Raw genomic sequence first — 230,686 nt, forward strand, 5'->3', positions numbered from 1 at the left:
GATCGAGATCGGCAGCACGGGCAAGGCCGGCGTCGGCACCGGCGGCATGGTCACCAAGGTCGAGGCGGCCAGGATCGCCGCCGCGGCCGGCATCCCCGTGGTGCTGACCAGCGCGGTCCACGCCGCCGACGCCCTCGCGGCCCGGGACACGGGCACCTACTTCCACGCCACCGGCAAGCGGTCCGCCGACCGGCTGCTGTGGCTCCAGCACGCCTCCACCCCGCAGGGCGCGCTCACGCTGGACGACGGAGCCGTGCGCGCGGTCGTCCAGCGGCGTACGTCGCTGCTGCCCGCGGGCATCGCGGCCGTCGAGGGCGAGTTCACCGCGGGCGACCCGGTCGAGCTGCGCGACAGCACGGGCCGGGCCGTCGCACGAGGACTGGTCAACTTCGACGCCAAGGAGATCCCCCAGCTGATCGGCCGCTCCACCCGGGAGCTGGCGCGCGAACTGGGCCCCGCGTACGAGCGCGAGGTCGTGCACCGCGACGACCTCGTCCTGCTGAACCCGTGAGGCTCGCGCTCCGGCGCGTTCCCCGGCCGCGTCCGTGAGACGCGCGTCCCGCTCTCCGGACGCCACGGGGACCTCATCCGCCAGACGCCGCTTCCGGAGCCCCAGTGGCATCCCTGAAACAGCTGTCCACTACACCCGTAAACGGCCGATTCCCCCGCCCCCACCGGGGGACGTTCCGTAAAACCGCCACACGGCGGCTTCTCACCTGCTCAACTTTGTGGCAGGGAGAGTCCGGGATCCGGTACGACCATTGGGTAAAGGAGGCCGTCGTGAGACGAGTGCGCCCTGGGGCGGCGGCGTCCCGCGGTGGTCCCGCCTCCCGTGCGCCGGGCGAGGAACGGGCCCTGACAAGTGTCGCGGCCGGCGACACCTACGAGGGCGAGCGGCCGGCCGACCAGCCCCGGCTGTGGCACGTCACGCTCAGCGTGTCGGGCGGCGAGGCCCCGCTGACCGAGGTCAGGCGCGCTCTCGAGCAGCTCGCCCACGACCACCCCTTCCTGCTGACCAGCCGGTACGCCAACGACCACGCGGAGATCCGCTACTGGGAAGAGGCCCGCGACCTGCACGACGCGGCGGCCGTCGCGCTGCGCCTGTGGGGCGAGCACCGTCAGACCGCCAAACTCCCGCCCTGGGAGATCGTCGGCCTGGAGGTCATCGACCGCGAGACGTACCACCAGCGGATCGCGGAAGGGTACGGACCGCTGCCCGCGACCCCTGTGGGAGTTCACCCGTTTTGAGCCCGTCTCGTCGTATGGGACAACCGCCGGACCGGCCCGCCGGGCGCACTACCCTTCCCTCATGACCACGCTCTCGCCGTACGACTCCATGTCCCCGGTCGCCCAGGCCGCCTATCGCGCGAAGTCCGCCGCCGCCGACCTGGCACCCCTGCCGCGTGCCGAGAAGGACGACGCGCTGCTCGCGATCGCGGACGCGCTGGAAGTCCGTACGAGCGAGATCGTCGCCGCCAACGCCAAGGACATCGCGAAGGCCCGCGAGGCCGGGACCAGCGAGACCGTCATCGACCGGCTCACGCTCACCCCCGAGCGCGTGCGCGCGATCGCCTCCGACGTCCGTGACGTGGTGGCGCTGCCCGACCCGGTCGGCGAGGTCGTCCGCGGCTCGACCCTCCCGAACGGCATCGACCTGCGCCAGGTCCGCGTCCCGCTCGGCGTCGTCGGCATCATCTACGAGGCCCGCCCGAACGTGACCGTCGACGCGGCCGCCCTGTGCCTGAAGTCCGGCAACGCGGTCCTGCTGCGCGGCTCGTCCTCCGCCTACGAGTCGAACACGGCCCTCGTGCGGGTCCTGCGCGACGCCGTGGGCGGGGCCGGACTGCCCGCCGACGCCATCCAGCTCGTGCCCGGCGAGGGCCGGGAGTCGGTCCGCGAGCTGATGCGCGCCCGCGGCCTGGTCGACGTCCTCATCCCGCGCGGCGGCGCGTCCCTGATCCGCACGGTCGTCCAGGAGTCCACCGTCCCGGTCATCGAGACCGGCACCGGCAACTGTCATGTGTACGTGGACGCGAACGCCGACCTCGACATGGCGATCGACATCCTGATCAACTCCAAGGCCCAGCGGCCCAGCGTCTGCAACTCCGCCGAGACCCTCCTGGTCCACCAGGACATCGCCGCCGACTTCCTGCCGCGCGCGCTGGACGCCCTCGCGGACGCCGGGGTCACCGTGCACGCCGACGAGCGCGTCCTCGCGTACGCCAAGGACTCCAAGGCCACCGTCGTGGAGGCCACGGCGGAGGACTGGGACACGGAGTACCTGTCCTACGACATCGCCGCGGCCGTCGTGGACTCCCTCGACCGGGCCGTGACGCACATCCGGCTGTGGAGCTCCGGCCACACCGAGGCCATCGTGACCACCTCGCAGCAGGCCGCCCGCCGCTTCACCCAGCTGGTCGACTCCACGACGGTCGCCGTGAACGCCTCGACCCGCTTCACCGACGGCGGTCAGTTCGGCTTCGGCGCCGAGATCGGCATCTCCACCCAGAAGCTGCACGCCCGGGGCCCGATGGGGCTGCCGGAGCTGACGAGCACGAAGTACATCGTCACGGGCGACGGCCACATCCGGCGCTGAGACACCGGCAGGGGCCAGGGGTACGCCCGCCGGGCTGCGGGCTGCGGGCTGCGGGCTGCGGGGTGACGGGCCGCTGGGCGGGTGCGGCGGCCTCGTACGCGCGGAGCCGCGCGTAGGGCGAGCCGTGGCTCCACGGCGGCCGACGCGCCTCCGAAAGGCCGGAGACGGGCCTGTGGGGCCGTACGGGCGCCCTTGAGCCGTGCGCGGAGGGCGTTCGGCGGATGTTCCAGGGCCCCGCCGAGCCGGACGAGCGGCCCGCGGGGCTCGCGTGGGCGAAAGAGCAGCTTCGCGGAAGGGGTCGCTTTTCGCCGGATGCCGGATGCCGGATGCCGGATGCCGGACTTCGGACGCCGGACGCCGGTCGCGCGGCGGGCGTACGAAGGGCGTGCGCGGGGCGCGCGGGTGACATCGTGCCGGGCGCCGGGGCGTGCGGCGGGCGCTTCACGGCCCGCGATCCGCGCGAGGCGCGTCTCGTCAGGTGGATGAATTTCCATACCGTCTGCCCAAATTGACCCCCCAGGTCTACTCTGGATCCGTGCCGGAGGACGTGGGGGGCACGCCGTTCCCTGACGGCTGGGAGCCCGACGACGACCGCGACCGCGGGGGTGCGGACGAAGAGTTCGCCTCCGTGGTCTTCGACGAGGACTTCGTACGGGCGGCGGTGATTCACGAACCGACCGCTGTGGAGCGACTGCTCGCCGCGGCCCAGGCTCGCGCGGATGCCTCCGAGGCCGAGGCGCGCCGGGCACGCACCCGCGGCGCCCGTAGTGACGACGAGCGCTACGAGGACGGCTTCGGCCCCGACGACCACGGCGATTTCGACCACGACCCCGACCTGGACGATCCGGACGACACCGAGGTCCTGGAGGGTCGCTACGGCGTACCGGGAATGTACGGCCGGCCCTACGGCAAGCAGACCCGCTGGCACCGCCCCGTCGCCTGGATCCTCGCCCTCGTCATGGGCGTCGGCATGGTCGCCCTCGCCTTCACGGCGGTCTACCGGGGCGCGTCCTCGGGCAGTCAGGAGCAGGTCCCCTCGCCCGCCTCCTCCGGCCTCGAACAGGGCCAGGAGAAGGTCACCGGCACCGGACCCTCGGCCTCGGCCGACTACTCCCAGCCGGCCGTGTCGGCGGTGCCGCGAACGCCCTGAGGCCGGTCCGCCCGTCGAGGCGCGGACGATCCCTCGAACAGCGTGACCGTCCTGGTGAGAACCTGTCAGAACTTGTCGCGTACCACAGCGTTTACCGGAGCTCCCGGCGACCTACTCTGAATGTATGGGCGGGCCTGGAGACCCACCTGAGGGGACACCCGAGGGCGCTCCCACTGGTGGAGAGGACGAGTACCGATCCGTCGTCTTCGACGAGTCGTTCGTCCGTGCTGCCCGCCTCCAGGAGTTCTCCGCCCAGGAACGCATGGCCGACCACAGCCCGGCCGTACGCCGCCGACCGCCCCTCCAGCGCGGGCTGTCCCGGCAGGCGCTGATCCTCGTCCTGCTGATCGCCATCGCCTTCGGTACCGCGATCTACATGGGCGTACGCCACCCGTACCAGACCCCCGCCACCCAGCCGGCCGAACCGCTGCGGATGACGGTGATCCCCCTCGCCCCGCAGACCGCGGTGCCCGGCGCCACGAGCACCGCGGAGCTGTACGCCGACAGCCCGGCCGCCCAGTTCCGCATAGGTGCCGACGGTGTCACGATGCCCGCCTCCCGGCGTACCGCGCACTTCTCCGACAGCCAGGTCGTGACCGCTCTGACCACCGCCAAGGACTACCTCGTCGAGTCGTCCCTCGACCCGAGCGTCCTGACCGGAGGCGCCACCCGGCCCGTACGGGTCCTGCTCGACCCGCAGCAACTCGACCAGTTCGACCAGAGCTTCGAGCACCCCATCGCCGACGGACGGCACGCGCCGACCGGCTGGCTGGTCCGCTTCGACGCGACCCGGGCGCAGCTCGCCGACAAGAAGATCCGGGTGCAGGGCACCCTCCAGGCCGCCGAGTTCGACGCGAACACCCTGGAGGTCGTCGCCGACCACACCTTCGTCTACGCGCTGAAGCCGGCCGGCGCGAACGCCGAGGCCAAGGCGTCACTGTTCACGGTCCGGCGCGAGCTGCACTTCCGCTTCGACCGTGACGACCTGCGCATGCACCAGGCGGAGCTGGCGGTGTCCTACGTCCAGGCCGGCCCGCTCGCCTGCTCCGAGGACACGGTGAGCCGGTTCCGGCCGCTGCTCGCGGGCCAGACGGCCAAGGCGGGCGGCCCGGCCGGCACCGACCCGTACGCCACCGGCAGCGCGACGGCCCTGTGCGGTTCGCTGGCCAAGAGCGCGCAGCCGAAGGTGTAGCCGGACTGCCTTGGTGCCGGGCGGCGCCGCGAGGTCAGGGCGGCGGCACCCGGCGGGGTGATCAGGCGCGGCCGTCGGTGTCCTCGTCGTCGGAACCACCCTCACGCGGTGCCTCCTCGGCACCCGCGTCCTTGGGCGCGCCGGTCCCGAAGCCCCCGAAGCCGCGCCGTACCCGGCCCCCGAGGTCGCCCGCACCGCCCGCGATGTCGCTGACCAGCTTCATCAGCGGGTCCTTGGAGCTCTTCACGTCGCTGGCGTAGCTGGCCGCCGACTGCCGGAAGGAGTCCGACACCGAGGTGTCCTTGTCCGCGTCGCGCCGCGGGTAGTGGCCGTCCATGATCCGCTGGTAGTCGCGCGACTCCGACCACTTCTTCAGCTCGGCCGCACGGACCGCGGTGAAGGGGTGCGTGCGCGGCAGCACGTTGAGGATCTTGAGCACGGAGTCCCGCAGGTCGCCCGCCGACTCGTACTCCTCGGCCTGCGCGAGGAACGCGTCCACGTTCATCTCGTGCAGATGGTTGCCGCCCGCGATCTTCATCAGGCCGCGCATCGAGGCCCGCAGGTCCTGGCCGACCAGGAGCCCGGCGCGGTCCGCGGACAGTTCCGACTTGCGGAACCACTCGCGCAGCGCGGTCACGATCGCCATGATCGCGAGGTTCCCCAGCGGGATCCAGGCGACCCGGACCGCGAGGCTGGTCAGGAACAGCAGGATCGTGCGGTAGACGGCGTGACCGGACAGCGCGTGGCCGACCTCGTGGCCGATGACCGCCCGCATCTCCTCCTCGTCCAGCAGCTCGACGAGCCCGGTCGTCACCACGATGATCGGATCGTCCAGACCGATGCACATCGCGTTCGGCTGCGGGTCCTGGTTCACGTACATCGGCGGGACCTTCTCCAGGTCCAGGATGTAACAGGCGTCCCGCAGCATGTCGTTGAGGTGCGCGAACTGGGCGTCCGAGACGCGCACCGAGTCGGACAGGAAGAGCAGCCGCAGGCTGCGCTCGGGCAGCAGGCCGCTCAGCGCCTTGAAGACCGTGTCGAAGCCGCTGAGCTTGCGCAGGGCCACCAGGGCCGAGCGGTCCGCCGGGTGTTCGTAGGCCCGCGAGGAGATCCCCTCGAAGCGCCTGCGCTGCCTGCTCGGCACCTTCTCGTGCCCGTTCTGCTCGTGGCCGTCGTCGGACATGTGTTCCCCCATGTGCGTCTGTGTGCCCTATGTGCCCCCAAGGCAGGGCCCAGCCTAGGCGGAGATACCGTTGACGGGCAGTACAGAGAAGGAGTCGTACGCCATGGAGCACATCCCCGCAGCCGCCTGGCTCACGGAGGCCGCGAACGCGGCGGACAAGCAGGGCCCGGGCAATCTGCTCCGGGTCGTCCTGATTGTCATGATCATCGGCGGGGTCCTGGGCGCCTGGTTCCTGCTGCGCGGCTACAAGCGCGACAACTGAGGACGACCGAGGACAGCAGAGGACAACGGGGGACAGTCGAGGCGGCATCGGCCGAAGCCGCCCCAGGCGGGGCGACCGGTCGGGCCGGCGGCGGAAAAGCCGCTTCCGCCGAGGCGGTCACGGCGCCCGGGAGGACCGGATCGACCGGGCGGGCCGCGGCGGACGGTCCGGCGAGGCGGTCACGGCAACCGGCTTCCCCAACGGCGGAGTCGGCGTGTTCGCGGCCGAGGCGCCCGCATACGATGGGCCGACGTCTTTATCCCGCCCTCCCCCACTCTCGACTCCGCTCGAGCGGGGGGACACCCATCGGATAGGTCCTGCCGAGATGAGCTTCCAGAGCACCGCTGCACAGTTGGTCACCGTCGCCGCCGAGGGCGAGAACGGCGGCAACCACGAAAGCCTCAGCCCGTACCTGACCGGCGGCGGGGCCCTGTTCATCCTGCTCCTGCTGCTGTGGATCACCACGCGCTTCAACCGCGACCGCTGAGCCCCACCGGGCCCGCTCGGGGCCCCTGTCGACCGGAGCCCGTCGGCCGGGCCGGTAGGGTCTGCACGCATGGGAGAGCAGGACATGCCTACCGGTCCGGCGAGTGACACGGAGAGCGGCGCCGTCGGCGCCGCCACGGGCCGTGCGAGCGGCACGACCGGCGGCACGGCGAAGCGCCTGACGGTCGGCCCCGGCAACGGCCCCTCGAATCCGGGCAAGCGCCGCCTCGGCGTCATGGGCGGCACCTTCGACCCGATCCACCACGGACACCTGGTCGCGGCCAGCGAGGTCGCCGCGCAGTTCCACCTCGACGAGGTGGTGTTCGTGCCGACCGGGCAGCCGTGGCAGAAGACCGACCGCAAGGTCACCCCGGCCGAGGACCGCTACCTGATGACGGTCATCGCGACCGCCGAGAACCCGCAGTTCTCGGTCAGCCGGATCGACGTCGACCGCGGCGGCCCGACCTACACGACGGACACGCTGCGCGACCTGCGCGCGCTCAATCCGGACGCGGACCTCTTCTTCATCACCGGCGCCGACGCGCTCGGCCAGATCCTCACCTGGCGCTACACCGAAGAACTGTTCTCCCTCGCGCACTTCATCGGGGTCACCCGGCCCGGTCACACCCTGACCGACCCGGGACTCCCGGAGGGCGGTGTCTCGCTGGTCGAGGTTCCCGCGCTCGCCATCTCGTCCACAGACTGCCGTGCGAGAGTCGCCAAGGGCGACCCCGTCTGGTACCTGGTTCCGGACGGTGTGGTGCGCTACATCGACAAGCGCGAGCTGTACCGCGGCTAGTGAGCCGAGAGGGGCACCGGTGAACGACCGATACGACGGATACGCGGGCGGCGACCAGTACGAACTCGTCGGCTACGACGAATTCGGGCAGCCTGTGTACCGGCAGGTGCCGCAGCAGCCTGCGCAGGGGTACGACGGCTACAACGCCCAGCAGCAGGGCTACGGCTACGACCCCTATGCGACGGGCCGCCAGGAACCCGTCCAGCCCTACGACACGGGCCGGCAGCAGCCTGTGTCGCCGTATGACACCGGTCAGCACGAGACGGTGTCGTCCTATGACACCGGTCAGCAGCCGTCCGCCCCCTCGTACTACCGCTTCGACGCCTTCGGTACCGGCGCGCCCGGAGCCGGCGGGACCACCTCGACGTCGTACGACCCCTATGGCCGGCAGAACCCCGGCACAGCGGGCGTCGCGAGCACCGGTCAGCAGCCCCGGGTCGCCGAGCAGACCGCCTACATCCCGCAGCAGGCCGGGCCGGCCGAGGACGCCGCTCCCCGGGCCGACCGGGACTACGGCACCGAGCAGTTCGCCTTCGTCGAGGAGCAGGAAGCCGAGTCCGAAGATGTCATCGACTGGCTGAAGTTCACCGAGAACCGCACCGAGCGCCGCGAGGAGGCCAAGCGCCGCGCCCGCAGCCGGGTCGTCTCCCTGGTCGTGGTCATCGCCCTGGTCGCGGTCGGTGGCGCCGGCTACCTCTGGTACGCGGGCAAGCTCCCCGGCACCGCCTCGGACAGCAAGCCGGGGACCACGACGGCCGTTGCCGCCCAGAAGCGCGACGTGATCGTCGTCCACCTGCACAACACCAAGGGCAGCGGCACCTCCACGGCCCTGCTCGTCGACAACACCACCACCAAGCAGGGCACCACCGTCCTGCTGCCCAACTCCCTCGCCCTGACGGACGACAACGGCTCGACGACCACGCTCGCCAAGTCCGTCGACGACGACGGCTCGTCCGGTACGCGGGACGCGATCGACACCGTGCTCGGGACCGACATCCAGGGCACCTGGCGGCTCGACACCCCCTACCTGAACAACCTCGTCGAGCTCGTCGGCAACATCGACATCACCACCAACGCCGACGTGCCGGACCCCGCCTCCAAGAAGAAGGGCGAGGGTCCGCTCGTCAAGAAGGGCGAGGACCAGACCCTCAGCGGCAAGATGGCCGTCGCCTACGCCACCTACCGGGCCTCCGGCGAGGCCCAGAACGCGCAGCTGGAGCGGTTCGGACAGGTCATGCAGGGGGTGATGCGCAAGCTGTCCTCGGACAAGCAGGCCGCGACCACCACCGTGCAGACCCTGGCGCAGATCCTCGACCCGTCCCTGACCGACCAGGACCTCGGCGCCTTCCTCGCCCAGCTCGCCGATCTCGCCAAGGGCGGCGACTACAAGACCGCGCTGCTGCCCGTGCAGCAGGACGGCACCCTGAGCGAGAGCGCCTCCGACAGCGTGATCAAGGACGTCCTGGGCGGTACGGCGAAGAGCCCCGAGGCCGGCGCCGCGGTACGCGTGGGCATCAAGAACGCCAGCGGCGACAAGGCGGCCGCGAGCCAGGCCCGGGTCGTCCTGGTCAACGGCGGCTACACCTACCTGGACTCCGGCACCGCCGGCGCCGCCCAGAGCGTGTCGCAGATCACCTACAGCGACGCGGCCAAGAAGGACGACGCCGTCGAGGTCGCCAAGACCCTGGGTCTGCCCGCCGGCGCGGTGAAGAAGGGCAAGGTCACCACCAACGCGGATGTGACCGTCGTCCTCGGCCAGGACTACGAGGTCAGCAGCACCCCCAAGGGGTGACCGGCATCACGCCCCGGGGCCGCCCGGGGCGTGATCGTCGAAAACGCGTGGGGTGCCCTCGGCGGTCCGTGAGACCCTTGAGTCATTACTGACCGCCGACGGAAAGCCGCGTAGTGACCGCCACGGACCGCTCCATCGAGCTCATCAACACCGCCGCACAGGCGGCAGCAGACAAGCTCGCGCACGACATCATCGCCTACGACGTCAGCGACGTGCTCTCCATCACCGACGCCTTCCTGCTGGCGTCCGCGCCCAACGACCGCCAGGTCAAGTCGATCGTCGACGAGATCGAGGAGCGCCTGAGCAAGGAGCTCGGCGTCAAGCCGGTACGCCGCGAGGGCGACCGCGAGGCGCGCTGGGTGCTCCTCGACTACATCGACATCGTGGTGCACGTCCAGCACAGCGAGGAGCGCGTCTTCTACGCCCTCGAGCGGCTCTGGAAGGACTGCCCGGAGCTGGACCTGCCCGAAGAGGCCAAGGCGACCCGCGGCAAGGGCGCCGAGCACGCCAAGCTCCAGGCCAAGGAGGACTCCGCCGAACTGGGGGAGCTGCGGTGAGCGCCGAGGCCGGGAACAGGGCGGGCGTGAAGGACGGCGGGAAGCCGGGCCGGGGCCGCCGCGTCATCCTGTGGCGACACGGGCAGACCTCCTGGAACGTGGACCGCCGCTTCCAGGGCTCCACGGATGTCGAGCTGACTGAGACGGGCATCGGGCAGGCCCGTCGCGCCGCCCGTCTGCTCGCCTCGCTCAGGCCCGACGCCATCGTCGCCTCGGACCTCAAGCGCGCCGCCGCCACGGCCGCCGAGCTGGCCGAGCTCACCGGCCTCGACGTCACCCACGACGAGGGCCTGCGCGAGACCTACGCGGGCGTCTGGCAGGGGCTGACGCACGAGGAGATCATCGCCCGCCACGGCGACGAGTACGCCGCGTGGAAGCGCGGCGAGCCGGTACGCCGCGGTGGAGGCGAGCTGGAGACCGAGGTCGCCGACCGCGCCGCCCCCGTGGTGCTGCGGCACGCGGACAAGCTCCCCGACGACGGCACCCTCGTCGTCGTCAGCCACGGCGGCACGATCCGCACCACCATCGGCCGCCTGCTCGGCCTGGAGTCCCAGCACTGGGAGAGTCTCGGCGGCCTTTCCAACTGCTGCTGGTCCGTCCTCGGCGAAGGCGCCCGCGGCTGGCGGCTCCTGGAGCACAACGCCGGCACGCTGCCTGAGCCGGTGCTCGGCGACGACGACTGAGCGGTGCCGGACGGCCCCCGTCCGGTCCCTCGGGCCCGGCGGGACCGGATTTCACTTTCCGGCTGGTCGCAGGCTAAAGTTCTTCTTGTTCGGCCCGCAGGGCGGGAAGAACGCAAGGGGCTATAGCTCAGTTGGTAGAGCGCCTGCATGGCATGCAGGAGGTCAGGAGTTCAATTCTCCTTAGCTCCACAGATCGGCTCTCTGTCGAGTTGTCGAAGATCGGTGATGAAGAATCCCGTTCCCGTCAGGGAGCGGGATTTTTCGTTGCCGCCGAAGCGGTGCCCGCCGTCGCCAGGGCTGCCGCCACCACCGGGAGTTCGCCCCCGGGGGTAGGCGGGCGGGCCGTCCGGCTCGGGCACCGTGAACAGCGTCCACAGCGCGTTGTCCACGCCCGAGTTGAGGGCCCCGGGTGTGAAGAGGGCGTCGCGGCAGGCACGGTTGGTGGCGTGCGCCATGGACGCCGACAGGCTGCTCGTGACCGTCACCCGGCCCGGTCGGCTCACGAGCGTCGCGGTCTTCGGCACACTCTTCTTGAACCGGCTTGAGTCACTTGGGGCCCCCGGGGCGTATACCTCTGCGGATGCGCTCCTGGCGTGCACGTATGCGCCTGCCGCGACGGCTGTGCCGGGTGCTGTGTCCGGACTGGTACGAAGGCGTCGCTGACCGTATTGCTCCGGCCGTGGCAGAATCAAACGGCCGGAAGGGGGCGCGGCCCGACGGGAGGGAGAAGCGATGCCTGCCAGCATCCTCGAGGAGGTCGACGATCTCCTCGAAGTGGCACTGAACCGGAAGAAAGCCACCCTCCTCGACTGCCCTTCCTGCGGATCGGTCCACGTTGCCCAGGTCCTTGGCGACAACGGTGGAATCTCCTACGTGTGCACGGCCTGCGGCCACAGCTGGAGCTGATTGATGGGTGCGCACAGGCGGAAATGCGATTGGTGCGGCAGTGGTACGCCGATCGTCCGCGACATGGAGCCGGTCAACCACGACTACCAGTACTGGTGTGAGGAGTGCGCGCGGGCGCTGATCATAAAAGGCGACCCGATCGAGACGTACCGCGAGCTGGAGGGCGAGCCGATCTACGGACGGCTCCTCGACGAGCACTGCACCTTGAAGCGGTTCTACTCGTTCGCCACGGCCTGACCCCGGGGACGGCCGGGGTGCCCCGCAACCGGGCGCCGTTCAGGCGCAGTTCCTGCCCGCCCGTCTGTGAGGTCCTCGTCCTGGCGCGTACCGGACCGACGGGGGAAGCCGTCACCCGCGGCCGTACGGCCGCCCAGGAGCCGCGTTCACGCCGCTCGCGGCCGGAACGCCAGTGCAGGGCCGGCAGGGCCCGCAGGGGCCGTGTGGCGGTCCGGGGGTGGCCCGTTCTCCCTTGCCTCCTCCCGACCGATCCGGCGGTGCCTCCGGGAACCCGGCTCGGCCTTCGGGAAGTCGCCCTGAAACGGACATCAGAACCCAAATCGGTACACACGGGAAACGATTTGGTGGTGCACCAGGGGGACCGTGTAATGTTGGCGTCGCCGCCGGGGAAACCGGGCGACACGGTGAATACGCGGCCTCGCCGCGTGGCCACGAGGGGCTATAGCTCAGTTGGTAGAGCGCCTGCATGGCATGCAGGAGGTCAGGAGTTCAATTCTCCTTAGCTCCACAGACGTTGAAAGCGGGCCACCCGATCAGGGTGGTCCGCTTCTTCGTTGTCCGGCGATTCTCGCGGAACGTGTCGAAGGCGGGCCACCGTTTCCGGCGGCCCGCCGCTTCGTGGTCAGCGGCCGCTGCCGAGCGCGCGGCGACCGCGCCCCTGGGAGAGGACCGGCAGGTTGTTCCGCGCCGGCGCGGAGGACCGGGTGTCCTCCTCGAGGCGCAGGGCGAGCGCCGGGCAGCGGCGCACCGCACGCAGGGCCTTCGCCTCGGCGTACCGGGGTACCGCGGCCTGCGCGACGGTGGGGAAGCCGTCGGCGCCCAGTTCGAAGACCTCGGGGAGGATGTCGGCGCACAGGCCGTGCCCGCGGCACAGCGTCCAGTCGACGTAGATCTTCTGGCGGCTGGGACCCGTCTCCTGCTCGCTCTGGCCGCCCGGGATGCCCGTGGGCAGCTGGCCGCCCTCGAAGAGCGGCAGAACGCCCTCCACGGGCCTTCCGCAGCCGTTTCCGAGGACATGCGCGGCCAGGTCGTCGGTGAAGGCCTTGAGGGTCGACTCGATGAACATCGCCGAGCCGTCCGGGTGGGAGCACGCGCCGCGCCGCTTCACGGACTTGGCGACCTGCTTCACGGCCTCGAGGGCCGCCGGGCCGCCGCCGTTGAGGATGTCCTCCAGGCCGCGTGCCGCGGCGGGCAGACCCAGGTAGCAGGGACCGCACTGTCCCGCGCTCTCCTCGGCCAGCCACTGTGCCACCCGCAGCGACTCGCCCAGGGGGCATGTCTGCTGGGTGATCGGGAGGATGGCGCCGGCGCCGAGCGCACCGCCCACCGCGGCCAGGGAGTCGCGCGAGACGATCGCCTCGTTGACCGTCGCCGCGTCCAGCCACTTGCCGTGGTAGCCGCCGGTCAGCACGCCCTGCGGCATCGGCGGGGCGCCGGCCAGCTGGAGGACGTACCGCAGCGGCACACCGGTGGGGACCTCGATCACCATGGGGCGCCCGACGGCGCCCGAGACGGTGAGCATGACGGTGCCGGGCTCGTCGTACAGGCCTGTGTTGCGGTAGCGGTCCGGGCCGATGCGGGCGGCGATGGCCAGCTGCGCGAACGTCTCGGCGTTCGACAGCAGAGTGGGCGCGCCCCCGACACCGGTCTGGGACGCGCTGACCTTGCGGCCCGGCGGGATCGCCGGACCGCCGTCGATCGAACGGATCAGCGAAGCGGCCGCGCCGGTGACCATGCGCACCGGATTGCGCTGCACGCGCGCGCGGAGCGGCGATCCGCGCCGGTTGCTCAGCCCGCGCTCGGCCAGCGCGGCCTCCATGGAGCGCTGCGTGGACTCGCGGGTCACGCCGATCACCAGGGTGCGCGCGCCCATGGCCTCCGCGGCCAGCAGGGCGCCGTCGAGGATGAGGTGCGGGGCACGGTTGATGAGCACCGTGTCCTTGCGGCAGGCCGGTTCGTCCTCGCTTCCGTTGACGACCACCACCGGGCGGATGCCCTTCTTGATGGCCGATTCGGCGACTGAGCGCAGTTTCTTGGCGAAGGGGAAGCCCGCGCCGCCGCGGCCCTTCAGGGAGATGGCTTCGGCAAGGCCCGCGAGCTGTTCTCCGCCCATGGGTTCGAGCGGCCCATGCACCTTGAGGTGCATGGGGAGATCAAGACGTTCAACCAGGTCAAAGCCCGACGTGAGCTGCGGAAGTCCGACCACGCGGACTTCCGGGACGTCGGGCAGGGCCTCGTTCACTTAAAAGCCTCCGGAAGGGGCGTTCCATGATTCACCGGAGCCAGGAGCGTCGAAGGCGCCCGGCAGTACGTCAGTCGTGGGACCGCTGTCGTACGTGTCGTTGGTGTTGTACGTGCGGTAGGACGCGTTCGTCTCACCGGTGTTGTACACATCACTCGTGCCGTAGGCGTTGGCGGGCGGATTGTTGTAGACCGGGACGGTATATCCGGTGTCGTTCAGCGGGTCGTACGCCGATTGCGGCGCCTCGCCGACGGGGGGCGGCGTGGGGACGGGCCAGCTGCCGGACGTGCTGCCGTTGTCGACGCGGGGGAACGTCTCGGTGGGCTGCATGTTCATGGGCATCTGGAACTGCTGCGTCGAGGTGGGCGCGGAGCCGTCGCCGGGGGACATGGCCCGGTAGGCCGCGGCGAAGCCGTTCGTAGCGGCGCCCGCGGCCGCGGGGTCGGGCGCGCCGCCGTACTGCGGGGAGGGGGACGGCGTGCGCTGGGGCGGTACGAAGTTGTCGCCCGCGGACTGGGCGGAGCGCGGCTCGCCCACGGCGGCACGGGACGCCTCCAGGTCCTCGCGGAATCCGCGGGCACCGGGGCTGTTGTTGTCGCCGATGATCGCCAGGACCCGCGCCGCGACCTTGCGCTTGAACGGGGAGGGCGCCGATCGCAGGGCGAGGGCCGCCATGACCGCGAGCAGGCACAGGCTGTAGAGGATCGTGAAGATCGGCTTCGCGGCGCGACCCGCGTAGAGGCCGTGGATCAGCGCGGCGCACCAGGCCGGGTAGGCCAGCATGTGCACCGCGCGCCAGCGGGCCGCGATCGGTGCCGGCGAGGCGAAGGCGCTGCGCAGCGCGCCGGTGATGGCCGTGAAGATCATGAGCAGTCCGGCCAGCGAGCCGAAGCCGATGAGCCCGGCCGTGCCGGTGACGCCGAGGCCGAAGGGGACCAGGGCGGCGAGCAGGCTCGTGTGGTCGAGCGCGATCTTGACCGTGATGTGCAGCAGCAGGAAGGCGACCGAGGACACGGCGGTCGTCCGGTGCACCGCCTGCGCCACCAGTCGCTGGCGGGTGTTCAGGAAGACCCGGTCGGTCGCGACCAGTCCCCAGATCACGGAGCACGACAGAGCGACCAGCGACAGCACGCCGGCGCCGAAGTTCAGGAAGTCACGGACTTCATTGCCGCCTACCAGCACCACCACGGGTATGAGGAGCAGGACGGCAGCGCTGGCCGCCCCGTAGGCCGAACGGCCCGCCCGGGGAAGCGAGCTGTTGTTGCGACGAGGGTTCATGGAGGGGGTACTCCCAACGGTTCGGGGAAGCGGTCCCGAAGCCGCACTCTAGGTCGAGAAATACCGACGAGTTCAAGGTTTGAGTTATTGCGTTGTTACCAAAGGGCAGTGAGGTCTTTATGTTGTCCCTAAGAGTCCGTTACGCGAAGTAAAATTTGAACTTCGTTCAACTCTTTCGGTGGTCACGGTGGGTGGCACGGGGTGCCGGACGGCCCGAAAGCTCGTCGCGGCTCCCGCGGGCGCTGGGGTACCCTGACGCCATGCGTGCCGTACGCCTTCTGCTTAGCGAGCCGCGCTGATCAGTCCCGACCACTGACGCATCGTGGTCGGCATCGGCGCGGCGTCCCCTCCTGTGCGAGGGGCTTTTTCATTTCTTGAGTGTCACAGCCGCTGGCAGAGACGATCGATGGAGCTTTGAGGATCATGAGCGAGACGAACACCGCTGCCACCGCCGACGTGGCCGCGCCGCACCGCTACACGGCCGCTCTGGCCGCTGACATCGAGGCACGCTGGCAGGACTTCTGGGACGCCGAGGGCACGTACGAGGCTCCGAACCCCACCGGCGACCTGGCCGGGGACCCCGAGCTGGCCGCCAAGCCCAAGAAGTTCATCATGGACATGTTCCCGTATCCGTCGGGTGCGGGTCTGCACGTGGGTCACCCCCTGGGCTACATCGCCACCGATGTATTCGCCCGGTTCCAGCGCATGACCGGCCACAACGTCCTGCACACCCTGGGCTTCGACGCCTTCGGCCTGCCCGCCGAGCAGTACGCCGTGCAGACCGGCACGCACCCGCGCGTGTCCACCGAGGCCAACATGGAGAACATGAAGGTCCAGCTGCGCGCGCTGGGCCTGGGTCACGACAAGCGCCGGTCGTTCGCCACGATCGACCCGGAGTACTACAAGTGGACCCAGTGGATCTTCCTGCAGATCTTCAACTCCTGGTACGACGACGAGGCCGGCAAGGCCCGTCCCGTCTCCGCGCTGGTCGCCCAGTTCGAGAGCGGTGAGCGTGCCGTCCCCGCCGTCGGCGGCACCGCGCGCGCGTGGAACGAGCTGAGCGCCACCGAGCGCGCCGACGTCCTGAGCGGCTACCGCCTGGCGTACGCCTCCGACGCGCCGGTCAACTGGTGTCCCGGCCTGGGCACCGTGCTGGCCAACGAGGAGGTCACCGCCGACGGCCGTTCCGAGCGCGGCAACTTCCCCGTCTTCAAGGCCAAGCTGCGCCAGTGGAACATGCGCATCACCGCCTACGCGGACCGCCTGCTGGACGACCTGGACGCGCTGGACTGGCCCGAGGCCATCAAGCTGCAGCAGCGCAACTGGATCGGCCGCTCCGAGGGCGCGCGCGTCGACTTCCCGATCGACGGCGACGCGATCACGGTCTTCACCACCCGCCAGGACACCCTGTTCGGCGCCACCTACATGGTGCTGGCGCCGGAACACCCGCTGGTCGAGAAGTTCACCCCGGCCGCCTGGCCCGAGGGCACCCACGAGGTGTGGACCGGCGGTCACGCGACGCCCGTCGAGGCCGTCGCCGCCTACCGCGCGCAGGCCGCCTCGAAGTCCGACGTCGAGCGGCAGGCCGAGGCCAAGGACAAGACCGGCGTCTTCACCGGCTCGTTCGCGACCAACCCGGTCAACGGCGAGAAGGTCCCGGTCTTCATCGCCGACTACGTACTGATGGGCTACGGCACCGGCGCGATCATGGCCGTCCCGGCCCACGACACCCGCGACTTCGCGTTCGCGCGAGCCTTCGAACTGCCCATGCGCTGTGTGGTCGAGCCCTCGGACGACCGCGGCACCGACGCCTCCACCTGGGACGACGCCTTCGCCTCGTACGACGCGAAGATCGTCAACTCCGCCGGCGACGAGGTCTCCCTGGACGGCCTGGGCGTCGTCGACGGCAAGGCGCGCATCACGGAGTGGCTGGAGCGCCGGGGCATCGGCGAGGGCACCGTCAACTTCCGGCTGCGCGACTGGCTGTTCAGCCGCCAGCGCTACTGGGGCGAGCCCTTCCCGATCGTCTACGACGAGGACGGCGTCGCCCACCCGCTGCCCGAGTCGATGCTGCCCCTGGAGCTGCCGGAGGTCGAGGACTACTCGCCGCGCACCTTCGACCCGGACGACGCGAACACGTCCCCGGAGACCCCGCTGTCGCGCAACGAGGACTGGGTCGCCGTCACCCTGGACCTGGGTGACGGCCGTGGTCCGCAGAAGTACCGCCGCGAGACCAACACCATGCCCAACTGGGCCGGTTCCTGCTGGTACGAGCTGCGCTACCTGGACCCGCACAACGACCAGAAGCTGGTCGACCCGGCCATCGAGCAGTACTGGATGGGCCCCCGCGAGGGTCAGCCGACCGGTGGCGTCGACCTGTACGTCGGCGGCGCCGAGCACGCCGTGCTGCACCTGCTGTACGCCCGCTTCTGGTCGAAGGTCCTGTTCGACCTGGGCCACATCTCGTCGGCCGAGCCGTTCCACAAGCTGTTCAACCAGGGCATGATCCAGGCCTACGTGTACCGCGACAGCCGCGGCATCGCCGTACCGGCGGCCGAGGTGGAGGAGCGCGACGGCGCGTACTACTACCAGGGCGAGAAGGTCTCCCGGCTGCTGGGCAAGATGGGCAAGTCCCTGAAGAACGCGGTCACCCCGGACGAGATCTGTGCCGAGTACGGCGCGGACACCCTGCGCCTGTACGAGATGGCGATGGGTCCCCTGGACGTGTCCCGTCCGTGGGACACGCGCGCGGTGGTGGGCCAGTACCGGCTGCTGCAGCGGCTGTGGCGCAATGTCGTCGACGAGGCGACCGGCGAGGTCACGGTCGTCGGCACCGAGCCGGACGAGGACACGCTGCGTGCCCTGCACAAGGCCATCGACGGCGTACGCCAGGACCTGGAGGGCATGCGGTTCAACACCGCCATCGCCAAGGTCACCGAGCTGAACAACCACCTGACCAAGGCGGGCGGCCCGGTCGCGCGCCCGGTCGCCGAGGCCCTGGTGCTGATGGTCGCGCCGCTGGCCCCGCACATCGCCGAGGAACTGTGGCGCAAGCTGGGCCACACGGAATCGGTCGTCCACCAGGACTTCCCCGTCGCCGACCCCGCGTACGTCGTCGACGAGGCCGTGACCTGCGTCGTGCAGATCAAGGGCAAGGTCAAGGCGCGCCTGGAGGTCTCCCCGACGATCTCCGACGAGGAGCTGGAGAAGGTGGCGCTGGCCGACGAGAAGGTCGTCGCGGCGCTGGGCGGCGCGGGAATCCGGAAGGTGATCGTGCGCGCGCCGAAGCTGGTGAACATCGTCACGGCGTAGCCGCACGGCGAGACGGGCAGCAGGCCTCCGGCCGATGCCCGCCGGTCCGGGTACGGCCGGCTCGGGGTAGTCCCCTACGGGCAGGTTCGGGGTTCTTCTGGAACTCCGAACCTGCCCGCAGCGTTTACCGTTGAGAGCGCGGCGACAGTTGCCGCGACCGGTACGAGGAGGAGTGTGATGGGTACCGTGATCACAGTGATCGCCCTGCTCTTCCTGCTGTTCGTGGTGCTCGGCGCGTATGCGACGGTGAAGGTGATCGGCGCCGCCAAGCGCGGCGTGGACCGCACGATCTCGCAGGCCCGCCGCACGGTCGAGGACACCACCCTGCGCGCGAAGACCTTCGCCCAGCCCGGGCCCCAGGGCGAGCTCGCCCAGCTCCGGCTGACGCTGCGCACCTCGATGCGGGCCACCCAGGACGCTCTGCACGCGAGCGTGGCGGAGGACGAGTCCCTCAAGGAGTCGCTGAGCCTCTTCGAGCGGCTCAGCGCGCACGGGCACGAGCTGGACGCCGAACTGAAGCGCCTGGAGACCGAGCCCGACCGGGGAACGCTCGCCACACGGCTGCCCGGCCTGCGCGAGCGCACCCAGCGGATCACGCAGTCGGCCGACTCGCTTCGCTGGGCCGCGCGCGACCGGGCCCACCGCTTCGCCGGCGACGACCTGGACACGCTGAGCGCCCAGATCGACGTGGAGGCCGGCGCGCTGCGCCACTGGACCAAGGAACCCGGGCCCGCCGCGTCCTGGCCCGAGGCTCCCGCGGCGGACGCGAGCACCTCAGGCGGACAGACCTGGCCGCCGCAGACCCCGGATCCCGCTACGGCGGAGCAGCCGGCGCGTTCCGCCATCACGCCGCCGGGCCAACGGCCCGCCTACCCTTGGCAGAAGAAGCCCCGCCCCGAGAGCACGACGTGATCCGGCCGTCCCGACCGCAGGTGGAAGGGGCCGGGCTGCCGCCCGCCCTCCACGCCAGGTAACCTCCAGCTCATGTCCCGCCATGTCGCGATCGTCACCGATTCAACGGCCTACCTGCCGCCGCGGACGATGGAGCGCCACGGCATCACAGCGGTCCCCCTGACCGTGGTCCTCGGTGACCAGGCGCTCGAAGAGGGGACCGAGATCTCGGCCCGCTCCCTGGCCCAGGCGCTGCAGAAGCGGCGCTCCGTCACCACGTCCCGGCCCAGCCCCGAGATGTTCGCCGCGACCTACCGCAAGGTCGCCGAGTCCGGCGCCACCGGCATCGTCTCCCTGCATCTGTCCTCCGAGTTCTCGGGCACCTACGACGCGGCGGTGCTCGCGGCGCGCGAGGCCCCGGTGCCGGTGCGCGTGGTGGACACCGGGATGGTCGCGATGGCCCTCGGGTTCTGCGCGCTGGCCGCGGCCGAGTCCGCGGAGGCGGGGGGAACCATCGACGACGCGGTCACGGCCGCCGAGAAGCGGGCCGCGGGCACATCCGCGTACTTCTACGTCGACACCCTCGACTACCTCCGCCGTGGCGGCAGGATCGGGGCCGCGCAGGCTCTGCTGGGCTCGGCGCTCGCGGTGAAGCCGCTGCTCCAGCTGAACGACGGCCGCATCGAACTTCTCGAGAAGGTCCGCACGGCTTCCAAGGCGATCGCCCGCCTGGAGGAGATCGTCGCCGACCGCGCGGGCAGCGCACAGGTCGACATCGCCGTTCACCATCTGGCGGCTCCCGATCGTGCGGCGGCCCTCGCGGACCGTTTGCGGGCGCGGGTGCCGGGGCTGGCCGAATTGCACGTGAGCGAGGTGGGCGCGGTGATCGGAGCCCATACCGGGCCAGGGTTGCTCGGGGCGGTCGTGTCGCCCCGCTGAGGTCGCCCTCTCCGCGGCCAGTGTGCGCCGCCCGTTCAGGTGGCGGAGTTATCCACAACTGGGCTGCTTTCCACCGGAATTGAGCAAGATCATCGCGACGGTGCCGAGATGCCGGATCCTCGGCGCATGGCACTTCGATCAAGCACACGCACTGCCACACCGACCAGCGGCCCGGGTCGCGGCCCCGCCTCGGAAAGTCGCAGCCGCCATCGCCGTCGCCACCCGCGAGGCCGGGCCCGTCGCCGCGAGGTGTCGGCCGCGGCCCTCCGCCTGCGCGCCGAGGCACTCTTCACCGAACACGTGCAAGGGCGGCGGGAGTCGGGGAACGCGCCGCCTGGGGCGGACCACGATGTCGGGGCCGGCCCGAGGGCGAACACGGCCGTGGGTACGGGGGTTCTGGCCGATGTCCGGCGACCTTGGAACCGTCCGGGTGGGGCCGACGGCCGTGACCCCGGTCCGGACGGGGGCGGCCCCCCGGGGGCCGGCCGCTCGCGAACCGACGGGTCGGCGACCGCGAGCGCGCCGGCCATGGAGGCGGGCGCGTGGCGGGATCGGGCCGGGCTCGCCGTGCGGGAGCGGCTCCCGCTGTGGTTGCAGTCGAGGTGCGGTCTCGAGCGCAGGAGCGTGGCCGCACTGACCGTGCTGCTGGTCGTGGCCGCCGCCTTCGCCGTGCAGCACTTCTGGACCGGCAGGACACAGCCGGTCCGAGCCCCTGAAGTGGTGCGCGCGGTGGCGCCGTTCGGCGGGAAGAGCGGGTCGCGGGAGCGGTCGGGCGCGGAATCCGGATCCTCGACCGGAGCTTCGAGCCCCGCCGGTGCTGCCGGGAGCGCGATCGTCGTGGACGTCGGCGGCAAGGTGCGCACCCCCGGACTCCAGCGGTTGCCGGCCGGTTCCCGTGTCGAGGACGCCCTGCGAGCCGCCGGTGGGGTACGGCCGGGCACGGACACCGACGGTCTCAACCGCGCGCGTCTCCTCGTGGACGGCGAGCAGATCGTGGTCGGCGCGTCCGCGCCCCCGGCGGGAGCGGGAGCGGGAGGTCCGGGGCCGGTCGGCGCCGGGGGATCCGCGGCAGGTGCGGCACCCTCCGCGCCGATCTCCCTCAACAGTGCCACCGCCGACCAGCTCGACAGCCTGCCCGGCGTCGGTCCCGTCCTGGCCCGGCACATCATCGACTACCGCACGACGCACGGCGGTTTCCGCTCGGTCGACGAACTCCGCGAGGTCAACGGAATCGGAGACCGTCGCTTCGCCGATCTCCGGCCCCTGGTGCAGCCGTGAACGGTTCCGGGAGGAGTGTCCCGATGCGCCCGCCGGGTGTCCCCGGTACCGCTGGGCGGAGGTCCGTACACGTTGCCTCGGGGAGGCGGCTGGGGGCTGCGCATCCCAGGGCGGAGGGGCCGGCCGACCTCCGGCTCGTGGTGCCCGCCGCGGCGGCCTGGCTCACGGCCGCCGTGACGGTCGGGGTGTCGCCGGGCTGGGTCGTGGGTGCCGTGGTGGTGTCCCTGGTCGGCGGTGGCCTCCTGCTAGCGGCGGGGCGCAGAGGCGCGAGCTCGGAGCAGGGACGAGCGGCCGCGCGGTCGGGTTCGTGGCCGTGGGTGTCCGTCGCCGCCGTGCTGCTCTGTGTCGGAGCGGCCGCGGCCTCCGCGGGTTTGCACGGAGCGGACCTGCGACGCGGACCTGTTCCCGAGCTCGCGACGCAGTTCGCCCACGTGACCGCGGAGGTGGAGGTCACCTCCGATCCACGGCTCACCCGGCCCCGGGTCATCGGGGGCCGCGTCGCTGCGACGGCGCTGCTGTTCGACGCGGACGTCACGCGGATCACCCGGGCGGACGGCACGGTGGTGGCGACGCGGACGCCGGTGCTGGTGATCGTCGACGCGCGCTCGCGACGGGGCTCGCCCCGGGAGGCAGGTGGGCGCTCGCCCTGGCTGTCGCTGCTGCCGTCCACCCGGCTGCGGGTGGCGGCGAGGGTCGTGCCCGCTCTGTCGGACGGGGACGGCATCGCGGCGGTGTTGCGGGTGCGGGGGAGTGCCCCGCCGGAGGTGGTGGGGGAGCCGTCGGGGCCGCAGCGGTTCGCCGGCCGGCTGCGCGAAGGGCTGCGGGAAGCGACCGACGGCCTGGACACGGACGCCCGGGCGTTGCTGCCGGGGCTGGTCGTGGGGGACACCTCACGCGTCACGCCGGAGCTGGACGACGCCTTCAAGGCCACCGATCTCACCCACCTCCTCGCTGTCAGCGGCGGGAACTTCACGATTCTGCTCGCCCTGTTCATCGGGCCACCGGGTCTCGCCCAGCGAGTCGAGCGCCGGGGCCTCGCACCCCGGCTCGGTGTGCCGCTCCGGGCGACCGCCCTGCTCGGCGGGGCGCTCACGCTCGCCTTCGTGATCGTGTGCCGGCCGGACCCGAGCGTGCTGAGAGCGGCGGCCTGCGGATCGATCGCGCTGCTCGCCATCGCGACCGGGCGCCGCAGATCGCTGATCCCGGCGCTGGCCGCCGCGGTTCTGCTCCTCGTGCTGTACGACCCCTGGCTGGCCCGCAGTTACGGATTCCTGCTGTCCGTCCTCGCGACCGGAGCCCTGCTCACGCTCGCTCCGCGCTGGAGCGAGGCGCTCCGGCGGCGTCGCGTGCCTCCGCGTCTTGCCGAGGCGCTCGCCGCGGCCGCGGCGGCACAGGCCCTGTGCGCGCCGGTGGTCGCCCTGCTCTCGGCCCGGGTGAGCCTGGTGGCGGTGCCGTGCAATCTGCTCGCGGAGTTCGCGGTAGCACCGGCCACGGTGCTGGGGTTCGGAACGCTGGCGACGGCTTCCGTGGCGATGCCCGTGGCCAAGGTCCTGGCAAGGTGCGCGAGTTGGCCCGCCCGGTGGATCGCGGACATGGCGCGCACGGGGGCGGCCCTGCCCGGCGGGGGAGTGGACTGGCCGGGCAGTTGGACGGGTGCCCTGCTGCTGGCGCTCGTGACGGCGGTCGTCGTGGTCGTCGGTCGACGGCTGCTGAGACATCCGTTGCTGAGCGGTGCCTGCGCGGTGCTGTTCCTGCTGGTCGTGGTGCAGCCACCGCCGCTCACCAGGGTGATCACAGGGTGGCCGCCACCCGGCTGGAGGTTCGTCATGTGTGACGTGGGGCAGGGCGACGCCTCGGTGCTCGCGGCGGGCGACGGCAGCGCGGTGGTGGTGGACGCGGGGCCCGACCCGGTGTCGGCCGACCGCTGTCTGAGCACGCTGGGCGTCACCCGAATCCCCCTCGTCGTCCTGACGCATTTCCACGCCGACCATGTCGCGGGGCTGCCGGGCGTGCTCCACGGGCGTTCGGTGGGCGCGATCGAGACGACCGGCTTCGAAGAGCCGCTGGACCAGGCCGAGTTCGTGCGCAGGGAGGCGGCCGCACGGCACATTCCCATGACGCGGGCCGTGGCGGGGGAGCGGCGGCGCACGGGAAGCCTCGACTGGCGGGTGCTGTGGCCGCCGCCGGATCCGGCCCCGACCCCGGACGGTCCGAACGACGCCAGTGTCACCCTGCTCGTACGGTCCGCGGGGCTGCGGCTGCTGTTGCTCGGTGACCTGGAACCGCCCGCGCAGCAGGCCTTGTCGAGATCGCCGGCGGCGGCGGAGCTGGGTGGCGTGGACGTGCTCAAGGTCGCCCATCACGGGTCGGCCTATCAGGATCCGGAGCTCATACGCAGGGTGGCTCCGCGGCTCGCGCTCATCTCGGTCGGCGGCGACAACCCGTACGGGCATCCTGCCCCGAGTACGGTCGCGGCCCTGCGGGCCGGGGGTGCGGTGGTCCTGCGGACCGACGAGGACGGAGCGCTCGCGGTCACCGGTGAGGGCGAAGGGCTGAGCGTGGCGGGACACTGAATACATGAATTCCGCACAGGCCGACGCCTACCTTCGCCGAATCGGGGCCCAGCACCCGGCATGGCCCACGTCCGATGTGCTCCGCGAGCTCCAACTGCGCCATCTGCAGACAGTGCCGTTCGAGAATCTGTCGATCCACCTCGGCGAGGAGATCGTGCTGGAGGAGAAGAGGCTGCTGGACAAGGTGGTGGGCGCTCGCAGAGGGGGCTTCTGCTACGAACTGAACGGTGCCTTCGGGGCGTTGCTGGGGACGTTGGGCTTCGATGTGACGTATCTCGCGGCCCGGGTGTACGGAGACGAGGGGAAGTTGGGGATTCCCTACGACCATCTCGCCCTGCGGGTGCGGACGGTGGACGGCGGCGACTGGCTGACCGACGTCGGGTTCGGGGCGCACAGCCACTACCCGTTGGCCTTCGGGGAGCGAGGGGAACAGCGGGACCCCGGCGGGATGTTCCGGGTCGTGGAGTCGGGGCCGGACGCGGCCGGGGTGCGGGGTGCGGGCGGGTCGCGGGAACGCGAGGATCTCGATGTCCTCCTGGGCGACAAGCATCAGTACCGCCTGGAGGTGCGGCCGCGCGTGCTCGGGGACTTCGTCGCGGGAGCCTGGTGGCACGCCACCTCGCCGCTGTCGCACTTCGCCCGGTCACTGGTCTGTTCGCGGATCACGGAGGACGGGGAGCGGATCACGCTCAGCGGACGCAGGTTCACGCTGACGAAGGCCGACGGGACCAAGGAGGTGTCGGAACTGGTCACCGACGAGGAGGTGCTGGCCGCCTATCGAGGGCGCTTCGGAATCGAACTGGACCGGGTGCCGGAGGTCAGGGGCGCTCAGTAGTTCGGGGTGAGGGGGATGGGGGCGGGGCCGGCTGTCGCCAGTGCCGACCCCGACCCCGACCCCGGCGTCGGCCGCGTCGGGCGTATCGGAAAATGGTCACGTGAGCGATGTGAGACATGTGCTGGTTCTGCCCGACCGTGATGCCGCGGAAGCGGCGGCGGAGGCCGTTGGTGACCGGTTCGGGCTGTTCGAGGAGCCGCAGCTCGTCCGGGACGCGCTGGCGGGCGAGGACGATGCCGAGGACGCGCAGTGGCTGGTGGTGCTGACGGACCCCGAGGCGCGGCTGGACCCGAAGGAGCTGGACGAGTTCGCGGCGGAGTGGGACGGCTGGCACGAGGAGCCGTAGCCGAGCCCGAGCTGGACTGGTACGCCGAGCCCGCTGGACAGGTGCGAGACCCCAAGCCATCCAGCGGCAGCGGTAGGGACAGTGGTAGTGGTAGTGGTAGTGGTAGCGGCAGGGACAGAGATAGGGGCCCCGAGCCATACAGCGACAGGGGCCCCTAGCCGTACAGAGACAGAGGCTGGGGTGGAGCCGCTGAGCCCCGAGCCGTACAGCGGCAGAGGCGGGGACAGTGCCGCCGAGCCCTGAGCCCTGAGCCCTGAGCCCTGAGCCCTCAGCCCCGAGCTGTACAGCGAGAGTGGGCGGGGAAAGGGGAGCGGGCCGCCGGGGCGGGGGTGGCTTGCGGCATGTGTTGTCGGTGGCGCGTGGGATGCTTTCGGAGATGGCCAAGAAGACCGCACAAGACGACCCTCTCGCCCCTGTCACGCTGGCAGTGGGCCAGGAGGATCTCCTGCTCGACCGTGCCGTGCAGGAGGTGGTGGCCGCCGCCCGGGCCGCCGACGCCGACACGGATGTTCGGGACCTCACCCCGGACCAGTTGCAGCCCGGCACGCTCGCCGAGCTGACGAGTCCCTCGCTCTTCTCCGAGCGCAAGGTCGTGGTCGTACGCAACGCGCAGGATCTGTCGGCCGACACGATCAAGGACGTCAAGGCGTATCTGGGGTCGCCCGCCGAGGAGATCACGCTGGTGCTCCTGCACGCGGGTGGGGCCAAGGGCAAGGGGCTGCTCGATGCCGCGCGCAAGGTGGGGGCACGGGAGGTGGCGTGTCCCAAGATGACGAAGCCGGCGGACCGGCTGGCGTTCGTGCGCGGCGAGTTCCGGGCGCTGGGCCGGTCGGCCACGCCGGAGGCCTGCCAGGCGCTGGTGGACTCCATCGGAAGCGATCTGCGCGAGCTGGCGTCCGCCGTGTCGCAGCTGACCGCGGATGTCGAGGGGACGATCGACGAGGCCGTCGTCGGGCGGTACTACACCGGGCGGGCCGAGGCATCCAGCTTCACCGTGGCCGATCGGGCCGTGGAGGGGCGGGCCGCGGAGGCCTTGGAGGCGTTGCGATGGTCGCTGTCGACCGGCGTGGCTCCCGTTCTGATCACCAGCGCGCTCGCGCAAGGGGTGCGGGCGATCGGGAAGCTGTCCTCCGCGCGGGGTGGCAGGCCCGCCGACCTGGCCCGTGAGCTGGGGATGCCGCCGTGGAAGATCGATCGGGTGCGGCAGCAGATGCGGGGATGGACGCCCGACGGGGTCGCCGCGGCCCTCACGGCCGTCGCTGAGGCGGACGCCGGGGTCAAGGGCGGCGGGGACGATCCCGAGTACGCCCTGGAGAAGGCGGTCGTCGCCATCGCGCGGGCGGCTCGCTCCGGTCGGCGCTAGCCGGTCTGCTCCGGTCGGCGTCAGCCGGTCTGTCTCGGTCGGCGATACCGAAGGTCCCGTCATACCGAAGGCCCCGCTCGTTCTCCCGGGGAAGGGAGGCGGCGGGGCCTTCGGTTCAAGCTGGTGGATTCACGCCCGCGTGGCGAACGCAGATCGTGCGTGAATCCGGGGGTGTCGGTCGGGAGCGGGAGAGAGGGCCTGCTCGGGTCCGGCCGACGGTCAAGTCAGGGGTCGAGTCCGGAAGGACTCAGCCGACTCAGCCCTTGAGGGCGGCGACCTTCGAAGCAAGCGCCGACTTCTTGTTGGCGGCCTGGTTCTTGTGGATGACGCCCTTCGAGACGGCCTTGTCGAGAGCGCGCGACGCGGCGCGCGTGTACTCGGTGGCCTTCTCGACGTCACCCGCGGCAGACGCCTCGCGGGCCTTGCGGATCGCGGTCTTCAGAGAGGACTTGACGGCCTTGTTGCGCAGCCGGGCCTTCTCGTTGGTCTTGATCCGCTTGATCTGGGACTTGATGTTCGCCACGAATGAGCCTTTACAGGTTCAGGCGCGCGAGACAGCACGTCTCACTCGCCGTTTGATTTTCTATGGGTGCGTCTCCTGCTGAGAGGGCACGAGACACAGCTACCCAGGCTACCAGCCCCCGTCCGAGCGGCCCAAACCGGCCGTCGGCCCTTTGCCGGCGGGCCCCGAACCGGTCGCGGAAGCCCCGCTCACGCGGCCCAAACCGGTCGCAGGTCCCCGCGCGTGGGACCATGGAACCTACGTATCGATCCGACCCGAGGCGACAGGCGCCTCAAGAGACAGGACCCTGCGTGCCCGCGACCCCTAACAATGTGCCCGAGCCGAGCCGTACCGCCCCGGCTCTGATCCGCAATTTCTGCATCATCGCGCACATCGACCACGGCAAGTCCACGCTCGCCGACCGCATGCTCCAGCTGACCGGGGTAGTCGATCAGCGGCAGATGCGTGCTCAGTACCTCGACCGTATGGACATCGAGCGCGAGCGTGGCATCACGATCAAGTCCCAGGCGGTCCGTCTGCCCTGGGCGCCGACCGAGGACCCGGGCAAGACCCACATCCTCAACATGATCGACACCCCCGGGCACGTCGACTTCACGTACGAGGTGTCGCGGTCCCTGGCGGCCTGTGAGGGCACGGTCCTGCTCGTCGACGCCGCCCAGGGGATCGAGGCCCAGACCCTCGCCAACCTCTACCTGGCGATGGAGAACGACCTCAAGATCATCCCCGTACTGAACAAGATCGACCTGCCGGCCGCCCAGCCGGAGAAGTTCTCCGAGGAGCTCGCCAACCTCATCGGCTGCGACCCCGAGGACGTTCTCAAGGTCTCCGCCAAGACGGGCCTGGGCGTCGAGGCGCTGCTCGACAAGGTCGTCGCCGAGATCCCCGCCCCGGTCGGCGTCCAGGACGCCCCCGCCCGCGCGATGATCTTCGACTCGGTCTATGACTCCTACCGTGGTGTCGTGACGTACGTACGTGTCATCGACGGACAGCTCAACAAGCGTGAGCGCATCCGGATGATGTCGACCGGTGCCACGCACGAGCTGCTGGAGATCGGCGTCTCGGCCCCCGAGATGAAGTCGGCCGACGGCCTGGGTGTCGGCGAGGTCGGCTATCTGATCACCGGCGTGAAGGACGTCCGCCAGTCCAAGGTCGGTGACACGATCACCACCCTGCACAAGGGCGCCACCGAGGCGCTCGGCGGGTACAAGGACCCCAAGCCCATGGTCTTCTCGGGCCTGTATCCGCTGGACGGGTCCGACTACCCCGAGCTGCGCGACGCCCTGGACAAGCTCCAGCTCAACGACGCCGCGCTGGTGTACGAGCCGGAGACCTCGGCGGCGCTGGGCTTCGGCTTCCGTGTCGGTTTCCTCGGTCTGCTGCACCTCGACGTGATCCGTGAGCGCCTGGAGCGCGAGTTCGGGCTCGACCTGATCGCGACCGCGCCGAACGTGGTCTACCGGGTCGAGATGGAGGACCGCAGCGAGCACATCGTCACCAACCCGAGCGAGTTCCCCGAGGGCAAGATCGACAAGGTGTACGAGCCTGTCGTGCGGGCGACCATCCTCGCGCCCTCGGAGTTCATCGGCTCGATCATGGAGCTGTGCCAGACCCGGCGCGGCACCCTGCTCGGCATGGACTACCTGTCCGAGGACCGGGTCGAGATCCGCTACACCCTGCCGCTCGCGGAGATCGTCTTCGACTTCTTCGACCAGCTGAAGTCCAAGACCCGCGGTTACGCCTCGCTGGACTACGAGCCCACCGGCGAGCAGACCTCCAGCCTGGTCAAGGTCGACATCCTGCTGCACGGCGACAAGGTCGACGCCTTCTCGGCGGTCACGCACAAGGACCAGGCGTACGCGTACGGGGTCCGGCTGGTCGCGAAGCTGCGCGAGCTGATCCCGCGGCAGGCCTTCGAGGTGCCCATCCAGGCGGCCATCGGCTCCCGGGTCATCGCCCGCGAGACCATCCGCGCCATCCGCAAGGACGTCCTCGCCAAGTGCTACGGCGGTGACATCTCCCGTAAGCGGAAGCTGCTGGAGAAGCAGAAGGAGGGCAAGAAGCGGATGAAGATGGTGGGCTCTGTGGAGGTTCCGCAGGAGGCCTTCATCGCCGTGCTGTCCAGCGACGACAGCGGTGGCTCGGCCAAGGGCAAGAAGTAGTCACGCCGAATGCCGTAATCCAGGGCCCGTCGCGCTTCGGCGCGGCGGGCTCTGTGCTTGTCTCCGGGGTATGTCCTGGAGGAAGTGACGAGCCGCCGCCTCTTACGCACCGGCCGGACGCGCTCTAGTCTGATCTCTGCTCGGTAGTTACTCGCGAGTTAAACAACAGCCGCAATTGAGCCAGCCGCACTGCCGCGGGCCCCGGAGGATGTCGTGAGCGACACACAGACCCTGATCGAGAACCGTCCGCCGTCCGTCGCCGCCCTCTTCCTGGAGCGCGTGGCGGCTACACCGGACGCCGAGGCATACCGTTACCCGGTACCGGCTTCGGGCGAAGGCCCGGACGACTGGAAGTCGCTGAGCTGGGCGCAGGCCGCCGAGCGGGTCTTCGCCATCGCGGCCGGGCTGATCGAACTCGGCGTCCAGCCGGAGCAGCGCGTCGCGCTCGCCTCCTCGACGCGGGTCGAATGGATCCTGGCCGACCTCGGCATCCTCTGCGCGGGCGCGGCCACCACGACGGTGTACCCGCAGACCAACGCGGAGGAGTCGGCGTTCATCCTCTCCGACTCCGCGAGCAAGGTCCTCATCGCGGAGGACGCGGCCCAGCTCGCCAAGGCCCGGGAGAAGCGCGCGGAGCTTCCCGAGCTCACGCGGGTCGTCGTCATCGACCCGGAGGGCGTCGAGACCGATGACTGGGTCCTCACGCTGACCGAGCTGGAGGCGCGCGGTACCGCGTACCTGGAGAAGCACCCCGAGCTGATCAAGGAGCGCGTCGGCGCGATCACTGCCGACCAGCTCGCGACCCTCATCTACACCTCCGGCACCACGGGCCGCCCCAAGGGTGTCCGCCTGCCGCACGACAACTGGTCGTACATGGCGAAGGCGATCGCCGCGACCGGCCTGGTCGGCGCTGACGACGTCCAGTACCTGTGGCTGCCGCTCGCGCACGTCTTCGGCAAGGTCCTCACCTCCGGCCAGATCGAGGTCGGGCACGTCACCGCCGTCGACGGCCGCGTGGACAAGATCATCGAGAACCTGCCGGTGGTGCAGCCGACGTACATGGCTGCCGTGCCGCGCATCTTCGAGAAGGTCTACAACGGGGTCGCGGCCAAGGCGCGGGCCGGCGGCGGTGCCAAGTACAAGATCTTCCAGTGGGCCTCCGAGGTCTCCCGCGAGTACGCGAAGGCCAGCCAGGACAACTTCCGCCGTACCGGCTCGGCCTCCGTGCCCTTCGCGCTCGGCGCCAAGCACAAGGTCGCCGACGCGCTCGTCTTCGCCAAGATCCGTGAGGCCTTCGGCGGCAACCTGCGCGCCTGTGTCTCCGGCTCCGCCGCGCTCGCGCCCGACATCGGCTACTTCTTCGCCGGCGCCGGCATCCACATCCTCGAGGGCTACGGGCTCACCGAGTCCTCCGCCGCCTCCTTCGTGAACCCGGGCGAGGCCTACCGCACCGGCACGGTCGGCAAGCCGCTGCCCGGCACCGAGGTGCGCATCGCGGACGACGGCGAGATCCTGCTGCGCGGCCCCGGCATCATGGAGGGCTACCACGGGCTGCCCGAGAAGACCGCCGAGGTGCTCGAGGCGGACGGCTGGTTCCACACCGGCGACATCGGTGAGCTGTCCCCGGACGGCTACCTGCGGATCACCGACCGCAAGAAGGACCTCATCAAGACCTCCGGCGGCAAGTACATCTCGCCCGCCGAGGCCGAGGGCCAGTTCAAGGCCGTCTGCCCGTACGTCTCCAACATCCTCGTGCACGGCGCCGACCGGAACTTCTGCACCGCGCTCATCGCCCTCGACGAGCCGTCCATCCTCGACTGGGCCAAGGACAACGGCCTGGGCGGCAAGTCGTACGCCGAGGTCGTCGCGGCGCCCGCCACGGTCGCCCTCGTCGAGGGCTATGTGAAGGAACTCAACGCGGGCCTCCAGCGCTGGCAGACCATCAAGAAGTTCCGCCTCCTGCCCCGCGACCTGGACGTCGAGCACGGCGAGATCACCCCGAGCCTCAAGCTGAAGCGCCCGGTCGTCGAGCGGGAGTACAAGCACCTGATCGACGAGATGTACGCGGGGACGCGCGAGGCATAACCCTCGGTCCTCGGTCCGCGGTCCTGGGTTCCACGGGGGCGGGGCGTGCGGGGCTTCACCGCGACCGAGCGGTGCGGCTCTACGCGTCCCGCCCCCGACCCGTTCCCACGCGCCTCGCCCCGACCCGTTCCTACGCGTCCCGCCCCCGCCGCATCTCTCGCAGCAGTTCCTCCAGCTGCCGTATGCGGTCACGGAGTTCGGGCACGTCCTGGAGGGTGCCGGCCGCCATGTCCGTCTCGATCCTCCTCAGGCCGTCGGCGAGTTCGTCGAACTGCCGCTGTTCGCGGGCGAGCAGGCGTTCCAGCTGCCGGTTCTTGCGGTGCAGGTCGAGGAAGACGGTGACCTTGGCGCGCAGGACCCACGGGTCGAACGGCTTGGTCAGATAGTCGGCGGCCCCGGTCGCGTACCCGCGGAAGGCGTAGCCCGCGTCGGCGTCCGTGCCCGTCAGGAAGATGATGGGCACGTCCTTGGTCTGGTCGAGCCTCTTGATGTTCGCGGCCGTCTCGAATCCGTCCATGCCCGGCATCCGGATGTCGAGCAGGACGACCGCGAACCGCTGCCGCAGCAGCGCCTTCATCGCCTCCTCGCCCGAACGCGCCCGCACCAGCGGCTCGTTGAGGGACCCCAGGACGGCCTCCAGCGCGATCAGGTTGTCCTCCATGTCGTCGACGAGGAGGATGCTCGCGCGCTCGCCGGTCGTTGCCTCAGCGCTCATGATGACGGTGCCTCACTCGGTCCGCGATGTCTCGGTGCCTCGCCTTCGCGGCGCCTTCGCCGACGCCGCCGGGGCGCCCGTTCCCGATGTACCGGGGTGCCCCTCCGGCTCCGCGGCGCCCGTCGCGGCCAGGTCGGCCCGGTCCCCCTCGTCCGTGCCCTCGGGGTCGAGGAGGGCGCAGACGACGGTGAGGAGCTGGTCGACGTCCACCGGTTTCGGTACGTAGTCGTTGGCGCCCCGCGCGATGGATTTCTCGCGGTCGCCGGGCATCGCCTTCGCGGTCAGCGCGACGATGGGCAGCCCCGTCCAGCGAGGGGTGCGGCGGATGGCGGAGATCGTCTCGTAGCCGTCCATCTCCGGCATCATGATGTCCATCAGCACGAGCTCCACGTCGGGATTGCGCTCCAGGGTCTCGATGCCCTCGCGGCCGTTCTCCGCGTACAGGACGGGCATGCCCACCCGGCCGAGCACATGGGTGAGCGCGAAGACATTGCGGATGTCGTCGTCGACGATCAACACCCTTCGTCCCGGCAGGACATGACCGGCCCGGCCGGACTTCCAGGCCTCCAGTTTGGTGGGGGCCGGCCAGGCGTCGTCGGTGTCGTGGACGGTGTAGGGCTCGCTGGACAACTGCTCCGGGATCGGCACGAGATGGTCCTCGTGCGTGGGCCCGGTCGCCGCGTGCCCGGGGCTCACCACGGGAACGTACAGCGTGAAGGTGGAACCCTCGCCCGGCTTGCTCTCCGCGACGATGCGGCCGCCGAGCAGCCCGGCGATCTCCCGGCTGATGGACAGCCCGAGGCCCGTACCGCCGTACTTGCGGTTGGTGGTGCCGTCGGCCTGCTGGAACGCCTCGAAGATCACCGGCAGTTTCTCCGCGGCGATGCCGATGCCGGTGTCGGAGACGGCGAAGGCGATCACGTGGTCGCCGTTCTCGCGGGTGGAGGCGTGATCGGGGTCCTTGACGCGGTCGACGCGCAGTTCGACGCTGCCGCTCGCGGTGAACTTGATCGCGTTGGAGAGCAGGTTGCGCAGGATCTGCTGGAGCCGCTGCTCGTCGGAGTACATCTCGCGCGGTACGGCCTCGCCGACGGCCACCTCGAAGGAGAGCCCCCGGTCGAGGGTGAGCGGGCGGAAGGTGGCGTGGACGTAGTCGAGCAGCTTGATGAGCGGCAGCTTCTTGGGGCGTACGTCCATCCGGCCCGCCTCGATCTTCGACAGGTCGAGGATGTCGTTGATGAGCTGGAGGAGGTCCGATCCCGATCGGTGGATGGTCGTCGCGAACTGGACTTCCTGGTCGGAGAGACGGCCGTCGGGGTTGTCGGAGAGCAGCCGGGCGAGGATCAGCAGGGAGTTGAGCGGGGTGCGCAACTCGTGCGACATGTTGGCCAGGAACTCCGACTTGTACTGCGAACTGGTGGCGAGGAGAGCCGCCTTCTCCTCCAGTTCGGCGTTGGACCGCTGCAGTTCCGCCTGCTGCGACTGGAGTTCGTCCGAACGGTCCTGGAGCTGGATGGCCAGGCGCTGGGACTCACCGAGCAGGGACTCCGTGCGGGAGTTGGCGATGATCGTGTTGATGGCGACGCCGATGGTGTTCACGAACTGGTCGAAGAACGCGAGGTGGACGTCGGAGAAGCGGGAGAAGGAGGCGAGTTCGATGACACCGAGGAGCTTGTCCTCGAACAGGATCGGGATGATGACGACACTGGCGGGAGCCGCCTCCCCGAGCCCGCTGTTGATCTTGATGTAGTCCGGCGGTGCCTCCTCGACGAGGATCCGCTTCTTCTCGCGCGCCGCCTGCCGGACCAGGCCGTGCACCGGCATGCCGCCCGTGTCGACGGTCGCGCCCTGTGCCGAGCCGTACCCGGCGATGAAGGCAAGTCCCTTGGCGGGCACCGCCGTACGCAGGGACGCCTCGTCCTCCTCCGGGTCGGCCAGGAAGAAGGCGCCGTACTGCGCGTTCACCAGCGGGGTCAGCTCGCGCAGGATCAGGTCGGCGACCTCCATCAGGTCGCGATGGCCCTGCATCAGCGCGGCGAGGCGGGCGAGGTTCGACTCCAGCCAGTCCTTCGCGCGGGTGGTCTCGCGGAGGTTGGCCACCATCAGGTTGATGTTGTCCTTCAGCTCCGCGACCTCGCCCTGCGTCTCCACGGTGATGGAGCGGGACATGTCGCCCTGGGCCACCGCGGACGCCACCTCGGCGATCGCGCGGACCTGGGTGGTGAGGTTGGAGGCGAGTTCGTTCACGTTCGTCGTCAGGCGCTTCCAGGTGCCGTACACGCCCTCGACCCGCGCCTGGCCGCCGAGTTGGCCCTCCGAGCCCACCTCGCGGGCCACCCGGGTGACCTCGGAGGAGAACGACGACAGGGTGTCGACCATCGTGTTGATGGTCGTCTTCAGTTCGAGGATCTCGCCGCGGGCGTCCACATCGATCTTCTTCGAGAGGTCGCCCTGGGCCACCGCCGTGGCGACCTGGGCGATGTTGCGGACCTGCGAGGTCAGGTTGTCCGCCATGTAGTTCACGTTGTCGGTCAGGTCCCGCCAGACCCCGGAGACGCCGAGGACCTGGGCGCGCCCGCCGAGCCGGCCGTCGGTGCCGACCTCGCGGGCCACCCGGGTCACCTCGTCGGCGAAGGCGCGCAGCTGCTCCACCATCGTGTTGACGGTGTCCTTCAGCTCCAGGATCTCGCCCCGGGCGTCGACCGTGATCTTCTTCGACAGGTCGCCGTTGGCGACGGCCGTGGTGACCTGGGCGATGTTGCGGACCTGCGAAGTGAGGTTCAGGGCCATGAAGTTGACGTTGTCGGTGAGGTCCTTCCAGACGCCGGACACGCCCCGGACCTGCGCCTGGCCGCCGAGGTTGCCTTCCGTGCCGACCTCGCGGGCGACGCGGGTGACCTCGTCGGCGAAGGCGGAGAGCTGGTCGACCATGGTGTTGATGGTCGACTTCAGTTCGAGGATCTCGCCCTTCGCCTCGACGGTGATCTTCTTGCCGAGGTCGCCCTGGGCCACGGCGGTGGAGACGAGGGCGATGTTGCGGACCTGCGAGGTCAGGTTGTCCGCCATGAAGTTGACGTTGTCGGTGAGGTCCTTCCAGACGCCGGACACGCCCCGGACCTGGGCCCGGCCGCCGAGGTTGCCCTCGGTGCCGACCTCGCGGGCGACGCGGGTGACCTCGTCGGCGAAGGCGGAGAGCTGGTCGACCATGGTGTTGATGGTCGACTTCAGTTCGAGGATCTCGCCCTTCGCGTCGACCGTGATCTTCTGGCTGAGGTCGCCGTTGGCGACGGCCGTGGTGACCTGGGCGATGTTGCGGACCTGCGAAGTCAGGTTCGAGGCCATGAAGTTGACGTTGTCGGTGAGGTCCTTCCAGACACCCGACACCCCCCGGACCTGCGCCCGGCCGCCGAGCTGGCCCTCGGTGCCGACCTCGCGGGCCACCCGGGTGACCTCGTCGGCGAACGCGGAGAGCTGGTCGACCATCGTGTTCACGGTGAGCTTCAGTTCGAGCAGTTCGCCGGTCGCCTCGACCGTCACCGTACGGGTCAGGTCGCCGCGCGCCACCGCCGTGGTCACCAGGGCGATGTCCCGCACCTGGGCCGTCAGCCGGGACGCCATCGTGTTGACCGCCTCGGTCACGTCCCGCCAACTCCCGGACAGGCTCGTCACCTTGGCGCGCCCGCCGAGCCGCCCCTCGGTGCCGACCTCGCGGGCCACCCGGGTGACCTCGCCGGTGAACAGGGACAGCTGGTCGACCATCTTGTTGACGGCGCGCCCCAGCCGGCGTAAGTCCCCGCGCAGTTGACGGTTGCCGTCGTGCAGATCGACGCGCTGGGTCAGATCGCCGCCGGCCACCGCGTCGAGGACGCGGGTCGCGTTCGCCGCGGGCGCCACCAGGGCGTCCAGCAGCTGGTTCACGTCATTGACGCGGGTCGTCCACTTGCCCTGGCCCGGGCTGGCCGCCAGCCGCTCGTCGAGCCGCCCGTGCCGCACCAGTTCCCTGCGGACCCGCTGCACCTCGGAGTTGAAGTGGGAGCTCCGGTCCATGATCTGGTTGAACAGGGCGCTCAGTTCGGCGACCAGCCCGTGCCCCGCCTCGGGCACTTTGCCGAAGTCGCCGTCCCGTGCCGCGGTCATCGCGGCGAGCAGGGGGCGCAGGTCCGATGCTCGAATCTGTCCGTCTTCGAGCACATGCATACCACTGTTCTCACTCATGACGGCCCACTTCGGTGACTCGGTGCTTATGGGCGCCGCCAGTCTGTCACCCTGTCCGCATCGTCCGAGGTGTATTCGTCCGAACTGCCCAGGGAGCCGCACAGTGGGGGCCATTCCGACGCAACGGGAGTCCATGGCGTGCGCCCCGGACGCGCCCGCGCACCACCGCGCCGGCCAGGACGCCGTCGCCCGTACGTCGTTGCCGGGCACTCCGCTCGCCCCCGGGGCCGCCCGCCGGTTCCTTTTCGACACGCTCGTGAGCTGGGCCGGACTGGCCCTGCCCGGCGCCGAGATCATCGACGACCGGCTCACCGACGACGCCGCGGTGGTGGTCAGCGAGCTCGTCACCAACGCCGTCGTGCACGCGGGCACCGATGTCGAGCTGCTGTGCCGTCTGGAGAACCCGGCCGACGGCTCGTCCGGCCCGCTGGTCGTGGAGGTCTCCGACCACCATCCCTCCCGCGCCATACGGGACGACAGCGCCGAACGCTCCTACGGAACACCGGAGTACGGGCGCGGTCTGGGTCTCGTCTCCGCGCTCTCCGAGGCCTGGGGGATCACCTACCGCCCGGGCGTCAAGACGGTGTGGGCGCGGCTGCTGACCGACGGGAGCGCCGGGGCCCCGCCCGGGGCGGACGCGTTCGCGGACGATCTGCACGGGACGGGTGGATTCGCGGAGGCGGACGACCTGCACGGCTCCGGTGGATTCGCGGACGCCGACGACCTGCCTCGGGCCGGTCGGTTCGCGGACCCCGACGGCCTCCCCGGAATGGGCGGGTTCCCCGACGCCGACGGTCTCACGGGCGCCGCGGACGGGGCGGACCCGGGCAGGAGCGTCGGGTACGCCGAGGGGCGGGCCCCGGGGTTCCGGCCGAGGGCCGACGCCGGGTTCCACCCCGCGATATCCGCCCCCGGGGTGCCTCGGAGTACCGCGCGGGGCCACGACTGGCTCGGCCGGGGAGCCCTCTCCTTTCTCGCCGAGGCCTCCGACCTGCTCGCCGGGCAGCTCGACGAGGACCTGGTCGCCGCGCTCGCCGGGCAGCTCCTCGTGCCACGCCTCGCCGACTGGTGCGCCGTGTGGCTGGAGGACGAGGCCACCGACCGGGCGGGCGGGCTCGGCCTCGCCCTCGGACCCCGGCTCGCCCGCGTCTGGCACGGCAGCGAGAACCTCATCGAGGGGCTGCGCCGCTCCCTGGAGAACGACCCGCCGCGGCTGCCCGACGCGGTGCGGTCCCGGGCCGTCCCGGTGCCCTGGCCCGGCGAGGCGCTGGGCGCCCGCGGCGCGACCGGTGCGGCGCTGGCGTACCGGCTGATCGCGGGCGGCCGGCCGCTGGGCACGCTCGTCATCGGGCGGGCCGGACTGCCCGCCTTCCCCGACGAGGTCACCGGGCTCGTCGAGGACCTCAGCCGCCGTATCGCCCTCGCCATCGGCGCGGCCCGCCAGTACGCGCGCCAGGCCACCATCAGCCGGGTCCTGCAGCGCGGACTGCTGCCGGGCGCGGTCGCCGAGATCCCCGGGGTGCACAGCGCCCTCGTCTACGAGCCGCTCGACAAAGGCGGGCCCAGCGGCGACTTCTACGACGTGTTCCCGGCCGGCGACGGACGCTGGTGCTTCGCCGTCGGCGACGTCCAGGGCAAGGGACCCGAGGCCGCCGTCGTGATCGGTCTGGCCCGGCCCTGGCTGCGGCTGCTGGCCCGCGAGGGCTACGACGTCGCGGACGTCCTCGACCGGCTCAACCAGCTCCTCCTGGACGACGCGACGGAAGCCGCCGACGCGGCGGCCCGCGCGCTGGTGGCCGCGGGGGGACCCGGGCTCGGCACCGACCTCGGCCCGCAGACGCGCTTCCTGTCCATGCTGTACGGCGAGCTGGTCCCCTTCGACGGCGGAGTGCGCTGCACCCTGGCCTCGGCCGGGCATCCGCTGCCGCTGCTGCTGGACCCCGCCGGCGACGTGAGGGAAGTGGCCCGGCCGCAGACCCTGCTCGGCGTCTTCGAGGACCCCGAATACACCTCCGAGTCCTTCGATCTGTACCCCGGTGACACCCTGCTGTGCGTCACCGACGGTGTGACGGAGCGGCGCGACGGCTCCCGCCAGTTCGACGACGACGACGGTCTCGCGCAGGCCCTCGCGGGCTGCGCCGGCCTGAACGCCGAGCTGATCGCCGAACGGATCCGCGGACTGGTCCACGCATTCGGCACCCGCCCGCCGGAGGACGACATGGCCCTGCTGGTGTTACAGGCGCAGTAGGCGACAGCCGCACATCCGATGGCGCGACAGCCGACACCGGGGCGGGCGCCGGGGCGCATCCGGGGCGGTGCGCTGCAGGGGGTCCGGCGGCTCCGGTCGGGCACGGGACGCGCACCTCCGACGGTTCGGGGCGGTCGCCCAGGAGGGCCCGAGGCGGTCGTCCGGGCGGGCCCGAGGCGGTCGTCCGGGCGGGCCCGGGGCGGTCGTCCGGGCGGGCCCGAGACGGCCCCGAGGCGGGACGGGAACGCGTACCCCGCCCGTACTGGACAATGGAACGCATGCCTTCCGCACTTCCCGACGGTGAGCCCGTCCCCGACGACGGGGCGCTGCCCGCGCACGCCCTGGCCGCTGGGGGTCCCTCCCAGGCCTTTAAGGCACTGGGGGAGGCCGAGCGGCCCCTCGGGTTCTACCTCCACGTGCCGTACTGCGCGACCCGCTGCGGCTACTGCGACTTCAACACCTACACGGCGACCGAGCTGCGGGGCACCGGCGGCGTGCTCGCCTCCCGCGACAACTACGCGGACACCCTGATCGACGAGGTCCGCCTCGCCCGCAAGGTGCTCGGCGACGACCCGCGCCCCGTCCGCACGGTCTTCGTCGGAGGGGGTACGCCCACACTGCTGGCCGCCGACGATCTCGTACGGATGCTGGGGGCGATCCGGGACGAGTTCGGGCTCGCGGACGACGCGGAGATCACGACGGAGGCGAACCCGGAGTCGGTCGACCCGGAGTACCTCGCGACCCTGCGCGCCGGCGGTTTCAACCGTGTCTCCTTCGGCATGCAGAGTGCCCGGCAGCACGTCCTGAAGGTGCTCGACCGCACGCACACCCCCGGCCGCCCGGAGGCCTGCGTCGCCGAGGCCCGTGCGGCCGGCTTCGCGCATGTGAACCTTGATCTGATCTACGGCACGCCGGGGGAGTCGGACGACGACTGGCGGGCATCGCTCGAAGCGGCCCTCGGCGCCGGTCCCGACCACATCTCCGCCTACGCCCTCATCGTCGAGGAGGGCACGCAGCTCGCGCGCCGCATCCGCCGCGGCGAGGTCCCGATGACCGACGACGACGTGCACGCGGACCGCTATCTCATCGCGGACGAGGTGATGTCGGCGGCGGGCTTCGACTGGTACGAGGTGTCGAACTGGGCCACCTCCGAGGCCGGCCGCTGTCTGCACAACGAGCTGTACTGGCGCGGCGCCGACTGGTGGGGCGCGGGCCCCGGAGCGCACAGCCACGTCGGCGGCGTTCGCTGGTGGAACGTGAAGCATCCCGGGGCGTACGCGTCCGCACTGGCCGCGGGCCGCTCGCCGGGCGCCGGGCGTGAACTGCTTTCCGACGAGGACCGCCGGGTCGAGCGCATCCTTCTCGAACTGCGGCTGCGGGAGGGCTGCCCGCTCTCCCTGCTCCGCCCCGACGGGCTCGCGGCCTCCCGCCGCGCGCTGTCCGACGGGCTCCTCGAAGCCGGTCCGTACGACGCCGGCCGCGCCGTCCTCACCCTGCGCGGGCGACTGCTCGCGGACGCCGTGGTCCGGGATCTGGTGGACTGAACTCCTGGTCACGTACAGTCCGCGGTCATGATCGCTGGTAAGTGGCCGGCCGAGGACGCGACCGTCCTGCGGTACGGACTGCGCAGGCTCCTGTTCGGACTGCCGGTCGGGACGGCGAACCTCGGGGTCGGCGGGATGGGGTGCTGGATCGCCGCGGACAGCGGCGGTATCGGCTTTGCGTGGATCCTGGCCGGCCCCCTGATGGCGGTGGGCCTCGGCGGGGTGTTCCTGCTCGTCTCCCGCTGGCGGGCCCGGCACTGGATCACCGCCTTCGACGCGAACGGCTTCTGGTGGATACGCGGCAAGGAGGTCGCGCTGATCCGCTGGGACTCTCTCGCGGGGGTGGGCGTCTACTGGGCGAGAAGCTACAAAGACTTCATCCGCACGGTCGAGCTGTGCCCGCGGGACGAGATCGACGGCGACGACCCGCTGCTGTGGAAGTTCGTCCGCGACACGGACCCGCTCCGGCCGGATCTGCCCCGGCTCCGGTACCGCGTCGACGTCGGCGAATCCCACAAGGCGTACGTGAAGGCGCTTCTGCGGTGGGCACCCGAGCTGTGGTTCGGCTACAAGAAGCAGCCGGTTTCGTACCGGGGGCAGCCGGACGAGACGGGCCACCGGGAGCGGACTCGCGAGGCCGACGGACGCGTCGGTGCCTCCGGGCCCGACGGCTCGGGCGGCCCCGATGACGTCGGCAGCCTCCGCGTCACTCCGGTGCCGTGACGAAGTCGATCAGTTCCTCCACCCGGCCCAGGAGTTCCGGCTCCAGGTCCTTGTAGGAGCGCACCCGGGACAGGATGTGCTGCCAGGCCGCGCCGGTGTTCTCCGGCCAGCCCAGGGCCCGGCACACGCCCGTCTTCCAGTCCTGGCCGCGCGGTACCCGGGGCCAGCCCGGGATGCCCACGGAGGACGGCTTCACGGCCTCCCAGACGTCGATGTACGGGTGGCCCAGCACCAGGGCGTGGTCGCTCGTGACCGCCTCGGCGATCCGGGACTCCTTCGAACCGGGGACCAGGTGGTCGACGAGGACGCCGAGCCGGGCGTCCGGGCCCGGGCCGAACTCGTCGACGATCGCGGGAAGGTCGTCGACGCCCTCCAGGTACTCCACGACGACGCCCTCGATGCGCAGGTCGTCGCCCCACACCCGCTCGACCAGTTCGGCGTCGTGGCGGCCCTCGACGTAGATGCGTCCGGCCCGCGCGACCCGGGCGCGGGCACCGGGCACCGCCACCGAGCCGGACGCCGTACGGCTGGGACGCACGGGCCCCCCGGCCGTCGGGCGCACCAGCGTCACCACCCTGCCCTCCAGGAGGAAGCCGCGCGGCTCTAGCGGGAACACCCGGTGCTTGCCGAAGCGGTCCTCCAGGGTCACCGTGCCCGCCTCGCAGCGGATCACCGCACCGCAGAAGCCGGTGCCGGGCTCCTCGACCACCAGACCCGGGTCCGCCGGGACCTCGGGCACGGGCTTGGGCTTCTTCCACGGCGGAGTGAGGTCCGGAGAGTACTGGCGCATTCGGATGACGATAGGAGAAGCGGCGGGCGGGCGGTGTGCTGATCCCTACGACACGCCGAAGCGCGTCGCCAGCTCCTCCCGCTGCGCCCGGACGAACGCCGCGTCCACTACCGCCCCGTGCCCCGGCACGTACACCGCGTCCTCCCCGCCCAGGTCCACCAGCCGGTCCAGGGCGGCAGGCCAGTGCGACGGTACGGCGTCCGGGCCCGTCTGGGGTTCGCCGGATTCCTCCACCAGATCCCCGCAGAAGACGATCTCGGTCGACCCCGGTGGCTCCGCCGGTGAGGGCGGCCCGGGTGCGCCGGGGATCAGGACCGCCAGGTCGTGGCCCGTGTGCCCCGGGCCGACGTTCGCCAGCAGCACCTGGAGCCCGCCGCCGAGGTCGAGGGTCCACTCGCCGCTCACGGAGTGCCGGGGAGTGACCAGCAGGTCCGCCGCCTCGGCCGCCGCGTCCGGGTCGAGACCGTTGCGCACGGCGTCCGCGCGCAGCTCCTCGCACTCGTACGCGAAGACCGCGTCCAGCCCGACCGCGCCGAAGACCTCCACGTCCGTGAACGCCGCCGCGCCGAAGACATGATCGAAATGCGGGTGGGTCAGTGCGAGGTGCGTCACTCGGCGCTCCGGCCCGAGGAGCCGTTCGGCCTCGGCGCGCAGCCACGCGCCCTCCGCGAGGCTCGACCCCGCGTCGATCATCAGGGCCGCGCCCTCGCCGACGACGAGCCCGACCGTGCAGTCCCAGACCGGAAGTCGCCTCCGCCCGACCCGGGGTGCCACCCTTTCCCACCCCAGCTCTTCCCAAGTCAGCCTCATACGGCGACGCTAGCGGTGACCGGGTGCAGCGCACGACATCGCAGGCCCGCCCTTGCCGGGGTCGGGCCTCACCGCCGTACACTGGCCGGGGAACGTTGGCACTCGCGTGCGCTGAGTGCCAGGCGAAAGCCACGAAGGCCACGAAGACCATCGAGTCGACTTCTGGAGGTGTGCGCGATGCTCAGTGAACGCAGGCTCGAGGTGCTGCGCGCCATCGTCCAGGACTATGTCGGCACCGAGGAACCGGTCGGTTCCAAGGCGCTCACCGAGCGGCACAGGCTCGGCGTGTCGCCGGCGACCGTCCGCAACGACATGGCCGCCCTGGAGGACGAGGGCTACATCGCCCAGCCGCACACCAGCGCCGGGCGCATCCCCACGGACAAGGGGTACCGGCTCTTCGTCGACAAGCTCGCCGGAGTCAAGCCGATGACCGCGCCCGAGCGGCGGGCCATCCAGAACTTCCTGGACGGTGCCGTCGACCTCGACGACGTCGTCGGCCGGACCGTGCGGCTGCTCGCGCAGCTCACCCGGCAGGTCGCCGTCGTGCAGTACCCCTCGCTGACCCGCTCGACCGTGCGCCATGTGGAGCTGCTGTCGCTCGCCCCCGCGCGGGTGATGCTCGTGCTGATCACGGACACCGGCCGGGTCGAGCAGCGCATGATCAACTGTCCGGTGCCGTTCGGTGAGACGTCGCTCGCGGATCTGCGGGCCCGGCTCAACAGCAGGGTCGCGGGACGCCCCTTCGCGGACGTCCCCCAGCTCGTGCAGGACCTCCCGGACGCCTTCGAGGCGGAGGACCGGGGTACGGTCTCGACAGTGCTCTCCACTCTGCTGGAGACACTCGTCGAGGAGACCGAGGAGCGGCTGATGATCGGCGGTACCGCCAATCTCACCCGTTTCGGACATGACTTCCCTCTCACCATCCGGCCGGTGCTCGAAGCGCTGGAGGAGCAGGTTGTGCTCCTCAAGTTGCTTGGAGAGGCCGGGGATTCGAGCATGACCGTGCGAATCGGGCACGAGAACGCGTATGAGGGACTCAACTCCACGTCCGTGGTCTCCGTCGGCTACGGTTCGGGCGGCGAGGCAGTAGCCAAACTCGGCGTGGTCGGCCCGACCCGCATGGATTACCCGGGAACGATGGGAGCGGTACGAGCGGTGGCACGGTACGTCGGACAGATCCTGGCGGAGTCCTAAGTGGCCACGGACTACTACGCCGTACTCGGCGTGCGCCGCGACGCGTCCCAGGACGAGATCAAGAAGGCGTTCCGGAGGCTCGCTCGCGAGCTGCACCCGGACGTCAATCCCGATCCGAAGACGCAGGAGCGCTTCAAGGAGATCAACGCCGCTTACGAGGTGTTGTCGGACCCGCAGAAGAAGCAGGTCTACGACCTCGGCGGTGACCCGCTGTCCCAGCAGGGCGGCGCCGCCGGCGGCTTCGGCGCGGGCGGCTTCGGGAACTTCTCGGACATCATGGACGCCTTCTTCGGCACGGCGTCGCAGCGCGGACCGCGCTCGCGCACCCGCCGGGGCCAGGACGCCATGATCCGGCTGGAGATCGAGCTGGACGAGGCGGCCTTCGGCACCACGAAGGACATCCAGGTCGACACGGCCGTCGTCTGCGCCACCTGCAACGGCGAGGGTGCCGCGCCCGGCACCGCCGCGCAGACCTGTGACATGTGCCGCGGTCGCGGCGAGGTGTCCCAGGTGACGCGGTCCTTCCTCGGCCAGGTCATGACCTCGCGGCCGTGTCCGCAGTGCCAGGGCTTCGGCACCGTGGTCCCGACCCCGTGCCCCGAGTGCGCGGGCGACGGCCGGGTCCGGTCCCGTCGCACCCTCACGGTCAAGATCCCGGCCGGTGTGGACAACGGCACACGGATCCAGCTCGCGGGCGAGGGCGAGGTCGGCCCCGGCGGCGGCCCCGCCGGTGACCTGTACGTCGAGATCCACGAGCTGCCGCACTCGACCTTCCAGCGGCGGGGCGACGACCTGCACTGCACGGTCACCATCCCGATGACCGCGGCGTCCCTCGGCACCAAGGTGCCGCTGGAGACCCTCGACGGCATGGAGGAGGTCGACATCCGTCCGGGCACCCAGTCCGGTCAGTCGATCCCGCTGCACGGCCGGGGCGTCACCCACCTGCGCGGCGGCGGCCGCGGCGACCTCATCGTGCACGTCGAGGTCACCACGCCGACCAAGCTCGACGCGGAGCAGGAGCGGGTGCTGCGCGAGCTCGCCATACTGCGCGGCGAGGAGCGGCCCACCGGTCAGTTCCAGCCTGGTCAGCAGGGGCTCTTCTCCCGGCTGAAGGACGCCTTCAACGGTCGCTGACCCAGGCGCGGCGCGGGGTGGGAATGCCACCCCGTGCCCGCCCATCCCGGTGGCCTATGCCGGGCGGACGGCCGGATTCGGACTTGTTCTGGGGACGTGACAACATGCCGTCATGTCCTCCGCACTGACCGATCTCTTCCTTCACCCGATCGTGCAGGCCCCCATGGCGGGCGGCGTTTCCGTCCCCCAGCTCGCGGCCGCCGTGTCCGAGGCGGGCGGGCTCGGATTCCTCGCCGCCGGGTACAAGACCGCCGACGGCATGTACCAGGAGATCAAGCAGCTGCGCGGGCTGACCGGACGTCCCTTCGGCGTCAATCTGTTCATGCCGCAGCCCGAGCATGCGGACCCCGCCGCGGTCACGGTCTACGCCAACCAGCTCGCGGGTGAGGCCGCCTGGTACGAGACCGAGCTCGGCGATCCGGACAGCGGCCGCGACGACGGCTACGACGCCAAGCTCGCCGTCCTCCTCGACAACCCGGTGGCCGTGGTCTCCTTCCACTTCGGCGTGCCGAGCCAGGACGTGCTGGACTCCCTGCGCCGCGCCGGAACGCTCACCCTGGTCACCGCGACCACGGCCGAGGAAGCTCTCGCCGTGCAGCGGGCCGGTGCCGCCGCCGTCATCGTGCAGGGCATCGAGGCCGGCGGACACCAGGGCACCCACCGCGACAACCCGGAGACGGACGGCACGGGCGTCGGGCTGCTCTCCCTGGTCGCACAGGTCCGCGAGACCGTGCAGATCCCGATCGTGGCGGCCGGCGGCATCATGCGCGGCAGCCAGATCGCCGCCGCCCTCGCCGCGGGCGCGAACGCGGCCCAGCTCGGCACCGCGTTCCTCGCCACCCCCGAGTCCGGCGCGAACGCCGTGCACAAGCAGGCGCTGACCAACCCCCTCTTCGTCCGCACGGAACTCACGCGCGCGTTCTCCGGGCGACCGGCGCGCGGGCTGGCCAACCGCTTCATGCGCGAGCACGGCCCGTACGCCCCCGCCGCCTACCCCGAGATCCACCACCTGACCTCGCCGCTGCGCAAGGCGGCCGCCAAGGCGGGCGACGCGCAGGGCATGGCGCTGTGGGCGGGACAGGGCCACCGCATGGCGCGCGACCTGCCCGCCGGGCAGCTGGTGGAGATACTGAACGCCGAGATCGCCGCCGCCAAGACAGCGTTGTCGGCAACCGACGAGATCCCGGAAGAGGGTGCGGCCCGATGACGGCACCGGTGTTCCTGGTCGAGCACTTCGACGCGGGCGGCGGCGGACGCTACGTCCTCGACGGCGCCGAGGGACGGCACGCCGTCTCCGTGAAACGGCTCCGGCCCGGCGAGGACGTCGTGCTCACCGACGGGGCCGGGCGCTGGGCTGACTGCGTAGTCCTCGACACCGAGGGCAAGGACCGGCTGATCGTGAAGATGGACTCGGTGGCCGAGGAACCGGCCGAGGAGCCGCGCATCACGGTTGTCCAGGCCCTGCCCAAGGGCGACCGGGGCGAGCTGGCCGTCGAGACCATGACCGAGACCGGCGTCGACGCGATCGTCCCCTGGGCCGCCTCCCGCTGCATCACCCAGTGGAAGGGCGACCGGGGTCTGAAGGCGCTCACCAAGTGGCGCGCCACCGCCCGGGAGGCCGGCAAGCAGTCCCGCCGGGTGCGCTTCCCGGAGGTCGCGGACGCGATGACGACCAAACAGGTTGCCGCACTTCTCGCCAAAGCCGATCTCGCCGCCGTACTCCACGAGGACCCAGAGCTCGGCACCGAGCCGTTCGCGACGGCCGGCCTGCCCGGCTCCGGGGAGATCGTCCTGGTGGTCGGCCCCGAGGGCGGGATCTCCCCGGAAGAGGTCGCGATCTTCACCGAGGCGGGCGCGAAGATGTTCCATCTGGGGCGTACGGTGCTGCGTACGTCGACGGCCGGGACCGTGGCCACGGCACTGCTGCTGGCCCGCACCGGCCGCTGGTCCTGACCCGTCACCCGCACATCCAGCAGGGATTCCATGGAACTCGCCCAGGTACGGCTGCTCGTCTCCGACTTCGCCGCCTGCTATCGCTTCTACTCCGAAGTCCTCGGCCTCAAGCCCCAGTCGGGCGCGGCGAAGGGCCCGTACGAGAAGTTCAGTCCCGTCACCGGGTCGGCGGGCATCGCCCTCCAGGACCGCGCGATGATGGCCGAGGTCCTGGGCGAGATCGGTGACGTGGTCACCGGGCACCGTTCGCTGGTGGTGCTGCGGGTGGACGACCTCGACACCTACTGCGAGCAGGTCGTCTCACGCGGCGCGACCCTGCTGCACGGCCCGGCGCCCATGACGGACCGCATGCGCGTCGCCCATCTCAAGGACCCCGAGGGGAACTTGGTGGAACTCCAGGAGTGGCAGCTGCTGCTCGGCTGACGAGCGGCCCGGGACCCGCCCGGCCACGGGAGGAGGAACCCCTTCGGGTGGTTGTGCGCCCGATGGCCGCATGCGGTCTACCGCGGCGCGCCGTGCGGTGGCACGCTGCCGTCCATGGGGGCTTTGAGGCGTATCAGGAGCCGGACGGGGCGCAGGCGGGTGCTGATGGCCGTCGGGCTGGGCGCGGCCGGCGTGTTCGGAGTGGCCGCGTGCGAGCCCGGGGACGGACTCAGCGCCGCCACCGTGTCCTACACGACCGACCAGACGGCGACGAAAGAACTCGAACGGCGCCACGTGGACGTGCGCTGGCTCAGCTGCACCGCGCACTACGGCAGCGCCAACAAGGTCTACACGCCCGGGAAGTCACCCTCGCCGACGGAGAACACCGTGGCGTCCGTCGACTGCCAGGGCCAGACCGGCGACGGACGGGACATCGTCGTCAAGGGCAAGGTCACCCGCGCCGTCGACGGCGCCTGCGTACGCGGCGACCTGCGGGCCACCGTCGGCGGGAAGCAGGTGTTCCGCGTGAGCGGCCTGGGCGACTGCAACGCCACCAACGGCCCCACCCCGCCGGCCACCTACAACCCCCCGAACGGACAGCCCGACCCCACCGTCACGGTCACCGTCACGAAGACCATGTGGTGCAAGGGCGACCCCACCTGCTGGCCCGCGCAGGGCAAGTGACCTGCCACGCCGTACACGGACAAGTGATCCAAACCCCTGTCGGGGCGCGCGTCCGCTGCGTAGGGTGACCGGGTGACAGAGTCCGCAGCCTCCGCGTATCTCCGGTTTCCGCATCTGCACGGCGAGTTGGTCGTCTTCACGGCCGAGGACGACATCTGGGCCGCTCCCCTCGACGGCGGCGGCCGCGCCTGGCGGATCAGCGCCGACAACGTAGCGGTGAACCAACCGCGCATCTCCCCGGACGGCACGACCGTCGCCTGGACGTCCACGCGCGACGGCGCCCCCGAGGTCCACGTCGCCTCCCTGGCGGGCGGGCCCGCCAAACGGCTGACGTACTGGGGCAGTTCGAAGACCCAGGTGCGCGGCTGGACCCCCGACGGACAGGTGCTCGCCCTCAGCAGCCAGGGCCAGGCCAGTCTGCGCCGCACCTGGGCACGGTCCGTCCCGCTCGACGGCGGCCCCGCGACGACCCTGCCGTACGGCCCCGTCGGCGACGTCGCCCACGGCGCGCCCGGTGTCGTCCTGCTGTCCGCCCCGATGGGGCGTGAGGCGGCCTGGTGGAAGCGGTACCGCGGCGGCACGGCGGGCAAGCTGTGGATCGACCGGAACGGCGAGGGCGAGTTCGTCCGGCTGCACGAGGACATCGACGGGAACCTCGAATACCCCTGCTGGGTGGGCGAGAGGATCGCCTTCCTGTCGGACCACGAGGACGTCGGGGCCCTGTACTCCTCGCTCGCCGACGGATCCGACCTGCGGCGTCATACGCCGGTGGACAGCTTCTACGCCCGCCACGCCTCCACCGACGGCACCCGGGTGGTGTACGCGTCCGCCGGTGAACTGTGGCTCCTCGACGGCGCCGAGCCGCGCCGGCTGGACATCCGGCTCGGCGGCCAGCGCGTCGACCAGCAGCCCCACCCCGTCAGCGCCTCGCGCTGGTTCTCCGCCGCCGCGCCCGACCACACCGGACGCGGCAGCGCGATCTCCGTGCGCGGCGCCGTCCACTGGGTCACCCACCGCTCCGGACCGGCCCGCGCGCTCGCCACCGAGCAGGGCGTCCGCGCCCGGCTGCCCCGCACCTTCCGTGCCGAGGGCGAGGAGCACGTGGTCTGGGTGACGGACGCGGAGGGCGACGACGCCCTCGAATTCGCCCCCGCCACCGGCGTCGCCCCCGGAGCCACCCCGCGACGGCTCGCCGCGGGCGCGCTCGGCAGGGTCCTCGGCCTCGCCATGGCGCCCGACGGAAGCCGCGCCGCCGTCGCCTCCCACGACGGGCGCGTGCTGCTCGTCGAGCGCGAGAGCGGCGAGGTCCGCGAGGTGGACCGCAGCGAGGACGGCGAGGTCACCGGACTCGTCTTCTCGCCCGACTCCGCGTGGCTCGCCTGGTCGCACCCCGGACCGCGCCCGCTGCGCCACCTCAAGCTCGCCAACACCACCGACCTGTCGGTCACCGAGGCGACCCCGCTGCGCTTCCGGGACTACGCACCGGCGTTCACCCTCGACGGCAAGCACCTCGCGTTCCTCTCGGCGCGCGCCTTCGACCCCGTCTACGACGAGCACGTCTTCGACCTGGCGTTCGTCGGCGGCTCCCGGCCGTATCTGATCACCCTGGCCGCGACGACACCGTCCCCCTTCGGGCCGCAGCGCCACGGCAGGCCCTTCGAGGCACCCGACAAGGACGAGACGCCCGACAGCGAGGGCGCCCCCAGCACCCGTATCGACCTGGACGGACTCGCCGACCGGATCGTGCCGTTCCCCGTCGAGGCCGCCCGCTACTCGACGCTGCGCGCCGCCAAGGACGGGCTGCTGTGGCTGCGCCACCCGCTGCGGGGCGTGCTCGGCTCCTCCCGCGCGACCCCGGACGACCCGGACCCGAAGACCGAACTGGAGCGGTACGACCTCGCCCAGCAGCGCATCGAACACCTCGCCGCCGACGCCGACCACTTCACCGTCACCGGAGACGGCAAGCGGGTCCTGCTGTGGACCGACGGCAAGCTCAAGGTCGTCCCCAGCGACCGGCGCGCCTCGAACGACGACGAGAGCGACACGAACATCACCGTCGACCTGTCGCGGGTGCGCCAGACCGTCGACCCGGCCGCCGAATGGCGCCAGATGTACGACGAGACCGGCCGCCTCATGCGGGACAACTTCTGGCGTCCCGACCTGGGCGGCGTCGACTGGGACGCGGTCCTCGACCGGTACCGGCCGGTCCTGGAACGGGTCGCCACCCACGACGACCTCGTCGACCTGCTGTGGGAGGTGCAGGGCGAACTCGGCACCTCGCACGCCTACGTCACCCCCCGCGGCGGATGGGGCGGCGGCGACCGGGCGCAGGGGCTCCTCGGCGCGGACATCTCCCGTCACGAGGACGGCAGCTGGCGCATCGACCGGATCCTCCCCTCGGAGACCTCCGACCCGGACGCGCGGGCCCCGCTCGCCGCGCCCGGCGTCGCCGTGCGCGCCGGGGACGCGATCGTCGCGGTCGGCGGACACCCCGTGGACCCGGTGGCCGGGCCCGCGCCGCTGCTCGTCGGCACGGCCGGCAAACCGGTGGAGCTGACCGTCTCGCCCTCGGGCGGCGGCGATCCGCGCCACGCGGTCGTCGTACCGCTCGCCGACGAGGAGCCGCTGCGCTACCACGCGTGGGTCGCCGACCGGCGCGCCTACGTCCACGAGCGGTCCGGCGGGCGCCTCGGCTATCTCCACGTGCCGGACATGGTCGGCTCCGGCTGGGCGCAGCTCCACCGCGATCTGCGCATCGAGGTGGCCCGCGAAGGCCTCGTCGTGGACGTCCGGGAGAACCGCGGCGGCCACACCTCCCAGCTCGTCGTGGAGAAGCTCGCCCGGCGGATCGTCGGCTGGGACCTGCCCCGCGGCCTGCGCCCCTACAGCTACCCGGAGGACGCGCCGCGCGGCCCCGTCGTCGCCGTCGCCAACGAGTTCTCCGGCTCCGACGGCGACATCGTCAACGCGGCGATCAAGGCGCTCGGCATCGGACCCGTGGTCGGCACCCGCACCTGGGGCGGCGTCATCGGCATCGACAGCCGCTACCGCCTCGTCGACGGCACCTCCGTCACCCAGCCCAAGTACGCCTTCTGGCTCGAGGGTTACGAGTGGAGCGTCGAGAACCACGGCGTCGATCCCGACATCGAGGTCGTCCAGGCTCCGCAGGACCACGCGGCCGGACGCGACACCCAGCTCGACGAGGCGGTCAGGATCGCGCTGGCCGCGCTGGAGGAGAACCCGGCGAAGACCGCGCCCACGCTGCCGCCGCTGTGACCCGCGCGGGCGGGCGGCGCCACGAGCCGCCCGCCCCGCTGGGCCGCTAGCATGCGGAGGTAATGATCGGCTGGCGTGAGGAGGCACACGCATGGCGCAGGAGCCGAGGCGAGCAGAGGGCGGGGAGCCGCAGGACGACTGCCTGTTCTGCAAGATCGTGGCCGGGCACATTCCGGCGACGCTGGTGCGCGAGACCGACACGACCGTGGCGTTCCGCGACATCAACCCGCAGGCGCCGACCCACATCCTGGTCATCCCCAGGGTGCACTACCCGGACGCGGCCGCCCTGGCCGCCGCCGAACCCGCCGTCGCGGCGGACCTCCTGCGCGAGGCCGGCGAGGTCGCGGGCGAGGAGAAGCTGGAGAGCTACCGCGTCGTGTTCAACACGGGCAGCGGGGCCGGACAGACCGTCTTCCACGCGCACGCCCACCTCCTGGGCGGCCGCGGCATGCAGTGGCCGCCGGGATAGCCGGCCTTGTCCGCACGTGAACTGGTGGTCCTCGGCACCGCCAGCCAGGTTCCGACCCGGCACCGCAACCACAACGGCTACCTGCTGCGCTGGGACGGCGAGGGGCTCCTCTTCGACCCGGGTGAGGGCACGCAGCGCCAGATGCTGCGTGCCGGGGTCGCCGCGCACGACGTGCACCGCATCTGCGTCACGCACTTCCACGGCGACCACTCGCTCGGACTCGGCGGGGTGATCCAGCGCATCAACCTCGACCGCGTACCGCACGAGGTGATCGCGCACTACCCGCTCTCCGGACAGCACTTCTTCGAGCGGCTGCGCTACGCCACCGCCTACCGCGAGACCGCCCGGCTGACCGAGGCGCCGGTCGCGGACGACGGTGTCCTCGTGACGACCCCCGCGTACACCCTGGAGGCCCGCAGGCTCTCCCACCCCGTCGAGTCCTTCGGGTACCGGCTGGTCGAACCGGACGGGCGGCGGATACTGCCCGAGCGGCTCGCCGAGCACGGGATCAAGGGGCCCGACGTCGGGGTTCTGCAACGGGAGGGCTCGCTACGGGGCGTCGCTCTCGACGACGTCAGCGAGGTGCGGCGCGGACAGCGGTTCGCGTTCGTCATGGACACCCGGCTGTGCGAGGGCGTGGACGCGCTCGCCGAGGACTGCGACCTGCTCGTCATCGAGTCGACCTTCCTCGACGGCGACCACCGGCTCGCCTCGGACCACGGTCATCTGACGGCGGGCCAGGCAGGCAGGGTGGCCAAGGAGGCGGGCGTACGGCACCTCGTGCTCACCCACTTCAGCCAGCGCTACTCCGATCCCGGGGAGTTCGAGCGCGAGGCCCGCGCGGCAGGGTTCGACGGGGAGCTGACGGTGGCGCACGACCTGGTGAGAGTGCCGGTCCCGAAGCGGCGGTGACGGTTCGGCCGCTCCGGGTCCGCTCCGGGTCCGCTCCGTGTCCCGGTGTCGGGAAGGTGCCGGTTTCGGTGTGCCCGGTAAGCGACCGTACGATGCTTCGATGTCCCTCCCCAAGGCTGAACTGCACCTCCACATCGAAGGCACCCTCGAACCCGAGCTGGCCTTCGCGCTCGCCGCGCGCAACGGCGTCACCCTGCCGTACGCGGACACCGAGGAACTGCGCAAGGCGTATCTCTTCGACGACCTCCAGACGTTCCTGAACCTGTACTACGAGCTCATGGCCGTCCTGCGGACGGAAGCGGACTTCGCCGACCTGGCCGACGCCTACCTCGCCCGGGCCGCCGCGCAGGGCGTGCGGCACGCGGAGATCTTCTTCGACCCGCAGGCGCACATCGCCCGGGGCGTGCCGATGGGGACGGTCGTCGAGGGGCTGTGGCGGGCGCTCGGCCGCAGCGAGGAGACCCACGGTGTCTCCACCCAGCTGATCATGTGCTTCCTGCGCGACGAGTCCGCCGAGTCCGCCATGGACACCCTGGAGGCCGCGAAGCCCTACCTCGACCGGATCGTCGGCATCGGCCTCGACTCCGCCGAGGTCGGCCATCCGCCGGTCAAGTTCCGCGCGGTGTACGAGGCCGCCGCCGAGCTCGGTCTGCGGCGCGTCGCGCACGCCGGTGAGGAGGGGCCGCCCGCGTACATCACCGAGGCACTCGACCTCCTGGGCGTCGAGCGCGTCGATCACGGGCTGCGCTGCATGGAGGACCCCGAGCTCGTCGAGCGACTGGTCCGGGATCGGGTGCCGCTGACGCTCTGCCCGCTGTCGAACGTACGGCTGCGCGCCGTGGACGTCCTGGCGGAGCACCCGCTGCCCGCCATGCTGGACGCCGGGCTCCTGTGCACGGTCAACTCCGACGACCCCGCCTACTTCGGCGGATACGCCGGCGACAACTTCCACGCGGTGCGCGAGGCCCTGGGTCTCGGCGAGGAGCGGTTGCGGGAGCTGGCGCGCAACTCGTTCGAGGCGTCCTTCCTGGAGCACGACGAGGAGCGGCGCGCGCGGTACATCGCCGAGGTCGAGGCGTACGAGTTCCCTTAGCCGGGAGAGCGCCCGCCGATCCGTGTGCCGTCCGGCCGTGCGCCGTTGCGTGCGCCGTCCGTCCGCTGGGACGGAGGGGCGGGCGGACGGGCGGACGGGCGTCAGACGGACACCGTCCCCGGCGCGGACGCGGTGGCCGCCGCGTGCCGGGGGCCCGCCGTGGCGTACGCGTCCCGCTGGGCGGGCACGGCCTCCAGCCCGAGCCCCGTGACGGGGACCTTCGCGAAGGGGCCGTCCAGGGCGGGGGCCGGTGCCACGGAGATCTCCACGACGGTGATGTCCGTGAAGGGGCTGTCCGCCGCCGGGATCGGTGCCACGGGGTCGTTCGCGACCGGCATCTCCGGGACGGGGATCTCGACGATCTGAGTGCCGCGGCGCGGACGCAGGGCCACGAGGGTCATCGGGACGCCGACCAGCAGCAGGCCGGCCGCCAGGACCGTGCCCATCGCCGGGTAGCCGGCCCGCGCGGACAGCAGGCTGCCGGTGAGCGGGCCGCACGCGGTGCCGAGCGAGGAGGCGGAACCGACGAGGACCGCCCACCGGCCGCGCGGGTCCATGGACGCGGCGAGACCGATCACGTACGAGAGCACGACCGGGTACAGGGTGTTCCAGGCGATCTCGCCCGTCGCGAAGGACGTCAGATCGGTGGCCGCCGAGCTGAGCGCGATACAGCCGGCGATCAGCGCCGTGCCCAGGCCGATCGGGAGCCCCGTGCCGAGCCGCGGGCCGAGGGTGCCCGCGCCGACGACCCCGAGCAGTCCGGCGCCGAGTGCCACCGCGAAGACCGCGCCGACGGTGACCTCGGTGAGTCCCGCCTGCGTCAGGCCTATCCGGCCGCTCACGCCCCACAGGGCGTTCTGCGCGAGGGACCAGAAGAGCATCGCGGCGGCGAGGAGCAGACCGGATCGGCGGTGCGGGAGCGGACTGGCGGCGCGTCGGGTGTGGGCCGCCGGCGCGTGCGCGGGAAGGCGTCCCGTCAGAGGCAGCGAGAGCAGGGACGCGCAGGCGATCGCGGCGAGCGGGACACCGTGCGCCGGGCCCAGACGCGGGATCGTCAGATACAGCGCGCCCGCGAGGGCGGAGACGCCGAGCAGACCGAGAGTGGTGACCCGGTGCGGATCGCGCCGGCCGGCGATCCCGGTCGCGGCGACCGTGGTGGCCGTACCGGAACCGAAGCCGCCGACGATCGCGCCGGCGACCACGAGGGGGACGGCCGACGAGAGCGCGGCGGTGCCGTAGCCGACGGCGGCGAGGAGCAGACCGGCGCGGGCGAGCAGGCGCGGGCCGAAGCGGTCGACGCGGGAGGCGAGCAGGAAGCCGGCCGAGGCCGAACTCAGCAGCAGGACACTGCCGACGGCGCCGGCCTGGGTGGCCGAGAGCGGGAGTCCCGCGTCCAGGCGGCCGACGGTGGTGGGCAGCAGATACGCGGCGAGGTACCCGGCCGTGAAAGGGCGACGAGGGGCCAGGGCGTGGTGGTGCGGGCGGACACGGGCGTTCCCAGGGCATGCGAGAGCGGCTCAAGAAGGGGGGAGGGGGCGGCTGTCGACGGACAGGAACGCGCGGGGCAATTTGTATCAAGTGGGCGGCTCCGCGAAGAAGGCCGGAAGATGTGATCTGGGGCACTCTTCGTTTTGGGGTGAGGGGCCCGGGGTAGAAGCGCCGATCCTTCAGGCGCCGAGCGGGTCGAATGCCGGTGCCGCGCCCCGGGGGCGAGGGAGTTTCGGCAGGTGAGGGACCGGAGTGCGTACCTGGACGCGCGGCGGGCGCGGGCCCTGAGGGGACGACACCCACCCGCACCAAGGACCACGGCCGCCCCGGCGTGACCCACGGCCCCGCCCGGGCGGTGTGGTGCACACTGGCCAGATCCGCACCACCCCAGGGAGCGCACCGTGATCGCGTCCAACGGCGAGGGACCGTACCGCCAGGCCCATGTCGACCCGCTCGCCGGGCAGCGCACGGCGAGCGACCCGCCCTGGGACGTCTACCTCACGGGCACCGTCTTCCTCGACATCATCTTCACCGGGCTCGACTCCGCCCCCGTGCGCGGCACCGAGTCCTGGGCGCGCGGCATGGGTTCGAGCCCCGGCGGCGTCGCGAACATGGCGACCGCCCTCGCCCGGCTCGGGCTGAAGACCTCCCTGGCCGCCGCCTTCGGTGACGACCACTACGGGGAGTACTGCTGGGACGCCCTGGAGCAGGGCGAGGGCATCGATCTGGCGCCGTCGCGGACGGTGCCCGGCTGGCACTCGCCGGTCACCGTGTCGATGGCGTACGAGGGCGAGCGGACCATGGTCAGCCACGGGCACGAGCCGCCCCCCGAGGAGCCCGCCCCGGACTGCCCGCCGCGCGCGCGTGCCGCCGTCGCCTCGCTGACCCCGGGAGTCCGCGCGCCCTGGATCGCGCAGGCCGCGAGCCGGGGCACCCGGATCTTCGCGGACGTCGGCTGGGACGACACCGGCCGCTGGGACCTGGCGGGTCTCGCCGATCTGGCGCACTGCGAGGCGTTCCTGCCGAACGCCGAGGAGGCCATGCGGTACACCGGCGCCGACTGCCCGCGCGCGGCGGCGCACGCGCTGGCCGAGCACGTACCGCTGGCGGTCGTCACCCTCGGTGCGGAGGGCGCCTACGCCGTGGACGGCCGCTCCGGGGAGAGCGCCGAGGTCCCGGCGATCGCCGTCGAGGCGCTGGACCCCACGGGCGCGGGAGACGTCTTCGTCGCAGGATTCGTCATGGGAACCCTGGCCGACTGGCCGCTCTCCGACCGGCTCGCGTTCGCCGGGCTGACCGCCGCGCTCTCCGTCCAGGAGTTCGGCGGATCGCTGTCGGCGCCCGGCTGGTCGGAGATCGCCGCCTGGTGGCGCCGGGTCCAGTCGGTCGACGACCAGGATCCGGCGGCCCTGCGCCGGTACGCCTTCCTGGAGGGCCTGCTCCCCGAGGTCACCCGCCCCTGGCCGCTGCGGCGGGCGGTGCCGACGATCGGCTTCGGCCGCTCGGCGTGAGGCCACCGGACCGCCGGGTCCGGCCGGGAGCGCCGGCTCTCCCGCGGGTCGCCCGAGCGAGCGGTCGGGGCGTCGGTCGGGCGCCGGTCGGGGCGTCGCTGAGGTCACGACGTCGTGACCTCAGGAAAAGCCCTACGGCTCTGTGAGTGCCGCGACGTACGCTGGGAACCGCAAGGCTGCCCGTGTGGCAAGCGTGCCGACCGAGGAGGATACGCAGGCCTACAGAGCCGGCCCATGACTCAGACACCAACAGCTCACGGCCCCGTTCAGGGGCAGGCGCGCGCGCACTTCACCGTCCCGGCCAAGCACCCCATGGTGACTGTTCTGGGTTCCGGAGACGCCCTGCTGCGCGTGATCGAGAAGGCCTTCCCGGCGGCCGACATCCACGTCCGGGGAAACGAGATCAGTGCGGTCGGCGACGCCGGTGAAGTCGCTCTCGTCCAGCGCCTGTTCGACGAGATGATGCTGGTGCTCCGCACCGGGCAGCCCATGACGGAGGACGCAGTGGAACGCTCGATCGCCATGCTCAGGGCGAGCGAGAACGGGGAGGGCGACGGCCAGGAGACTCCGGCCGAAGTGCTCACGCAGAACATCCTGTCCTCGCGAGGCCGCACCATCCGCCCCAAGACGCTCAACCAGAAGCGCTACGTCGACGCCATAGACAAGCACACCATCGTGTTCGGCATCGGCCCCGCCGGTACCGGCAAGACGTACCTCGCCATGGCGAAGGCCGTCCAGGCGCTCCAGTCCAAGCAGGTCAACCGGATCATCCTGACCCGCCCGGCGGTCGAGGCCGGCGAGCGTCTCGGCTTCCTGCCCGGCACGCTCTACGAGAAGATCGACCCCTACCTGCGCCCGCTCTACGACGCGCTGCACGACATGCTCGACCCGGACTCGATCCCGCGCCTGATGGCCGCGGGCACGATCGAGGTCGCGCCACTCGCGTACATGCGCGGCCGCACCCTGAACGACGCCTTCATCATTCTGGACGAGGCTCAGAACACGAGCGCCGAGCAGATGAAGATGTTCCTCACCCGGCTCGGCTTCGACTCGAAGATCGTGATCACTGGTGACGTGACGCAGGTCGACCTCCCGAGCGGTACGAAGTCGGGTCTGCGGCAGGTCCAGGACATCCTGGAGGGTCTCGACGACGTCCACTTCTCGCGGCTCACGTCCCAGGATGTCGTCCGGCACAAGCTGGTCGGCCGTATCGTCGACGCGTACGAGAAGTACGACAGCGAGAACGGCACCGAGAACGGCTCCCACAAGAGCCGGGGCCACAAGGGGAAGTAGACCAGCACCGCCATGTCGATCGACGTCAACAACGAGTCCGGAACCGAGGTCGACGAGCAGGCGATCCTCGACATCGCCCGCTACGCGCTCGCGCGGATGCGCATCCACCCGCTCTCCGAGCTCTCGGTGATCGTCGTGGACACCGACGCCATGGAGCAGTTGCACATCCAGTGGATGGACCTGCCGGGGCCGACGGATGTCATGTCCTTCCCGATGGACGAGCTGCGTCCGCCGTCGAAGGACGACGACGAGCCGCCGCAGGGGCTGCTCGGCGACATCGTGCTCTGCCCCGAGGTCGCCGAGCGCCAGGGCAAGGACGCCCCGACGGAGCACTCCATGGACGAGGAGCTCCAACTGCTCACCGTCCACGGCGTGCTGCACCTGCTCGGCTACGACCACGAGGAAGCCGACGAGAAGGCCGAGATGTTCGGTCTGCAGGCCGCCATCGTGGACGGCTGGCGCGCGGAGAAGGGCATGACGGGTCCGTCTCCGGCCCCGACCGTGTCATGAGCCCTCAGCTGGTCATCGGTGCCATCGCCCTGGTCGTCGTCGCCTGGCTCGCCGCCTGCGCGGAGGCGGGCCTCGCGCGCGTCTCCAGCTTCCGCGCCGAGGAGGCCGTGCGCAGCGGGCGGCGCGGCAGCGCCAAGCTCGCGCAGGTCGCCGCGGACCCGACGCGCTACCTGAACGTGGCGCTGCTCGTCCGCGTCGCCTGCGAGATGGCGGCCGCCGCGCTCGTCGTCTACGCCTGCCTGAAGGAGTTCGACAAGACCTGGCAGGCCCTCGCCGTCGCCATCGGCGTCATGGTCCTCGTGTCGTACGTCGCGGTCGGTGTCTCGCCGCGCACTATCGGCCGCCAGCACCCCCTGAACACCGCGACGGCGGCCGCGTACATCCTGCTGCCGCTGGCCCGGATCATGGGCCCGATCCCCCCGCTGCTGATCCTCATCGGCAACGCGCTCACGCCGGGCAAGGGATTCAGGCGCGGCCCGTTCGCCTCCGAGGCGGAGCTGCGGGCGCTGGTCGACCTCGCCGAGAAGGAGTCCCTCATCGAGGACGAGGAGCGCCGCATGGTGCACTCCGTCTTCGAGCTCGGCGACACCCTGGTGCGCGAGGTCATGGTGCCCCGCACGGACCTCGTCGTCATCGAGCGCTACAAGACGATCCGGCAGGCCCTCACCCTGGCCCTGCGTTCGGGCTTCTCGCGCATCCCGGTCACCGGGGAGAGCGAGGACGACATCGTCGGGATCGTGTATCTCAAGGACCTGGTCCGCAAGACGCACATCAGCCGCGAGGCCGAGTCCGAGCTGGTGTCCACGGCCATGAGGCCGGCCACCTTCGTGCCCGACACCAAGAACGCGGGCGATCTGCTGCGCGAGATGCAGCAGGAGCGCAATCACGTCGCCGTCGTCATCGACGAGTACGGCGGCACGGCCGGCATCGTCACCATCGAGGACATCCTCGAGGAGATCGTCGGCGAGATCACCGACGAGTACGACCGCGAACTGCCGCCCGTCCAGAAGCTCGGCGACGACCGCTTCCGGGTGACCGCCCGCCTCGACATCGGCGACCTCGGCGAGCAGTACGGCTTCGAGGCCTACGACGACGAGGACGTGGAGACCGTCGGCGGACTGCTCGCCAAGGCACTGGGCCGGGTGCCCATCGCCGGTGCCTCCTCCGTGGTCGAACTGCCCGACGGGCGGGAACTGCGGCTGACGGCGGAGGCCGCGGCCGGCCGCCGGAACAAGATCGTCACGGTCCTCGTCGAGCCGGTCGGCCCGGCGGGGCCGGCCGAGGAGGAGAAGCCGGAGTGACCCCGCGGCAGCTGCGCGCGTTCTGCCTGTCCTTCAACGCGGCCGTCGAGGACTTCCCCTTCACCCCCGAGACCTCGGTCTTCAAGGTGCTGGGCAAGCTCTTCGCGCTGACGAACCTGGACGCGAGCCCGCTCAAGGTCAATCTCAAGTGCGACCCGCAGGACGCGATCCGGCTGCGCGACCAGTACCCGGGGCTGATCCTCCCGGGCTACCACATGAACAAACGGCACTGGAACACGGTGACCGTGGACGGCGAACTCCCGGACCGTCTGGTCCGGGAGCTCGTCGAGGATTCGTACGATCTCGTCGTCGCCGGTCTGCCGCGGGCCGAGCGCCTGCGCCTCGACCGTCCCTGACCCTCAGCGGGTCCGCTTCGCGCCGCCTCGCCCGAGTCCCGCCGCGACCAGTCCCGCCGCCGCCAGCACGACCGCCGCGTCCAGGGCGAGGACCGTGTGCACGCCGGCCAGCAGGTCGTCCGACGTGGTCGCGAGGACCCCGAGGAGCGGGATGCCGACCGTGATGCCCACCTGCTGGGTGGAGGTCACCAGGCCGGTGGCCAGGCCCTGTTCCCCGTCGGGGACCCCCGAGGTGACGGTCAGGCCGTACGAGATGATCGCGCCCAGGTGGCACATGCTGGCCAGCGACACCGCGGCGGTGGCGATCCAGACGGACCAGAGGTGCGTGCCCAGCGTCAGCATCGTGGCCACGAACAGGCCCTGTCCGGCCAGCGAGCCGACCAGCGTACGGCGGGCACCGAAGCGGCCGATGACCTTCGGGGCGTACACCCCGGCGACGGCCGACAGCACGCCCTGCACGCCGAACACCAGGCCGGTCTCGAAGGCGGAGAGCGCGAGGGTCTCCTGGAAGTACAGGGTCAGCACGAACACGACCGTCGACATCATCGAGAACGTGACCAGGCCGCCCAGGTTGCCCCACGCCACCGTGCGGCGGCGCAGCATCGGGAGGCTGACCAGCGGGGCGGCGGCGCGGGACTCGACGCGGACGAAGGCGCCGAGCAGCAGCACGCCCACGACGAGAGCCGTGAGGACGTCCGCGCCGCCGAAACCGCGGTCCGCCGCCGTCGACAGGGCGTAGATCAGGGCCAGCAGGGCGCCGGTGACGGTGACCGCGCCCGGGATGTCCAGGCGCGGACGGTCGGGGGTCCGGGACTCGGGCAGCAGGCCCGGGGCCAGCGGCAGCACGATCAGCGCGAACACCGACAGCAGACCCATCGTCGAACGCCAGCCGAGCACGTCCGTCAGGACGCCGCCCGCCACCATGCCGACCGTGAAGCCGAGCGACAGGAGGGTGCCCGAGATGCCGAGCGCGCGGTCACGCGCGGGACCCTCCGGGAAGGTCGTGGTCAGCAGCGACATGCCGGCCGGGACGATCGCCGCCGCGCCCAGGCCCTGCAGGGCGCGTCCGGCCAGGAACGACGTCGGGTCCCAGGCGAAGGTCGCGAGCAGCGAGGCCGTCCCGAACAGGGCCAGTCCGGCGAGGAAGAGCCTGCGGCGGCCGTACAGATCGCCGATGCGGCCGAAGAGGAGCAGGAATCCGCCGGACGGCAGCGCGAAGGCGGTGACCGCCCACTGGAGTGCCGAGCGGCTCATGCCGAGGTCGGCGCCGAGCACGGGCAGCGCCACGTTCAGGACGGAGAAGTCCAGCGCGACCATGAACTGGGCCGCGCACAGCACGAAGAGGACGAGCCTGTCGCGCCGCGACAGCCGGCTGCCGAGGGGTGGATGGTCCTTCCCGGGAGCGGGAGGAGCGGGGGGAGCGGAGGAACTGCGGTCCCGGCGGCCGTTCTTGGCGCCTGTGCCGATGTCTGGCTCGATGCCTGATCCGATGCCCTGGTGGATGCCCGGGTCGGTGCCCGGATCGGTGCCGGGCGCGGTGTCGCCGGGGGTGCGGTCGGTGGACGTGGTCGTTGTCTCGGTCGCCATGGCAACAGCCTGCGGCGGCCGGAATATCCGTGGGGAGCCGGAACTTATGCTGGTGGTCGCACCACCAGCCACCGGAGGGGGACGCGTACGTGACAGAGGACGTGCTCAAGACCCATCGGCGCCCGGAACTGCGGGAGTTCCTGATGAGCCGCAGGGCGCGGGTGTCGCCGGCCGAGGCCGGTCTCCCGGACGGTGGTGCCCGCCGTCGCACCCCGGGGCTGCGCCGTGAGGAGGTCGCCGTCCTCGCGGGCGTCGGGGCCTCCTGGTACCAGTGGCTGGAGCAGGGGCGGGACATCTCCGTGTCGCCGCAGGTCCTCGACTCGGTCGCCCGCGTGCTGCGGCTCAGCAACACCGAGCGCCGCCATCTGTACACGCTGGCCGGACTGAACCCGCCCGCCCCCGAAGTCGCCCCCGGGGACCGGGACATGTGCGACGGGCTGCGGCGGCTGATCGACACGTGGATGCCGTATCCGGCGCACATCATGGACCCGTACTACAACTGCGTCATGTACAACGGCGCCGCCCAGGTCGTCCTCGGCATGCGTCCCGAGAACACCCAGAACTGCATCGTCGACTTCTTCACCGACCCGCTCTACCGGGGCCGTTCGCGGACCTGGGAGCGCAACGCGCGTACCGTCGTCGCCCAGTTCCGCGCGTCGTGCGCCGCCGCGCCGGACGACGAGGGATTCCGCGAAGTGCTGGCCCAACTCACCGAGGCCAGCGCCGAGTTCGCGGAACTGTGGGAGCGGCGGGACATCGAGGACGCCGGTCAGATCCGCAAGGAGCTCGACCATCCGCTGGTGGGCCTGCTCGCCGTCGAGTCCACGGCGATGAAGGTCCCGGTCCGGCCCGATCTCACGATCGTGCTGCACACGCCGCTGCCGGAGGCGAACACGGCGTCGAAGCTGGAGTGGCTGGCCTCGCCGGAGGGCCGGCGCGGGTCGATGTATCCGGTGGCCGGCTGACGCGTCGTGTCCGGTGACCCTTCGGCGGGAGCGCGCGCCGGCACTTCGTATGCTCTGGTCATGACCGACAGCAGCGCGCTCGACCCCGAGGACCGCAAGATCGTCACCCTGGCCCGTTCCGCGCGGGCCCGCAACGGTGTGCCCGAGGGGGCCGCCGTACGGGACGAGACGGGGCGTACCTACGTCGCCGGGACCGTGGAGCTGACGTCCTTGCGGCTGAGCGCCCTGCAGACCGCCGTGGCGATGGCCGTGGCGTCCGGTGCGAAGTCCCTGGAGGCGGCGGCCGTGGTGTCCGAGGCGGAGGCTGTCGCGGACGCGGACCGCGCGGCCGTACGGGACCTCGGCGGGCCCGGGACTCCGGTGCTGCTGGCCGGGCTCGACGGCGTCGTACGGCAGACGGTGACGGCGGGCTGAGAAGGCTTCCCCCGCCCGGCGGCCCCACCGGCCCGCGGCCGGAACACCCGGCGCGGGCGGTGCGGCCGACGAGGGCGGTGCGGCTGGGGCCGACGGAGGCGGAGGGTCTCTCAGAAGCCGAGCTTGCGCAGCTGCCGGGGGTCCCGCTGCCAGTCCTTGGCGACCTTCACATGGAGGTCGAGGTAGACCGGCGTGCCCAGCAGCGCCTCGATCTGCTTGCGGGACTTGATGCCGACGTCCTTCAGCCGCTTGCCCTTGGGGCCGATGATGATGCCCTTCTGGCTGGGGCGCTCGATGTAGACGAAGGCGTGGATGTCGAGGAGCGGCTTGTCGGCGGGGCGGTCCTCGCGCGGCAGCATCTCCTCGACCACGACGGCGATGGAGTGCGGAAGCTCGTCACGGACGCCCTCCAGGGCGGCCTCGCGGATCAGCTCCGCGATCATGACCTGCTCGGGCTCGTCCGTCAGATCGCCCTCGGGATAGAGGGCGGGCCCCTCCGGCAGCAGCGGGACGATCAGATCGGCCAGCAGACCCACCTGCGAGTCGCCCACCGCCGACACCGGAACGATCTCGGCCCACTCGAAGCCCAGCTCGCGGCCGAGCTGGTCGATCGCGATGAGCTGCTCGGCGAGCGTCTTGCTGTCGACGAGGTCGGTCTTCGTGACGATCGCGATCTTCGGCGTCTTCTTGATCGACGCCAGTTCCTTCGCGATGAAACGGTCACCCGGGCCGAGCTTCTCGTTCGCGGGCAGGCAGAAGCCGATCACGTCGACCTCGGCCCAGGTGGTGCGGACGATGTCGTTGAGCCGCTCGCCCAGCAGGGTGCGCGGTTTGTGCAGGCCAGGGGTGTCGACGAGGATCAGCTGCGCGTCGGGCCGGTGCACGATGCCGCGCACGGTGTGCCGTGTGGTCTGCGGCTGGTTCGCGGTGATCGCCACCTTCTGGCCGACCAGAGCGTTCGTGAGGGTGGACTTGCCCGCGTTGGGGCGGCCCACGAAACAGGCGAAGCCGGCGCGGTGGTTCCCCACTGCCTCGAGGGCGTGCGGGGCGCCCCCGTCCTCGGACGGCTCGGATGACTGGTTGCGAACGCTCATGGCGCCCATTCTCCCTGATCGTCGGGCGCCCGCCGTACCAAGTTGTTCGATACCCGGGAAGCGGGCATTCCGGCACCCGCGAACCGGGCGTACGGGGACGCGCGCACCGGACCTTCCGGCACCGCGCACCGGGCACCCGTTTGTGAGGATTCGGAAATCACGGGGCAATGAAACACGCCGGAAACGTCGGTGAACGCAACCGGAAATGCGAGCCCGTGACGCTCTGACGACGCCCCCACCCCGTTGGAGAGACCGTGACTCTGGCCGCCCGGATCGACACCGGCGACACAGCCTGGCTGCTCGCCGCCACCGCGCTCGTCCTTCTGATGACCCCCGGCCTCGCCCTGTTCTACGGCGGCATGGTCCGCGCGAAGAGCGTCCTCAACATGCTGATGATGAGCTTCGTGTCGATCGCCCTGGTCACGGTGGTGTGGCTGACCGCCGGATACTCCCTCGCGTTCGGCGAGGACGCGTTCGGCGGGCTCATCGGCGGGCTGCGGCACGCGGGGATGGCCGGGCTCGGGCCCGACAGCGTGCAGGGCACCGTCCCCACCCTGCTCTTCGCCACCTTCCAGCTCACCTTCGCGATCATCACCGCCGCGCTGATCAGCGGGGCGATCGCCGACCGGGCGAAGTTCGGGGCGTGGCTCGTCTTCGTGCCCGCCTGGGCACTGCTCGTATACGTTCCCGTCGCGCACTGGGTGTGGGGCCCGGGCGGCTGGATCCGTGACGGTCTCGGCGCCCTCGACTTCGCGGGCGGTATGCCGGTCGAGATCACCTCGGGTGCCTCCGGGCTCGCGCTGTGCCTGGTCCTCGGGCCGCGGCTCGGCTTCAAGAAGGACGCCATGCGGCCGCACAACCTGCCCATGGTGATGCTCGGCGCCGGACTCCTCTGGTTCGGCTGGTTCGGCTTCAACGCCGGGTCCGCCCTCGGGGCCAACGGTCTGGCCGCCGCGGCCTTCCTCAACACCCTCGCCGCCGGATGCACGGGCCTGCTCGGCTGGCTCCTCGTCGAGCAGCGGCGCGACGGCCACCCGACCACACTGGGCGCCGCCTCGGGCGCGGTCGCCGGTCTGGTGGCCATCACCCCGTCCTGCGGGGTGGTGTCCCTGCTGGGCGCGCTCGCCGTCGGGCTCGCCGCCGGTGCCGTCTGCTCGTACGCGGTGAGCTGGAAGTTCCGGCTGAACTACGACGACTCGCTGGACGTCGTCGGCGTCCACTTGGTCGGCGGTGTCATCGGCACGCTGCTCATCGGGGTCTTCGCCGTCCACGAGATGACCGGCGGGGCCGAGGGGCTGCTGTACGGCGGCGGCCTCGGCCAGCTCGGCAGGCAGCTGGTCGGTGTACTGGCCGTCGGGGCGTACGCCTTCGCCGTCACGTACGGACTCGGCAGGCTGATCGACCGGCTCATGGGCCTGCGCGCGGACGAGGAGCACGAGCAGACCGGCCTGGACCTTACGGTGCACGCCGAGAGCGCCTACGATCACGGGGTCCTGGGCCACGGCGCCCCGGTTTCGTCGTCCCCCTCCACCGCGCAGAAGGTAAAGCCCCAGGCATGAAGCTCATCACCGCGATCGTCAAGCCCCACCGACTCGACGAGGTCAAGGACGCCCTTCAGGAAATCGGCGTGCACGGGCTGACCGTCACCGAGGCCAGCGGCTACGGGCGTCAGCGCGGGCACACCGAGGTGTACCGCGGCGCCGAGTACCGGGTCGACCTGGTCCCCAAGGTGCGGATCGAGGTCGTCGTCGAGGACGCGGACGCCGACGCGGTCATCGACGCGGTGGTGAAGGCCGCGCAGACCGGGAAGATCGGGGACGGAAAGGTGTGGTCCGTACCCGTGGAGACGGTCGTACGGGTACGGACGGGCGAACGCGGGCCCGACGCACTCTGATCGTCACCACCGCCGCGGCGAACGCGGCCCCCATCACCACGGCCACCAGCCACGGCAGCGCGAGGAACGACACCTGCGCCGACTCCCGGGTCCCGGGGGCGCTGGCCGTCAACGTCACCTCGCCCCAGTCGAGTTGAGGCGACCCGCGCCAGGGTGCGGTGAGCCGGACCCGCTGGCCAGGGAGCAGTTCCGAGGGGATGTCCGTGAGTCCGCGGGACAGCAGGGTCCGCCCGAAGAGACCCTCTGCCCTCAGACGCACCTTCGGGTTCAGCGTCACGTTGCCCGTGTTGTGGAGGGTGTAGGAGACGGTGGCCGTGGCGGTGCCCGTGCCGGGGACCAGCGGCTGATGGTGGGCGAACCGGACCTTCTCCACGGCCAGCGCGGGAACCGTCGGCCCGCCGACCCGGAGATAGACACGGGCGGCGACGGCTCGTCGCACCCCGACCGCGAGGGAGCTCCCGCCCGTCTCGATCCGTTCGTCGAGCGCCACCAGCGCGCCCGGATGGTCGCCGGGTTCGGCCTTCGCCGGGACCCGGAGCGTGAACGGCACGGTGACCCTGCCGTGCGCCGGCACGGTGACCCGGGAGCGGGCGGGCCGGGCCCACGCCCCCACCCCGCGCTGCTTCTCCTTCAGCGTGCGCACGGCGAACCCGCCGTCGCGGGCGGTGTTGTAGGCGTCGGCCGCGTACAGCCGGAACGTCAGGGCGCGGCCGGTCTTGTTGGCGACGGTGACCTTGTCCCGGAGGGTCTGGCCTGGGTCGGCGGAGAGGTAGAAGTACGGCCGCGCGGCGATGCGCGAGGAGACGGGGTAGACCGACCAGCTGCCGTTGTCGGCCGCGTACGAGGGCGTAGCCAGGAAGGCGAGCACGGCAGGGAACAGGGTCAGGAGGAGGACATACGGCTTGCGCATGGGTGCGGACCCCCGCGGACGGCGTTGAGCGGGACGAGGTGGACGGGCGGGTGCGCGCCCGGCCACCGGGGTGCGGATGGACCGGCAAAGTGGCGGACCGGTCAGCTGAGCGTCAGCGTGAGCACGCCGGAGTAGGAGCCGGGAGGCGTGAACTCCGGTACGTTCAGCGACAGTCCGGCGTCGACGGTGAACTCACCACCGGTGAGCGTCCCGTTGGGGGTGGACGCCAGGGTCGCTCCCGAGGTGCCCACCGTGCCGGACGAGCCGGCCTGGCAGGTGCTCGGGCTGCCGGCCTTCGTGGCGCAGGCCGGGGTCCAGCTCAGGGCACCGGCATCGATCTTCGCGCCGGGGCCGGTGAAGTCGGTGACCTTGCCGGTCAGGGACCAGCCCGCGGGTCCGCCGCGGAAGTCCTTGACCGTCACCGTCCGCAGGGCTCCCGTGGAGGCCCCGCCCTTGCCGAAGTCGACCGCCGACAGCGCGACGGCGTCCCCGGCCTGGGTCATGGACAGGGTTCCCGCCCTCACCGTGGTGGTGAGCTTCTGGCTCCCGTCCGGGACGGGTGTGTCGTCGATGACGACATAGGCGGCGGGACCCGCTCCGGTGTCCGGGTCCCAGCTTCCTCCCTCGTACGCCACCACGCCGGTCGTCGTCTTGTCATGGACGACGAGCGAGCCGCTGAAGGAGCCCTGGGCGTCCGCGGTCACGGTCGCCGTGTCGGCGGTCTGGGTGGCCCCGGACCGTCCGGCGAGGGTGACGGTGGCGCCCGGGGTGAAGTCGCCGCCGGTGACGGTCACGCTGTCACCGGGATTCCCGGAGGCCGAACCGAGCTGGATGGCCCGGGTGTTGGTCTGTCCGCCGCCCGTCGCGGTGACCGTCTCCGACACCGGGGCGGGCGGGGTGATGACCGTGCACGGGGTGTCCAGCTCCATGATGTAGCTGGTGTGGATGTTGTAGTCGCTCGGCGACAGGGTGATCGCGCCGGGCGCGGTGACGGTGAACGTGCCCGTCATGCTGAACGACGGGAAGGCGCCCTTGCCGGGCACCGGGTCGTTCTTCTTGGGACCGGCGACGGTGACGCTTCCGGTCTGCGCCCCGCCGAGCGCGACCTTGCCGGTGGGCGTCATGATGTCCGCCGGCAGCGCGAGGTCGACGGGGTTGCTGGCGGCGGGCTTGACCACCGTGTAGGTCACGGTGACCGTGTCGCCGACCTTGGGACTCGCGTTGTCCACCGTGATCTTCGCGGTGGTGGTGCCGTCGATCGGCGGGATGCCCGCGATCGCCGGCGGGATACAGTGCGTGGCGAAGTCCACGTTCGTGGAAGCGGCTCCGGCCGGGGCGGCCAGCGCACCTCCCGCGGTGACCGCGAGGGCGGTCGCCCCGAGCAGTGCCGCCCAGCGGCGTCTTCGGGTTGTCGGACCCGTGGTTGACATGGTTGTTGCCCCCTCCTGAGGGATGCGGGCGCAGCGGCTCTTCCGCGCCGACAGGGGGCCATTGATGTGCGGGTTGTGTGAGAAGTCAATGGAGTCCCGGAGCACTGACTGATGGCCCATCAGTTTCTGTCATGGTCATCAACCAGGGCTGCCGGTAGGCGAGTTGAGGGGACCCGGTGCCGCTGCGCGCGGGCGGCACCGGCCCTCACGTCATGTCGCGGTCGGTCAGTCGAAGACGAACGGGCCCGGGGACTGCGGCGCGTCGGCCGTGCAGGTGATGGTGATGCCGAAGACCACCATGCTCAGCGAGCCGCCGTAGGTCTCCAGGCTGTCGCCGGAGGCGACGGTGCCGTCCAGGGGGCCCACCGAGACCCCGCCGCCCGCGGCGATGGCGGGGTTCCTCGTGCCGCTGAAGGCGGTGGTCCCGCCGCTCGCGTTCACCAGGGTCAGGGTGGAGCCGACCGAGTTCTCGGAGATGGGGAGCGGGGAGGTGATGGCGGTGGAGCTGAGGGTGATGGTCGCGGCCGTGCCGTCCTGGGTGGCCGTGAGGGTGGCCGCACCGCCGCCACCGAGGGTGCAGGTCGCGTTGATGGTGGCGGTCTGGGGAGTGACGGCCGCGGCGGCCGGCGCGAAGGCCAGACCGGTCGCGGCGAGGGTGCCGGCGGCTAACGCCGCGACGGTTCCGAGTCGCTTGCCTCTCATCGGATTCCCTTCCCTTGTGGGGGAATTGCCATGTGGGGATGGTCGGGACGGGGCCGTCCGCCCTGGGTCCGGGCACACGGGCTCCTCACCTGTGTGCGGTGAGGGTGCGGGGAGACGTGTACGCGGACCGTCCGCGCGTGGGGTGCGGGACGCCGTGCGGCGGCGTGTCTGACGGTCCGTCGGAATGTGCGGTTCCATTGAGGCGCGGGTGGCTCACGATTGCAAGGGAAGCGGACCCTTTCCTTCAACGGTCATGGAAAGTGGCCGAAGTTGGACGCGGGCGCGGGCCGGGAGTGGGCCACGCCCCGGGAGGCCACCGCAGTCCGGCCTCCGGTGCGATGCCTCGGCGTGGACGGTGCCCGGACCCACCTTTGATCTTGGCGAGTGCTCAGCCCTTCAGGGTAGTGAAGGCCGTCTTGGTGCTGTTCTGACCCGCGCCGTCTGCGCGGGTGTGCAGTGTTGCCGTCAGCCCGTGGGGCGCTGCTGGTTTTCGATACATCGCCGACGACGCCCCCGTCACTGTCGTCGACCTTCATCTGATCAACGGCGTCGAGGTGCGGCAGGCCCTGTACGAGCGCACCGACCCGACCCGTGGAACGGCATCGTGTCCACCGCATGCATCCGCCACCACCTGGGCTTCCGCCCCGTGTACCCGTCCCTGTGGACGGTCAGGGATGCCGGGGCGGTGTGACCGGGCGGTCCCATCGGATCGCAGGCTCGCCGACCCCGGTGGACCGCCCGAATCCTCCGGCCCGGCGAGGTCGCTCGGACCGCCCGCACTCGTGGGGTTTGCCCAGGCGTCCGGGCCCGTGGGACCCCGAGGTGCCGGGCCCCTTCACTCAGTCTCCCGGCTCGGCGATCAGGGCCGTGGCCACGGCCCTGAATCCCAGCCGGCCGTAGATGCGGGCCACGTCGTCGTCGCCGGCGGACAGGAACACCGTGTCGACGCCCCGCGTCCGGGCGTCGGTCACCAGTGCGGCGGTCACCGCGAGGGCCAGCCCGCGGCGGCGGGCGGCGGGCAGGGTGCCGACGCCCGCGACCTCGCTCACCCCACCGACGGGCAGATGCATCCCGGAGCAGAGGACCACGCCGTCCTCGACGGCCGCGGCGACCACCGTGCGGCCCGCGCGGACGCGCTCCGCCGCGGCGGGCAGCTCCCCGGCCCGGGCGGTGATCTCGGCGGCCAGTTCGGCGGGCCCGGCAGGGCCGGGGGCCGTGCCCGGAGCCGCGAACGCCAGGTGCGGAACCGCCAGCGCGCCGGCCAGGGACGGGTCGTCGGGGCCGAGCACCCGGACCAGGGGGTGCGGCGCCGGGAGGGAGCTGTCCGGGCCGTCGTCCTCCCGGACCATCAGGGGGTGCGCGTGCACCCGCAGTCCCGTCGCCTCGACGGTCTCCCGCAGGCCGGGTGTCACCTCGGCCACCCACTCGAACGCCTCCGGCACCCCGAGCTCGCGCTGCCGGGCCCGTACCCGGTCGACGTCCTCGGCGGTCGCGGGAGGGCCCGTCCAGTCCGGTGTGGGGCGCGCGTAGTACGGCCAGCCCGGGGACTCCCGGACGAAGAGGGTGAGCGGACCGAAGTCCTCGGCCCGCGCGGCGGCACGCGGTACCGCGTTGTAGTACTGCTCCAGCCGGCCCAGCGACGAGTTCACGATGGTCATGCCGCCATCCAAGACGACCGCCCCGGCGGAGTCACCCGATTTCGGGGCCGCCTCAGTCCACCCCCTTGATCCGCCCCACCAGCACCGCCCCCGCGAGACCGATCACCGCCGCGACCAGGTACAGCACCCGGTACCCGCCCAGGTACGTCACGATCGGTGCCGCCAGTACGGGAGCGGCGACCTGGGGGAGGGCGTTGGCGATGTTGATGACGCCGAGATCCTTGCCGCGGTCGAGTGCCCTGGGCAGGACATCGGTCATCAGGGCGAAGTCGACGGAGGTGAAGACGCCGAAGCCGACGCCGAGGACGGCCGCGGCCACGATCGCGCCGGGCCAGGTCTGCCACCCGGCCAGCGCCGCCGTGGCCACCGCCATCAGGACGCCGGACCAGATCACGAACGGCTTGCGGCGGCCCAGCCGGTCCGACCACACCCCGCCCACCACGACGGTGGCGAGCAGCGTGACCCCGTTCACCGCCGTGAGGATCAGCACACCCTGCTCGGGGTCGTCGTGGTGCAGCCGGTCCCGCAGGTAGTAGAGCAGGTACAGGAGCACGAGGGCGTTGCTGAGGTTGATGAGGAAACGCGTCAGCCAGGCCCACGCCAGGTCGGGGTGCTCGCGCGGGCTCAGCCGGAACGAGGCGAGGAAGGCACGCCAGGACCAGGGCGGGCGGGCCGACTCCGGCAACCGCAGGTCCTCGTAGCGGAGCACGTACGGCAGGACGCCCACCAGGGTGAACACCGCGCACGCCGCGTACCCGCCACCGGTGCCTCCGGCCATCGTCGCGAGTCCCGTCCCGCCGACCACGCCGAGGATCTGCGCGGCGCCCAGCCAGCCGCCCACGGAACCGCGTTGCAGCCGCGGCACCCGGTCGGGGACGGCCGCCGTCACCGCGGCGAACGCGGCGTTCAGGGTCAGCTGGACCAGGCACCAGCCCGCCGCCATGGTCCACACGCCGCCCGCCCCCGCGAGGAGCAGCAGGGACAGCGCGCCGCCGGCCGCTCCGGCCACGATCCACGGCGTACGGCGGCCCCGGCGCGCGGTCGTCCGGTCGGAGAGGGCGCCGAAGAGAGGGTTGGCCACCAGCGAGACGACCGCGCCCGCGCCCGTGACCCAGGCCAGCACGGCTTCCTTGGACAGGCCGGTGCCGGGCGCGAAGTCCTCCGCCTGGGAGGCGAGCAGGATCTGCAACGGGCCGTACCAGCCCACCCAGATCGCCCCGTTGGCGAGCGACAGCGCCGAGGTCCAGCCCCGGCCGACCCGCTCGACGGGCTCGGCGAGGGCCGCCGCGGGTATGACCGGGTCGGCGGCGGTCATCTCTGCGCCCGCAGGGCGTCCCGCAGCCAGCCGTACGAGGCCTTCGGGGTCCGTTCCAGCGTGTCGTAGTCGACGTGGACGAGGCCGAAGCGGCGCGCGTACCCCTCCGCCCACTCGAAGTTGTCCATCAGCGACCAGACGAAGTAGCCGCGTACGTCGACGCCCCGCTCCAACGCCCGGTGCAGCGCCCGGACATGACCGTCCAGGAAGGCGATCCGCTCCTGGTCGTCGATACCGTCGTACGAGCAGCCGTTCTCGGTGATGACGACGGGCGGGAGCCGGTCGCCGTAGCGCTCGTGGAATCCGACCAGCAGCTCGGTGAGCGCCTCGGGCACCACCGGCCAGCCGAAGTCCGTGACCGGGTATCCCTCCAGTTCCCGCACGGTGAAGGGCAGTTCGGCGGGCAGGGTGAGTCCGCTGAACTCGATCTCCGCGCCCTCGGGGGCGCCCACCTTGGTCGGCTGGTAGTAGTTGATCCCGTACCAGTCGACCGGCTCGCCGATGATCTTCAGGTCCGACTCGACGTCGCCGGGCATCAACTCGCCGATGCCTTCGGGGTACCGGCCGAGCAGGACGGGATCGGCGAAGAGGCGGTTGAGCAGGAGGTCGTAGAAGTCGGCCGCCTCCACGTCCTCGGTACGGTCCGAGGCCGCCCAGGTCGGGCCGTGCGAGTTGGCGATCCCGATGTCGCCGGCGCCGGCCGCGCGCAGGGCCCGTACGGCGAGACCGTGGGCGAGGAGCTGGTGGTGCGCCACCGGCAGCGCGTCGAACAGGAGCTGCTTGCCGGGTGCGTGCGCGCCGAGCGCGTGGCCCAGCAGGGTGTGTTCGGCGGGTTCGTTGAGGGTGATCCACTTCTTCACGCGGTCGCCGAGGCGCGCGGCGACGACCGCGGCGTACTCGGCGAACCGCTCGGCGGTGTCCCGGTTCAGCCAGTCCAGTTCCACCGGCAGGTCCCAGTGGAAGAGGGTCGGCAGCGGCCGGATGCCGGCAGCGCACAGGGCGTCGACCAGGCGGTCGTAGAAGTCGAGGCCGCCGGGGGAGTTCACCCGGGGCCAGGAGACGGAGAAGCGGTACGCGTCCACGCCGAGGCCGGCCAGGAGTGCCACGTCCTCCGGGTAGCGGTGGAAGTGGTCGCAGGCCACCGCCGCCGTGGAGCCGTCCTTGACGTGCCCGGGCCCGGCGGTGAAGGTGTCCCACACCGAGGGGGCGCGTTCGTCCGCGGCCCCCTCGATCTGGTGGGCCGAGGTGGACACGCCCCAGAGGAAGCCGGGCGGGAACTGCGGGAGGGGGTTCGTCGCCATGCGCGCGATCATCTGTACCGGCGGTAACGGAAGTCAACGGTTCGACGTGAACCCGCTGCTCCCCGGCTTCCGCCCTCCCCGCCGCCGCGTCCCCGGAGCCCGGCGGCCGGACCGTTCTAGGCGCCTTCCTTCAGCACCCGTGAGATCAGCTCGCGCTGGTCCTCCGTCAGTCTCGGGTCGGCGGCGTGGACGGTCCTCCCGTCCACGGTGATCCGATAGCTGAAGCCGTCCGGGACGCCGGCCGGGGGCGTGCCCCGGCCGGCGGCGAACGCCCGCTCGGCCAGGGCGTGCCACTCGGCGGCGTCGGGCCGTCCCGAGGTGTCCACCTCGCCATGACGCTCGATGCCTGCGAACCCGCCCGTGCGCCTCACCTGAATACGCATGGGTCCTGTCTAGTACGAGTCGGGCACCGGGGCCATGCGCCCGGGGCCATGTGGCCAGGACCTGCCGTGCCCGGGGTCACGCGGCCGGGACCCCGACCTGCTCCCAGGCCTTCGTCACGGCCAGCAGTTCCTCGCCCTCGCTGAACCGGGACCGCGCCGCGGCGAGCGTGAGCCGCGCGAAGTCCGAGAAGAGGGCCTGCTGGGGCAGCTCCCCGCCGGTGAGGACGTCGTACCAGATCTGCCCGGCCCGTTCCCACGCGTGGCCGCCGAGGGCCTGGGCGACGAGATAGAAGGCGTGGTTGGGGATGCCGGAGTTGATGTGGACGCCGCCGTTGTCCCGGCCGGTGCGGACATAGCCGTCCATCGTCCCGGGCTGCGGGTCCTTGCCGAGGACGTCGTCGTCGTACGCCGTGCCCGGCTCCTTCATGGAGCGCAGGGCGGTGCCGGTGATCCGCGGGGCGAGCAGCCCGGCGCCGATCAGCCAGTCGGCCTCGGCGGCGGTCTGGCCGAGTGTGTACTGCTTGATCAGCGAGCCGAAGACGTCCGACATGGACTCGTTCAGGGCACCCGGCTGGCCGAAGTAGGTGAGGTTCGCCGTGTACTGCGTGACGCCGTGGGTCAGCTCGTGGCCGATGACGTCGACCGGGATGGTGAAGTCGAGGAAGATCTCGCCGTCACCGTCGCCGAACACCATCTGCTCGCCGTTCCAGAAGGCGTTGTTGTAGTTCGCGTCGAAGTGCACGGTGGCGTCGAGCGGCAGGCCCTCGCCGTTGATCGAGGTGCGCCCGAACGCCTTCAGATAGAGCTCGAAGGTCGCGCCGAGGCCGGCGTACGCGCGGTTGACCGTCGCGTCCTTGCCCGGCTTGTCGCCCTCGCCGCGGACCTTCCTGCCGGGGAGGTCCTGGCGGTGGCGGGCGTCGTAGATCGTCCGGTGCGGCTTCTGCTCGGCGGTCTCCGCGGGCGCGGCCACGGCGGGCGCGCCGATGACGGTGGTCAGCCGCCGGTGGGTGCGCTCGTACGCGTCGCGCTCCAGGGTCTGGCGCGCGGGACCGGAGAGCGCCGGGTCCTCGTGCCGGGCGAGCTTGTCGAGGACATGGGGCGGCACGATGGTGCAGTGAACGGGCTCGAAGCCCCCGTTGGTCTTCATGCCCGGCACCCTTGCACTGAGTGATGTCGATGTCACTACGTGCAACCATGATTGGTGAAATGCGGAGATAAGGAGGCCGGGATTCCGCCCGGAAGTGGTATGGCGCACTTTTTGTCCTTTTCGGGGGGTGCGATCCCGCATACTGATACAGCCCTCCGGACGGAGCGCGGCTCGGCTACGCTGCGGAGCATCATGCGTTTCGGGCTGCTTCTCCTTAGCTGCCGCGGCGAGGGCCTGTAGTCGAGGCCGACCCCCTCCCCGCGGAGTCTGGCGTTGCGCCGTCGGCCGTCCTTTCGGACATCCTGAGGAGCCCACGCATCATGGCGAACAGCCAGAGCAGCCAGCAGACCCGTGTCAACCGTCAGCGGCCCACGTCGATGCCGGTCCACAAGTACGGCCGGTACGACCAGGTCGACATCCCCGACCGCGACTGGCCGAACAACCGGATCACCGTCGCCCCCCGCTGGCTCTCGACCGACCTGCGTGACGGCAACCAGGCCCTGATCGACCCCATGTCGCCCGCGCGCAAGCGTGAGATGTTCGACCTGCTGGTGAAGATGGGCTACAAGGAGATCGAGGTCGGCTTCCCGGCGTCGGGCCAGACGGACTTCGACTTCGTCCGCTCGATCATCGAGGACGAGACCGCGATCCCGGACGACGTCACGATCTCCGTACTGACCCAGGCCCGCGAGGACCTGATCGAGCGGACCGTCGAGTCGCTGAAGGGCGCCAAGCGCGCCAACGTGCACCTGTACAACGCGACCGCCCCGGTCTTCCGCCGTGTCGTCTTCCGCGGCTCCAAGGACGACATCAAGCAGATCGCCGTCGACGGCACGCGCCTGGTCGTCGAGTACGCGGAGAAGCTGCTGGGCCCCGAGACCGAGTTCGGCTACCAGTACAGCCCCGAGATCTTCACCGACACCGAGCTGGACTTCGCCCTGGAGGTCTGCGAGGCGGTCATGGACGTCTGGCAGCCCGGCCCGGGCCGCGAGATCATCCTCAACCTGCCCGCCACGGTGGAGCGTTCGACCCCCTCCACGCACGCGGACCGCTTCGAGTGGATGGGCCGTCACCTGTCCCGCCGCGAGTACGTCTGCCTGTCGATCCACCCCCACAACGACCGCGGTACGGCCGTCGCCGCCGCCGAGCTGGCGCTGATGGCCGGCGCCGACCGTGTCGAGGGCTGCCTGTTCGGCCAGGGCGAGCGCACCGGCAACGTCGACCTGGTCACCCTGGGCATGAACCTGTTCTCGCAGGGCGTCGACCCGCAGATCGACTTCTCCGACATCGACGAGATCCGCCGTACGTGGGAGTACTGCAACCAGATGGAGGTCCACGCGCGCCACCCGTACGTGGGCGACCTGGTCTACACGTCCTTCTCCGGCTCCCACCAGGACGCCATCAAGAAGGGCTTCGACGCGATGGAGGCCGACGCGGCCGCCAGGGGCGTCACCGTCGACGACATCGAGTGGGCCGTCCCGTACCTGCCCATCGACCCGAAGGACGTCGGCCGCTCCTACGAGGCCGTCATCCGCGTCAACTCGCAGTCGGGCAAGGGCGGTATCGCGTACGTCCTGAAGAACGACCACAAGCTGGACCTGCCGCGCCGGATGCAGATCGAGTTCTCGAAGATCATCCAGGCCAAGACGGACGCCGAGGGCGGCGAGGTCACGCCGAAGGACATCTGGGCGGCCTTCCAGGACGAGTTCCTGCCCAACCCCGGAAACCCGTGGGGCCGTATCCAGGTCAGGACCGGCCAGTCCACCACGGACAAGGACGGCGTCGACACCCTGACCGTCGAGGCCACGGTCGACGGCACGGACACCGTCCTGAGCGGCACCGGCAACGGACCGATCTCCGCCTTCTTCGACGCCCTGCAGTCCATCGGCGTCGACGTACGCCTGCTGGACTACCAGGAGCACACGATGAGCGAGGGTGCCTCCGCGCAGGCCGCCTCGTACATCGAATGCGCGATCGGCGACAAGGTTCTGTGGGGAATCGGCATCGACGCGAATACGACACGCGCCTCGCTGAAGGCCGTCGTCTCCGCCGTCAACCGCGCGGCCCGCTGACCTCGTTCACCTGGTTCTTTCCGGCCCCGTCCGCCTTCCGAGGCGGGCGGGGCCCGGTCGTATACCGGCCAATCCATGTGCAGGTCACGAGCAGGTCTCGTCCTGGGTACTGACTCAGCCTCAACAATGTGGCTAACATCACGCCAGCACGGCGATGTTGCCGTGGCATTACGGAGGTGTGCGACGTGCTGCCAGGATGGGGACGAAACGGTCGTGCAGTTCAGGTTCCCCGCATCCTGGGCACCCGTACGGCATGGAACACGGTCGGCGACGGTGAGTTCTTCTGCCCCGGCTGCGGAGGCGACCGCAATTACCAACGGCTGGCCGGCCGCCGCCGCTTCACCCTTCTGGGCGTTCCCGTGATTCCGCGCGGCGAGACCGGGCCCGTCGTCGAATGCGCCGCCTGCCGACGCCACTACGGCGCCGACGTCCTGGACCACCCCACCACCACCCGCTTCTCCGCGATGCTCCGCGACGCCGTCCACACCGTCGCCCTCGCGGTCCTCGCGGCGGGCGGCGGCTGCGCCCGCTCGTCCCTGGAGACCGCCGCCGCGGCCGTCCGCTCGGCCGGCTTCGACGACTGCACGGAGGACCAGCTCGGCGCCCTCGTCGAGGCACTCGCCGCCGACACGGGCCGCTTCTTCGGCGAGCCCTGCGGAGCGAGCCTGGCCATAGAGCTCCACGAGGCCCTGGACCCGCTGGCCCCGCACCTCGCCCCGGCCGGCCGCGAGGCGATCCTCCTCCAGGGCGCCCGCATCGCCCTCGCCGACGGGCCGTACACCCCCGCCGAACGGGACGTCCTGGCCACTGTGGGCGCGGCCCTGACGATCTGCTCGGACGACGTGACCCGCCTCCTGGCGACGGCACGGACGCCGTCGTAGGCCCGCTCCACCCCGTCGCGCCGTTACTCCCCAGGGAGTAGTCCGGCCCCCGGGCCACCCCTCGCAGTACCCCCGAACTCGCCCTTCCGCGCGACGAATGCCGCCCCTCGCGCCGGGAGTCTGGAACCTGTCCAGACATTCCGCGAGAAGGGGGGACCCCGCCATGGGGCCCGAGAAGGCCGGAAAGACGAGGAGAGGCCCGGGACGGCGCGCCGCAGTGCCCTGGCTGCTGCTCGGGCTGTGGGTGGCCGTGCTGGCCGCCGTCGGGCCGTTCGCGGCGAAGCTCGCGGACGTGCAGCACGACCGTGCCGTGGACTATCTGCCGGCGAGCGCCGACTCCACCCAGGTGGCGAAGATCGAGGACCGGCTGCCCGGCGGGGAAGCCACCGAACTGGTGCTCGTCTACCACCGCGACGGAGGGCTTCGCGCCGCCGACCGGACCACGGCGGCCCGCCAGGTCGCCGCGATCACCCGGGCGAACCCGCTCACCGGCACCCCCGAGGCCGTGCCGTCCCGGGACGGCAGCACGGTGATGTACGCGGTCTCCAGCACCGCGCCCGGCACCGACGAGGAGAAGCGCGACGCGTTCGTGAACGACGTACGCGACGTCGCCCGCGGAACGGACGGGATGAGCGTCGACGTCGGCGGGCCCGGCGCACTGGCCACCGACGCCGCCGGGGTGTACGACTCCCTCGGCGGACCGCTGCTCTACACCACCGTCGGCGTGGTCGCCGTCCTGCTGATCGTCATCTACCGCAGCCCGCTGCTGTGGCTCGTGCCGCTCGCCGTCGCGGGCGTCGCCGACTATCTGTCGATGGGCGTCGCCTACGGACTCCACCAGGCGTTCGGCACGAGCGTCTCCGGCCAGAGCTCGGGCGTGATGACGATCCTCGTCTTCGGCGCCGGAACCGACTACGCGCTGCTGATCATCTCCCGCTACCGCGAGGAACTGCGGCGCGTGGAACGGCCCTACGACGCCATGAAGGTGGCCCTGCGCGGCTGCGGGCCCGCCGTGCTGGCCTCCTCCGGCACCGTCGCCGCCGGACTGCTCTGCCTGCTCGCCGCCGACCTCAACAGCAGCCGGGGCATGGGCCCGACGGGCACCGTCGGGGTGCTCTGCGCCCTTGTCGCCATGCTGACTCTGCTGCCCGCCGTCCTCGTCCTGCTCGGGCGCCGGGTGTTCTGGCCGCTCGTCCCCGCCTTCGGCGCCGAACCCAGGCAGCGGCGGAGCCTGTTCGCCGCGATGGGGTCCTCCGCCGGACGCCGGCCGCTCGTCGTCCTCGCGGGCGGAGCCGTCCTGCTCGGGGCACTCGCCCTCGGCGCGCTGAACCTGCCGGGCCCGCTCAAGCAGCAGGACTCCTTCGTCGACCGGCCCGAGTCGGTCGCCGCGATGGAGACACTCGCCCGCGCCTACCCGGGGCAGGGCACCCAGCCGATCACCGTGATCACCCCCACCGGGCGGGCGGACGCGGCGCTGGCCGAGGTGCGCGGCCACGCCGGCGTCACGAGCGCCGAGCGCGGACGCAGCGGCGGAGGCTGGACGGAGATCTCCGTCATCGCGCGCGGCGCGCCCCAGTCGGCGGCGGAGACCGCCACGATCAAGGCCCTGCGCGCGGACCTCGACGGATCGTACGTGGGTGGCCCGAGCGCCCAGCACATCGATCTCCAGGACACCAACTCCCGCGACCGGCTCGTCGTCGTACCGATCGTCCTCGTCTCGGTGCTGCTGATCCTGGGCCTGCTGCTGCGGTCGCTCGTCGCCCCGCTGCTGCTCGTCGCCGCCGTCATCGCGGTGTGGGGAGCGGCGCTCGGCATCGGCGGCCTCGTCTTCGGACCGCTGTTCGGGTTCGAGGGGACCGATCCCGGCCTCGGCCTGCTGTCCTTCGTGTTCCTGGTCGCCCTCGGCGTCGACTACGGGATCTTCATCATGCACCGGATGCGGGAGGAGTCCCTCTCCGGTGCCGAACCGGCCGCCGCCGCGCTCACCGCGCTGCGCAGCACGGGAGGCGTGATCGCCTCGGCCGGCCTCGTCCTCGCGGCCACCTTCGCGGTGCTCACGAACATGGGGCTCGTCCAGCTCGTCGAGCTCGGCTTCGTCATCTCGGTCGGGGTGCTGCTCGACACCTTCCTCGTCCGTACGTACCTGGTGACCAGCGCGAGCGTGGCGCTGGGGCGGAAGGTGTGGTGGCCGGGCGGCCTCTCGCGCAGGCCGGACACCGAGGCGGCGGGGCAGCAGGAGCCCGTCGCCGTCGGCTGAGCCGCCCGGCTCGCACCCGGGGCCGGGCCGACAGGGCCTTCGCACCCCGGACACCGAGCCGGCCGGCCCTCGCACACCGGACATCGGGCGCCCCTCCTCTCCCGGAGGGGCGCCCCCTCACGGAGGATGAAGCGGTGGACGTCAAACGCATGCTGCGCCTCACCGGCTTCGGACACGGGGGGAGCGTCGCCCCGGCGCGGATCCTGTGCCAGGACGCGCTGCTCGCCGGTGTGCTGCTGATCGCCGATGTCACCGTGGCGCTCACCGTGCACGCCGACGGCCGTGATCCGGACGCGCTCGGCTGGACCCTGCTGATCGCCGCGCACATTCCCGTCGTCTGGCGGCGGCGCGCCCCGCTCGCCGCGTTCCTCGCGCTCGTCGCCTGCGTAGGGCCGTACCACGCGCTCGACTTCGACCACGAAGCGCCGCTGCTCGTCTCGATGACCGCGCTGTTCACCGTCGCCGTCACGGGGCGCCCGCTGCGCTCCCTGGTCATCGGCAGCGGTGTCATCGGCATCATGCTCACGGTCAAGTTCGGGCAGGGCGCCGCCGAGGGCGCCGAGGCGCTGCGCATCACCGGCTGGATCGTCGCGTTCATCGTCCTCGGCGTGTACGTCCGGGTGCACGGGCAGTACTTCGCCGAGGTCGTCGAACGTGCCGAGCGCGCCGAACGCACCCGAGAGGAGGAGGCCCGCCGCCGGGTCGCCGAGGAACGTCTGCGCATCGCCCGTGACCTGCACGATCTGCTCGCCCACAGCATCACCCTGATCGGCGTGCAGACCTCCGTCGCCGCGCACGTCCTGGCCGCCGACCCCGACCGCCTCGACCGGACGGCCGTCGCCGAGGCCCTCGACGACATCTCCGAGACCTGCCGGACCGCGCGCGGTGAACTGCGGACCACATTGGAGGTGCTGCGCGCCTCCGAGCACGGCGGAGGCGACGGGCGGGGCCCGCTGCCCGGCCTCGACGGAGTGCCCGATCTCGTGGCGGCGGCGCGTTCGGCGGGCGCGAAGGTGGAGGCGCCGACCGGGGTACGGGCGGACAACGTTCCCTCCGCCGTGGGCGCCGCCGCCTATCGCATCGTCCAGGAGGCGCTGACCAACGCGGTACGGCACGCGGGCCCCGACGTGACGGTCCGGGTGGACCTGCGCACGGACGGCTGGGCCCTGCGCGTGACGGTCACCGACGACGGTATCGGCGACGCGGGCGGCCCGCCCGGCTTCGGCCTGATGGGCATGGGGGAACGGGCTCGTAGTGTGGGCGGCACGGTGGAGGCCCGGACACGGGAAGGGGGCGGCTTCGAGGTGCTGGCGGTGCTGCCCCTGCGGAGCGTGCCCGAACAGCAGACGGCCCTGCTCGATTCCGCGCCAGGGCCCGGTTCCGCGGCCGCGGCCGAAGCCGGAAGGGGCGAGGCCCGATGACCATCCGGGTGCTCCTGGCCGATGACCAGAACCTCGTGCGGGCCGCGTTCGCCATGCTCGTGGAGTCGGCACGGGACATGGAGGTGGTCGGGCAGGCGGCCACCGGGCGGGAGGCCGTCGAACTGGCGCGCAGCGAGCGGGCCGACCTGATCGTGATGGACATCCGCATGCCCGACCTGGACGGCATCGAGGCGACCCGGCTCATCGCGGCCGACGAGAGCCTGGCCGGGGTCAGGGTGCTCGTCCTCACCACGTACGACACCGACGAGCACATCGTGGAGGCCCTGCGCGCGGGCGCCTCCGGCTTCCTGGTGAAGGACACCCGGCCCGCCGAACTTCTCGACGCGATCCGCACGGTGGCCGCCGGGGACGCGCTGCTCTCACCGGGCCCGACGGCCCGCCTGGTCGCCCGCTTCCTGCGCGCCCCCTCGGTTCCCGCGCTCGCGGTGGGCGGCCCCGAGGGGCTCTCCGAGCGCGAGCGCGAGGTGCTCACCCTGGTCGCGCGCGGACTCAACAACACCGAGATCGCGAAGGCGCTCGGGCTCAGTCCGCTCACCGCGAAGACCCACGTCAGCCGCATCATGGGCAAGCTGGGCGCCCGCGACCGGACCCAGCTGGTCATCGTGGCGTACGAATCGGGCCTCGTGACCCCGGGAGACGCGGGCCAGGCCTGATCCGGCGGCGCGCGCGACGAGCCCCGGCGGGTGGCCGCACCGGTCCGTCATGACGGCAGAGCGAACTGACGTCTCGTCAACACGCCGTGGAAGCACGGGTATTGCTGTGACACCCGGGGCACATTAGGTTCTCCAGGACATCCCACGTCCTATGTCCGACGTAGTCCAGGGAGTGCCATGACCAGCATGAGCCGCATGGTCGCGTTCGCAGCAGCCGCCGGACTCCTCACCGCCCTCGCCGCCACCGGCGGCACCGCCTCCGCCGCGCCCCTGGCCGGCCGGGGCTGCACCTCATCCGTCCCGTACACCGCGGGCCAGGAGGGCTATGACACGTACCGCATCCCCGCGACCGTCACGACCCGGGCCGGCACGCTGCTCGCCTTCGCCGAGGGGCGGCACAGCGGCGCGGGCGACACCGGGAACATCGATGTCGTCGTCAGACGTTCGTCCGACGGCGGCTGCACCTGGGGCCCGCTCCGGGTCGTCGCGTCCGGCGGCGGCGACACCCGCGGCAACCCGGCGCCGGTGGTGGACCCCCGGACCGGCCGGATCGTCCTCCTCACGTCCTACAACAGCGGTGCCGTGACCGAGGCGCAGATCATGCGGGGCGAGGTCACCGTGGAACAGAGCCGGCGCGTCTTCGTCCAGACCAGCCGCGACGACGGGCGGCACTTCTCCGCCCCGCGGGACATCACGGACCGGGCGAAGCTGCCGAGCTGGCGCTGGTACGCCACCGGCCCCGGTCACGCGATCGCCCTGCGCCACGGACCGCACGCCGGGCGCCTGGTCGTGCCCGCCAACCACTCGGCCGCCCCGCCCGCCGGGTCCGCCGACACCGGTCAGGAGCCCAAGTACTACGGGGCGCACGCGCTCTACAGCGACGACGGCGGGCTCCGCTGGCGGCTCGGCTTCATCGACGACTCGTACGACGGGACCATCAACGCCAACGAGAGCACGATGGCCGAACTCCCCGACGGAAGGCTCTACTTCAGCTCGCGCGACCAGAACGGCACGAGCCCCGGCAACCGCCTCGACGCCTACTCCAGCGACGGCGCCGAGACCCTGGACCGCCCCTTCGCCGTCCAGCCCACCCTGAACGACGTCCCCGTCGTCCAGGGCAGCGTCCTCCAGCTGACCGGCCCCTCCGCCCCGCTCCTCTTCTCCGGCCCCTCCGTCCCCACCGCCCGCCGGTCGATGGCCGTCTGGCGCAGTACGACGGGCGGCGCCGCCTTCGTGAAGGCGACCACCCTGTCCACACAGCGAGCCGCCTACTCGGACCTCGTCCAGCTCGGCGCCTCCCGGGTCGGCATCCTCTACGAGACCGGCGTCGCGGGACCGTACGAGACGATCGAGTTCCGGCGCCTGCCGGTGAACGGGCCGCGGGGGTAGCGGGTCCCCGCCGGGCAGGGCGTCCGGCCCGGCGGCTGGAGCAGACCCGCCGGCCGGAGCAGCCCTGCCCCGGCTAGAGCAGACCCGCCCCCGCCAGATACTTCCCGACCCGCTCGACCTCCTCCTGCGACAGCGGCACCTGGGGTTCCGCCGTCGCGGGGCAGTCGATGACGCCCCGCAGGAACAGCGCGGCCTTGAAGGCGCCGAGGGCCGAGGAACTGCCGCCCATCCGGGCCGGATCGCCGACGCCCACCATGCCGAACAGCTCGCACAGCCGCTCCTGCTCCGCCCGGGCCCGCTCCCGGTCGCCCGCCACGCACAGGTCGTACAGGCGCACGTAGCCCGCCGGGTCCACATTGGCCAGGCCGGGGACCGCGCCGTCCGCGCCGAGCGCCAGCGCCGAGTCGGCGACCACCTCGGAGCCGGTGAGCGCGGTGAAGCCGCTGATGCCGGGATGGTTGCGAGCCCCGCTGACGACCGCGCGGAAGGAACCGAGGTCACCGCTGGAGTCCTTGAGCCCGGCCAGGACGCCGTCGGCGGCGAGTTCGAGGACCAGTTCGGGGCTCAGTCGGGTGTGGACGGAGGCAGGCAGGTCGTACGCGAAGACGGGGAGCGACGCGCCGGCGGCGACGGCGCGGAAGTGGCGGGCGATCTCCGCGGGATGGGTGCGTGTGTAGAACGGGGCCGTGACGACGATCGCGTCCGCGCCCGCGGCCCGGGCCGCCCGCGCGTGGTCCAGGACGCGCGGCGTCGTCATGTCGATCGCACCGGCCAGGACGGGAAGCCGGCCGGCGACGTGCCCCACCGCCGTCTCCACCACGAGCCTGCGCTGCGCGTCCGTCAGATAGGCCACCTCGGACGTGGAGCCGAGGACGAACAGACCGTGCACCCCGCCGTCCAGCAGATGGTCGATCAGCCGGGTGAGCGACGGGACGTCCACCTCGCGGTCCGGTGTCAGGGGCGTGCAGACGGGCGGTACGACACCGGTCAGCGGGGCGGGGAAGGTCATGAGGGCTCCCGGATGTGCTGCTGGAACGGAAGATCGGCCAGGGCGGTGGCCTCCGCGGCGGACACGGCCTGCGCGACCAGGGCGCGCGTCGACCGGCCCTCCTCCACAGGATGGTGACACCGGAAGCGGTGGCCCGGCGTCGACGCGGCCGTGAAGTCGGGCATCAGGGTGGCGCACTCCTCGTCCGCCTTCCAGCAGCGGGTGCGGAAGGGGCAGCCGCTCGGCGGACGCGTCGCCGAAGGGACGGGTCCGCTCAGCGGAATCGGGTCGACCGGATCCAGCAGGCCCGGAGTCGCCGAGAACAGGGCCCGGGTGTACGGGTGACGGGAACGGTCGGTGACCTCGTCGGCCGGCGACTCCTCCACGATCCGGCCGAGGTACATCGTGATCACCCGGTCGCTCATCCGCCGTACCGTCTGGATGTCGTGGGACACGAACACCAGGGCGAGGCCCAGGCGTTCCTTCAGATCGAGGAGAAGGTTGAGGATCTGCGCGCGGACCGACACGTCCAGCGCGCTCGTCGGTTCGTCGGCCACCACCAGGTCGGGATCCAGGGCCAGGGCGCGGGCGATCGCCACGCGCTGGCGCTGACCGCCGGAGAGCTGGCCGGGAAGGGCGTCCGCGAGGGCCCGGGGCAGCCCGACCAGGGACATCAACTCCTTGACCCGGTCCGCCCGTTCGGCCGCGGTGCCGCGCCGGTGCACATCCAGCGGGTCGCGCAGGATCCGGCGTACGGGCAGTCGGCGGTTCAGAGCCGTCGACGGGTCCTGGAAGATCATGCCCGTGCTGCCGCCGACGGCGGTGCGCCGTTCGTCCGGCCTCAGGGACCACAGGTCACGGCCGCGGAAGGTCACCGTGCCGGAGGTCGGCCGCTGCACCCCCACGAGCACCTTCGCGAGCGTCGACTTGCCGCAGCCCGACTCGCCGACGACGCCGGTCGTCTCGCCGGGCACGACGGTGAGATCGGCGCCGGTCAGGGCGTACACCCGGTCCCGGGTGAACACACCGCCGCTGCGGGCCTTGTGGACGACATGCGCGTCGGTGAGCCGGACGAGCGCGTCCGTCCGGTGGACCCCGTCCTCCCGCACCGGCGCGGTCATCGGACCGCCCCGGGCGCCATCGGCGGAATCGTCATGTCACGGCCTCGCTCTCCGTGGTCACCAGGTCGACGGCCGGGTGATGACAGGCCGCCGTGTGCGTGTGCGGACCGACCAGGTCCGGTGCCGTCGTCCGGCACACCTCGCTCGCCATCGGGCACCGGTCGGCGAAGCGGCAGCCGGCCGGGAAGTCGGCGGGGGAGGGGACGACTCCCCTGATCTGCGTCATGCGCTCCGCCGCCGACTCCAGGGACAGCACACTGCCCAGCAGCCCGCGCGTGTAGTGGTGCGCCGGGAACTCCACCAGGTCCGCCGTCACCCCCGTCTCCACGATCTGGCCGCCGTACATCACGGCCACCCGGTCGGTGACCGCCGAGATCAGCGCCAGGTCGTGCGAGACGAGGATCAGGGCGAAGTCCAGTTCCGCCCGCAGTCGCAGCAGCAGCTCCATGACCTGCGCCTGGACCGTCACGTCCAGGGCCGTCGTCGGTTCGTCCGCGACGATCAGCCGGGGCTCGCGGGACAGCGCCATCGCGATCAGGACGCGCTGGCGCTGGCCGCCGGAGAGCTCGTGGGGGTAGCTGCGCAGGGTGCGTTCGGGATCGAGGCCGACCAGTTCGAGGAGCTCGGCCGCCGTACGCTTGCCGCCCCGCCGTATCACCTGCTTCAGCTGCGCCCTGATCGTCATCGCCGGGTTCAGGGACGACAGCGCGTCCTGGTAGACCATCGCCATCTCGTGGCCCAGCAGCCGGCGCCGTACGCGCATCGGCTCGCCCACCAACTGCCGCTGATTGAAACGGACATGGCCGCGCACCCGGGCGCCCTTCGGCTCCAGGCCCATCACCGTCAGCGCCGTCAGCGACTTCCCGCAGCCCGACTCGCCGACCAGGCCCAGGACTTCACCGGGATACACCTCGAAGCTGATGCCGTCGACGATGTCCACGCCGCTGTGGCGGTGGTCGAAGCCGATGGCCAGGTGCTCCACGGCGAGGACGGGCTGCCGTCCCGAGGGGAGCGGGCGGGCCCGGGCGCGCAGCCGGGCGGCGGCCTCCGCCAGACCGGGGAGTTCGAGGACCGTGCCGCTGCCCGGCTCGGGGGCTTCGAGACGGTCCTCGGCGGGGGGCACGGACACCTCCCGCGCCGCCGGAGCGGCCCACGCGTCGGAGACACCCTCGGAGAGGATGTTCAGCGACAGGACGGTGGCCAGCATCAGCAGGCCGGGGAAGACGGTGGCCCACCAGCCGCCGGTCAGCACCATGTTCTTGCCGTCGGCGATGACACTGCCCCAGGACGGGTCCGGGGGCCGGACGCCCGCGCCGATGAAAGACAGCGAGGCCTCGAAGACGATGGCCTCGGCGACCTGCACGGTGCAGAACACCAGGATCGGCGCCGCGCAGTTGACGGCGACGTGCCGCAGGACGATGTGCGGGGTGCGGGCGCCGATCACCTGCTCGGCCGTGACGTAGTCCTCCCCGTACTGGTCGAGGACGTTCGCCCGGACGACCCGGGCGACCGGCGGGGTGAAGAGGAACGCGATCGCGCAGATCAGGACGGTGATGCCGCCGCCGAACACGGCGACGAGCACGGCGGCCAGCGCGATGCCCGGGAACGCCATCACAACGTCCAGGCAGCGCATCAGCGTCTCGTCGACCGCCTTGCGCGAGGTCGCGGCGAGCGCGCCGAGCAGCGCCCCCACGACCAGGGCGAGCGCGGTGGCGCCGAGACCGATCGCCAGCGACCAGCGCGCCCCGTACATCAGCCGGCTCAGGATGTCCCGGCCGAGACTGTCCTGCCCCATCCAGTGACCGGACGACGGATGCCCGGTGCCGTCCACCGGCGGCTGCTGGTCGAGCGGGTCGTGCGGCGCGAGCAGAGGGGCGAACAGTGCCGTCAGCACGACCACGGCCAGGAAGCAGACCGCGATCCGCGACAGCGGCGGCAGCCTGCGCCAGCCGCGCAGCCGGACACCCGGCCGGGCGAGGACACCCGCCAGTTCCTTCCGCGTGAACATCAGGTCGCCTCCCTCAGCCGCGGGTTGACCAGCAGATACAGGACGTCGATGACGAGGTTCACCACCACGAAGCCGATGGCCGTGGTCAGGACGACGCCCTGCACGACCGCCGGGTCACCGTTCTTCACGGCGTCGATCATCAGCTTGCCCATGCCGGGCAGCGAGAAGATCGTCTCGATGACGACCGCGCCGCCCAGCAGATAGCCCACGCGCAGGCCCAGCACGGTGAGCGGGTTCATCAGGGCGTTGCGCAGGACGTTGCGGCCGACGACCACCCGGGGCGGCAGCCCGCTGCCGATCGCGGTGCGCACATAGTCCTTGTCGAGTTCCTCGACCACGGACGTCCGGACGATCCGGGTGAGCTGGGCCGCGACCGGCAGGGAGAGCGCGAGGGCGGGCAGCGCCATGGTCTCGAGCCAGCCGGAGAGCGAGTCGGCCGGGTTGATGTAGCCGCCGGTCGGGAACCAGCCCTGGTCGACGGCGAGATACTGGATCATCAGCAGGGCCAGCCAGAAGCCCGGTGCGGCGACCCCGGTCAGGGACACCACCCGGATGATCTGGTCGGGCAGCCGGTCGCGGTAGATCGCGGCCGTGACCCCGCCGAGCAGCGACAGCACCACCGCGACACCGAGCCCCAGGAAGGTCAGCTGGAGCGTGAGCGGCAGCGCGGTGGTGACCTGCTCGACGACCGGCGCCCGGGTCAGCGCGCTGGTGCCCATGTCGCCGTGCGCCAGGTCCGCCACGAAGTGGAAGTAGCGCACGGGCAGCGGATCGAGCAGGCCGTTCCGCTCCCGGAAGTCGTGCAGTTGCTGCGGGGTCGGGTTGGCGCCCTGGAAGAACGCGGACGCCGGATCGACGTCCGAGAACCGCATCACCAGGAACACGAACAGGACGATCCCGAGCATCAGTGGAACGAGCAGCGCGACGCGGCGCAGCAGGATCCTGACGATGGCGACCACGTACGAACTCCTCCGTCGCCTAGACCCACTTGGCTTGCAGCAGGTTGATGCCCGGGTAGGGCTGCGGCCTCATCCCCGCGAGCCGCCGCGGATTCCACGCCGTCATCAGCTCGTTGTGCACGACCGGGTAGAGCACGGCCTGCTCGGCGACGACGTCGATGTAGTCCTGGATCATCGTCTTCTTCTTGTCGGCGTCCGGCTCCTGCGTCGCCCGGTCCATGTCCTTGAAGAGCTTCTTGGCGACCGGGTCACCGGCCCAGCGGGCGTAGCCCATCCAGAGGTTCTGGGGGCCGTAGTTGTAGTGCATGATCAGGTCGGCGTCGAGGCCGAACTGGTTGGGGTTCGAGGCGGCGGCGACGACCTGGTAGTCCTGCTTCTGGTCCATCTTGGTGAACACGGCCGTGGTCTCCTGCGGGGACAGGGTGGTCTGCACGCCGATCGCGTCCCAGGACGCCTTGACGGTCGGCAGGCAGTCCACGATCCAGCTGACGTTCACCGACAGGATCTCGATCTTCAGGCCCTTGACCCCGGCCTCCTTCAGGAGCCTCTTCGCCTTCTCCGGGTCGTAGGCGTAGACGGTCTTCGCGGGCCGGTAGGAGGGGTTGGCCTCGTTCAGGAACGACGTCGACGGCCTGCCGTGCCCCTTGAGGGCGACCTCGACCATCTTCCCGGTGTCGATGGCGTAGTGCAGGGCCTGGCGCACGCGCACGTCGTCGAAAGGCTTGTGCCGGGTGTTGAACATGAGGAACAGGTTGTTCATGCCGGCGCCGCCCTGGACGGTCATGCCGCCCTTGCGGAGCTGAGAGATGTTGGCGTACGGGATGTTGTCGGCGATCTGGGCACCGGCGCTCGCCCCCGAGATCTTCGCGACGCGGGGCGCGGCGTCCACTATGGTCAGCCAGTTCATCTTCTTGAACGCGGGCCTGCGCGGCCCGTTGTAGGCGGCGAACGCCTCGAAGGTCGTGTTCGACTTCGGGTGGTGCGCGGTCTGCCGGTACGGCCCCGAGCCGATCGCCTTGCCCTTGATCGCGTCGTCCCAGGCGCCCGGCCGGGAGAAGACGTGCTTGGGCATGATCTTCGCCAGGGTGAGCCGGGAGATCCCCTCCGGGAAGGGGAACTTGAGGACCAGCTCGACGTTCTGCGCGTCGATCTTGCGGACTTCCTTCAGCCAGCTCGCGAAGAAGCCCTTGGCCAGGGTCTGGGTCTTCGGATCCAGTATCCGGTCGAAGACGAAGACCACGTCGTCGGCGGTGACCGGCTTCCCGTCGTGGAACGTGGCACCCGCCCGCAGCGTGAACATCCAGGACGTGCCGGTGAGGTCGGCGGGCACCTGGGTGGCGAGCGCGGCGTAGGGCTCGCGGGAGATCGGGTCGGTGTCGAGCAGGCCCTCGTAGATGTGGTTGTTGGCGGCCATGCAGAAGGCCGACGCGGTCTGCGTCGGGTCCCAGCTGCCGTCGTTCCCGTAGCCGATCACGGCCGTCAGCGTGGCGTTCCTGCCGCTGCCCGAGCCGCCGGTGTCGTTCGTGGACTCCGGCCCCGACGAGCAGGCGGCCAGGGACGAGGAGAGGGCGGCGGCCGCGCCCAGGGCGCCGGTGTACTTCAGGAACTGCCGGCGGTGCAGCGCCGGAGTGCGGTTCACGTCGCGCACGGTTCCTCCAGCAAGGAGTGGTCCAGTTGAGCGGTCCGGTGGGGCGGTGGAGCGGGCGGTCCGGTGGCCCGGGAGCAGGAGATACGACGTCCTACGTCATAGGGGGCAGCGTGACCATAGGAGGGGGCGCGGAGGGGGTCAAGGGATCGCACACGAATGGCGTATCTTCCACAGGTGCGACCAATGGCGGTATGAAACAGGGGTAGTTGGCCGAACTTGGCGTTTAATCAGACCGGAGGTGGGACGTCCGATGTCCAGCGAGCGTACGATGCGGCGCATGCCTGAGGAGACCGGGAACCGGCGTCGTCCCGAGCGCCGGGTGAGCAGTCAGATTCAGCGCGAGGTCATGCAGCTGATCCTCGACCAGGGGCTTCCGGCCGGTGCGCCGCTGCCCACCGAGACCGAGCTGATGACCGATCTCGGCGTGAGCCGCAACTCGGTCCGTGAGGCGCTCAAGGCCCTCCAGGCACTCGACATAGTCGAGATCCGGCACGGCTACGGCACCTATGTCGGCGAGGCGTCCATGACGCCGTTCGTCGACGGACTGACCTTCCGCACGCTCGCCCGTCCGGACGATCCGACCGGGGCGCTGGCCGAGATCCTCCAGGTCCGCGAGGTGCTGGAGGAGGGGCTGATAAGCCGCGTGGCGGAGCTGCTGACCGAGGAGGAGCTGGACCGGCTCGAATCCGTCGTCACGGAGATGGAGTCGGCGGGCAGCGACGGGCGCTCCTTCCCCGAACTCGACAGCCAGTTCCACGAGTTGCTGTACGCGTCGCTCGGCAACCCGCTGGTGCCCCAGCTGCTCGGCGCCTTCTGGACCGTCTTCCGGCGGGTCGCCGTGGTGCGCGGCTGGACCGACGACATCACCCCGGAGGTGACGGCCCGCCGCCACCGCGACATCCTCACCGCCCTGCGGGCACGGGACGTCGAGGGCGCCCAGCGCGCGATGTCCGACCACTTCCGCGGGATCGAGGCCCGCGCCGCCCAGGGATCCCGCGGGGTGAGCTGACCCCAGCCCGCTCTCCCCGACCCTGTTCTTCCCGACCCTGCTTTCCCCGACCCCGCTATTCCCTGACCCTGCTCTTCCCGGCCCCGTTCTTCTGGCCCTTGGCCCTCGGGGCGATGTAGCCCCGCCGTACGCTGGTCCCGTGGCCGAAATCGAACCCGATGCGGACCCCGGATCGCACCCCGGCGCGCGGCCCGGCGCGCGGCCCGGCAGCGGTGCCGCCGGTGGTGCCTGGGATCCGGGTGGCGCCGGTGTGCTGTGCCTGCCCTCCGGGCGGCTCATACGGGGCCGGGCCCTGCGTCGGCCGCTCCCCGCCGACGGCGGCCCGGTACCCGCGTACGCCGTTCACCTGCTCGGCGGACAGCCGCCTCCGGTCCCCTGGGAAGCGCGCCGGCTGCGCTGGCCGGACTTCTGGCTGCCGACCGACCGCGCCGAGGCCCGCTCGGTCCTCACCGAGGCCTGGCGGCGGTCCGCCGAGGAACGCGTCGAGATCGCCTGCTTCGGCGGCCGGGGCCGCACCGGCACGGCCCTGGCCTGCGTCGCCGTCCTCGACGGCGTACCGCCCGGGGAGGCGGTGGCGTACGTACGCCGGCACTACGACCGGCACGCGGTGGAGACACCGTGGCAGCGCGCGTACGTCCGCCGGTTCGGCACGTAGACGGTCCTCCGGGCGACGCTCCTAGGGGCGGGTCGCCCGGAAGCGGAGGGTGCCGCCCCGCGGGTGCACGTCCACGGACACGTCCGTGAAGCCGGCCGCGCTCAGCCGTGCCGGGAGTTCCCGCGGATCGAGGGTGTTCATCGTGTCGCGCACATGCAGCAGCCTGAATCCGAGGCTCGTCACGCTGTCACTGCCCGCGAAGGTGCCGCCGGGGCGCAGCACGCGCGACGCCTCGGCGAAGATGCGGTCCTGGTGGGCGGCGGTGGGCACGTGGTGCAGCATCGTGAAACAGACGACGGAGTCGTACGAGGCGTCCTCCAGGGGGAGTTCCGCGCCGTCCGCGTGCAGGACGCGGGCGCGATCGCCCCACCGTTCCGTGAGAAGCCGTGCGGTGTCCCCGTCGATCTCGGCGGCGGTCAGGCGCGCGACGGAGTCGACCAGGACGCGCAGATTGGCCCCGTAGCCGGGCCCGATCTCCAGCACGTCGTCGCCCAGTTCCACGTCCCGCAGGGCCCAGGGCAGGATGCGGTCCTTCGTGGTGCGCGCCCAGGCCTCGGAGCTGCACAGTCTGCGGTGGGCTCGGTTCATCGGCATGACGCCGACGCTAGGGCGGGTGCCGCCCGTCCACCACGGGCTACGCTGCCGACCCATGTCGCGAGACGGACAGAGCCCGGCCGCGGCGGGGACGGCCGTCTTCGTCGGGCACTTCGCCATGCCGCGGGGCACCGCCTTCGCCACACATACGCACCCGGTCCACCAACTGGCATGCTCTGTAAGGGGTTTGCTGCGGGTGCGCAGCGAACGGGGATCCTGGCTGCTGCCGCCGTCACTGGCCCTGTGGATCCCGGCCGGGCTGCCGCACCTCACGGAGGCGGCGGGCGACGCGGTCATGCACAGCGCCTACGTCGACCCCGCGCGCTGCCCGCAGATCCTCTGGACGGAGCCGACGGTCGTGGCGGTCGGCCCCCTGCAGCGCGCCCTCGTCGACCACTTGGCGGGATTCGGGCTCACCGACGAGCACCGCTCCCGGGCCGAGGCCGTGCTCCTGGACGTGCTGACGCCCGTCCCCGTCACGAGCGTCGCCGTGCGCGAGCCCCGGGACCCGCGGGCCCGCGCCGTCGCCGACGCGCTGAGCGCCGATCCGGCCGACGGGCGCCCGCTGTCCGCGTGGGGCGCCGAAGTCGGCGCCGGCGCACGGACCTTGGCCCGCCTCTTCGTCGCCGAGACGGGCCTGACCTTCGGCCAGTGGCGTGAACGGCTGCGTATGCAGGCCGCGATGCCCCTCCTCGCCGACGGCCTCACCGTGGAGACGGTCGCCCGCCGCGCCGGATACGCCTCCGCCAGTTCCTTCGTGGCCGCCTTCCACCGCGTCGTGGGCGTGACACCCCGCCAGTACTTCCCGTCCGGCCCCTGAGCCACCCCCGAGAGAAGCCCGCTGGGCCGCCCACCAGGGGCTGTGGAACTCCTCGCGTCCCGCCCGCCGCCCGCGTCCCGCCCGCCCACCGCACGGGCCGCGGCCCCGCCGACGGTCCGCGCCGCCCGCCGCACGGACCGTGGCCGCCTCACACGTCCCGGCGGTCCACCGCCACGATCGCGACGACGGCCGCCACCGCTGCCCAGGCGGCGAAGGTGATCCAGGCGCCCTGGGCCGTCGCCTGATGGCGGGGGACCAGGGTGAACGGATCATGGGCGTAGGAGATGTCCGCCAGCCGGTTCCAGGCGTTGATCGGCTGGGCGTGCTTCACCGCGGCCGTCCAGGCGTAGCGGTCGGTGATGAACGAGGGGATCAGCAGGAGCACGGCGGTGGCGGCGACCATCGTGGTGGCGCTGTGCCGGATCAGGGCGCCCAGCGCCATCCCGGCGAGGGCGCACACCGGGGCGAGAAGCGCCGAGGCGGCAGACCACGCGCGCCGCGCCGGGGTGCGTGAGGGCGACGCCCGCGTCACGGGTGGCGAGAATCGCCTGGGTGGAGGCGAACGAAGCACCCGCGACGAGCGCGCCGTAGACCGTCATGACGGCGGTCAACAGGGCCGCCTTCGCGGCCATCAGGGCACGCCGGTCAGGAACGGCCGCGAACGTCGTACGCACCAGACCGGTCGAGTACTCGCCCACGATCGTGATCGCGCCGATGCTCGCCACCGCCAGGACCAGGATCATCGCGGAGCCGTCGGTGAAGGCGTCCCGCAGGGCCAACCGGGCCATCTGCGAACGCGTCCGGTCGTCGAAGCGCGGATGGTCGGCCGCGTCCACCCGCGCCGCGTTCGCGTTGAACGCGATCACCGCGAGGGCACCGGCGCCGAGCGCCCAGTACGTCGAACGCAGCGAGCGGAGCTTGATCCATTCGGCGACGAGGAGGTCCCCGAAACGGGCGGCGGGAACAGGGGCGGAGTCGGGCACGGCGGTGGTCGTCATCGGGAGTCTCCGGCGAGGAATTCGGCTCTGTCGGCGGTCAGTTCCATGAAGGCCGCTTCCAGGGAGGCGGCCTGCGGGGTCAGCTTTTCGAGCAGAATCCGGTGCCGGAAGGCGAGTTCGCCGATCCGCGCCGCGCTCAGCGCCGACACCTTCAGCGTCCGGCCGTCGTACGGCGCCACCGCGGCGCCCTCGGCGGACAGCACCGCCGTCAGCCGTTCGGCGTCCGGCGTCCGGACCGTCACGGTGAGCCGGGTGCCGCGCGCCGCGAACCGCGCCACGCTCTCCGCGGCGATCAGCTCACCCCGCCCGATCACGATCAACTCCTCCGCAGTGTTCGCCATCTCCGACATGAGGTGGCTGGAGACGAAGACCGTCCGGCCCTCGGCGGCGAGCCTGCGGAACAGTCCGCGTACCCACAACACACCCTCCGGGTCGAGGCCGTTGAGCGGTTCGTCGAACAGCAGCACCGGTGGATCGCCGAGCAACGCTGCCGCGATTCCCAGGCGTTGCCGCATGCCCAGCGAGAAGCCGTCGACGCGGCGGCGGGCCGCCGAGCCCGAAAGCCCCACCTCCCGCAGCACCTCTTCGACCCGGCCGGCCGGGATCCGGTTGCCGCGGGCGAGAGCCGACAGATGGGCCCGCGCGCTGCGCCCGCCGTGCACATCGCCCGCGTCCAGCAGCGCGCCGACATGCCGCAGCCCGCGCGGGCGGTCCAGGAACGGCCGTCCGCCGACGCCGGCCGTCCCGCCGGTCGGCGCGATCAGACCGAGCAGCATGCGCAGGGTCGTCGTCTTGCCCGCTCCGTTCGGGCCGAGGAACCCGGTGACGTGCCCGGGGCGCACCTGGAACGTCAGCCGCCGCACGGCCGTCATGTCGCCGTATCTCTTCGTCAGTTCGTTGACTTCGATCACACCCGCACCGTCCCGCCGATGGCCGGACCGACGCATCGGTCCGGCGCGGACACTCTCCCGCGGCCCGTGTCGACCCCGGTCGTACGTCCACGGGCGGATGCCCGCGCCCCACCGCCTGCCTACGATCGGCGCATGCATGTCACGCCGCCGCTTCCCCCGCTCAAGCGTGTGCCGCCCGGCGTCTGGGTGGCCCTGGCCTGGTGCGCCAGCACCCTGTTCACGTTCCTCGCGCGCGTCCGGCTGCCCGGCGAGCAGGCGGCCGACGAGCTGGTCGCAGCCCAGTTCTATCGCTGGGACGGCCTGCTGATCCTCGCGGTGGCGTGCGCCCTGGCCCTGGCCGGCAGCCTGTGCCTCGGACGCCGGCCCCTCACCGCCTTCACCCTGCTGCTCGCGGCGGCCGCCCTGATCACCATCAACCTCGCCGTGGGGGCGATCCAGCTCCCCCAGTACCTGGCCGTCGACATCGCCCTCTACTTCATCGCGGCCGGCCGTCCCCGCCGTACCGGGGTCACCGCGCTCACCCTGGCGCTCGCCCTCCTGGTCGCCTGGCTGACGGTGAGGCTGCTGCACGGTTGGGGCGTCGGCACACTCGTCGGACTGACCGTGGCCCTGACCGTCGTGGTCTCCTGGCTGCTCGGCGACGCCGCCCACCGCACCCGCGCCCACGCCGAGCAACTGCGCGTCCGGGCAGCGGGCCAGGCCGTCACCGACGAACGCCTGCGCATCGCACGCGAGATGCACGACATGGTCGCCCACAGCATCGGCATCATCGCCCTCCAGGCCGGCGCGGCGGCCCGGGTCGTGCACACCCAGCCGGACGCCGCCCGCGAGGCGATGACGGCGGTCGAGACGGCCGGCCGGGAGACCCTCGCCGGGCTGCGCCGCATGCTTGTCGCGCTGCGCCAGGCCGACCAGGCCGACCGGCCCCACCCGCCCGGAGCCCAGGGTGCGTCTCCCGACCCGCCGGGCGGATCGCGCGGACAGGGCGACTCCGACGCGCCAGGCGGGTCCCCCGAACACGGTCCCGGAGGGCCGGGCCGTAGCCCCGCGCCCGCCGGCAACCGGTCCCGCGTCCCCGAGGCCGCGCCGCTGCGCCCCGCCGAGGGACTCGCCGACCTCGACCGGCTGGCCGCCGCGACCACGGCCGCGGGGGTCCGTGTGGACGTCCACTGGACGGGCGCGCGGCGTCAACTCCCGCCGGACATCGACCTGTCCGCCTTCCGGATCGTCCAGGAGTCCGTCACCAACGTCGTACGGCACGCGGCGACGGCCGCCTGCCGGGTGACCGTCGACCACCGCGACACCGAGGTCGCCGTCGAGATCACCGACGACGGCCGGGGGAGGGGCAGTACCACGGACACGGGATTCGGCCTCATCGGCATGCGTGAGCGGGTCGTCCTGCTGCACGGCGAGTTCACCGCGGGCCCGCGCCCCGAGGGCGGCTTCCGGGTGAGCGCCCGCCTTCCGCTCCCGGCCACGAGCACGGCGGCCGCCCGATGACGGTCCGGGTGGTCCTCGCCGACGACCAGCAGCTCATCCGCACAGCCCTGCGCATGGTCATCGCCGACATCGAGGACCTGGAGGTGGTGGGCGAGGCGGAGAACGGCGCGGAGGCGGTGGCCCTCGCCGCGCGACTCCGCCCCGACGTCGTCGTCATGGACATCCGCATGCCCGGCATGGACGGCATCGAGGCGACGCGCCGGATCACCGCGGACGCCGCCGAGCCGAGGAACGGGACGAGGATCGTCGTCCTCACGACCTTCGACGACGACGACTACGTGTACGGGGCGCTGCGCGCCGGCGCGTCCGGGTTCCTGGTCAAGGACATGGCGCTGGACGACATCATCGCGGCGGTCCGCGTGGTGGCGGCCGGGGACGCCCTCATCGCCCCCGGCGTCACGCGCCGGCTCATCCGGGACTTCACCGCCTCCCGGCCCGAACTGGCCCGTGCGCAGCGCGAGCTGAAAGGCATCACCGAACGCGAGCGCGAGGTCCTGACGCTGGTCGGCACCGGGCTGTCCAACACGGAGATCGCCGAGCGGCTCTTCATCAGCGTGGCCACGGCGAAGACCTACCTGACCCGTCTGCTCTCGAAGCTGGACGCACGGGACCGCGTCCAGCTGGTGATCATCGCGTACGAGGCGGGGCTGGTGTCCGTGAACCGGTGAGCGCGGGAGGAGCGCGTACCGGGTGGGCGCGCACCGGGATGTCCGGGCCGGGTGGTGTCCGGGCAGCGGCGCGGCGGTCGGATCCGGCGGCGGATCCACCGGACGGAGCCGGCGTTCAGGCAGGCGGCGAGGCCGGGACGGATGCCCGTCCCGGTCCACTGGAAAACCCAGAAGCGCCTGGTCGCGTGGTGGGTGCGGCGAGTTGGCGTACCCGATGGCGCCGGTGTTGTCCGTGACGCCGGTGACACAATCGGGGCGAATCGATTCAGCATGATCTATTCCGTAGTTTTGCGTGAAAGTCGCACAACTGCGGTGTCCGGGCGGCAATATGGCCTGATCTTCCTCAGAACCACGGACCCGAGGCAGCGCCATGACCAGACAGCAGTCCCCGACGGATCCCTACGCGAGGCCGCAGCGCCCGGTCCATCCGGTCCCGGGCGACTCCCATCGGACCGCGCTCGTCGTAGCCCTGATCGGCGCAGCCGCCACGGTCGTCGCGGCTCTCATCGGACTGTTCGTGCAGCTGAGCGGGGAGGTGGAACAGCGCGGCTCCCGTCCGACACTCGGCGGCGCGTCTCCCGCCTCCGGCACGCCCGGCGTGCCCGAGGAAGCCGGTGCTCCCCGCGCGTCGGGGCCACCGAGCGCGTCCGCCGCACCCGCGGTGTCCGCCGCACCCGGGGTGTCCGAACGGGCCTCCACGGTTCCGGCGGCCGTCGGTCTGCCGGAGGAGTTCCTCGGACGCTGGCAGGGCTACGCCGAGGAGGCCGACGCCGGCAGGACCGACCACTACCGCGTCACCGTGGAGCTGAGCGGGGGGACCCGGCGGGAACAGGTCGGCAGCATCCACTACGCGATGGAGTCCTCCGACTGCTACGGCGTCGTCACCCTGACGACGGTCAGCGGCGGCGACCAGGTGACGCTCGGGGAGAACATCCAGTCCGGCAACTGCGTCACGAACGGCCGCATCACCCTCACGCTGAACCCCGGGGACACCGTGGACTTCGCCTACGAGTCGACCAAGCGGGACGGCACCCGGCAGTCCGTGGAGGCCGGCCTGGAACGCGTCGCCTGACCGGAGACGAAGGCCGCCGCCCGGGCGCTCGGCGGGCGGGCCGGGACCCCCGGCGTGCGGGCGGAAACCGTGCCGGGCGGGGTCGCCCACGGTCGGTGTGAGGCGCCTCGTGGGGGTGCCCGGGCGCAAAGGGGCCCATCGGGACCGGGGCGCGGGTGCCGTAGGCGAGAATGGGCCGCATGAGTCTGTTCCGCGACGACGGCATCGTGCTGCGCACCCAGAAGCTGGGTGAGGCGGACCGGATCATCACGCTGCTCACACGCGGTCACGGGCGCGTACGGGCGGTGGCGCGCGGCGTCCGGCGGACCAAGTCGAAGTTCGGGGCGCGCCTCGAACCCTTCTCCCACGTGGACGTGCAGTTCTTCGCGCGCGGCAGCGAACTGATCGGCCGGGGCCTGCCCCTGTGCACGCAGAGCGAGACGATCGCTCCGTACGGTGGCGGAATCGTCACCGACTACGCGCGCTACACCGCGGGCACCGCCATGCTGGAGACCGCCGAGCGGTTCACCGACCACGAGGGGGAGCCCGCGGTGCAGCAGTATCTGCTGCTGGTCGGCGGACTCCGCACCCTCGCCCGGGGCGAGCACGAGCCGCACCTCGTCCTGGACGCCTTCCTGCTGCGCTCCCTCGCCGTCAACGGCTACGCGCCCAGCTTCAGCGCCTGTGCCAAATGCGGCATGCCGGGACCGAACCGGTTCTTCTCGGTCGCGGCGGGAGGTTCCGTCTGCGTCGACTGCCGGGTGCCCGGCAGCGTCGTACCCTCGCCTCAGGCCCTCGAACTCCTCGGTGCGCTGCTCACGGGAGACTGGGAGACGGCGGACGCGAGCGAGCCGCGGCACGTCCGGGAGGGCAGCGGGCTGGTGTCGGCCTATCTGCACTGGCATCTGGAGCGCGGACTGCGTTCCCTGCGCTTCGTGGAGAAGTAGGCGCCACCCGGGGCACCCGGGCACGCGAGAACGACGAGAACAGCAACAACGGCAAGCAGAGCCAGAGCAAGACGAGCGCCGAGCGCAAGCAAGAGGGAGACGAGAAGCACATGGTCGTACGCGGGATCCTGGGACGCCAGCGCCGCGAGTACAAGACGCCGGAACCGCACCCCTCCGGTGCCCGCGCGCCCAAACTCCCCGGCGAGCTCATCCCGAACCATGTGGCGGTCGTCATGGACGGGAACGGCCGATGGGCCAAGGAGCGCGGGCTGCCGCGCACCGAGGGGCACCGGGTCGGCGAGGGCGTCGTCATGGACGTCCTCAAGGGCTGCATCGAGATGGGTGTGAAGAACCTCTCCCTCTACGCCTTCTCCACCGAGAACTGGAAGCGCTCGCCCGACGAGGTGCGCTTCCTCATGAACTTCAACCGGGACGTCATCCGGCGCCGCCGCGACGAGATGGACGAGCTCGGCATCCGGATCCGCTGGGTCGGCCGCATGCCCAAGCTGTGGAAGTCCGTCGTCCAGGAGCTCCAGATCGCCCAGGAGCAGACGACGCAGAACGACGCCATGACGCTGTACTTCTGCGTCAACTACGGCGGCCGTGCCGAGCTCGCGGACGCCGCCAAGGCGATGGCCGCCGATGTCGCCGCCGGCCGGCTCGACCCCGACAAGGTCTCCGAGAAGACCATCCAGAAGTACCTGTACTATCCGGACATGCCGGACGTCGATCTGTTCCTGCGCCCCAGCGGCGAGCAGCGCACCTCCAACTACCTCATCTGGCAGTCGAGTTACGCCGAGATGGTCTTCCAGGACGTGCTGTGGCCCGACTTCGACCGGCGTGACCTGTGGCGTGCCTGCGTCGAATACGCGCAGCGCGACCGGCGTTTCGGCGGCGCCGTCCCGAACGAGGACCTGCTCGCCATGGAGCAGGGCATGCGGGGCGACGGCTCGTAACACCCGCCGCCCGGGGCGTTGTCCGAACCCGGCCTTACGATCATGGCCTCATCACCACCGAACCGGGGAGGGGCCGTGGTCGAGGGCCAGGGTGCTGCGCCGCAGCAGGAGTTGCCGGGGCAGCAGCAGGGGCACGGGGCGGATGTCGTCGAGCTGGAGTACCGGCCGACCGTCCGGGATCTCACGTCGGCGCTGAGAGCGCGCAGAGGCGTCAGCAAGGCGGGCCGAAGACAGTTCTGGGTGCTGGGTGGCGCCGCCGTCCTGGTCGCCCTGGAGTGCGCGCTCGCGCTGGCCGGGCAGGACGCGTCCACGCTTCCCGTGATCTGGTTCGTCGTGTTCGCGCCGCTCGTCATGCTGTCGCCCTGGCTCCAGGCCCGCCAGGTGCAGCGCCTCGCGGAGCGCCTGGGCACGTTCCGTGTGACCGTCACGGACGCCGGGGTGACGGTGGCCACGGACAACTCGACGGAGACGCTCAACTGGATGGCGCAGCCCCGCTACCGGGAGACGGCGGACACTTTCGTCATGCTCAGCCCCGACAAGAACGCCGTCGGCTTCACCGTGCTGCCCAAGCGCGCCGCGCACACGCCCGCGGACGTGGACAGGCTGCGGGGGATCCTCGACCGCAACCTGACCCGCGTCTGACGCCCTGGGGCGGACACGCGCCGGAGACTCAGCCCTTCGCCGCCGCGCACTCCGCGCACGTGCCGAAGATCTCCACCGTGTGGGCCACGTTCACATAGCCGTGCTCCGCCGCGATGGCCTCGGCCCACTTCTCGACGGCCGGGCCCTCCACCTCCACCGCCTTGCCGCAGACCCGGCAGACGAGGTGGTGGTGGTGCTCGCCGGAGGAGCAGCGCCGGTAGACGGACTCGCCCTCGGACGTACGCAGGACGTCGACCTCGCCGGCGTCGGCCAGGGACTGCAGCGTGCGGTAGACCGTGGTGAGCCCGACCGAGTCGCCCTTGTGCTTGAGCATGTCGTGGAGCTCCTGCGCGCTGCGGAACTCGTCCACCTCGTCGAGCGCGGCCGCCACGGCGGCACGCTGCCGGGTGGAACGGCCCCGAACGGGCGATCCAGCGGTTGTCACCGTTGCCTCCTCACGTCTGCCCTTGCCCGGCCATTGTGCCAGTCCGGGCTGTGCCCGGTCAGACGCCGACGGTGCTCTCCGTGCCGCGCGCGGCCGGAATCGTGCACTCGGCGGGGTCTCCGGCGGCCTGCGCCGCGGCCAGTGCCCGGGCCCGGCGCCGGGCCAGCGGCGTCGCGAGCGCGGTCAGCGCGATGAACACGCCGATCGTCAGCAGCACGATCGTCGCGCCGGGCGGCACGTCCTGGTAGTACGACGTCACGGTGCCGCCGATCGTCACGGTCACCCCGATCGCCACCGCGATGGCGAAGGTCGCCGCGAAGCTCCGGGTGAGCTGCTGGGCCGCCGCCACCGGCACCACCATCAGCGCGCTCACGAGCAGCAGTCCGACCACCCGCATGGCGACGGTCACCGTGACCGCCGCCGTGACCGCCGTCAGCAGGTTCAGGGCCCGCACCGGGAGACCGGTCACCCGCGCGAACTCCTCGTCCTGGCTGACCGCGAACAACTGGCGGCGCAGTCCCACCGTGACGAGCACGACGAAGGCGGCCAGCAGGCAGATCGCCGTCACGTCGGACTCGCTCACCGTCGACAGGGAGCCGAAGAGATACGAGGTCAGGTTGGCGTTCGAGCCACCCGGCGCGAGGTTGATGAACATCACGCCGCCCGCCATGCCCCCGTAGAAGAGCATGGCCAGCGCGATGTCCCCGCGTGTCCTGCCGTACCAGCGGATCAGCTCCATGAGCACGGCGCCCAGCACGGACACGGCCATCGCCATCCACACCGGCGACGTGGACAGCAGGAAGCCGAGGCCGACACCCGTCATGGCCACATGGCCGATCCCGTCGCCCATCAGGGCCTGGCGGCGCTGGACCAGATAGATGCCGACGGCGGGCGCGGTGATGCCCACCAGGACGGCGGCGAGCAGGGCCCGCTGCATGAAGGCGTAGTCGAGGATGTCCATCAGCTCAGCAGTCCCGTCCGGAGGGGTTCGGCGTCATGAGCCGCGTGCGGGTGTACGTGGTCGTGGCCGGGCAGCGCGTGCTGGCCGACCGCCTGCGGCGGCGGGCCGTCGTGCAGCACGCAGCCGTCCCGCAGGACGACCGCGCGGTCGATCAGCGGCTCCAGGGGGCCCAGCTCGTGCAGCACGAGCAGGACGGAGGTGCCCTGGGCGACCTGGTCGCGCAGGGTCGCGGCCAGCACCTCCTGGCTGGCGAGGTCCACGCCCGCCATCGGCTCGTCCATGATCAGCAGCTCGGGCTCGCAGGCCAGTGCGCGGGCGATGAGGACCCGCTGGTGCTGCCCGCCCGACAGGGCGTTCACGGAGTCCTTCGCGCGGTCCGCCATCCCGACGAGCTCCAGGGCCCGCCGCACGGCCGCGTGATCGGCCTTGCGGAGCACACCGAAGCGGGCCCGGGACAGCCGCCCCGAGGCGACGATCTCGGCGACCGTCGCGGGCACGCCGCCCGCCGCCGTGGTCCGCTGCGGGACGTAACCGACCCGGTGCCAGTCGCGGAAGCGGCGCCGCGGGACGCCGAAGATCTCTATCTCTCCGGCGCTGACGGCGACCTGGCCGATGACACTGCGCACCGCGGTCGACTTGCCGGAGCCGTTGGCGCCGAGCAGCGCGACGACCTCGCCGCGGCGCACGGTGAGATCGATGCCGCGCAGGACCGGGCGCGAACCCAGCTCCGCCCGCACACCGCGCAGGGATACGACGGACTCGCTCACGACGTCCTCCACACTGGTCACTTGGCGCCGAGAGCCGTCTGCAGCGCCTTCAGGTTCGACTCCATGACCTGCATGTAGTCGCTGCCCCTGGACTTGTCGGTGATGCCCTCGAGCGGGTCGAGGACATCCGTGCGAAGACCCGCGTCGCCGGCGATGGTCCTGGCCGTCTTGTCGCTGACGAGCGTCTCGTAGAACACCGTCGTGACGCCGTCGGCCTTCGCCATCGTCTCCAGGTCCTTCACCCGGTTCGCGCTGGGCTCCGACTCCGGGTCAAGGCCGCTGATGGCCTCCTCGGTGAGCCCGTAGCGCTCGGCCAGGTAGCCGAACGCGGCGTGGGTGGTGATGAAGGTCTTGGTCTTCGTGTCCGCGAGCCCGTTGTGGAAGTCGGTGTTCAGCGCGACGAACTTCTTCCGCAGCGCCGACATGTTCTTCTCGTAGTCCGCGGAGTGCTTCGGGTCGGCCTTCTTCAGCGCGTCGGAGATCCCCTCGGCGACCTCGGCGAACCGCACCGGGTCGAGCCAGATGTGCGGGTCGGTGGCCCCGGTCTCCTCGCCCTCGCTGTCGTCGTGGGCGGCCGCGTGCCCGCCGACCTCGTTGCCGTGCTTCTCCAGCGTCGTCAGCGAAGCGGCGTCGATCTTGGTCTTCACCTCGGCCTGGGCCACGGCGTCGTCGACGGCCGGCTGGAGGTTCTTGAGGTAGAGGACGGCGTCCGCCTCCTGGAGCTGCGCGGTCTGCCGGGCGCTGATCTCCAGGTCGTGCGGCTCCTTGCCGGGCTCGGTCAGGTTCGTGACGTTCACATGCGTCCCGCCGATCTCCTCGGCGAGGTACTGGAGCGGGTAGAACGACGCCACCACGTCGAGTTTTCCGTTGCTCTTGCCGTCGGCCGAGGCGGAGCCCGAGCAGGCCGAGAGAGCGCCGAGGCCGAGGGCGGTGGCCGCCACGACCGCGGACCCCGATATGAGGCGTCGTCGTACGTTCATGACACTCATTTTCAACAAATCTGGAAACGATTGTCAACAAGCCCTCGTCGGGGCGGTCCCGCACCCCCCGACAAGGGGCATCAAGCGGATGTAAGCGGCAGTAAGCGGCCCACTCCGCGAACCGATTTGATACAGGGGTGGGCGACGCCGGTAACCTGAAGCATTCGCTGCCGTCCGTTCGTAATGAAGAGAGCACCGTGGCCGCCGACAAGATCGAGACCATCGTCAGCCTGAGCAAGCGCCGTGGCTTCGTTTTCCCCAGTAGTGAGATCTACGGCGGACAGCGTGCCGCCTGGGACTACGGCCCGCTCGGCGTCGAGCTCAAGGAGAACATCAAGCGCCAGTGGTGGCGTTACATGGTCACCTCCCGTGAGGACGTCGTCGGTATCGACTCGTCGGTGATCCTGGCCACCGAGACCTGGGTCGCCTCCGGCCACGTCGCCACCTTCACCGACCCCCTCACCGAGTGCACCTCCTGTCACAAGCGCTACCGCGCCGACCACCTGGAGGAGGCCTACGAGGCGAAGCACCACCGCCTCCCCGAGAACGGCCTCTCGGACGTCAACTGCCCGAACTGCGGCAACAAGGGCATGTTCACCGAGCCCAAGCAGTTCTCCGGCCTGCTCAGCACCCACCTCGGCCCCACCCAGGACAGCGGCTCCGTCGCCTACCTGCGCCCCGAGACCGCCCAGGGCATCTTCACCAACTTCGCCCAGGTGCAGACCACCTCGCGCCGCAAGCCGCCCTTCGGCATCGCGCAGATGGGCAAGTCCTTCCGCAACGAGATCACGCCCGGCAACTTCATCTTCCGCACCCGCGAGTTCGAGCAGATGGAGATGGAGTTCTTCGTCAAGCCGGGCGAGGACGAGAAGTGGCAGGAGTACTGGATGCAGGAGCGCTGGAACTGGTACACCGGTCTCGGCCTCAGCGAAGACAACATGCGCTGGTACGAGCACGCCAAGGAGAAGCTCTCCCACTACTCCAAGCGCACCGCCGACATCGAGTACCGCTTCCAGTTCGGCGGCAACGAGTGGGGTGAGCTGGAGGGCGTCGCCAACCGCACCGACTTCGACCTCGGCGCGCACTCCAAGGCCTCCGGCCAGGACCTCTCCTACTTCGACCAGGAAGCCGGAGAGCGCTGGACCCCGTACGTCATCGAGCCCGCCGCCGGTGTCGGCCGCGCCATGCTCGCCTTCCTCCTGGACGCCTACGTCGAGGACGAGGCCCCGAACGCCAAGGGCAAGATGGAGAAGCGCACCGTGCTGCGCCTCGACCCGCGCCTCGCGCCCGTCAAGGTCGCCGTGCTGCCCCTGTCGCGCAACCCGGAGCTCTCGCCCAAGGCCAAGGGTCTCGCCACCGCGCTGCGCCAGCACTGGAACATCGAGTTCGACGACGCCGGCGCCATCGGCCGCCGCTACCGTCGCCAGGACGAGATCGGCACCCCGTTCTGCGTCACCGTCGACTTCGACACCCTCGACGACAACGCCGTCACGGTGCGCGAGCGCGACTCGATGAAGCAGGAGCGTGTCTCGCTCGACCAGATCGAGGGCTACCTGGCCAGCCGCCTCATCGGCTGCTGATCACCCGCCGCTCACGAAGCCCCCGGTTCCCGAGCAGGGAACCGGGGGCTTCGCGTCGTCCCGGACCATGGGGTGTCCGGGCATCGATGGCACCGGCTGCCGGGCGGCACCGGTGCGGCGTGGGTGGCACCCGTGGCGGCGCCTCCTCCCGGCCCGTCGGCCGGGCCGGCCTCAACGGCCCTGCAGGGCCTTCACGTTGTCGCCGAAGGTCCAGTTCTTCGAGCCGTCCCAGTTGATGGACCAGGTCATCAGGCCCTTGAGGCCGGTGCCGTAGTGGCGCCAGGCCTGGGAGACGAGACCCGGTGACATGTAGCCACCACCGGCACCGGACTGCGCGGGCAGCCCCGGCACCTGCTTGTCGTAGGGAACCCTGATGGTGGTCCCCTGCACCACGAGCCCCTTGTTCAGGCAGTCCGTCTGGGCGGTGAAGCCCTGCACCGTGCCCGCGGAGTACGAGTCACCGGAGCAGCCGTACATGCTCCCGTTGTAGTACTGCATGTTCAGCCACCACAGACGCCCGTTGTCCGCGTACTTCTTGACGATCGGCAGGTAGGCGCCCCAGATCGAGCCGTAGGTGATGCTGCCACCGGTGACGTACGCCGTCTCCGGCGCCATGGTCAGGCCGAAGCCGGCCGGCATCTGCGCCAGCACTCCGTCGATGATGCGGATCAGGTTGGCCTGGGAGGCGGAGAGCTGACCGATGTTCCCGCTGCCGACGAGCCCCGTCTCGATGTCGATGTCGATCCCGTCGAAGTTGTACTTCTTCAGGATGGGCACGATCGTCGCCACGAAACGGTCGGCGACCGCGGACGAACTCAGGTCGATCCCGGCGGCCGCTCCGCCGATGGACAGCAGGATCGTCTGCCCCGACGCCTTGGCCGCGCACATCTCGGCGGGCGTCGCGACCTTCACGCCGGTGTCCATCCCGTCCTGCCACAGCGCGGTGCCGTCCGAGCGGATGACGGGGAACGCCGCGTTGATCACGTTGTAGCCGTGCGCGGCGATACGGGAGTCGGTGATCGGCGTCCACCCGAAGGGCGGGTGCACCCCGTTGGACGAGCCGTCCCAGTTCTCCCAGTATCCCTGGAGAACCTTTCCGGCGGGGCGGGACTTCACGGCGCAGGTGTCCGCCGCGGAGGCGCTGGGGGCGCCAGCGATCGACAGGGGGGTGAGGACGGCTGCCGCCAGGGCGACGGCGAGCAGGCGCAGCTTCCGACGGATCATGCGAGGCCTCCCGGTGGGGGTGCGGTGAGGTGTCGTAGGCATGACAGTCGCGCGGTCCAGACCTTTCGTCAATAGGTCTGGACCAAAGTGGCGCCGGTGGCGGGCGGCCGCCCGCGGTTCACCGGCGGCCCGTGGCGCGGGGTCCACCCGAGTTCGCGGCGCACGCGCAGCCGGGTCGTGAGGATGTCAGCGGCGGTCATGGAGCTCCTCCAGGGCTGCCCGCTCACGGTGGTCCTGGTAGGGGGCGTGGCCGGTGAGGGCGACGGCGAAGTCCTCGGCGACCGAATCGATCAGGGTCCGCGCGGGAGTGACCCAGCTCTCGAACCGGCCGCCGATCGCCGCCTCCACCACCTGGTCGGCGTCGTCCGGGCTCATGCCGGTGCTGGTGAGGAACCAGATCAGGAGCCGTCCGGCCTGCCCGGGCAGCGCACCCTGCACGCCCGAGTCCAGCGCGAGCAGCACGAGCCGGACGCAGGCCCGCTCCAGGTGCCAGCTGCGGTCCTCGGGGGAGGCGCCGGGTGGCGGCGCCAGTTCCGCGAAGCGCCGGGCCAGCCATTCCAGCACCCCCCGCCACTGGAGCAGCGCGGCCGCCGCGCGGGCCGCGGTCTCGTCGGGAGTCGTGACCGAGGTGGACGCGTGGTCCCAGCCGCCGAGGACTCCGCCGTACTGGTAGCCCCACCTCCAGCCCAAGGCCCAACTGCCGTAGCGCTCACGGATGATCGCGTCCACCTGTTGCTCGCACCAGGACTCGCCCTGCCACCAACCCGCCGGGCCGGAGAGTACGGGCGGCACCCATGGGCGGACCAGTGCGCGAAGGCGCGCTTCCTCGTCCTCGTCCCAGGTGAAGGGGTGGCGGGCCGGGTCGAGATTCCCCCAGTTCCACACGGTCTCGAAGGAGACGGGAGGTACGAGGTTCTCGGGGAAGGGCAAGGTGTCTCGGTGGTACGTCAGTGCCGGGCCCGCTCTTCCGTCCGCTGCTGTGGGCCCTCAGTCTCCGCCCGTGGAGCCGGGGCAGGCGACTGAATTTCCGGACCGCGGACCCCAACCCGGACCCCGGACCCAACCCGGACCCCGGACCTCGAACCCCAGGCCCGGCGCGCCCGGGTCCACCGGGTGATCCGGGCGACCGCCCTCAGGCCTCTTTGGGGTCGACCGTCGCCTGGTGTTCCTCGGCCAGGTGCTCCTCCGCCTTCAACCAGGGGAGGAACTGGGCGCTTTTGCGCCAGCCGCAGGTGTCGCATCTGATGGTGCGCTGCACGCCCGCTCGTTGTACGCGGACGGTGTGTTCGCGGCCGTGCTGGTCCCAGCGGCTTACTTTGCTCGTGTTGATCTGCAGCATCACGCCTCCTGGTTCTCCCGCTTCGTCTGCGCAGCAAGGAGTGTGCAGCATGGTGAAGATCAACGGGGGTTCTTCGGCGCCGAGTTCGGTGAGGGCGCGGTCGCTCTCAGGAGGCGGCGAGGTGTCCTTCGGCGGCCTCGACGGCGGCGGTGGTGACGTTGACCTGGTGTTCTATCTGCCGGTCCACCGGAACCCAGGTCGCCGTGAAACTCGCCGAGTAGGCGGCGCACCAGCGCGCGACGAGGGCTTCCAGCTCGGCGCGTTGGGGCGCGGTCGCCGGGGTCGGCGCGTATTCCTCCAGGAGGCGCAGCAGCATGGCCGCGGCCCGGAGCGGGGTTCGCCGGGCGAAGCCCTCGATGCTGGCCGTGCGGGCGCGGGTGAGATCGGGCAGCGGCGTGAAGGACGGGTGCGCGGGGTCCCAGCTGTCGGCCAGCGGGCCGCATACGCGCAGCGTTTCGGCCACGGCCCGGTGCATGCTGAAGCCGGTGCCGGGGCCGGGCGGGGGAAGGTGCGGGCGTGCCCGTTCGTAGTGGCCGCGGACGGTGTGGGCGTAGTCCCGCAGGCGTTCCGCCCAGTGCTGCAGCCGTTGTTCGGGGGCGGGGTGGGGAGTGAGGTCGGCGAACCCGGCGGCGGCCCAGACCGGCACTTCCACCACCGCGGTGACGCCGCCGTGGGCGTGCGGGGCGAGCCAGGTGGAGCGGTGGGCGTTCTCCGGGAAGGCGGTGGGGCGTTCGGGCGCTCCGGGCGGTGGCAGGACGAAGACGCCGGGGGCGCTCGTGGGCCAGTGCAGGGCGTCCAGCGGGGCCCTTTCGACCGGGATGCCGAGCCGTTCGGCGGAGGCGGCGAGGGTCCGGTCGAGGCCGGGTACCTCTCGGGTGACCTGGGCGAAGGTGCCGCCGATGTCCGTGCCGTGCAGCGAGATCTGGATGAAGGGCCGCAGCCGGCGGATGACGTCGAGCAGGGCGCGGCTCTCCGGCAGGAACCGGGGGCGGGGGAGGGCGGGTGCCCATTCGGGCTGTTCGTCGGCCGTGGGACGGAAGAAGCGGCGGTAGTGGCCGAAGAGGGTGTCCGCGTGGTGTCCGCCGTCGTTGAGGCGGGCTCCGTCCGGATCGAGGCACAGCATCAGGTGCCATACCGTGCCGGGCCGTTCGCCGGCCAGTGCCCGGTGGGCCAGCGCGAGGAGGGTGCCCCCGCCGACGTACTCGTTGGGGTGCGCGCCCGCGACCACGAGGGCGTGCCGCGACCCGTTTCCGACGCTCAGCATCCGCAGCGGGACGCCGCGTCGGGAGTGGCCGATCGTGCTGAGCCGGCACAGGCCGGGATGCCGGTCGGCCAGTGCTTCGGCGGTGCGGGTGACGTCGGCGGGCGTGGGATAGCTCAGTGTCCGGAGCCGCTGTCGTCCCCGGTCTCGCTCTGGTCCAGCGCGCGGATCTTGACCTCGGTCACGGGGCCTCCTCGGATCGCGGTTCGGCCGGACGGAACGCGCCGGGCCACCGCCGGGCGCGTTCCGTTCGACTTCAGTGCGACTCAGTACGACATGGCGCATCACCGGTGTCAACAGCCCCTGAAAAGAGGGAAGTTGGGGCTCATGGCCGGTGCATATGCCGGTGGCCGCGAGGTCGGCCGGCTGCCGGTTCGCGCGGTCGGCCGGCCGGTCGGGACGGGCCCTTCAGCTGATCGTGCGCGGCAGCCGCAGGCTCAGTGCCGTGGTCAGGGCCACGCCCACCAGCTGGACCAGGAGCGTCGTCACCAGGGCGTCGCGCATGCCGTGGGCCGGGACGAGGGACAGGAACAGGGTGCCGAGGGTGGCCACCCCGACGGCGAGGGCCGCCTGCTGGGTGGTGGCCATCACGCCGCTGCCGACGCCGGCCCGGGCGGCCGGCACCTCGGAGAGGACGATCCGGATGAGGACGGGCAGCTGGAGCGCCTGACCCGCGCCGGCGACCGCCGCGCCGGGCAGCAGCTCCCTCACCCCGAGGTCCGGCCAGGACCGCCAGGCGGCCAGCGCGATGAGCGCCACGCCCACCGCCTGGATCAGCCCGCCGGCGGTGACGACCCGGGTGCCGTAGCGGGCGATCAGCCGGGGGCCGCACAAGGACGTGACGAAGAAGACGACCGCCATGGGCGCGAGGGCCATCCCCGCGGCGACGGGACCGAGGCCCGCGCCGCGCTGCAGAGCCACCGCGATCACGAACATGAAGCCGCTGAAGCCGATCGAGAACGGCACGATCATGATCAGACCCCGGCGCAGCGAGGTCAGCTCGAGCAGGCTCGGCGGTACCAGGGGGGTCCGGCCGCCCCGGTCCGCGCGGCGTTCGACGAGGTAGAAGGCGGCGGCCGCGAGCGGGAACAGGGCGAGGGACACCCAGGTCCACAGCGGCCAGCCCGCCGCCCGGCCCTCGGTGAGCGGGGCGAGCAGGGCCAGCAGGGCGACCGCGAGCAGGACGGTGCCGGGGGCGTCGATCGGCTCCGGGTGCTGCGAGCGGGTCTCGGGGACGGCGCGGGCGGCCAGGACCAGACCGAGGACGACGACGGGCACGTTCACGAGGAACACCGAGCGCCAGCCGGTGCCCGCGATGTCGGCCGCGACCAGGACGCCGCCGAGGATCTGCCCGGCCACCATGGACAGGCCGGCCGTGGCGCCGTACAGGCCCATCGCCTTCGCGCGGCGGGGCCCGGAGGTCGCCGACTGGATGGTGGCGAGGACCTGCGGCAGCATCGCCGCGGACGCCGCGCCCTGGGCGACGCGCGCCGCCACCAGCGTCCACGCGGTGGGCGCGAGGCCGCAGGCGAGCGAGGTCAGGCCGAAGGCCGCCATGCCGCCGAGGAAGAGCCGGCGCCGGCCGAACAGGTCGCCGAGCCGTCCGCCGAGGACGAGCAGGACGGCGTACGCGACCCCGTATCCGGCGACGACCAGCTCGAGGACGGCCTCACTCGCGTTCAGGTCATGCCCGATGGTCGGAAGGGCTACGTTGACGATGAAGAAGTCGATCAGGGGCAGTGCCGCGCCCAGCAGCACGGTGAACAGTCCGAGGCCGCCCAGTGCGGGTGGCGCGGTGGGGGCGCGGACTGCGGTGGTGAGAGTTCCGGTTTCGGTCACGTCCTCCAGACTTCTCCCGGACTCAGACGGGTACCAGAGTCTTCTTATCCTGGTACAAGCACTACCTGGCAACAGGCTGCGGTGAGCGGCAGGCTGGAGGCATGACGACCATGGTGCGGGACACGACCACCGGCCCGGACCCGGCACGGCCCACCCCGGGCGGGACGCGATCCGTCCCGGACACGGCGGCCCCGGCTCCGGCGCGGTCGGCTCCGTCCCCGGCGGCTTCCGGCCGGCCGCCCGCGGACGCGGCCGGCAGTGCGCCCGGCCCCTCGAGGACGTCGGGCCCCGCGGGGCCCCGAGGCAGCGAGATCCGGCGGCACGAGCTGGCCACCTTCCTGCGCAGCCGGCGCGAGCGCATCACGCCCGAGCAGGTCCAGCTGCCCCGCGGCCGCCGTCGGCGCACACCGGGCCTGCGCCGCGAGGAGGTCGCCCAGCTCTCCGCGGTCGGGGTCACCTGGTACACCTGGCTCGAGCAAGCGCGCGACATCCAGGTCTCCGAGCAGGTACTCGACGCCCTGGCGCGCACCCTGCAACTCGACTCCAGCGAGCGGGCGCACCTCTTCCAGCTGGCCGGAGCCGTCGACCCCTCGCCCGCCGCCCAGTGCGAGGTCATCACCCCGGCGCTGCGCCAGATCCTGACGCAGCTGGAGCCGGTTCCGGCCTGCATCCAGAACAGCCGGTACGACATCCTGGCGTACAACCGCACGTACGCGCGTCTGATGATGGGCGACCTCGACACGATCCCGCCCGCCGACCGCAACTGCATGATCCTCGCCTACACCAACGCGGAGTGGCGCCGGTCGATCGTCCTCCTGGACGAGACCATGCGTCTGATGGCCGCGCGGCTGCGCGTCTCGATGGCCGGGCACCTCGGGGAACCCGCCTGGAAGATGCTGCTGAAGCGGCTGCGGTCCGAGTCGGCCGAGTTCCGCGAGATCTGGGACCGGTACGAGGTGGTCGGCACCCGCGGCAAGACCAAGAAGTTCGTGAACCCGTACGTCGGTCTCGTCACCGTGGATCACACCGACCTGTGGCTCGCGCCCGATCTCGGTGCCCGCATGGTGACGTACGCGCCCTCCGACGAGGAGAGCCGCGAACGGCTGGAGAAGCTGCACGCGATCGCGCTGGAGGCGGAGGCGGAGGCGGAGGCGTTGGCCGGGGCCGAGGCCCCAGCCGAGGCCGGAACGGCGTCCCGGGCGGAGGCGGCGGGGGCGGCCTGATTCGGGTGACGCCGACGCCGACGCCGACGCCGACGCCGACGCCGACGCCGACGCCGACGCCGACACCGACGCCGACGCCGACCCCGGCGGGTGCGGTCCGTGCCGTCGCGCGGTGAGGCGACGTACGGCCGGACGGCGGACCTGGTGAGGCGTCGGCGCGGTCAGACGGCGGAGCGGTCCTCGGCCCGTACGTCCACCGTCTCCCGTATCTCCGGGGACTCCAGCAGGCGGGCCGTGCGCTCGGCCGTCGCGCGGGCCCAGCGCCCGCTGGTGAGGGCGCCGAGGACGAGGACGGCGAGACCGCAGGCGGTGATGACCCACCAGCCGGGGCGGGCCGCCGCGACGAAGGTGTCCCGGTAGGCGGAGGCGTGAATGCCGGAGGCGAGGGCCGCTCCGATGACGGCGACGCCGAGGGTGCCGCCGATCTGGCGGCTGGTCGAGGCGACGGCGGCGGCGACGCCCGCCTGGGAGCGGGGCATGCCGGAGACGGCGGTGTTGGTGATGGGGGCGTTCACGAAACCGAAGCCGAGGCCGAAGAAGACGTAACCGATGACGAGCGTGACGTTCGACGTCTCCCCCTCGAACGCGGCGAACAGCACCCCGCTCACGGTCATCGCGACACCGGCGATCAGCAGCGACGGGCGCGGGCCGCGGCTGCCGACCAGGCGTCCCGAGATGGGCGCGCAGACGAAGCACAGGGCGGCCATGGGCAGCATCCACAGGCCCGCGTGCAGGGCGTCGAGGCCGCGCACGTTCTGCAGGTACAGCGTCGACAGGAACAGGAAGCCGCTGAGCGCGGCGAACGCGCTCACCGCGATGACGGTGGCCCCGCTGAACGGCGCCGAGCGGAAGAAGCGCAGGTCGATGAGGGGTTCGTCGCGCCGGGGCTCGTACCACAGGAGGCCGAGCAGCGCGGCCAGGGCGACCACGCCGAAGCCGGTGGTCCACAGGGCGCCGGAGGTGGGCGCCTCGATGATGGCGTACGTCAGCGAGCCGAGCAGCACGATGACGAGGAGCTGGCCGACCGGGTCGGGGCGGCGGGCCTTGGGGGCGCGGGACTCGGGGACGAAGCGCAGGGTCAGCAGGAGCGCGGCGAGGCCGATGGGGAGGTTGATCCAGAAGATCGACCGCCAGCCGACCGTCTCGACGAGCAGGCCGCCCACCAGAGGTCCGGCGGCCATGGATATGCCGACCACGGCGCCCCACACGCCGATCGCTCGGGCGCGTTCGCGGGGGTCCGTGAAGGTGTTGGTGATGATCGACATCGCCACCGGGTTCAGCATCGAGCCGCCGACGGCCTGGACCATCCGGAAGACGATGAGCGCGTCGAGGTTCGGGGCGAGGGAGCAGAGCACCGAGCCGATGGTGAAGAGGACCAGGCCCGCCATGAAGACCTTGCGCCGGCCGATGCGGTCGGCGGTGGAGCCCGCGAGCATCAGCAGGGAGGCCAGCACCAGGGTGTACGCGTCGATGGCCCACTGCATGCCCGCGACGTCCGTGTGCAGTTCCCGCTGCATCGAGGGCAGGGCGACGTTCAGGACCGTGACGTCGAGGCTCACGATCAGCAGACTCATGCAGCAGATCGCGAGCACCAGCATCCGGTGCCGGTGGCTGAGCTCAGGCATTCCCTCAATGTACGCCGCTGTCGATAGTGTGTCTAACTAATGACTGCTACACGATCTTTCGCGCGAGCACCCGGCGCCGTGCGCCACAATGGGGGAATGCCCACGCCCACGTCCACCGTGAACCCCCCGCTGTCGATCGGTCCCCACCAGGTGCAGCCGCCCGTCGTCCTGGCCCCCATGGCCGGGATCACGAACGCGCCGTTCCGCACGCTGTGCCGCGAGTTCACGGGCGGCAAGGGCCTGTTCGTCAGCGAGATGATCACCACGCGGGCGCTGGTCGAGCGCAACGAGAAGACCATGCAGCTGATCCACTTCGACGCGACCGAGAAGCCGCGCTCGATCCAGCTGTACGGCGTCGACCCCGCGACCGTCGGCAAGGCCGTCCGCATGATCGCGGAGGAGGACCTCGCCGACCACATCGACCTGAACTTCGGCTGCCCGGTCCCCAAGGTCACCCGCAAGGGCGGCGGCTCCGCCCTCCCGTACAAGCGCCACCTGCTGCGCGCGATCCTGCGCGAGGCGGTCAGTGGCGCCGGGGACCTGCCCGTCACCATGAAGATGCGCAAGGGCATCGACGACGACCACATCACCTTCCTCGACGCCGGGCGGATCGCGGTCGAGGAGGGCGTGACGGCGATCGCGCTGCACGGCCGTACCGCGGCCCAGCACTACGGCGGCACCGCGGACTGGGACGCCATCGCCCGCCTGAAGGAACACGTGCCGGAGATCCCCGTCCTCGGCAACGGCGACATCTGGTCGGCGGACGACGCGCTGCGGATGGTGCGCGAGACCGGGTGCGACGGGGTCGTGGTCGGGCGCGGCTGCCTCGGCCGGCCGTGGCTGTTCGGCGACCTGGTGGCCGCCTTCGAGGGCCGCGCCGACGCCTACGCGCGGCCGGCGCTGCGCGAGGTCGCCGCGGTCATGGTCCGCCACGCCACGCTCCTCGGCGAGTGGATCGGCGACGAGGCGCGCGGTGTCATCGACTTCCGCAAGCACGTCGCCTGGTACCTCAAGGGCTTCGCGGTCGGCTCGGAGATGCGCAAGCGCCTCGCCGTCACCTCGTCGCTCGCCGAACTCTCCGACGGACTGGCCGAGCTGGACCTCGACCAGCCGTGGCCGTCGGGCGCCGACGGACCCCGCGGCCGTACCTCCGGCAACAACAGGGTCGTCCTGCCGGACGGCTGGCTGAAGGACCCCTACGACTGCGCGGGCGTGTCCGAGGACGCGGAACTGGACACGTCCGGCGGCTGAGCCGCCGGACGCGAGGTGCGCGCGCCGCCCCGCGCGCGCACCGGACCAGGACCCGTCAGGCGCCACCCACCGCCGTGAGCAGGGCCAGGGGGGCCGCCGCCGACCTCGACTCCCTCACACAGGCGTGCGGGTAGGGCACCGGCTCGGCATGCGTGTCGCGTCCGTAGCCCGCGAGAACCTCGGGGAGACGGTGGCCGGCGGCCGTCGCGGCGTCCACGAGCGCGTGCGCCACCGTACGGGCCTCGTCGTGCAGGCCGTACCGCGCCAGCCCCAGCGTGATGAGGGCGTTGTCGTGGGGCCAGACCGAACCCCGGTGATACGACAGCGGATGGTAGGCGGGCTGGCCGGAGGCGAGCGTGCGCACGCCCCAGCCGGAGAAGAAGTCCGGTTCGAGGAGCCGGCGGCCCACCAGCTCGCCGTACTCCTTGTCCAGCAGGCCCGACCACAGCAGATGACCCGCGTCCGAGGCGAGCGCGTCCACGTGGCGGCCGTCGCCGTCCAACGCCAGCGCGGGGAAGGAGTGTTCACTCATCCAGAAGTCCCGCTGGAACCGGTCACGGAGGTCGGCGGCGGCCTGTTCCAGGAGCGCCGCGTAGACCTCGTCGCCCCAGACCGTGCGGGCCAGCAGCGCGGTGCGGCGCAGCGCGTCGTACGCGTATCCCTGGGCGCCCGCCGCCATCACCGGTCCGGTCGGGCGGCTGCCGTCGGCCGAACAGATGGCGCCGGGGGAGTCCTTCCAGTTCTGGTTGGCGAGGCCGCCGCCGTCCGCGCGGTACACGAGATAGCCGCGCGAGGTCAGCCCGCCGTGGTCCAGCATCCAGCCGATCGCCGCACGGGCGTTGGGCTCCAGCCGGAGGGCCAGCGCCACATCACCGGTCCGCTCGGTGTACGCGCCGAGCAGCACCAGGAACAGCGGCGTCGCGTCCACCGAACCGTAGTAACGCCCGTACGGCACCTGCCCGAAGTGCGCCAGCTCGCCGTGCCGCACCTCGTGCACGATCTTGCCGGGCTGGGCGACCGTGTCCGCTCCCACCTCGACCGCCTGGGTGGCGGCCAGCGCGGGCAGCGTGGCGGCGGCGAGCTGCGGCCGGTAGGGCAGCGCGAAGAGCGAGGTGAGCAGCGCGTCACGGCCCAGCAGGGTGAGGAACCAGGGGACTCCGGCCGCGGGAACCCGCAGCTCCTCGCCGTCCGGGCCCGTCGCCGGCACCTGGAGCACCGCGAGGTCCGACAGGCCCCGCGCACAGGCCGCGGCCAGCTCCGGCCAGCCGGTCGGGAAGGGCACGCCCTCCGCGAACTCGCCCTCCAGGGCGAGGAGTCGCTCATTGGCCGCGGCGGGGGAGGCGGGCACCCGCGGCGCGTGCGAAGCGCCGTGCGGACGCGCCGCGACCCGCAGCGCCAGCTCCGCCGAGCCGTGCGGTTCGAGGTCGAGGGTCCATACGAGGCGACGCGCGCCCGTGCCCGTCTCCTCCACCCCGTCCGGCGCGGGCTCGGAGGTGACCGTCGTACGGGACTGCCACTCCCCGCGCCGATAGCTGAACTCCACACCGTCGTCGAGGACCTGGCGCTGGCGCACGACGCCCGTCTTCGCGTACGTGCGGTAGTCGGAACGCAGCTCGAACTGGTCCGTGAAGTCGGCGTCCGCGGTGACCGCGATCCGGACCGTGGTGGTCGTCGGACGGTTGCTGGTGACGCGCAGCGCCTCCACGAACGCGCCCTCGGCGACGGCCTGTTCGCGGAACAGCGTGTACGCGGGCGGTTCGTTGCGGCCGCCCCGCGGCACCAGCACACAGCGTGCCGTGTCCCCGTCCGCGACCGGCGTGAGTGCCTCGGGCACCGCGCCGTCCACCGTCAGCTGCCAGCGGCTGAGATGCCGGGCGTCCCGGACGAATAACCCGTCCGGAGAGCTGCCGCCCCGTACCCCGCTGATGTCCCCGCCGTCGCCCACGGCGGCGAACGTCCCACCGTGCACGAGCAGATGATGCCGGTCCGTCATCCCCGGTCCCCTCCCTTGGCGCCCGTCTCGAACGCGAATACGCGCTGTCCCGCAGTGCTGTGTGCCGTGTCGATCAACGCGTCGTGCCCCGCCGGGGACACGACCGGTGCCGCCCCGGAGGGCTCGTGCAGCAGGTCGAGCGTCAGCGCCGCCGTCCAGCTGAAACCGAGCGCTCCGCAGGCCTCGCCGGTGTACGGGTCCACGTACTCCGCGAACCCGGACTCCCCGGCGGTGTCCAGCAGGGCGGCCCGCAGTCCGTCCGCCCGCCCGTGCTCCCCGTGCAGCCGCAGCCCGCGCTCCAGCAGCCAGTTGGTGTTGAACCAGGCCGGCCCCCGCCAGTACCGGTGCGGATCGAACGCCTCGCCGGTCAGGTCGTAACTGGGCGCGAGCCGCGTCGCCCCGCCCAGTCCGAAGTGCGGCCCGCCCGCGGTCCGTACGAGCGTGGCCGCGATGTCGCGGGGCAGCGCGGGGAGGATGAGCGGGAGCAGCCCGGCGACACTGCGCTCGGGGATCAGGGCACCCCGCCCGCCGTTCCCGTCGCTCCGCTCGTCGCGGCAGAAGAACATGCCCTCCGCCGGATCCCACAGCCGCTCCACCAGTGCCGCCGTCAACCGCTCGGCGCGCGCGTGGCGGGCGGTCCCCGCCGCGCCCAGCTCCTGCGCGATGCAGGCCAGCGCGTGTTCCGACGCGATCAGCAGAGCGTTGAACGCCGGGTCCTCGACGGCGAACTCGCCGCCGCCGTCGGCGTACCCCCGGTCCCGGTAGTCCGTGGCCAGCCGCACGTACCGCCCGTAGTCGAGGTCCGTCGGCCGGTCCTCGGGGGAGCCGTGGTCGAGGTCGGCGCGCCGGAAGGAGCGGGCCGGTGCCGGGGTGACACGGCTGAGCGGGGCGTCCCAGCAGGGACTGTTGTCCATGCCCTGCTCCCAGGGGTGCACCACACAGGCGAGGCCCCCGCCGCCCAGGTCCCGGCGGTGCAGGAGATAGCGGTGCCAGGCCGCCAGCCGGGGATACATCCGGGAGAGGAAGGAGCGGGCCCGGGACAGCCCCGGGTCAGCCCGGTGCACCAGCCACACGGCGAGCGCGTGCACCGGTGGCTGCACGATGCCCGACGTCTGTACGGTGCGCGGGGCGCCCGCAGCGCGCCCCGCGGTCGAGGAGCGCCAGAAGTCGGGGCTCGGGAAGTAGGCGTCGAGCGGGACGGAGGGGTTGAACACGATGTGCGGGACACGCCCGTCGGCCCACTGCGCGCCGAGCAGCGTCTCCAGCTCCGTCTGCGCCCGCAGCGGGGACAGATGACGCAGGCCGATCGCGATGAACGCCGAGTCCCAGGACCACTGGTGCGGATACAGACCGCGCGAGGGCACCGTGGACGTTCCCGTCCAGTTGCCGTTCAGCACGCGGGATGCCCTGAGGTGCAGCGACCCAGAAGGGTCGGCAGGATCGTATACAAGTGGTCCGGTCGGGGTGATCTCGCCCGGACCGGGCGGAGAGGGCGGACCGGAGGCGTGTACAGGAGTGCCGGAGGTACGCACGGGGGTGGTGAGCCCCGTGCGCAGGGCGGTGAGCTGGGTTGTGCTGTCCACTCAGGTCTCCCCGAAGACGTCCGACCGACCAGTTCGGCAGTAGCTGCCGTAGGGTTACGTCTATTTAACACGCAAAACTCAATATGTAATGCAGAGTTGGGGAACGCAAGAGGGTGCGCATGACAGAAAGGGCGGGGAGGACCGTGAAGACCGGCAACCAGGCAAGCTCCGGAGAACTGCTCGAACTGGTGCGCAGTGGCCGGGCGACCACACGCGGGGCGCTCCAGCGGGCCACCGGTCTGTCGCGGGCCACGGTCGGCCAGCGGCTCGACCGGCTGTTCCGCGCGGGCTGGCTCCGCGAGGGGGCCGGCGGCCCCGTCGACTCACCGCTCGGCGGCCGTCCCTCCATCACCCTGGAGTTCGACGACGAGCACGCCGTCGTCCTCGCCGCCGACCTCGACACCCGGCACGGCCGGGCCGCCGTCCTCACCCTCACCGGAGAGATCCTCGCCGAGCACGGGGGCCCGCTGGTGATCGACGACGGTCCCGAGGCGGTCCTCGGCGAGCTCGGACGCTGGTTCGCCGAGCTGCTGGAGAAGTCCGGACAGCGCGCCGACGCCGTCTGCGGCATCGGGCTCGCGGTGCCGGGCCCGGTCGACAGCGACACCGGCCGCGTGGTGCAGCCGCCGATCATGCCGGGCTGGGACGGTTACGACATAAGGGGCCGGCTGGGCCGCGCCTTCGCCGAACACGCGGGCACCGGCGCCGGCACCGCCGACGTGCCCGTGCTCGTCGACAACGACGCCAACCTCATGGCGTACGGGGAGCAGCGCGTCGGCTATCCGGACTGCTCGGCGTTCGCGCTGGTCAAGGTCTCCACCGGTATCGGCGCGGGCATGGTCGTCGGTGGCACGGTCTACCGGGGCATCGACGGCGGGGCCGGCGACATCGGGCACATCCGGGTGGGCGCCGACGCGCTGTGCCGGTGCGGCTCGTACGGCTGTCTGGCCGCCGTCGCCAGTGGCGGCGCGGTGGCGCGCCGGCTCGCGGAGTCCGGGGTCCCGGCCGCGTCCGGTTCGGACGTGCGGGATCTGCTGGCGGCCGGGCACCCCGAGGCGATGGCCCTCGCGCGGGAGGCGGGCCGGCAGGTCGGGGACGTCCTGGCCACCGTGGTGACGCTGCTCAACCCGGGCGTGCTGATGATCGCCGGGGATCTGGCCGGAACCCCCTTCCTCACGGGGGTCCGGGAGCTGCTGTACCAGCGGGCGCTGCCCCGCTCCACCGCTCATCTGGACGTGGTGACCTCCCGGCTCGGTGAGCGGGCCGGGCTGGTGGGCGCGGGGGCGATGGTCGTGGACCACCTGTACGCGCCGGAGCGGGCCGAGGAACGCCTGGCGGCCCTCGGCGTGTGACGGACACCGGCGGTCCGGGCCGGGAGGTCCGGGGCCGTCCGGCCCGGGTCCCGGGGTCCCGCGGGCCGCCGGTCCCGGTGCTGTCCGGCCCGGAGATCGTCCCTTCCGGCGCCCGCCGTCCGCGGCCGTCCGGCCCGGGGTCATCCGTGCGGGGTATCCGTGTGTGACATCCGTGTGTCGTGTCCGGATCGTGGTCCGCATGATGAAATCTGACTCCTCCACGTGGCGTGATTCTCGCCACCCTTGATAAGGGGTACGCTCAGATGAGCGGATCTTGGGCGGCTGCACTTCCCTAAGGGGTGGCACTCAGTGCCACGCTCTGATCGTTCATCGATTAAACTCAGACGTGCCGAAGCCCGCTCACCTGAGCGTCCAGAGCGATCTACGTGCGTTGATTCGTTCAAGAAGTGAAAACACCGCCCCCGGATGGCTTGCCAAGCTTTGACTTTTGATCCGGTGGCGGACGAGTGGTTACAGGCGCATGACGCGCAAGTGGACGTACCCAGACGCCTTCGATCTGGGTATGTTCCCCGTCGTCAGGGCAGCCACCGCGACGTCGAGGAGTCGAGACTCGTGTCGGAAAACAAAGATCCCCACGTAGCTGAGAGCGGCGAAAGCGGCGTTGGCGGAGTGAAGTTCGTTTATGACTTCACCGAGGGCAACAGGGACCTCAAGGACCTCCTCGGGGGCAAGGGCGCCAACCTTGCCGAGATGACCAACCTGGGCCTTCCCGTCCCGCCCGGCTTCACCATCACCACCGAGGCGTGCAAGACCTACCTCGACAGTGGCGAGGAGCCGGCGGCACTGCGTGACGAGGTGAGTGCGCACCTCGACGCCCTCGAGGCGAAGATGGGCAAGAAGCTCGGCCAGGCCGACGACCCTCTGCTCGTGTCCGTCCGTTCCGGGGCGAAGTTCTCCATGCCCGGCATGATGGACACCGTCCTGAACATCGGGCTCTCCGACAGGTCGGTCCAGGGCCTCGCCAAGCAGGCCGGCGACGACCGTTTCGCGTGGGACTCCTACCGCCGTCTCATCCAGATGTTCGGCAAGACGGTCCTCGGGGTGGACGGCGAGCTCTTCGAGGACGCGCTGGACGCGGCGAAGGAGCTCAAGAAGGTCACCGTCGACACGGACCTCGAAGCGGCCGATCTGAAGAAGCTCGTCACCAAGTTCAAGAAGATCGTCAAGACCGAGGCCGGCCGGGACTTCCCGCAGGACCCGCGCGAGCAGATGGACCTCGCCATCCACGCGGTCTTCGACTCCTGGAACACCGACCGCGCGAAGCTGTACCGCCGCCAGGAGCGCATCCCGCACGACCTCGGCACGGCCGTCAACATCTGTTCGATGGTCTTCGGCAACCTCGGCCCCGACTCCGGCACCGGCGTCGCCTTCACCCGCGACCCCGCCTCCGGCCACCAGGGCGTGTACGGCGACTACCTCCAGAACGCCCAGGGCGAGGACGTCGTCGCGGGCATCCGCAACACGGTCCCGCTCGCGGAGCTGGAGTCGATCGACAAGAAGTCGTACGACCAGCTCATGCAGATCATGGAGACCCTGGAGAACCACTACAAGGATCTCTGCGACATCGAGTTCACCATCGAGCGCGGCCAGCTGTGGATGCTCCAGACCCGCGTCGGCAAGCGCACGGCGGGCGCGGCCTTCCGTATCGCCACGCAGCTGGTGGACCAGGGCCTGATCGACGAGGCCGAGGCGCTCCAGCGGGTGACGGGCGCCCAGCTCGCGCAGCTGATGTTCCCGCGCTTCGACGACGAGGCGAAGGTCGAGCAGGTCGGCCGGGGCATCGCGGCGTCGCCGGGCGCGGCCGTGGGCAAGGCGGTCTTCGACTCGTACACCGCCGTGAAGTGGTCGCGTTCCGGTGAGAAGGTCATCCTGGTCCGCCGCGAGACGAACCCCGACGACCTGGACGGCATGATCGCGGCGGAGGGCATCCTGACCTCGCGCGGCGGCAAGACCTCCCACGCGGCCGTCGTGGCGCGCGGCATGGGCAAGACCTGTGTCTGCGGCGCCGAGGAGCTCGAGGTCGACACCAAGCGGCGCCGGATGACCGTGCCCGGCGGGCGCGTCGTCGAGGAGGGCGACGTGATCTCCATCGACGGCTCGACCGGCAAGGTCTACCTCGGCGAGGTCCCGGTGGTCCCCTCCCCGGTCGTCGAGTACTTCGAGGGCCGCATGCACGCGGGCGCCGACGACGCCGACGAGCTGGTCGCCGCGGTGCACCGGATCATGGCGTACGCCGACCGGGTCCGCCGGCTGCGGGTGCGCGCCAACGCCGACAACGCCGAGGACGCGCTGCGGGCCCGCCGCTTCGGCGCGCAGGGCATCGGCCTGTGCCGCACCGAGCACATGTTCCTCGGTGACCGCCGCGAGCTCGTGGAGCGGCTGATCCTCGCGGACACCGACGCGGAGCGCGAGGAGTCCCTGAAGGGGCTGCTGCCCCTCCAGAAGCAGGACTTCGTCGAGCTGTTCGAGGCGATGGACGGGCTTCCTGTGACGGTCCGTCTCCTGGACCCGCCGCTGCACGAGTTCCTGCCGGACATCACCGAGCTGTCGGTGCGGGTCGCGCTCGCCGAGTCCCGCAAGGACTCCAACGAGAACGACCTCCGTCTCCTTCAGGCCGTGCACCGTCTGCACGAGCAGAACCCGATGCTGGGCCTGCGCGGCGTACGCCTCGGCCTGGTCATCCCCGGTCTGTTCACCATGCAGGTGCGGGCCATCGCGGAGGCGGTCGCCGAGCGCAAGAACGCCAAGGGCGACCCGCGCGCGGAGATCATGATCCCGCTCGTCGGCACGGTCCAGGAGCTGGAGATCGTCCGCGACGAGGCCGACCAGGTCATCGCCGAGGTCGAGGCGGCCACCGGCGTGCAGCTGAAGCTGGCGATCGGCACCATGATCGAGCTGCCCCGGGCCGCGCTGACGGCCGGCCAGATCGCCGAGGCGGCGGAGTTCTTCTCCTTCGGCACCAACGACCTCACCCAGACGGTCTGGGGCTTCAGCCGCGACGACGTGGAGGCCTCCTTCTTCACGGCGTACCTGGAGAAGGGCATCTTCGGGGTCAGCCCGTTCGAGACGATCGACAGGGACGGCGTCGGCTCCCTGGTGAAGTCCGCGGTGCAGGCCGGCCGGGAGACCCGCCCCGACCTGAAGCTCGGCGTCTGCGGCGAGCACGGCGGCGACCCCGAGTCGGTCCACTTCTTCCACGAGGTGGGACTCGACTACGTCTCCTGCTCCCCGTTCCGCATCCCGGTCGCCCGCCTGGAAGCGGGCCGCGCGGCCTCCACCTCGAAGGGCAGCGACCACCGGTAGAGACCCCGGAGCCCACGCCGGTCACCTCACCCTCACCGACCCGGCAACGGCCCCGGCATCCAGAACGAAGGGGCGGCACCCTGTGCGGGGATGCCGCCCCTTCGGGCTTTGTCGGCGGAGGCGGTGAAGCCACGTCGCCGGCCAGGTAGGTCGGTGTTTGCCGGCGTCGGCGGCTGGCGAACCCCGTGTGACGCCGTAGTGCCCTCGTTGTGCCCTGAGGGAACGGCAAGGGGATTCGTCCACGCCGGCCCTACCGCGGACGGGTGGTCACCCCATCGCGCCGGCCGATGCCCGGGAGCCGACGAGAGACGACTCGTGCACAGCGAACACGGCGTCGCACCGGTCCCGGACGCCGGCATCGTGGGTGGCGATGACCACGGCACATCCGGCGTCGCTCATCTCCCGAAGGATGTCGACGACAACAGCGCTGTTGGCATCGTCGAGCGCACCGGTCGGCTCGTCCGCGAGCACCAGGGCCGGCTGCTGGACCATGAGACGGGCCAGTGCCACGCGCTGCTGTTCCCCACCGCTGAGATGGTGGATCCTCTCCTTCTCCCGCCCCGCCAGACCGACACGGTCAAGGGCTTCGGTGACAGCCGCACGGCCCTTGTCCGTGTTCTTGCCCCTGCCGTCGCTCCGCGCCGACCGCCGTGGCTTGACCACCACGTCCAGGTTCTCCGCGACCGTCGCGTTCTCGATCAGCGCATAGTGCTGAAACAGATAGCCGAGAGTGTCGCGGCGGAACCGACGGACGTCGCCTCGGCCGAATCGGGTGATGTCCTTCCCCTCGTACCGAATGGTCCCGGTACTCGGCTTGTCGAGCAGTCCAAGACAGTTGAGGAGGGTCGATTTGCCGGATCCACTCGGTCCCACGAGGGCGAGCATCTCACCGCGATGGACGGTGAGGTCGACGTCGCGCCACAGGGTCCGGGCGCCGAAGACCTTCGAAAGATTCTCGATATCGATCACAACATACTCCGGCTCGGTAGAGGGGCCTTCGTACCGGCGGGGCTCATGTCTCCGTCGCCCCTTCCTTCACGATGCGGCGATGGAAAAAAGCGAGGGCGAGAAGCACGGCCCCCAGCTCGAAAACAACAAGACCGGTGATGACGGTGAGATCCAGCGCAGTGATGTGAGCGGCCTGGAAGGGAGCAGGCGCACCGGCCGCCGCGTACTTCTCCAGTTCCTGATTCCGCTGCCACGCCTGAAGAGGAACCCGCGTGGCGAAGACGGCAGCGATAGCCACTTCCGCGGCGAGAATAAAGCGATGGTTGGCGACATATCTCCAGCCGCCGATGTGTCGTATGAATATGCTCTGCGCGTTCTTTCGCGAGTAGATGAGACAGACGCCGACCCCGGCGATGAGGAGCACGATGACGGCAACGACGAGGTTGAAGATCTGGAGGCGAAGTTTGTTGACCGAGTTCCGGAGGTCCAGAGCGGTTTTCTGTCCGACCGGACTCACAGAATTCACGTAGTTGCTGACCTGTTTCGACTCGATGGCATGGAATACGTCATCGGGGTCGGGGAAGATCACTCCATCCTGAGTGGCGAATGAGGTGTAGGCGTCGTTCGTGAGGAAACGCGAACCATTGGGGACGACGACAAGAATCGGATCGCGCACCAGGGACCTGTCCTCGTCCGCACTGTGCGCCGAGTTGTAGGCGTAGGTGCCGGTGCTGTAGCCGAAGAGGCGCTGTCCGGTCCTGCTGTTACGCGTTTCGATCGGGATGTGCCGGCTGAGACCCGGGTCGATGATCCTGGCGGCCGCCTTGGTGATCGTCCGCCGGTGGGAGGAAAGGGAATCGGGAATGATGACCCGTACCGGACGCGAGTCCGGCGCTTCTCCGCTCCTGGCCTCTGAGGTATGACGCCGTCCCGACGGGTCGAGCACCGGCTGCTCGCTGAGATACGTGTCGTTGACGATGAGAATCTCGCCGGCCGGTAGCCGCGCGTCGGGGGCGGAGACCTGGAGATCCCGGCGCCCGGCGACAATCACCTTGCCCCGCCTGTCGGCCTGGCGCAGCCACGGACCGACATGGTCGTTCAACTGGTCCATGTGCATGGCGAAAGCGCCGTTGAGACGGATCGAGACCGCGTCGCCCACCGTGCCGTAGAGGTCCCGGTTCTCCTGGCGCGTCAGTACGTCCCGGCTCGCGAGGGTGACATTCGTGGCGATACCGAGAGCGAGCAGCAGCGCGGGGACGCGGACGAGGTAGACGCTGATGGACGCCGCCCGCGAAGGCAGTTCGCCTTTCAGGGCGCCCAGTACGTCGACCTTGTACGTCAGGGCCAGCGCGGCCGCGTGCGTGGCCAGCGCCAGGATGCCGAGCAGGGCGGCGATGCCCGCGGCCAGCGAGGCGAACAGCCCCAGCCAGGCGAGACCGTTGTAGAGGCCGAGGAAGGCGAGCGCCGCGACCGTGACGGTGGCGACCGCCGCCGACCAGAACACCGCCAGCTGCCGCAGATCGCGAAGCAGGATGCCGGCGAAGGACAGGCCCTGCATCCGAAGGACTCCGTACGCCTTCGCGTTGAGCAGCACGCTCGCGCCGGTCATCGTCAGCGCCGCGAGGGCGACCACGCAGAGGGCCCGGTACAGGGGATCGCCCGAGTACCGGTCGACCAGTTCCCGGTACGACAAGGGGTGGGTGACGGCCACGATCATGCCGAGGTCTTCGAACTCGGCCCGCAGGGCATCGGCCGCCGCGGGCGACCCGAACACGTAGTAGGAACCGCGCGGGTCCTGTTGTCCGATCTCGGAGATCGGATGCACGCGCGTTTCATAGGTCCCGCTGAACTCCGGGTATCCCTTGTCCAGCCATTCCGCTGTCATGGAATGGGGCCCGCCCGGAGCCAGGTACAGATGCCGAACCCCGTCGGAGTTCTTCAGATCGGGCACCTCGCGAGCCACCCCGACCGAGTGCTCGGCGGAGAACGCCGTGATGTCCCGGACGACCTGAGCACTGCTGACGGAATCGTCGGAATCCATCACGTCGATCAGAGCCGAGTTCCCCAGGACCCCGCCCTCGTCCAGGCTCCGCAGGAACAGAAAGGCCAGTACTGCGGAGAAGGCCAGAACGGCGGCGTGGACGAAACGTATACCTCGATGCAGCATGGGATACCTAGGTTGAGGCGCTCGCTCGGGAGCGCGCGTCCGGGAATTCGAGTTCTCGAGAGAAAAGCTGTGGAGGCGAGAGAAACTCGCCTCCACAGCCCTAAAAGCCCATCCGGCAAGCCCAGCCGAGCAGTCGGGAGCGGCGCCACTCGCGACAGCTTCCTAGGCTTGTCGAGATTCGACCCAGAGAATTAGCAGTTCGGGTCGTAGTAGTACGACACCGAGCCGTTCAGCCCCGCCGAAGCCAGGGACCATTCGCCCTTGGCCGTGCAGCCGCTGCCGAATACGTGGCCGCCCGTCTTCACCGAGGAAGCGTGCTTGTTGTTCGGGTGCTTGTAGTTCGACCACGCCGTGTTGGCGCCCTTGTCGTAGCTCCACCTGCCACCGCCGACGTCGACCGAGGTGGCCAATGCCGGCGTGGCCGCGGCCACGATGATGGCGGTGGCCGCCAGCGCAGCCTTTACCCCGTTTCGCATGCTCAAGACTGACTCCTAGTCATCTGTTCTGGTCGGAACAGGAATAGATCTTGATCGACATGTGCGGCCGCGAGCAACCGAATATCCGAGTGATCCAAATCACGGCAAAATTCGGCCGCGGCATGCATCGGCCGCACAGGTCTATTTCTGGCCGAGTTCGCTATGGGGAGTGCGGTCCGGGGCGGGCCATGGAACGCCCGAGTGGATGACAAAAAGCCTTTCCTGGTTGCGCTGGATATAGCCAAATTCTGACAGCACTTTTCAGCCACAAAGCCCGGGGTGTGGCGGCATTTTCTGTCTCCATATACTGTCGACGAGTTCCGAGGCGGGGCAGGCAATGTCGCCTGCCTTTCCGGGCAGAGTTAATTCGCGATTCCGCGGCACTTCCGCGCGACGCGAAACCGGTCCGGTGGGTCTTGGCCATGTCGACGAACCGCCGACTTCAGTTCGCACCGCTACCCCGAGGGCCTGACCACCTTCATGAATCCCGCCATAACCACCGGCCGCCGCCCCCTGCCCATGTGGCCGATCTCCGCGCTGTGGACCCTGGCCCTCGGCCTGTGGGGGCTGTCCCGGCAGCACAGCCTGTGGCGGGACGAGGCGGCGACCTGGCAGGTGGCCCAACGGCCCACCGCCGAGATCTGGCACATGCTGGGACAGGTCGACGCCGTACACGGGCTCTACTACCTGCTGATGCACGGACTGTTCGAGTGCTTCGGGCCCGGCACGACGACGCTGCGGCTGCCCTCCGTGCTGGCCATGGCGGTGGCGGCGGCCTGTGTGACCGCCATCGGCCACCGACTGGCCGGGGTGTGGGCGGGCCTGGGGGCAGGGCTGGCGCTCGGACTGCTCCCGGCGGTGCAGTTCTACCTGCAGGAGGGCCGCCCGTACGCGCTGGTCGCGGCCGGCGCCGCGATCTCGACGCTGCTGCTGGTGACCTTGCTCAAGGGACGTGACAGAGCGGCACTTTGGGCGGCCTACGGCGGCACGGTCCTGCTGTGCGGGCTGCTGAACTGGTTGTCGCTGATGATTCTGCCCGCGCACGCCGCGACCCTGGCCCGGACGAGGGCCGGGCGCGGAGTGTGGACCCGCTGGACGGCGGCCTCGGCGGCGGCCGTCGCGGGTGTGCTGCCCCTGATCCTGTTCAGCCGGAGCCAGTCCGTCCAGATCTCCTGGATACCGCCGCTGACCTGGCACATGATGATCGGCCCGGCCGTCCTGCTGGCGATCGGCGGCCTCGGCGCCCTGGTGGACCGCCCGCGCGCGGGCCGACTGTCGGTGGCGGCCGTGGGGCTGCCGCTGCTCGCGGTGCCGCAGCTCATCCTGATCGGCCTCTCCCTGGTCCAGCCGCTGTTCCTGGACAGGTACGTCCTGTTCAGCCTGCTGGGTCTGGCACTGCTGATCGGAACAGCGCTGGGCACGGCGATACGGGTGGCCGCGCGGCGCCTCCCGAAGGCGGCCCCGTGGATCCTCCCCGTGACCATCGCCGTGGCGATGACGGCACTGCTGCCCCAGTCGCTGGCCAAGCGCTCCGCGGCGAGCCGGGTGGACGACGTCCTGTCCGTGGCGGCGGACGTACGACGGCTCAAGGAGCCTGGAGACGCGGTCCTCTTCGTACCGGCAGCGCGCCGCGACACCAAGTTGGTCTCCCCGCACGCCTTCACCGGCCTGGGAGACATAGCGCTGACCGAGAGCCCGCAGAAGTCCGGAACGCTGAAGGGCGTGGAGGCCGGCCCGGCTCGGATCCGCGCCGCGATGCTGACCCAGCGGCGGATCCTCCTGGTGACGGACGCACCGAAGGTCGCGAGACCGGTGTCGGCGAAACGAGACCGCATGAAGACCTCAGTACTGAAGAAGTACTTCACGCCGGTGGCGGACGAGCAGGTCCGCGGCCGCAGGGTGACGGTGTACCGACGCAACGACCGTTCATGACCCCTCGGCCACTCCACTCGCACAAACGGCCCCGGACAAGCGGCCCGAGGACGAACGGAACGCCTCCCCGGGTTGGAAATCCCAGGTCGGCGACGCAACGCGCTGTGCCCCGGCAGGATTCGACCTTGCGACACCCGCTCTAGGCTGGAGCCGCCCTCACCCCTCCCGTGGAAGGAATCCGCCATGTCCGGCTGGAACGCGCAGGCCGTCCCCGACCAGCGCGGGCGCACCGCCGTCGTCACGGGGGCCAACAGCGGTCTCGGGTACGTGACCGCGCGCGAGCTCGCCCGCCTTGGCGCCCGGGTCGTCCTCGCCTGCCGCAGCGAGCTGCGGGGCACCGAGGCCGTGAACCGGCTCGTGGCCGAAGTGCCGGGAGCGGAGGCCGAGTTCATACGGCTGGATCTAGGGGAGCTGGACTCCGTGAGGGAGTTCGCGAGCGTCTGCGAACGGACGCACGACCGGCTCGATCTCCTCGTCAACAACGCCGGCGTCATGGCGCTGCCCCTCGGCCGCACCGCCGACGGGTTCGAGACCCAGTTCGGCGTCAACCACCTCGGGCACTTCGCGCTCACCGGGCTGCTGCTCCCGATGATCGCCGAGACCCCCGGGGCGCGGATCGTCACCCTGTCGAGCATGGTCCACGCGCTCTCGGACATCGACATCGACGACCTCAACAGCGAGAAGGGGCCCTATCGCCGCTGGATCGCCTACGCCCGGTCCAAGACCGCCAACCTCCTCTTCACGCACGAACTCGCGCGGCGGCTGTCCCACGCGGGGAGCGACGTCGTCGCGGCCGCCGCGCACCCCGGGTACGCCTCCACCAACCTGCAGACCGCCGGACCCCGGCTGGAAGGGCGCAAGGGCGCCGAGCGGTTCATGGAGATCGGCAACCGCGTCTTCGCGCAGAGCGCCGAGGCCGGAGCCCTGCCGACGCTGTACGCGGCCACCGCGCCCGGCGTGCGGCCCGACACCTTCGTCGGACCGTCCTTCGCGATGTGGCGCGGCTCGCCCGCGACGTCCTGGCGGGCCGGCCGGACCCGCGACGACCTCGCGGGAGAACGGCTCTGGGCCGCCTCGGAGCGGCTGACGGGCGTCACCTACGAGGGGCTCAAGGGCTGACACCGGCGCCGCTACGAGGGAATCGAGGGCGGACACCGGCACCGCGAGGGCCGGCGGGCGCCGGCTCCCGGCGGATGCCCCGGTCCGTCCCGGTCCGGCGTGCCTCGCTGCCGCCGCGGGGCTTGCCCGGTTCAGGCCGCCCGCACCTCGTACGTCGTCACCCGTACGTCCTCGTCGTCCAGGCACCGGCCCGACTCCAGGTCGAAGCGCTGCTTGAGCAGCGGGGAGGCCACGAACGGGCGGCCCCGATGGGTTCCGGTGAGCCCGCGGGAGAGCACCGCCGCCCCGCTGAACGGGTCACGGTTGTCGATGGCGTACGTCCGTCCCGCGCGGTCGGTGAACAGGGCTGCCTGGCTGCCGTCCGGGAGGAGCGCGGCGACCCCCCGGCCGGGGGTCAGCAGGGACAGCTCGCAGATCGTGAACCAGCCGTCCTCCAGCAGGAGCTGGAGCGTGAGGGCGGCCGTCGTCCGGGTCGTCTCGGGTGCCAGGGTCATCGCTGGGCACTTCCTTCCAGGGGGCGGTTTCCGATGGTCAGCAGCGGCAGGTCGGGCTTGATCTGGTCGCGCTCGGGAACGAAGCCGACGACCGGGTCCGGGGTGTCCGGGGCGTTCACGAAGGACACGAACCGGCTCAGCTTCTCCGGGTCGTTGATGGTCTCGGCCCACTCGTCGCGGTAGTTCGCGACATGCGCGGTCATCAGCGACTCCAGCTCCTCGCAGATGCCGAGCGAGTCCTCCACCACCACCTCCCGGACGTGGTCCAGGCCGCCGGGAATCCGCTCCAGCCAGGTCGACGTGCGCTCCAGGCGGTCCGCCGTGCGGATGTAGAACATCAGGAAGCGGTCGATGAGGCGGATCAGTTCGGCGTCGCTCAGATCCTGGGCCAGCAGGTCCGCGTGGCGCGGGGTCGCGCCGCCGTTGCCGCCGACGTACAGGTTCCAGCCGTTGGAAGTGGCGATGATGCCGAAGTCCTTGGACTGGGCCTCGGCGCACTCGCGGGCGCACCCGGAGACCGCCGACTTGAGCTTGTGCGGGGAGCGCAGACCCCGGTAGCGCAGCTCCAGGTCGATGGCCATCCGGACCGAGTCCTGCACGCCGTACCGGCACCAGGTCTGCCCGACGCAGGACTTCACGGTGCGCAGCGACTTTCCGTACGCGTGCCCGGACTCGAAGCCGGCGTCCACCAGCCGCGCCCAGATCAGCGGGAGCTGCTCCACCCGCGCACCGAACAGGTCGATGCGCTGGCCTCCGGTGATCTTCGTGTAGAGCCCGAAGTCCCGTGCCACCTCGCCGATCACGATGAGCTTCTCGGGAGTGATCTCGCCGCCGGGGATGCGCGGCACGATCGAGTACGAGCCGTTCTTCTGGAGATTGGCGAGGAAGTGGTCGTTGGTGTCCTGGAGCGAGGCCTGTTCGCCGTCGAGGACATAGCCGTCGGCGCCGATGGTCGGGGCGAGGGAGGCGATGATCGAGCCGACGGCGGGCTTGCAGACCTCGCAGCCGTCACCGCCCCGGGCCTCCTCACGGCCGTACCGGTCGAGCAGCGTCCGGTACGAGGTGATCCTGAGCGCCAGGACGATCTCGTACAGCTCCTCGCGGGTCTGCCCGAAGCAGCCGCACAGGCCGTGGTCGACCTCGACGCCGCTCGCGGCCAGTTCCTCGTTGACGAGCTGACCGAGGACCTTGACGCAACTCCCGCAGCCCGTACCGGCCTTGGTGCACTTCTTGACCTCGGGGACGGTCGTGCAGGAGTGCTCGGTGACCGCGCCCCGGATCGTGCCCTTGGTGACGTTGTGGCAGGAGCAGATGACCGCCGAGTCGGGGAGCGCGGAGGGGCCGAGGGCCACCGGGGCCCCCGCCCCCGCCGGCAGCACCAACTGCTCGGGGGAGATCGGCGGCACCGAGCCGGTGAACGCGCGCAGGGTGCCGTAGGCGTCCGCGTCGCCGACCAGGATGCCGCCGAGGAGCTGCCCGTCACGGCCGATGACCAGCTTCTTGTAGGTGCCCGAGCGCGAGTCCGCGTAGACGACGTCGAGGCAGTCGGCGGTGGCTCCGTGCGCGTCGCCGAACGAGGCGACGTCGACACCGAGGAGCTTCAGCTTCGTCGACAGGTCGGCGCCGGTGAAGCTCGCCTCGTCGGCGGCGATCGTCGCGGCGGCCGTCGCGGCCATCTCGTAGCCGGGCGCGACGAGTCCGTACACCCGGCCGTCCGCGGCGAGGGCACACTCGCCGATCGCGAACACGGACGGGTCGGAGGTGCGGCACTGCTCGTCGACCGTGATGCCGCCGCGCTCGCCGACCGTGAGCCCCATGTCGCGGGCGAGCTGGTCGCGCGGACGGACTCCCGCGGAGAACACCACCAGATCCGTGGGGAGTTCGGACCCGTCGGACAGCTTCATGCCGGTCACGGCGCCGTCGTCGCCGGTGACGATCTCCTGGGTGCCCGTGCCGGTGTGCACGCTCAGGCCCATGTCCTCGATGGTGCGCAGGAGCGCGGCTCCGCCGCCTTCGTCCACCTGCACCGGCATCAGGCGCGGCGCGAACTCCACGATGTGCGTGGTCAGTCCGAGTCCCTTGAGCGCGCCGGCCGCCTCGAGGCCGAGCAGGCCGCCGCCGACGACGGCGCCGGTCGTCGCCCGCGCCTTCGCGTACTCCTCGATGGCGAGCAGATCCTCGATCGTGCGGTAGACGAAGCAGCCCTCTGCGTCCTTGCCGGGCACCGGCGGAACGAAGGGATAGGAGCCGGTGGCGAGGACCAAGGTGTCGTAGCCGACCGTCAGACCGGACCGGGCGGTCACGGTGCGCGCGACCCGGTCGATCGACTCGGCCGGGTCGCCGAGGTGCAGCTCGATGCCGTGCTCCTTGATGAACTCCGCGTCCGTGAGCGAGAGTTCGTCGGGTGTGCGGCCCGAGAAGTACGAGGTGAGCTGGACCCGGTCGTAGGCCGGGCGGGGCTCCTCGCAGAGCACGACCACGCGGTGCGTGGCGGTCAGGCCGCGTTCGGCGAGCGACTCCAGGAAGTGCTGGCCGACCATGCCGTGGCCGACGAGCACGATCGTGGGAGCGATCCCGGCGTCCGGGGCCGTCGCCGCCGCTGTCATCGTCGTCGTGTCCGGGGACATTCAGGAGCCTCCGTCGTTGGTGAGCAGGTGGAGCAGCGGTGCGCCGTCCGAGGGGAGCGGCTCCGCTCCCTCCCAGGCGCGGGCGAGGGCGCCGACGGTGCCGAGTTCGCCGACGAGCACGCCGCCGACCAGCCGGTCGTCGCGGACGACGACCTTGCGGTAGGTGCCGCGGGTGGCATCGGCGAGCTGGACGACGTCGTCGCCGGGCAGGGGATCGGTCTCGCCGAACGCGGCGAGGTCGAAGGGGGCGGTGCCGCCCGCCAGGGTGAGGCGGGTGAGGGAACGGGTGCCGGTGTAGCGGGCGGGGGAGCGGGTGGCCTCGCGCCGCGCCGGCCGGGCCTCGGCCGCTATCGACTCGGCGAGGACGTCGGCCTGTTCGAGAGCCGCGGTCGCCAGCCCGTAGACCGTGCCGTCGTGCTGGGCGCAGTCGCCCACAGCCCGGATGCGGGGGTCGGACGTCCGGAGTTCGTCGTCGACGAGGATGCCCTTGTGGACGGCGAGTCCCGCGTCCTGGGCGAGGCCCGTGCGGGGATGGACGCCGCAGGCCAGTACGACGAGGTCGGCGTCCAGGGCGTATCCGTCGGCCATCTCGACCGAGCGGACCGCGCCGCCGACCGAGCGCACGTCGCGCACCCGGCACTCGGTGTGCACCTCGACGCCCAGCTCCGTGAGGTGCCGGTGCACCAGACGGGACGCGGCCGGGTCGAGCTGGCGCTCCATGAGCCGCTCGGCCTGCTGCGCCAGCACCACCTGGGCCCCGCGCAACGCCAGCGCCCGGGCGGCCGACACCCCGAGCAGGCCGCCGCCGATCACGACGGCGCGGGTGCCGGGCCGGACGGCCTTCGACAGGCCCAGGCAGTCGTCCATGGTGCGGAACGCGTGCACGCCTTCCGGGAGTTCGTGCCGACCCTGGGCGAACAGGCCGCGAAGCGGAGGAAGTACGGGGTTGGAGCCGGTCGCGAGGACCAGCGTGTCGTATGCGATCACCGCGCCGTCCGCGCAGCGCACCGTGCGCGTGACGCGGTCGATACCGGTGACCCGGGCCCGGGTGAGGCGGTCGACGCCGGGAAGGGCGATCACCTCGGGGGCGTACCGTCCCGCCAGCACCTCGGCGAGCAGCACACGGTTGTACGGGGCGTGGTCCTCGTCGCCGATCAGCGTGACGGAGACGGGAGAGGCGGCGGACCGGGCGCCGCCGGTCACGCCGAGCTCGTCGAGCCGCCGGGCGAGCCGGACGCCCGCGAGTCCGGCGCCGATCACCACCACACGCGTATTCGAGGTCATGTCCACACCGTGCGGTGCCGGTGTTACCCGGTGGCATCACGTCTGTTTCCCGGGAGGAACGCTGCCCTCAGCGGGGGCGGGGCGGCGGTGTGAGGGTTCCGGGGGCCTGCGCGGGGCGGGCTGTGAGGTTCGGGCGCGGGGACGGCGGCGCGGCCCGGCCGGGCCGTGGGGCCCGAGGACAGGCGCCGGGGAGAAGGGCAGACGAGAGAGGCAGGTGGGCACGGACACGGGCCGGCGGGGAGACGGGCCGGAGCCGGGGGTGGGGCCAGCCGAACCTCAAGCACATCGCCAGCATCTTCCTGAAGCTCGACCTGCCCCCGTCGGACACCGGCCACCGGCGGGTCCTCGCGGTCCTGCGCTATCTGGACTCGGTGCACTGAGCGCCGACGCCCGCGCGGGGGACCCGCCGGGGCGAAGCTCAGAAGTCGCTCAAGATTCAGGGGCCCATGGCCGGCGCACGTATCCGGTCTCATAGGGTCGCGATCATGCCCGACATATCCCTGACCATGGTCCTAGTGCTCTGCGCCGCAGCCCTGGCGGCCGGCTGGATCGACGCCGTGGTCGGCGGAGGAGGGCTGCTTCTGCTGCCCGCCATGCTGCTCGGGCTGCCCGGCGGCACCCCGGCGGCCTACGCGCTCGGCACGAACAAGGCGGTGGCGATCGTCGGTACGACGGGAGCCGCGGTGACGTACGCGCGCAAGGCGCCCGTCGATGTGCGCCTCGCCGTACGGATCGGGGTCGCGGCGCTCGCCGGTTCCACGGCGGGAGCGTTCGTCGCGGCCGGGCTGAGCACCGACGTGCTCAAGCCGGTCGTCATGGTCGTCCTGGTCGGCGTCGGCACCTTCGTGATCCTGCGGCCCGCCTTCGGCACGGCGCCGCCGACCACCCCGGTCTCCCCGCGCCGCGTCCTCGCCGCGATCGGTCTCGCGGGCCTCGGCATCGGCTTCTACGACGGGCTCATCGGCCCCGGCACGGGAACGTTCCTCGTGCTCGCGCTCACCGCCCTGCTCCACCTCGACCTGGTGACCGCCTCCGCCACCGCCAAGATCGTCAACTGCTGCACCAACGCGGGCGCCCTCGCGACCTTCGCCTGGAAGGGCACGGTGTTCTGGCAACTCGCCGCCCTGATGGCCGTGTTCAATCTGGCGGGCGGCATGGTGGGGGCGCGGACCGCGCTCAAGAAGGGCAGCGGGTTCGTCCGCGTGGTGCTGCTGACGGTGGTGTTCGCACTGGTGGCGAATCTGGCGTACCAGCAGTGGCTCGCCTGAACGCTCAGCGGCTGCCCGTGAGATGGGCGAAGACGACCACGTTTCCCTGGTAGCCCGTCGTCTCCGAGTAGCCGCCCCCGCACGTGATGACGCGCAGCTCGGGCCGGCGCGCGGCGCCGTACACCTTCGCGTCGGGGAAGGCGCGGGAGTCGTACACCTCGACCGCGTCGACGGTGAACAGGGCCGTGCTGCCGTCGAGCCGGTCCACCTCGACCGTGCCGCCCTTGCGGAGGGCACCCAGGTCGTAGAAGACGGCGGGGCCGTCGGCGTTGTCGACGTGCCCGGCGACGACGGCCGTGCCGCGCTCACCGGGGGTGGTCCCGGCCTCGTACCAGCCGGCCAGGTTCTTCTTCTCCGCGGGCGGCACGTCGAGGCTGCCCTGCGGAGTGAGGCCGAGACCCATCAGGGGGGCGTCCACGCCGATCGCGGGGATGCGGATGCGGTCCGGCGGGGAGTGCGGCATCGCGGGGGCGACGGACCGCGCGCCGTCCCCGGAGGTCGCCGCCTGTGCCGCGGACGGCTGGGGAGGGGGGTGCGGTTCGGCACCGCTGCGCAGCAGCCAGGCACCGGAGCAGAGGGCGACGACGGTGACCGACGCTATGGCGACATTGCTGACCCGGCGCACGCGAGCCTCCTCACGGTTCCTTTCCCGGGCCGGGGCCGGCCGGGCCCCGGCGGCCGAGGGTGCCGGCCGGGGTGCTGATGGGGTCTGTCCCGTCCCCCTCCGGGCCGCGAGGGGCGTCGGGCCACGGAGGGGGAGGGACGGCGGTACCGGCGGACGGGCAGCGGAGGGTGCCCGTCAGATCCCGTCGCCTCTCGCCCGGCGATGCAGGAGCCAGGTACCGCCCGCGGCGGCGACGGCCAGCGCCGCCACTCCCGCCGCGGTCTGTACGGGGTCGGGGCCCAGCGCGCCGCCGACACCCGTGTTCACATGCCCGCGCGGCTGGATCTGCTCGCGCGTTGAGGTCAGGGTCACCATCAGGTCCCCGGTGACCCGCCGGCCGTGGGAGCACCGCGCGACGATCTCGTACGTCCCCGGCTGCGCGCTCGGCGGCACCCGGAACTGTCCGATCGCGTCCTGCTCGTGCGCGCTGGCCGCGAGTGTGAAGGTACCGCCGCCCACCGCCCCGGCGTCCCCGTTCGCGGTGCCGTCCGAGCCGCACGCGGCGGTGTTGACGGTGACCTCGGCGCCCGGGACGACGGCGGAGGGGAACACCTCCAGGCTTCCGGTGTCTCCGCCGTACACGGGCGCGGCGGCCAGACCCGCGGCGGCGACGGCGAGCGCGGTACCGGTCATCAGACGGGCGGTACGTCGCATCGTGCTAGCTCCTCCGAGGGGGCGCGGCCCGCGACACCCCCAAGTGCCGCTGCGTCGGTCGAACCCCTGCCTTACCGAGGTAAGTGGCACATGCCCCCGCCCGCTCTCTGATGGATCGTCAGAAATGATGTGAACGGGTGTCAGGCGGGGTGCCGGAAGGGGTGGAACCCTCGGCATTCCGGCAGGTCATCGGCGTGCGTTGGGCGTGTCGCGCAGGAGAACCCGAAGGGCGCGGGGCCGGGGGTGTGAACGGGTGACCGGGAGGCGCGGGGAGCGGGGTGCGGTGGCGGAGGGGGGTGAAGGGCGCGGGCGGACGGGGGCCGGCGTGCAGAGGCCGGGCGGGGCCGGCGCGGCTCGGCTTGACCTCAAGAATGGTTGAGGTACGAGGCTGTCCCTCATGAAGACAGCCACAGCTGAATCCACTGTCCCCGAGCAGATGTCCGAGCCGCCCGTACGGGTCGCCGTCGTGGTCGGCAGCAATCGCGAGGGGCGTTTCGGTCCCGTCGTCGCGGGCTGGCTGCTGGACCGCATCGGAGAACGGGACGACTTCCTCCCCGAGGTCCTCGACGTCGCCTCCGTCGAGCTCCCCACGGCCCTGTCCCACTCACCGTCCCCCGCGGTGGCCGCCGAACTGGCGAAGGTCAGCCCCGCCCTCGCCGACGCGGACGCCTTCATCGTCCTCACCCCCGAGTACAACCACTCCTTCCCCGCCGGCCTGAAGAACCTCATCGACTGGCACTACGGCGAGTGGCGGGCCAAACCCGTCGCCCTCGTCTCGTACGGCGGAGTGTCCGGGGGCCTGCGGGCCGTGGAGCACCTGCGTCAGGTCTTCGCCGAACTGCACGCGGTGACCGTACGGGACACGGTGTCCTTCCACGGCGCGGGCGCCGCCTTCGACGAGGCCGGCCACCCGCGCGACGCCGTGGGCCCCGCGGCGGCGGTGAAGACCATGCTGGACCAACTGGGCTGGTGGGCAAGGGCGCTGAAGGAGGCCAGGGGGAAGCGCCCGTACGGGGGCTGAGGTCCGCTCCGGCCCGGCGCGGGCCGACGAGTGTCGGGGGCGAGGTGCGGCACGACCCGGGCGGCCGGCCCGAAGGCGCGCCGGAATGTGTGCCGCATCACACCACCGCGTCGGCCGGACGCGATGATTTCGGAGCGGTGCGCCGGTCTTCACCGACGTAACCGAACGCGTGATGCGACCGAACGCGTGACGTGGCCGAGCACAGCGACGAGGAGCGAGACCCATGCGCATCGTGATCAGCGAGTTCATCAGCCTGGACGGTGTCGTGCAGGCGCCCGGAGGTCCCGAGGAGGACACCGACGGCGGGTTCGCCCACGGCGGCTGGTCCCACCCCTACTTCGACCCGGAGGTCGTGGGCGGCGCGTTCGCGGCGGGGCTCTCCCGGGCCGAGGCGCTGCTGTTCGGGCGCCGCACCTGGCAGACGATGGCCGGGGCGTGGCCCGAGCGGGCGGGCGATCCGTTCGCGGACCGGATGAACTCCCTCCCCAAGTACGTGGTCTCCAGCACCCTCGGCGAGGCGGAGCTGTCGGCCTGGGACAACACCACGCTCATCCCCGGGGACGAGAGCGTCGCCCGCATCCGCGAGCTGCGCGCGACCGGTGACGGCGACCTCGCGATGATGGGCAGTCCCACCCTCGTACGCACCCTGCTGGCCGAGGGCCTGGTCGACGAGCTCCAGCTGATCCGTATGCCGGTGATGCTCGGCGGCGGCAAGACGATCTTCCCCGAGGACGGCATGAAGCGCCCGCTCGTCCACGTCTCCACGGTCACCGCGAAGACCGGCGTGGACGTGAGCGTGTACCGGCCGGCGGACGAGAGCTAAGGGCTGGGCGGAGGCCCCGGACCGAGCCGTGGGCAGGCGTCCTGGCGACGCCTGCCCACGGGACCCCGAGGACGTCCGGTGCCGGTCGGCCCGGGGCCGGAGGGTGTCCGCTGCCGGTCAGGCCACGGAGACCGCCGACCAGGCCGCCGCCACGGCGTTGTACTCGGCGCTGCCCGCGCCGTACAGGTCCTTGGCCGCGTTCAGCGTGGCGGTGCGCGCGCCCGCGTACTTCGTCGACGAGGTCATGTAGACCGTCAGCGCGCGGTACCAGATCTTGCCCACCTTGTCGTGCCCGATGCCGGACACCGTGGAGCCGTTGCAGGTGGGGGAGTCGTAGCTGACGCCGCCCACGGTCTTCGCCCCGCTGCCCTCCGAGAGGAGGTAGGCGAAGTGGTTGGCGACGCCGGAGGAGTAGTGGACGTCCAGGTTGCCGACCGAACTGCTCCAGCAGTCGGCCGAGTTGCCGTCCTTGGAGGGCTTGTCCATGAAGCGGAGGGCGGGCTTGCCGAAGCCGGAACGGACGATCTTCTCGCCGATCAGGTAGTCACCGGCGTCCGAGGAGTTGTTCGCGTACCACTCCACCATGGTGCCGAAGATGTCGGACGTCGCCTCGTTCAGGCCGCCGGACTCGCCCGAGTACGTCAGCGCGGCCGTCTTCGAGGTGACCCCGTGCGACATCTCGTGCCCGGCGACGTCCAGCGCGACGAGCGGCCCGAACGTCGAGCCGTCCCCGTCCCCGTACGTCATGCAGAAGCAACTGTCGTCCCAGAAGGCGTTGTTGTAGTTGTTGCCGTAGTGCACGCGGTTGTACGAGCCCTTGCCGTCACCCGCGATGCCGTTCCGCCCGTGGACGTTCTTGTAGTAGTCCCAGGTCTCGTTCGTGCCGTACTGCGCGTCCACCGCCGCGGACGAGCGGTCCGAAGTGGCGCCCGTGCCCCAGTGGTTGTCCGTGTCGGTGAAGAGCGTCGCGGGCGCCCGGCTGATACAGATCCCGAAGATGCACAGGTCCGTCTTGTTCGCCGCGTCGCCCGTGTACGTGTTCCCGCGCGTCGGGTCCTTCAGCTGGTACGTCGATCCGGACAGCGTCGTCTCCAGCGGAACCGTGCCGCCGTACAGCGAAGTTCCGTCGCCCGTCGCCGTCTCGATGTTGTCCCACGCGTCGATCCGCGCCCCGCTGAGGGCGTCGGTCAGGAGCGTGCGGCCGACCGGGTTGCCGAGCGAGTCCTGGGCCACCGCGTCCGTGCGCCAGGCGAGCCTCGGCGTTCCGTGCAGGGCGTCCACGACCAGTCGCGGCTTGGCCGTCAGCTTCTTCAGTGCCTCGCCCGGATGGGCGGACCGCAGCGCGGTCACGGCGAGTCCGGCCGCCTTCGGGGCGGACAGCGCGGGGGTGACGCCGGGCAGCGAGATGGCCTCGGCCGTCGCGCGGTTCGCGCTGCGGTACGTGCCGTTCGGGGCCAGGTGGACCACGAAGTCGCCTCCGAGGACCGGGAGTTGCCGGTACGTCCGGTCGTAGCGCACATGCTGGGTGCCGTCCTTGTCGACGACGACGTCGCGGACGGAGGTGTTCTGCGCGGAGGTGAGGCCCAGGTTCGTGGCGTGGGCCACCAGCACCGAGGCCGCGTGCTCGATCGCGGTGGCCCGGGTCGGCCTGCTGTCGGCGTGCGCGGCGGGGGCGAGCGCGGCGGCCAGCAGGGTGGCCGTGGTCACGGCCGCGCCGGCGGTGACGAGGGAGGAACCTCGGATGTGCCGTATTCGACTCATCGGTCTCCTTGGGAAGGCGCCTTGGGAGGGCGCGCGTGGGGGGTGGCGCGTGGAGGGGCGCTGAAACTGACTTAGATTTAAAGGTCCATGACATGTCATGTCCATAGCGCCTGCTGGGTGCGTACCGGATGCGGCGAGAATCGTTTCCGTACCCTCACGAATGGAGACGATCATGGAATCGCCGGCCTGCCTGGCCGTCCTGACCACGACGGATGCCGCCGAGAAGGCCGAAGCGCTGGCCCGTGGCGCGGTGGCCGCGCGGGTCGCGGCCTGTGCGCAGATCTCGGGTCCTGTCACCTCCGTCTACCGCTGGGAGGGCGCCGTCACGACCGCCTCCGAGTGGCAGATCCAGTTCAAGACGACCGCGGCGCGCTACCCGGCGCTGGAGGCGTATCTCCTGAACGCCCACGACTACGACACACCCGAGATCATCGCGACCCGGATCGTCGCGGGAAGCCCCGACTACCTGCGCTGGCTGGAAGAGGAAACGGCCCCGTGAACACGCCGCACCCCTCGGACCCGCCGACTGCCCCGCACCCCTCGACCCCTTCGGCACCCCCGGACCCTTCGGCCTCGTCGGGTCCTCCGGACCCCTCGGACGAAGCGGGACTCCCCTTCTTCGTCTACGGCACCCTGCGCCCCGGCGAGCACAACCACGACCTCTTCCTGCGCGGCCGGACCCGGTCCGAGGAACCCGGGCGGATGCGGGGGCTGGTGCTGTACGAGGGACCCGGATACCCGTACGCGGTCGAAGAACCCGGCGGCGCGGTGAGCGGCGAACTCGTGACCGCGCTGCCCGAGACCTACGGGGAACTCCTCGCGGCGCTCGACGAGTTGGAGGAGTACGCACCGGGCGATCCGCGCAACCTGTACGAGCGGGTCGCGCGCGACGCCGTGCGGGCGGACGGCGCGACGGTCGTACGGGCCTGGGTGTACGTCGCCGCGCCCGCGGTGGCGGCCCGCCTGCGAGCCGAGGGCAGACCGATCGAGGACGGCGACTGGCGCGGCCCCGGGCGAGACACCCGGACCCGCCGACGCGGCTGAGGCGGCCGGCGCGGCTCGGGTGCCGGCGTGCGCGCGTGCGCGGGTGTGGACTCGGCCGGGACGGCGGCATGCGCCCGCGGCCGGGCGCCGGGCGCGCCGCCGCCGGGTCGGAGGCCGCGTCCGCCTGCCCGAGCAACTACAGGCCTGCGTGGCCGGGGCGGGAGCACGCCGGGACGGGCGGGGGACGCGCCTGGGCAGGGGGCGCGTGCCGGCGAGGCCGGGCGGACGGGAAGGCGGCCCACGGTCGCACGACCGGGGGCCGGGCGGGGACGCGCCCGTCTCCGGGCAGGGGACGGGCGCGTGCCGGCGGGGCTGGGCGGATGCGAAGGCGGCCCACGGTCGCACGACCGGGGGCCGGGCGGGGACGCGCCTGCGCAGGGGGGCGCGTGCCGGCGAGGCCGGGCGGACGCGAAGGCGGCCCACCGTTGTCCGCGTGCACCCGTGCGGGTGGCCGTCCCGTGCGCCCCCGGTGGCGCGGGCCTCCTCGCCCCTAGGGTCCGGCCATGACCGACCGCACCCTGACCAGACGACGAGTTCTCGCGCTCAGCGGGGCGGCCGTCGGCGCCGCCCTCGGCATCGGGCTCAGCTCGTGCTCCGCCGACCCGGAGCCGGGCGGGCCCTCCGGCTCCGGATCCGGCCCGGGAGAGACCCCCAAGTCCGTCGAGCGGTCCGGGGTGGACGGCCCGAGCGGGGACTGACCGTCGTGGCGCGAGCCGGCCGGGAGCTCGTGTCCGGCGGGTCCTCGATCAGCGGCGTCCAGGCTCGCCATGAGTCCGGCACGGCGCTCCGCGCCGGCCTGCCCGCTCTCGCGCAACGACCGCTTCTCCCGAGGCCCGCGCACCCCGCACCACGGCGCGGCGCCCGGCCGACGCGGCACCGCCGCCGTCACTCCTCGTGCGCCGCCTCCACCCGCACCGCGCACGCCTTGAACTCCGGCATCCGGGAGATCGGGTCGAGGGCGGGGTTGGTCAGCGTGTTGGCGCGGCCCTCGCCCGGCCAGTGGAAGGGCATGAACACGGTGTCCGGGCGGATGGCGGTGGTGATCCGGGCCGGTGCGACGGCCCGGCCGCGCCGCGACACCACGGTCACGGCGTCCCCGTCCGCCGCGCCGAGCCGTTCGGCCAGCCGCGGGTGCATCTCCACGAACGGGCCGGGCGCCGCGGCGTTCAGCTCGTCGACGCGCCGCGTCTGCGCCCCCGACTGGTACTGAGCGACCACGCGCCCGGTGGTCAGCAGCACTGGGTACTCGTCGTCCGGCTCCTCGGCGACGGGCCGGTGCGACACGGGCACGAACCGGGCCCGGCCGTCCTCGGTGGCGAACCGGTCGAGGAAGAGGCGGGGCGTGCCCGGGTGGTGTGCCTCGCCGGTCCCGGCCGGCACCGGGCCGTCCGGGACCACGGCGGGGAGGCCGTCCTCGGTACCGGTGTCCGGCGCCGGGCCCGCCTCCGTGCCCGCCTCCGGGGCCGGGGGTGCCGGGCAGGGCCAGAACACCCCGTTCTCCTCCGCCAGCCGGCGATAGGTGATCCCCGAGTAGTCCGCGGGCCCGCCCGCGCTCGCCCGGCGCAGTTCCTCGAAGACCTCCTCGGGGTCGCTGGGAAACCCCTTCTCCACGCCGAGCCGGGCGGCGAGTTCGTGCAGGACCTCGAGGTCGCTGCGGACCCCCTCGGGAGCGCTGAGGGCCTGCCGGCGCAGCAGCACGCGGCCCTCCAGGTTCGTCGTCGTGCCCGTCTCCTCGGCCCACTGGGTGACCGGCAGCACGACGTCCGCGAGGGCGGCGGTCTCGGAGAGGACGACATCGGCGACCGCGAGGAAGTCCAGCGACTTCAGGCGTTCCTCGATGTGCGCGGCGTGCGGCGCGGACACCACCGGGTTCGACCCCATCAGCAGCAGCGAGCGGATGTCCGTCCCCATCGCGTCGAGGAGTTCGTACGCGCTGCGCCCCGGACCGGGCAGCGTGTCGGGGTCGATGCCCCATACCTCGGCCACATGCCGTCGCGCCGCCGGGTCCGTGAGCTTGCGGTAGCCGGGCAACTGGTCGGCCTTCTGGCCGTGTTCGCGCCCGCCCTGCCCGTTGCCCTGCCCGGTGAGACAGCCGTAGCCGGACCGTGGCCGGCCCGAACGCCCGGTGGCCAGGCACAGGTTGATCCAGGCACCCACGGTGTCGGTGCCCTTGGACTGCTGCTCGGGTCCGCGCGCGGTGAGGACCATCGCGTCCTCGGGCTCGCAGAACATCCGCACGGCTGCGCGGAGTTCGGGAACGGACACCCCCGTGATCCGTTCCACGTACTCCGGCCAGTGCGCCATCGCCGCGGCCCGGGCCTCTTCCCAGCCGCTCGTACGGGCCCGGATGAACTCCTCGTCCGTACGCCCCTCGGCGACCACCAGATGGAGCATCCCCAGCGCGAGCGCCAGATCCGTCCCCGGGCGCGGCGCGAGATGCAGGTCCGCCTGCTCGGCCGTGCGGGTGCGGCGCGGGTCGATCACGATGAGCCTGCCGCCGTTCTCCTTCAGCTCTGTGACGAAGCGCAGCGCGGGCGGCATCGTCTCGGCGAGGTTGGAGCCGACGAGGATCACACAGCCGGTCCGCGGGATGTCCTCCAGGGGAAAGGGCAGTCCCCGGTCGAGACCGAAGGCCCTGACGCCGGCCGCCGCCGCGGACGACATGCAGAAGCGGCCGTTGTAGTCGATCTGCGAGGTGCGCAGGACGACGCGGGCGAACTTCCCCAGGGCGTACGCCTTCTCGTTCGTCAGTCCGCCGCCGCCGAACACCCCGCACGCGTCCGGGCCGTGCTCCGTACGGGTGCGGGCCAGCCCCTCGGCGATCCTGGCCAGCGCCTCGTCCCAGCTCGCGGGCTCCAGGACGCCCGCGGTGCGGACGAGCGGCGAGGTGAGCCGCACCCGGGACGACAGCAGCGCCGGCGCCGTGCGCCCCTTGCCGCACAGAGCGCCCCGGTTCACCGGGAAGTCCGCGCGCTCGGTCACCTCGACGCCTCCGCCGGGCGAGGACGTCAGGTTCATCCCGCACTGCAGGGCGCAGTACGGGCAGTGGGTGGGCGTCACGGAGGCGTTCATGGCGCCCAGCGTGCGGTGGCCGTGTTACGCGCCGGAGAGGCACGCGTTACACGGCCGGGGCGGAGACCTCCCGGCCGGGCCGGACCCGCGGTGAGGTCGCCCCGCGCCGCGCGGACGCCCTGACGTGGTGGATCACCTGGTTCGCGGCCGGCCAGTGCCCGGAGCCCGGAGCCCGGAGTCCGGAGCCCGCCCGCGGGTGACGCGCGTCGTCTCTAGCGCGTCGCCGCCAGAGCGCGGGTCACGCCCGGCTCCTTCGGCCCGAGGAAACGCGGATCCGGCTCGAACACCGCGTCCAGCGCGGCCTTGCCCGCCGCGAAGATCTCCCGCGTGCCGCCGTAGTACCAGGTGGCGTCGTGCTTGGCGTCGACGCCGATGCCGTACGAGCGGACACCGGCGGCCTGGCACAGGGCCAGGGCACGGCGGATGTGGAAGCCCTGGCTGATCAGGACGGCCTCGTGGACACCGAAGATCTTGCGGGCACGGACACAGGAGTCCCAGGTGTCGAAGCCGGCGTAGTCGCTGACGATCCGCCGGCCGGGCACCCCGCGCGCGGTGAGATAGGCGCGCATCGCGTCGGGTTCGTCGTAGTCCTCGCGGCTGTTGTCACCCGTGACGAGGACGACCTCGATCCGGCCGGCCCGGTACAGCTTCGCGGCCGCGTCCAGACGGTGGGCCAGATACGGGGACGGCTCGCCGTCCCACAGACCCGCGCCGAAGACGATCGCGACCTCGGTGCGCGGGGCGTCCGCCGTCGTCCGCAGCCGGTCGCCCGTCACCGCGTACATCCACGTCGCCGGGAGCAGCGCCAGCACGCACAGGACCATCAGAGCCTGTACGGCCCGCCGTTGCCCCTTGCGCGTACGCGGCAGGCGGAGCAGACGCGGTCTGCGAAAGCTCGGGCGCTTCGGGCGCGGCAGGCGCGGCATGATCGATGTCCCCCAGGTGTGGTCTCTCGCGGCGGTGCGCGACCGGTGCGGGCGTCGGCGCTCCCGCCGTTCCCGTCCGGCGCCGGCAGCGTATTCCGGTACGTCTCCCGCCTCCGTCCGCGGGCCGGCCTTCGCGTTCCCCTTCGACACATGAGGACGCGTCGTAAGGCCGTTCGGTTCACCCGGGGGCGCCGATCCGGATCGCCCGGCGGGAGAGAGCCGCAGGTGGGAGGCGCTCACAGAGCACCGCTGCCGTACGGTGAACCGCCGGAAAACACCCGTCATACCGGCGCAACGGCCCGGCAACCTCCTGCCGTCAGGATCGCCCCATGACGGCGTCGAACCTCGCTCGCGACGAGTCCTCCCACCGCCCCGGCGGCCCGCCGCCGCGCGGTGCCCACCTCGAAGACCCCCTCGACAGTACGGCGCAACTCATGAACCGGATCACCAGCCAGCTCGGCAGCCAGCTCAGCCTCGTCTCGCTCAACGGCACCCGCCGTCCGGCGCCACCCGCGCTGGTCCTGGTCGCCCACGGCAGCCGTGACCCGCGCGCGCTCGCCACCGTGCGCACCCTGATCGAACGCGTCCGCGAACTGCGCCCCCAGCTGCCCGTGCGCCTCGGCCACATCGAACTGAACGAGCCCCTGCTGCGCGACACGCTCACCTCCCTGGCGGGCCTGCAGGACGCCGTCCTCGTACCGCTGCTGCTCGGCCGCGGCTACCACGTCCGGCGCGACATCCCCGAGACCGCGGCCGCCGTCCCCGGCTTGCGCACCCGCGTCGCCGCCCCGCTCGGCCCGCACCCGCTGCTCGTGGAAACCCTCCGCGCGCGCCTCGTCGAGGCCGGCTGGCGGACCAGGATGAGCGACTCGGCCCGCCGGGCGAGCGCCGTCGTGCTCGCGTCCGCCGGTTCCCGCTCCCCGGAATCGGCCGCCGACACCCGCCGCACGGCCCAGCTGCTCGCCGAGCGCCTCGGCGTGCCGGTCGTCCCCGCGTACGCCTCCGCCGCCACGCCGACCGTTCCCGCCGCGGTGCGCGCCCTCGCCGCCCGCGGCCGCCACCGCATCGCCGTCGCCTCGTACTTCACCGCTCCCGGCCGCTTCGCCACGCAGTGCGCCGAGGAGGCGCCCTGGATCTGCGCCGAACCGCTGGGCGACCACCCGGCGATGGCCCGCCTGGTCCTGCACCGCTACGACCAGGCCGTCGCGGCCCCCGAGCCCGCCCCGGAGCGCGCCCTGATCCCGGCCTGAACCCGGCGGTCGCCCCCTCGCCCGGCACCGCACCGCCGGCGACCGCGTCCCGATTGTCACTGCCTGCGTCTACTGTCGGTGCCATGGAAGGCATGGCACCGAAGACCGAAGACACCGCACCGCAGACCCACGAGAACCACACGGCTCACGACGAGTACGACGTGTCGGCCGTCGAGCGCTGGGCCGTCGAGCCCGACAAACGCCCCGGCCGCACCGCCTTCCAGCGCGACCGCGCGCGTGTGCTGCACTCCGCCGCCCTGCGCCGCCTCGCGGGCAAGACCCAGGTCGTCACTCCCGGCACCCTTCCCCAGGTGCTCGGCGCCGCCGGAATCCAGGTGTGGGACGCCAGTCCGCGGACGCGGCTGACCCACTCCCTGGAGTGCGCCCAGGTGGGCCGGGAACTCGGCGCCGCCCTCGGCTGCGACCCGGACCTGGTCGAGGCGGCCTGCCTCTCGCACGACCTCGGCCACCCGCCCTTCGGACACAACGGCGAACAGGCGCTCAACGAATTCGCGGAAGACTGCGGCGGATTCGAGGGCAACGCCCAGTCGCTGCGCCTGCTCACCCGGATCGAGCCCAAGCGCTTCGTGCGCAGCCACATGGTGACATCGGCCTCCGCCGCGGCGGGTGACGACCTCGTCAGCGTCGGCCTCAACCTCACCCGCGCCGCCCTCGACGCCGCCACCAAGTACCCCTGGCCGAGAGGCGCCCGTCCCAACGACCCGAAGTCGCCGAAATTCGGGGTCTACGAAGACGACCGGCCGGTCTTCGACTGGGTCCGCAAGGGCGCCCCCGGCACCCGGACGTGCTTCGAGGCCCAGGTCATGGACTGGTCCGACGACGTCGCCTACTCGGTGCACGACGTCGAGGACGGCCTGCACGCCGGCCATATCGACACCGGCCTGCTGCACGCCGAGGCGGAACGCCGGGAGATCTTCGCGGTCGCCATCGGGCGGTACGTGCCCGACGACACCGATCCGGCCGAGCTCTCCGAGGCCCTCGACCGGCTCCTCGACCAGGAATGGTGGCCGCACGGGTACGACGGAACGGCCGTCGCGCAGGCCCGCCTGAAGGACGCCACCAGCCAGCTCATCGGCCGCTTCTGCCTGGCCGCTGAGGGCGCCACCCGCGCGAGGTACGGCACCGGGCGCCTCACCCGGTACGCGGCGGAGCTGGTCGTCCCGCGAGCCGCCCGGCACGAGTGCGCCGTCCTCAAGGCGGTCGCCGACCGGTACGTCATGCAGCGCGCCGAGCAGGAGCGGCTCCGCGCCGACCAGCGGATCATCGTCGCCGAGCTCGCCGAAGCGCTCACCGCGCGCGCCCCCGAGGTACTCGATCCGCAGTTCCGGGCGCTGTTCGACCACGCGGCCGACGACCGCGCCCGCAAGCGCGTGATCGTCGACCAGATCGCATCCCTCACGGATGCCTCGGCGCGTTCCCTGCACCTCAGGCTCACCACGCGTTCCCATGGGAGCGGAGAAGTGTGACCCTGCGTGGCCTGATCGGGCCACTCCCCCTTCCCGCATCACGCTCCGTGCGGGACGCTCGCATATGGCGACATCCTTACGAGGAGGCATCAAGTGGTCGACGCGGATCAGACATTCGTCATCGTCGGAGGAGGCCTGGCAGGCGCCAAGGCGGCCGAGACGCTCCGAGCGGAGGGCTTCACCGGCCGCGTGATACTGATCTGCGACGAGCGCGACCACCCCTATGAACGCCCTCCGCTGTCCAAGGGCTACCTCCTCGGCAAGGAGGAGCGTGACAGCGTCTTCGTGCACGAACCCGCGTGGTACGCGCAGAACGACATCGAGCTGCACCTCGGCCAGACCGTCGACGCGATCGACCGCACGGCCAAGACGGTCCGCTTCGGCGACGACGGCACCCTCGTCCACTACGACAAGCTGCTCATCGTGACCGGAGCCGAGCCGCGCCGCCTCGACATCCCGGGCACCGGCCTCGCCGGAGTCCACCACCTGCGCCGCCTCGCCCACGCCGAGCGGCTCAAGGGCGTCCTCGCGGCGCTCGGCCGGGACAACGGCCACATCGTGATCGCCGGCGCCGGCTGGATCGGCCTGGAGGTCGCCGCCGCGGCCCGCGAGTACGGCGCCGAGGTCACCGTCGTCGAACCCGAGCCGACCCCGCTGCACAGCGTGCTCGGCCCCGAGCTGGGCGAGCTCTTCGCCGAGCTGCACCGCGAGCACGGCGTCCGCTTCCACTTCGGCGCCCGGCTCACCGAGATCGTCGGCCAGGACGGCATGGTGCTGGCCGCCCGCACCGACGACGGTGAGGAGCACCCCGCCCACGACGTGCTCGCGGCCATCGGAGCCGCCCCGCGCACCGGCCTCGCCGAGGCCGCCGGCCTGACACTGGCCGACCGCGCGCACGGCGGCGGCATCGCGGTCGACGACCGGCTGCGGACCTCCGACCCGGACGTGTACGCCGCCGGAGACGTCGCCTCCTTCCACCACAGCCTCTTCGACACGCGGCTGCGCGTCGAGCACTGGGCCAACGCCCTGAACGGCGGACCGGCCGCCGCCCGCTCGATGCTGGACCGCGGGACGACGTACGACCGCGTGCCCTACTTCTTCTCCGACCAGTACGACGTGGGTCTCGAGTACTCGGGCTGGGCGCCCCCGGGGACGTACGACCAGGTGGTGATCCGCGGCGACGCGGGCAAGCGGGAGTTCATCGCCTTCTGGGTGAAGGAGGGCAGGCTGCTGGCCGGGATGAACGTGAATGTGTGGGACGTCACGGAGCCGATCCAGCAGCTGATCCGGTCCCGGGCCCAGGTGGACACCGACGCGCTCGCCGACCCGCATGTTCCCCTGGAGAGCCTGGCCCCGTGACCGACGGCGGCACCCGGCTCCCGCACCGTCCCCGTGCCGGGATTCCCGGGGCCCGCCCCCGGACCCCGGCCGGGGTGCGTTCACCTGCCCCGGGAGTGTCGGTGCGGCCCCGTAGACTCACCTCGTGGCAGGCAGGATCAATGACGAGGACGTGAAGGCTGTTCGGGACGCGGTCCCGATCGACGCCGTGGTGTCCGAGTACCTCCAGCTGCGCAACGCGGGCGGCGGAAACCTCAAGGGTCTCTGCCCCTTCCACGACGAGAAGTCTCCGTCCTTCCAGGTCAGCCCCAGCAAGGGGCTCTTCCACTGCTTCGGCTGCCAGGAAGGCGGCGACACCATCACGTTCGTGATGAAGGTCGACCACCTCACCTTCTCCGAGTCGGTCGAGCGCCTCGCGGCCCAGGCCGGCATCACCCTGCGCTACGAGGAGGGCGGGTACAACCCCGCCCACCAGCGCGGCGAGCGCATCCGCCTGGTCGAGGCGCACAAGGCCGCCGCCCAGTTCTACATCGAGCAGCTCGGCACCAGCCCCGAGGCCGACGCGGGCCGCTCGTTCCTCGCCGAGCGCGGCTTCGACCAGGCCGCCGCCGCCCACTTCGGTGTCGGCTACAGCCCCCAGGGCTGGGACCACCTCACCCGCCATCTGCGCGGCAAGGGCTTCACCGACAAGGAACTCGTCCTCTCCGGTCTCTCCCAGGAGGGCCGCCGCGGTCCCATCGACCGTTTCCGCGGCCGTCTCATGTGGCCGATCCGCGACATCGGCGGCGAGGTCGTCGGCTTCGGCGCCCGCAAGCTGTACGAGTCCGACAACGGACCGAAGTACCTGAACACGCCCGACACCGCGATCTACCGGAAGTCCCAGGTCCTGTACGGCATCGACCTCGCCAAGAAGGACATCGCCAAGAGCAGCCGGGCGGTCGTCGTCGAGGGCTACACGGACGTCATGGCCTGCCACCTGGCCGGTATCACCACCGCCATCGCGACCTGCGGCACGGCGTTCGGCGGCGACCACATCAAGATCCTCCGTCGGCTGCTCATGGACAACGGCTCGGCACGGGTGATCTTCACCTTCGACGGCGACTCGGCCGGCCAGAAGGCCGCCCTGCGTGCCTTCGAGGACGACCAGAAGTTCGCCGCCGAGACGTACATCGCCATCGCGCCCGACGGCATGGACCCCTGCGAGCTGCGCCTCGCCAAGGGCGACGAAGCGGTCGCCGACCTGGTCGAACCCCGCACCCCCCTCTTCGAGTTCGCGCTGCGCCAGATCGTCCTGCGCTACGACCTGGAGACCCCGGCGGGACGCGCGGCCGCCCTCGACGAGGCCGCCCCGGTCGTCGCCCGCATCAAGAACAGCGGCGCGCAGCACGAGGTCGCCGTACAGCTGGCCGGCATGCTCGGCATCCTCGACACCCAGTTCGTCGTCAAGAGGGTGGCCCAGCTGGCCCGTTGGGCCCGCGACCGAGGCGGCATGGGGCCCGCGCCGGCCGGCGGCCGCCCCCAGCAGACCTACTCCGCGGTCCAGGCGCCCACCGGCGGCGGCCCGGCCCTCACCCTGCGCAACCCCGTCTTCGCCACCGAGCGCGAGCTGCTCAAACTCGCCCTCCAGCGGCCGGAGTTGGTCGCCCCGGCGTTCGACGCCTACGGCATGGACGAGTTCACCGCCCCGCCCTATGCGGCCGTGCGCCAGGCGGTCATGGACGCCGGCGGCACCGAGTACGGCGTCCAGGACCCCCAGGAGTTTCTGATCCGGGTCCGCGACGCCGCCCCGGACGACGCGGTGCGCGCGATGGTCACCGAGCTGGCCGTCGAGGCGATCCTGCGCAAGACCGTCGACGAGACCTACGCGGGCGACCAGCTCGTCGCGGTCCGCCGCCGCGCCGTCGACCGCCGCATCCGGGACGTCCAGGGCTCCCTGTCCCGCCTCAGCGCGGGGGGCGACCCGGCCCAGCTGGCCGCCGTACAGAACGAGTTGTGGGTGCTCCAGCAGTACGGTCAGGCACTCCGCGAGCGGGGCGCCGAAGCCCTCTGAGGCCGGGCCGGCGGAGCGTGGAGGACGGCTCGGCGCCGGATCCGCGGGGGTTGCGAGGGCGTCCCGGGGGCGGACCCGCAGGGGCTCGAGGGGTGTTCCGGGGGCGGACCCGAGGGAATGCCGGGGCGCGACGGGCGGTCGGAGCGGTCGGCCGGGCTCTGCGCACATGCCAATCCGGTACGCGCTTCTCCTGGTTTCGTCTTCGCTGAGCTGCGCACTCGTCCAGGACGGTAACCACGCGGTCACGGACCGGACGCAAAAAGTCACCGCACGCCCCTCGTGGCGGCGATGTGTCGTACTCCACACTGGGTTCCGGTGCCTGAGTCCTCGGAGCGCGGTCGACCCGCACGCGACGGGTTCCCGATCCCCGCGGTTCCGCAAAACGACTACGGGATGGACAGCGGCGAGGCCGTCGACCCCATCCCCGACGTACCGCTGCCGCACGCCTCAGCAGCGACATTCCTGGAGGTCGCCCCCGTGCAGACCCAGACCCTCGCCCAGACCGACAACACCATCGACACGGACGCGGATACCGACGTCGTCGCGGGGGTCCCCCCGCAGCGCCGCGCCGCGCACCACCCCGAGGCCGAGCAGGCGGGCCCGCCCGAGGCTCCCGGGGCAGAGGTGGAAGTGGAGACCGAGGCCGAGGCCCCCGAACCCGTCGAACCGCCCCGAGGCCGCGCGGCCGACACCGGGGGCCCCTCGTCCGACCTGTTCCGCCAGTATCTGCGGGAGATCGGGCGGATTCCGCTGCTCACGGCGGCCGAGGAGGTCGATCTCGCCCGCCGTGTCGAGGCCGGGCTCTTCGCCGAGGAGAAGCTCCGGCTCGCCCCCGACCTGGACAGCCAGCTCGCCCTGGACCTGGACAAGATCGTCGTCATGGGACGGATGGCCAAGCGCCGGCTCATCGAGGCGAACCTGCGGCTGGTCGTCTCCGTGGCCAAGCGCTACGTGGGGCGCGGGCTGACCATGCTCGACCTGGTCCAGGAGGGCAATCTCGGCCTGATCAGGGCCGTCGAGAAGTTCGACTACGCCCGCGGCTACAAGTTCTCCACGTACGCCACCTGGTGGATCCGGCAGGCCATGTCGCGCGCCCTCGCCGACCAGGCGCGCACGATCCGCGTCCCCGTGCACGTGGTCGAGCTGATCAACCGGGTGGTCCGGGTGCAGCGGCGGATGCTCCAGGAGCGCGGCTACGAACCCAGTCCGGAAGAGGTCGCCGCGCATCTCGACCTGACCGGCGAGCGGGTGAGCGAGGTCCTGCGGCTGGCCCAGGAGCCGGTCTCCCTCCACGCCCCCGTGGGGGAGGAGGACGACGTGGCCCTCGGGGACCTCATCGAGGACGGCGACGCCACGTCTCCGGTGGAGTCCGCGGCGTTCCTGCTGCTCAGGCAGCATCTGGAGGCGGTGCTGTCCACGCTCGGCGAGCGGGAGCGCAAGGTCGTCCAGCTGCGGTACGGGCTGGCGGACGGTCGTCCGCGGACCCTGGAGGAGATCGGCCGCATCTTCGGCGTCACGCGTGAGCGCATCCGCCAGATCGAGTCCAAGACCCTGAACAAGCTCAGGGATCACGCTTTTGCCGACCAGCTCCGGGGTTATCTGGACTGAGGCGGCTCCCCGGGGCAACGGTTTTCTTCGCCGCCTCCGCGCCTGCCCTCCCCCAAGGTCTCGGCTTCGCTCGACCAGGGGGGACTCCCATCGCATCGGGGGCGCTGCCCCCGGACCCCCGCTCCTCGAACGCCGGAGGGGCTGATTTCTCGCCGGACGGGTGAATTCCAGCGGGGGTCCAGGGGAGGCGGGTGCCTAGTCGACCTCGGCGACCGCCTGGGCGAACTGGGCCTGGTACAGGCGGGCGTAGGCTCCGCCGGACGCCAGCAGCTCCGCGTGCGCGCCCTGCTCCACGATGGACCCGTCCTCCATCACGAGGATGGTGTCCGCGTCCCGGATCGTCGACAGACGGTGGGCGATCACGAACGAGGTCCGGCCGTGCGCCAGCTTCGCCATCGCCTTCTGGATCAGCACCTCGGTGCGGGTGTCGACGGAGCTGGTCGCCTCGTCGAGCACCAGGATCACCGGGTCCGACAGGAACGCCCGGGCGATGGTGATCAGCTGCTTCTCGCCCGCGCTGACCCCGGCCCCCTCGTCGTCGATCACCGTGTCGTAGCCGTCGGGCAGCGTACGGATGAAGCGGTCGGCGTGCGCCGCGCGCGCCGCCTCCTCGATCTCCCCGCGGGTGACGTCCCGCGAGGCCCCGTACGCGATGTTGTCGGCGATCGTGCCACCGAACAGCCAGGTGTCCTGCAGCACCATCCCTATCCCGGCCCTCAGTTCGTCCCGGGACATGGACGCCACATCGACCCCGTCGAGGGTGATCCGGCCGCCCGTGACGTCGTAGAACCGCATGAGCAGGTTCACCAGGGTCGTCTTGCCGGCGCCGGTCGGGCCGACGATGGCCACCGTGTGGCCCGGCTCCACCTTCAGCGAGAGGTCCTCGATGAGCGGCTTCTCCGCGTCGTACCGGAAGGACACGTGCTCCAGCGCCACGCGCCCGCGCAGCTCGCCGGGACGGGCCGACACCGTCGGGTCCGCCTCCTGCTCGTCCGCGTCGAGGACCTCGAAGACCCGCTCCGCGGACGCGACACCCGACTGCACAAGGTTCGCCATCGACGCGACCTGCGTCAGTGGCATCGAGAACTGGCGGGAGTACTGGATGAACGCCTGCACATCACCGATCGACAGCGAGCCGGAAGCCACGCGCAGACCGCCGACCACCGCCACGAGCACGTAGTTCAGGTTCGACACGAACATCATCAGCGGCTGCATGACACCGCTGTTGAACTGCGCCTTGAACCCGGCCTCGTACAGCTTCTCGTTCTGCTCGGCGAACTGCGCCGCCGACTCGTCGGCCCGCCCGAACACCTTCACCAGGTTGTGGCCGGTGTACATCTCCTCGATGTGGGCGTTGAGCTTGCCGGTGGTGCGCCACTGCTGCACGAAGTGCGGCTGCGAGCGCTTGCCGATCCGGGTGGCGACGACGAACGACAGCGGCACCGTGACCAGCGCGACGAGCGCGAGCAGCGGTGACACCCAGAACATCATGGCGAGCACGCCCACGATGGTCAGCAGCGAGTTGACGAGCTGGCCCATCGACTGCTGGAGGGTCTGCTGGATGTTGTCCATGTCGTTCGTGGCACGGCTGAGGACCTCACCGCGCTGCCGCTTGTCGAAGTACGACAGCGGCAGCCGTGACAGCTTCGCCTGAAGGTCCTCGCGCATGCGGTAGACGGTCTTGTTGACGGCCCGGTTCACCAGGCGCGTCGCCACCGCCATCAGCAGGCCGGCCAGCAGGAACGTGCCGAGCGCGATCAGCAGGACGTTCCCGACGGCGTTGAAGTCGATGCCCTCGCCGGGGGTGAAGTCCGTCCCCGAGAGCATGTCGGCCACGCCGCCCTGGCCGTGCTCGCGCAGCGAGTCGAGAGCCTGGGCCTTGGTGTCGCCGGCCGGCATCTGGCGTCCGACGATCCCCGCGAAGACCAGGTCCGTGGCCCTGCCCAGGATCTTCGGGCCGACCACCGAGAGCCCCACGCTCAGGACGACGGCGACCAGCATCACGTACAGCGTGGCGCGCTCGGGCTTGAACTGGGTGAGCAGTCGTCTGCCCGACCCCTTGAAATCCATCGAGCGCTGATCGGGGCCGCCCCCGGCCATCATCCGCCCCATCGGCCCGGCCATCAGGCGGCCTCCGCTTCCGTCAGCTGGGAGAGCACGATCTCCCGGTAGGTCTCGTTGTCCGCCATCAGTTCGTGGTGCCGTCCGCTGCCCACGACCCGGCCCTCGTCGAGGACCACGATCCGGTCGGCCTCCCGGATGGTCGACACCCGCTGGGCCACGATCACCACGGTCGCCTCGGAGGTCTCCGCGGACAGCGCCGCGCGCAGCGCCGCGTCCGTCGCGTAGTCGAGGGCCGAGAAGGAGTCGTCGAAGAGGTAGATCTCGGGGCGCTGCACGAGGGTGCGGGCGATGGCCAGACGCTGCCGCTGGCCGCCGGACACATTCGTCCCGCCCTGCGCGATCGGTGAGTCCAGCCCGTTCTCCAGCCGCTCCACGAAGCCCTTGGCCTGCGCCACCTCCAGCGCGTGCCACAGCTCTTCGTCGGTCGCCTCCGGGTTGCCGTACCGCAGGTTGGTGGCGACCGTCCCCGCGAACAGGTACGGCTTCTGCGGGACCAGTCCGACCGTCCTGGCCAGCAGCTTCGGCTCGATGGTCGCCACGTCCACGCCGTCGACGAGCACCTGGCCGTCGGTGGCGTCGAACAGGCGGGGGATCATGCCGAGCAGCGTCGACTTGCCGCTGCCCGTCGACCCGATGACCGCGGTCACCTCGCCGGGGCGCGCCACGAGGTCGACGGACTTCAGGACCGGCTCCTCGGCGCCCGGGTAGCGGAAGCCGGCCGCGCGGATCTCCAGGTGGCCGTGACGGCGCAGCTCCAGGACGGGCGCGACCGGCGGGACCACGCTGCTCTCGGTGGCCAGGACCTCCTGGATGCGCTCGGCACAGACCTCCGCGCGCGGCACCATCATGAACATGAAGGTGGCCATCATCACGGACATCACGATCTGCATCAGGTAGGCGAGGAACGCGGTCAGATCGCCGATCTGCATGCCGCCGCTGTCGATGCGGTGGGCGCCGAACCAGACCACCGCGATGGACGACAGGTTCACCACCGTCATGACGATCGGGAACATCAGGGCCAGCATCCGGCCGGTGGCCAGCGACGTCTCGGTGAGGTCGGTGTTGGCGCCCTTGAAGCGCTCCTTCTCGTAGCCGTCGCGCACGAACGCGCGGATCACCCGGTTGCCGGTGATCTGCTCGCGCAGCACCCGGTTCACGGTGTCCAGGCGCACCTGCATGGTGCGGAACAGCGGGCGCAGCCTGCGCACGATGAGCGTCACGCAGATGCCGAGGGTCGGCACCACGGCGACGAGCACCGCGGACAGCGGCACGTCCAGGCCGAGGGCCAGGACGATGCCGCCCACGCACATGATCGGCGCCGACACCAGCAGGGTGAACGTCATCAGCGCCAGCATCTGCACCTGCTGGACGTCATTGGTGGTGCGGGTGATGAGCGACGGAGCGCCGAAGTGGCCCATCTCACGTGCCGAGAAGGACTGGACGCGGTCGAAGACGGCCGCCCGGATGTCCCGGCCGACCGCGGAGGCGGTGCGGGCGCCGTAGAAGACGGCGCCGATGTTGCAGACGACCTGGGCCAGCGAGATGACGATCATCAGGGCGCCGAAGGACAGGATGTAACCCGTGTCCCCCTTCACGACACCGTTGTCGATGATGTGCGCGTTCAGCGTGGGCAGGTAGAGCGTGGCGCAGGTCTGCAGGAACTGCAGCAGCACCAGCAGGGCGATGGGTTTCTTGTACGGACTGAGGTGGGTCCGCAGGAGTCGTATGAGCACGCGGGGTCTCTCGGAGTTGTCGGCGGTGGGGTGATCGGCGGGCGATGCGTGATGCACCACCCCCTATCGTCGGACACTCCACCCGCGTTACCTCAACCGATTAACCCAAGTGCGGTCCAAAAACGGACCATGCCTCCGTCTTCGGACGTACGCCGGTGGAGGGGCTACGCCCGGAACGCCCCAGGATGCGTCTGTTCCCGTACGGACACGTACTGCTGTCGTACGGCCTGCCCCACGGCGAGCTCCTCACCGGGCTCCAGCACCTGGGCGACCGGCCCCTGCCATGCGGGCGGTGTCCGCGGGTCGAGGGTGCCCTGCGACACGCCGAGGGCCCAGGCGGCCTGACGGGCCGCGCCGAGCGCCGCGTAGTCCGCGGGCTGCGGCACGACGACCTGCGCGCCGAACAGCGCGGGCGCCACGGCCTGGACGGCGGGCAGCTCGGCGGCCTGGCCGAGAAGGAAGATCCGGCGTACGTCGACACCCCGCCCGCGCAGCACGTCCAGCGCGTCCGCGAGCCCGCACAGCATGCCCTCGAAGGCCGCCCGTGCCAGATGCTCGGGCCGCATCGACTCCCGGCGCAGTCCGGCCAGCGTCCCCGCCGTGTGCGGCAGGTTCGGGGTGCGCTCGCCCTCCAGGTACGGCAGCAGGACCAGGCCGTGGGAGCCCGGCGTCGACTTCATCGCCAGGTCGGACAGTGCCTCCAGGTCGGACACGCCGACGAGTTCGGCGGCCCCGCGCAGGGCCCGTACGGCATTGAGCGTGGTGACGACCGGAAGATGCATGCCGGTCGCGTCCGCCAGGGAGGTGATCATGCCGGTGGAGTCCACCAGCGCCTCGGGATGGACGGCCATCACGGAACCGGAGGCGCCCAGCGACACCACCGCGTCGCCGAGCCCGATGCCGAGCCCGAACGCCGCCGCCATGGTCTCGCCGGTCCCGGCGGATATCAGCAGCCCCTCGGGCGTGGTCCCCGCGGCGTCGGACGGGCCGAGCACCTCGGGCAGCCCGGCCTGGTGGCCGAGCGCGAGCTCGATGAGATCCGGCCGGTAGCCGCCGGTCGCCGCCGACCAGTACCCGGTCCCCGAGGCGCCGCCCCGGTCCGTGGTCCTGCGCACGGGCCGCCCGAGAAGCTGCCACACCAGCCAGTCGTGGGCCTGCAGCAGCATGCTGGTGCGTCTCGCGGCCTCGGGCTCGGTCTTGCTCAGCCAGCGCAGCTTGGTGACGGGCTGGGCGGCCTGCGGGACACTGCCCACCGCCTGCGCCCATGCCTCGCGCCCGCCGAGCGCGTCGATCAGATCGGCCGCCGCGACCTGCGCCCGCTTGTCACCGCCGACCATCGCCGGGCGCACGGTGTTGCCCTGCGCGTCCAGCGGCACGAGCCCGTTCTGCTGCGCGGACACACCGATGGCCTGGACGCCTTCGAGCAGCCCGCCACCGGCGGCCTCGCCCAGGGACAGCAGCCAGGCCTGCGGGTCCACGTCCGAAGGACGGCCGCCACCCTCGGCTCCGTCGACCGGATGTGGCGCATACCCCTGCCTCAGCACGGCACCCGTGTCCGAGTCACAGACAACGATACGAGTGAAATCGGGCGAACTGTCCAACCCGGCGACTATCCCCATGGCGGAAATTCTGCCGTACGACGAGGGGTGGCGGCGCCGGGCGGGCACACAGGACCCGGCGCCGCCAAGGATCCCTAGGTATTACTGGTGCCCCAGTCGTCCTCGCCGGTGCCGCCCGCGTTCCGCTCCCGCAGCGAGCGCACCCGGTCGGTGACCGAGTCGGGGACGCGGTCACCCACCTTCTCGCTCACGGTGTGCAGCGCCTTGCCGGCGATCTCGCGGCCCTGCTGGGCGGCGGTCTCCGCGGTGTTGCGCACCGCGGGGTTCTGCGTGACCTGACGAGCGGACTTCTTCAGCTGTTCGTAGCGCTCGCGCCCGGCCCGCGTGCCGAGCACGTAACCCAGGGCCAGTCCGGCGACGAACGTGAGCCGGTAGCGCATGACGGCCACCCTTCCCTTGCGTCGGCATCGGTGCGGAGGGAACCGATTGGCGGAGCACCCCCCTGCTTGCGCTAATGTATGTGTCGCAGCAAGCGCACGCCCCCTGGCGAATACCCAGGTAGGTGCGTTCGATGCAAAGATCGATCCCCTGTAGCTCAATTGGCAGAGCAGCCGACTGTTAATCGGCAGGTTACTGGTTCGAGTCCAGTCGGGGGAGCTCGATCTCCTGTAGCTCAATTGGCAGAGCAGCCGGCTGTTAACCGGCAGGTTACTGGTTCGAGTCCAGTCGGGAGAGCAACGGAAGAGGACCCCTCAGGGGTCCTTTTTCATGTCCGCGGGAACCGCTCGGGGCATGCCGAAGTCCCCGTGGTCGGGCGATGCCGACCATCCGAAGCAGGAGATCGTATGAGCGGCTATGCTGCGGCAGACGGCGCGCACAAATGTGCGCGGCGCGCCGTAACGGGGCGGTAGCTCAGCCGGTTAGAGCAGCGGACTCATAATCCGTCGGCCGTGGGTTCGAGTCCCACCCGCCCCACTACGCGCTACGCGGGAAGAAGCGATCTGACCAGCAACTTCGCTGGAGGGTCGGGCGAGTTGAGGGGCCCGGTGGCCCTGGGCGGTCAGGTTCTCGTGATCCTGAGGCCGAGATCGAGGCCGCGGACCTCCCTCGAATCGGACATGTCGTGTTGTCGCCGGACCGGGCGTGGCCGTCATGCGTGTCGCGAATCCCTCTGCGGCCAGGTGGCACAGGACGTTCCCGTGGGGCGGTCGCGGAGTGTCCCGACGCTCCTGACCCTGGCCATGCTCCAGCAGTACACCGAAGACTGACGACCCGGAGAATCCGGGGCCGGGGCCGAACGGTCGCCGGGGTGCGCCCTCTCGGCGAGGAGCTCCGTCAAGTCCCGGGTCGGATCCCTCCCGCGGCCGGGGAGCCGACGCGCGACGCGAGGATGCCCACGGACGCGGAGCTCGTTCGGACCGTCGGCGGAGTAGGCTCGGTGTTACCGAGGGTATTTCGTGCACGGCTCCCATGTCCGTGTCACTTTCGGCGATTTCACCACACCGGGCCGGTTCCGGTCGGTCCGGAGCCGGGTTCGTGTCATGAGTGCCTTCGCCTTCCCCACGCCGATCCCCGAAAGCACGCCCTCCTCCCCATCCCGTCGGACGCTTTCCTCTCCGTCCTGTCGGACGCCCTCCGCCGCCCTCTGCTCCTTGCGGACGGCCGTGCCCGATCCGCTGTGGGGTCGCATCCCCGGGGACCCGGCGAACCCTCCGTACCGGTCGGCCGTCCCCGGCGCGGGGCTCGTCGGCGCGCGGGTGCAGCCGACTCCCGTCTCGGCCCGCCTGCTGATGGCCGCCGGGAGGGACTGCCTGCGCACCGCGCACGTGGGCCGGCTGATGGTGGAGGCGGCGAGCCTGCGCACGGTGTCGGAGACCGACCGGGCCGTTCAGGCGGCCTGGGACTCCGAAGGGGACCACGAAGACCGGGATCCGGCTGCCCGCCCGCAGATCCCGGCCGTTTCCGGTCCGCCGACGGCGAGGTGAGGTCCGCGGAAACGCCGGTCCTGCGACTGTGGACGACAGCCCCCGACCGCACGGGGACGTCCGACGGCGTACGGCCGGTGTGATGTGCGCACCGGTCTCCCGCGGTGGCCGTCGTTGCCGCGGGGAGGGCGGTGTCACCGACGGGCGGGCGCCGCCATGTGTAGCAGCCGTTCGGTGATCTCCCGGTACTGCCTGAGCACGAGCCGCAGTTCCTCGGTCCGCGCATCGGTGGCCGGGTCCTGCCAGCCTGTGCGCAAGAAGCGTCGGCGTTCCGCGAGGGTGACGGTGAACAGGGTGGTGACCTCGTCGAGGACGGCGTCGGCCTTTTCCACCGCCGCGCGCGGGCTGTCGACGAAGGTGCCCAGGGCCTGCTGGAGGCGCTGGGCGAGCTTGTCCCGGTCGCCCCGCGGGACCAGTGCCGGGCAGCGTTCGCGATCGGGGCCGCCCGCGCCGGTGCCGGGCTCGCGCGGTGCGTGGGCGGGTTCGGCGCGGGGTGTCTGCGGAGCGCGCCGCATCGGGGGATCGGCAGCCCCGGGCCGGGGCTGCCGTGCGTGTTCGGCGTTGTGTGCCATCAGGTGCTGCTTCCCTTCGCGTGGCGTGGGTCCGTGCCCCCGGCGCGTGACTCCGGTCGTCGTGGGACGACGCGCCGGTCCGGGCGGGCGGCCGCTCGCCGGCCAACGCCTCGAAGAGGATTCGGACTTCGACGTGGCGCCTCCCGCATTTCCTCGGTGCCGCTCCGGTCGCGGGCTGTCGCGTGCAGGCCGCGGTGGTCCTGGACGTGGTGCGAGCGGCGGACGGAGAGGGCGGCGCTCCGGTCGTCGGACCGGTCCCCGTCGGGGAGGCCACGGTCCCCCGCCGGGCGCGTCGGCAGCGCGTCCGCCTCGACGAGGCCCGCCGAAGGGCCCGCACGGTGAAGCCGAACCCGAACTCCACCGGGATCAGCGGCAGGAGAAGCATCCGCGGATCATGGCCGGGTCTTCCGGATCGCGGGAACTGCCTGACATCCGCGGGTCCGGGCGAAGCGGGAAGGCGGCGTGCGTCGCCCGGTGAACCGGAGGGGCACGGCCCTTCGCCGCGCTGCCAGTCAATGCCGGACGACTTCCCTTGTCAACGCGGAGTCGACAGGGGGGAGTTCCGCGAGCCGGGCAGGGGCCGTCGGGGCGAACGGGGCCTCGGCGGGAGCGTTCACCGGATCGGCCGGCGGCGCCGGCAGGATGCGGTCCTCCCACCAGGAGAGGCTCATCACGGCGGCGAGCAGGACGAAGGGGGCCGAAGCCGGAACGATCAGCGCGTACATGTGTACCGCCTGTCGTGAAACGCGTGCGACGCGGCGGGCAGCGGAAAGGTGCCCGCACGGGGCGCATCGGTGCCGCGCCGGGATCGGGTGGCGACGGCGGGTGCGGGAACGGCCCGTCGGAGACGGGACGGGTTCCTTCACCGATGCGCGAGGTGCGCCCCCGAAGGAGCGCGCGAGGTGATCGACGCTGCCGGGGGCTCGGGCCGTACCGCGCACGTTAGCCCTCGCCGCGCTCCCCGGACAGACGCCAACTGGCCATCCGGTTGCGGCCTACTCCGCCGGAAGCCGCGGACATGCGTGCTGTCCCCGGCCACTTGGGAGGAGTACGTTGTTCTGACAGGCCCCGGCCCCCGGCAGTGACGCGTTGTTCTGCTCCGGGGAGGCCCGCCGTGTTCGTTCTGCTTCTCATCCTGATCGTGGTCCTGTTCGGCCTCGGCTTTCTCCATCCTCTGTGGTGGGTGGCCGCGGCCGTGTTGCTCTTCGGCGCCACCCGCCACGGCAGTGATCGCGGGGGAGGCTGGATCCGTCGCGACGGTTCCGATCTCAAGGGCTACCGGGACTACGAGCAGCGCCGGGACCGTCAGGACCGCTGGGACCGCCGCTACAGCCGTCAGAACCGGGCACGCTGGAAGCGCGAGGACCGCCGGGACCATGAACGCCGCGGGTGACCGTCTGACCGGTCTGTCATCCGGAGGTCCGGTGCGGCCGCAGCCACCGTGCTGCGGTCCGCCGGCTCCCACGGTGAGTGACACCACCGAAGAGGGAGACACGTGCCATGCCTGCCGAACGCGCCCAGAGCCCACGAAACGCGCGCCGCTACGACGACACGCCGGACACCGACGCGGCGTTCCGCCGCATCGCCGCGCTGCCGGACGGCCCGGAGAGGTCCGCGCTGCGCCAGGAGGTGGTGTGCGCCTGGATGCCGATGGCCGTACGGCTGGCCCAGCGCTTCCGCCATCGAGGCGAGACCTTCGAAGATCTCCGGCAGGTCGCCCAACTGGGCCTGGTCAAGGCGGTGTCCCGCTTCGACCCGGGTCTCGGCACGGCCTTTCCGAGTTTTGCCGTACCGACGATCCTCGGCGAGGTGAAGCGGCACTTCCGTGACGAACTCTGGGTCGTGCATGTGCCGCGGCGCGTACAGGAGTTGAGAGGCCGGGTCCGCGCCGCCGACCGTGAGCTGAGTTCGTCACTGGGCGGAGCGATACCCGCGGTCCACGACATCGCCGCACACACCGGGCTGACCGAGGCCGAGGTACGGCTCGGCCAAGGCGCGCTGGAGAGCTTCACCGCCTGGTCCATGGACGCCGTGCCCGGCCGCTCCGCGGACGGCCACCCGCTGACCGAGACCATCGGCGGCACGGAGCCCGGCTTCGACCGGATCGTCGATCGTGAAGCGCTCCGGCCTCTGCTGCGGGCCCTGCCCGAACGCGAACGGCAGATTCTGTACATGAGGTTCTTCTGCGAGATGACGCAGGCCCGCATCGGTCTGCAGCTCGGTGTCTCCCAGATGCACGTCTCCCGCCTGATCACCCGCACCTGTGCGCAGCTGCACGACCAGGTGATGGGCGGCGCCGGGGTTCCGGGGAGCGCGCCTTGACGGCGTCCTGAGCACAGGCCGTGGTGCTCAGGACGTTCCGTTCGGCCTCAGTCGGACGTGAGCAGATCCGCCGCCCGTTCCCCGATCACGACGGACGGGGCGTTGGTGTGCCCCCGGATGATCGTCGGCATGATCGAGGCGTCCGCCACCCGCAGGCCCCGTACCCCCCGTACCCGCAGCCGCGGGTCCACCACGGAGGCGTCGTCGCGGCCCATCCGGGCCGTTCCGACGGGGTGGTAGAGCGTGTGGGAGTGATCGGCCAGGGCGAGCGCGTCGCGCCGGTCCCGTGGCAGGTCCTCGGCCCCGGGCGGCATGAGGAAGCGGCCCGTGGACAGCCCGCGGTCGGAGAGCCGGCCGATGATCTCCTCGCAGACGCCGAGTCCGGCCAGCAGGGCCGCGCGGTCGGCGCCGTCCGGGTCCGTCAGATAGCGCGGGTCGATGACCGGCTTGGCGAAGGGGTCCGCCGAGGCCAGGGTGACCGAACCGGTGCTCTCGGGGCGCAGCAGGATCGCGCCCACGGTCAGCCCGTGCTCCGGCGCCTTGACGAGGCCCTCGCCGAGGAACGGCACCGGCGCGAAGATGATCTCGATGTCGGGCAGCTCGAGGCCGGGCCGGCTGCGGACGAATCCGTACGCCTCGCCGATGTTCGACGTGAGCATCCCCCGGCGGCGGGTCAGGTACTTCACCAGTTCGGAAGGCCGCTCGGCGGCGAACAGGGTCCGGTCGGCGGCGTCGACGGCGAGGCCGCTGATGAGATGGTCGGTGAGGTTGGCGCCGACCTGCGGGGCGTCCACGAGTACTTCGATGCCCCGCTCGCGCAGGTGCCCGGCGTCGCCGATGCCGGACAGCATGAGCAGCTGGGGCGTGTTGACCGCGCCCGCGCTCAGGACGACCTCGCGGCGGGCCAGCACCGTGCGCGTGACGCCCCCGGTGACGTACTCGACGCCGATCGCGCGGCGGTCCTCGAAGAGCACGCGGGTGGCTTGCGCGTCCGTGACGACCCGCAGGTTCGAGCGGCGGCGGGCCGGCTTGAGGTAGCCGTCCGCGGTGCTGCACCGCGCGCCGCGCCGCTGGCTCACCATGGTCTGGGAGAACCCGTCGGGCGTCGCGGTGTTGGCGGGTTCGACGGTGTGGCCGAGTGCCCGGACGGCGTCGAGGAAGGCGGCCGTGTGCGGGTTCGGGTCGCGCTGCGGCTCGACGCTCATGGGGCCGGTGCGGCCGTGGTCGGGGTCGGTGGCGCCGAGGACCCGCTCCGTGCGGCGGAAGTACGGCAGCAGGCCCTTCCACGACCAGTCGGCGCCGCAGAGGTCGCCCCACTCGTCGTAGTCGGCGGCGAACCCGCGCACCCACATCATGGCGTTCATCGAGGAGGAGCCGCCGAGCATCCGGCCCCTGGGCCAATAGACGGGGCGCCCGGAGAGTTCGGGCTGCGGGGCGGTCGAGTAGTCCCAGTCGAGCTCGGTCCTGAACAACTGGGAGAAGGCGGCGGGTATGTGCACGGCCGCCTTCCGGTCCCGGCCGCCGGCTTCGAGCAGGACGACCGAGGCCGACCCGCTCCCGGTCAGCCGGCCGGCGAGCGCCGCCCCGGCCGAGCCCGCTCCGACGACGACGTAGTCGGCGCTCTCCGGGGCGCTCACCGGGTCACCCCGGTCGTGTTCCGGTCCGTACGGCCGGGCGTGCCCGGCGCCGGCCGGGCGGTGAGGCCGGGGGAGGCGACGCCGGGACAGGTGACCCGCCTCGCCCTCCTGCGGGGCCCGAACGGTGGTGCGGCCTGTGGTGCGGTGTACGTCATGACGTCCTCCTCGTCGAGGTCCGCTCCAGAGCTTCGGGCCGGGCCGGTGCCACGGGGTAGCCCCTGGAGGTGATGAGTTCACGGAATCGGCCGGCGAACCGGCCCCGACGGCGGCCGAGCGGGGAACCGGCCCGGCCGCCGCGCGGTGGGGCGCCGTCAGGGAAGCGAGGTGGGGCGGGGCCCGTCAGGGGGCCGTGGGCGCGTCCCGCAGTTCGCGCTTGAGGATCTTGCCCGTGGCGTTGGTGGGCAGCTGGTCGCGGAACTCCACCAGGCGCGGGTACTTGTAGCCGGCCATCCGCTCCCTGCACCACGCGATCAGCTCCTCCCCGGTGAGTTCGGCGCCCGGGGCGAGGACCAGGCAGGCCTTGACCTCCTCGCCGTGCGTGGCGTGCGGCACGCCGACGACGGCCACGGTGCTCACGGCGGGGTGGGTGAGCAGGACCTCCTCGATCTCCCGCGGGTAGACGTTGAAGCCGCCGCGGATGATCAGGTCCTTGGTGCGGTCGACGACGTAGAGCCATCCGTCGGCGTCCCGGCGGGCCAGGTCCCCGGTGCGGAACCAGCCGTCGCGCAGCACCTCGGAGGTCGCCTCGGGCCGGTTGTAGTAGCCCTTCATGATGTTGTGCCCGCGCACGACGATCTCGCCGATGGCGTCCGGATCCTTCACCGGCGTCCCGTCCTCGGCGATCAGGTCCACCTCCACGCCCCAGACCGGACGGCCGACGGAGCCCGCGCGCGCAGGCTCCCCGCGCGGCGTGAACGTCACCGCGGGGCTGGTCTCCGACAGGCCGTAGCCCTCCAGGACGGTGACCCCGAAACGCTCCTCGAACCGGCGGTGCGTCTCGACCGCCAGCGCCGAACCCCCGGAGCCGGCGATCCGCAGGTTCCCGGCGATCTCCGCCCGTTCCGCCTCGGGCACGTCCTCGGCGAGCAGCGCCCCGTACATGGTGGGGACGCCCGCGAAGAAGGTGACGGCGTGACGGCGCATCAGGGCGAGGGCCGAGCCGGCGTCGAAGCGCGGCAGCAGGACCAGTGTCGCGCGGGCGGCGAGTCCGGCGTTCATCTGTACGGACTGGCCGAAGGAGTGGAACAGCGGCAGGGCGATGAGATGGACGTCGTGCTCGACCTCGCCGAACATCTTGTGGCAGGTCAGCGCGTTCAGCGTCAGGTTCGCGTGGGTGAGTTCGGCGCCCTTGGGCCGGCCCGTGGTGCCGGAGGTGTAGAGGATGACCGCCGTGTCGTCCGCCTCGGTGGCGACCGTCTCGAACTCGGTGCTCCGGCCGGCCAGCGCCGACGTCAGGGTCCGCGTGCCCGGGATCGGGGAGGTCTCGGTGGGGGCCGCGGTCAGCAGGAAGAAGTGGTCGCAGCTCTCCGTCTCGTTGAACCCGTCCCACCCTTCCTGGCCCATGGGGAGCTCGGGGCCGCCCTCGAAGCAGAAGTACGCCTTGGCCTCGGAATCGGCCAGGTGATACGCGATCTCACGGCCCTTCAGGAGCACGTTGAGCGGGACGACCACCGCGCCGGCCTTCAGGATGCCGTAGTAGACGACCGGGAACCACGGAAGGTTCGGGCAGGACAGCGCCACCTTGTCGCCGGGCTCGATGCCGCGCGAGCGCAGCAGGCCGGCCACCTGGCGGGCGGCGGTGTCCAGCTCGGCGTAGGTCATCCGCCGGTCGCCCAGGACGACCGCCGTACGGTCGGGCACGGCGTGGGCACTGTTCTCCAGCATGACGGCGAGGTTGAGCATGGGCTGTTCTCCGTAGGGGTGTTGGCGTGGACCGGCGGGCTCAGCCGCGCAGCGCGGACGCGAAGAGGGCGGGCAGCCGCAGCGGACTCGGCGCGGTGGTGAAGCGGGTGAGGCGCTCCACGGTGGTCAGCGCGGTGCGGTTGGTGACGAAGTAGGGCGGGCGCGGGGACAGCGAAGGGTCGCCCGTGACGAGGCCGCGCGGTGCGGGCGTGAACGGGGCACGCAGCACGGTCTTCTCGATGTCCTCGCCCCGGAGCATGAACGCGTTGTGCACGAAGCCGATGCCGCTGCCGATGTCCTGGCGGGTGTGGCCGGGGAAGGCGCCCCAGGGGGTGAACCCGAGCAGGAAGCCCACCCCGGACCAGCAGTTGACGCCCAGGGTGCCGTAGCGCAGGTCGGCGACGGCGGTCTCCACCGCGGCCCGGTCCTGCCGCTCGGTCCTCGGGTGCACGATGAGGGTGGCGCCGAGGGTGCCGGGGAGGCGGTCGTTGGCGTAGTCGACGGCGTTGCGGAGGAACGCGGCCGTGGTCGCGCCGGGCAGTCGTACGACGCCCAGCGCGCTGGCGAAGACCTCGTCGGTGACGAGGACGTCGTCGGGGCCGGTGACGTCGGGGACGAGGAGGCGGCAGCCGTCGCCGTACCGCTCCGCCCGCGGGTGTGCGGCGAGAACGGCGTCGAGGCGCTCGCGGGCCCCGGGGTAGTAGTCGGCGCGGGACGGCAGCGCGCGCAGCACCCGGCGGATCTCGTTCAGCAGCTTCTCGGTGCCGTCCCAGTCGCGCGGTACGACGAGGATCTGGCCGGCGATGCAGTTGTGGCCGGAGTTGTTCATCTTGCTGGTGACGATGTGTTCGGCCTGGAAGCGGAAGTCGGCGTCGCTCCACGGGCCGGGAGCGACGACGCACGGGCTGACGCCGCCGAGTTCACTGCTGAAGGGCTTGCCGATCAGGGGCCGGTCCTCGGCTCGGCGCCGCCCGGCGTCCTCGTCCGTCCCCCAGACGATCGCGTCGTGCGTACGGTCGCTGCCGGTGACGTGGATCGCGTCGACGTCCGCGTGGTGGGCGAGGTATCCGCCCTCGGCCGCGCCGCCGTCGACGAAGCGGACCCAGCCACGGGTGACGAACTCCGCGAAGACGTGCTCGAAGTGGGGGCGCAGATAGGCGTTGACGGGGTTCATCTTGGCGACGACGACCTGGCCCTCGGCGTAGAGCTTGTGCAGGATGTCGAGCGCGGTGATGGCGGCGACGTTCCCGGCGCCGAGGACCAGGGCCACGGCAGACGGCTCCGGCCGGCCCCGGTACGGGCTGGCCGCGCGGTCGCGTGTCTCGTCGGCGGTGACACCCGGCCGCATCCACACCTGGGCGCTGAAGCGGTTGAGCAGCAGCCGGTCCCAGCCCGTCGCGGGGAACACGTCGACGCGGGTGCGGCCGGCCGTCTCCCGCACGGCATTCGCCGCGAGCGGTGCGCGGCCCGCGGCGACGCGCCGCAGCACGTGCAGATACGCCGCGGCGTTCTGCGCGAGCGCCCAGGGCCCTCCGCTCCAGTCCTCCGCGGCCCACGGGGAGCCGGGATCGTAGCCCTTGGCGCGGGCGCCGGCCGCGGCCAGTTCGGCCGCGCCCGAGTCCACCCGGCGCAGCAGCCGTTCGAGCAGCGCGATGCGTTCGGTGAGCGGGGCGGCGGACCAGGAAGCGGCACTGCCGCGCAACTCGGCGACGGCCCGGTCCAGGCAGGAGGTGTCGAGGGCGCTGGGGTTCACGTCATTCCTCGCGGTAGGGAAGGAGCGGGGGAGGCGGTGGGGAATCGGTGGGCGGGGGAGCGGCCGTCAGGCGGGTTGCCGCGGGGTGTCGTGGTCCGGGGCGAGAGGCTCGGTGCGGCGTGCCGACAGCAGCCGGGCGTCGCGGGCCGGGTCGATCAGCGTGACGGCGGCCATTCCGCCCAGCACGAGCAGCACTCCGGTGATCAGGAGCGCTTGCCGGTAGCCCGCGGTCCCCTGGGTGTCCACGAAATGCCCGATCAGGGTCGGGGCGATCAGACCCGCGGTGGTCACCACCGCGTTCATGATGCCCAGCGCGCCACCGCGGCGGTCGGCCGGAGCCAGTTCGGCGACGGTGGTGGCGGCGACGCTGCCCATCGCCCCGGCGCAGCCGAATCCGGCGACCAGGAGGACGACGGTCGCGGCACCGGCCGGTGCCGCCGGAAGAGCGAGGCACGCCGCGGCGCCGACGAGCATCAGGACGCCGCCGACCCCGCCGCGCGCCCGTCGGCTCGAGATCCCGCGGCGCAGCAGCCATCCGGTCAGGGCGGCCTGGCCGAGCACCACGACACCGCTCAGCCCCCAGACCAGCATGAGGAGCCGTGCGGACGCGGCCGAGGAGTAGCCGAGGCCGTCATGGAGATAGGAGGGGAGCCAGACCAGGCAGAAGGCGATCACCCAGTAGGTGCCGAAGTAGGCGGCCGTGGCCCCGATCCAGGTACGGGTCGCGAGGATCCGGCGGTACGGCGTCCCGCGCGCGGCGCCGACCGTCCCGGCCACGGCCTCCGCCGCCTCGGCCGCGCGGTCGGCTCCGCGGCCCTCGGCCGTCGGGTCGGCATCGGAGACACCAACCGTCCGATCGGCACTGGCACTGGCACCGGCACCGGCACTGGCACTTGCACCGGCACCGGCACCGGGGCCGGAGCCGGAGCCGGGGCCGGGGCCGTCGGCTGGGACCGGCGCCGGGGTCCCGCCGTTCCGCGTCCCCGCGTAGGGCCCCTCTCCGCCGAAGGGGATCCACAGCAGTGCCCACACCGCACCGGCGACCGCGACCACCGCGACCGCGGTGCGCCAGCCGTGTTCGTGGATGACCCAGGTCAGCACCGGGGCGGCGACCAGGACGCCGAGGGTGATCCCCAGCACGATCAGTGCCCCGGGCAGATTGCGCCGGTGGTTGGGGAACCAGGACAGCGTGGTCTGCTGGGCCACCGGGAACGCCGGCCCCTCGGCGGCGCCCAGCAGAACGCGCGAGGCGACGAGCACCGCGAGCCCTCCGCCCAGGACCAGCGGTGCCTGGGACAGGGACCACAGGACGGCCATCGTGAGCAGCAGCCACTTGGGCCGTACGCGGTCCGCGAGCAGTCCCACCGCGGCGCCGCAGATCGAGAACAGCAGGAAGAACGCGCTGTTGGCGAGCCCAAAGGCGGACGCGGACAGGCCGAGGTCCTCACGGATGGGGTCGGCCGCCAGGCCCAGCACGGACTTGTCGGCGAAGTTGACCATCATGAAGACGACCAGCAGCGCGGTGACGGTCCACGCACGGCGGCGCTGCTCGGGCGGCGTCTTCACAGGGGCGGCGGGCACAGCGGGTACGACGTCGGTGTCGGTCACAGGGGCTCCGCGGGGGACGGGTCGGGATGGGGAGACGGAGGGAGGAGCGCGGGGAGAAGGAGGCGGGGCACCCCTGGGGCGCCGGCCGGGGAATCAGGGCCGGCACCCGACCGGACGACGGCCCCGGGCGCGGTCGGCGAGGGGACGCCTGTCCGGCCGCGGGGACGCCCGCCCGGCCGACGAGGCGCGGGCCGGCCGGGCGGAAGCCTGCCCAGGCGGGCGGGTGCCCGTCCTGGCAGGAGGACGTCCGGGCAGGAGCCCCCGGACGACGGGTCTCAGGACAGGGGCTCGCCGGCGATCGCGATGCGCTCCATGACGCGGCGCTGCGGGTAGTAGTCGTTGATCGCGTAGTGCTGCGTGGCGATGTTGTCCCAGATCGCGACGGAGCCGGGCTGCCAGCGGAAGCGGACCTGGTACTCGGGGACACGGGCCTGCAGGGCCAGTTCGCCGAGCAGCTCACGGCTCTCGGTCTCCGGCAGACCGGTGATCCGGGTGGTGAAGGGCTCGTTGACGTAGAGCAGCTTGCGGCCGGTGCGCGGGTGCCGTACGACCACCGGGTGCTCGACGGGCGGCAGGGCCTCCCGGTGCGCCGCGATCTGGCTCTCCGTCATCGTCAGGCCCCAGCTGGCGACCCAGTCGTGCACCGCGGTGAGCCCCTCGATCCGGGCCTTCATCCGCTCGGTCAGGTTGTCGTACGCGGCGCCCATGTCCGCCCAGAGGGTGTCGCCTCCCGCGGCGGGGACCTCGACGGCCCGCAGGACCGAGCCGAGGGCCGGTGCGGCCATGAAGGAGTGGTCGCTGTGCCAGATGTTCTCGGTTCCGATGGCCATGGCGTCCTTGGCCAGGCGCGAGACACCGGCGGTGTCGGCGGCGGGGAAGAACGGGTTGGGCTCCGGCGCGCCCCACAGGGCGGAGAGCGTGAGCTGGGAGCTCGGGTCGAAGGCGTGCTGGTCACGGAAGAAGATCACCTTCCACTCCAGCAGGGCCTGCTTCAGCTCCGCGGCGAGGTCCTCGCCGATCGGGAGCGAGAGGTCGACGCCGGCGATCTCCGCACCGATGTGCGGGGTGAGCGGGCGGATGTCCATCAGCCGGTACTCGGCCGGGGCGGCACCGGGCGCGGTGCGCTCCAGCACCCGCTTTCCGTAGTGCATCAGGGGCTTGTCGAGGGCGGGCGCGGGAGGGGTGACGACGCTGTCCATGGGCTCTCCAGAACGACAACCGTGATTTCGTTACCAGGAGTATCGTTATTGAGGTGCGAGGTGGCAAGGGTCTGGGGCGATCGATGTGAACGGGGCGGCCGGACGGGGGTGTGGCCGTCGTGGAGGGCCGTCAGGCCGGGCCGTGGCCGTCGTGAACCGGGCGGTCCTGCGGGGCCGCGACGGTCAGGAAGCCGAGCCGACCGCGCGGGACACGAGGTCCACCAGGGTCTCCACGAGCCGGGTGTCGGGCAGTTCCTGCTCGCCGATCAGCCGGAAGAGCAGCGGCGCGGCGACCAGGGTGGCCGCGGCCCGGACGTCGGTGTCGGGGCGTACGTCGCCTCGCGCGATGCCCCGCTCGAGGATGTGCCGCGTCTCGCTCGTGATCCGCTCGGTGTACTGCGCGTACTGCGCCCGGCCCGGACCCGCCTCGGCCGCCGCTCCGATCAGCCCCGCGATCAGCCGGGCCGACCCCGGCAGCCGGTACGCCTTCAGCCGGGCCGTGAGGACGACGCGCAGCTCGGCGCGGAAGTCGCCCAGGTCGGGCACCGACAGTTCGCCGATACGGCTCTCGGCGGCGGCGATGACGAGGTCCTGCTTGGTGGGCCAGCGCCGGTAGATGGCCGGCTTGCTCACCCCGGCCCGGGCGGCGACGGCGTCCATCGTGAGCGCGCCCATGCCCTGTTCGACGACCAGGTCGACGACCGCGTTCAGGACGGCTCCGGTGACCCGCTCCTCGCGTGGCCGTCCCGGTCCCCGCTCCGTCCCCACCCGTGTCCGCTCACCCGTCATGCCCCGAGCCTACGGGGGCCGGTGTACTGCCCGGGGAGGAGGGCCCGCGCCGGAACATCCTGCTCGGAGGGTAGGAGGGGTGCCTCCGTGGGCACGATGCGTCTATGCGTGTCGGCGAGGGACGCTGGGCTCAGCAGTCATGAGGAGGGGTCATGAACCGTCAGATCCGGATTCGCGTCAACCGTCGGCCCGCCGCTCCGCGCGAGATGCCGATCGACCGCAGGACGCCGTCGGGGCGTGTGCTGCCGTACTGACCGAGGTCTTCGACGCCGTACGGGTCCTGCGGTCCGCCGGTCCGCAACGGTGTTCCGACCCGTCCGGGACCGGTCACGAACCCTTGGTGGGGCGCCTGGGCGGCGGCGGCCCGGGCTCCGGCTCACGGGCGGGTGCAGCGGCCCGTGGGCGCGGTCGCCGGAGGGCGGCACTGGAGGACTGAGTCGGCCGTGCGGTCGCTCAGATAGCGGCCGATGCAGGTGGTCGCGGTGGTTCTGCCGCGCTCGGCGCAGAAGGCGAGTGCGGCCCGGCCGTCCGGGAAGGGGCCCGGGGCGTAGACCACCCAGTAACCCGGGCGCAGCGAGGCGTACTTGTCACTGCGCAGGATCCGCGCCTCGGGAACGGTCTTCCTGATCTTCGTCAGGCGGAGATCCCGGGCGGCGGTGCCCGTTCCGACGGGTTCGGAGAAGAGCTGGGCGATCCAGCGGTCGCCCGACGGCGCGCTCGTGGCGGACGCCGCGCCCGTCGGCGCCGGACCGGGCGCGGAAGCCGAAGATGTCGGTGAAGGCGAAGGAGTCGGGGTCGGGGCCGTGGTCGCGTGTTCGGTTCGCGCGGACCGCGAGGCCGACACCGTGGCCGACGGCCCTGCCTCGCCGCCCGTCTCCCGGCCGGTCCCCCGGTCGCGCAGGGTCAGGAAGAGCGTGGTCGCGGCGACGGCCAGCACCGCGGTCACGGCGACGGCGATCGTCGCCCTTCGGCGCCCACCCGGGCTGTCCGGCCGGGTGGGTACGGGCGGCAGGGGCCCGTCCCACCGCTCGGGCCCGGCGGGCGGCGGCACAGGGCCCGTGTACGGCCGCGGAAGCGGCTCCCGGTGGGTCGCCGACACCGTCGCGGTCGCCGTCGGCGGGCCCCATTGCGCAGGCGTCCCCGCCTCCGCCGGCGCCAGCATCGCGTCCAGGCGCTCCGCGTCGGGGCGCGCCCCCGGATCCCGTACGAGCAGCGCGTTCAGGACGGGGGCGAGAGGGCCGGAGCGGACGGGAGGCGGCAGCGGATCGTCGAGGACGGCGGCCAGCGTGGCGAGGGTCGTCGCGCGGCGCAGCGGACTGACGCCCTCCACGCAGACGTACAGGACGAGACCGAGGGACCACAGATCGCCGGCCGGGTCGTCGGCGTGGCCGCGGATGCGTTCGGGTGCCATGTACTCGGGGGAGCCCACGAGTTCACCGGTGACCGTCAGGGAGGTCGAGTCCTGGAGAGCCGCGATGCCGAAGTCGGTGAGAACGGCCGTTCCGTCCGGGCGGAGCAGCACGTTGGCGGGTTTGACGTCGCGGTGCCGGATACCGGCGGCGTGGGCGGCCCGCAGCGCGGAGAGGACCTGCCGGCCGACGCGCGCCGCCTCCGCCGGGGACAAGGGGCCCGCGACGAGCCGGTCCTGGAGCGTCATGCCCGGCACCAGCTCCATCACGATCCACGGATGCGGCTCCGCCTCCACGATGTGATGAACGGTCACCACGTGCGGGTGACTGATCCGGGCGAGCGCCCGTGCCTCGCGCAGCACCCGTTCCCGTACGGTGGCCGAGGCGCCCGCGTCGGCCCGCACCGCCTTGAGGGCGACCTCGCGGTGCAGGGCGCCGTCCCGGGCCCGCCACACCGTGCCCATCCCGCCACTGCCCAGCCGCTCGATCAGCTGGAACCGACCGTCGACGAAGTCCCCCGGTGCGTCCATGCGCGACAGGCTAGAGGAGATCGCCCGTACCGCGCGGCGCCCCGGGAACTAACGCCCCAGTGCAGCACCGCCGTTGATGTGGAGGAGCTGGCCCGTCACATACGCCGCCTCCGGCGACGCCACGTACCGGATGGCGGCCGCGATCTGTTCGGGCCGGCCGGGCTGTCCGGTGAGGGACTGGGCCACGCGGGCGGCGACGAAATCCGGGGTGGCGCGGTCGCCGAAGAACTCGGTGTCGCCGACGAAGCCGGGGGCGACCGCGTTCACGGTGATGCCCTCGGAGCCGACGCGCTGGGCGAGATCGTAGGTGTAGGTGTTGATCCAGCCCTTGGAGCCGCCGTACGAGCCGGGGCCGCGCAGCGAGGCGATCGAGGAAAGCTGCACGATACGGCCGCCGGGGCGGCGCACGTGGGGGAGCAGCGCCTCGGTGAGCAGGACGGCGGTCAGGACGTTGGCGTCGAAGTTGCGCCGGTAGCTCTCGGCGACGGAGGCCAGGCCGCCGTCGTGCGACACGGCGGCGTTGCCGCCCGCGTTGGCGACCAGGACATCCACCGGGGTGTCGTCCTCGACGATGAAGTCCCGTGCTGCGCCGACCTGTTCGGGGTCGGCCAGATCCGCGGCGTGCCAGGACGCGGCCGCCCGGCCGTATCGCTCGTTCAGTCCGTCGGCCGCCTTGCGCAGGACGTCCTCGCGGCGCCCGAGGAGGACCACCCGGTCCCCGTCCGCGGCGAACGCCTCCGCCGTCGCCAGGCCGATCCCCGTCCCGCCGCCGGACACCACCACACGCCGTCCGCTCATGTCCATCCCGTCCGTCGCCGTTCAGATTCTCGGATGTGAACGTGGGTCATGTCCACGTACGAGTGGTGACGCTACGGAGACCGTACGGCGGCGTCAAGTGGCCCGATATGGAGCCGACTTGACCTGCGCTGTCGTTTCGTCACCCGGACGGCCGGGCAGGGAACGTGCAGCGTTTGTCCCGGTCCGTCCGGACCGAGGGAGGGGGAGCGCTGTGCGTGACCATGTGCGGACCGCCGACGGGCGGCTGCTGCGCGTCGAAGTCTCGGGGGATCCGCGGGGGCGCCCGGTGTTCCTGCTGCACGGCATGCCCGGCAGCCGGGTCGGCCCCCGGCCGCGGGCCATGTTCCTGTACCAGCGCGGCACCCGGCTGATCAGCTACGACCGCCCGGGGTACGGCGGTTCGGACCGGATGCAGGGGCGGCGTGTCGTCGACGTCGTGCAGGACGTGGCCTGCATCGCGAACGCCCTGGGGATCGAGCGGTTCGCCGTCGCCGGACGGTCCGGGGGCGCCCCGCACGCGCTGGCCTGTGCCGCGCTGATGCCGCAGCGGGTGACCCGGGCCGCCGCGCTGGTGGGGCTCGCTCCGCGCGACGCCGAGGGGCTGGACTGGTTCGCCGGGATGGCGCCGTCCAACGTCCATGAGTTCCGGACGGCGTTCGACGATCCGGACCGGTTCACCGCGCGGCTGATTCCGCGGTCCGCCGTCATCCGGCGCGATCCGGTACGCCTGTTGGAGGAGCTGCGGCCCGAACTCACCGATGACGACCGGCAGATCGTCTCCGACAACACGATTCGTTCGATGCTGTTGCGCAACTACCGCGAGGCGCTGCGGACATCGCCGTACGGCTGGATCGACGACGCGCTGGCGCTGACCGGGCAGTGGGGCTTCGATCCGGCGGAGATCCAGGTGCCGGTGCTGCTGTGGCACGGCGTGAAGGACGTGTTCTCCCCGGCCTCGCACTCGTCCTGGATGGCCGCGCGGATTCCCCGGGCCACGGCGGTGCTCGAACCCACCGCCGCGCACTTCGCCGCCCTCCGGGCCCTGCCCAAGGTGCTGGCCTGGCTGCTGGCGGACGTGCCGGTCTGGCCCGGGCACCGGCGGGGAAGGACCCCGGAGGCGGTCGCCCCCTGCGCCCCTGCCGCGTCCGCGGGCCGGCGCTCCCAGGCCCCCGCCTCGGCCTGAAGGCTCTTGCCTGAAGGCCCTCGCCTCTCGCAGCCGGGCGCCCGAAGGCACTCGGCGGCAGGCCTCCAGGGGCCGCCGGCCGGACCGCCCCTCCGGGACCGGGTGCCGGACCGCTCCTCCGGAAACCGGTGCCGGACCGCTCCTCCGGCCCCCGGTGCCGAGCGCCGGAGGAGCCGATGACCGGCCCCACCGGCGCCCGGAAGGCGGGCGTCCTCACACCGCCAGCGGTTCCAGGTCCCGGTATATGCGGCGGTCGTCCGCGGCGACCCGGGTCATCCCGTTCTCGTCGCCGAGCAAAGAGCGCAGCTCCGCGAGGGCCTCGGCGCGCATGCGGCGGGCCTCGTCCTTGCGGCCCAGCGCGGCCAGGGTCAGTCCGGTGTTCGCCACGATGGCGAGGGTTTCCGGATGGTGGGGCCCGAGCACCACGCGGAGGGTCTGGACGGCGTTGTCCTCCAGTTCACGGGCCTCGGTGAGACGGCCCTGGTCGGCGAGGACGTTGGCGTAGTTGATGCCGGTGAACAGGGTGTGGGGGTGCTTCTCCCCGAGGACGTCGCCCATCCGGCGCAGCACCTTGCGGAACACCTTCTCCGCCTCCTCGGTGTCGCCGCAGCCCCAGTGGAATATCCCCAGGTTGTTGAGCGCGGCCTGGGTGTACGGATGGGCCTCGCCCGGCACCTTCATGTACTCCGCCAGGGCTTCACGGGCGACCTCGCGCGCCGCCTCCCGCTCGTCCGCGGCGAACAGGTCCGCGGCCATGTTGAGGTCGCAGGCGAGCGAGTCCGGCGTCGGCGCCTCGTACTGCTGCCGGTACTGGCCGCGCGTGGCGGTCGTGAGCCGGCGGGCGTCCTCGAGCTGGCCCGCCCGGCGCAGCGACACGGCGAGCGACTTGGCGCAGCTCAGCGTGCCCGGGAAGCCCTTGCCGAGGATGCGTTTGTGGGCGTCGTAGGCGCGGGAGAGAAGGGACACCGACTCGGCGTACCGGCCGACCTCGCGCAGATCGCGGCCGAGGCGGGCCGCCGAGGCGAGCGTGTACGGGTGGTCGGGGCCGAGGACCTCGACGCGCCGGTCGAAGGTCTCCTGGTCGAGGACGCGGGCCTCGCCGTAGCGGCCGACCATGCGCAGTGCCAGCGCGAGGTTGTTGGCGGCGCTGAGGGTGCGCCGGTGCGACTCGTGGAAGATCTGGCTGAAGCCGTCGTGCGCCTCGCGGGCGAACTCCACCGCCGACTCGTACACACCGAGCGCCGCGAGATCGCTGGCGAGGCTGGACATGGTGACGTACGTATGGGGGTGCGAGGGCCCGAGGACCCGCTTCTGGCGTTCCAGGAGCTCGGTGTTGATCTCGCGGGCCTCCACGTACAGCCCCTGGGAGCGCAGGATGTTGCCGAGCTGGGCCCGGAGGTACAGATACTGGACGTCGTCCTCGCCGAGGATCGGCTTCCAGTGGTCGAGGAGGTCCTCGGCGAACGCCTGGGCACCGGGGAAGTCACCGCGCTTCCACAGATAGCGGACGCGGTCGATGAGCAGCCTGCGGGTCCCGGCCTCGGTGCAGTTGCGGGCGTCGGAGGCCGAGGCCGGCAGGTGCGGCCAGATGACCGCGAAGCGCGGCCAGGTCTCCGGGTCGTCGATCGGCTCGTCGCCGTCGGGCCGGCAGCCCGCGAGGACCGTGTGCACCACGTGCCGGGCCTGCCGCTGCTCGTCCTCGCTGAGCTGCGAGCGGATCACGGCCTGCACCAGCCGGTGGACCTGGATGCTGTTGCTGACCTGGTCGACCTTGGCGAGGGCGAACCGGCCGATCTCGCGGATCACCCGGCCGAGCAGCAGACTCTCCTGGAGAGCGGGATCGTAGGGCCGCAGAGCGTCGATCATCTCCTTGCTGTAGAGCAGGTGCGAGGAGATCGGCTCGGCCGCCATGAACGCGCACAGCTGCAGCAGCCGTACGGAGGCCGGGGAGCGTTCGCGCAGCCGGGCTATGGAGATGTTCCAGGTCGCGGCCACCGTCTTCGGGTAGTCGACGGCCTGGTTCAGGTCCAGTACCTCGGTGGTCTGTTCGGCGAGCTGACGCAGATACTCCTCGATCGGGGTGGCCGTCTCCGCGAGCCAGGCCGCCGCCTGTTCCACCGCGAGCGGCAGATCGCCGACCGCGGTCGCCACCCGCTCCGCCTCCTTGACGCTCAGCCCCGAGGCCCGCCGGGTGAGGTGCTCGACGCTCTCCTCGCGCAGGAACACGTCGATGGGCAGCGAGGCGCCCTGCTGCGCCCAGGCCTGGTTGCGGGAGGTGACCAGGATGTGCCCGCCGCCGCCCTCCGGGAAGAAGCGCTTGAGCTGCGCCGGGTCGTCGGCGTTGTCGAAGACCAGGATCCAGCGCTTGGTCGGCGCCCCGCGGGCCAGCATCCGCACGGCTTCCTGGCTGGCCAGGTTGATGTCCTCGGCGCTGGGCGCGCCGATGCGGGCGGCGAGTTCGGCGAGCGAGGAGACGACGTTGTCGGGGTCCTCGGCGGAGATCCACCACACGAGGTCGTAGTCGGCCATGAACCGGTGCACGTACTCCAGCGCCACCTGGGTCTTGCCGACGCCCCCCAGTCCGTACAGGGCCTGCGGCTGCGGCAGGACGACCGAGATGCCGCTGCCGAGCTGGTCGCGGACATGGTCGAGGATGACATCGCGCCCGGTGAACATGCTGTTGCGCTGGGGCGCGCTCCAGATCGCCGGGGTGCTGCCGGGGAACCGGGGCCCGGACGCGCTGCCCTCGACGGGCCGGCCCGGCAGCTCCAGGGCTCCCAGCAGGGAGCTGACGCACTGTGTCTCGTCGAGCCGGTGCAGATCGACCGGGTTGCGGTCGAGGTAGTACTGCGGGAGATGGACCTCGTCGACCCGCACCGGGACGATCGTGCCGTGCGCGGCCTCGCCGTCCACCTCGGCCAGGGCGCGCCAGACGGGCTCGGCGTGCCGCGACTTGCGGAACGCCTTCGACAGCAGCACGAGGGTGCGGGTCGCCGGGTCGGGATGCTCGACGGGGCCGCTCGCGATGTCGTGCGGGGTGACGTTGCAGCCGGCCCGCTTGAGGAGCGACTCGATCCAGTCGGCCCAGACGCGGTTCTCCGCGGTGTACGCGATCACCACGTCGGCCGCGGTCGTCATCGGCCGCCGCCTCAGGAACGCGTCGCGGCAGCGCAGCCGCACCGGCTCCGGCACCGGCGGCAGGACGGTGATCTCGCCGTCCGAGATCACCGCGGTGAGCCGCTCGAAGGCGGACAGCAGGGAGTTGGCGATCCCGCTCTCGTCGCCCACGGTGGCGAGGGTCTCCTCGTAGGCGTAGTAGGGGCGGTACGGGATCTCGACGGCGCCCCAGTAGGCGGTCAGCTCCTCGCCCGCCAGCTCCTCCCCGCCGAGCCCCTTGGGCAGCCCGTCGAACTTCAGCCGGGCCAGCGCCCGGCCGGCGTCCACCTTCTCCTTCTCGCCCTCGTCGATCCGCATCGGCACCGGCAGGACCCGGATCTTGCGCGTGCGGTAGCCGTCCTCGACGCTGCGGGCCACGGCCGCCGCGCCGTCGAGGGACTGGTCGCTGAGCGTGAAGCAGTCCACCAGCACATCGGGCATCTGCACGGTGCAGATGTCGGCGTTGTCGGACAGCCCGGTGCGGCTGTCGATCAGGACGTAGTCGTAGGACGCCTTCATGTCGTCGCGCAGCGCGTCGAGGAAGAGCCCGCCGCCGAGGCGTTCGTAGAAGTTGTCCCATTCGAAGGACGACACGCTCGCCGAGTACGAGCGGTCCTGGCGCCCGGCGGAGAGGAAGTCGAGGGAGCCACCCTCCTGGAACCGCAGTCCGAGCCGCTCGGGCGTCAGCGAGATGGCGTGCTGCTCGACGCGCGCGTAGTCCCGGTGCCACTGGCCGGAGCGCTGGGTTCCGGTGGTCGCCGCCCACGCGTACTCGTTGATGAGGTCGATGACACCGGTGGTGGCCGCGAGTGCGTTGGGATTGAGGAAGGGATGGAAGAAGCGGTGCAGGCCGGGGGCTTCCAGGTCCCAGTCCACGGCGAGGACGCGTTTGCCGTTGGCCGCGAGGATCCAGGCCGTGTTGGCCAGGGCCATGGTGCGGCCCGTGCCCCCCTTGTACGAGTAGAAGGTGATGATCCGTCCGTCCTGCACGGCCGTCATGCTTCTTCTCCTCCGTGGTCGGATCCGCCTTCGGGCAGCGGCGGGTGGGTGGGGCCCATCAGACGGGGCCGGCGGATCGGCGGACCCGCGGGCGGATGCGCCTCGGCGTGCTTGAGGTACTGCCGGGTCGCGTGCGCGACGACGACAGGGAGTACGTCGGTGAAGGCCTTCAGGGTGGGTACGCCGTTGACGGCGGAGCGGCAGTCGGCACGCCGCCCCCGGTCCAGGATCACCGGCAGCGTCCGTTCGAGGTCCGCCGCCAGCTTGCGGCCCTCCTCGCCGTGGCACTGGATGTCCGCCCGGTTCCACGGGACGATCGCGCTCACCCAGGGGCGGGCACCGGCGTCGAACGCCTTCAGCCTGCGCGCCCGTTCCTCGTCGGTGAGCGCCCACCGGTCGATGAGCAGAATCCCCGGATGGCTGGGCCCCGCCTTCTCCGAGTCGTCCGATTCCAGGTCGTCGTCGGTGGCCTCGTCGTCGAAGGAGGACACCGTGATCCGGTAGTCCAGAGACCGGATCAGCTCCTCGGCGAGGGAGGGCAGCGAACGGGTCGACTCCGAGTGGTACGGATTCCAGTCCTGCGCGTCCTCGCCGTACGGGCGGACGTCACGATGCTCGGGGATGGTGTGCCGGGTGGGCGCCGCCACCGTCAGATGGATGCGCCGGGGGCCCTCTCCCCGCGGCTTGAACGCGCTCGGCGTGCGCTCGTAGGGCCGTGGCCTGCTGGAGGGCAGCGGAGAATCCTGCGCGATCTGCACGATCCGCTGCGCCAGCCCGAGAACCGTTTCCTCGTACTCGTCGCGCAGCCGGTTGAGCTTGATCAGACCGTAGATCCCGTTGGCCGCGTACCGGTCGCCGAACTGGGCGTGGTCCACATGGATATGCCGTACGGAATCGGGGAGTTGGGCGTAGTCGATATGCGTCCACAGCGCCGGGACGATCGCCTGCACCGCACCGGTCCCGGTCGCCCGGGCCCGCAGAATACGTTCGTTGAAGGCGAACCATTCCCGGCCGCAACTCTCACTGGTGAAGTAGCGCGGCGAGAACAGCGGCACGAACACCCGGCAGGTGGCGAGGTTTTCGCTGAGTTTCTCCGGCCAGCCGTCCCCCGAGCGCATCTCCCGGTCCATGAACCCGGCGGGTATGCCGGCCGGCAGATCGGTCAGGGCCATGATGTGGTCGCACAGATCGGTGAAGAGGACCTGCACCCAGTGGTCCGGATCCCCGCCGCCCAGCCCCCAGGCCGGTGTGTGGGCGTAACTCAGAAAAAAATAAGGCCGGTTGTCCGATGCCCGTTCAGGTATGTCCACGCGCCCCCCTGCTGTGGATGAGCCCCTACGGGATGTTCACCTGGCCGGAACCAACAATCTTCCCGACCGAGGGCCCGCACGGGTCGCCTCTTTCACGTCAAACCCTGGCGATATCCAGACATCTGGACTCCGACCGGATCGACGGCATCCCGCGTCCCGAAGAGCCGCACCGGTCACCCCGCCATTTCCCGTTCCGTCGCGAGATCACGCGGCGGCGCGCCCCGATCGCCCCCGGGACCCCGCCGGGCGGGCGCGGGCCGCGGCCGGTGGGCGGAGGCCCGCCGCGTACGGCGCCCGGCGTGGTCCGTACGCACCGGGCGGTCACGCCCGTCGCCCCCTCACCCATGCCGGCCGGCCGGGTCGGCCGAGGAGAGGCGCGCGCTCGCCAGCTCACCGCGCAGCTCCGCCGCCAGCGCCCTTCCCGTCTCGGTGAGTTCGCCTTCGGGGCGGGCGGCGAGCTGGTCCAGGGCGCGGCCCGCCCGTTCCAGCGCGGCAGCACGCCGGTCCGCCTCGCCCGCCCAGTAGTCGGCGTCGCCCAGCTCGCGGCTCGCCTCGTCGAGCAGCCGGCCGGCCCGGTTGCCCGGCACGTTCAGGTCGGCCGTCTCGCGCAGCGCGGCAAGCCGTGCGAGGCGTCCGGCGCGCGGCAGTTCCCGTACGAGGTCCTCCGGCTCGAAGTCGACGGCCAGACCGAGCGCGCCGAGCCCGTGCGCGCCGAGCCGTACGCCCGTTCCGGCCGCGAGCGGGGTGATCGTGGTCAGCCGCGGCGCGTTGACGCCGGCCTGCCGGCCGCCCCGGCCGTTCTCCTCCGTCAGCTCGTACGCGATGCCCAGGCGTTTGGCGAACATGTCGAGTTCGTCGGTGCCCAGCGGCGGGGCGACGGGCACGGGGTAGCAGTCGCGGAGGGGGTCCGCGTCGTCGAGGAGCAGCCGGGTGCCGTCCGCGACGGGGACGGTGCGCAGGCGCCGCCAGCCGGTGAAGGCCTCGCCGGGGGTGTACTCGTCGCCCCGCTGGGTGCGCACCCGCAGCTCACCGGCCTTCACCGAGACGGTGACGGGACCCGGTTCGCGGAGGGTGAGGGTGCCCAGGGTGGGCAGGTGGAGTTCGGCGGTGGGCTGATGCCAGCCGAGTTCGAGGTCGGCGCGGGCGTTGACGGCCGCGACGACGACGGCGCAGGCGAGCGGCGCCGGGCCGGTGATTCTGCCGTGCAGACAGTTCTTGAGCGTGGTGTGCAGATACGGGTGGGCGAGGATCTCGTCGACGTACGGCGCGGTCGACGGGTCCGCGTCGAGGTCGAGGAAGGCGCGCCACACCTCGTCCCAGGCGGGCTCGCCGGTGTGCCGGGCGGCCACGACAGGCATCAGGTGCCGAATCAACTCCGCCTGTGCGTAGCCGAGTTCGTCATGGTCATGGACCGCGGGACTGAGTGAGTGGTCGGTGATGCGCTCGGCCACACCGTCGACGAGGGCCCGCAGGTCGCCGCAGAAGACACTCGGGTTGGCGAAGCCGTGGCCGGTGCTGTAGCGGTGGGCGTACAGACCCCCGCCGCACGATTCGATCACCGGGCAGCGCCGGCAGGTATCGCTGACACCCGCGAGCCCCAGCTGGCGTGCCCGCACCCCGGGATACCGGGCGAACTCGGCGAAGGTGTGCCGGAAGACGTCGTATCCGGTGGACGGGGCGCCGTCGTACGCCGTCTTCAGCGAGTCGGCCTGCTCGAACGTGCCGTCGGTCTCCACCACCGCGAGGTCGCTCGGCGCGAGCCCCATCGCCTCGGTCAGCGGCGGCCCGCCCCGGAGCGTGCTGAGGACCGACTCGAAGGTCCGCACCCCTACGGTGCGGCCCTGCTCGTCCCAGCGGTCGAAGATCCTCAGCAGCCAGTCGGCGTAGGCGGTGGGGGAGTCGGCCGGCCGGTCCGGCGGGCTGTCCCAGGTGGAGTGCGGCAACAGGTAGTCGATGCGGGGCGGGTGCAGGGAGGCGAGAGCGTCGTGCACCGCGACGGGATCGTTGGCCACGTCCACGGTGCACAGCAGGCCGCTGTAGAGGTGCCGGTACTCGGGTCTGCGCAGCAGGCCGATCGCGCGCAGCACCCGGTCGTGGCTGCTGCGACCGCGGCGGTCGCGCCGGTGCCGGTCGTTCGCGGCGCGGTCACCGTCGAGCGAGATGCTGACTTTGACGTCGAATTCCCTGAACACCTCGAGATGCCGGGTGTTCAGCTGCACGCCATTCGTGTGAATACGGAGATCGAGCGCTGTCACCGGGGTGATGGTGCGAACGAGTTCCGCACAAATGTTTCGCATACGGGCGGGACCCACAAGAAGGGGTTCGCCACCGTGAAGGATCACGGAAACGGAAGGGAGTTTCTCTTCCTCCGCATAGTCCGCGAATCGCCGGGCCACTTTCCCGAGCGTTTCTTCGGAAATGAAGGTCGGGCGCCCTTTCCAGCTCTGATCGGCATGCTCGTACACGTAACAGTGATCACAGGCGAGGTCGCATCGACTGTGGATCTTGAGGACGAGTTGCTGGAGCTTCACCCGGTGAACAGTAGTCCCGGGGGCTCGTCGCTCGTACCGCGAACTCCTTGATCCTTCAAGGCGGTTGACGGCTCCGGGGCGCGCGGACGGGCGCACCGGAGCGGCGTGAGCCGCTGGATGCGCCCGTGGCGGAGCGGCAGCGTCTAGAGAGCCGAGTCGAAGGTGATCGGCTTGCCCGGGCGGCGTCCCGGGATGTCTGTCACTCGTCCGGCGGACCTTACGGCGGCAGTCCCCAGCGGGTCGATGGCCGACAGGGGAGTGTGCGGCCGGCGCATGGACTTGGGGGCGGCGGAGCGGCGCGTCGCCTGCGTCACCGGAAGGTTCATTTTAGGACTTTCGCTTGGTGGGTAGCTACTGGCGGAGGGTACCAGCCGGACCTATCGCACAACGGAAACTTCAGGATTACAGCATCAATCCTGCGCCGTGATTTCCGCAATTGGAACGCGGCCGGCCGTGTGAATCCACCGGCCCGCAGGACAGCGGGGTCGGACGGGGTGAGACGTCAGTTCGGCGGGTGCGGGGTGCTCACAGCGGTGACTGCCAGGTGAGCGTCGTGCCGCGGTCACCGCCGTCCGCGGGGGCGTCGTCCCGGACGGTGAGACGGACGCCGGGCCGGCCGTCCGGCAGGGTCACCGCGGCGTCGACGGAGACCTCGATCCGGGACACCCCGGCACGGCGCGAGGCGGCGGCCAGCGCGCGGCGCAGGGCGGCGACGAGTTGCGCGCCGACGGACTCCGGGACCCGGTTCTCCACGGCGCCGGTGAACCGGGTGGATGGCTGAAAACCGAGCAGGGCCGCCGCGCCCGCGGTCTCGCGCAGCACCTTGCCGCGGAAGGTGGTCGGAGCGTCGGCGGGCGGCTGCTGCAAAGCGAAGATGGCCGTCCGGACCTCTTGCACGGTGGACCGGAGTTCGTCGACCGCGTGGCCGAGCGCGGCGCGCACGTCCTCTTCACCGGAGTCCTTGTCGCCGGCCCCCTCGTCACCGGAGTCCGCGCTGTCGGAGTCCCGGCCGCGCCCGTCCCCCGTACCGGCGATGTCGCCGGTTCCCTCCGTCCGGCTCCTGCGCAGCGTGGACTCCAGCATCATGCCGGTCGCGAACAGGCGCTGTACGACCAGGTCGTGCAGGTCGCGGGCGATGCGGTCCCGGTCCTCGTACACCGCGAGGCGCTCACGGTCGTGCCGGGCGTCGGCGAGGACCAGGGCGAGCGCGGCCTGTGAGGCGAACTGCGTGGCGAGGCGGCGCTCGAGGAGCGTGTACGGGCGGTCGCCGCGTCCGCGCGGAAGGGCCAGCGTGCCGATGAGACGGCCCTCGGTCTGCAGGGGCAGCATCATGCTCGGCCCGAACCGGGACCGTACGGGTGTAGTCATCCGCGGATCGGTCGCCGAGTCGTCGATGAAGACCGGCTCCCCGCCGAGGAGTTGCTCGAGCACGGGGCTGCCGGGCGCGATGGTGGTGCCCACGATGCCCTCGGGGTCCTCGTGGGCGGAGGCGGCCACGATCTCCATGCCGCCCTCCGCCGTGGGCAGGAGGACGACGCCCGCCGAGGCGCCCGCGAGAATCCTGGCGCGTTCGGCGACCGTCAGCAGCGCGTCGTCGGCTGTCCCACCGCTGAGCAGGGCGGTGGTGACGGCGGCGGCGCCCTCGATCCAGCGCTCCCGCTGCCGGGCCGTCTCGTACAGGCGGGCGTTGGCGATCGCGATACCGGCCTGCCTGGCGAGCAGACGCACCAGCTGTTCGTCCTCACCGGTGAAGGTGCCGGAGGACTTGTCCGCGAGGTAGAGGTTCCCGAACACCTCGTCGTCGACCCGGATGGGGACGTCGAGGCAGGTGTCCGACGCGGGCGACCGGGGGGACCCGGGGCCGGCGGAGGACCCTGCCCCGGCACCCAGCGGGCCGGCGGAGGACCCTGCCCCGACACCGAGCGGGCCGGCGGTGGAACCGGTGCCGGGGCCGGACGCCGGCTCCGTCGGGTGAGGATCACGGGGCCGGTGCTCGGGTCCGGTCTCCGCCGGGCGCGGTTCCGCCGTGCGGATCCGAACCAGTCCGTCCCGGCCCGGGTCCGCCATCCCCAGCGCCGCGTACCGGGCCCCCGTCAACTCGGCCGCGCCGTCCACGATCCGCTGGAGCGTGGCCCGCAGTTCGAGTTCGGTGCCGACGCTGAGGACCGCTTCGAGGAGAAGCGGGAATCCCGGCACGGGGTCGGTCATGCGAGGCTCCCGGACGCCGGGGCGTCAGCGCGCCAGCGGGTCCAGGATCAGCGGCGCGATCTTGCCCTCCAGCATGTAGCCGAGGCCCTGGACGGCACAGACGTCGGGCCGCTCGGCGATGTGGACGGGCATACCGGTCGCCTGCCGCAGCATCTGGTCGAGCCCGGGGAGCAGCGCGCTGCCGCCGACCATCATGATCCCGCGGTCGCCGAGGTCGGCCACCAGATCGGGCGGGCAGGAGCGCAGCACCTTGCCGATGCCGTCGAGCACGGCCGTCAGCGGCGTCTCGATCGCCATGCGTACGGCGGCGGTGTCGACCTGCACGGAACGGGCCAGGCCGGTCGCCACGTCCCGCCCGTGGATCTCGGTCAGGGCCGGGCCGTGCGGGGTGAGCCCGTTCCCGGAGAGGGCGAGCTGCAGGGGCCGTACGGCCTGACTCGGCAGCATCAGCTCGTGCTGGTGGCGCAGGTGCTGCACGATCGCGTGGTCGACGGCCTCGCCGCCGACCGGGATGCGCTCGGCGGTGACGATCGAGCCCAGCGACAGCACGGCGAGCTGGGTCGCGGCGGCCCCGCACACCATGATCATGGTTGCCTCGGGCCGCTCGACGGGCAGCCCGCAGCCGACCGCGGCCGCGATCAGCGTGTCGACGAGTTCGACCCGGCGCGCGCCCAGCCCGACCAGCGTCTCGATCGCGGCGCGCTGCGCCAGCGGGTCCGCGTCGTGCGGGGTGCAGGCCGCGGCCCGCAGCCGGGGCTTGCGGCGCAGGGTGCGGCGGACCTTGTCACCGAGCAGATGACGCAGCATCCGCTGAGCCATGTCGATGTCGACGACCGTGCCGCCGGACACGGGACGCACCACCCGGATGTAGTCGGGCGTACGGCCCGTCATCTTCTCCGCGAACTCCCCGACCGCGATCAGCGCGCCCGTCCTCGTGTTGATCGCGGCGACGCTCGGCTGGTCGACGACCAGGCCCGCGCCCCGCACATACACACGGGTCCTCGCGGCGCCCAGGTCGACGGCGAAGTGACAGCGGCGCAGCTGCTCCAGACTGGCGGTCATGGCAGGTCCTCCCGAGAGCGCAGACCATGGGCTCCGCCGGGCGGCGGTCCTCTCTCGCATCCTGCGCGCGCGGGGCGGGGGGCGCCCCTTTTGGAGGGCCGGGCGGGGTGCCGCTGGACGGGTGATTCCGCGGCGCTCGGCGCCGGCCGGGGCGCCGCGGTGGTGCGGAACCGTCAACCGGAGGCCGGCGGCGGTGACCCGGGTGGCGGCGCGCTCTCCCGCAGTCGTACCGAGCAGGCCACCGACAGCCCCGGCACCGGCCAGCGGCGCAGCCCCTCGTGCACCGCTCGCTGGGCCGCGCCCGCGCGGCGCAGCGGGTGACGCCGGGTGATGCGCCCCGCCTCCTTGAGGAGGTGGTCGAGGAGCCGCCTCGACACGTCGTGGGTCTCGGCGCGCACGAACGCCACCGGGTCGTCCACGTGCCAGGACAGCTCCACCGAGGCGGCGAACGAACTGTGCCCGTAGCTCGGCAGGTGCAGCTCGTGCGCGGCGCCATGGGTGGTGAGATCGACCTCGTAGTACGTGATGAGGGAGCGGGGCGGGCGCTTGCCCCGCGGTCGGTCGAGGTCGAGCAGGGTCAGCGAGGTGTCCGGGTCCGTGTGCACGACGGCGGTGTGGCCCCGCTCCGCGCCCCGGAGCCGGGTGAGGTCGCGGGTGGTGAACGGGCCCCGGACCAGGTCGCGTCGCACCGGTTCGAGTTCCGGGAGGCGCTCCGGGAGATCCAGGGTGCAGTACCAGGCGACCGGGGAGCCGTCCGCCACCGACGGCTGCCGGTGCAGCGGGCGGAAGCGGTCCGGGGGCAGCACGGTGCCGCCGCCCCTCATCAGCTCCTCGTGCAGAACGGGGGAGAGCACGACCATGATGTCCGCCTCGGGACGGTCCAGGTCGGGCCGGAGCTCGGGCGGCACGGTCGGGCTGCCCGAGCGGGCGAACAGCGCGGTGTGCCAGAACGTCACACGGATCTTCGGCGGCTCCGCCAACTCCAGCAGCGCGCCTGGCAGTTCACGCAGTACCGCGGTCAGCGCGGTCAGCACGGAGGCCTCGGGCTCGGTGATCACGACATAGCCGTTGTCGCGACCGAGGAGCTCGTACTCGTTCGGTGCCATGTCGCTCAGGGAGAGCAGCCAGGTCAGCGTCCGGCCGAGCACGCTGTGGGTGTGCGGATCCTCGCCCGATTCGGCGGTGTACTCGACCGCGATGACGGGGCTGCCTCGATCCGGCGCGGCCCGCAGCTCGTGGTACAGCGACAGCAGGGTGGGGTTCGGCTCGCCGGGCGCCTGGAGTTCCTCGTACGCCTGGTACGACTCGATGGCCTCGGCGACGCGGCCCTGGCCCTTCAGCGCGAGGATGTGCAGCCGCCGGAAGTCCTCGCGCCCGGGGTGGGACCGCAGGAGTTCGCCGAGGTCGGTCGCCGCGCGTCTGAAGCCGCCGGTCTCCAGGTCGAGTTCGGCGCGGGTGGCGCAGAGGGTGAGGCGCAGGGCGCGGAGCCGGCCGCGGGCGGCCTCGGCGGCGGGGCCCGGGACGCCGTCGACCGGGTCACCGGTCCACAGGTCGAGAGCCCGCCGGACGCAGTCGGCGGCGCTCTGCAGGTCGCCCGCGTCCCGGTGGCTCTTCGAGCGGGCGACGAGATCCTCGCAGAGGGCGAGGTCGACGCCGTCGGGGTCGGCGTGCAGGGCGTAGCCGTCGGCGGTGCTCGCCAGGACGCCGGGGCCGAGGGCCTCGCGGACCGCCGCGGCGTGCGCCGCCAGCAGGCGCGCCGCACGCTGCGGGGGCCGCCCGTCCCACAGCCCCTCGGCCAGGTCGGAGTGCGTCACCGGCCGGCCGCGGCGCAGGAGCAGCATGCACAGCAGGGCCTGCTGCCGGGGTGCGAGCGTGCGGACGGTGCGGTCGCCCCGGGTGATCCGTACCGGTCCCAGTACCCGATACCGGTGGCGGGCGGCCTCGGCGGCTTCCAGGACCCGGGCGAAGGACGGCGTGAAGAAGAGATCCATGCCGCGCCGCTGGGCCTGCGGATCCGAGGAGGTCAGCGGATTGAGGACATCGGACAGCAGGGCCCTGAACTCGCTGGGCACCGCGTTGAGTTCTCCGGACCCGGCTCCGTTGGTCAGCTCCCGCAGCAGACTGCCGAAGCCGTGCAGATCCTTCGACGGGTCGCGGTCCCGGCCGGTCCCCAGCGCGAAGTGGGTGATCTTCAAACTGCCGTCAGGCCGGACGATCAGTCCGTTCGGTGTGAGCCTGCCGTGCGTGACGCCCCGCTCGTGCACGGCCCCGAGGCCGCGTGCGAGCTGCTGGGCCAGCGGGGCGAGCAGCGAGAAGGGCAGGGCGAAGCCGCCCTCCGCGGTGAGTTCCGCCACCGTGAGTCCCTCGATGAACTCCGTGACGAGATAGGGCACGTTCTCCTCGATACCGAAGTCGTGCACCGTGACGACGTTGGGATGCTCGACACCGGCGAGTGCGCCGGCGTCCTCGAGGAACCGCTCGTGCGCGGTCGGCGGGTAGGCGTGCACCACCACCGTCCGGCCGCTCCGCGTGTCCTCGGCCCGCATCAACTGCCTGCCCCGGCCCAGGCGTCGCACCAGCCGGTACCTGCCCAGCACCAGCCCTCCGGCCGGGGGCGGGGTTGCGTCGCCGCCCGGCCGGGGCGGGGTCCCGCCGCCCAGCCGTCGCACACTCTCCTCGCGTACCGCCGCGAACGCCTCGCCGTCGGCCGCCGCGTCCCCGGGTCCGGGGGCGACCACGGGGAACTCCCCGGCGGCCATTCCGGCCCGCGCGTCGATCAACGCGCCTACCCTGCGCAGAAGTTCACTGGTGCGGCTGTGCGCGGTCCGCGGCAGCGTGTGCAGCAGGAGTTCGCGCACTCCGGGCCGGAAGGCGTACGAGCCCGGCGGGCCCGACGGGTCGGCGCTCAGCAGACCACTGAGGATCACCTCGGCGAGATGCTGCGGCCGGGGGCTCGGCTCGATCGCGGCCTGCACCAGCCGCATCACGGGCAACTCCGTTCGTCCGACGGCGAGATGACCGGCCAGCCGGAACGCCTCGGGCGAGGCGATGGAGCGGAACCGCAGGACGAGCTCCTCCGCGGAGCACCGCTCGACGTCACCACGGCCGTGCTCGTCGAGCGGGGCGGGCGCCGGAGCCGTGTCCAGCATCGCCACCGACCCCGGGAGCCGGCCGCCGCCGGCCACCAGCGACGACCAGTTCGCCAGCCAGCGGGTGGACGGTTCCAGGACGGGAAGCGCGAGCACGGAACCGGGGCCGGGCAGGTCGTCCGAGGCGTAGCAGTCCACGGTGTAGGCGGAGTTGGGGGCCGCGGGCCAGGGAGCGGTGAGGCGCGCGGTCGTCGCGGGCAGGGCCGTGGTGCGCCACAGCCGCTCGGGCAGCGGCTGGAGCACGGCGACGGGCATCCGGGCCGCCCAGCGGCGCAGCGTGCGGTACCACCGGGTGCCCGCCGGGCCGCCCCGCCACTGCGCGCCCATGCAGTCGCTGACCAGCAGGGTGACCGTACGGCCGTCCGCGTACGACTCCTGCGAGCCGGGCCGCCGTACCGTTCCCTCGGGGGTCAGCTGGTGCAGCTCCACCGTACGGAAGACGCCCGACTGGGCCAGCACGGTGTGCAGTTCGCGTACCAGTGGGCGCCAGACGGGCATGGTGGGCCCGGTGTCGTGCACGAGATGCAGGGTCAGCCAGCGCTCGGTGGCCGGGCGCAGCACCGGCAGCCACCACCGGGGCGCCGCGCCGAGCCGCGCGATCCGGTGGGCGGTCGCCTCCTCGTCCAGGGTGTGGCCGACGGGCGCGGGCACCCGGCGCTTGAGCGGACGCAGGGTGCGCTGGAGCGCCAGGGGGTGGGGCAGCATCGGGGGAGCGGGGGCCAGGAGCGTGGTGTGCGGGGTGTCCGCCGGGCCGTCGTCCACCGCGCCGCCGCCGGCGCGGTCGGGGGAGCCGGGGTCGGAGCCGGGCAGACGCAGAGGTACGCGGCCGTCGTCCGGCCGGTCCGGTCCGGCGGGCGGGTCCCCGAGGGGCGGGTCCGGCGGCACGTCGGACCGCGCCGGTGACTCCGGGGGCGTCCGCGGGGAGGCGGGGCGCTGGTCCGACGGGGGCCGGCCCGGCGGCACGGCGGCGGACCCTTCGCTGTGCCCCGCGAGCCACAGCAGCTCGGCCAGCTCCACGGAGGTCGGCGACTCCCCGCCGCCGACCCGCCCCAGCAACTCCGCGAGCAGGGCGGGCCCCGGCTCCGCCGGGGGGCGGCCCGGCCCGGGACCGGCCGGGGAGCCGGGTCCCGCGTCCGCCGGGGCGGTCGGCTCCGGGCCCGCGGGGTTTCCGGGTCCCGGGCCCGCCGGGGTGTCCGGGTCCTCAGAACTCATCGTCGTCCCGGGTGCTGCTGAGGTAGGGCATCAGCTGCTCCGCGAGGTCGTCTCGGGACGTCGCGTCGATCCCCGCCGCGCCGGTCAGATAGATGGCGTTCAGGAGCTGGTCCGTGGCGAGTTCGCCCCCGGTGCCGCGGGAGAGGAAGCGGGTGATCAGCTCGCGGGCGTAGGCGTCGGGCTCGCCGAGGTGGGCGCGGACGATGCTTTCGAGGTGGGCGTCGCGCGGCTGGTGGAGTTCGAGACGGACGCACCGGCGCAGGAAGGCGGGCGGGAACTCGCGCTCGCCGTTGCTGGTCAGGACGACGAAGGGGAAGGCGCGGCAGCGGACCCGGCCGCGGGAGACGGTGACCCGGTCGTCCGTGCCGGCCACCATCACCTCGGCGGCGGGCGTGTGGCGGGCCGCCCGGACCAGCTCCGGGATGTCGTACTCGCCCTCCTCCAGGATGTTCAGCAGGTCGTTCGGCAGGTCGAGGTCGCTCTTGTCGATCTCGTCGATGAGCAGGGCGCGGGGGCGTCGGTAGGGGAGCAGCGATGTGCCGAGCGGGCCGAGCCGCAGATGGTCCTGGAGCTCGCTGTCCGCGGGGATCTCGTGCTCGGCGGCGCGGCCGGCGGCGTACAGGCGGGAGAGCGGGTCGTACTGGTAGAGGCCGTCGTGCAGCGTGGTGCGGCTGGTGATGTTCCAGCGCAGCACCGGCCCGAGCCGCAGCTCCCGTGCCACCGCGTACGCGAGGGAGGACTTCCCGCTGCCGGGCGGGCCGCTCACCAGCAGCGGGCGGCGCAGGTACAGCGCCGCGTTGACGAGCTGGACGGTCCGGTCGGTGGCCCGGTAGGTGCGGGCCCGGTGCCTGCGGTCCGGGGAGGCGGTCGAGGTGTCGCCGTCCTCGGCGGGCGTGTCCAGCTCGGGACCGCCGTCGAAGTCGCGCCACGGCGGCGGCGCGGGCAGCTTCGCGATGCCGTCGTGGGGTTCGCTCCCACCCGTGTAGACGGGCCACAGGGACATGCGTTCTCCTCGTTGCTCACCGGCCGTGCGACCGACGTCGGACCTACGGGCCGCGCCCGGCACATCGCGTACCGGCGCTCGGCCGACTCGTTGCCGTGCTCCCTCGCTCGCCTGTCTGCCTGCCTTCCCTCCGCCCTTCCCTCCGTCCTTCCCTCCGCCTCTTGCTTCGCGATCCCCGGGTGCTCAGCCGACCGGTGAGTGGAGATAGCCGACCGGGTCCGGCAGACATCTGGGGTCTTCCCAGAGCAGCGCCAAGTCGTACGCCCAGTGCGGTTCGGGACCGTCGTCCGCGTACGCCGTCTCGCGCAACTCATGGATGTGCGACGGGAGTTCCGAGGGAGGCAGATCCGCCAGATGCGCGGCGAGGCGGTCCAGGAACGCCGCCCCCGTGCAGTCCTCGTGCACCCCGTCCCGGTGCTCGCCGCGGCAGCCGCTGCGCGGCCACAGCATCACCGGGACCGCCGCGTTCAGGCTCGCCTGGAACAGCCGGCGGGTGCCCTGCGCGCGCGGCGGGGAGGCGAAGCCCACCATGTCGGCGCCGCGCCGCAGCCCGATGGTCAGCCGCACCGGATCCTGACCGAGGGCCCCGCAGCCGATGCGGTGCAACGGTGCCGCGGACCGCCCCTCGAGCCGCTGCCACTTCTGCAGCAGCTTGTGCTGGAGACCGCCGCTGCGCCGCCGCTCCAGGTCCATCACCACGAGCGGCGCGAAGGAGCCGAGCGGACTGTCGTCGTCGGCGCTGCGCTGCCAGTGCGCCACATCGGTGTTGAGCCAGCGGCGGGGCAGCACGAACGCGATCAACTCGCGCGCTCCAGGCTCCAGTTCGTGGTACGCCTCGTCGATGCGCTCCAGCGCGTAGCCGCGCACGCGGTCGGCGGGCAGGGCGCGCGAGCCGACGACGCGACGGTGCCGGCCGTTGTACGCGGAGACCTCGACGAGGAACTGGTGGTCGCCCGAACCGCTGGGCGCGATCTCCACGAGGATCGGCGACCAGGGCTGGGTCCCCGCGGCGGGCGGGCCCGGCGGGTTCACGGGCGGCCGGGGGCGGCGGTCGTACGCCCGGGACGGCCAGGCCCGCAGCGCGCCCCGCGTCGGCGCGTCCTCGGTGAAGTCGGCGAGCCGCGCGGCGAACCGGGCGACGGCACCGGTGTCGGGCACCTCGGAGAGCAGATACCAGGCCGCGTCCCACAGCGACCGGAACCGCCGCCCCGGCAGCGGCGGCCCGAACGGGCCCACGGCATCGCTGTACAGACGCTCCGGGCTGCACTCGGGCCGCCCGTCGAACTCCGGACCCCGCGCCAGCACCAGTTCCCGCAGCCGCTCCTTCTCCGTACGCCCGTACTCCGGTGTCGGTATCAGCTCGCCGAGCCGCGGCCAGTAGCGGGCCATGACGTGCGCGGGCAGCATCCGTCCGTTGCGGATCCCGGGGTCCCGCGCGGCGGCGGACACCATGCCCACCACCCGCCCGGTGTCGGCGAGGGTCACCGCGGCCCCGCTGAAACCGGGCGCGAGCGGCTGGCCGTGCGCCACCCAGGCCTCCAGCTGGACCCACTCGCCCGCGATCAACTGGTCCGCGGTGGCCCGGTACTCGGCGAGGGTCCCCTCCTCGTAGCGCTTGGGGAACCCGTAGGCCACCAGCCTGCGCGGCGGATCGCCGTAGGCGTCCGACGGCCCGGCGAACTCCGCCGGCTCCAGCGGTACGGAGCGGTCGAGTTCGAGGACCGCGACATCGCCGGGATCGGTGTCGCGCCCGTCCCAGCCGCCGTGCGCCACGACCTTCGCGGGGAGGGACTCGCCGCCCCGCGCGAAGGAGACCCGTACTTCCTCCGAACCGCCGCGCGCCACCACATGGGCGCAGGTCAGCACATGCCGCTCGGTGACGAGGAAGCCCGCGCCGGTCTCCCGTCCGCAGGTGATCCTGGCCTGCCAGGACGCGCTGTTCATGACCGCGAGGCGATCCCCGGAGCACCGGACACGGACCCGGACTCCGGCCCGGTCGCGGACTCCGGCCCGGTCGCGGAGGGCGTCCCGGTCCCGGTCCCGGTCCCAGCCCCAGCCCCGGTCCCAGCCCCAGCCCCGGTCTCGGTCCCAGCCCCAGCCCCGGTCCCGGTCCCAGCCCCGGTCCCGGACAGGGGGTCTCTTCCGGACGCGGGTCCGGGACCGGGTGTGCCCCCGGTTCCGGCCGTGCCCGCCGTGCCCGCCGTTCCGGCCGTGACCCCGGAGGCCGTGGCAGGGCCGGAACGGGAGCCGTTCCGCCCCGGCTCTCCCGGTGCCCAGGAGAGCTTGACCACCAGATGGCCCTCGACCGAACTCTTCGCGATCAACGCGCCCGCCTCCGCGCTGAGTTTGACCCCGAACTCGATCTCGACGGAGTCGGGCCGCAGGCTCCCGTCGCGGAACACCCGCAGCGCCGACTGGGCGGCGGCCCGCACGCCCTCCAGGGCGCCCTCGAAGGTGCGTGTGGCCTGCACCGTGCCGTCGTCGCGGGCCACGAGCCGGGAACCGGACTCGTCGTCCGCCGCCTCCACGACGACCAGTGCCCCGTCGTCGGTCTTGAACTCCACCAAACCGTCCATGGTGCGCCCCCGTTGTCCGTGACTCCCGAGCACCGACATTGTTCCGGAAGGCACTTGGGACTGTCCCGGTTTCTGCGGCTCGTACCCGCCTGTCCTGGCGGGAAGCCGCCAGGGCGCCTTCCCGCCAGGTTCCGTCAACACCCCTGCAACACAAGCCCCCCGACACTCTTCGCAAGCCCCGGGCGCCACCCCTGCCCGGTGCGGGCACGGCCGATGAAGAGAGGGCACGAATGACCAGAGGACCAGTGAGACGTCCGGCGGCACTGCTGTCGGCCGGGCTCGTGCTCGCCCTGCTGCCCACGGGGCGGGCGGGCGCGCTCGACACCGGGGGCACCGGGAACCCCGGCACCCCGGTGCCGGCGCGCGCCACCGCCGCGGCCCGGACCGTCACCCTCGTGACCGGCGACAAGGTGACCGTCACCGACGTCGGCGGCGGCAAGAAGACGGTCTCCGTCGTGCGCCCCCGGGGGGCCACCGGAGCCGTGCGCACGCAGGTGGCCGACGGCGCCGTCACGGTCGTACCGGACGAGGCGCTGCCGTATCTGCGGGCGGGCACGCTCGACCGGCGGCTGTTCGACGTCAGCGAGCTCATACGGCAGGGGCTCACCGACCAGAAGACGGACGAGCTGCCGCTGATCGTGACGTACGACCCGAAGGCACGGGCGACGACCCCCGGCGGGGCCGAGCGGACGCGCTCGCTGCCCAGCGTCCGGGGCGCCGCGGTCGCCGCGGACAAGGGCCGGACCTTCTGGCGGGCGGTGACCCGTCAGGAGGGGATCGGCAAGGTCTGGCTCGACGGACGGGTCAAGGCCGACATGGCCGAGAGCAACGCGCAGATCGGCACCCCGAAGGCCTGGGAGGCCGGGCTCACCGGCAAGGGCGTGACCGTCGCCGTTCTCGACACGGGCGTCGACACCGGCCACCCCGACCTGGCCGGCCGGGTCGCGCGGACCAAGAGCTTCATCGAAGGGCAGGAGGTCGCCGACCGCAACGGGCACGGCACGCATGTCACCTCCACCGTGGGCGGCAGCGGCGCCGCCTCCGACGGCGCGGAGAAGGGCGTCGCGCCCGAGGCCACGCTCGCCGTCGGCAAGGTACTCAGCGACCAGGGTTCGGGCAGCGAGTCGCAGATCATCGCCGGCATGGAGTGGGCCGCGCGCGACGTGCGCGCCAAGGTGATCTCCATGAGCCTCGGCTCGACCGAGGCCAGCGACGGCACCGACCCGATGGCCGCGGCCGTCGACACCCTCTCGAAGGAGACCGGCGCCCTCTTCGTCATCGCGGCCGGCAACACCGGCGCCCCCTCGTCCATCGGCTCGCCCGGCGCCGCCGACTCCGCCCTGACCATCGGCGCCGTGGACTCCGCCGACGAGGCCGCGTACTTCACCAGCGCCGGACCGCGCTACGGCGACAACGCGCTCAAGCCCGACCTCTCCGCCCCCGGCGTCGACATCCTCGCCGCCCGCTCCGGGCTCGTGGACGGCAGCGGCTCCTACACCTCCATGAGCGGTACGTCGATGGCCACCCCGCACGTCGCGGGCGTGGCCGCGCTGCTCGCCGAGGAGCACCCCGACTGGACCGGCGCGCGGCTCAAGGACGCGCTGATGTCGACGTCGAAGCAACTCGACGCCTCCGTCTACCAGCTGGGCTCCGGACGGGTCAGTGTTCCGGACGCGATCGCGGCGAAGGTCACCGCCACGGGCAGCGCCGACCTCGGCTTCTACAGCTGGCCGTACGAGGACAACGCGCCGGTCGCCAGGACGGTCACCTACACCAACTCCTCCGACGCGGCGGTGGAGTTGACGCTCGCCGCGGAGGGGGCCGGCGAGGGTGTCGCCACCCTCGCCGACACCAGGCTCACGGTGCCCGCGCACGGCAGCGCGTCCACCACGGTCACCGGTGACGGCTCGAAGGCGCCGGTGGGCAACACCTCCGGGCGGATCGTGGCCTCGGTCGACGGCAGGCCGGTCGCGCACACCGCTTTCGGACTGGTCAAGGAGGAGGAGCGGTACACGCTCACCGTCCGCGTCAAGGACCGGGACGGCGACCCGACCGCCGCCGATCTCGCCGTGCAGCAGCTCGCGCAGGGCGTCGACCCCTACCCCGCCCACGTCGGCGACTCCGGCACCCTGACGCTGCGGCTCAGGCCCGGCACGTACAGCCTGACGTCCTTCCTCGACGTGCGCGGCAGCCACGGCGCCGACTCGCTCGGCCTCGGCTTCCTCGCCGCACCCCAGATCACGCTCGACCAGGACCGCGAAGTCACCCTGGACGGGCGGACGCTGCGGGAGATCAGCGCGAAGGTCGACCGGCGCACCGAGACCCGGCAGCTGCTCATGGAGTACGACCGGAACGCGGGCGGCTCCGACCTGTTCGGCGCGGTCCAGGTGCCCGTCAAGTACGACAGCGTCTTCGCCGCGCCGACCCGGAAGGTCACCGAGGGCAGCTTCGACTACCGGACCGTGTGGCGGCTCGGGAAGCCGCTCGTCGACGTGCGGGGCCTCGACGAGGCGCTCGCCCAGCCGGGCGGCACCCTGATCGAGGGCCGCAGCAGGCTGCCGCTGGTCGACGTCGGGGACGGGCCGTTCACCGGAGTGCGCGGCAAGGCCGTCCTCGCCCGGCTCACCGACGGTGTCGAGCCGGCCGCGCTCGCCCAGGCGGCCCAGGACGCGGGCGTCAAGGCCCTGTTCGTCACCGACGACACGGCGGGACGCCTCAACGCCTGGTTCGGCACGGACGACAACGGGAACCGGCCGCTGCAGATCGCCACCGTCGGCGCGGCGGACGCGGCACGGCTGCGCGCGAGCCGGACCGTCGACATGACCGGGACGCGCAACACGCCCTATGTGTACGACCTTTCGCAGGGCTTCGAGGACGCCGTCCCGAACCGGAGCCTGACCTATGAGCCGGACCGCCGTGAACTGGCCGTGCTGGACACCAGGTTCCACGCCGTGAAGCCCGTGTCGGGCAGCGAGTTCCGCTACTCGATCGCCGACCCCTTCCCCATCGGCCTCGGCTTCCAGGAGCGGATCGACTACCCGGCCGAGCGGACCGACTACGTCTCCACCGGCACCGGACAGACCTGGACGGAGTCCGTGTACGTCGGGGACGGCGCGCTGGAGGAGCGCAGCGGTCTGGTCCCCTACCGGGGCGGCACCCACGACACCCTCGACTGGTTCAAGCCCGTCTGGCACCCCTGGCTCGGCACCGGACTCGGCTGGGGTCAGCAACGCGCGGGCAACCAGATCCAGTTCAACACGCCCGGCTGGGGCGACTCCGGACCCGACCACACCGGCTTCGGCGACGTGTGGAGCGACGACACCGGGATGACCCAGTTCACCGAGGTGTACCAGGACGGTGTGCTGGTCGACGAGGGGAAGAGCTCCGCCGGATACGTCTGGGACGCGCCCGCCGACGAGCACACGTACAAGGTCGTCACGGACACGACGCTGGACCCGGAACGCTGGAAGCTCTCCACGAAGGGACACACCGAGTGGACCGTCCGCTCGGCGGCCACCCCCGAGGACCACTACACCTTCCTCCCGCTCCTCAACCTCGGCTACGACATCGACACCGACCTCACGGGCGATGTGCGCGGCGGCAAGGTCCCGGTGAGCCTCTACGCCGAGTACGTGAAGGGCGCGCCGGACACCGGAACCATCGGCGGCGGAAAGCTGGAGGTGTCCTACGACGACGGGAAGACCTGGAAGGCGGTCCCGCTCACCGGCGGCAAGGCGCGCTGGACGGGCACGCTGAGCGTGCCGCGCGGCGCCGAGTTCGTGTCGCTGCGGGCCTCGGCCCGTGACGACCAGGGCGGCACCGTCAGCCAGGAGACCGTCCGGGCGGTGGGGGTGCGGTAACCGGCCGTCGAGAAGGCGGTCCCTGGAGCGGGCGGCCGTCGGTTCCCCTTGGGAGGGGGGAGCCGGCGGCCGCCGTCCGTTCACCCGCCGGGTCGCTCCGCGATGCCCCGGATGACACCCAGCTCGACCAGGTCCTGCGGCCGGAGTCTGAGCTGGTCTGCGGTCGCCCGCACCTCGTCGGCGGGCCGTTTGAGGATCGCGGCCGCTGACTCCGGAGCGATGACGGAGAAATAACTGTCCGGCGTGGCCCAGGTGTTGCCGGGCGCGGCCAGGGCCAGCGCGCCGCCCGAGCCGCCCTCGCCGATCACCAGCGTGGTGACCGGCGTACGGGCGGTGGCGACCGCCGCGAACAGATCCGCGATCGCGGCACCGGCCCCCTGCCGCTCGGCGTCCGCGTCGTTCGCGGCACCCGGGGTGTCCACCAGCGTCAGGACCGGGATGCCGAGCCGGCCGGCCAGCCGGACCAGCCGGGCGGCGGTGCGGTATCCGGCGGGACGGGTCGGGGTCCCGCGCTGGGCGGCGAAGGCGATGGTCCGCCCGTCGTGCGCGCGGCCGAAGCCGCACAGCACGCCGTCGTCGGTGCCGCCCGAGCGGTCCCCGCCGATCGCCACCCGCCGGGTGAAGAGGGCGTCCAAGTAGCTGTCCGCGCGCGGGCGTTCAGGTGCGCGGGCGCGCTGCACCGCGTCCCAGCCGGTCGCGGGCGGTTCGGTCGCGCCCAGCGCGGGCGGGACCGGCGCCGCCCCGGCGGAGGGCTGGGTGAGCAGGTCCAGCCACAGAGCGAGCCTCTCGCGCAGCCCGTCCTGCGGCACGAGGGCGTCGACCGAACCCGCCGCCACCTGCGCCTCGGCCGTGTACGCGGCAGGGTCCGCGTCGGGCGGACGGACCCGGGAGCCGGCGAAGGCGACCTGGGCGCCGGGCAGCGCCAGCGTCACATCGGCGCCCGCGCCGAGCGTGGCCCAGCCGCCGCCCGTCGTCGGATCCCGCAGGACGGCGATCTGGGCGAGCCCCGCCTCCCGGGTGAGCGCCGACTGCCGGGCCACCCGCTGGAGCTGGGTCAGGGCGAACATGCCCTCCTGCATCCGGCTGCCGCCCGTGGCGACGAGCGAGACGACGGGCAGCCGGTGCGTCCGGGCGTGCTCGTACGCCGCCTCCAGGCGGTCACCGGTGCGCTCGCCGAGGGAACCGCCGAGGAAGCCGAACTCGAAGGCGACGAGGACGGCGGTGACCGGGCCGAGCGGAGGCCTTCCGTCGATCGTCGTGCCGAAGCTGGCCGTGCCGAAGGTCGCGGTGCCGCAGACGACCGACTCCTCCTCGCCGGTGCGGGCGGCGGCGCGCGCCCGCGCGTCGTCGTACCCCTGCCAGGAAAGCGGACCATCGGGCCCGGACTCTCCCTTCGGGTAGGGGAGTTCGGCGAAGCTGTCGGTGACCAGGGCGATGGCCTCGCGGGCCGAGATCCGATCAGTCACGCGGCAGCGCCCGCTTCAGGATCTTGCCCATGTCGTTGCGGGGCAGCTCGTCCAGGAAGCGCACGGCGCGCGGCCGCTTGTGCGGGGCGAGGCGACGGGCCACGTGGTCGGCCAACTCGTCCACGGGTGGCGGAGCCTGAGGATCGACGGGGACGATCCAGGCGACGACGCGCTCACCGAGGTCGGCGTCGGGCTCCCCGGCGACGGCGGCCTCGCGCACCCCAGGATGTTCGAGGAGCGCGTTCTCGATCTCCCCGGCGCCGATCTTGTAACCGCCGCTCTTGATCAGGTCGGTGGCCTTGCGGCCGACGATCCGGACCGAGCCGTCGGGGTCGAGGACCGCCATGTCACCCGTGCGGAACCAGCCGTCCCCGGTGTACGCGGCGGCGGTGGCGTCGGGCCGGTTCAGGTACTCGGTGAACAGGTTCGGCCCCCGCACCTGGATCTCGCCGACGCTCTCCCCGTCGTACGCGCCGGTCGGGGTGCCGTCGGCCTCGTACCCGGCGATCGTCGTCCCGTCCTCCTCGACGAGCCGCAGACCGACGCCTGGCAGCGGCACGCCGACGGTGCCGGGCCGGGCCTCCCCGTCCACCCGGACGCTCGTGTTCATCAGGGTCTCCGTCATGCCGTACCGCTCGACGACCCTGCGCCCGGTCGCGGCCGTGATCCGCTCGTGGTCGTGCACGGGCAACGCGGCCGAGCCCGACACGAGCAGCCGCGCCCGGCCCAGTGCCTTGGCCAGCCCGGGGTCCTCGGTGAGCGCCTCGGCGAGCCGGTGGTACATCGTCGGCACCCCGAACAGCATCGTCGCCCCGTCGTTCAGCTCCCGCGCCACGCCCTCCGCGCTGAACCGCCCCAGATGCCGGACGGACCCGCCGCGCCGCAGCGGGCCCAGGATGCCGAGGATCAGGCCGTGCACATGGAACAGGGGCAGGCCGTGCACCAGCACGTCGTCGCCGGTCCACTGCCAGGCGTCGGCCAGCGCGTCCAGGGTCGAGGCGATCGCCCGGCGCGGGATGACCGCGCCCTTGGGCGGGCCCGTGGTGCCGGAGGTGTAGACGACGAGGGCGGGGGCGCCGGGGTCGGTGACCCCGCCTGCGGACCCGGGGGATGCCACGGGCCCGGGGGGCGCGGCGGCTCCCGAGGACGTGACGGCCGCTGTGGCCCCGGCGCCCTCGGCGGGGACCGGTCCGCCGGTCGCGGCGCCCGCCTTCGCGCCGGACACCTCGACATCGAGGCGGTCCAGCGCCCCCGCCGGGGAAGGCAGCACGTCACCCGGAGCGGCGAGCACCAGGGACGGCGCGCTGTCGCCGAGGATGTGGCCGAGTTCCGCCTCCCCCGACTTCGGGTTCAGCGGCACGGCGGGCACCCCGGCGAGCAGCGCGGCGACGACACCGACCGCCGTCTCCAGGGTCGGGGTCGCCCATACGGCCACCCTCCCGGCACCGTCGAGCCGTGCCGCCAGCGCTCCCGCCGAGGCGGCCAGCTCCGCGTACGTCAGGGACCGATCACCGAAGCGCAGGGCGGACCGGTCCGCGACCGAACCGCCCACCAGGGCCGGGAAGAGGGAGAACACGGGGACTCCTTGCCGAGAGGACTTCACCGGGACGGACAGGCTCTTCCTACACGATGAGGCTTCCGAGCAGGGTGGTCGGCCGCCCGTCCGCGCCGAGGACGTGGAGGGGGAGCGCAGGCGCCGTAAGGATCGTTCCGAAAGCGGGAGCGATCGATCGGGAACCGTGGCGTGGACGGACCCGGCCACGTAGTGTCGGCGACGCGCGACAACTTGATGAGTCAACTGCCGGGAGCCCTTTGGTGAGTGAGTCCCCGCCGCCCCTTACCGAGACCCTCGAACGCCTCGACGCGCGGATCGCCGAGCAGGGTCCGGACCGGGGCGACGTCCTCGACCCCCGCGGCCCGTCCTGTCGGACGGTCCTGCCGGAGGAGCTGCTCCGGGCACTGCCCGCGGGCGACGGGACAGCGTGCGACGACCGGGTCGGCGGCCATGTCCGGGGGCGCGTGCGGGCGCCGCACGAGAGGTCCCTCGGGAGGAGCGGCAGGCGGCCCGCCGGGGTGCGCCGGGAGGCGGCCCCGCGCGGCACACGGCTCACCCCCAGCGAGCGGGAGACTCTCGTCGGCATGCGCGCGGGCCTGCCGGACGGCGAGGAGGCGGAGCGATGACGACGAAGCCGGCCGGCGCCGTCGAAAGGCTCCTGACGGCGCTGCGCCCGCGTGGCACCCGCTCCGAGATGCGTGCCCTCGCGGTGGAGCTCGGCCGGCTGCTCCGGCGCAGGATCGATACGCCTGTCGACGTGCGGGAGCTGGCGCAGGCCCTCTGCGACGAGATGAGCCGGCGTCGGGGCGGCCGTCCCGTCCAGCTCCGTTTCGAGCGCTTCCCCGACGAGATCGAAGTCACCGGCCTGTGGATGGAGTTCCAGGACTTCGACCTCGTCATCGTCGAGGAGCGCGCCGAGACGGTGCAGCAACTCGTCATCCTCGGGCACGAGTTGTGGCACATGAGGGAAGGGCACCGCGACCACCACGTGGACGGCGCGGCTGCCGTCGCGCGCGCCGCCCTCTCGGACCGCTCCGACCTGCGCGATTCCGGAGCGCGAGCGGCGTTCCGGCAGGAGGTGGCCCTCACCGTCGCCGCCCGCAACGGATCACGTCAGGCGGACGAGGCCCAGGCCGAGGCTTTCGGCCTGCACCTGGCGAGCGTCTTCCGCTCCTGGCTGGCGGGCCCGGGCGGCACCGCCCCCGTCGACCCGGTCAGCCAGGCCATCCAGACCTCCCTCGGCTACCGCGGTCCCCGGGACTGACCGGCGGGCGACCGTCGGGTGAAGGCCGATATTGGTTTGGCCCGGAGTCGCGGGTGGTTGTTAGCCTGCGGCGGGATTGTCCGGGTGGCGTGCCGGTGGGGTGCGTCCGTGGTCGTACGCCGGTGTCGTACGAGGATGGAGGCCGTCGTGGCCCGTATCGCGCTCGTCACGTACGACCCGGGCGAGGAGCCCGGCGCGGACCGGGACCTGCCGGTGCTGAGGGGGGCCCTGGAGGACGCCGGGGCGGTGGCGGACATCGTGCACTGGGACGATCCCGGGGTCGACTGGGCGGAGTTCGACCTGGCGCTGATCCGGTCCACGTGGGACTACAGCTGGCGGGTGGCGGAGTTCGTGGCGTGGGCCGAGCGGTGCGGGGGGCTCACGCGGCTCCTGAATCCGGCGCCGGTCGTGCGGTGGAACACGGACAAGCGCTACATCGGGGACCTGGCGGACGCGGGGGTGCCGGTCGTCCCGACCCGCTATCTCGCGCCGGGGGACCCTGTCGAGCTGCCCGGCGATCACGAGTTCGTCGTGAAGCCCACCGCGGGGGCGGGGGCGCGCTACGCGGCCCGGTACACGCCGAAGGAGCGGGAGACGGCCCTCGGGCAGCTGGCGCGGATGCACGCCGGGGGGCTGACCGCGATGGTCCAGCCGTATGTCGCGAACATCGACGCGGCGGGCGAGCGGGCGCTCCAGTTCTTCGGCGGGCGCCTTCTGCACGCCAGTCGCAAGGGGGCCGTGCTGGAGCCCGGGACTCCCTTCGACGGGGACAAGACACCCCACCCGCGCCTGGAGGCCTGGAAGCCGACCGCGGCCGAACAGGCCGTTGCCGAGCAGGCGTTGGCGGCCGTGCCGGGCGGCGCGGACAGCGTGCTCTACGCCCGCGTCGACCTGGTGGACGGCGACGACGGCGAGCCCCGGGTGATGGAGCTGGAGCTCGTCGAGCCGAACCTCTTCCTGTGGCTGCACCCGGAGTCGCTGCCCGTGGTCGTGGACGGGATCATCGAGGCCGCCACTCGCTGAAGGCTTGTCGGCGGGCTTCCGGGAGAAACCTCAGGCGGACTCCTCGGGGGACGGCGGGACGGGCCCCTTGACGCCCACGCGTTGCAGCAGGCCCCAGCTGAACTCGGCCGCGCACGCGTGCGGGACGCCCGACGCGTCGGGGGCCGTGAACGCCAGCCCCCAGCGGGTCGGGGCCGTGCCCTCCAGGGGCCGGGCGGGGGCGAAGGCGCGGGCCGCCTCGTCGACCGTGCAGGACCAGGGGGCCAGGTCCTCCAGGGTCTCCAGCACGGGGGCGGGGGCGCCCGGCGCCCGTACCAGCCACTCGTTCCAGGCGACGCCGTTCGGGGCGAGGAGGACCTCGAACCGCAGACCGGGCCACAGGGGCACCGGCCAGCGCAGGGCCTCGCAGGTCAGATCGCCGATCCGGCGCGCCTGTGCGGACTCGGGGGCACCGAGGACCGAGCGGTAGCGGGCGGCGGCGGACCGGGAGCGCGGGGCGTGCAGCATCGCCTGCCAGCGGCGGTTCGCCTCGCGCATGTCGGCGATGGACACGCCCAGCTCGTGACGGGCGTGCTCGACCAGGTCAGGATTGTGGTCGGCCATGCGGCGCAGCAGGACCAGTTGGAAGTCGAGCGGGGTGAAGGGGGTGGGTGGGCGTTTGGCCGGCATGCGGTCCATCGTCGCGCACCCGGCCCTCGCCCGGACGGCGGCCGTCCGGCAGGAACAGCACCGAGTTGACGTAGCGGGGACCGCGCGGCGGCAGCACCCGGCGCAACAGGCCCTGCGCGACGACGTACGACATTTGCGCCTGGTGCTCCGCCAGCGGGAAGGAGGCGAGCGGCACCCAGCAGGAGCCGGGCAGCACCCACCCCGTGTACCCCTGTTCGGCGAGGTGCTCGACGACCGGGGCGACCGGCTGGATACGGGACTCCAGCTCGATGAAGAGGGCGGGGCGGTCGCGGGCCAGCAGGTCCCGGGCGCCGCGCAGCACCGCCGGCTCGTTGCCGTCCACGTCGATCTTGATGAAGCCGACGTCGCGCAGGCCCAGACTGTCCAGGGTGAGACAGGGCACCTCCAGCGCGCGGGCGTGGATGTCCCGGCGGACGAGTGAGGACACACCCCGGTCGCCCGCGTCGTCCGCAGGCAGCCACAGCCGGGCGGTGCCCCGGTGGTCGGAGGCGGCGGCCGTGATCACGCGCACATGGTCCGGAGTGGCCGACGACAGCAGCCGGGCGAGATGCGGCACCGGCTCCACGGTCACCACCCGGCGGGCCCGCGGGGCCAGGCGGCGCGTCCAGGGGCCGTACCAGCCGCCCACATCCACCGCCGTGCCGCAATCGGGCGGGCACAGGTCGCCGAGCCGGGCCAGCTCGGGTTCGAAGCGCGGATAGACGAGCCGGGCCGCCGCCGCCACCAGGCGGGTGGGGACGAAGGGGGCGAGGCGGGCCGCGAAGGTCCGGGACGCGCGGCCGTCCACTGATCCGGTCATGGCGCCATCCGTTTGACGAGTTCCTCGTGTTCGTCCTCCGTCACCTGTTCCCCGGAGGACGGCAACAGCTGCGGGATGCCGTCCACGACGGGGTAACGGCGGCGCAGCCGCGGGTTGTAGAGCGCTTCCTCCGAGGACCGGGCCTCGTCCGGGACAAGCAGATGCAGCGGACCCTTGTCGAGCGGGCAGGCCAGGATCCTCAGCAGTGGGTCGTCGGGATTCATGGGGGTGTCAACTCCTTGGCACCGATGGGGGGTTGAGGTGCCTCGTCATGCTTGGGCATGGCGAGCAGCACGGCCACCGCGAGAACGGTGCCGGCCAGCCGCAGCGCGAGCCGGACCGGTTCGTGCGGCAGCGCCTCGCCGAACGTGAGCGTGCCGAGCACCGCCGTGAACAGACAGGTCACGGTCGTGCAGACCGGCACGATCAGCGAGGCCCGGCAGCGCTGGAGCGCCGCCTGCGACATGACCAGACCGAACGCGCCGGTGAAGAGCAGGAGATAGGGGTACGGGGAGCGCAGCAGGCCGACGACCGCGCCGCCCGGGTCATGGGTCGTCAGGCGGCTCGACACCCCCTTGATGGCGAGCGAGCTCACCCCGTACAGCAGGCCGACCGCCACCCCGTACTCGACGCCGGTGGTCGGCATCCGGTGCCGGTGCCGGGAGCGGCGCTCGGCGGCCCCGTACAGCCATACGCCCAGCGAGAGCGAGGGCAGGCAGACCGTGAGGACCAGCGGTGCCGGGGCACCCCGGCCGACCGTGTCGGAGTTCTCGCGCAGGGACAGCACGACCATCAGCAGGGCGAGGAGGATCGCGCCCAGCGCGTACCGTTCGCGGCCCGTCGTCTCCTCGCCGAGCAGCCGGGAGGAGAGCAGCACGAGGAGGACGAGCCCGGACACGAAGATCGCCTGGGCGGCGGCGATCGGCAGGGTGCGGTACACGGCCAGCTGCGCGGCGAACCCGGAGGCCAGCGCGAGAGAGCCGCCGATCCACAGCGGGCTGCCGAGGACCAGGCGCAGCAGCCGGGCGGGACGGCGGATGTCGACCTCGGGCAGGGCCGCCAACGCGCGTTTCTCCAGGACGAATCCGGTGCTGTACAGGACGTTCGCCAGCAGAGCCGCGGCCACTCCCCACCACATGGGCTACGTCCTTCGCGCGTGCAGAAGCAGGATGGAGGACAGGGACGGCGCGGCACAGGCCAGCCGGTCCAGCGCGCGCAGCGGACGCGGTACGCCGTGGAAGGGCGCGCCCGCGAGCCGGACGACCTCGAAGCCGGAGGCGGTCACGAACTCCCGCAGTGCGCGGGCCGTGTAGAGCCGCAGATGGCCGACGACCTCCCGCCCCGGACGGCCGTGGACGGCGCGCAGGCTCACCTCGGAGAAGACGGGCTGGACGCCGGCGAGCAGCAGGCCGCGGTTGTACCAGGCGGCGAGGTTCGGGGTGGACAGCATCAAGTGGCCGCCGGGGCGCAGGACCCGGCGGATCTCGTCGAGGGCGCCGTCCGGGTCCACCAGGTGCTCGACGACCTCGCTGAAGAGCACCGCGTCCGCCGTCTCCTTCGCGAACGGCAGCCCTCCGTCGGCGAGTTCGCCGCGAATCGCGTACGGGACGCGGGTGCGGGCCCGGCGGAGGGCGTCCTGCGACCAGTCGACGCCGACCACGCGGTGCCCGGCCAGGAAGGGCGCGGCGGTCGCTGCGGCGGTGCCGTCGCCGCAGCCGATGTCGAGCACGGTCCTGGCGCCCGCCGTGGCCGGGCCGAGCGCCGCGGCCAGCATCCGCGCCTGGCGCAGGCTGCGCGGGGTGCCGGAGGCGACGGGCACGGCCGGGTCCTCGTAGAAGTCCCGGAGTCCCCCACGCGCGCCCGGTGCCGGTGCGGACGGGATGGCCGGTGCGGACGGGGTGGTTCTCGTCGACTTCGCGCCGGTCGTCATCCGCCAGTCGCCTCCCTCTCCTGTGTCGCGTGCAGGTAGTGCTCGAAGAGGTCGCGGAGATGAGCTCCGTCGCCGTGCCCGAGCAGGCTGCGCGACCAGCGCAGCGCCAGGTGCAGACGGCCCGCGGTGGACGCGGTCGTGACGGTCAGGCCGCGGGGCGTGCGGGCCGGGGCCGAGAACCAGACCGCGTGGGCGCGGCCCGCCTCCTCGCCGAAGTCGAGGGCGTAGGGGATGCGGCCGATGTTGCTGAGCAGCACGGTCGACGTCCAGGGCCCGGCCGCCCTGCGCAGGCCCCGGGTGGCCGTGGCGCGCCAGGCCACCGGCACCACGGGTGCCGTCAACAGAGCCGCACCATGCCCGAGTTGGGGCCGGTCGGCCGATTTCAGGGCGCGTGTGCGGGTGGCCGTACGGCGCAGCAGCTCGCCCATCCGGGACGCGTCCACCTCCTCGGGGGCGAACGTCACCTCGACCAGCCGTGTTCCGTTGCCGATCGGCATGTCCGTGCCGCGCGGCCGGTCGTCGACCGGCATGGTGATGCGCAGCGGCCGGGGGCGCGCGCCGTGTTCCCTGTTCCAGTGGGCGACCATCAGCGCGGTGGCGGCCATGAGCTGGTCGTTCACCGTGTAGGGGGAGCCCTTGGGCCGGCGGGGCACACCGAGTTCGGTGACGATCAGACCGTTGCCGGGGGAGGCCTCGGGGCTGCCGGGGGCGACCCGGGCGGGCGGGGTCCAGGTGGAGGGCGCCTTCCCGGACGCCGGCTCCGGGGTGTCCGGGGTGCGCACGGGCGGGGCGGAGGGCGTGTTGTCCCTGCCCCCGTACAGCTCCGCGGCGGTGGCGAGGACACGGAGGCAGGCGGGGCCGTCCAGGGCGGTGTGGTTGATGGTGAGGAAGAGGACGGTGCCCTTGCGGGCCGGATCGCCCGTGTCTTCGGGGGTGGCCGTGCGGGCCTTGGGCTCGCGCGTGCTTTCCAGGGTGCCTGCGCGGGCGGCCGGATCGCCGGTGCTTCCGGGGGTGGTGGTGCCCTCGGGGGGCGCCGGTCGGGCCGGATCGCCCGTGTTTTCGGGGGTGGCCGGGCGGGCGGGCGCGCGCGAGGGATCGGGGCGGGGCGCTCGGCGGCCGGCGCCCTCCGGGGCGGGTGCGCGGCGGCCGTCGGGTGTCTCGCGGTGACCGCCCGGGGTGTGCTCGGGGCCGGGCCCGCCCACCGCGTCCGTCGCCTCGCTCCCCACCGCCGGACCCGCCCCCCGCACCACCTCCAGGCGGATCGGCGGGGACGCCGACAGGGGCGGGGCCTCCTGAAGAGCCCTGGTCCGCGCGGTGCGGAGGGCGTCCCGGCTCGGGGGCGGGAAGGACACCACCCGCAGGTCCGGCTCCGCGGTCAGCTCCCACTCGTAGCGGCGGCGGTACCAGGGCCCGGCGGCCTCGCGCATCAGGATGCGCGGATGGCGGCGGAGGGCCTCGGTGAACGCGGCCGTCAGGCGGGCCGGGTCGAGCCGGCCCGGCAGGTGGACCTCGATGTGGACGGTCTCGGGTTCCTCCTCCTGGAGGCAGTGCCGGGCGACCTCGTCCACCACCGGGAACGGAACGCGTACGGCGGGTCCCGCGGGGCCGCCCGTGCCGTCCCGTGCCGGATGCTCCACCGCGGTCATGCCGACGTGTCCTTCCCCGTGTCGTTCCGGGGCTCCTCGGGCGGCGTCGCCCGGAACCTCGGCTTGCGGAAAGCGATCCGCGCGGTCGGCGGGTCGGGCTCGGTCCGGGCCGATCCGGGCCCACGCGCGGAGATCGTGGGCCCGGAGGTGACCCCGGCCCCGGGCACGGCATCCCGGGGCCCGTCCCCGGCCGCACCGGCACCCCGCTCAGGGGTACCCGCCCCGCCCGCCTGCTCCCGGGCGCCGGCTTCACCCGCCGCCTGCCGGTTCCCGGGTTCGGCCGTCCCGGCCTCCCGCTCCGTCGGCCGGACTCCGGGTTCCGGCGCACCGGTCCCGGCCGGAGAGGCCTCGTGCTCCGCCGCGCGGGCCTCCCGTTCCGGCGGGGTGGCACCCCGGCGCGCCCTGAACCCGGCCGGCAGGGTTCCCGGGCCGCGCGTCTCGCCACGTACCCGTTGCGGCAGCGGTGCCGTGGGCGCCGACGACGAACCCGGCGGCACCGACGACCCCGCGACGGCCGCCGCCGCGGAACCACCGGGTTCCGGCACACTCACCAGACCCGCGAACAGCCCGATCAGCGCCAGGAGTTGAGCGGCGTACCCGAACGCGCCCGCTCCCGCCGAGACCGGCGATCCCGCACCCGTCGCCGCCGCGATCCCCGCCCCGGCGAGCGCGAGGAACGCGATCGGCACGAGCAGCGTGTGCCGGCGCCGGGCGAGCAGGGCCAGGGCCGGAACCAGCAGGGCGAGGAAGCCCGCCACGACCACACCGACCAGGGTGAGGGCGACCAGGCCCGGCCACAGGCCGGGCGGCGGCGGAACCGGCTGGGGCTCGTCGGGGTTCGGTGAGCGGCGGCGCCACACGACGAGGCCCACGAGCACGGCGACGGCGACCCCGCCGCCGATCAGCCCGGCCTCGTACGTCGTCGAGGGCTCGTACGACAGCTTGACCGTGCCGCCCGCGCCGGACGGGATCCGCCAGCCCTGCTGCCAGCCGTCGAGCCGCACCGGCGTCAGCTTTCTGCCGTTCAGGGTGGCCTTCCAGCCGTCGTTGAAGTTCTCGTACGTCGTCAGGTACGAGGCCGTGACGCCCGCGCCGACCGTGACCTCGCGGCGGTCGCCCAGCCAGTCCCGTATCTTCAGGGCCCGACCGGAACCGGTGGCCTCGGCCGGTGTGCCGCGGGTCAGTGTCACGTCCGTGACGGCCAGCGGCCCGCCGTCGCCCGCCTCGATCCGGTGCGACCCCTCGGAGAGCGACACGTCGGTTCCCGGACGCCCCTTCTGGCAGAGCGTCACCTCGACGGCCCGGCGTTCCACCAGGTCCCGCACCGTCCCCTTCGCGCTCGTCTCGTACAGCTTCCCGTCGACGGCGACGACCGGGCCCTTCCCGCAGGGGAGCGAGAAGGGGCGGGTGCCGGACGGCTGCGGGGTGCGGTACTGGTCGAGCGCGGGGATGTACGCCTCCGTGATGCCGACCGGCAGTTGCAGGTCGGCTCCGGCCACCGGGTTGTGGACGGTCAGCGGCGCGGTCTCGGTGACGGTGATGTCGAGGTGGTCGGTGGTGATCGGGTCGAAGCGGGCCCAGCCGTTCTCGTCGACCCCGGCGATCGCCGCGCCGTCCGGGGAGCTGATGTCGATCTTCGTCGGGCGGGTCGACAGACCCCCCGCCGGGGCCAGCACGATGGACGAGACGGGCTGCTTGCCGGGCCAGCTCAGATGGATCGTCGGGTTGCCGCCCGCGATCCACGCCGTCGTCAGGTCGCCGTCGGTGAGGTTGCGCGCGGACAGGCCCGCGCCCAGCCTCGCCGTCGAGTCCGCGGTCGCCGTGATCCGGTTCTGCTGCTCGGGCGCGACCTCGTACAGCAGCTTGTCGAGTTCCTCGCCCGGCACGGGGACGGCGTTCGCCCTCATCGTGTACGTCCCCGAGGCCGAGGTGGAGAAGAGCCGGTGCAGGCCCGCCTCGGTCCCTGTAGGGGAGAGGCCGGTCGGGTCGGTGGAACGGTGCAGGGAGACGATCTCGGAGGAGGCGTCCGAACCCGACGCGTCCGTGGGGAGCCTCAGCAGACGGGTCACCCGCACGTCGGGCAGCTCGATCTCGGAGAAGCCCGCGCCGGTGAGCCCGGCGTGCCGCGCGGTGGAGCCGGTGATCGTGAGCTTCAGCCAACTCGTCGATCCATAAGGAGCCTTGACGGACTGCTTCATGCCGTTCGGCCGGAGGTAGCTGGTCGCCGAGCCCTTCTCCGTCTCGACCCGGACCCGGGTCGCGGCCGAGCGCACACCGTCCTGCGGCAGCGGGATCACGTCGAAGGTCGTGGGCATGTCCACGGAACCGTCGAAGCGGATCCGCAGCCACTGGCCGTCCGCCGAGCCCGCCGCGCCCTCGGCCCACGCCGTGCCGGGGTTCCCGTCGAAGGCGTTCACCGGGTCGTACTGCGGGAGATGGAACAGCCAGTTGCCGCTGGACGACGCCGTGACGGAGCGGGCGCCGCGCAGCTCCGCGACGGTCTGGTGCCGGACGCCCTCGGTCGGAAGGATCTGGCGCGGCTTCCTGCCGGGGTCCTGCACGCTGTCGCTGTCGTTGCGCTGGTCGCGCGTGTACGTGTACGAGGTGTTGGCGTCGATCAGGCCGAAGCGGGTGTCGGCGCGGCGCAGCCCGTCGCCCACCACCTGGACCGTCGGGGTTCCGAGACCGGGATGGTTGTCGCCGGTCAGCACGGCGGCGCGGCCGCGTACCGCGGGGTCGGAGGCCAGCGGCAGCAGCGATTCGGGGCCGCCGGAGACCACGGCGGTGTCGGCGATCGCCTTCAGTCCGGCCTGCCCGGGCCGTGCCACCGCCTGATCGGCCGGCTCGTAGATCTCCACCGCGCGCCGGCGCGGATACAGTCCCTCGACCTGCATCGGGGTGTCGTCCGCGATCCGGCCGCCGGTCATGACCGGCCCGAATCCGTCGACCCGCCGGTAGCCGGACTGTTCCAGGGTCCGACGCACGGTCGCGGTCGGGACATAGCCGATCTGGTCGGGGTCGAGGTCGTTGCGCACGACAACGTAGTAGAGGCCGGCGCGGCTCAAGTAGTCCGCCAGGCCCGGGACATGGCCGCCGGTCAGCAGGGCCTGCTCGACCGCGTCCATGGCGCGCCGGTTGCCCGCGGTCCCGAAGGGGACGTAGTCGCGCTCGGCCCAGCGGGAGTCGGCGAGCACGTCGAGCGGCTCGTCGATGGGGGAGCCCCAGGTGTAGATGCCGTGCGCGGTGGCGGGGACGACGAGGGCGCGGGAGTCCGGCGAGTACTTCTTCAGCCAGTCGGCGGTGGTCTGCCAGTAGCGGGGGAGTTCCTGGAACGAACCGGGTTGCAGGATCGACCCGTTGAGATAGGGCCAGGCCAGTCCGGGCAGGACGAGGACCGCCGCTATCAGCGGGGCGAAGCGCCGGCCGCGCACCGGGCGGGCGCCGCGCGGCTGCGCCGCGACGCCCACCAGATGCGCCAGGCCGAGGGTGAGGGCGAGCGCGAGGCCCGTCTGGAACTTGTAGATGTTGCGGAAGGGGACGAGCCAGCCGTTCAGCCAGTCCTGGACCACGCCGTGGAAGGGCGCGCCGAACGAACCGCCGTACCCGGCGAGGGTGATGAGCGCGACCGACAGGACGGTCAGCACGAGCCAGCGGCGCTCGGGGATGTCACGTCTCGCCAGTCCCGCGAGGCCGAGTCCCGCCGCGAGTGCCGAGCAGACGATGACGATCACCGAGGACGCGACGGACCAGCCGGCCGGCAGCCAGGCCTCGCCGAAGTGTAGATACGCCACCCAGTTGCCGGCCCCGCGCAGCGACTCGGTGGCCGACATGGTGGCCGTCGTGGTCCCCGAAGTCTCTATGTAGGGAAGGAAGTTCTCGCCGTAGACGCCGAGCAGCAGCAGCGCGATCCACCACCAGGCGGTCGCGAGGATCACGCCCGGCACCCACCACGCGATGAGCTTGCGCTGCCGGGGTCCGCGGGGGCGGGACAGCAGATAGAGCCCGACCGGGAGGAGCGACGCGAGGGTCGCGGCCGCGTTCACCCCGCCCATGAAGGGGACGACCAGCGCCGAGCGCAGGGCCGCGATCCGGGCGGTGTACCGCTCGTTCGTGAGCGGCAGCAGGACCCAGGGGAGGAGAGCGCCCGGGAGCGCGGCCGCCGAGGTCGACCCGACCACGATCGTGAAGACCGGCCACAGCGCGTACGCGACGGCGGCCAGGAGGCGGGACGCGCCGCTGCCGGTCCGCAGCCGCTCGGCCAGCCTGAGCGCGCCCCAGAAGGCGACGGTCACGATGACCGACAGCCACAGCCGCTCCGCCAGCCACACGGGGAGGTGGACCAGCCGGCACAGGCCGTAGTACGGCAGCATCGGCCAGGCGTAGCCGACGTACTGGTCCTGGAGGCCGCCGAAGCCGCCCCGGTCGTGCCACAGCTGCCCCAGGTCGGAGAGGAACTGCCAGGGGTCGAGCGCGACACCGAGCTTGGTGTCGAAGGTCGTGCGCCCGGGGTGCACGGCCAGGAACAGCGCGAACACCACGGCCCAGAATCCCAGCAGCCAGCGCCGGGAGCGCGGCCCCTCCGGGGGGCCTGACGTGCCGGCGCCGGTGCGGACGGCTGCCGGGGGAGGAGCCTGGACCGTGCTCGTCATGGTGGACACCGCCGGAGGATGAGGAGAAGGTTCCAGGTGGCGAACTCGCGCAGCCCCGGCGCCTTGGCGACGGCCTCCGCGAGGAAGGGCCAGTAGCGGGAACGGGCCGAGACGACCGTGATGTCGTCGCGGGCGCGTACCTGCCGCAGGGTGGTGCCGATGTGTACGGCGAAGAGGTTCTCGCCGAGGGTGTGCTTCGCGGGCCTGCCGGTTCGGCGCCGGTAGCGGGCGCGGGCCCGTTCGGCGCCGAAGTAGTGCCAGGGCGCCCACTCGTGACCGCCCCACGGGGACAGCCAGTTGGTGAAGGACACGTAGATGAGCCCGTCCGGGCGGGTCACCCGGACCATTTCGCTGAGGAAGGTCTGCGGATCCGCCACGTGCTCGAGGACGTTGGAGGAGAAGCAGACGTCCGCGACGCCGTCCGCGAGCGGCAGCAGATAGCCGTCCGCGACGACGGCCGACTCGGGCGGCTTCGGGCCGAGTTCCCGCATGTCCGGCTCGAAGAGATAGGCGTGCGCGCCGCGTCGCCGGAACTCCTCGGTGAAGTAGCCGCCGCCGCCCCCGACGTCCACGACGGTGCGGCCCTCGACCGGCCCGTACGCCGCCTCGACCTGGTCGGCGGCGTCCCGGGCGAGCAGCGCGTAGCAGGACGCCGGGTCGTCCTGTTCGCGCAGGAAGGCACGGAAGAGGGCGAGGGAGCGGCGTACGGAGGGGTCCTTGAGACCGGTTCCGACACCGGCACCGGAACGTTTCCGCTTGCGGTTCACCACCCGCCCGCCGCCCGTCGTCAGATCCGCACCGGCATCCGTCCGCGGGCCGCTGGCCGGCGAGGCCGGCGCGGTCGGCGAGGTCGGCGCGGTCGGCATCGGTCCTTCGCCGGTCGGTGTCGTCCGTCCGGCACCGGACGGTGAAGTCCGTCCGGGACTGTTCGGGGTCGGTTCGCCGTCGGTCGGTGTCGTCGGTCCGGGACTGGTCGGGGTCGGTCCGGCACCGGATGGTGAAGTCCGTCCGGGATTGTTCGGGGTCGGTTCGCCGTCGGTCGGTGTCGTCGGTCCGGGACTGGTCGGGGTCGGTCCGGCACCGGATGGTGAAGTCCGTCCGGGATTGTTCGGGGTCGGTTCGCCGTCGGTCGGTGAAGTCCGTCCGGGACTGGTCGGCATCGGTCCTTCGCCGGTCGGGGGCGTCCGTCCGGCACCGGTCGGCGTCGTCCGTCCGTCGCCGGTCGGTCCGGCGTCGGTCCGGGCGTCTCCGTCGGCGGGCCCGGTGGACCCGGTGGCCGTCACGGTGTCCAGCCCCTCACCGCCTCCGCGGCCACCGCTTCGAACCGGCGGACCGTGTGGTTCCAGCGGTAGCGGGCCGCGCGCTCGCGGGCCGCCCGGCCCATCAGGGTGCGGCGGTGGGCGGACAGGGCCAGGGTGCACCAGGCCGCCGCGAAGGAGGACTCGCCACGGGCCAGCACCCCCGTCTCGCCGTCCACGACGGAGTCCCGCAGCCCGGGTACGTCGAAGGCGACCGCCGGGGTCTCGCGCGCGGCAGCCTCGGTGACCACCAGGCCCCAGCCCTCGACCGCCGACGGGTGCAGCAGCAGCCAGGCGGCGCAGAGCAGCCGGTGTTTCTCGGCCTCGGACACATGGCCCGCGAACTCGACACCGGGGCCCGCGAGTTGTGTCAGGCGCTGCCGCTCGGGACCGTCCCCGACGATGACCAGCCGGCCGCCGGTGACCGGGCGGACCCGTTCCCACAGCCGCAGCAGCAGATCGATCCGCTTGTACTCCACGAGCCGCCCCATCGCCACGAACAGCGGCTCGGGCGAGCGCGCGGCGCGCGGCCCCGGCTCCTCGACCCCGTTGTGCACGACCCGGATGCGGTCCCGCTCGACCCCGATCGTGTGCAGGGCGTGAGCCGTCGAAGGAGAGACGGCGACCAGCAGATTGCCGCGCTGCGCGCCGGCCAGAGCCCAGTGCTCGAGTCTTCGGCCGAGCCGCGCGGCGGGCGCGAGCGGTCCGCCGAACCGCATCGTCCACAGATCCGTGTGCACATGGTTGACCAGGCAGAGCGTGGGACCGTGATGCCACAGGGGTGCCAGATACGGCAGCCCGTTGCACACCTCGACGAGCAGGTCGCAGTCGCCGACCTGACGGTGGAAGGCGGGGCGGGCGCGCAGGAAGTGGCCCAGGTCGCCGCCCGCCGAGACGACCCGGTAGTCGCGGTAGGACGCGGGGCCACCGCACAGCAGGGTGACCTGATGGCCGAGCCGGGTCAGTCCCTCGGCCAGCCGGTCGACGAGGAGTTCGGAGCCGCCCGCCGCGGGATTGCCGAGATCACGGCGGGCGAGGAAGACGATGCGGCGCGGGTGTGGGGGGAGCGCCTGAGGGTACTGCGCGGAGCGCGGGGACGCGGTGCGCAGCGGGGACGGCACGTGCTGGGGCATGGGTGCTCCAACTCGTCTCGGGGTGCGGAACTCAGTGTGGGGGGTGGGACGCGGCGCGGATCATCGGTGACCGTGCGGCCTTGAACGCTGCTTTCCGTGGGTGATGCCGAGGGGCCGCCCGGTCGTGGGGGATTGCGGGCGCTTGCTGCAACGGGGCTGTGGACGAGCTGTGTTCGGGTGGGGTTGGACAGTTTTCGCCGCGCCGTTCGCGTCGGCTACTCACCGGAGTGACAATTTCGGGGCTTTGTGGAGCTGACGGCGCATCACATCGTGAGGGAAGTGGGGGGCGACTCGGGCGAATCGGGATCACGTCGCCCACGTACCATCAAAACGGCCCCCACCAGGACCAGTACGCATCCCAGCACACCCGCACCGATCGGCAACGTCTCCCCCAGGAGGCGCAGTTGGCCGCTCTCGGTCTTCGCCTGCTCGACCTGGTCCCGCTGGGTCGCCGCGGTGAACGCCAGCTTCCGGCTGTCCAGGAGCACCGCGGCGTCCTTGTCGCCGCCCGGTGCGCGCAGTGTCTTGCGCGGGCCGACCTGCGCGTAGATCACCCGTCCGGTGCGCTGGTCCACGACGAGCTCGATGAGGTGGTTGGCGTACCACTCCTCGGCGAGCACCTGGCTGCGCTGCGGCTCCCCGACGATCGCGCCCGGCACCAGCCGCGTCCCGGTCCGGGTGGCGGGGACGACCCCGGTGAACCGGTACCCCTCGTACCCGCGGATCTTCCTGACGCCCTTGTAGTGCAGGGTGACGGGCGCGCCGAGGGAGTTGTCCCACCAGCGGTACGCGCGCTTTTGCACGTCGAAGGGGAACTTCAGATAGGCCTCGCCCTCGTAGTACGGGCTCTCCTGGCAGCAGTGCGCCGGCTCGTTGGACCTCCGGTCGGTGACCCAGCGGCCCGGAGTGAACTCCAGGGCGTCGTGCGGGTCGGCCGCGGGCAGCGAACTGTCCGTGTCGACGGTCGTCGTCACGTCCCAGACGGCCTTCCCGCTGCGTTCGCTGTCGGCGACGTCACCGCGCACCACCTGGGTGACGGTGATGTTCCGGCCGGGCACGGTCTCGACCTTGTCGACGTCGAAGACGCTGCCGGTGCCGGTGTAGACGGCGGTCGTGTCGATGTCGATCGGATTCACGGCGGCACGTGGCTCCACGTACCAGACGAGCATCGGGGCCAGCACGAGGAGGAAGGTGCCGAGGCCGACGAGGATCAGGGAGACGGGTGAGAACTTCCGGCGCATCCGGGCACTCCAGGGGCGTGAGGAGGCTCGACGCACGAGGGATATCTGGTGGTACGAGGTGATACGGATGCGTCGACACCAAGGGAGAAAGTGCACGTGCGGTATGGGCCGGGAACCGTAGGCGCACCCTTGACGGAGTGTCAATGCATTGTCGAGACTGGCTCCTGCCGGACGGGGCCGGCATGGGCTGTGTCCGTGGGACCACTCGACCGGTGGCCGCGCGGTCCCTTGGGTGGGGACGACCTCCGACCGAGAGGCTGACCCTGCGATGTCCAGACTGCTCGCCGCCGCGCTCACCGTCGTTGTCGCCGCCGCACTCGCCGTGGGCGCCGCACTCGGCGTCGTGGCGCTGCTCGACGCGACCCCCGACCAGCCGAACACCCCGCTGATCACCTACGAGAATGCCGGCCAGGAGCGCTGACCGTGTCGAGCCGCGGAGGCGCACGGCCGGCGCTGTCGCGCGAGGACGAAGGCCCCGTCCGGCCGGGCGGGGCGGAGATCCCGGGGGCGCGCGGAGACCCCGGCGAAGCGGGACCCGGACGCGGTCGCCCTCCCGGCGACGGCGGCGACGCCCCGGACGCGGACCGAACGGCGCAGAGCCGCCCGGCAGCCGCCGCCACGCGCTCGGCCTGGCACGACGTTCCGCGCCTCAAGGTGCGCCAGTTCGCGACGATCGCCATGGCCGAGGCGCCGGTGCTCGCCGAGGAGATCCTGCGCGAGATCCGCCGCGAGTACCCGCACCTGCCCCTCGTCCTCGACGACTCCGGCGAGCCCATGGCCCTCGTCGGCATACGCCGTGCCATCGAGGTCTTCGTGCAGCACCTGGAGACGGCGGAGGGCCGCCCGCGCGTCCACCCCGAGGTCTTCCAGGAATTCGGCCGGGGCGAGGGCATGCACGGCCGCACCCTCGACTCGCTCCAGGCGATCTACCGGCTGGGGGTCAGACTCGCCTGGCGGCGGTTCGCGGAGATCGGGCAGCGCGTCGACATCCCGCCCCCGGCGATGTACGAGCTCGTCGACGCGGGATACGAGTACCTGGACGGTCTCGTCGACCAGTCCGTGCGCGGCTACGCCGAGGCGGCCGCCCGGCAGGCCGGGGAGCGGCTGCGTCTCCAGCGGCGCCTGATGGAGCTCCTGCTCTCCGAGGACCACACCCGGGGCGACCTCGCCGAGGCGCTCGTCGAACGGGCCGCCCGGATCGGCTGGCCGCTGCCCGGCCGGCTGGCCGTCGGTGTGCTGCTGCGCCCGGCCCGGGAAGCCGTCGCGCCCGCCGTCGGACCGAGCGTGCTGCTCGACATGGAGTACGAGCAGCCGCGCATGGTCGTGCCCGAGCCGGACTCCGCGGGGCGCCCCGAGCTGCTGCACCGGGCGCTGACCGGATGGGCCGGGGCGATCGGACCGCCGGTCCCGCTGGCCGACGCCGCGAAGTCGCTGCGCTGGGCGGATGCCGCCGTACGCCTCATGGAGCGGGGGCTGCTCCCCGCAGGCGAGGTCCTGCTCTGCACGGAGCACACCGAGGCGCTGGTCCTGCTCCAGCCCGAGGAACTGATCGACGATCTCGCCCTGCGCTGTCTGGAACCGCTCGCCCACTGCGGGCCCACCCATGGCCGCAGGCTCTCGGAGACGCTGCTGGCGTGGCTGGAGACACGGGGCGGCGCCCCCGAGGTCGCGGCCCGGCTCGGTGTCCATCCGCAGACCGTCCGTTACCGCCTCCGGCAGATCAGGGAGCTGTGGGGCGACGAGATCGACGACCCCGACCGGCGGTTCGAGCTGGAGCTGGTGCTGCGCGCGCAACGCCTGCGGGGCGAACTGGGAGACCCCCACCCCCGCCGCTGACCGGACCGTCGGCGGCCACGGCTTCTCCCGTCCGCCGTGCCGGGGCGGAGGCCCGGTGCGGCGCTTGTCACGGGCGCTTCGGGCCGGGACCCTGCCTCAAACCATTGCCCGGCCAAGCTCAGTATGACTAGCCTGTGTTCGTCATCCCGATCGTCTGTTGAAATTTCGAACATTAGGGAGGGGGCCGGTTGTGGGACGCCTCGTACCTGCCGTGACCCGAGCTCTGGACATACTGGAGCTCTTCCTCGACGGGGACGGGACTCTCTCCGCCCCCGACATCGTGCGCAGACTCCAGCTGCCGCGCACGACCGTGCACGAACTGGTGACCACCCTCGCCGCCCGCTCGTACATCGTGCAGGTGCCCGGGCAGCCGGGACGCTACCGGCTCGGCGTGCGGCCGTACCAGCTCGGCAGCCGTTACGCCGAGCAGCTCGACCTCGCGGCCGAGGGCCAGCAGGTCGCCCGCTCCGTCGCCGAGACCTGCGACGAGACCGTGCACGTGGCGATCCTCGAGGGCACCGACGTCATCTACATCGCGAAGGTCGACTCCACGCACGCCGTCCGGATGGTCTCGGCCGCCGGCCGCCGCCTTCCCGCGCACTGCACCTCCGTCGGCAAGATGCTGCTCGCCTCCCTGTCCGAACCGGAGCTGACCTCCCGGGTCCCCGACGACGCCGACCTCGTCGCGATGACCCCCAACAGCATCACCGAGCCGGGCGCCCTGCGCGAGGCCCTCGCCGAGATCCGCCGTCGCGGGATCGCGGTGGAGAGCCGTGAGTCCAACCCGGACGTCAGCTGTGTGGCCGCCCCGGTGCGCGACCGCGCGGGACACGTCGTCGCCGCGCTCTCCATCTCCGTACCGATGATCCGCTGGAGCGACGAGCGCCGCGTCGAGCTGGAGCAGCTCGCGGCGAAGGGTGCGGCGGAACTGTCCGAGCGGCTCGGCCACCGGAACGTGGGATGACGGCCGTCGAGGTCGCGGTCCACGCGCACGCGGCCCTCGGCGAGGGCCCGACCTGGGACCCCGTCGCGCGGCGGCTCATCTGGGTCGACGTCCTCGGCTCCCGGGTCCACACCTACGACCCCGCCTCCGGCCGCCGCACGGTGCTGGCCACCGAGCAGCACGTGGGCGCCGCCAAGCCCCGCGCGGGCGGCGGCCTGGTGGTCAACCTCCGCGACGGCGTGGGCCTCTACGGTCCCGCGGGGTCCGGAGGGTTCCGCTGGCTGCACCGGGAGCCGGTGCCCGGCCGCCGGGCCAACGACGCGGCCGTCGCCCCCGACGGCTCGCTGTGGTGCGGCACCATGCGCTACGACGAGGCGCCGGGCGGGGGCACGCTGTCGCGGGTCGACCCCGATGGCACGGTCCGCCCGATCCTCGACGACGTCGCCGTGAGCAACGGCACGGGCTGGAGCCCCGACGGCCGCCGTGTCTACTACGTCGACTCGCCGACCCGCCGCATCGACGTCCTCGACATGGGCGACGACCGGCTCCCCGTCGGCAGGCGCCCGTTCGCGACCGTGGAGGACGGATTCCCCGACGGTCTGACCGTGGACGCCGACGGCTGCGTCTGGGTGGCTCTGTGGGACGGCGGGGCGGTCCGCCGCTACACGCCGGACGGCGTCCTGGACCGGGTCCTCGAGCTGCCGGTCCGCCGCCCGACCTCGTGCGCGTTCGGCGGCGCCGACCTCACCGACCTCTACATCACCACCGCCCGTACGGGCCTCGCGGCACCGCACCCGATGTCCGGCTCCCTGCTCGTCGTCCCGGGCGCGGGCAAGGGCCTGCCGCAGCCGGCGTTCGCCGGATAGCCGACGCTCGAACGTCCCCGCCCGGTTGTCGTCACCGGGCGGGGACTTTCGATTTTTGCGCAAACCATTGACTGGAAAGCGCTTCCTATCTACGGTCCCGTTCGGAGTTGCGATCGATTGTCGAAATCTCGAACATTGGGGCAAGGTATGGGACGACCTGGCCTGAGCCGCAGGCAACTCCTCTCCGCCGTGGGCGGGTTGACGGTCGCGGGCAGTCTCGGTTTCGCCGCGCTCGGCACCGGCGCGGACGCGCTCGCCTCCGGCGCGAGCAGCTGGGTCCGTTACTGGAATCTCTTCCAGGGCGGCGACGGCACCAACCAGGTCGCGATGGTGGACGCCTTCCACAGGGGACATCCGGACATCGCAGTCAAGGACTCCACCGTTTCTAAAGCCTGAGCGGGAGTGAGTCCTGTTGCCAGAACCCATGCTCAGTCGAACGCCCCGGACGGTGTTGGGCGTTCTGGTTGCCCGCGTTCGCTCCGCGTCCGGGCGGCACGGATCGTGTCCGTGGTCCGGGGACGCGGGGGCGGGGTTCCTCACGCCCCGGGATTTGGACGGTCCGATGCCCGTACCCATCACGCTGGTGGGTACGTGGCGGTGCCGTCCGACGCCGGACCGGATGCCCCAGGGCGCGCCTTCCGATCGCCACGGCGGCCGCGTCGTGGCGGGTGGTGGTGCGTTTACTGGTGGTGAGGGGTTTCTGCCAGTGCTGGGCACCCCAGCGGGAGGTGTAGGCGGGGTCGACCGCGACCAGCGGGATGCCGAGTTCGGCGGCCATCGACACCAGCCGGGCCCGCAGCCGGGCCACGGGCATGCCGGAGATCAGCTTGCGGAAGCGTTTGCGTCGGCCGTGTTTCTCCCGGCTGGTCTCGGCGGTGAAGTCGAGGTCCTCGACCGCGATCGCCAGATGGTGGCGGGTGGCCCAGTGCAGCAGGCGGGTCAGGGCGTGGCGTACCTGGGCGTCGCGGTGGTCGGCCTTGCCGGACAGGTCGTAGGCGAAGCGGCGCGGGGCGCCGACCGGGTTGCCGTGCCGGTCCAGCCGCCAGGCGGCCAGGTGATCGGCGTTGGTGTCGACCCCGATCAGACCACCGGCCCGGACGGCGGCCAGGGGCATGGTCTGGACGGGTGGGACGGTCCAGGAGGCGGTCAGGTACCAGCGTTGCCGCTGGACATCTTCGTGGATGCGGTACGCAACGGCCCGGTTGGCGTGGACGAGGTCGCGCCATGTCTCGCCCCGGTGTGCGAACGACACCCGTGCGGTGAGGACGTAGCGGCCGTGCGCGGTGTTGGCGAGGCGGGTGAGCGGGGCCGGGAGCTTGATGCTGACCTCGCCGTCGGGGCCGACCCGGATGGTCTCGTTGCCGTACCGCTTGCCGGACTCGCCGTCCGCCTGCAGAAACCGGCGCGACGCCTCCCACCGCGCACGCCACGCCTCCTCGGCGAGCTGCGCCTGCTTCAGGTGGTGGCGAGTGTTCAGCAGCCGTTTCCCGCCCCGCACCACCCGCACCCGCCCGGCCGCCCAGTCGGCCCGCGCCTGCTCCAGCCGGTCCTCCAACACCCCCAGCCGACGCGTCTTGGCATGCCACTCCCGCCGACTGCGATAACCACCTGCGGCCCGCTTCGAACCCCTCTCACCCAGGGGAAGGGACAGCCGGCGCCGGATCGTGTTCACCCCGGATTCGAGCTGCTGGATGTGCGCGGCCTGGCCACGCCGGGCCAAAGCCCACTGATCATGCGTGGCCTTCGTCAACGCCCCCGCCCACCGCGACGACGACAGCCCGGTCAGCTCCCGCTTACGCGACGCCCACCCCTCAGTGTCGTGCTCCAGCCCGGCCGCACACCGCGCCTTCAGATCCCCCGACGCCAGCGAGCCGAGATGATCGCCAACCAGCCGCAGCACCATCTCGTCCCCGACCGTCAGGCCCTTGAGCCGGTCCCGGACCGCCACACCCGACGGGCCGGGCACCACGAACGACGCCCCCACCACCCGCAACCCATCACCCAACCCGCTCACCCCCGCCCCGAACACCCCGCCAACACCCCGACACCCCACCCAACGACCACCACCCGCACAGGTCACCCCTTCGAGACAAGAACTCCCGTTCCCGCCCGCACCCTCACGCGGACAAACGCCATCGACACTCACTCATGCACACCAGTCAACGGGCAGCAGTTGCCACCCCCCGAAAGGACACCATGCGCACCGCCCGCTTCGCCCTCGACCCCGCCTTCACCATCGGTGAGGTCAACCCCCGTCTCTTCGGTTCCTTCGTCGAGCATCTCGGCCGCTGCGTCCACACCGGCATCTTCGAACCCGGCCACCCGGCCGCGGACGCCGAAGGCCTGCGCACGGACGTGCTGGAGCTGGTCCGCGAACTCGGTGTCACCGCCGTCCGCTACCCCGGCGGCAACTTCGTCTCCGGCTACAACTGGGAGGACTCGGTGGGCCCCGCCGAGGAGCGGCCCCGCAGGCTGGACCTCGCCTGGCGCTCCACCGAGTCCAACCGCTTCGGTCTCAGCGAGTACATCGGCTTCCTGAAGAAGATCGGCCCGCAGGCCGAGCCGATGATGGCCGTCAACCTCGGCACCCGGGGAGTCGTCGAAGCCCTGGAACTCCAGGAGTACGCCAACCACCCGTCCGGGACGGCCCGTTCCGACCTGCGGATCGCGCACGGCGACAAGGACCCGTTCGGCATCAGGCTGTGGTGCCTCGGCAACGAGATGGACGGCCCCTGGCAGACCGGCCACAAGACCGCCGAGGAGTACGGCCGGCTCGCCGCCGAGACCGCCCGTGCGATGCGGCAGATGGACCCGGACCTCGAACTCGTCGCGTGCGGCTCCTCCGGACAGGGCATGCCGACCTTCGCCGCCTGGGAGTCGACGGTCCTGGAGGAGACGTACGACCTCGTCGACCACATCTCCCTGCACGCCTACTACGAGGAGACCGACGGCGACCGGGACTCCTTCCTCGCCTCCGCCGTCGACACCGAGTCGTTCATCGAGAACGTGGTGGCCACCTGCGACCACGTGGGCGCCCGCCTGAAGTCGGCGAAGCGGATCAACCTCTCCTTCGACGAGTGGAACGTCTGGTACCAGAACCGGCCCAACCCGCACCCGGTCGAGGACTGGCAGGAGGCCCCGCGCCTGCTGGAGGACGTCTACAGCGTCACGGACGCGGTCGTGTTCGGCTCGCTGCTCATCGCGCTGCTGCGGCACGCGGACCGGGTGACCGTCGCCTGCCTCGCCCAGCTCGTCAACGTCATCGCGCCGATCATGACCGAGCCGGGCGGCCCGGCCTGGCGGCAGACGACGTTCTATCCGTTCGCGCAGGCCTCGGCGCACGGGCGCGGGCAGGTCCTCGACGTCCGGGTGGACTCACCGACGCACACCACCCGCAAATACGGGGAGGCGGACCTGCTGCACGCCACCGCGGTGCGCGCCGAGGACGGCTCGGTCACCGTCTTCGCCGTCAACCGCAGCCAGACCGAACCGCTGCCGCTCGAAGTCGCCCTGAACCGGATGGGGCTGACGACGGTGGTCGAGCACAGCGCGCTCGCCGACGCCGACCCGGACGCCACCAACACCCTGCACGACCAGGAGCGGGTCACCCCGCACCCGGTCGGGGGGACCACGCTCCGGGACGGCACGCTGAACGCCGTCCTGGAGCCGCTGTCCTGGAACGTGATCCGGCTGGTCTAGGACCCGCCCCGGGCGGTCGTGGGGCCGGGGGAGTCCACCGGGGTCACCGGTACTCCTCCGGCCGCGCTGCCCAGCAGTGTCAGCTCGACCCCGCCGGGGCCGGCGGGTGTGGTCCCGTCGGACAGCACGGCGAGGGCCAGTGTGTTGGGCCCCCGTGTGCGCAGCACCCCGTTCGGGAGGACGAACGTGTGCTGGGGCCCTACGTCGTTGATGTACTGGCCCATGTTCCAGCCGTTCAGGAAGATCTGGACGCGATAGGCGCGGGCCGGGTCGTCGGTCAGGGTGAGGCCGATCGAGGCGTCCACACCGCTGTCGACGGCGAGCCGGAAGCCGGTGCGGTACCAGGTGACCCCCTGCCGGCGCTCGGCGCGCGGGAAGTCGACCACCTTCCAGCCGCCGTCCGCGAACCCCGGCAGATGCCAGCCGTGCCGCTCCCCGTGCAGACCTCCGGTGTTGAGCGGTCCACGCACCGGATCGGGGGCCGCCGCACCCTGGACGCGCCAGTCGACGGCGGGAGCGGCCCCGGCGAAGGTGACGGCCGTCAGCCCCCGGGCCACCTTGTGGGAGTCGTCGGCCTTGCCGTCCTGGTCGTGCTGCATGCGCCGGACCAGGACGGACAGCACATGGGGCTGCCCGGCCCGCGGCCGGACGGGGAAGGTGGCGGTCGCCGCCCAGGTCCCCTGCCGCACGGTCTTCTTGTCCGGCACCGGCATCCGGTGCGTGCCCAGCGGCTCCCCGTCCAGCCAGGCCATCAACAGCCCTTGGGCGCCCGCGACATAGGAGAGGGACACCGACTCGGCGTCGCCCGCGTCCGTGAAGTGTCCCCGGTACCAGACGTCGCCGTAGTGGAAGCCGTAGTCGTCGGCGAACAGCACGGGCTGCCCGGCGGGCACGGGCGTGACGCTGTACGAGGACTTCTTGTCCGCGACCCGCCACGCCGTGTCGTCGTGATCGGCGGCCGACTCGGGATTCCCCTCGGACCGGCGCCAGGTGGTCAGGGCGGGCAGCCGCACCTGCGGCACACCGGCCAGCGGCTGCTCGGCCCGCAGACTCCCGGAGGTGGTGGCACGGGCCCTGAGCGTGCCGTGGTTCCAGACGAGTTCGCTCGTTCCGCGCGGCCCCCACACCTCCAGGTCCGCCGCCCGCACCGTGTCCCCGGTGAGATGGACGGTCGTGCCGCGCAGGGCGGCCGTGCGCAGCAGCGCCGGGCCGCGCACCAGTACCGGACCCGACGGGGTGTCGTACCGCCACAGCAGGCGGGAGCTCTCGTCGTCGGCGAGCAGCAGCAGGAGGGGAGCGGCGATGCCGCCGCCCTCCACCAGGATCCGGGTGATGCCGCCGAGCCGGGCGTCGATCCGCAGGACTCCGTCCCGGTAGGTGTGCCCGGCGTTCCCCTCCAGCACGGTGACCACCGGCTCGCTCGGGGACTCCAGGCAGGTGTGCGTCGACTCGCCCGCCCGGCCCGTGAACACCGCGATGTCCTGCCGCCCGGCGGTCAGCCACAGCATCGGCTGGGCGGTGGAGTACCGGAGCGTGCGCCGCCCGAGGGCGATGCCGGCGGCGAGCAGCCGGGCGTCGAGGCCGGGCACCGGCACCGCGACGGTCGTCCCCGCGAGCGGGACGGAGGCCACGGCCTCGGTGGACGAGTCGTTGCGCAGCACGTGGAAGTGCGCGTTCGTGTCCGGGTTGACCAGGTGGTACGCCTTGATGCCGAGGCCGGCACCCGTGTCGTCGACGGGGATCGCCTCGGCGCGGTCCAGTTTCGCCAGCTCGGGCACCGAGTGCAGCAGCTGGCCGATCTGGTGCATCGGGACGAGCTTCTCGGTCGGCTGCCGGGCCTCGTCGAGGGCGGCCCCGTAGTCGTACGAGGTGTAGACGATCGGCGCGGGGAGCCAGCCCCAGGACGTGCCGCCGAAGGTCATGTAGACGTTGTGGACCGTGATGCCGTTGGCGAGGTTGGTGAGGTAGAAGCGCCGCTCGTAGGCCGCGTCCCGGGTGCGGCGGGACTCCGCGTACCCCTTGCCGTCGAACTCGGCCCCGCCCCATGGATCGAACCAGCCGCCCCCGAACTCGGCGATGAAGCCCGGGGTGTCCGGGCTGGCGGTCGAGCCGCCCTTCACGCCGCCGGTGCCGAAGTGGCCCCAGTCCGGTGGTGTCTTGAAGGGGGAGGGGTAGCCGTCGAATCCGTAGAGGTAGCGCCCCCGCTCGCCGCCCGTGTCGAAGGTGCCGGGGGCCCAGTGGCCGTTCCTGCCCTTGTCGTTGTGGAAGAGCGGCACGTCGATGCCGTCCGCCCGCACCTTGGCGTAGAGGTGCGCCATGTAGTCGCGGCCCGCGGCCTCGGTCACGTGGTTGTCGTACTCGTTCTCCAGTTGGTAGAGGACGATCGTGCCGCCGCCGTCGGTGTAGAGGTGGCGGGCGGCGATGCGGTCGACGGCGGTCAGCCACGCGTCGACGTGCCGGAGATACGTCGAGTCGGAGGTGCGGGCCGTCCCCCGGGTGACGGTCAGCCAGCCGGGGAAGCCGCCCGCGTCGACCTCGGCGTTGATGTACGGGCCGGGGCGCAGGATGACGTACAGCCCGGTCTCGGCGGCGGTCCGCAGGAACAGGTCGAGGTCGCGGACCCCGGTGAAGTCGAACTGCCCGGGGGCGGGGGAGTGGTAGTTCCAGGCGACGTAGATGCTGATCGTGTTGTAGCCGTGGGCGCGCAGCTTCTGCAGGACGTCCCGCCACAGGGACGGGCTCGGCAGCCGGAAGGGGTGGATCTCCCCGGACCAGATCACCAGGCGCCTGCCGTCGATCAGCATCGAGTAGCGGTCGAAGCCCACCGTGTGCGTTCTGCCGTCGGCGGTGGGCGGTGCGGGCGCGGGCCCGGTGGGTGCGAGGGGCGCCCTGTCGGCCGCGCACGCCTCGATGCCTCCGCTGCCGCTCAGCGAGAAGCCGAGCGCGGTGGTGCCGGCGAGTGCGCTGAAGGTACGTCTGCTCAACACCATGCGGGTCCTCCCGGGGACGGCGATGGGGATTCCCCCTGCTCGGACCGAGTCCGAGAGCCCGGGGGAAGGTGCGGCCATTGTCCACAGGGTCGGGTCATTCGATGGTCATATGAGGTTCTCGGCGCGGGCGGATTACGCGGTATGGGCGGTACGCGTGGTGCGGGTGGCGCCGGAGACCGCGGCGCGGCGGGACGCCGGCGCCCGGTGGCGCGGCAGGCACCGGTCGCGGCCGGGGGCGGCCCGCGTGGTCGCGGGCCGCCTCCGGCCTCCGTGGGGGGAAGGGGAGGGTCAGCTCGACTCGACGCCGAGCGTCAGGGTGCCGGTGTATCCGGCGGAGGCGGTGCTGCCGAGGGCCGTCAGGGTGAGGAGGCCGGAGGAGGCGCCTCCGTCGTCGTAGATGGAGTCCTGGGCGAGGGTGGTGCGGGTGACCTTGTTGGTGGAGTACGGGGACACCTTGGCGATCGCCGTGGTGATCGTCTCGTTGAAGAAGAGCTGGCCGGTGTGGAGTTCCCTGCCGCCGGTGAAGGAGCCGTCGGAGGTGAGGGTGACGCCGGTGTGCACCTTGACGTGGATGTGCACGCAGCGGCCGCGGTACCAGCCGGGGTAGAGCGAGGTGATGCTCGCGACGCCGGACGCGTTCGTCAGGACGCCGCCGCGCAGGAACGTGCCGTCGTCGGGTTCGCTGTGGCCGTTGTTCCCGACGAAGCCGGAGTACTCGCCGAGTGCGTCGCAGTGCCAGATCTCCACGAGGGCGCCGGCGATCGGCGCGCAGGTGTCGTCGTCGACGACGGTGAGCGCCAGCTTGAGCGGGGCGCCCGCCTTGCCTTCGGTGACGTCGGCGCGGACGAGCTGTCCGTCGAGGTAGTAGGGGCCTTCGGTCATCTCCTTGGTGAGGGTGCAGACGGCCGCCGCGGCGGGGGTCGCGTCCGCCGCGTCGGTGCCGGGGGCGGCGGGCACCGCCGCGCCCACGGCCAGTGCCGCGGCCGTGGCACCCGTGGCGATCAGTACGGTGCGGCGCCCGACAGGCGCCTCTGACATGTCTTTCGAGGGGGAATCTGTCATGGACACGGCACCGTAGAAGTGGATGCTGTCGGTGGGCTGTCAGTTCCGCAAAGTGACAGCACGTCAAGTTCCTTGTTGGACAGGTTGCGTGGTCGCCCTCGGTTCAGCGGGCCGTCTTCGCGATCGACGTCAGGACCGCCCTCGGATCGCCGCCCGGTGCGACGGCCGCGCCGATCTTCGACCGGATCGTGGCCGCCACCCGCGACCAGCTCGTCTCGGAGAGCGGATACAGGCTCATGTTGCCCAGGGCGTCGAGGCCGTTCCAGAGCTTGCGGTGGCGGCCGTCGGCGCGCATGCGGGAGCTCACCGACTCGGTGACCGGGAGCAGCTGGTACTCGGCGGCCTGCTCGCCGACGTACTTGTCGCCGTACAGGAAGTCGAGGAACGCGCCGGTCAGTTCGCGGTGGCCG

182 protein-coding genes, 5 tRNA genes and 5 pseudogenes (2 of these 192 only partly in view) are annotated in these 230,686 nt (G+C 72.0%); 99 read left to right on the top strand and 93 right to left on the bottom strand.

Annotated features, from left to right (window positions below):
• The 5 genes from proB to OOK38_RS19750 form a co-directional block, all read left to right on the top strand.
• A protein-coding gene (gene proB, locus OOK38_RS19730; protein ID WP_266758671.1) for a glutamate 5-kinase crosses the window boundary here: on the top strand, nt 1-511 show its end. It extends 629 nt beyond the left edge of the window; 511 of the gene's 1,140 nt are visible here — the last part of the coding sequence; its start codon lies beyond the left edge, outside the window; its stop codon occupies nt 509-511.
• A gap of 278 nt (nt 512-789) precedes the next feature.
• Entirely contained in the window at nt 790-1,248 is a 459-nt protein-coding gene (locus OOK38_RS19735) for a hypothetical protein (RefSeq protein WP_266765684.1), read from the top strand.
• A 61-nt stretch (nt 1,249-1,309) separates the two neighbouring features.
• A complete protein-coding gene (locus OOK38_RS19740; protein ID WP_266758669.1) occupies nt 1,310-2,596 on the top strand; it encodes a glutamate-5-semialdehyde dehydrogenase in 1,287 nt (428 codons plus the stop codon).
• A 508-nt stretch (nt 2,597-3,104) separates the two neighbouring features.
• Entirely contained in the window at nt 3,105-3,746 is a 642-nt protein-coding gene (locus tag OOK38_RS19745; RefSeq protein WP_266758667.1) for a hypothetical protein, read from the top strand.
• 124 nt (nt 3,747-3,870) lie between these two features.
• Entirely contained in the window at nt 3,871-4,938 is a 1,068-nt protein-coding gene (locus OOK38_RS19750; RefSeq protein WP_266758665.1) for a hypothetical protein, read from the top strand.
• A 61-nt stretch (nt 4,939-4,999) separates the two neighbouring features.
• Here OOK38_RS19750 and OOK38_RS19755 read toward each other — a convergent pair whose 3' ends face one another.
• The gene (locus OOK38_RS19755) at nt 5,000-6,121 is read right to left on the bottom strand and encodes a M48 family metallopeptidase (protein WP_266758663.1); all 1,122 of its coding nucleotides are present in this window, start codon (nt 6,119-6,121) and stop codon (nt 5,000-5,002) included.
• A 70-nt stretch (nt 6,122-6,191) separates the two neighbouring features.
• Between OOK38_RS19755 and OOK38_RS19760 the strand changes: the two genes are divergently transcribed.
• The 7 genes from OOK38_RS19760 (at nt 6,192) to OOK38_RS19790 (ending at nt 10,889) form a co-directional block, all read left to right on the top strand.
• Entirely contained in the window at nt 6,192-6,383 is a 192-nt protein-coding gene (locus tag OOK38_RS19760; RefSeq protein ID WP_266766036.1) for a hypothetical protein, read from the top strand.
• 325 nt (nt 6,384-6,708) lie between these two features.
• The gene (locus tag OOK38_RS19765; protein ID WP_266758661.1) at nt 6,709-6,870 is read left to right on the top strand and encodes a hypothetical protein; all 162 of its coding nucleotides are present in this window, start codon (nt 6,709-6,711) and stop codon (nt 6,868-6,870) included.
• 69 nt (nt 6,871-6,939) lie between these two features.
• On the top strand, nt 6,940-7,668 hold the full coding sequence (gene nadD, locus OOK38_RS19770; protein ID WP_266758659.1) for a nicotinate-nucleotide adenylyltransferase: 729 nt from the start codon (nt 6,940-6,942) through the stop codon (nt 7,666-7,668).
• A gap of 19 nt (nt 7,669-7,687) precedes the next feature.
• Nucleotides 7,688-9,460 (top strand): LCP family protein, encoded by a 1,773-nt coding sequence (locus tag OOK38_RS19775; protein WP_266848618.1) that lies wholly within the window; start codon nt 7,688-7,690, stop codon nt 9,458-9,460.
• A gap of 113 nt (nt 9,461-9,573) precedes the next feature.
• The gene (gene rsfS / locus OOK38_RS19780; RefSeq protein WP_266758656.1) at nt 9,574-10,017 is read left to right on the top strand and encodes a ribosome silencing factor; all 444 of its coding nucleotides are present in this window, start codon (nt 9,574-9,576) and stop codon (nt 10,015-10,017) included.
• Nucleotides 10,014-10,700 (top strand): histidine phosphatase family protein, encoded by a 687-nt coding sequence (locus OOK38_RS19785; RefSeq protein WP_266758654.1) that lies wholly within the window; start codon nt 10,014-10,016, stop codon nt 10,698-10,700. The genes rsfS and OOK38_RS19785 overlap by 4 nt, the downstream gene beginning before the upstream one ends.
• Before the next feature lie 116 nt (nt 10,701-10,816).
• Nucleotides 10,817-10,889, top strand: a tRNA-Ala gene (locus tag OOK38_RS19790).
• Here OOK38_RS19790 and OOK38_RS19795 read toward each other — a convergent pair.
• On the bottom strand, nt 10,871-11,224 hold the full coding sequence (locus OOK38_RS19795) for a hypothetical protein (RefSeq protein WP_266766035.1): 354 nt from the start codon (nt 11,222-11,224) through the stop codon (nt 10,871-10,873). The genes OOK38_RS19790 and OOK38_RS19795 overlap by 19 nt on opposite strands.
• On the opposite strand from OOK38_RS19795, the pseudogene OOK38_RS19800 reads away from it, so the two are divergent.
• The 4 genes and pseudogenes from OOK38_RS19800 to OOK38_RS19815 all read left to right on the top strand — a co-directional run.
• Nucleotides 11,151-11,363 (top strand): annotated as a pseudogene (locus OOK38_RS19800) (MFS transporter); the annotation flags it as partial. The gene OOK38_RS19795 and the pseudogene OOK38_RS19800 overlap by 74 nt on opposite strands.
• Before the next feature lie 69 nt (nt 11,364-11,432).
• Nucleotides 11,433-11,606 carry a hypothetical protein gene (locus tag OOK38_RS19805; RefSeq protein WP_261702676.1) on the top strand — a complete coding sequence of 58 codons (174 nt, stop codon included), beginning with the start codon at nt 11,433-11,435 and terminating at the stop codon, nt 11,604-11,606.
• Nucleotides 11,607-11,609: 3 nt separating this feature from the next.
• Nucleotides 11,610-11,843: a hypothetical protein gene (locus OOK38_RS19810; protein WP_010986886.1), complete on the top strand. Its 234-nt coding sequence runs from the start codon at nt 11,610-11,612 to the stop codon at nt 11,841-11,843.
• A 435-nt stretch (nt 11,844-12,278) separates the two neighbouring features.
• Nucleotides 12,279-12,351: transfer RNA gene (locus tag OOK38_RS19815), tRNA-Ala, on the top strand.
• Nucleotides 12,352-12,465: 114 nt separating this feature from the next.
• Here the strand turns inward: OOK38_RS19815 and OOK38_RS19820 are convergent.
• Nucleotides 12,466-14,085 carry an NADH-quinone oxidoreductase subunit NuoF family protein gene (locus OOK38_RS19820; RefSeq protein ID WP_266758651.1) on the bottom strand — a complete coding sequence of 540 codons (1,620 nt, stop codon included), beginning with the start codon at nt 14,083-14,085 and terminating at the stop codon, nt 12,466-12,468.
• Entirely contained in the window at nt 14,086-15,363 is a 1,278-nt protein-coding gene (locus OOK38_RS19825; protein WP_266758649.1) for a ferric reductase-like transmembrane domain-containing protein, read from the bottom strand.
• A gap of 423 nt (nt 15,364-15,786) precedes the next feature.
• On the opposite strand from OOK38_RS19825, the gene leuS reads away from it, so the two are divergent.
• From leuS to holA, 8 genes are all read left to right on the top strand, one after another.
• Entirely contained in the window at nt 15,787-18,675 is a 2,889-nt protein-coding gene (leuS, locus tag OOK38_RS19830; protein ID WP_266758647.1) for a leucine--tRNA ligase, read from the top strand.
• Between the two features lie 177 nt (nt 18,676-18,852).
• Nucleotides 18,853-19,587, top strand: coding sequence for a hypothetical protein (locus OOK38_RS19835; RefSeq protein WP_266758646.1), 735 nt, complete (start codon nt 18,853-18,855; stop codon nt 19,585-19,587).
• A gap of 72 nt (nt 19,588-19,659) precedes the next feature.
• A complete protein-coding gene (locus OOK38_RS19840) occupies nt 19,660-20,505 on the top strand; it encodes a DegV family protein (RefSeq protein WP_266758645.1) in 846 nt (281 codons plus the stop codon).
• 126 nt (nt 20,506-20,631) lie between these two features.
• Nucleotides 20,632-21,783, top strand: coding sequence for a ComEA family DNA-binding protein (locus OOK38_RS19845; RefSeq protein WP_266758644.1), 1,152 nt, complete (start codon nt 20,632-20,634; stop codon nt 21,781-21,783).
• A 23-nt stretch (nt 21,784-21,806) separates the two neighbouring features.
• A complete protein-coding gene (locus tag OOK38_RS19850; protein WP_266848619.1) occupies nt 21,807-24,356 on the top strand; it encodes a ComEC/Rec2 family competence protein in 2,550 nt (849 codons plus the stop codon).
• Between the two features lie 4 nt (nt 24,357-24,360).
• The gene (locus OOK38_RS19855) at nt 24,361-25,191 is read left to right on the top strand and encodes an arylamine N-acetyltransferase (protein WP_266758638.1); all 831 of its coding nucleotides are present in this window, start codon (nt 24,361-24,363) and stop codon (nt 25,189-25,191) included.
• A 100-nt stretch (nt 25,192-25,291) separates the two neighbouring features.
• The gene (locus OOK38_RS19860) at nt 25,292-25,537 is read left to right on the top strand and encodes a hypothetical protein (RefSeq protein WP_266758637.1); all 246 of its coding nucleotides are present in this window, start codon (nt 25,292-25,294) and stop codon (nt 25,535-25,537) included.
• A gap of 376 nt (nt 25,538-25,913) precedes the next feature.
• Entirely contained in the window at nt 25,914-26,900 is a 987-nt protein-coding gene (holA, locus tag OOK38_RS19865; protein WP_266758636.1) for a DNA polymerase III subunit delta, read from the top strand.
• Between the two features lie 256 nt (nt 26,901-27,156).
• Here the strand turns inward: holA and rpsT are convergent, their stop codons facing one another.
• On the bottom strand, nt 27,157-27,423 hold the full coding sequence (gene rpsT / locus OOK38_RS19870) for a 30S ribosomal protein S20 (protein ID WP_261702665.1): 267 nt from the start codon (nt 27,421-27,423) through the stop codon (nt 27,157-27,159).
• A 290-nt stretch (nt 27,424-27,713) separates the two neighbouring features.
• Here rpsT and lepA point away from each other — a divergent pair, with 290 nt between their 5' ends.
• Both lepA and OOK38_RS19880 read left to right on the top strand, forming a co-directional pair.
• Complete coding sequence (gene lepA / locus OOK38_RS19875; protein WP_266758635.1) at nt 27,714-29,582, top strand: translation elongation factor 4; 1,869 nt, start codon at nt 27,714-27,716, stop codon at nt 29,580-29,582.
• 213 nt (nt 29,583-29,795) lie between these two features.
• On the top strand, nt 29,796-31,667 hold the full coding sequence (locus OOK38_RS19880) for a long-chain fatty acid--CoA ligase (protein ID WP_266758634.1): 1,872 nt from the start codon (nt 29,796-29,798) through the stop codon (nt 31,665-31,667).
• 130 nt (nt 31,668-31,797) lie between these two features.
• Here the strand turns inward: OOK38_RS19880 and OOK38_RS19885 are convergent, their stop codons facing one another.
• Nucleotides 31,798-32,382 carry a two-component system response regulator gene (locus OOK38_RS19885; protein WP_266758633.1) on the bottom strand — a complete coding sequence of 195 codons (585 nt, stop codon included), beginning with the start codon at nt 32,380-32,382 and terminating at the stop codon, nt 31,798-31,800.
• Nucleotides 32,383-32,394: 12 nt separating this feature from the next.
• Nucleotides 32,395-36,519 carry a HAMP domain-containing protein gene (locus OOK38_RS19890; protein ID WP_266765683.1) on the bottom strand — a complete coding sequence of 1,375 codons (4,125 nt, stop codon included), beginning with the start codon at nt 36,517-36,519 and terminating at the stop codon, nt 32,395-32,397.
• A 181-nt stretch (nt 36,520-36,700) separates the two neighbouring features.
• Between OOK38_RS19890 and OOK38_RS19895 the strand changes: the two genes are divergently transcribed.
• The 3 genes from OOK38_RS19895 (at nt 36,701) to OOK38_RS19905 (ending at nt 41,112) form a co-directional block, all read left to right on the top strand.
• Complete coding sequence (locus tag OOK38_RS19895; protein ID WP_266758632.1) at nt 36,701-38,845, top strand: SpoIIE family protein phosphatase; 2,145 nt, start codon at nt 36,701-36,703, stop codon at nt 38,843-38,845.
• Nucleotides 38,846-39,123: 278 nt separating this feature from the next.
• On the top strand, nt 39,124-40,389 hold the full coding sequence (gene hemW / locus OOK38_RS19900; RefSeq protein ID WP_266758631.1) for a radical SAM family heme chaperone HemW: 1,266 nt from the start codon (nt 39,124-39,126) through the stop codon (nt 40,387-40,389).
• A gap of 27 nt (nt 40,390-40,416) precedes the next feature.
• Nucleotides 40,417-41,112, top strand: a complete 696-nt coding sequence (locus OOK38_RS19905; protein WP_266758629.1) for a hypothetical protein — start codon at nt 40,417-40,419, stop codon at nt 41,110-41,112.
• Here OOK38_RS19905 and OOK38_RS19910 read toward each other — a convergent pair.
• Nucleotides 41,096-41,902 (bottom strand): DUF3097 domain-containing protein, encoded by an 807-nt coding sequence (locus OOK38_RS19910; RefSeq protein WP_266758627.1) that lies wholly within the window; start codon nt 41,900-41,902, stop codon nt 41,096-41,098. The genes OOK38_RS19905 and OOK38_RS19910 overlap by 17 nt on opposite strands.
• A gap of 45 nt (nt 41,903-41,947) precedes the next feature.
• The gene (locus OOK38_RS19915; RefSeq protein ID WP_266848622.1) at nt 41,948-42,712 is read right to left on the bottom strand and encodes an MBL fold metallo-hydrolase; all 765 of its coding nucleotides are present in this window, start codon (nt 42,710-42,712) and stop codon (nt 41,948-41,950) included.
• Between the two features lie 177 nt (nt 42,713-42,889).
• On the opposite strand from OOK38_RS19915, the gene hrcA reads away from it, so the two are divergent.
• The 10 genes from hrcA (at nt 42,890) to OOK38_RS19965 (ending at nt 53,850) form a co-directional block, all read left to right on the top strand.
• Nucleotides 42,890-43,906 carry a heat-inducible transcriptional repressor HrcA gene (hrcA, locus tag OOK38_RS19920; RefSeq protein ID WP_261702658.1) on the top strand — a complete coding sequence of 339 codons (1,017 nt, stop codon included), beginning with the start codon at nt 42,890-42,892 and terminating at the stop codon, nt 43,904-43,906.
• Nucleotides 43,907-45,040 (top strand): molecular chaperone DnaJ, encoded by a 1,134-nt coding sequence (gene dnaJ, locus OOK38_RS19925; protein WP_266758621.1) that lies wholly within the window; start codon nt 43,907-43,909, stop codon nt 45,038-45,040.
• Nucleotides 45,041-45,152: 112 nt separating this feature from the next.
• Nucleotides 45,153-46,247 carry a nitronate monooxygenase gene (locus tag OOK38_RS19930; RefSeq protein WP_266758619.1) on the top strand — a complete coding sequence of 365 codons (1,095 nt, stop codon included), beginning with the start codon at nt 45,153-45,155 and terminating at the stop codon, nt 46,245-46,247.
• Nucleotides 46,244-46,993, top strand: coding sequence for a 16S rRNA (uracil(1498)-N(3))-methyltransferase (locus OOK38_RS19935; protein ID WP_266758617.1), 750 nt, complete (start codon nt 46,244-46,246; stop codon nt 46,991-46,993). Before OOK38_RS19930 ends, OOK38_RS19935 begins: the two co-directional genes overlap by 4 nt.
• A gap of 30 nt (nt 46,994-47,023) precedes the next feature.
• Nucleotides 47,024-47,416 (top strand): VOC family protein, encoded by a 393-nt coding sequence (locus tag OOK38_RS19940; protein WP_266758615.1) that lies wholly within the window; start codon nt 47,024-47,026, stop codon nt 47,414-47,416.
• Nucleotides 47,417-47,581: 165 nt separating this feature from the next.
• Nucleotides 47,582-48,100: a hypothetical protein gene (locus OOK38_RS19945; RefSeq protein WP_266758613.1), complete on the top strand. Its 519-nt coding sequence runs from the start codon at nt 47,582-47,584 to the stop codon at nt 48,098-48,100.
• Nucleotides 48,101-48,172: 72 nt separating this feature from the next.
• On the top strand, nt 48,173-51,376 hold the full coding sequence (locus OOK38_RS19950; protein WP_266848623.1) for a S41 family peptidase: 3,204 nt from the start codon (nt 48,173-48,175) through the stop codon (nt 51,374-51,376).
• A gap of 91 nt (nt 51,377-51,467) precedes the next feature.
• Complete coding sequence (locus OOK38_RS19955) at nt 51,468-51,845, top strand: histidine triad nucleotide-binding protein (RefSeq protein WP_266758610.1); 378 nt, start codon at nt 51,468-51,470, stop codon at nt 51,843-51,845.
• A 6-nt stretch (nt 51,846-51,851) separates the two neighbouring features.
• Entirely contained in the window at nt 51,852-52,757 is a 906-nt protein-coding gene (locus tag OOK38_RS19960; protein WP_266758608.1) for a ribonuclease Z, read from the top strand.
• A 100-nt stretch (nt 52,758-52,857) separates the two neighbouring features.
• Nucleotides 52,858-53,850: an adenosine deaminase gene (locus OOK38_RS19965; RefSeq protein WP_266758606.1), complete on the top strand. Its 993-nt coding sequence runs from the start codon at nt 52,858-52,860 to the stop codon at nt 53,848-53,850.
• A gap of 101 nt (nt 53,851-53,951) precedes the next feature.
• On the opposite strand, the pseudogene OOK38_RS19970 reads toward OOK38_RS19965, so the two are convergent.
• Nucleotides 53,952-55,339: pseudogene (locus OOK38_RS19970) on the bottom strand (MFS transporter).
• Between the two features lie 400 nt (nt 55,340-55,739).
• Here OOK38_RS19970 and OOK38_RS19975 point away from each other — a divergent pair.
• From OOK38_RS19975 to OOK38_RS19995, 5 genes are all read left to right on the top strand, one after another.
• Entirely contained in the window at nt 55,740-56,849 is a 1,110-nt protein-coding gene (locus tag OOK38_RS19975; RefSeq protein ID WP_266758603.1) for a carbohydrate kinase family protein, read from the top strand.
• Between the two features lie 234 nt (nt 56,850-57,083).
• Nucleotides 57,084-58,142, top strand: a complete 1,059-nt coding sequence (locus OOK38_RS19980) for a PhoH family protein (protein ID WP_266758601.1) — start codon at nt 57,084-57,086, stop codon at nt 58,140-58,142.
• Between the two features lie 12 nt (nt 58,143-58,154).
• Nucleotides 58,155-58,652: an rRNA maturation RNase YbeY gene (gene ybeY / locus OOK38_RS19985; protein WP_266758599.1), complete on the top strand. Its 498-nt coding sequence runs from the start codon at nt 58,155-58,157 to the stop codon at nt 58,650-58,652.
• A complete protein-coding gene (locus OOK38_RS19990) occupies nt 58,649-59,953 on the top strand; it encodes a hemolysin family protein (RefSeq protein WP_266848624.1) in 1,305 nt (434 codons plus the stop codon). Before ybeY ends, OOK38_RS19990 begins: the two co-directional genes overlap by 4 nt.
• Entirely contained in the window at nt 59,950-60,309 is a 360-nt protein-coding gene (locus OOK38_RS19995) for an MmcQ/YjbR family DNA-binding protein (RefSeq protein ID WP_266758595.1), read from the top strand. Before OOK38_RS19990 ends, OOK38_RS19995 begins: the two co-directional genes overlap by 4 nt.
• A 3-nt stretch (nt 60,310-60,312) precedes the next feature.
• On the opposite strand, the gene OOK38_RS20000 is transcribed toward OOK38_RS19995, so the two are convergent.
• The gene (locus tag OOK38_RS20000; RefSeq protein WP_266848626.1) at nt 60,313-61,896 is read right to left on the bottom strand and encodes an MFS transporter; all 1,584 of its coding nucleotides are present in this window, start codon (nt 61,894-61,896) and stop codon (nt 60,313-60,315) included.
• Between the two features lie 143 nt (nt 61,897-62,039).
• On the opposite strand from OOK38_RS20000, the gene OOK38_RS20005 reads away from it, so the two are divergent.
• Nucleotides 62,040-62,861, top strand: coding sequence for a helix-turn-helix transcriptional regulator (locus OOK38_RS20005; protein ID WP_266765682.1), 822 nt, complete (start codon nt 62,040-62,042; stop codon nt 62,859-62,861).
• Between the two features lie 60 nt (nt 62,862-62,921).
• Nucleotides 62,922-63,275: a cytidine deaminase gene (locus tag OOK38_RS20010; RefSeq protein WP_266758591.1), complete on the top strand. Its 354-nt coding sequence runs from the start codon at nt 62,922-62,924 to the stop codon at nt 63,273-63,275.
• A 110-nt stretch (nt 63,276-63,385) separates the two neighbouring features.
• Here OOK38_RS20010 and era read toward each other — a convergent pair whose 3' ends face one another.
• Nucleotides 63,386-64,378 (bottom strand): GTPase Era, encoded by a 993-nt coding sequence (era, locus tag OOK38_RS20015; protein WP_266758590.1) that lies wholly within the window; start codon nt 64,376-64,378, stop codon nt 63,386-63,388.
• A gap of 245 nt (nt 64,379-64,623) precedes the next feature.
• Between era and OOK38_RS20020 the strand changes: the two genes are divergently transcribed.
• Together OOK38_RS20020 and OOK38_RS20025 are read left to right on the top strand one after the other, a co-directional pair.
• Nucleotides 64,624-65,928: an ammonium transporter gene (locus OOK38_RS20020; protein ID WP_266758588.1), complete on the top strand. Its 1,305-nt coding sequence runs from the start codon at nt 64,624-64,626 to the stop codon at nt 65,926-65,928.
• On the top strand, nt 65,925-66,263 hold the full coding sequence (locus OOK38_RS20025) for a P-II family nitrogen regulator (protein ID WP_266848628.1): 339 nt from the start codon (nt 65,925-65,927) through the stop codon (nt 66,261-66,263). The genes OOK38_RS20020 and OOK38_RS20025 overlap by 4 nt, the downstream gene beginning before the upstream one ends.
• On the opposite strand, the pseudogene OOK38_RS20030 reads toward OOK38_RS20025, so the two are convergent.
• From OOK38_RS20030 to OOK38_RS20070, 8 genes and pseudogenes are all read right to left on the bottom strand, one after another.
• Nucleotides 66,160-67,173 (bottom strand): annotated as a pseudogene (locus OOK38_RS20030) (DUF916 domain-containing protein); the annotation flags it as partial. The gene OOK38_RS20025 and the pseudogene OOK38_RS20030 overlap by 104 nt on opposite strands.
• Before the next feature lie 101 nt (nt 67,174-67,274).
• Nucleotides 67,275-68,603 (bottom strand): beta-xylosidase, encoded by a 1,329-nt coding sequence (locus OOK38_RS20035; protein ID WP_266758586.1) that lies wholly within the window; start codon nt 68,601-68,603, stop codon nt 67,275-67,277.
• 225 nt (nt 68,604-68,828) lie between these two features.
• A complete protein-coding gene (locus OOK38_RS20040; protein ID WP_266758584.1) occupies nt 68,829-69,305 on the bottom strand; it encodes a hypothetical protein in 477 nt (158 codons plus the stop codon).
• Between the two features lie 839 nt (nt 69,306-70,144).
• Complete coding sequence (locus OOK38_RS20050) at nt 70,145-70,963, bottom strand: GNAT family N-acetyltransferase (protein WP_266758582.1); 819 nt, start codon at nt 70,961-70,963, stop codon at nt 70,145-70,147.
• 52 nt (nt 70,964-71,015) lie between these two features.
• Nucleotides 71,016-72,278 (bottom strand): MFS transporter, encoded by a 1,263-nt coding sequence (locus tag OOK38_RS20055; protein ID WP_266758580.1) that lies wholly within the window; start codon nt 72,276-72,278, stop codon nt 71,016-71,018.
• Nucleotides 72,275-73,591, bottom strand: coding sequence for a GH1 family beta-glucosidase (locus tag OOK38_RS20060; RefSeq protein WP_266758578.1), 1,317 nt, complete (start codon nt 73,589-73,591; stop codon nt 72,275-72,277). Before OOK38_RS20060 ends, OOK38_RS20055 begins: the two co-directional genes overlap by 4 nt.
• Before the next feature lie 104 nt (nt 73,592-73,695).
• A complete protein-coding gene (locus OOK38_RS20065; protein WP_266758577.1) occupies nt 73,696-73,962 on the bottom strand; it encodes a protealysin inhibitor emfourin in 267 nt (88 codons plus the stop codon).
• Nucleotides 73,963-74,038: 76 nt separating this feature from the next.
• Nucleotides 74,039-75,109, bottom strand: a complete 1,071-nt coding sequence (locus tag OOK38_RS20070; protein ID WP_266758575.1) for a M4 family metallopeptidase — start codon at nt 75,107-75,109, stop codon at nt 74,039-74,041.
• 320 nt (nt 75,110-75,429) lie between these two features.
• Here OOK38_RS20070 and leuA point away from each other — a divergent pair, with 320 nt between their 5' ends.
• From leuA to OOK38_RS20100, 6 genes are all read left to right on the top strand, one after another.
• A complete protein-coding gene (leuA, locus tag OOK38_RS20075; RefSeq protein WP_266758573.1) occupies nt 75,430-77,181 on the top strand; it encodes a 2-isopropylmalate synthase in 1,752 nt (583 codons plus the stop codon).
• 185 nt (nt 77,182-77,366) lie between these two features.
• Nucleotides 77,367-78,062, top strand: a complete 696-nt coding sequence (locus OOK38_RS20080) for a TerB family tellurite resistance protein (protein WP_266758571.1) — start codon at nt 77,367-77,369, stop codon at nt 78,060-78,062.
• 163 nt (nt 78,063-78,225) lie between these two features.
• A complete protein-coding gene (locus tag OOK38_RS20085; RefSeq protein ID WP_266848629.1) occupies nt 78,226-80,319 on the top strand; it encodes an MMPL family transporter in 2,094 nt (697 codons plus the stop codon).
• Between the two features lie 134 nt (nt 80,320-80,453).
• Nucleotides 80,454-81,740 carry a sensor histidine kinase gene (locus tag OOK38_RS20090; protein WP_266758567.1) on the top strand — a complete coding sequence of 429 codons (1,287 nt, stop codon included), beginning with the start codon at nt 80,454-80,456 and terminating at the stop codon, nt 81,738-81,740.
• Nucleotides 81,737-82,414: a response regulator transcription factor gene (locus tag OOK38_RS20095; protein ID WP_266758565.1), complete on the top strand. Its 678-nt coding sequence runs from the start codon at nt 81,737-81,739 to the stop codon at nt 82,412-82,414. The genes OOK38_RS20090 and OOK38_RS20095 overlap by 4 nt, the downstream gene beginning before the upstream one ends.
• A gap of 177 nt (nt 82,415-82,591) precedes the next feature.
• Entirely contained in the window at nt 82,592-83,803 is a 1,212-nt protein-coding gene (locus OOK38_RS20100; protein ID WP_266758563.1) for an exo-alpha-sialidase, read from the top strand.
• A 73-nt stretch (nt 83,804-83,876) separates the two neighbouring features.
• On the opposite strand, the gene OOK38_RS20105 is transcribed toward OOK38_RS20100, so the two are convergent.
• Genes OOK38_RS20105 through OOK38_RS20125 form a run of 5 tightly spaced genes read right to left on the bottom strand, consistent with a single transcriptional unit; the run spans nt 83,877 to nt 90,527 of the window.
• Nucleotides 83,877-84,812, bottom strand: coding sequence for a dihydrodipicolinate synthase family protein (locus OOK38_RS20105; RefSeq protein ID WP_266758561.1), 936 nt, complete (start codon nt 84,810-84,812; stop codon nt 83,877-83,879).
• Entirely contained in the window at nt 84,809-85,912 is a 1,104-nt protein-coding gene (locus OOK38_RS20110; protein WP_266848631.1) for an ABC transporter ATP-binding protein, read from the bottom strand. Before OOK38_RS20110 ends, OOK38_RS20105 begins: the two co-directional genes overlap by 4 nt.
• 31 nt (nt 85,913-85,943) lie before the next feature.
• Entirely contained in the window at nt 85,944-87,920 is a 1,977-nt protein-coding gene (locus OOK38_RS20115; RefSeq protein WP_266758557.1) for a dipeptide/oligopeptide/nickel ABC transporter permease/ATP-binding protein, read from the bottom strand.
• Nucleotides 87,920-88,879 (bottom strand): ABC transporter permease, encoded by a 960-nt coding sequence (locus tag OOK38_RS20120; RefSeq protein ID WP_266848633.1) that lies wholly within the window; start codon nt 88,877-88,879, stop codon nt 87,920-87,922. The genes OOK38_RS20115 and OOK38_RS20120 overlap by 1 nt, the downstream gene beginning before the upstream one ends.
• A gap of 19 nt (nt 88,880-88,898) precedes the next feature.
• Nucleotides 88,899-90,527, bottom strand: coding sequence for an ABC transporter substrate-binding protein (locus OOK38_RS20125; protein WP_266848635.1), 1,629 nt, complete (start codon nt 90,525-90,527; stop codon nt 88,899-88,901).
• A gap of 268 nt (nt 90,528-90,795) precedes the next feature.
• Here OOK38_RS20125 and OOK38_RS20130 point away from each other — a divergent pair, with 268 nt between their 5' ends.
• Together OOK38_RS20130 and OOK38_RS20135 are read left to right on the top strand one after the other, a co-directional pair.
• Nucleotides 90,796-91,536 (top strand): FadR/GntR family transcriptional regulator, encoded by a 741-nt coding sequence (locus OOK38_RS20130; protein WP_266765681.1) that lies wholly within the window; start codon nt 90,796-90,798, stop codon nt 91,534-91,536.
• 250 nt (nt 91,537-91,786) lie between these two features.
• Complete coding sequence (locus tag OOK38_RS20135) at nt 91,787-92,191, top strand: protein phosphatase (protein WP_266849362.1); 405 nt, start codon at nt 91,787-91,789, stop codon at nt 92,189-92,191.
• Between the two features lie 21 nt (nt 92,192-92,212).
• Here the strand turns inward: OOK38_RS20135 and OOK38_RS20140 are convergent, their stop codons facing one another.
• Nucleotides 92,213-92,785 (bottom strand): class I SAM-dependent methyltransferase, encoded by a 573-nt coding sequence (locus OOK38_RS20140; protein WP_266758552.1) that lies wholly within the window; start codon nt 92,783-92,785, stop codon nt 92,213-92,215.
• Between the two features lie 55 nt (nt 92,786-92,840).
• Here OOK38_RS20140 and OOK38_RS20145 point away from each other — a divergent pair, with 55 nt between their 5' ends.
• Entirely contained in the window at nt 92,841-93,605 is a 765-nt protein-coding gene (locus OOK38_RS20145) for a helix-turn-helix domain-containing protein (RefSeq protein WP_266758550.1), read from the top strand.
• A gap of 148 nt (nt 93,606-93,753) precedes the next feature.
• Here OOK38_RS20145 and OOK38_RS34545 read toward each other — a convergent pair whose 3' ends face one another.
• Genes OOK38_RS34545 through OOK38_RS20155 form a run of 3 tightly spaced genes read right to left on the bottom strand, consistent with a single transcriptional unit; the run spans nt 93,754 to nt 95,514 of the window.
• Nucleotides 93,754-93,936: a hypothetical protein gene (locus tag OOK38_RS34545; protein ID WP_323178814.1), complete on the bottom strand. Its 183-nt coding sequence runs from the start codon at nt 93,934-93,936 to the stop codon at nt 93,754-93,756.
• Nucleotides 93,875-94,603 (bottom strand): hypothetical protein, encoded by a 729-nt coding sequence (locus tag OOK38_RS20150; protein WP_323178815.1) that lies wholly within the window; start codon nt 94,601-94,603, stop codon nt 93,875-93,877. Before OOK38_RS20150 ends, OOK38_RS34545 begins: the two co-directional genes overlap by 62 nt.
• Complete coding sequence (locus OOK38_RS20155) at nt 94,600-95,514, bottom strand: ATP-binding cassette domain-containing protein (RefSeq protein WP_266848637.1); 915 nt, start codon at nt 95,512-95,514, stop codon at nt 94,600-94,602. The genes OOK38_RS20150 and OOK38_RS20155 overlap by 4 nt, the downstream gene beginning before the upstream one ends.
• A 132-nt stretch (nt 95,515-95,646) precedes the next feature.
• Between OOK38_RS20155 and OOK38_RS20160 the strand changes: the two genes are divergently transcribed.
• The 6 genes from OOK38_RS20160 to OOK38_RS20185 all read left to right on the top strand — a co-directional run bounded on the left by OOK38_RS20160 (nt 95,647) and on the right by OOK38_RS20185 (nt 101,278).
• Nucleotides 95,647-97,014 carry a sensor histidine kinase gene (locus OOK38_RS20160; protein WP_266758544.1) on the top strand — a complete coding sequence of 456 codons (1,368 nt, stop codon included), beginning with the start codon at nt 95,647-95,649 and terminating at the stop codon, nt 97,012-97,014.
• On the top strand, nt 97,011-97,682 hold the full coding sequence (locus OOK38_RS20165) for a response regulator transcription factor (protein ID WP_266758542.1): 672 nt from the start codon (nt 97,011-97,013) through the stop codon (nt 97,680-97,682). The genes OOK38_RS20160 and OOK38_RS20165 overlap by 4 nt, the downstream gene beginning before the upstream one ends.
• Before the next feature lie 370 nt (nt 97,683-98,052).
• Nucleotides 98,053-98,754 carry a hypothetical protein gene (locus tag OOK38_RS20170; protein ID WP_266758540.1) on the top strand — a complete coding sequence of 234 codons (702 nt, stop codon included), beginning with the start codon at nt 98,053-98,055 and terminating at the stop codon, nt 98,752-98,754.
• A gap of 179 nt (nt 98,755-98,933) precedes the next feature.
• Nucleotides 98,934-99,680: a DNA repair protein RecO gene (gene recO, locus OOK38_RS20175; RefSeq protein ID WP_266758538.1), complete on the top strand. Its 747-nt coding sequence runs from the start codon at nt 98,934-98,936 to the stop codon at nt 99,678-99,680.
• Nucleotides 99,681-99,790: 110 nt separating this feature from the next.
• Nucleotides 99,791-100,636 (top strand): isoprenyl transferase, encoded by an 846-nt coding sequence (locus tag OOK38_RS20180; RefSeq protein ID WP_266758536.1) that lies wholly within the window; start codon nt 99,791-99,793, stop codon nt 100,634-100,636.
• 75 nt (nt 100,637-100,711) lie between these two features.
• Nucleotides 100,712-101,278: a YcxB family protein gene (locus OOK38_RS20185; RefSeq protein WP_266848639.1), complete on the top strand. Its 567-nt coding sequence runs from the start codon at nt 100,712-100,714 to the stop codon at nt 101,276-101,278.
• Nucleotides 101,279-101,306: 28 nt separating this feature from the next.
• Here the strand turns inward: OOK38_RS20185 and OOK38_RS20190 are convergent, their stop codons facing one another.
• Genes OOK38_RS20190 through OOK38_RS20205 form a run of 4 tightly spaced genes read right to left on the bottom strand, consistent with a single transcriptional unit; the run spans nt 101,307 to nt 104,431 of the window.
• Nucleotides 101,307-101,723, bottom strand: a complete 417-nt coding sequence (locus OOK38_RS20190) for a Fur family transcriptional regulator (RefSeq protein ID WP_266758532.1) — start codon at nt 101,721-101,723, stop codon at nt 101,307-101,309.
• Nucleotides 101,724-101,781: 58 nt separating this feature from the next.
• Nucleotides 101,782-102,684 carry a metal ABC transporter permease gene (locus OOK38_RS20195; RefSeq protein ID WP_266758531.1) on the bottom strand — a complete coding sequence of 301 codons (903 nt, stop codon included), beginning with the start codon at nt 102,682-102,684 and terminating at the stop codon, nt 101,782-101,784.
• On the bottom strand, nt 102,684-103,451 hold the full coding sequence (locus OOK38_RS20200; protein WP_266758529.1) for a metal ABC transporter ATP-binding protein: 768 nt from the start codon (nt 103,449-103,451) through the stop codon (nt 102,684-102,686). Before OOK38_RS20200 ends, OOK38_RS20195 begins: the two co-directional genes overlap by 1 nt.
• 17 nt (nt 103,452-103,468) lie before the next feature.
• Nucleotides 103,469-104,431, bottom strand: coding sequence for a metal ABC transporter substrate-binding protein (locus OOK38_RS20205; protein ID WP_266758527.1), 963 nt, complete (start codon nt 104,429-104,431; stop codon nt 103,469-103,471).
• A gap of 197 nt (nt 104,432-104,628) precedes the next feature.
• Between OOK38_RS20205 and OOK38_RS20210 the strand changes: the two genes are divergently transcribed.
• Nucleotides 104,629-106,011 (top strand): glycine--tRNA ligase, encoded by a 1,383-nt coding sequence (locus tag OOK38_RS20210; RefSeq protein ID WP_266758525.1) that lies wholly within the window; start codon nt 104,629-104,631, stop codon nt 106,009-106,011.
• 171 nt (nt 106,012-106,182) lie between these two features.
• Here OOK38_RS20210 and OOK38_RS20215 read toward each other — a convergent pair whose 3' ends face one another.
• From OOK38_RS20215 to OOK38_RS20240, 6 genes are all read right to left on the bottom strand, one after another.
• The gene (locus OOK38_RS20215) at nt 106,183-107,235 is read right to left on the bottom strand and encodes a chitinase (RefSeq protein WP_266758523.1); all 1,053 of its coding nucleotides are present in this window, start codon (nt 107,233-107,235) and stop codon (nt 106,183-106,185) included.
• Nucleotides 107,236-107,303: 68 nt separating this feature from the next.
• Nucleotides 107,304-107,435 (bottom strand): hypothetical protein, encoded by a 132-nt coding sequence (locus OOK38_RS20220; protein WP_266758521.1) that lies wholly within the window; start codon nt 107,433-107,435, stop codon nt 107,304-107,306.
• Nucleotides 107,422-108,165, bottom strand: coding sequence for a hypothetical protein (locus OOK38_RS20225; protein ID WP_266758519.1), 744 nt, complete (start codon nt 108,163-108,165; stop codon nt 107,422-107,424). The genes OOK38_RS20220 and OOK38_RS20225 overlap by 14 nt, the downstream gene beginning before the upstream one ends.
• A 202-nt stretch (nt 108,166-108,367) precedes the next feature.
• On the bottom strand, nt 108,368-108,574 hold the full coding sequence (locus tag OOK38_RS20230; protein WP_266758517.1) for a hypothetical protein: 207 nt from the start codon (nt 108,572-108,574) through the stop codon (nt 108,368-108,370).
• Nucleotides 108,575-108,680: 106 nt separating this feature from the next.
• Complete coding sequence (locus tag OOK38_RS20235; RefSeq protein WP_266765679.1) at nt 108,681-109,955, bottom strand: M14 family zinc carboxypeptidase; 1,275 nt, start codon at nt 109,953-109,955, stop codon at nt 108,681-108,683.
• 288 nt (nt 109,956-110,243) lie between these two features.
• The gene (locus OOK38_RS20240; RefSeq protein ID WP_266758515.1) at nt 110,244-111,674 is read right to left on the bottom strand and encodes an MFS transporter; all 1,431 of its coding nucleotides are present in this window, start codon (nt 111,672-111,674) and stop codon (nt 110,244-110,246) included.
• 101 nt (nt 111,675-111,775) lie between these two features.
• Between OOK38_RS20240 and OOK38_RS20245 the strand changes: the two genes are divergently transcribed.
• Entirely contained in the window at nt 111,776-112,897 is a 1,122-nt protein-coding gene (locus OOK38_RS20245) for a helix-turn-helix transcriptional regulator (protein ID WP_266758513.1), read from the top strand.
• Nucleotides 112,898-113,058: 161 nt separating this feature from the next.
• Here the strand turns inward: OOK38_RS20245 and OOK38_RS20250 are convergent, their stop codons facing one another.
• Nucleotides 113,059-114,522: an MFS transporter gene (locus OOK38_RS20250; RefSeq protein WP_266758512.1), complete on the bottom strand. Its 1,464-nt coding sequence runs from the start codon at nt 114,520-114,522 to the stop codon at nt 113,059-113,061.
• Between the two features lie 96 nt (nt 114,523-114,618).
• On the opposite strand from OOK38_RS20250, the gene dusB reads away from it, so the two are divergent.
• The gene (gene dusB, locus OOK38_RS20255) at nt 114,619-115,773 is read left to right on the top strand and encodes a tRNA dihydrouridine synthase DusB (protein WP_266758510.1); all 1,155 of its coding nucleotides are present in this window, start codon (nt 114,619-114,621) and stop codon (nt 115,771-115,773) included.
• 55 nt (nt 115,774-115,828) lie between these two features.
• On the opposite strand, the gene OOK38_RS20260 is transcribed toward dusB, so the two are convergent.
• Nucleotides 115,829-117,766 carry a glycogen debranching N-terminal domain-containing protein gene (locus OOK38_RS20260; RefSeq protein WP_266758508.1) on the bottom strand — a complete coding sequence of 646 codons (1,938 nt, stop codon included), beginning with the start codon at nt 117,764-117,766 and terminating at the stop codon, nt 115,829-115,831.
• Nucleotides 117,763-119,184: a hypothetical protein gene (locus tag OOK38_RS20265; protein ID WP_266765678.1), complete on the bottom strand. Its 1,422-nt coding sequence runs from the start codon at nt 119,182-119,184 to the stop codon at nt 117,763-117,765. The genes OOK38_RS20260 and OOK38_RS20265 overlap by 4 nt, the downstream gene beginning before the upstream one ends.
• 284 nt (nt 119,185-119,468) lie before the next feature.
• On the opposite strand from OOK38_RS20265, the gene OOK38_RS20270 reads away from it, so the two are divergent.
• Both OOK38_RS20270 and ppdK read left to right on the top strand, forming a co-directional pair.
• Nucleotides 119,469-120,701, top strand: a complete 1,233-nt coding sequence (locus tag OOK38_RS20270; protein WP_266758506.1) for an ROK family transcriptional regulator — start codon at nt 119,469-119,471, stop codon at nt 120,699-120,701.
• 573 nt (nt 120,702-121,274) lie between these two features.
• Nucleotides 121,275-124,025, top strand: a complete 2,751-nt coding sequence (ppdK, locus tag OOK38_RS20275; protein ID WP_266758504.1) for a pyruvate, phosphate dikinase — start codon at nt 121,275-121,277, stop codon at nt 124,023-124,025.
• Between the two features lie 267 nt (nt 124,026-124,292).
• On the opposite strand, the gene OOK38_RS20280 is transcribed toward ppdK, so the two are convergent.
• The 3 genes from OOK38_RS20280 to OOK38_RS20290 all read right to left on the bottom strand — a co-directional run bounded on the left by OOK38_RS20280 (nt 124,293) and on the right by OOK38_RS20290 (nt 127,616).
• Nucleotides 124,293-124,994: an ABC transporter ATP-binding protein gene (locus OOK38_RS20280; protein WP_266758502.1), complete on the bottom strand. Its 702-nt coding sequence runs from the start codon at nt 124,992-124,994 to the stop codon at nt 124,293-124,295.
• Nucleotides 124,995-125,037: 43 nt separating this feature from the next.
• Nucleotides 125,038-127,236, bottom strand: a complete 2,199-nt coding sequence (locus tag OOK38_RS20285; RefSeq protein ID WP_266758499.1) for a hypothetical protein — start codon at nt 127,234-127,236, stop codon at nt 125,038-125,040.
• Nucleotides 127,237-127,331: 95 nt separating this feature from the next.
• Complete coding sequence (locus OOK38_RS20290) at nt 127,332-127,616, bottom strand: lactococcin 972 family bacteriocin (protein ID WP_266758498.1); 285 nt, start codon at nt 127,614-127,616, stop codon at nt 127,332-127,334.
• A 480-nt stretch (nt 127,617-128,096) separates the two neighbouring features.
• Between OOK38_RS20290 and OOK38_RS20295 the strand changes: the two genes are divergently transcribed.
• A complete protein-coding gene (locus OOK38_RS20295; protein WP_266758496.1) occupies nt 128,097-129,548 on the top strand; it encodes a hypothetical protein in 1,452 nt (483 codons plus the stop codon).
• 183 nt (nt 129,549-129,731) lie between these two features.
• Nucleotides 129,732-130,667, top strand: coding sequence for an oxidoreductase (locus OOK38_RS20300; RefSeq protein WP_266758494.1), 936 nt, complete (start codon nt 129,732-129,734; stop codon nt 130,665-130,667).
• 131 nt (nt 130,668-130,798) lie between these two features.
• Here OOK38_RS20300 and nirD read toward each other — a convergent pair whose 3' ends face one another.
• The 3 genes from nirD to OOK38_RS20315 are packed head-to-tail and all read right to left on the bottom strand — an operon-like array spanning nt 130,799 to nt 135,072.
• On the bottom strand, nt 130,799-131,161 hold the full coding sequence (gene nirD / locus OOK38_RS20305) for a nitrite reductase small subunit NirD (RefSeq protein ID WP_266758492.1): 363 nt from the start codon (nt 131,159-131,161) through the stop codon (nt 130,799-130,801).
• On the bottom strand, nt 131,158-133,788 hold the full coding sequence (gene nirB, locus OOK38_RS20310; protein WP_323178816.1) for a nitrite reductase large subunit NirB: 2,631 nt from the start codon (nt 133,786-133,788) through the stop codon (nt 131,158-131,160). The genes nirD and nirB overlap by 4 nt, the downstream gene beginning before the upstream one ends.
• A complete protein-coding gene (locus tag OOK38_RS20315) occupies nt 133,789-135,072 on the bottom strand; it encodes an NAD(P)/FAD-dependent oxidoreductase (protein WP_266758490.1) in 1,284 nt (427 codons plus the stop codon). It lies immediately after the preceding gene.
• A gap of 278 nt (nt 135,073-135,350) precedes the next feature.
• On the opposite strand from OOK38_RS20315, the pseudogene OOK38_RS20320 reads away from it, so the two are divergent.
• Together OOK38_RS20320 and OOK38_RS20325 are read left to right on the top strand one after the other, a co-directional pair.
• A pseudogene (locus tag OOK38_RS20320) lies at nt 135,351-135,452 on the top strand (DNA-binding response regulator); the annotation flags it as partial.
• Nucleotides 135,453-135,557: 105 nt separating this feature from the next.
• Nucleotides 135,558-136,340 (top strand): TSUP family transporter, encoded by a 783-nt coding sequence (locus OOK38_RS20325; RefSeq protein ID WP_266758488.1) that lies wholly within the window; start codon nt 135,558-135,560, stop codon nt 136,338-136,340.
• A gap of 4 nt (nt 136,341-136,344) precedes the next feature.
• Here OOK38_RS20325 and OOK38_RS20330 read toward each other — a convergent pair whose 3' ends face one another.
• Both OOK38_RS20330 and OOK38_RS20335 read right to left on the bottom strand, forming a co-directional pair.
• The gene (locus OOK38_RS20330) at nt 136,345-136,965 is read right to left on the bottom strand and encodes a class F sortase (protein WP_266758486.1); all 621 of its coding nucleotides are present in this window, start codon (nt 136,963-136,965) and stop codon (nt 136,345-136,347) included.
• A gap of 174 nt (nt 136,966-137,139) precedes the next feature.
• Nucleotides 137,140-137,658, bottom strand: coding sequence for a hypothetical protein (locus tag OOK38_RS20335; RefSeq protein ID WP_266758484.1), 519 nt, complete (start codon nt 137,656-137,658; stop codon nt 137,140-137,142).
• Between the two features lie 397 nt (nt 137,659-138,055).
• On the opposite strand from OOK38_RS20335, the gene OOK38_RS20340 reads away from it, so the two are divergent.
• A complete protein-coding gene (locus OOK38_RS20340; protein ID WP_266758482.1) occupies nt 138,056-138,679 on the top strand; it encodes an NADPH-dependent FMN reductase in 624 nt (207 codons plus the stop codon).
• Nucleotides 138,680-138,902: 223 nt separating this feature from the next.
• Nucleotides 138,903-139,502 carry a dihydrofolate reductase family protein gene (locus tag OOK38_RS20345; RefSeq protein ID WP_266848641.1) on the top strand — a complete coding sequence of 200 codons (600 nt, stop codon included), beginning with the start codon at nt 138,903-138,905 and terminating at the stop codon, nt 139,500-139,502.
• A 117-nt stretch (nt 139,503-139,619) separates the two neighbouring features.
• Here OOK38_RS20345 and OOK38_RS20350 read toward each other — a convergent pair whose 3' ends face one another.
• Nucleotides 139,620-141,263, bottom strand: a complete 1,644-nt coding sequence (locus OOK38_RS20350) for a M4 family metallopeptidase (RefSeq protein ID WP_266848642.1) — start codon at nt 141,261-141,263, stop codon at nt 139,620-139,622.
• A 172-nt stretch (nt 141,264-141,435) separates the two neighbouring features.
• Here OOK38_RS20350 and cutA point away from each other — a divergent pair, with 172 nt between their 5' ends.
• From cutA to OOK38_RS20365, 3 genes are all read left to right on the top strand, one after another.
• Nucleotides 141,436-141,762, top strand: coding sequence for a divalent-cation tolerance protein CutA (gene cutA, locus OOK38_RS20355; protein WP_266758476.1), 327 nt, complete (start codon nt 141,436-141,438; stop codon nt 141,760-141,762).
• A gap of 134 nt (nt 141,763-141,896) precedes the next feature.
• Nucleotides 141,897-142,307 carry a gamma-glutamylcyclotransferase family protein gene (locus tag OOK38_RS20360; RefSeq protein WP_266849364.1) on the top strand — a complete coding sequence of 137 codons (411 nt, stop codon included), beginning with the start codon at nt 141,897-141,899 and terminating at the stop codon, nt 142,305-142,307.
• 503 nt (nt 142,308-142,810) lie between these two features.
• On the top strand, nt 142,811-143,005 hold the full coding sequence (locus tag OOK38_RS20365) for a twin-arginine translocation signal domain-containing protein (RefSeq protein ID WP_266848643.1): 195 nt from the start codon (nt 142,811-142,813) through the stop codon (nt 143,003-143,005).
• Between the two features lie 187 nt (nt 143,006-143,192).
• Here OOK38_RS20365 and OOK38_RS20370 read toward each other — a convergent pair whose 3' ends face one another.
• Both OOK38_RS20370 and OOK38_RS20375 read right to left on the bottom strand, forming a co-directional pair.
• Nucleotides 143,193-145,379, bottom strand: a complete 2,187-nt coding sequence (locus tag OOK38_RS20370; protein WP_266758472.1) for a molybdopterin oxidoreductase family protein — start codon at nt 145,377-145,379, stop codon at nt 143,193-143,195.
• Between the two features lie 212 nt (nt 145,380-145,591).
• Nucleotides 145,592-146,305 (bottom strand): vancomycin high temperature exclusion protein, encoded by a 714-nt coding sequence (locus tag OOK38_RS20375; protein WP_266758470.1) that lies wholly within the window; start codon nt 146,303-146,305, stop codon nt 145,592-145,594.
• A 329-nt stretch (nt 146,306-146,634) separates the two neighbouring features.
• Here OOK38_RS20375 and OOK38_RS20380 point away from each other — a divergent pair, with 329 nt between their 5' ends.
• The 5 genes from OOK38_RS20380 (at nt 146,635) to OOK38_RS20400 (ending at nt 154,038) form a co-directional block, all read left to right on the top strand.
• Nucleotides 146,635-147,555, top strand: coding sequence for a sirohydrochlorin chelatase (locus OOK38_RS20380; RefSeq protein ID WP_266848644.1), 921 nt, complete (start codon nt 146,635-146,637; stop codon nt 147,553-147,555).
• A gap of 83 nt (nt 147,556-147,638) precedes the next feature.
• Entirely contained in the window at nt 147,639-149,042 is a 1,404-nt protein-coding gene (locus OOK38_RS20385) for a deoxyguanosinetriphosphate triphosphohydrolase (protein WP_266758466.1), read from the top strand.
• 93 nt (nt 149,043-149,135) lie between these two features.
• Nucleotides 149,136-150,401, top strand: coding sequence for an NAD(P)/FAD-dependent oxidoreductase (locus OOK38_RS20390; RefSeq protein WP_266758464.1), 1,266 nt, complete (start codon nt 149,136-149,138; stop codon nt 150,399-150,401).
• Nucleotides 150,402-150,525: 124 nt separating this feature from the next.
• The gene (gene dnaG, locus OOK38_RS20395) at nt 150,526-152,430 is read left to right on the top strand and encodes a DNA primase (RefSeq protein WP_266848646.1); all 1,905 of its coding nucleotides are present in this window, start codon (nt 150,526-150,528) and stop codon (nt 152,428-152,430) included.
• A 315-nt stretch (nt 152,431-152,745) separates the two neighbouring features.
• Nucleotides 152,746-154,038 carry an RNA polymerase sigma factor gene (locus OOK38_RS20400; protein ID WP_266848648.1) on the top strand — a complete coding sequence of 431 codons (1,293 nt, stop codon included), beginning with the start codon at nt 152,746-152,748 and terminating at the stop codon, nt 154,036-154,038.
• Between the two features lie 195 nt (nt 154,039-154,233).
• Here the strand turns inward: OOK38_RS20400 and OOK38_RS20405 are convergent, their stop codons facing one another.
• The 4 genes from OOK38_RS20405 to OOK38_RS20420 all read right to left on the bottom strand — a co-directional run bounded on the left by OOK38_RS20405 (nt 154,234) and on the right by OOK38_RS20420 (nt 159,894).
• On the bottom strand, nt 154,234-156,162 hold the full coding sequence (locus OOK38_RS20405) for an ABC transporter ATP-binding protein (protein ID WP_266758458.1): 1,929 nt from the start codon (nt 156,160-156,162) through the stop codon (nt 154,234-154,236).
• Nucleotides 156,162-157,895, bottom strand: a complete 1,734-nt coding sequence (locus OOK38_RS20410; RefSeq protein ID WP_266758456.1) for an ABC transporter ATP-binding protein — start codon at nt 157,893-157,895, stop codon at nt 156,162-156,164. Before OOK38_RS20410 ends, OOK38_RS20405 begins: the two co-directional genes overlap by 1 nt.
• A gap of 164 nt (nt 157,896-158,059) precedes the next feature.
• Complete coding sequence (locus tag OOK38_RS20415) at nt 158,060-159,514, bottom strand: FGGY family carbohydrate kinase (RefSeq protein WP_266758454.1); 1,455 nt, start codon at nt 159,512-159,514, stop codon at nt 158,060-158,062.
• 74 nt (nt 159,515-159,588) lie between these two features.
• Nucleotides 159,589-159,894 carry a YtxH domain-containing protein gene (locus OOK38_RS20420; RefSeq protein ID WP_266758452.1) on the bottom strand — a complete coding sequence of 102 codons (306 nt, stop codon included), beginning with the start codon at nt 159,892-159,894 and terminating at the stop codon, nt 159,589-159,591.
• A 144-nt stretch (nt 159,895-160,038) separates the two neighbouring features.
• Between OOK38_RS20420 and OOK38_RS20425 the strand changes: the two genes are divergently transcribed.
• From OOK38_RS20425 to OOK38_RS20440, 4 genes are all read left to right on the top strand, one after another.
• Nucleotides 160,039-160,111 (top strand) — tRNA-Asn (locus OOK38_RS20425).
• A 5-nt stretch (nt 160,112-160,116) separates the two neighbouring features.
• Nucleotides 160,117-160,189 (top strand) — tRNA-Asn (locus OOK38_RS20430).
• 166 nt (nt 160,190-160,355) lie between these two features.
• A tRNA-Ile gene (locus tag OOK38_RS20435) sits at nt 160,356-160,429 on the top strand.
• Nucleotides 160,430-161,118: 689 nt separating this feature from the next.
• On the top strand, nt 161,119-161,439 hold the full coding sequence (locus OOK38_RS20440) for a hypothetical protein (protein WP_266758450.1): 321 nt from the start codon (nt 161,119-161,121) through the stop codon (nt 161,437-161,439).
• 134 nt (nt 161,440-161,573) lie between these two features.
• Here the strand turns inward: OOK38_RS20440 and OOK38_RS20445 are convergent, their stop codons facing one another.
• Complete coding sequence (locus OOK38_RS20445; RefSeq protein ID WP_266758448.1) at nt 161,574-162,011, bottom strand: hypothetical protein; 438 nt, start codon at nt 162,009-162,011, stop codon at nt 161,574-161,576.
• 512 nt (nt 162,012-162,523) lie between these two features.
• Nucleotides 162,524-162,736 carry a hypothetical protein gene (locus tag OOK38_RS20450; RefSeq protein ID WP_266848650.1) on the bottom strand — a complete coding sequence of 71 codons (213 nt, stop codon included), beginning with the start codon at nt 162,734-162,736 and terminating at the stop codon, nt 162,524-162,526.
• 389 nt (nt 162,737-163,125) lie between these two features.
• Between OOK38_RS20450 and OOK38_RS20455 the strand changes: the two genes are divergently transcribed.
• On the top strand, nt 163,126-163,404 hold the full coding sequence (locus OOK38_RS20455; protein ID WP_266758444.1) for a hypothetical protein: 279 nt from the start codon (nt 163,126-163,128) through the stop codon (nt 163,402-163,404).
• A gap of 107 nt (nt 163,405-163,511) precedes the next feature.
• Nucleotides 163,512-164,333 carry a SigB/SigF/SigG family RNA polymerase sigma factor gene (locus OOK38_RS20460; protein ID WP_266758443.1) on the top strand — a complete coding sequence of 274 codons (822 nt, stop codon included), beginning with the start codon at nt 163,512-163,514 and terminating at the stop codon, nt 164,331-164,333.
• Between the two features lie 47 nt (nt 164,334-164,380).
• Here the strand turns inward: OOK38_RS20460 and OOK38_RS20465 are convergent, their stop codons facing one another.
• From OOK38_RS20465 to OOK38_RS20500, 8 genes are all read right to left on the bottom strand, one after another.
• Complete coding sequence (locus OOK38_RS20465) at nt 164,381-165,970, bottom strand: GMC family oxidoreductase (RefSeq protein WP_266758441.1); 1,590 nt, start codon at nt 165,968-165,970, stop codon at nt 164,381-164,383.
• Between the two features lie 339 nt (nt 165,971-166,309).
• Nucleotides 166,310-167,872, bottom strand: a complete 1,563-nt coding sequence (locus tag OOK38_RS20470) for a long-chain fatty acid--CoA ligase (RefSeq protein ID WP_266758439.1) — start codon at nt 167,870-167,872, stop codon at nt 166,310-166,312.
• A gap of 40 nt (nt 167,873-167,912) precedes the next feature.
• A complete protein-coding gene (locus OOK38_RS20475; protein WP_266758437.1) occupies nt 167,913-169,625 on the bottom strand; it encodes an aldehyde dehydrogenase family protein in 1,713 nt (570 codons plus the stop codon).
• 66 nt (nt 169,626-169,691) lie between these two features.
• Nucleotides 169,692-171,233, bottom strand: coding sequence for an MFS transporter (locus OOK38_RS20480; protein ID WP_266758435.1), 1,542 nt, complete (start codon nt 171,231-171,233; stop codon nt 169,692-169,694).
• Nucleotides 171,234-171,508: 275 nt separating this feature from the next.
• Nucleotides 171,509-172,432: a TauD/TfdA family dioxygenase gene (locus OOK38_RS20485; protein ID WP_266758434.1), complete on the bottom strand. Its 924-nt coding sequence runs from the start codon at nt 172,430-172,432 to the stop codon at nt 171,509-171,511.
• A gap of 183 nt (nt 172,433-172,615) precedes the next feature.
• Nucleotides 172,616-173,221 (bottom strand): TetR/AcrR family transcriptional regulator, encoded by a 606-nt coding sequence (locus tag OOK38_RS20490; RefSeq protein ID WP_266758432.1) that lies wholly within the window; start codon nt 173,219-173,221, stop codon nt 172,616-172,618.
• Between the two features lie 376 nt (nt 173,222-173,597).
• Entirely contained in the window at nt 173,598-175,160 is a 1,563-nt protein-coding gene (locus OOK38_RS20495; RefSeq protein ID WP_266758430.1) for a serine/threonine-protein kinase, read from the bottom strand.
• Nucleotides 175,161-175,208: 48 nt separating this feature from the next.
• The gene (locus tag OOK38_RS20500; protein WP_266758429.1) at nt 175,209-175,958 is read right to left on the bottom strand and encodes an SDR family NAD(P)-dependent oxidoreductase; all 750 of its coding nucleotides are present in this window, start codon (nt 175,956-175,958) and stop codon (nt 175,209-175,211) included.
• A gap of 211 nt (nt 175,959-176,169) precedes the next feature.
• On the opposite strand from OOK38_RS20500, the gene OOK38_RS20505 reads away from it, so the two are divergent.
• Entirely contained in the window at nt 176,170-177,141 is a 972-nt protein-coding gene (locus OOK38_RS20505; protein ID WP_266758427.1) for an alpha/beta fold hydrolase, read from the top strand.
• 213 nt (nt 177,142-177,354) lie between these two features.
• Here the strand turns inward: OOK38_RS20505 and fxsT are convergent, their stop codons facing one another.
• From fxsT to OOK38_RS34550, 10 genes are all read right to left on the bottom strand, one after another.
• Nucleotides 177,355-181,296: an FxSxx-COOH system tetratricopeptide repeat protein gene (gene fxsT / locus OOK38_RS20510; RefSeq protein ID WP_266758425.1), complete on the bottom strand. Its 3,942-nt coding sequence runs from the start codon at nt 181,294-181,296 to the stop codon at nt 177,355-177,357.
• Complete coding sequence (locus OOK38_RS20515) at nt 181,293-182,606, bottom strand: TIR-like protein FxsC (protein WP_266758423.1); 1,314 nt, start codon at nt 182,604-182,606, stop codon at nt 181,293-181,295. The genes fxsT and OOK38_RS20515 overlap by 4 nt, the downstream gene beginning before the upstream one ends.
• A gap of 338 nt (nt 182,607-182,944) precedes the next feature.
• Nucleotides 182,945-185,137 carry a radical SAM/SPASM protein FxsB, inactivated metallohydrolase extension form gene (gene fxsB, locus OOK38_RS20520; RefSeq protein ID WP_266758421.1) on the bottom strand — a complete coding sequence of 731 codons (2,193 nt, stop codon included), beginning with the start codon at nt 185,135-185,137 and terminating at the stop codon, nt 182,945-182,947.
• Between the two features lie 143 nt (nt 185,138-185,280).
• Entirely contained in the window at nt 185,281-185,463 is a 183-nt protein-coding gene (locus OOK38_RS20525) for a hypothetical protein (protein WP_266758419.1), read from the bottom strand.
• Between the two features lie 199 nt (nt 185,464-185,662).
• Complete coding sequence (locus tag OOK38_RS20530) at nt 185,663-187,345, bottom strand: GAF domain-containing protein (RefSeq protein ID WP_266758417.1); 1,683 nt, start codon at nt 187,343-187,345, stop codon at nt 185,663-185,665.
• Between the two features lie 24 nt (nt 187,346-187,369).
• Complete coding sequence (locus OOK38_RS20535; RefSeq protein ID WP_266758415.1) at nt 187,370-188,407, bottom strand: rod shape-determining protein; 1,038 nt, start codon at nt 188,405-188,407, stop codon at nt 187,370-187,372.
• Between the two features lie 173 nt (nt 188,408-188,580).
• On the bottom strand, nt 188,581-192,768 hold the full coding sequence (locus OOK38_RS20540; protein WP_266758413.1) for an SAV_2336 N-terminal domain-related protein: 4,188 nt from the start codon (nt 192,766-192,768) through the stop codon (nt 188,581-188,583).
• Nucleotides 192,758-193,771: a MoxR family ATPase gene (locus OOK38_RS20545; protein ID WP_266758411.1), complete on the bottom strand. Its 1,014-nt coding sequence runs from the start codon at nt 193,769-193,771 to the stop codon at nt 192,758-192,760. The genes OOK38_RS20540 and OOK38_RS20545 overlap by 11 nt, the downstream gene beginning before the upstream one ends.
• 183 nt (nt 193,772-193,954) lie before the next feature.
• Nucleotides 193,955-195,715 (bottom strand): trypsin-like peptidase domain-containing protein, encoded by a 1,761-nt coding sequence (locus OOK38_RS20550; protein ID WP_266758409.1) that lies wholly within the window; start codon nt 195,713-195,715, stop codon nt 193,955-193,957.
• The gene (locus OOK38_RS34550) at nt 195,712-196,347 is read right to left on the bottom strand and encodes a CU044_2847 family protein (protein ID WP_323178817.1); all 636 of its coding nucleotides are present in this window, start codon (nt 196,345-196,347) and stop codon (nt 195,712-195,714) included. Before OOK38_RS34550 ends, OOK38_RS20550 begins: the two co-directional genes overlap by 4 nt.
• Nucleotides 196,348-196,577: 230 nt before the next feature.
• Here OOK38_RS34550 and OOK38_RS20560 point away from each other — a divergent pair, with 230 nt between their 5' ends.
• Nucleotides 196,578-200,207, top strand: a complete 3,630-nt coding sequence (locus OOK38_RS20560) for a S8 family serine peptidase (protein WP_266758407.1) — start codon at nt 196,578-196,580, stop codon at nt 200,205-200,207.
• 80 nt (nt 200,208-200,287) lie between these two features.
• Here the strand turns inward: OOK38_RS20560 and OOK38_RS20565 are convergent, their stop codons facing one another.
• Both OOK38_RS20565 and OOK38_RS20570 read right to left on the bottom strand, forming a co-directional pair.
• Nucleotides 200,288-201,673: a carboxyl transferase domain-containing protein gene (locus OOK38_RS20565; RefSeq protein ID WP_266758405.1), complete on the bottom strand. Its 1,386-nt coding sequence runs from the start codon at nt 201,671-201,673 to the stop codon at nt 200,288-200,290.
• Nucleotides 201,666-203,249: an acyl-CoA synthetase gene (locus tag OOK38_RS20570; protein ID WP_266758403.1), complete on the bottom strand. Its 1,584-nt coding sequence runs from the start codon at nt 203,247-203,249 to the stop codon at nt 201,666-201,668. Before OOK38_RS20570 ends, OOK38_RS20565 begins: the two co-directional genes overlap by 8 nt.
• A 239-nt stretch (nt 203,250-203,488) precedes the next feature.
• Between OOK38_RS20570 and OOK38_RS20575 the strand changes: the two genes are divergently transcribed.
• The 3 genes from OOK38_RS20575 (at nt 203,489) to OOK38_RS20585 (ending at nt 205,515) form a co-directional block, all read left to right on the top strand.
• Nucleotides 203,489-203,854 carry a hypothetical protein gene (locus tag OOK38_RS20575; protein WP_266758401.1) on the top strand — a complete coding sequence of 122 codons (366 nt, stop codon included), beginning with the start codon at nt 203,489-203,491 and terminating at the stop codon, nt 203,852-203,854.
• Nucleotides 203,851-204,492 carry a toxin-antitoxin system, toxin component family protein gene (locus OOK38_RS20580; RefSeq protein WP_266758399.1) on the top strand — a complete coding sequence of 214 codons (642 nt, stop codon included), beginning with the start codon at nt 203,851-203,853 and terminating at the stop codon, nt 204,490-204,492. Before OOK38_RS20575 ends, OOK38_RS20580 begins: the two co-directional genes overlap by 4 nt.
• Nucleotides 204,493-204,639: 147 nt before the next feature.
• Nucleotides 204,640-205,515, top strand: coding sequence for a hypothetical protein (locus OOK38_RS20585; RefSeq protein ID WP_266848652.1), 876 nt, complete (start codon nt 204,640-204,642; stop codon nt 205,513-205,515).
• A 30-nt stretch (nt 205,516-205,545) separates the two neighbouring features.
• On the opposite strand, the gene OOK38_RS20590 is transcribed toward OOK38_RS20585, so the two are convergent.
• From OOK38_RS20590 to OOK38_RS20635, 10 genes are all read right to left on the bottom strand, one after another.
• The gene (locus OOK38_RS20590) at nt 205,546-206,172 is read right to left on the bottom strand and encodes a hypothetical protein (RefSeq protein ID WP_266758395.1); all 627 of its coding nucleotides are present in this window, start codon (nt 206,170-206,172) and stop codon (nt 205,546-205,548) included.
• A complete protein-coding gene (locus OOK38_RS20595) occupies nt 206,078-206,983 on the bottom strand; it encodes an FkbM family methyltransferase (protein ID WP_266758394.1) in 906 nt (301 codons plus the stop codon). The genes OOK38_RS20590 and OOK38_RS20595 overlap by 95 nt, the downstream gene beginning before the upstream one ends.
• Nucleotides 206,980-207,207: a Trm112 family protein gene (locus OOK38_RS20600; RefSeq protein WP_266758392.1), complete on the bottom strand. Its 228-nt coding sequence runs from the start codon at nt 207,205-207,207 to the stop codon at nt 206,980-206,982. The genes OOK38_RS20595 and OOK38_RS20600 overlap by 4 nt, the downstream gene beginning before the upstream one ends.
• Complete coding sequence (locus OOK38_RS20605) at nt 207,204-208,109, bottom strand: hypothetical protein (protein WP_266765675.1); 906 nt, start codon at nt 208,107-208,109, stop codon at nt 207,204-207,206. The genes OOK38_RS20600 and OOK38_RS20605 overlap by 4 nt, the downstream gene beginning before the upstream one ends.
• A 15-nt stretch (nt 208,110-208,124) precedes the next feature.
• The gene (locus OOK38_RS20610) at nt 208,125-208,913 is read right to left on the bottom strand and encodes a bifunctional 2-polyprenyl-6-hydroxyphenol methylase/3-demethylubiquinol 3-O-methyltransferase UbiG (RefSeq protein WP_266758390.1); all 789 of its coding nucleotides are present in this window, start codon (nt 208,911-208,913) and stop codon (nt 208,125-208,127) included.
• Nucleotides 208,910-210,559 (bottom strand): condensation protein, encoded by a 1,650-nt coding sequence (locus OOK38_RS20615; RefSeq protein WP_266758388.1) that lies wholly within the window; start codon nt 210,557-210,559, stop codon nt 208,910-208,912. Before OOK38_RS20615 ends, OOK38_RS20610 begins: the two co-directional genes overlap by 4 nt.
• Nucleotides 210,556-215,208 (bottom strand): alpha-(1->3)-arabinofuranosyltransferase, encoded by a 4,653-nt coding sequence (locus OOK38_RS20620; RefSeq protein WP_266765674.1) that lies wholly within the window; start codon nt 215,206-215,208, stop codon nt 210,556-210,558. The genes OOK38_RS20615 and OOK38_RS20620 overlap by 4 nt, the downstream gene beginning before the upstream one ends.
• Nucleotides 215,205-216,074, bottom strand: coding sequence for a class I SAM-dependent methyltransferase (locus tag OOK38_RS20625; RefSeq protein ID WP_266758386.1), 870 nt, complete (start codon nt 216,072-216,074; stop codon nt 215,205-215,207). The genes OOK38_RS20620 and OOK38_RS20625 overlap by 4 nt, the downstream gene beginning before the upstream one ends.
• Nucleotides 216,075-216,487: 413 nt before the next feature.
• A complete protein-coding gene (locus tag OOK38_RS20630; protein ID WP_266758384.1) occupies nt 216,488-217,639 on the bottom strand; it encodes a glycosyltransferase family 4 protein in 1,152 nt (383 codons plus the stop codon).
• A gap of 263 nt (nt 217,640-217,902) precedes the next feature.
• Entirely contained in the window at nt 217,903-218,880 is a 978-nt protein-coding gene (locus OOK38_RS20635; RefSeq protein WP_266758382.1) for a DUF3068 domain-containing protein, read from the bottom strand.
• Between the two features lie 268 nt (nt 218,881-219,148).
• On the opposite strand from OOK38_RS20635, the gene OOK38_RS20640 reads away from it, so the two are divergent.
• The 5 genes and pseudogenes from OOK38_RS20640 to OOK38_RS20660 form a co-directional block, all read left to right on the top strand.
• Nucleotides 219,149-219,301, top strand: coding sequence for a hypothetical protein (locus tag OOK38_RS20640; protein ID WP_266848654.1), 153 nt, complete (start codon nt 219,149-219,151; stop codon nt 219,299-219,301).
• A gap of 233 nt (nt 219,302-219,534) precedes the next feature.
• The gene (locus OOK38_RS20645) at nt 219,535-220,716 is read left to right on the top strand and encodes a helix-turn-helix domain-containing protein (RefSeq protein WP_266765673.1); all 1,182 of its coding nucleotides are present in this window, start codon (nt 219,535-219,537) and stop codon (nt 220,714-220,716) included.
• 190 nt (nt 220,717-220,906) lie between these two features.
• On the top strand, nt 220,907-221,680 hold the full coding sequence (locus tag OOK38_RS20650) for an IclR family transcriptional regulator (protein WP_266758379.1): 774 nt from the start codon (nt 220,907-220,909) through the stop codon (nt 221,678-221,680).
• Nucleotides 221,677-222,525: an SMP-30/gluconolactonase/LRE family protein gene (locus OOK38_RS20655; RefSeq protein WP_266758377.1), complete on the top strand. Its 849-nt coding sequence runs from the start codon at nt 221,677-221,679 to the stop codon at nt 222,523-222,525. Before OOK38_RS20650 ends, OOK38_RS20655 begins: the two co-directional genes overlap by 4 nt.
• A gap of 147 nt (nt 222,526-222,672) precedes the next feature.
• Nucleotides 222,673-222,909, top strand: a pseudogene (locus OOK38_RS20660) (sugar transporter); the annotation flags it as partial.
• A 1-nt stretch (nt 222,910) separates the two neighbouring features.
• Here the strand turns inward: OOK38_RS20660 and OOK38_RS20665 are convergent.
• The gene (locus OOK38_RS20665) at nt 222,911-224,530 is read right to left on the bottom strand and encodes a transposase (RefSeq protein ID WP_266848656.1); all 1,620 of its coding nucleotides are present in this window, start codon (nt 224,528-224,530) and stop codon (nt 222,911-222,913) included.
• Nucleotides 224,531-224,721: 191 nt separating this feature from the next.
• On the opposite strand from OOK38_RS20665, the gene OOK38_RS20670 reads away from it, so the two are divergent.
• A complete protein-coding gene (locus OOK38_RS20670) occupies nt 224,722-226,224 on the top strand; it encodes an alpha-N-arabinofuranosidase (RefSeq protein ID WP_266758373.1) in 1,503 nt (500 codons plus the stop codon).
• Here the strand turns inward: OOK38_RS20670 and OOK38_RS20675 are convergent.
• The 3 genes from OOK38_RS20675 to OOK38_RS20685 all read right to left on the bottom strand — a co-directional run.
• Nucleotides 226,221-229,214 carry a beta-galactosidase gene (locus OOK38_RS20675; RefSeq protein WP_266848657.1) on the bottom strand — a complete coding sequence of 998 codons (2,994 nt, stop codon included), beginning with the start codon at nt 229,212-229,214 and terminating at the stop codon, nt 226,221-226,223. The genes OOK38_RS20670 and OOK38_RS20675 overlap by 4 nt on opposite strands.
• 288 nt (nt 229,215-229,502) lie before the next feature.
• Complete coding sequence (locus OOK38_RS20680; RefSeq protein WP_266758369.1) at nt 229,503-230,276, bottom strand: intradiol ring-cleavage dioxygenase; 774 nt, start codon at nt 230,274-230,276, stop codon at nt 229,503-229,505.
• Nucleotides 230,277-230,379: 103 nt separating this feature from the next.
• A protein-coding gene (locus OOK38_RS20685; protein ID WP_266758367.1) for an extracellular solute-binding protein crosses the window boundary here: on the bottom strand, nt 230,380-230,686 show its final stretch. Its footprint extends 962 nt past the window's final position; 307 of the gene's 1,269 nt are visible here — the last part of the coding sequence; the start codon falls outside the window, past its right edge; its stop codon occupies nt 230,380-230,382.

Origin of the sequence: Streptomyces sp. NBC_00568 (genome assembly GCF_026341855.1) — a bacterium.
Classification (GTDB): domain Bacteria; phylum Actinomycetota; class Actinomycetes; order Streptomycetales; family Streptomycetaceae; genus Streptomyces.

Bases quoted from the DNA above. Each gene is read 5' to 3' on its own strand.
- OOK38_RS20025 (WP_266848628.1), top strand. From the start codon at position 65,925: ATGAAGCTCATCACCGCGATCGTCAAGCCCCACCGACTCGACGAGGTC.
- fxsT (WP_266758425.1), bottom strand. From the start codon at position 181,296: ATGACGGCCGTGCAGGACGGACGGATCATCACCTTCTACTCGTACAAG.
- OOK38_RS20130 (WP_266765681.1), top strand. From the start codon at position 90,796: ATGCGGCGCATGCCTGAGGAGACCGGGAACCGGCGTCGTCCCGAGCGC.
- OOK38_RS20460 (WP_266758443.1), top strand. From the start codon at position 163,512: ATGCCTGCCGAACGCGCCCAGAGCCCACGAAACGCGCGCCGCTACGAC.
- nirB (WP_323178816.1), bottom strand. From the start codon at position 133,788: ATGTCCCCGGACACGACGACGATGACAGCGGCGGCGACGGCCCCGGAC.
- OOK38_RS19850 (WP_266848619.1), top strand. From the start codon at position 21,807: ATGCGCCCGCCGGGTGTCCCCGGTACCGCTGGGCGGAGGTCCGTACAC.
- OOK38_RS20215 (WP_266758523.1), bottom strand. From the start codon at position 107,235: ATGATCCGTCGGAAGCTGCGCCTGCTCGCCGTCGCCCTGGCGGCAGCC.
- era (WP_266758590.1), bottom strand. From the start codon at position 64,378: ATGGGCGCCATGAGCGTTCGCAACCAGTCATCCGAGCCGTCCGAGGAC.
- OOK38_RS20060 (WP_266758578.1), bottom strand. From the start codon at position 73,591: ATGATCGCGCGCATGGCGACGAACCCCCTCCCGCAGTTCCCGCCCGGC.
- OOK38_RS19935 (WP_266758617.1), top strand. From the start codon at position 46,244: ATGACGGCACCGGTGTTCCTGGTCGAGCACTTCGACGCGGGCGGCGGC.
- OOK38_RS20205 (WP_266758527.1), bottom strand. From the start codon at position 104,431: ATGAACGTACGACGACGCCTCATATCGGGGTCCGCGGTCGTGGCGGCC.
- OOK38_RS20615 (WP_266758388.1), bottom strand. From the start codon at position 210,559: ATGACCGCGGTGGAGCATCCGGCACGGGACGGCACGGGCGGCCCCGCG.
- OOK38_RS20065 (WP_266758577.1), bottom strand. From the start codon at position 73,962: ATGCGTATTCAGGTGAGGCGCACGGGCGGGTTCGCAGGCATCGAGCGT.
- OOK38_RS20230 (WP_266758517.1), bottom strand. From the start codon at position 108,574: ATGCTGCAGATCAACACGAGCAAAGTAAGCCGCTGGGACCAGCACGGC.
- OOK38_RS20150 (WP_323178815.1), bottom strand. From the start codon at position 94,603: ATGACGACCACCGCCGTGCCCGACTCCGCCCCTGTTCCCGCCGCCCGT.
- OOK38_RS19840 (WP_266758645.1), top strand. From the start codon at position 19,660: ATGTCCCGCCATGTCGCGATCGTCACCGATTCAACGGCCTACCTGCCG.
- OOK38_RS20670 (WP_266758373.1), top strand. From the start codon at position 224,722: ATGCGCACCGCCCGCTTCGCCCTCGACCCCGCCTTCACCATCGGTGAG.
- OOK38_RS19805 (WP_261702676.1), top strand. From the start codon at position 11,433: ATGCCTGCCAGCATCCTCGAGGAGGTCGACGATCTCCTCGAAGTGGCA.
- OOK38_RS20420 (WP_266758452.1), bottom strand. From the start codon at position 159,894: ATGCGCTACCGGCTCACGTTCGTCGCCGGACTGGCCCTGGGTTACGTG.
- OOK38_RS20050 (WP_266758582.1), bottom strand. From the start codon at position 70,963: ATGACCATCGTGAACTCGTCGCTGGGCCGGCTGGAGCAGTACTACAAC.
- OOK38_RS20040 (WP_266758584.1), bottom strand. From the start codon at position 69,305: ATGAGAGGCAAGCGACTCGGAACCGTCGCGGCGTTAGCCGCCGGCACC.
- ybeY (WP_266758599.1), top strand. From the start codon at position 58,155: ATGTCGATCGACGTCAACAACGAGTCCGGAACCGAGGTCGACGAGCAG.
- OOK38_RS20295 (WP_266758496.1), top strand. From the start codon at position 128,097: ATGAATCCCGCCATAACCACCGGCCGCCGCCCCCTGCCCATGTGGCCG.
- nirD (WP_266758492.1), bottom strand. From the start codon at position 131,161: ATGACCCTGGCACCCGAGACGACCCGGACGACGGCCGCCCTCACGCTC.
- OOK38_RS20010 (WP_266758591.1), top strand. From the start codon at position 62,922: ATGACCGACAGCAGCGCGCTCGACCCCGAGGACCGCAAGATCGTCACC.
- OOK38_RS20630 (WP_266758384.1), bottom strand. From the start codon at position 217,639: ATGCCCCAGCACGTGCCGTCCCCGCTGCGCACCGCGTCCCCGCGCTCC.
- OOK38_RS19990 (WP_266848624.1), top strand. From the start codon at position 58,649: ATGAGCCCTCAGCTGGTCATCGGTGCCATCGCCCTGGTCGTCGTCGCC.
- OOK38_RS20600 (WP_266758392.1), bottom strand. From the start codon at position 207,207: ATGAATCCCGACGACCCACTGCTGAGGATCCTGGCCTGCCCGCTCGAC.
- OOK38_RS19765 (WP_266758661.1), top strand. From the start codon at position 6,709: ATGAGCTTCCAGAGCACCGCTGCACAGTTGGTCACCGTCGCCGCCGAG.
- OOK38_RS20590 (WP_266758395.1), bottom strand. From the start codon at position 206,172: ATGGACCGCATGCCGGCCAAACGCCCACCCACCCCCTTCACCCCGCTC.
- nadD (WP_266758659.1), top strand. From the start codon at position 6,940: ATGGGAGAGCAGGACATGCCTACCGGTCCGGCGAGTGACACGGAGAGC.
- OOK38_RS20245 (WP_266758513.1), top strand. From the start codon at position 111,776: ATGACGACCATGGTGCGGGACACGACCACCGGCCCGGACCCGGCACGG.
- OOK38_RS20620 (WP_266765674.1), bottom strand. From the start codon at position 215,208: ATGACGAGCACGGTCCAGGCTCCTCCCCCGGCAGCCGTCCGCACCGGC.
- OOK38_RS19825 (WP_266758649.1), bottom strand. From the start codon at position 15,363: ATGAACCCTCGTCGCAACAACAGCTCGCTTCCCCGGGCGGGCCGTTCG.
- hemW (WP_266758631.1), top strand. From the start codon at position 39,124: ATGCCTTCCGCACTTCCCGACGGTGAGCCCGTCCCCGACGACGGGGCG.
- OOK38_RS20530 (WP_266758417.1), bottom strand. From the start codon at position 187,345: ATGACCGACCCCGTGCCGGGATTCCCGCTTCTCCTCGAAGCGGTCCTC.
- OOK38_RS20415 (WP_266758454.1), bottom strand. From the start codon at position 159,514: ATGGGGATAGTCGCCGGGTTGGACAGTTCGCCCGATTTCACTCGTATC.
- OOK38_RS20540 (WP_266758413.1), bottom strand. From the start codon at position 192,768: ATGAGTTCTGAGGACCCGGACACCCCGGCGGGCCCGGGACCCGGAAAC.
- OOK38_RS19905 (WP_266758629.1), top strand. From the start codon at position 40,417: ATGATCGCTGGTAAGTGGCCGGCCGAGGACGCGACCGTCCTGCGGTAC.
- OOK38_RS20580 (WP_266758399.1), top strand. From the start codon at position 203,851: ATGACGACGAAGCCGGCCGGCGCCGTCGAAAGGCTCCTGACGGCGCTG.
- OOK38_RS20055 (WP_266758580.1), bottom strand. From the start codon at position 72,278: ATGACCGCCGCCGACCCGGTCATACCCGCGGCGGCCCTCGCCGAGCCC.
- OOK38_RS19835 (WP_266758646.1), top strand. From the start codon at position 18,853: ATGGGTACCGTGATCACAGTGATCGCCCTGCTCTTCCTGCTGTTCGTG.
- OOK38_RS19910 (WP_266758627.1), bottom strand. From the start codon at position 41,902: ATGCGCCAGTACTCTCCGGACCTCACTCCGCCGTGGAAGAAGCCCAAG.
- OOK38_RS20535 (WP_266758415.1), bottom strand. From the start codon at position 188,407: ATGACCGCCAGTCTGGAGCAGCTGCGCCGCTGTCACTTCGCCGTCGAC.
- OOK38_RS20095 (WP_266758565.1), top strand. From the start codon at position 81,737: ATGACCATCCGGGTGCTCCTGGCCGATGACCAGAACCTCGTGCGGGCC.
- OOK38_RS20635 (WP_266758382.1), bottom strand. From the start codon at position 218,880: ATGCGCCGGAAGTTCTCACCCGTCTCCCTGATCCTCGTCGGCCTCGGC.
- OOK38_RS20110 (WP_266848631.1), bottom strand. From the start codon at position 85,912: ATGACCGCGCCGGTGCGGGAGGACGGGGTCCACCGGACGGACGCGCTC.
- leuA (WP_266758573.1), top strand. From the start codon at position 75,430: ATGGCGAACAGCCAGAGCAGCCAGCAGACCCGTGTCAACCGTCAGCGG.
- OOK38_RS20495 (WP_266758430.1), bottom strand. From the start codon at position 175,160: ATGGACGCACCGGGGGACTTCGTCGACGGTCGGTTCCAGCTGATCGAG.
- OOK38_RS20500 (WP_266758429.1), bottom strand. From the start codon at position 175,958: ATGAGCGGACGGCGTGTGGTGGTGTCCGGCGGCGGGACGGGGATCGGC.
- OOK38_RS20560 (WP_266758407.1), top strand. From the start codon at position 196,578: ATGACCAGAGGACCAGTGAGACGTCCGGCGGCACTGCTGTCGGCCGGG.
- OOK38_RS19945 (WP_266758613.1), top strand. From the start codon at position 47,582: ATGGCCGTCGGGCTGGGCGCGGCCGGCGTGTTCGGAGTGGCCGCGTGC.
- OOK38_RS20220 (WP_266758521.1), bottom strand. From the start codon at position 107,435: ATGACCGCCGCTGACATCCTCACGACCCGGCTGCGCGTGCGCCGCGAA.
- OOK38_RS20525 (WP_266758419.1), bottom strand. From the start codon at position 185,463: ATGAACCTTCCGGTGACGCAGGCGACGCGCCGCTCCGCCGCCCCCAAG.
- OOK38_RS20365 (WP_266848643.1), top strand. From the start codon at position 142,811: ATGACCGACCGCACCCTGACCAGACGACGAGTTCTCGCGCTCAGCGGG.
- OOK38_RS20370 (WP_266758472.1), bottom strand. From the start codon at position 145,379: ATGAACGCCTCCGTGACGCCCACCCACTGCCCGTACTGCGCCCTGCAG.
- OOK38_RS19890 (WP_266765683.1), bottom strand. From the start codon at position 36,519: ATGACCGCGGCACGGGACGGCGACTTCGGCAAAGTGCCCGAGGCGGGG.
- OOK38_RS19930 (WP_266758619.1), top strand. From the start codon at position 45,153: ATGTCCTCCGCACTGACCGATCTCTTCCTTCACCCGATCGTGCAGGCC.
- OOK38_RS20610 (WP_266758390.1), bottom strand. From the start codon at position 208,913: ATGACGACCGGCGCGAAGTCGACGAGAACCACCCCGTCCGCACCGGCC.
- OOK38_RS19810 (WP_010986886.1), top strand. From the start codon at position 11,610: ATGGGTGCGCACAGGCGGAAATGCGATTGGTGCGGCAGTGGTACGCCG.
- OOK38_RS20165 (WP_266758542.1), top strand. From the start codon at position 97,011: ATGACGGTCCGGGTGGTCCTCGCCGACGACCAGCAGCTCATCCGCACA.
- holA (WP_266758636.1), top strand. From the start codon at position 25,914: ATGGCCAAGAAGACCGCACAAGACGACCCTCTCGCCCCTGTCACGCTG.
- OOK38_RS20290 (WP_266758498.1), bottom strand. From the start codon at position 127,616: ATGCGAAACGGGGTAAAGGCTGCGCTGGCGGCCACCGCCATCATCGTG.
- OOK38_RS19855 (WP_266758638.1), top strand. From the start codon at position 24,361: ATGAATTCCGCACAGGCCGACGCCTACCTTCGCCGAATCGGGGCCCAG.
- leuS (WP_266758647.1), top strand. From the start codon at position 15,787: ATGAGCGAGACGAACACCGCTGCCACCGCCGACGTGGCCGCGCCGCAC.
- OOK38_RS20450 (WP_266848650.1), bottom strand. From the start codon at position 162,736: ATGTACGCGCTGATCGTTCCGGCTTCGGCCCCCTTCGTCCTGCTCGCC.
- OOK38_RS20085 (WP_266848629.1), top strand. From the start codon at position 78,226: ATGGGGCCCGAGAAGGCCGGAAAGACGAGGAGAGGCCCGGGACGGCGC.
- OOK38_RS20345 (WP_266848641.1), top strand. From the start codon at position 138,903: ATGCGCATCGTGATCAGCGAGTTCATCAGCCTGGACGGTGTCGTGCAG.
- OOK38_RS20335 (WP_266758484.1), bottom strand. From the start codon at position 137,658: ATGCGACGTACCGCCCGTCTGATGACCGGTACCGCGCTCGCCGTCGCC.
- OOK38_RS19740 (WP_266758669.1), top strand. From the start codon at position 1,310: ATGACCACGCTCTCGCCGTACGACTCCATGTCCCCGGTCGCCCAGGCC.
- OOK38_RS19750 (WP_266758665.1), top strand. From the start codon at position 3,871: ATGGGCGGGCCTGGAGACCCACCTGAGGGGACACCCGAGGGCGCTCCC.
- recO (WP_266758538.1), top strand. From the start codon at position 98,934: ATGAGTCTGTTCCGCGACGACGGCATCGTGCTGCGCACCCAGAAGCTG.
- OOK38_RS19885 (WP_266758633.1), bottom strand. From the start codon at position 32,382: ATGAGCGCTGAGGCAACGACCGGCGAGCGCGCGAGCATCCTCCTCGTC.
- OOK38_RS20375 (WP_266758470.1), bottom strand. From the start codon at position 146,305: ATGCCGCGCCTGCCGCGCCCGAAGCGCCCGAGCTTTCGCAGACCGCGT.
- OOK38_RS20340 (WP_266758482.1), top strand. From the start codon at position 138,056: ATGAAGACAGCCACAGCTGAATCCACTGTCCCCGAGCAGATGTCCGAG.
- OOK38_RS19845 (WP_266758644.1), top strand. From the start codon at position 20,632: ATGGCACTTCGATCAAGCACACGCACTGCCACACCGACCAGCGGCCCG.
- OOK38_RS19755 (WP_266758663.1), bottom strand. From the start codon at position 6,121: ATGTCCGACGACGGCCACGAGCAGAACGGGCACGAGAAGGTGCCGAGC.
- OOK38_RS19915 (WP_266848622.1), bottom strand. From the start codon at position 42,712: ATGAGGCTGACTTGGGAAGAGCTGGGGTGGGAAAGGGTGGCACCCCGG.
- OOK38_RS20260 (WP_266758508.1), bottom strand. From the start codon at position 117,766: ATGACGGACCGGCATCATCTGCTCGTGCACGGTGGGACGTTCGCCGCC.
- OOK38_RS20005 (WP_266765682.1), top strand. From the start codon at position 62,040: ATGAGCCGCAGGGCGCGGGTGTCGCCGGCCGAGGCCGGTCTCCCGGAC.
- OOK38_RS20315 (WP_266758490.1), bottom strand. From the start codon at position 135,072: ATGACCTCGAATACGCGTGTGGTGGTGATCGGCGCCGGACTCGCGGGC.
- OOK38_RS34550 (WP_323178817.1), bottom strand. From the start codon at position 196,347: ATGGACGGTTTGGTGGAGTTCAAGACCGACGACGGGGCACTGGTCGTC.
- OOK38_RS20270 (WP_266758506.1), top strand. From the start codon at position 119,469: ATGACAGAAAGGGCGGGGAGGACCGTGAAGACCGGCAACCAGGCAAGC.
- OOK38_RS20250 (WP_266758512.1), bottom strand. From the start codon at position 114,522: ATGCCTGAGCTCAGCCACCGGCACCGGATGCTGGTGCTCGCGATCTGC.
- OOK38_RS20180 (WP_266758536.1), top strand. From the start codon at position 99,791: ATGGTCGTACGCGGGATCCTGGGACGCCAGCGCCGCGAGTACAAGACG.
- OOK38_RS20140 (WP_266758552.1), bottom strand. From the start codon at position 92,785: ATGCCGATGAACCGAGCCCACCGCAGACTGTGCAGCTCCGAGGCCTGG.
- OOK38_RS20625 (WP_266758386.1), bottom strand. From the start codon at position 216,074: ATGCCGACCGCGCCGACCTCGCCGACCGCGCCGGCCTCGCCGGCCAGC.
- OOK38_RS20485 (WP_266758434.1), bottom strand. From the start codon at position 172,432: ATGGACAGCGTCGTCACCCCTCCCGCGCCCGCCCTCGACAAGCCCCTG.
- OOK38_RS20035 (WP_266758586.1), bottom strand. From the start codon at position 68,603: ATGTCAACCACGGGTCCGACAACCCGAAGACGCCGCTGGGCGGCACTG.
- OOK38_RS20655 (WP_266758377.1), top strand. From the start codon at position 221,677: ATGACGGCCGTCGAGGTCGCGGTCCACGCGCACGCGGCCCTCGGCGAG.
- OOK38_RS20680 (WP_266758369.1), bottom strand. From the start codon at position 230,276: ATGACAGATTCCCCCTCGAAAGACATGTCAGAGGCGCCTGTCGGGCGC.
- OOK38_RS20640 (WP_266848654.1), top strand. From the start codon at position 219,149: ATGTCCAGACTGCTCGCCGCCGCGCTCACCGTCGTTGTCGCCGCCGCA.
- OOK38_RS20160 (WP_266758544.1), top strand. From the start codon at position 95,647: ATGCATGTCACGCCGCCGCTTCCCCCGCTCAAGCGTGTGCCGCCCGGC.
- OOK38_RS20000 (WP_266848626.1), bottom strand. From the start codon at position 61,896: ATGGCGACCGAGACAACGACCACGTCCACCGACCGCACCCCCGGCGAC.
- OOK38_RS20550 (WP_266758409.1), bottom strand. From the start codon at position 195,715: ATGAACAGCGCGTCCTGGCAGGCCAGGATCACCTGCGGACGGGAGACC.
- dusB (WP_266758510.1), top strand. From the start codon at position 114,619: ATGCCCACGCCCACGTCCACCGTGAACCCCCCGCTGTCGATCGGTCCC.
- OOK38_RS20325 (WP_266758488.1), top strand. From the start codon at position 135,558: ATGCCCGACATATCCCTGACCATGGTCCTAGTGCTCTGCGCCGCAGCC.
- OOK38_RS19980 (WP_266758601.1), top strand. From the start codon at position 57,084: ATGACTCAGACACCAACAGCTCACGGCCCCGTTCAGGGGCAGGCGCGC.
- cutA (WP_266758476.1), top strand. From the start codon at position 141,436: ATGGAATCGCCGGCCTGCCTGGCCGTCCTGACCACGACGGATGCCGCC.
- OOK38_RS20145 (WP_266758550.1), top strand. From the start codon at position 92,841: ATGTCGCGAGACGGACAGAGCCCGGCCGCGGCGGGGACGGCCGTCTTC.
- OOK38_RS20545 (WP_266758411.1), bottom strand. From the start codon at position 193,771: ATGTCCCTGTGGCCCGTCTACACGGGTGGGAGCGAACCCCACGACGGC.
- OOK38_RS19955 (WP_266758610.1), top strand. From the start codon at position 51,468: ATGGCGCAGGAGCCGAGGCGAGCAGAGGGCGGGGAGCCGCAGGACGAC.
- OOK38_RS20595 (WP_266758394.1), bottom strand. From the start codon at position 206,983: ATGACCGGATCAGTGGACGGCCGCGCGTCCCGGACCTTCGCGGCCCGC.
- OOK38_RS20675 (WP_266848657.1), bottom strand. From the start codon at position 229,214: ATGGTGTTGAGCAGACGTACCTTCAGCGCACTCGCCGGCACCACCGCG.
- OOK38_RS20380 (WP_266848644.1), top strand. From the start codon at position 146,635: ATGACGGCGTCGAACCTCGCTCGCGACGAGTCCTCCCACCGCCCCGGC.
- OOK38_RS20385 (WP_266758466.1), top strand. From the start codon at position 147,639: ATGGAAGGCATGGCACCGAAGACCGAAGACACCGCACCGCAGACCCAC.
- OOK38_RS20100 (WP_266758563.1), top strand. From the start codon at position 82,592: ATGACCAGCATGAGCCGCATGGTCGCGTTCGCAGCAGCCGCCGGACTC.
- OOK38_RS20170 (WP_266758540.1), top strand. From the start codon at position 98,053: ATGACCAGACAGCAGTCCCCGACGGATCCCTACGCGAGGCCGCAGCGC.
- OOK38_RS19940 (WP_266758615.1), top strand. From the start codon at position 47,024: ATGGAACTCGCCCAGGTACGGCTGCTCGTCTCCGACTTCGCCGCCTGC.
- OOK38_RS20445 (WP_266758448.1), bottom strand. From the start codon at position 162,011: ATGGCACACAACGCCGAACACGCACGGCAGCCCCGGCCCGGGGCTGCC.
- OOK38_RS20405 (WP_266758458.1), bottom strand. From the start codon at position 156,162: ATGGCCGGGCCGATGGGGCGGATGATGGCCGGGGGCGGCCCCGATCAG.
- hrcA (WP_261702658.1), top strand. From the start codon at position 42,890: ATGCTCAGTGAACGCAGGCTCGAGGTGCTGCGCGCCATCGTCCAGGAC.
- OOK38_RS20470 (WP_266758439.1), bottom strand. From the start codon at position 167,872: ATGCTCAACCTCGCCGTCATGCTGGAGAACAGTGCCCACGCCGTGCCC.
- OOK38_RS20105 (WP_266758561.1), bottom strand. From the start codon at position 84,812: ATGACCTTCCCCGCCCCGCTGACCGGTGTCGTACCGCCCGTCTGCACG.
- OOK38_RS20300 (WP_266758494.1), top strand. From the start codon at position 129,732: ATGTCCGGCTGGAACGCGCAGGCCGTCCCCGACCAGCGCGGGCGCACC.
- OOK38_RS20195 (WP_266758531.1), bottom strand. From the start codon at position 102,684: ATGGACATCCTCGACTACGCCTTCATGCAGCGGGCCCTGCTCGCCGCC.
- OOK38_RS20490 (WP_266758432.1), bottom strand. From the start codon at position 173,221: ATGACGGGTGAGCGGACACGGGTGGGGACGGAGCGGGGACCGGGACGG.
- OOK38_RS20350 (WP_266848642.1), bottom strand. From the start codon at position 141,263: ATGAGTCGAATACGGCACATCCGAGGTTCCTCCCTCGTCACCGCCGGC.
- OOK38_RS20115 (WP_266758557.1), bottom strand. From the start codon at position 87,920: ATGTTCACGCGGAAGGAACTGGCGGGTGTCCTCGCCCGGCCGGGTGTC.
- OOK38_RS20070 (WP_266758575.1), bottom strand. From the start codon at position 75,109: ATGAAGACCAACGGGGGCTTCGAGCCCGTTCACTGCACCATCGTGCCG.
- OOK38_RS19965 (WP_266758606.1), top strand. From the start codon at position 52,858: ATGTCCCTCCCCAAGGCTGAACTGCACCTCCACATCGAAGGCACCCTC.